Raw genomic sequence first — 230,686 nt, 5'->3', positions numbered from 1 at the left:
GCAAAGGTATTGCCAATCCAATCGCATCTATTCTCAGTGGTGCAATGATGTTAGATCACTTAGGAGAACACGATGCTGCCGAAGCGATTAGAGATGCTGTATTACACACAATTAACGAAGGAGTGCTAACTCCTGACTTAGTCAAAGAATCAACTTATAGTACAACTGATGTAGGCAATAAAATTGCCAACCACGTGCGTTTTAGAACGGGTCATCGATATCAGGATAACATGACTCACAGCAAGTCAACTATCATATAATAGTTCTTATATTGTTAAAATTATTTTTAACCTTCTAGTTTTTGGGACAAGTCTACCTCTAATCAAGGTAGACTTGTTGTTTTTTATACATTACAATAGTAGAAATGTCGGATCAGCTTAAAAAGTCTTTGAAGAAAATGTAAAAGAACAGTTCTCCCCACTATTACAAAGTGCCGCAGTACAAAAACAGTTCTTACCTTCTTTCGCAATACCCACCTTCAACAGTACTCAAATAGAAGAAATAAAAGCCTAACAGTAAAACATTTTCAAAGGAAAAGACAATTGCGCGAATCAATCTCCTTCAGTACAATTCACTTTAAACTGCTTTCACAATACGTCAGTATATGAAGACATTTTACAACGAGAAAAATCAGTCAAACTACGTATGCAATTTCTTCATTAAACTACTAAATAAACAGCTAAAGTGATATCGAGCAATTGAAACTTTACTGTAAAAGAAAACTGATTGACTACATTTTTAAGGTAGTTAGCCAAAAAACATCGCTACTACAAGAGTGATTAGGTACTAAGTTGATCGCACTTCCTTTAGGTATTCTTGCGGTATGCTAGGGGTTTTCTTCGGAAAACACCCCCTTTTGCGAGGAAAACCCCCAAGAAACTGCAAGGAAACCGCAAGAAAGTCCTAAGAAAACACTTCTACTTATTGAAGTAAAGGAGCTCATAATTAGTATCTCAGTGTTACAACCAACAAGAAAGAATTAAGATTAAGTGCATTCATTAATTCAAAAACATCAAAAAGCATTACTAAAGCACATTAGAAGCTTAAAACAAACACGACAAGCCAAATATTCATTTCTTTAGTAATTAAAACATTAATGAGACTACTGGTTCTATTAATGCTAATAACAAATTCATTCGTATTAGGTAAAGAGAAATAAGAATCAAGAGTTTATCCTTTTAAAGTAAAAGTTCATTTTACTTAGTTTTGGTCTTTTGATATGAATTCGAAATAAACTACTTTTTGTAAAGTACAAAATGAAAATAGCCCCTTAACGGAGCTATTTTTCTACCAAAAACTAAAAAATGTAAGATGCTTACACAATTTATTATTTTAAATATCTTAATCTAAGATTCGAACTGGTCTATTATCATCGTTGATAGCAACTAAGGTAAATACACCACTAACTACTTCAACGCGTTCGATATCTTTCATTTTTTCTCTAAATACATTCACGCGAATGCGAATACTTGTATTGCCAATTGACTCGACATTACCTACCATTTCAATCAGTGAACCAGCAGGTATTGGCTTTAAAAAATCAATTTTATCAGCATTGACAATTACAAAGTTCTTGCGGCAAAAACGCGTAGCTGTCATAAAAGCAGTTTCTGTCATCATCAAAATTACCCTACCCCCAAACATCGTATTATGATGATTTATTATTTCAGGAAACACCACTTTAAAAACACGTGTTTCAGCTTGTTGCATTTGTAATTCGATTGATTCAGATACTACCATTAATTCAAACTTATATTGATAAAATATCAGATGAGAAATAAAGGAACCCTATAATTAGTAAACAATAATAAATTGGGAAAGGAAACAAATGAAAAGAGAAGTGAATACAATAAAAACACCATTGTAAAAACAATGATTGCATTAAGGATATTCAACTCTGACATAAGCTCTAAACCGCGAAAGCATGGTCTACTAAAGATAGGCAGGTCTCCTGACTTGTAACATTCTTTTACCGTCCTTCCCATCTACACATAGACAGTGGAACACTATGAGGGTAAAGAATTTTAAGTTACTTACAGTTGCGCGACAGTTCGTGATTTACACACGATTCCCTTTTCGTATACAGCTAAGTATAACCTTTCTTTGTTGATATTTTAATTCCTATTTTGGAATCTTGACAGCGAAGATAAGCAAACTTTGCAAATAAACTATCTTATAGCTTAAAATTACTGACCTACCTACTGACCAATCAGAAGGACTTCTTCGCCATACAGCAAAAAAAAGAGACCCAACTGAGTCTCTTTCCAAGGCTAAAGTTGTTTTTTAAGTTCTTGTGCCTTATTGATATCTTGATAAATCTTAATCGTCTTCATCGTAGTAAATGATTTCATCTTTTCTAACATATACTTAGCATGAGTAGAATTTGCCTCGTCAATCTTTAACTTTCGCTTCTGTGACGAATTTGACCATGTATAGTAATAGGGTTGATTATTCTCTATTGCAACAGCTCCGATTGAATCTGCTATAAAATTGTAATCATTAATAGCAAAGTGATATTTGCTCTCATTGCCAAATAAATTATCCCCTGTATACGTATAAATGGTTTCAGATAGACTCAAATTAAAAAGGGTAGGAAATATATCTTTATGAGAAGATACTCTCTCTTGATCAAAATTACTTGGTTTATACTTCTCTGGAATATAAAACAAAATAGGCACACTTCGCTTGAGGAAACCTTCTTCAGGAGAATATTCGAAAACTTGGCGAATATTGTGATCTCCAGAAGCTGCTATTATGGTATTCTCACCTAATGGAGAGTTCCTAACTTCTTCAATCAACTTAGCAAGCATTGCAGCACCATATTGATGAGAGTAAAAGTTGGCATAAGCTGTTTGCTCATCAACTCTTATCTTTTGTTTTAAACTATCTGGCATGACGATAGGTTGCGTTGTGTAACTTTTAGGAACAACAAAAGGCGTATGATTACTGATTGTCAAACCAAAAATGAATTTTGGTTTTCCATCATCTACTTTCAATTTATCTAAAATGTAATCCATTAAATAACCATCGTGAACCCCCCAAGCAAATTCTTCGGCACCAGGATAGGATTCTAAAATATTATTCTTTCCTTCGATGTAATCAAAAGACTGTTTTTGAAGCATCTTATCTATATTACGCCAAGATATACTCGCTCCTGTCAAGAAATACGTATCGTATCCCTTGCTCTTAAAGGGAAGTGTAATAGCACTGCTAAAAGGAGTGTCAAAATACACAGATTGGGATATAATCGTCTTTGGTGTACCTAATATAAAATTCTCCAAAGTCTGTATCGTACCATTATAAGCTGATAAGCTATTCTTAAAATAGTATAGGTCATCTAATTGACCTGCCAGATCTCCGATAAGATTAAATTCTTTTGAATTCATGTCAAAGTAATGATTACTCATACTCTCCATCTGTAAGAATATAACATTAGGAGGATTTTGCTCTAAGAATTCACTATAGGCAGTCTTTCGCTCTAAATTATTGTCAAACAAATCAAGCTGCTCTCCTTTATAGTGCTGTAAAACACCAAGCAAACTTTCGTAACCATTAGCTTTTAATTCACTTTCAATATCGGGGTTTATCCTATTTTCCTTGCGTTCTGAGTTGGCAAACTTTAAACTATAAAGCGCATTATAACACAGTGAATTAACAAACTCATTAGCTGTAATATTGGTGTGCTCTCTGCGAAGCGTAAACACTCCTACACTTCCACGCATCCCAACAAAAACTAAAGGAAATAACAATAGTAAAACAAGTGATAAAGCTTTACTCTGTTGTATTATAGGACGTGCCAATGATTTCTTTACTCTTTTCGAAACAAATAACAACCCTACAATTGCAATCACATAAGTAATTAATATTTTGAAGATAGGATAATCCGTCCATACTGAATTCAAAACAGCTGTAGTATCATCTTCAAAAATACCGAAGAACAAGAGATTGATATGAGATTGGAAAAACTGATAGAAAAAATAGTCTATAATAATAAGTGATAAAAACACTACTAATACAAAGATTAAGTAGTACTTGATAAAGCTACCGTAAAAGCGACTATATCTTATATTAAAGCGCTTGGGTAAAAATAAAGATATAAGCCATAATAAAACAACTGGTAAAAATCCATAACAGATCGCTGAAACGTCAAAGCGAGCTCCGACAATAAAAGCCTCTATTACTCCTACCTTATATGAAGACAAATCAGTGAAATTCCCGAAGGTGATTAAAAAACTCAATCTACCGAGGAAAAAAACAAATAAAAAGTATAAAAAATACTTTAGTCCGTTTAGACTTAAACGACGGAACAAATCTAAATTCATTACAAAAATTGTTTTACTTTTTTTCAAAAAGCAAAAGTAACAATAAGATAACATTAAATTAATATTGTTTCCACATTCTTTTCTTTCCTATATTTGAAGTGCTTACGAACAAAAAGTAAAATATTTTTAAAAAAGGTTTTGTAAGAGAAAAAAGACTTTATATATTTGCACTCGGTTTTGGGGATACGTATCTTTCAAAGCTGATCATGAAATAGTTAAAATTTAAGATTTAAAGATAAAAGCAATGAGCAAGAGAACGTTTCAACCATCAAATAGAAAAAGAAGAAACAAACATGGTTTCATGGATAGAATGTCTACTCCTAACGGTAGAAAAGTATTAGCTGCAAGAAGAGCTAAAGGAAGACATAAATTAACTGTTTCTTGTGAAACAAGACATAAAAAATAATGTTTTAAGAAAGCATAAATAAAGGTGTTACTATTGTTCGTAACGCCTTTTTTTATACTCTGTCTTAACGCAACGCACAATATCACATCACACACACACTACAACACTAAACTTACTTTATATTTAATTTGTTTAATTTATAAAGTAGAAAAACAACACAAAAATGCCTAAAGACACTTCTATCAAAACGGTACTAATCATTGGTTCAGGACCAATTATTATCGGACAAGCTTGTGAATTTGATTACTCAGGTTCACAGTCAGCGAGATCATTAAAAGAAGAGGGAATTAAAGTTATCTTGGTTAACTCTAACCCTGCTACAATTATGACTGACCCTTCTATGGCAGATCATATTTACTTAAAGCCATTAACAACAAGATCGATTATCGAAATTCTTGTTGCACACCCAGAAATTGATGCTGTATTACCAACTATGGGAGGACAGACAGCATTAAACCTTTGTCTTGAATGTGACGATAAAGGAATTTGGGCTGACTTCGGAGTACGTTTGATTGGAGTGGACATTAATGCAATTAACATCACTGAAGATCGCGAGCAATTCAAACAACTTTTAGAGAAGATAGACGTTCCTGCAGCTCCTGCAAGTACAGCTACTTCTTTCTTAGAAGGAAAAGAGATCGCTCAAAAATTTGGTTTCCCATTAGTTATTCGTCCTTCTTTTACCTTAGGAGGTACTGGAGCTGCTTTCGTTCACAAAGAAGAAGACTTCGACGATTTATTAACCTATGGACTAGAAGCCTCACCTATCCACGAAGTTTTAATTGACAAAGCTTTACTTGGGTGGAAAGAGTACGAATTAGAATTATTACGCGACAAAAATGATAACGTAGTAATCATCTGTACTATTGAGAATATGGACCCTATGGGTATCCACACTGGAGATAGTATCACTGTAGCACCTGCTATGACATTATCAGATAGAACATTCCAAAGAATGCGTGACCTATCAATCAAGATGATGCGTAGTATCGGTAACTTCGCAGGAGGATGTAACGTACAGTTCGCTGTATCACCAGACGAAAAAGAAGATATCGTAGCTATTGAGATTAACCCACGTGTATCTCGTTCTTCTGCATTAGCTTCTAAAGCGACTGGTTACCCTATCGCTAAGATTGCAACTAAGCTTGCCTTAGGATATACGCTTGATGAATTACAAAATCAGATTACTAAATCTACTTCAGCTTTGTTCGAGCCGACTTTAGACTATGTAATCGTTAAAATACCTCGTTGGAACTTTGACAAATTTGAAGGTGCTGATAGAACATTAGGTCTTCAAATGAAATCTGTAGGTGAGGTTATGGGTATCGGACGTTCGTTCCAAGAAGCTTTACACAAAGCAACTCAATCATTAGAGATTAAACGAAATGGTTTAGGAGCAGACGGTAAAGGATACACTAACTATGATCAAATTATCGATAAACTTACTCACGCAAGTTGGGATAGAGTTTTCGTAATCTATGATGCCATCCAACACGGTATTCCATTAAGTAGAATTCACGAAATCACAAAAATAGACATGTGGTTCTTAAAACAATACGAAGAACTATACATGTTAGAAAAAGAGATTTCTAAATATACATTAGAAACATTGCCGAAAGATTTATTACTTGAGGCTAAACAAAAAGGGTTCGCTGATAGACAAATTGCTCACATGCTAAATACACTTGAGAGTAAAGTTCACACATTACGTGATGAAATGAATATTCAACGTGTGTTTAAACTTGTAGATACTTGTGCGGCTGAGTTCCCTGCTAAAACTCCTTACTACTACTCTACTTTCGAGGCTGAAATCGAAAGACCTGACGGCACGCGTTATGTTTCTAACGAAAGTGTTGTTTCAGATAAGAAAAAAGTAGTGGTATTAGGTTCAGGACCTAACCGTATCGGTCAAGGTATTGAATTTGATTACTCATGTGTACACGGAGTATTAGCTGCTGAAGAATGTGGATACGAAACAATTATGATTAACTGTAACCCAGAGACAGTGTCTACTGACTTTGATACAGCGAACAAATTATACTTCGAACCAGTATTCTGGGAACATATCTATGACATCATCCAACACGAAAAACCAGAAGGGGTAATCGTACAGTTAGGTGGTCAAACAGCGCTGAAACTAGCTGAAAAACTCGAAAAGAATGGTATTAAGATCTTAGGGACTAGCTTTGACGCATTAGACTTAGCAGAAGACAGAGGTCGTTTCTCTGAATTATTAGAGCAACTAGATATCCCATTCCCTCAATTCGGGGTGGCCAAAACAGCTGAACAAGCATTAAAACTTGCAGATCAATTAGACTTCCCTCTATTAGTAAGACCTTCTTATGTATTAGGAGGACAAGGAATGAAGATCGTTATCAACAAAAAAGAATTAGAAGAGCACGTAATCGAACTACTGAACTCTATTCCTGGTAACTCATTATTACTTGACCATTATTTAGCAGGAGCTATTGAGGCTGAAGCAGATGCTATCTGTGACGGTGAGAATGTACACATCATCGGTATTATGGAGCATATAGAACCATGTGGAGTTCACTCAGGTGATAGCCATGCTATGTTACCTCCATTCAACTTAGGAGAGTTTGTATTAAACCAAATAAAAGACCACACACGCAAGATAGCAGTTGCTCTTAAAACAGTTGGTTTAATCAATATTCAGTTTGCAATTAAAGATGATATTGTATACATCATCGAAGCAAACCCAAGAGCATCGAGAACAGTACCATTCATCGCAAAAGCGTATGGAGAACCTTATGTAAACTACGCTACAAAAGTAATGTTAGGACACAACAAGGTAACAGATTTCGACTTTAATCCACAGTTGAAAGGATATGCTATCAAAACACCAGTCTTTTCATTTAATAAGTTCAAAAACGTAAATAAAGCTTTAGGCCCTGAAATGAAATCAACAGGAGAGAGTATCTTATTTATTGAGAACTTAAGAGATGATCAGTTCTATGAAATCTATTCTCGTAGAAAAATGTACTTAAGTAGATAATCTTTAAGACTTAAATATTCAAAAAGAGGTATATGTAAAATATACCTCTTTTTTTTGCGATAAAGCTTAGCAATACTTTTTCCTACAACCCAAGATATAATTGTTATTTTTGACCTTTATCAATAAACCATCCTCTTATGTCACATGAAATTCTTGTTGCATTATTAGCCATACTAATCGTTCTTGCTTTTTTTATCGGTAGATCATCGAAAAGAGATCAACAAGGAACCAGTGAAGAAACTATAAAATTAAAGGCCGAAAATGAGTTTCAAAGTAAACTTATTACCCAATTACAACAAGAAAAAAAACAGGTCGAAGAACAAGCAGACCTATTTCGATTGGACAATCAAGAACTAATTGCCCGTATATCTATTCGAGATACAGAATACAACAATCTAAAAGAGCGATTAGAAGTACAACAAAAAGAAACTATTGCACTACAAGAAAAGTTCTCTAATGAATTTGAAAATTTAGCTAATAAAATTTTAGAAGACAAAAGCGAGAAATTCACCAAACAGAATAAAGTGAATTTAGAATCACTGCTCTCCCCTCTACAAGAAAAGATAATGCACTTTGAACAAAAAGTAGAGCAAACCCATAAAGAAAGCATAGACCACCACGCTGCATTGCGCCAACAAATCTTTGGTTTACAACAAATGAATCAAAAGATGAGTGAGGAAACCATTAACCTAACCAAAGCTTTAAAAGGCGATAATAAAATGCAGGGGAATTGGGGTGAAATGATTTTGGAAAGTGTATTAGAAAAATCGGGCTTAGAAAAGGGAAGAGAATACGAAACACAGCAAAGTTATACTTCCGAAAATGGCAATAGACTGCAACCAGACGTAGTTATTCACTTACCAGATCAACGTCATATGGTTATCGATTCAAAAGTATCACTTATTGCCTACGAACAATATATAAATGCAGTAGATGAAGATCAACAAAAAAAATATCTACACGAACACCTCTACTCTATAAAAAGACATATAGATGGCTTATCAGAAAAGAATTACTTTGAGCTTTATAAAGGCACAAGTCCTGATTTTGTATTGCTTTTTATTCCAATAGAAACAGCATTTTCTATCGCCATTAATGCAGATAATACACTATACACAAAAGCTTTTGAGAAGAATATTGTCATTGTTACACCTTCTACGCTATTGGCAACACTACGCACCATTGAATCAATGTGGACCCAGAGAAAGCAACAAGAAAATGCGTATGAAATAGCAAGACAGGCAGGGTTATTATATGACAAGTTTGTTGGTCTTACCAATGACTTAAGTAAAATAGGAAAGAAATTAGATGAAACGAAGAACGAATATGACAGCGCCTTCAACAAACTTAGCCAAGGAAAAGGAAACCTTATCACTTCTGTACAAAAACTCAAAGAGATGGGCGCTAAAGCTAAAAAGAGTCTTGATCCTTCTTTTACAAATCGAATAGACTATTCTGACGACATAGAATAACACAATTCACAACTCAAAGGTATAAGTAATCTTATACCTTTTTTATTTGCCTCTACTATTCCTGTGAGATACTAAGCCAACATTTCTCTTAAAAGTTAAATGACTATATGATCATAAATCAACAATAATGATTTAGATCAATGACATTATAATAAACCTTATATCCTTACACATTACGCAACAAAACTTATAAAATTAAGATTATTACGATAAATAAAAATTGTTTTTCTATTATAAATCCATTAGAAATTTTTTAGTGTACATAGGATAACGTACTTTTGCATCACTAATAAAAAATAAAGATTATTTAATATTTAAAAACTTCAATCTATGACATTTAAAGATTTGCACCCAGCCGACATAGCTGAAGCTATCTCTGAGATGAAGAGAAAAGAGCGAAACCTTGAATTTCTAAAGCTTTCTCCTGATCTGAAGGTCGAAGTATTCTCATTTTTAGATATAAATATACAAGAGGAGATTGTTCGCAGTATGACTCAAGAGGATTATGCGGAAGTTTTAAATAATCTTGAACCAGATGACCGTACTGAATTACTTGAAAATTTTCCTGATGAGTTAATCAAATACTCTATTAACTTACTGAATGCGGAAGAAAAACAGATAGCGCTTAACCTAATTGGATATAATGAAGATAGTATTGCGAGGTTAATGACGCCCTTGTATATACAAACAAAGGCGAATAGAACTGTCAAACAAGTCTTTCAACACATTAAAAAATACGGTAAAAAAGCGGAGACTTTAAACTATATTTATGTAGTCGATGATCACAATCGATTAATTGATGACTTAAAAGTTGGAGAATTACTTCTTGCAGAAGAAGATACACTTATATCTGAATTGATAGATAGTAATTTTATTGCTATAACGACAACTACACACACAGAGGAAGCATTTGATATTTTTGAAAAATACGATCGCTCTGCTTTACCTATTATAACGGAAAAAGGAGTATTAGTCGGTATTGTTACATTCGATGATATCTTAGACGCTATTAAAGATAGGGATACAGAAGATATTCAGAAGTTTGGGGGGATGGAAGAATTAGATCTTTCGTATACTCAAACACCATTATTTGAATTAGTTAGAAAAAGAGCCGGTTGGTTAATTATCCTTTTCCTTGGAGAAATGCTTACAGCATCTGCAATGGGACATTTTGAAGATGAAATAGAAAAGGCAGTAGTATTAGCCTTATTCGTTCCACTTATCATTTCCAGTGGAGGTAACTCCGGATCTCAAGCAGCCTCATTAATTATACGTTCTATGGCCTTAGGAGAGCTAAAAATAAGCGATTGGTGGTATGTAATGCGCAAAGAACTTGCATCAGGAGTAATGTTGGGAGGTATCTTAGGTATTATAGGTTTTGTTAGAATTCTTATTTGGCAAAAATCGCACATTTATGACTATGGTGAACATTGGGTTTATGTAGGACTAAGTGTTGCAGTTTCCCTTCTCTTTATTGTTTTATGGGGAACGTTATCAGGCTCACTGATTCCATTTATCTTGCGAAAACTTGGTATGGACCCAGCAACTGCATCCGCTCCGTTTGTAGCAACCTTAGTAGACGTTTCTGGATTAATCATTTACTTTACAATTGCAGCAATGTTCTTAACAGGAAAAATATTATAAAAATACAGGTTAACAAAAAAGGTGTAAGTACTTGAATACTTACACCTTTTTTTTGTTACCTACTGTTGAGGAAGTGTTCTATATGGACTTAATATCTTTCCTTCTCCTGTCATAATAGGAGAAATTTCTCTGTTGTAAATTTCAGAACTGACATCCTTATCATACACTTCAACACTTTTTTTGTATGCTGTCTTATAGTCATTTGATTTAGCACTTAAACCAACTTTACCACTACAAGACGAAACGATAAACGCTATTACGCTAAGTTTATATAAGATACTCATACTATTGACTATCAAAAAGTTAATACACTCAAAGATAGCAATAAATATAAATTATACTTCCTCTCTAAAATTGACCTTTTTCATATTTGGCAAAAATGCAGCAATGATACCTATTAAAGGTAAATAAGCACAAATATGATAAATAGTCTCAATAGAAGTATGATCAGCCCACCATCCTAAAACAGCAGAACCTAAACCTCCCATACCAAAAGCAAAACCATAAAACAATCCAGATACCATACCTATCTTTTTAGGTAAAAGTTCTTGCGCATAAACTAAAATTGAAGGGAAAGCAGATGACAATATAAATCCGATAATAACAATCAATATTCCAGTCCAAAAGAGATTTGCAAAAGGCAATAAAATAGTAAATGGTGCAACACCAAGCACTGAGAACCATATAATATACTTTCTTCCTACTCTATCTCCAAAAAAGCCACCAATCAAAGTACCAGCTGCTACAGACAGTAAAAAATAGAACAAGTAAACTTGTGCTTGTACTTCGCTAATTCCAAAGCGTTCCATAGTGTAGAATTGGAAATAACTCGAGATACTCGCTACGTAAAAATACTTTGAGAAAATCAATAAAAGCAATACAATAATTGACATATTCACTCTAAGCTTAGACAACTCAGGTATGCGGATTACTTTCTTCGCTTTTGATGCTTGGTGAACCAATACTTTTTTATACCAGTTACCTATAAACATATAAAAGAACTGGGCGATAATAGCTACCACTACAAACCACAATAAGTGTTGTTGTCCATGTGGTAATACAAGCCAAGCTACTAATAAAGGAGCTAAGGCAGTTCCAGTGTTTCCACCGATCTGAAATATAGATTGGGCTAAACTTCGTTTGCCTCCAGATGCAACATAGGATACTCTTGATGATTCTGGATGAAATATAGAAGACCCTATACCTATTAAAATAACTGCACATAACACCATCGCATAAGATGGAGCATAACTCAATAGTATCACACCTAACATACTGCATATCATACCGAATATTTGAGAGTAAGGCTGAGGATGTTTATCTGTATAACTACCAACTAAAGGCTGCAATAAAGAGGATGATAATTGAAAGCAAAAGGTAATCATACCAATTTGAGCAAAACTCAAGTTATAATTATCTTTCAACATAGGGTAAGCTGCAGGAACAATAGCTTGTATTAAATCATTGCATAAATGTCCAAAACTAATTGCAAGCAAAATTGGATAAACAGTGCGCTGTGCTTGAGTTTGTTCGTTTATCTTACTTATCACTCTACTTGGCACACTTAATAAGTTATTCATATTTGATTATTTAAAATTGGGAAAAGCAAAGGTAGTATATACAGCCTAAGAACATAATTTGATATTCTTAAATTATACGAACGGATAATTTTACTACATTTACTTTTTATCAACTACAAAAACTTATTACCGTGCACACATCAAACCCTCATCCAAACAAATCAGCTTTACAAGAAAATGAAGGTATTGAACAACCAAATATTACCAATGCACAGGCAATTAAGCGATTTCAGGAAAGAAGAAGAAAGAAAATCAATACTGAAGAAATAATTAATCGCATCATTCAACAAGACAAAGTAGCACTCAGCCAAGCCATTACTTTAGTAGAAAGCTTAAATTTACAGCATCACAGTCAAGCAGAACAAATTATTCAAGGCTGCTTACCCTATGCTAATAAGTCTATTCGAATCGGAATAACTGGAGTTCCTGGTGTAGGTAAAAGTACTTTTATTGAAGCTTTTGGTAAACTACTCACTTCTTTAGGTAAGAAGGTTGCTGTTTTAGCCATTGATCCCAGTAGCAGTGTCACTGGAGGAAGTATATTAGGTGATAAAACAAGAATGGAGGACCTTGTAAAGGATGAGAACGCCTATATTCGTCCTTCAGCATCGGGAGATAGCTTAGGTGGAGTTGCTCGAAAAACAAGAGAAAGTATAATCCTATGTGAAGCTTGTGGATTTGACACAATCCTTGTTGAAACTGTTGGTGTAGGACAAAGTGAAACAGCAGTACACAGTATGGTTGACTTTTTTCTATTGCTTAACCTCGCTGGCGCAGGTGATGAATTACAAGGAATAAAAAGAGGTATTATGGAAATGGCTGATGCTGTTATTATAAACAAAGCTGATGGCGAAAATATCAATAAAGCCCATCAAGCTAAACTTGAATACAATAGAGCTCTACACCTATTTCCAAAGAAAGCATCTGATTGGACTCCAAAAGTACGTACATGCAGTGCCTTGCAAAACACTGGTATATTGGAGGTTTGGAATCTTATACAAGATTACATCAATCTGACCAAAGAAAATACTTATTTTGAAAATAGAAGAAAAGAACAAAATCAATATTGGATGATGGAAACTATTAATGAAAATATATTGATGCGTTTTTATAATGACCCTATAATCAAACAGCAAATTGTACACAATAAAAAAGCAGTGCAAAATAGTGAGATATCACCTTTCGCAGCTGCTCAAGATATTTTAAAACTTTATTTCAAAGAATAAGCTTTCAGAAAATTAATCTTCTAAATCTTCATCTTCAACATATCGTTCCATTTCGCGTTCGTAAAACTTTCCTGCTTGTACGATTAGCGTTTCCATTTCTGACTCAACTTCACTTTCTTCAGATTCTTCTATAGACTCTAAAAATTCTATCTCATCTGTATTTAAGTTAATAATAAAACGAGGAAACTCTAAGTGAATAATGAAGATATCGTCTGGGTTATCTGTATTATCTGCTAAAACGAATTTAGGTAATTCCATTGTATAATGTATTAATTGTTTCTGATTAATCTATTTGATAATATGTGGAAGCGAAGATATAAAAAAATTGCGGCCATTGTTAATCCTGCTAATAATCCAATCCATATCCCTGGAGCACCAATATCAGTATATAAACTCAAGTAGATTGAAACAGGGAATCCTACAATCCAATAAGAAATGAATGTTATAATCATTGGTATATTGACATCTTGTAGTCCTCTAAGTGCTCCTAATGTCACTACTTGAATACAGTCTGAAATTTGAAAGAATGCACAGATTAACAACAGTTGACCAGCAACTGCAATTACTTCACTATTGACTACCTCATTTACCAAGTCCTTGTTATCCAAGAAAAGCATTGGAATATAATTTCTAAACACTATAAAGAACAAAGCGAAACCTATATAAATAATTACAGCCATCAGCATAATAGATCTTGCTACGGTCTTTAATTTTACATAATCCTTTAGTCCTCTTTGATTACCCACGCGAATCATTGCTGCAACACTTAATCCACTGGCGAACATAAATGTCATAGAAGACATACTCAGTGCAATTTGATTAGCTGCTTGAGATACAGTACCGATCATGCCCGACAACCATACTGCCCCTACAAATAATGCTACTTCGAAGAAGCTCATCATACCAGAGGGTATTCCTATCTTGGTAATTTTACTCAACATATCTCTACTTACCTCTGATAATTTAATATCCAACAGAAAAGGTTTGAACATTTCTTGCTTTCTCAAAGCAAAATGCATGTAAACAATCATGACCAATCGAGAAATCAAAGTTCCATATGCTGCTCCTAACATTCCCAGCTCAGGAAAAATCCAAATACCATAAATCAATAAATAATTAAATAAAACATTAGTTACATTTGATATTACAGTTGCATACATGGCGTTCTTGGTCTGCGATTTTCCGTCTGCAAATTGCTTGTAGGCTTGATACATTACCATGGGAATCAACGACAAAGCTACGATATCCAAAAAGGGCTTTGCTAAAACTGTTACTTCTTCTGGTTGTCCCATATGCATAAGCAACGGTTTAGCAAAGTAAATTATCGCAAACAATAATATACCTAAAGTCGTACATAGAAATAGTCCGTTCACAAAAACTGAACGTCCTTCTTTTGTATTATTCTCCGCATCACTATGCGCTATTAAAGGCGTAAGAGCTGTTGAGAAACCTACTCCTAAAGAAATAGCTATAAACACAAAACTATTGGCAAGTGAAGCTGCTGCTAATTCAGTAGCACCTATTTTCCCTACCATTATATTGTCTATTACTCCAACTATGGTATGTCCTAACATAGCTAAAATAATAGGATACGCTAACTTTATATTATATCTAAACTCACTAAAGTAAATCGATAAGTTCATCCTCTAAAACTTTTTTGCAAATATAATGAGTTGATTTCGATAATATATCTCAATTATACTAATGCTTTAAAAAGATTTCCCCTATTCCTATAGTATTAAAAAATAATCTAAAAATAAAAACCTCACTTCTTTTTACAAACAAGGTCATACAGCAACATTAAAAAGGTTATTCTACATTGACTTATTCACTCATTAACCTCTCCTTGTACAAAGCTAAATCTGCCTTTACATTGTCTGGCAATTCAGGAATCTTAATATCGTCATATTGACTCATTACCTCCTCAAGAATACTTGCGAGTATATAACGACACAAATCTTTATTATCTGCTGGAATGACATACCACGGACATTGCTCTGTAGAAGTTTTACTGATTGCCATTTCATAGTAGCGTTGATAATCCTCCCAATACTGTCTTTCTTTAACATCAGCTGGCTCAAACTTCCAATTGTGTTTGTCCTTATCTAATCTGCGCAGTATTCTACTCTTTTGCTCATCCTTACTCATGTGCAAAAAGAACTTTAGCACAATCACTCCATTATTGCTAATGTGCTTTTCAAAATTTTGTATTTCAGTGTATCTTTTTTCCCAGAAATCATCAGTGATATCCTCTAAACTCTCAATGTTAGGAATGCGCTCATTCAGCACTATTTCTGAATGTACTTTAGAAACCAACACATTTTCATAATGGGTGCGATTAAATACTGTAAACTTTCCTCTTTCTGGAAGAGTAACATAATGCCTCCACATATAATCGTGTTCTAACTCAAAAGAAGTAGGTCGCTTAAAACTCTGTACATCAACTCCCCTGGCATTAAAAGATTTAAATACCTCTCTGATTAAACTATCTTTACCCGCAGCATCCATCCCTTGTAGGCAAATCAGAACACTGTAGCGATTATGTGCATACATTATATCTTGAAACTTCCCCAATCGGCGACTCACTTCATCTAATTTTCGCACTGCCTTTTTTGATTTCATCTCAAAATCAGGTTTAGTTGCAAGTTCATCTAATTTTATATCCCCTAATACTTTGTACTTCTTTTCAAATCCCATAATCATCTTTATTTTAGAACTTAAAAATTAACATTTTTTATTTAGATTTGAAATTATATATCCAACATTTTTAAAATGAAACAATTGACATTAGAATTTCTATTCCACATATTCGGATTAAGTGCTGCATCCGGTATAGTATACAACGATGAACAAATACACCTCATAGCTGATAACAGCACTTACTTATATCACTATGACATGACTAATACTCTCTTTACAAAAACTCCTTTAAGCCAAGAAGATTATGGTCAAGAGAATATCGCTAAGAATATGAAACCCGATTTTGAATCCATCACACAAAATGAATTAAACTACTACATATTTGGTTCAGGTTCTACAGAGAAAAGAATTGACTTAATTGAGGTGCACAAACTAACTAATGAAGTTATCAGTACCCAGCAACTGGATATTCTTTACGAGTCGATGAAAGCTTTTGCAGGTATAGACAATGACAACTTCAATATCGAAGGTGCAATATTAGACGGTGAGACTTGGTATTTTTTTAATAGAGGTAATGGACCTAAAAGTCAAAATGGAATCTTCATTGTTACAGGTGAGAATATTATAGATAACTTTAGATTAACTTACTTTCCTATTAAACTACCAAAGATTAATAAAGTACAGAGCTCTTTTACTGATGCTGTAAAAGTAGATGAAGATATTTACTTTTTAGCTGCTGCAGAAGATGTAGCATCCAATTACAAGGACGGTGAAATTAAAGGAAGTTTAATTGGAAAAATCAACTTAAAGAAACTCAAATTAGAAAAGACCAAAGTCATCAGTGAGAATCACAAGTTCGAAGGAATTACTATATACAAACAAAATGCTAAAGAAATAGAATTTCTCTTATGTGAAGATCCCGACAACGACAAAAATCAAACGGGTATATATAAACTAACAGTAAACAAATAAAAAAGCAGATGTATTCACATACATCTGCTTTTGCTTTATCAGAAATAAAGCTATATTGAATTAGTAGTTTTCTTACAAATAAACCTTCTGTTGGTCCAGAGTGCTAAAATAAAGTAAAATATACAAACTAACCACATTTGAATAAAGATATCTTTAATTTCATATAAAGATGCACCAAATTGCGACAAGGAAACATATCCCTGTGCTCCTAATGTTGTAGGAACAAATACAGAAAGCTTTTGCATCCAAAGAGGAAAAGAACTCATTGGCCAAGATGCTCCAGAAAACAACATCGTTGGCAGTGAAAAAATGGTTACAATCATTAACGCCTCCTCTCTTTTCCTAAAAAAGTTAACGGCTGTCATTCCCAAGAAAGTAACTGCCAGAATAAAAGGAATTAAAAATACGATGATTTCAAATAAATTCCCTCTTAGTGGGAAATTAAATGCTCTTGTCACAACTAACGTAGCAATCATCATTAAGAACATAGAGAATACTAAATAAGCTAAACTCCTTCCAATCGTAGAAAAGAAAATACCATATTTTCTATTCGCATAAGAAAATGTTCTCGCAAACAAATTTCCCTCACGTAGTGTTCCTCCTATCACTCCCATAGCAGAAATCTGCAAAGTCTGTAAAGCAATTAAAAACACCACTGGCAATAAGAATGTTCCGTAACCCGAATTTATGTTATACAAAGGAACTGGTACGGGATTAAATGGTCGTCTACTTGCCATTGCCTGTTTCATAGGTACACCAGAAGACATCGTTTTATTTACTTCTATCTGCGCATTAATCGTCCCCATAGTACGCATTACTGCCCCTATAGTTTGCTTATAATAAAGCATATAAGCAGCGTCACAATAAGCTGAAACTGAAGGAGTCAATCCCTTTTGAATATCATGTCCAAAATCTGGTGGAATAATAATTATACCATGTACTTTTTCTTCTTTATACAATTGTTGCGCTATGTCAACACTTTGCGTTTTATAAGTTACATTTACCTGAGCTGTTGCATCTAACATTCGCCCTACTTGTTGACTTAACTTAGAGTTATCTTGATCTACCACTACAATTGATAAATCTTCTATCACTTCGTTTGAATAAACGTAAGAATAAAAAAAGAAAACAAATAAAACGGAAAATATATAAGATGTAATTACTGCTGAATCAGAAAAAATCAACTTAACCTCTCGTTTAGCACCTTCAAAAATTAAAGCCAAACCTGCTATTAGATTCTTAAACATTGTAGCCTCCTTTCTTTAATCGCAAATAATATATCGGAGCCGAAATAATACCTATAACAACAAATACTGATAACACAATCAGATAAGTACGTTGCATACCATTAAAAGAGATACCGCGAACAGCATAGCTAATAACAAATCTCAAATAAGAGTGAAAAGGAAAAATATAATTAAGCCCTTGCACAAAGTTGCTCATCCCTTCTGGCGGGAAAGTATAACCCGTAAATGAAAAAGCCAATGCAGTATATCCTCCTCCAATCGTCATAGCCGTACGCAAACTTGTAACAACCGAAGTTACAAATAGCGCCATAGATTGACACACAATAATGAATGATAATGTAATCAAGTTTATAAAAGCAAAGCTGCCATTTAATGGGGCTTGTATTTTATAAAACAACAAACTATTCATAAAAAAGCCTACAATAAAGAACACAATTGTATAGGGAAGTAATTTTCCAACTATCGCAACAAAAACTTTATTGTTTGCTTGCTCTAATAATTCATGGCCTCTTTTGTATTTTAAAACATTCCCAAGCGCATAAATCGAAACAATCATTACCACAATTTGAAAAGCCATTGGCAAAAAGCCAAGGTTCAAATAAGCACCATAGTTTAAAAAGGGATTAAACAAAGTGTGACTATCTGTTCCAATAGGAGTAATAACTCCCTTAGTTTGCTCAGGCATCATGCCCTTTTTCTTTAATATTTCAATTTGTGCACCTGCAGCAAAAGAGCCTGCTATCAGTTGAAAATCACGTTGAATCAATCCTGCAGGTAATAGATACTGTCCATTAAAATAACACATCACATTAGGTGCCAATCCGTTTTGTACGTTCTTATGAAAGTCTTTTGGGATAACAATAAGTGCAAAAGACTTACCTGTTCTAACCGTTCTTTGTCCCTCTAACTCATCTGTAACCTCATAAGCTATATCCATAGTAGCATTAGCATCAATCATTCTGACTAATTGACGAGATACACTACTTTTATCCAAATCTAAAAGTGTCACAGGCAAATTCCTTGCTACATTTTCCGACAATAGACTTGAATAGAAAAAGAATAACAGAGCCGGTATTCCGATCATCAAGAGCAATAATCTTGGAGAAGAAAATATCCTAACACACTCTTTCTTAAATATGGATACAAAACCTTTTTTCACGTTAATATGATTTATTTCAAACTTTTCTCTAAAACTAAAGCACTCATTCCAGGACGTAGACCATCAACCTTTTTCACTGGATAAGCTTTAATCAGAAATGTTTTCATATCGAACTCCCCTTTAGTTTTTGTTGCACTCCATGTTGCATAATCTGCTTGAGCTGCAATATACTTTACTTCTAATTCGATCTCTTGATTACCTAATGCAGGAACGCTAGCATGTAACTTAGCTCCCATTTTAAAATAAGGCATTAGATTCTCCTTAATATTAAAATATACCCATACATCATCTAAATCAACTAAGTTTACAATAGGATATCCAGAATTTACAATTTCCCCTTTATTAGGCATAATCGTCAGTACCTCTCCCGATTGAGGAGCTTTTACTTCTCCCTCTCCTTTTAATATTTGCACTTCCTGCACAGCAGCCATTGCTTGATGTACTTTAGCCAAAGCAGCTTGCTTATCCTCTACACGAGCTCCATTTGTTGCCATTCTATATTGAGAATGAGCGGCTTTTTCAACCTCTTGAGCAGCTTTATACTGTGTATAAGCCTCATCTTTTTTCTGTGCTGGTAGTACTTTCTCATTAAACAAGTTCTCTACCCTTGTATATGTTTTAGCGGCAAGTTCAGCACCAATTTTGGCTTGTTGCCACATATTATAGGCTGCTTGTATTTCTTCTTCTCTTGCTCCTTTTGTCGCTTTGGCATCTAATGCTTGAGCTGCTTTTTGCACAGACTCTGCCTGAGCCAACTTAGCGTCTATTTCTGGTGTACTAATTTGCAACAATACTTGCCCACTCTTAACTTTATCCCCTTCTTTTACATAGATAGCATCAATACGTCCAGGTATTTTTGATGCGACATTTATTTGAGTTGCCTCAACTTGTCCTTGAATATAAGAATCTTTATCTCCTGTCATGAACCAAATAGAGATCACTACAATGAGAACAACAGCAACTACTCCTATAAGTGCACTAATAGCTTTATTTTTCATCTTTTACCTTAATATTATTTTGCGTATTCTATAAAATTCTGACTTAAACCTGCGTACTCTAATAATGAAGCTACGTTTATAGCATAATTAAAATGAGCTTGAAGTTTTTGTAATTTAATTCCCGAAAGTTTCATTTCTGCATCCACAACATCTGTAGAAGAAGCAAACCCTTCTGAAAAAGCTTTGTTGCGCACGCGTAAAAGTTCTTCTCCTAACTTTTCTTGTGTTGACAAGTTTTCTATTTGCTCAACTTGTTTTTCAATATCTTGATACAACTTGGTCACAAGCATTTGCACATCGTTCTTAGCTTTTGTTTCAAAAAGTTCAACACTTTCTTTTGTAGCCTTTGCAGCCTTAATCTCATTTCGATTTCTCAATCCCTCAAATAGAGTGTACGACACTCCTACTCCGACTACCCAAACATTATCATTATCGTGCATAACACCAGCACTCATTGGGTTATTGTGCGCTAAAATTGTTTGACCAAAAGCTGCCACAGTAGGATAGTAAGCCGATTTCTTAGCTTTAATTCCTTGTTCTGCTAAATCCTTCTGAAGAACTAATTTTTGAAGTATAGGGTAGTTGATTAAAGCAGCATCTTTGTAAAAATCTAAATCCTCCAATGCGTCTAAAATAAAGAAACCACTTACCAAGTCTTCTGGCACCTCATCTACTTCAAGTGTATTGGCCAAAGCAATGCGTGCCAATTTGATATCTTTAATAGCTGCATCCAACTGACGTCTTGCCTCTGAGACAGCCACATCGGCAGATAGCCTCTCTACAGGAGCGATCATGCCATTCTCCTCTAACTTAGTTGCATCGTGCAAATGGTGTTGCATTCCCTTTAGCACTTCTTCGCGCACTTTTACTGCCTCATCAGCTAACTTTACTGCATAATAGCGCTGGGCTAATTCTGAAATCAATTGATTTTGCTTATTCTCTAAATCTTTTTCTCCTATTTCTTTTTGAATACTTTTTGCCTTGATAGCAGCATTTATCTTTCCTCCTGTAAACAAAGGCCAAGTAGCCATAAACCCACCAAAAGCCATGTCTCTTTTGTTAAAAGAAACACTCCAGTTGCCCAAAAGCTCAGGATTAGGTAAATGAACAAAATCTCCTACTCCATTGCGAAGTCCATTCAAATCAACTCCTAAAGATCGATCCAAATAAACGCCCATCCCAAATGCCTTAACTGTTGGATAACGCAATCCCTTGGCTGCTTTCCATTCGTATTCATGCACTTCTTCTTGTTTTTCTTGTGCTTTCAACGCGCTATTCTCTTTATGCATCATTTCATATGCCTGAGAAAAAGTCAGCGTTTGTGCTTGAGCAGTGTTTGATGTAAATACACAGAGAATACTTCCACATACAACAGTAAAAATCCCCTTTAATTTCAATCTATTCATTGACTACTATTTGATATTATATATACCTTGCTTTGTATTTTCTAAAAATCCCTTCACTTGGTAACTACAAATTTTCGCATAAAATTAAACTATTTTATCTAAAAATGAAGTCATAATCGCGAAAACTCCTTCTTTTACAAAGTTAATTAATACAAAAAAATCACGTTTTTTCCTAAATTATTACCACCTATCACAGAAACTCATATACCCAAGTTCAAAGGAACTAAGGTAGGTAAATCAAAACGCATGCCATTACAACCCATTTCCATAATAATATACACAATACACACCGACTACACAACCTATTGACTACTAAGTTTTATAAGATAAAAATACACCAACTGATTACTACAAGTAACTCGTCTTTTACCTTTGCCTTTATAAGTGGAAAGACATAACCAAAATAAAATAGTAGATAAATAAAAAAAGCCCTCTAACTAAAGAGGGCTCTATCTTTTATGTAGAAAAGTAACTATTTTTCAATTTCGCGTAAACTTTCCATTTTTTTATGTGCTAAGAATCCTTTGATGTCCTCAAAATGCTCTTTTACACGTTTGTTTCCAAACTCAAATACTTTCTCTGCTAAACCGTCCAAGAAGTCACGGTCGTGTGACACTAAAATAACTGTTCCTTCAAAGTCCCTTAACGCATCTTTGATAATGTCCTTTGTCTTCATATCTAAGTGGTTCGTAGGCTCATCGAGAATCAACACATTATATGGCTCTAATAATAACTTAACCATCGCAAGACGCGTTTTCTCACCTCCTGAAAGTACTTTAACCTTTTTTTGAATATCATCTCCTGAGAACATAAAAGCTCCCAAAATATTCTTTATCTGCGTTCTGATATCTCCTTCTGCAATTCTGTCAACTGTTTCGAAGATTGTTAAGTTCTCATCTAACAAAGAAGCTTGATTCTGTGCAAAATATCCAATTTGAGCATTATGCCCTATCTCTACGTCACCTGTAAAGTCAATTTCCTTCATGATCGCTTTAATCATCGTAGATTTACCTTCCCCATTCTTTCCAACAAAAGCAACTTTTTGCCCTCTTTCAATCACCATATTGGCATCTTTAAACACCACGTGCTCACCATAGGACTTCGAAAGATCTTTTACCACAACAGGATACTGTCCAGCGCGCGCAGCAGGTGGAAACTTTAATCTAAGTGCAGAGTTATCCACTTCATCTACTTCAATTATTTCCAACTTTTCAAGCATTTTTACACGAGATTGCACTTGTAAAGTCTTCGAATAAGTTCCTTTAAAACGCTCTATAAATTCAGTTGTTTCCGCAATCATCTTTTGCTGTTCTTCATACGCTTTTAACTGATGAGCACGTCTATCTTGACGCAACACTAAGTAGTCAGAATACTTCGCTTTATAATCATAGATTTTACCCATCGTAACTTCGATTGTACGATTTGTAATATTATCCACAAATGCACGGTCATGGGAAATAACCATCACCGCTTTAGCTTGATTAATTAAAAAATCCTCTAACCACTGAATACTCTCGATATCCATGTGGTTGGTAGGCTCATCTAAAAGAATCAAATCTGGTTTCTGCAATAAGATCTTAGCCAATTCAATTCGCATTCGCCAGCCTCCACTAAATTCAGAAGTTGGGCGTGTAAAATCTTCTCTTTCGAATCCCAAACCTTTCAAAATCTTCTCTACTTCAGCCTCATAATTAACTTCTTCAATTGAATAAAACTTTTCACTTAGCTCAGATACACGTTCAATCAACTTCATATAAGCATCACTCTCATAATCGGTGCGAACAGTCAACTCTTCATTAAGCTCATCAATCTCTTTTTTCATAGAGAATATACTCGCATACGCCTTAGATGCTTCTTCCATCACAGTACAATTATCCTCTGTCAATAAGTGCTGTGGCAAATAAGCAATTACGGCATCTTTTGGTGCAGATATACTTCCAGTAGATGGTTTATTTACCCCTGCAACAATCTTTAATAGAGTAGATTTTCCTGCTCCATTCTTCCCCATAAGAGCAATCTTGTCGTTTTCATTAATCGAAAAATTGACACCACTAAATAATGTAGTACCACCAAACTGAACTGAAATGTCGTTAACTGTAATCATGTAACTTCGTATATCTATTTTATAATTATTTGCAAATATAGTATTTGTTAGATACCATTTAGCAGATTTGAAATAATAAAAAAAGCTCTGTGAATTAACTTCCACAGAGCTTGTATATTCATTGGGTAATATACCCTTATTATTCCATTTCTTCTTTCTTTTTACCAAACATAAAAAGCAAGACATAACCAATAACTCCACCTAAACCTGAAGCCATTAAAATCCCCAGTTTAGCTTGATCAGGGAACTCCGGATGTAGATTGATATCAAATGCTAATTCAGTAACGAATAACGACATTGTAAATCCAATCGCCGCTAAGAATCCTAATCCCAATAGATTCAAATAAGTCATTCCTTTAGGCATCGAAACTACTTTCAATTTAATCAACAAAGCAGTTAGTCCAGACACACCAATAACTTTTCCTATTAACAGTCCAAATGCCACCCCTAAAGTTACAGCACTGAAACCACCGTCACCTAAGCTGATTGGAATAGCAGCATTCGCAAGTGCGAAAACAGGCATTACAAAGAAAGCTACAAAGTTATGCATACTGTGCTCCAAGCGAATAGAAGCTGGTAAAGCATCTCTTGACAAATCTTTTATATCGTGAACACACTCCATCTGAGCACCAGTCAAGTTTGGTATTTTATCATCAGGATCAATTTTACTGAATCGATCTCTTAAGCTATTTAATTTAGTAACGAAGTATGATTCGTTAACTTTTGCCGTACTCGGAATTGCAAAAGCTGCTAAAACCGCTGCAATCGTTGCGTGAACACCAGATAGTAAAAAACACAACCACACTCCACCAATACCAATAATAGCATAGTAAATTGTATTTCTGATTCCTATTAAATTACTCAACACTAACAATCCAAAGAATCCAAGTCCCATTCCCAAATTAGTAATTGACAAATCACTTGTATAGAACATCGCTATAACTAATACAGCACCTAAGTCATCTGCAATAGCTAAAGCAGTCAAAAACACTTTAAGTGAAGTAGGTACTCTATCACCTAATAAATACAGTACTCCAAGGGCAAAAGCAATATCAGTTGCCATCGGAATCCCCCAACCATGTGCTGCATCAGTTCCACCATTGAAGATCAAATAAACAGTAGCAGGTACCACCATTCCACCAATAGCCGCTATGATAGGCAACATTGCTTTCTTAGGTGAAGACAGTTCTCCTGTTGTCAATTCTCGTTTCAATTCTAAACCAACCACAAAGAAAAAGATTGCCATCAATCCATCATTCACCCAATGCTTTAAAGAGTGATTCAACGTCATATCATTAAGCGTAAAGCCAATATGATTATCATCCCAAAAGCTCATATATGCATCAGCCCATTGAGAATTAGCCATAAAAATAGCAAATACAGCAGCTAAAAATAATACTATCCCACCAGACGTAGATTTACTCATAAATCGACTCATTGGCGCCGTAATCCATTTATCTGCTGGAGATAATTTAATATTGTTATCCATCGTTTTTTAAATTTGTTAGCGAATATAGTTTTTCTGATACTTTTAGGCAAATTAGTAACCTTATTTTTGTATTAAATCTTGTGATTATCGAGGTTTTACAGTACTTAAACCTTCTTGTTAATCCTTGAAAAAGACAAATGAATTAAAGTTGAATAGAAGTAAATTGACAATGTAGTGCATTGAATCAATCAAGTCTGTTTGTTCTACCCCATTCTTATCGCTTATAACCATTGAAAAATCAACAATCTGACTAACAGCAATTCACATCCAAATCACACCATATAACCACAAAGACCAAGACCTCCTTTACTTTGATATACAACCAATTAGCTAAATCCCTCTTAAAAGAGTGGTTAAAAATAGATAGAATAAGTATATTTGCTTTTTGAAAATCAAAAATATGGACTCAATTTTAGATTCAAATATACAGCCAAAAGCTAAACCGAAATGGTTACGTGTAAAATTGCCTACTGGTAAAAAATATACAGAATTAAGAGGTTTAGTTGACAAATATAAACTTCACACAATCTGTACATCAGGTAGTTGTCCTAACATGGGAGAATGTTGGGGTGAAGGAACCGCTACATTCATGATTTTAGGTAACATCTGTACGCGTTCTTGTGGATTCTGTGGTGTAAAAACAGGACGACCAGAAACAGTGGACTGGGATGAACCTGAAAAAGTAGCTCGCTCTATCAAATTAATGAAGATTAAACACGCAGTAATCACAAGTGTTGACCGAGATGATTTAAAAGATGGAGGTTCTATCATTTGGGCAGAAACTGTAGATGCTGTACGCCGTATAAGTCCTGGAACAACAATGGAAACATTAATTCCAGACTTCCAAGGAATAGAGACAAACATAGATCGCATCATTGCAGTAGCTCCTGAAATTGTCTCTCACAATATGGAAACAGTACGTCGATTAACACGTGAAGTGCGCATACAAGCTAAATACGAGAGAAGTTTAGAAGTATTAAAATACTTGAAAGACCAAGGAATCAACAGAACTAAATCAGGTATCATGTTAGGCCTTGGTGAAACTGAAGAAGAAGTAATCCAAACCATGCATGATTTAAGAGCAGTGAACTTGGATGTACTGACAATCGGTCAATACTTACAACCAAGTAAAAAGCACCTACCTGTAAAAGAGTTTATCACTCCCGAACAGTTCAAAAAGTATGAGGAGATAGGTTTGGAATTAGGATTCAGACACGTAGAAAGTGGAGCCTTAGTTCGTTCTTCATATAGAGCACAAAAACACCTTTTATAACAATAAAGAAACAGGTCGCTTAGTAAGCGACCTTCTTGTTTAATAGTTTATGAATAAAATACGCATAGCGATTAATGGTTTTGGCCGTATCGGTCGTAACCTTTTCAAACTACTCCTTAGTCATCCCCAAATTGAAGTTGTTGCTATTAATGATTTAGCGGATACGCAAACAATGGCTCACTTACTTAAATACGATAGTATTCACGGGATTCTACCAAATCAAATTACCCATGATCAAGATCACATTTATGTAGATGGACGCAAGATCTTTTTCTTTAGACAAAGTGAAATCCAACAAATCAATTGGAAACACCTTGATATAGACTACGTTGTTGAGTCTACAGGTAAGAGAAAAACATATGATGCTCTACAGCAGCACATCGAACAAGGAGCTAAGCGAGTAATCCTATCTGTTCCTCCAGAAGACAATACCATAAAAACAATTGTACTGGGTGTGAATCAAGATATACTTACAGGAGAAGAATTAATCATCTCCAATGCCAGTTGTACTACAAATAATGCAGCGCCAATGGTGAAGGTTATCAAGGAATTGTGTGGTATAGAACAAGCGTATATCACGACTGTTCACTCTTATACAACAGATCAAAGCTTACACGACCAACCTCACAAAGATTTACGCAGGGCAAGAGGTGCTGCCCAATCAATTGTTCCTACGACCACTGGAGCAGCTAAGGCATTAACTAAAATATTCCCTGAATACGAAGGTAAAATCGGCGGTGGAGGTATTCGCGTTCCCGTTCCTGATGGCTCTTTGACAGATATAACTTGTTATGTCAAAAGAGAAGTTACCATCGAAGAAATAAATCAAGCATTCAAATCAGCAGCAGAAACACATTTAAAAGGAATATTAGACTATACTTCTGATCCCATTGTGTCAGTTGATATCATAGGCAACCCACATTCTTGCCTGTTTGACTCACAGCTCACATCTGTACTCGACAAGATGGTTAAAGTAGTGGGATGGTATGACAATGAAATCGGCTATTCCTCGCGATTGATTGATTTGATTCTATATGTAGATTCCATAAAAAAATAATATTACGAAGCAGTTTGTTTACTGAAGTCCACATGATGACATAAAGCAAACTGCTTTTCTTTTTTACTTTTTTATTTTGACACTTCCACTGAGATAAAGGTCCTCCCTATTTCATTGTCTCCCAAATGTAAATATTTTGTCTAAGTATACTAGTGCGAAGTGCAAGTAAACATCCCCTTAAAGGTTTTGCTTTTCTTAAATAGTAGTTATCTACTTCTCATGTAGACATATATTCACTTATCAAACGGCAATAAAAACATCTACTTCTGCATCACTTGCATTAGAAGCCTTATCACCATATACTTCGTAATCGTGTGTAAACCTTCTCGCTAAGTCTTGATTCCAAATTTCCACCCACTTTTGAATAACAACACCCTTTGTTAAATCACCTTTAGCTGTAAACTTTAAGTAAGTTCCCCCCTCGACAGCTATCCCTGTCATACCTCTTGGAATCTGGGCTAAACTTGAAACCTTACATCCCAACAAAGTCGTATAAGGCAATGTGTGATCACCTTCGTACTCTGTATACATCGAAATAATCTCATTACTTAATTTAGAGGGAATTTGTTCTATTGTATTTTCGTTAATAAATCGCTGCCATAGCATGGGAATATCATTAGCAGCTTGATTATTCATATTAGAGGTTCGCACGGTAATACCAATGATATAAAATGGCTTTACTTCAATTGTTTTCATTCTAATTATCTTTTTTTAATTCTTCCACAAAAATAATACTACAGAATGTCAACAGTATGTCAGGGGTAAAACACAAATGAAAAAAATTCACTCTCTATAATACACATCAGCATACAAAAAATGAAAAAAAAATTAGCACACAGTAATTAAATAGCCTTAAAAAATCAAAGTAACTACCATAGGCGACACTACTGGATACGAAAAAATCTAAGGAACACACTTACCTAAAAGAAAGAAGAAAAACAAGCTATGCGTTCTTGACCTCCTCTACACTATTGCGATACTTTTGACGACAGCTTTCTATATATTCTTGTAAAGTTAAATCATGAGGTTCAAAACACTTCAAAGACACGTGCATCCTTTCAATACGATCTAATCTAAAAGCTCTAAACTCACTGCGAAGGCGACAAAAGGCAATTAAAATCCAATTCTCTTGAGTAGTGTACAAAGCAAATGGTTCAATCTCTCTCTCGGTTCTCTTATTATCCAAAGAGAGATACGCAATTTCAACTACCTGATAATTAACCATAGCTGATTGCAACCTCACAAGCAAATCACTCGAATTTCTTTCTGTGGAATTTGGTCTTACTTGTATGCGATCACACAACAACTCCATTTTCTCCTTTTGGCTAAAACGCATCACAGCTTTTAACTTTTCAACAGCGCTGCAATACTGTTGAACAAGAGAGCTATCGCTATTCTGTCCGATAAGTTGTTCTACTGTAATCAAAGCGTTAGCCTCCTCTTGAGAGAACATAATAGGCGGTAGAGAATAACCTTCCATAATAGAATACCCTTTGCCTTCTTCAGTAACAATAGGAACACCTGAATCCTCAAGAGCTCGTATATCGCGATACACAGTGCGAACACTTACATTGTGTTTGGCAGCAATTTCACTTGCAGTCACTAATCGCTTAGACTGCAATTGCACTAAAATTGCAGACAGCCTATTCAACCGGGGGATAGATTCGGACATTTATAGCATAATTTGTAATACTCACAAAGATACAAAGAAGATCAAAATTTGGTTTGCATACAAAAGTTTGTACCTATGTAGAGACCTCAAGTTATTCTTTTAACAAGATTTTCATTTTTATTTCCCTTTTGTAATAACGTAAATCATATTAGGAGTTTAACCCAGGTTACACAATAGACATCTGAACAAAAAACAATCACACAAAATAGCGCTGAATTACTGAGTAAAGTATACCATAGTATGGTTTTAGAACTAATAAAAGAGATATGAAGTAAAATTGCTTTGTAGTATTTGGCTAATGTAGCATCTACGGTTAAATAGTTGAACAAAAAATAGTACTTTCCTTGGACTTTCTTGCCCTTTTCTTGCGGTATCCTTGCAGTTTTACTGCCAAAAAGGGGTGTTTCTCGAAGAAAACCCCTAGCATCCCCCAAGAAACCCCCAAGAAAGTACCAACCATATTGCAGTCATTTCCCTCATAACAAAAAACTATAGATAATTATCTTATTGTAAAAAGCTAAAGAAATGTGCTTGATTTCAGCATACAGACAATTGAGAACATTCGCTTATTCAAGTTGATATAGAGGTTGCCTTCGAATTCACCTAAAAGGTGCATATTAAAACACTATTCTAAGGAAGTGCGTAACCTATGCTTTAGTATTTCGCTATAATTTATTATCCCCTCTTAATAAGAGACTACACTTTTCCAGAAATTCTTTAACCTTGAATCACCTTTACGCAATCTTAGGACATAGAAGTAAATACAATAAAAAATCCTCTTTGTTTTGACAACAAAGAGGATTGCTATTTTCAAATCTACTCTAATAAATAGATAATCTTATTTTTTCTCGTTTAGCTTAGCTGAGAAATCCATAGAGATAGCTACTTTTTCAATTTGTAACTTACCTGCCATAGTCTCTAAGATAATCGTAGTTTCTTGGATCTCACCAATTCTTCCGTGAATACCAGATTTAGTTACTACTCTATCCCCAACTTTTAATGCTGCTTCAAAAGCTTTTTCTTGTTTTACTTTTTTCTGTTGCGGTCTAATCATTAAGAAATAGATCACTGCAAACATTAAGATAATGGGTAAAAAACTTGTCATTCCTTCCATGTCCTATATTTTTCGAATTTATAATTACTTAATCTCTTGGAGCTACATTAGCCTGAATTGTCAATAATTCAACTACGTTTTCTGTGTTCGTAGTCAATGTAATTGTTTTCTGTTGAAGTCCTTGTTGACTTTGTTGAAAACGCACTTTAATTTTAGAAGTCTCACCAGGTTTAATAGGTGTTTTTTGATATTCAGGTACAGTACAACCACATGAAGCTTCTGCATTGATAATCACTAAATCATCTTCTCCTACGTTTGTAAGTTCAAATTCAGTGTATACAGCATCGTTATTTTTCACATTTCCAAAGTCGTGAGATAATCTATCAAATTTAACTTTAGGAAATTTAGTATTCTTAACTTGAGATTCTACTTTGTTGGCGTTTTCTACGTCAATTCTTTTAGTAGCATCTTCCTTTTTACCGTCACAAGCAACCGCAAACAAGGCTACTGTACAGATTAACAACAAGCTTTTCTTCATTTTTTATTGTATTTTAATTTAAAGTAATCCTTTTCCTACTTTGTTTAGTCTTCCTTCTTCAGCATAAGCTTTAGAAATACCGTCTAATACTCCGTTGATAAAAATACTACTTTTTGGCGTAGAATACTCTTTTGCAATCTCTAAATATTCATTAATTGTCACTTTAACAGGTATACTATTAAATTTTAACATTTCACAAATCGCCATACGCAAGATAATTGTATCTATCTCCGCGATACGATCAGCATCCCAGTTAGGAGTTTTGTCTTCAAACTCTCTAAATAATTCTTGAAAGTTCAAAATTGTCTTTCTGTACAAATTAGTTGCAAAATCAGCATCTTCTTCGTCTTTGAAAATCTTTGGAACAAATACTTGGGTATCTCTTTCCTTTAATTTCTTCAATTGCTTTTGAATCAAAGTATTAATCACAGGTAAATCATCTAACCAAGTTAATTTATAATCTTCAAAGAAAGAATATATTTTTTCGTTGGGAGCAATGATTTCAGTGAAAATATCCACCACAAAATCGCGGTCATCTTCAAATGTCACTGAAGACTTAGCCATATATGATTTGTAGATATCACTTTCCTTGATTTCCTCAAGTAACATAGTGATATAGTTGTCATATACTGACCACTGCGTTAACTTCTTCTCCTCCAACTTAGAGGTAATAGATATAGAGTTCTCTAATAAAAGAAGTACGCTATTTTCGATAAGTCTTTTGTTTGGATTGCGTTCTGCAGATGTAGCTAAATGTTTTTTCTGTGCTATAGAGATATATTCTTCCTCTTTCTTGCGAACCTCTACTAAGGTCGTTAACACTAACAAGTATAAATCTTGTACGTCTTCTATACTATTGTTTAGAAACTTCTCTCCTACTTGGATATTTTCAGAGTTACTTTGTTGCATCATATAAAGTGATTGCATAACCTTTATACGAATGTGTCTTCTGTTTAACATGCTACTTAAGAACTTTTTATAAATTTGTTGTTGTTTTCTTATAACAGCGCAAAGGTAGTAAAATATACTTTTAATCAAACAAGAAAGATGCGATGAGTTATTTTTTAACGATATTTTTAGTAAATTATTAAATCTCTTAAATTCTATCTATTCTATAATACGCTATCTTTGCCTTTTGCATGGTCAAAACAAACAAATTACAAAGTGTTTAATAGTTGAGAATATCAAAAAGAGGAAAAAACGAAACAACAGTGTATTTCCTTGATTTTCAAATCCTAAAACACTTGTCAAAACAAGAATAGCAATAGTTATTTCTTGTTAATTATAACCACAAACAACAAGCCTTATCAAACCAATGAGTGCATTAAGTCATCTAAATAAATATTTTTACAAATATAAATCGCGTTTTATTATAGGTGTTACAATTACTATTGTAGCACAGATATTCACCTTATATACTCCTAAACTTGTTGGGGACTCCATTCGTACACTTGAGCAAATCGATGCCCTACACAAAGAGACGGTCATTAAACTATTGGGACAAAATATCTTCTGGATTTTAGTCACAACCCTCATTGCAGGTTTTTTAACTTTCTTGATGAGACAGACCTTAATCGTCATGTCTCGTCACATCGAATTTGATTTAAAAAACGAAGTATTCAAGCACTACGAAATACTCACCCAATCCTTCTACAAACAGAATAGAACCGGTGATTTAATGAATCGTATCAGTGAAGATGTAGGAAAAGTTAGACAATATGCAGGTCCCGCAGTGATGTATTCTATCAATACACTGATCAGGTTTGCGGTTGTATTAACTCAGATGTATTTAATCTCACCTCAATTGACTTTTTATTCGCTGTTGCCATTGCCTCTTTTAGGTTACTTTATCTTTAAACTAAGTAGACAGATTAACGAAAGAAGTTCTATATTTCAGGCAAACCTATCTCAATTATCCTCTTTCACACAAGAGATTTTCTCTGGAATAAGGGTAATTAAAGCGTATGCTATTGAAGGAGAAAAACAAGAGGACTTTAAAAAACTAACCCAAGAGAGTAAAGAAAAAAATCTAAAACTTGCCAAGACAGGTTCGCTCATTGGCCCGCTTATGATTTTTTTAATCGGATTGAGTAACTTAGTTGTAATCTCCATAGGAGCTATCATGTATTTTAATGGACAGATTCCCGATATCGGAATCATTGCCCAGTTTATACTATACATCAATATGCTTACTTGGCCTGTTGCATCACTGGGATGGGTATCCACGATGATACAAGAAGCAGAAGCCTCGCAAAAACGCATTAATGAATTTTTAGATATTAAACCTGAAATCTACAATACAGCAAAGGAGCATACTCCTATTGATGGAAAAATTGAATTTCAAAATGTATCTTTTACTTACGATGACACAGGTATAAAAGCCTTAGACAATGTATCTTTTACATTAGAAAAGGGCGAAACACTCGCTATATTAGGTAAAACTGGTTCAGGAAAATCAACTATTTTATCCCTAATTGCAAGATTATACGATATTGAAGATGGCAAAATACTCATTGACAACAATCCTATAAAAGATTGTCACTTAAATGATTTGCGACAATCTATTGCTTTTGTGCCCCAAGATGCTTTTCTGTTCTCTGACACAATCAGCAATAATATAAGATTTGGAAAAGAAGATGCAACAGAACAGGAAATTATAGAAGTGGCAAAAAAAGCCGCTGTTCACGAGAATATCATCTCTTTTGACAAAGGTTACAATACCGTGTTAGGAGAAAGGGGATTAACTCTTTCTGGGGGGCAAAAACAACGCGTATCGATAGCGCGCGCACTGATAAAAGAGTCACCTATACTCATCTTAGATGATTCACTCTCAGCCGTAGATACAGAAACGGAAGAAAATATCCTAAAGAGCTTAGAAAAACACAGTAAAAACATAACGACTTTAATCGTTACGCATCGTATTTCATCAGCTAAAAACGCAGATAAAATAATCATCCTCGAAAACGGCAAAGTCATAGAGAATGGTACTCACGAAGAATTAATAGCCAAAGAAGGCTATTACAATGAGTTACACCAAAAACAACTCAGCGAAAAAGAATTATTATAAAAAGTTGGTTTATTAAGTTTTTTTTTAGACTTTTGAATACTATATATGAACAAATCAATTAATTGATAAGAAGGAATTATGAGAGATAACGAAATGTTAGAAAAAGAGGAGATTTTCTCTAAAGTACTAAGAGCTGGTAGAAGAACTTATTTCTTTGATGTTAGAGCAACGAAAGCTGAAGACTTTTACATTACAATTACAGAGAGTAAAAAGTTTACAGAAGATGATGGATCATTCCACTTTAAAAAACATAAAATCTACTTATACAAAGAAGATTTTGGTGCCTTTAGAGAAATTTTAGATGAGATGACAAACTATGTTATCGACAAAAAAGGTGAAGAAGTAATTTCAGAAAGACATCAAAAAGATTTCAAAAAAGAATATCAAAAAGATGAAGTAAATTCTTTCACGGATGTAAGTTTTGATGATATTTAATGATATTAAAACTAAAAATTTAAAGTCTGGTTCAGTTGAATCAGACTTTTTTTATACCTTTGTTTTACAAATATAGGCAATGATGTCTGCCTCGAACCGCTTAAATATGCTGATGACGTCTATTAAAAAAACAGTATAACTACTATTTAATAGGCTATGGCATATCATTTTTTAACTACCTTAAAAGCGGGATTATCTAAAAAAAACATTGTAATTTACTTTGTAAAGTGGACCATACTAAGTGCGGTAATAGGTTCTTTCATAGGAACTACATCAGCTTTATTCCTCTATCTTCTCGAACACATCACTGAATTTAGATCACACCATATCTACTTGCTCTATTTTCTACCCATAGCTGGTTTTTTAATAGGCTTGCTCTATTACTATTATGCAGGTAGAGCTAATAAGGGCAACAATCTCTTGATAGATGAATATTATACACCAAAGGCTATCATTCCCTTCAAAATGGCTCCTTTAGTGCTTTTAGGTACACTAGTCACTCACTTGTTTGGAGGGTCTGCTGGTAGAGAAGGCACAGCTATACAAATGGGAGGAGCTATTGCTGATCAATTTTCAAGGCTATTTTCCTTGTTTAGCATCGATCGAAAAACAATCCTCCTCATTGGGGTAAGTGCAGGTTTTGCTTCAGTTTTCGGTACTCCTATAGCTGGAACCCTATTTGCCTTAGAACTCATGCTTGTAGGTAGAGTAAAATACAAATATGTCTATCCTGTCTTATTATCTGCTGTAATTGCACACATTATATGCCTACAATGGGGCATCACCCATACAGCATATAAACAAAACACTACGCTCCCTTTTGACCTATTATCTATAGCTAAAGTAAGCTTAACGGGAGTTGCCTTCGGTCTTGCAGCAATAATCTTCATAAAACTTACAGATTTCTGTAACAAAACATTAACTAAACATATAGTCTATCCTCCACTTAGACCCTTGATAGGTGGTACAATATTTGTTTTACTTATATTGATTATCGGAGATTTCAAATATTTGGGATTAGGTGTACCGACAATAGAAGAATCTTTTTTTGTGCAACAAAGTGCAGAAGTGTTTTTGCTAAAGATAGTCTTTACAGCCATTACGCTTGGTGCAGGATTTAAAGGAGGTGAAGTAACGCCTTTGTTTTTCATTGGAGCTACATTGGGAAGTTTTCTTTCTATCTATTTAAATATACCAGTGGATATCTTGGCAGCTATTGGTTTTGTAGCTGTTTTTGCAGGGGCAACCAAGACACCATGGGCTTGTACACTTATGGCAATCGAACTGTTTGGAATTGAGAATGCGCTCTACTTTGCATTGGCGTGTTACATTGCTTATCAAGTTTCGGGTAGACAAAGTATCTATAAGTCGCAAAAGTGGCCTTAGAAAAACACCAATATCTAATAACAAATTAGAGTATTCTTCGTAATCAAATATCATATTACCAAATAATTATATAATAAAAAGATAAAAATTATGAATTTGATATTTTTACCTGTTTTCACTAACAAAATAATAATTACAAAAACTCGGTAAATTCAAAATCTTTGCTACCTTTGCGACGATTTACACTTAATTAATTGATTGATTTGACTATAACAAATCAATGATTATTTGAGTGAAAATTTAAACTAATAACCGTAATAACATTTACAAACTAAACAACAATTAGATTGCATTAAATTCTATTTTATGTTTCACAAAAAATTCCTAAACAGATTTACTTTTGGACAATTGACAATTGCATGTGTGGTACTATACTTAGCATATTCTATTCTCTCTTTAGTCCTTAATCCAAATTCAATAGCGGCTATTGTTAACACAGTAATTTCTGGATTCTTAGCAATCCTTACAATTATTGATTTGAAGCAGACAAAACATACGATACGTAAAAACTATCCTATATTCGCTCGTTTTAGATATATGTTCGAATCTATTCGTCCTGAAATGAGACAATATTTCTGGGAAGGTGAGTTAGATGGAAGACCATTTAATAGACGTGAACGTTCTATCGTTTACCAAAGAGCGAAAAACGAGAAACAAACTGTTTCTTTTGGTATGCAAGATGATCCAAATAGAATTGGTTATGAGTGGGCATCTCACTCTGTATATCCAAAAAGAGTAAACGACACTAACTTTAGAGTGACTATCGGAAGCGATTTATGTTCACAACCGTATAGTGCAAGTATATATAATATTAGTGCGATGAGTTATGGTGCTTTAAGTAAAAGAGCGATTACAGCTTTGAACGAGGGTGCTAAAATTGGAGGATTTGCTCATAACACAGGAGAAGGAGGTATTAGTCAATACCACCGTTCAGGAGGAGATCTAATTTGGCAAATCGGTACAGGATACTTTGGTTGTCGTAATGAAAAGGGATTCTTTGATGATGCTTTATTTGAAGAACGTGCAAACTACCCTGAAGTAAAAATGATTGAGATTAAATTATCTCAAGGTGCTAAACCAGGTCATGGTGGATTGTTACCAGCTGAAAAAAATACAGAAGAAATTGCTAAGATCAGAAGTATTGTACCTCACACAACAGTACACTCTCCTTCAGGTCACACTGCATTCTCTAATCCAACTGAATTAATTCAATTCATTGCTAAATTGAGAAAGTTAGCAAATGGTAAACCAGTTGGTTTCAAAATATGTATTGGTAGAAAAGATGAATTTACAGCTATAGTAAAAGCAATGGTTGAAACAGGAATCCACCCAGACTTTATCACTGTTGATGGTGCTGAAGGAGGTACTGGAGCTGCTCCACTTGAATTCATTGACTATATGGGTATGGCGCTAAACGATGCTTTAGTGTTTGCTAATAAAACTTTAATCGAAAGTGGATTAAGAGATAAAATTAGAATCTTAGCATCAGGACGCATCATCTCTGCGTTTGACATTGCAAAAGCAATGGCATTAGGTGCAGATGCTTGTTATAGTGCTCGTGGTATGATGTTCGCTTTAGGATGTATCCAAGCTTTACAATGTGATAGTGGTCACTGTCCTGTAGGTATTGCAACACAAGATGAGCAATTGTACTCTGCTTTGAATGTAACTGACAAGAGAAAACGCGTTGCTAACTTCCATGCTAATACAATGAAAGCTTTAGGTGAGTTTATTAGTGCATGTGGATATGAAAAACCGGTAGAAATTGACCCAAAAACTTTCCACAAACGCGTTGATCACGGAGTTAATAAGAGTTTCCAAGAGATGTATTTTGGTGAACTAGATACAAGAAAAAAGAGTTAACTAACTTAACCATCAAAATATAAAGACCACAACAATTTGTGGTCTTTTTTTTATAATATACACAGCACCAAAAAGTAATAAACATTGAAAATAAAGCCTAAACACTGGATTACCTTAATAGTTCTATCGCTTGTATGGGGATCTTCATTCATACTGATAAAAAGAGGATTAGAGTATTTCACTCCCATACAAGTTGGAGCCCTGCGAATAACTTTTGCAGGTATCTTCCTATTGCCTATCTCGATTAAGCATATAAAGATAATGCCCAAAAAAACGTTTCATTGGTTATTCTTAACAGCAGTCGTAGGAAGCTTTATTCCGATGTTCTTATTTCCTATTGCTGAAGTACACCTTCACAGTTCTATTGCGGGAATACTAAACGCTTTGATGTCTATTTTCGTCATTGTATTAGGTGCCTTATTCTTTAAGTACAAAACGCATTTAGGTGAAGTCACAGGAGTTGTTCTTTCTTTCATAGGAGTTATCTTACTCTTACAAAGTCCAGAAACAGCGACAGTCGTTCCCAATGAATGGTTCTACCACTTATTGCTGATTATAGCCTCACTTATGTATGCCTATAGTGGATTGTTAACGCAAAAATATATGGGAGATATTCCCCCAATTGTATGGACCGCTTTTATTGAGTTTGTTCTTTTAGTTCCAGCTCTTATCGTGCTAATCAGTACTGGCTTCTTCCAAACAATATGGGATCACCCTGAAGCGATACAAGGAATAGGCTTCGTATTTCTACTGGCTTTCTTCGGAAGTGCGTTGGCAAATATATTTTACTATAAGTTGATAAACGAAACAAATGCAAGCTTTGCTTCATCTGTATCTTTGCTCATGCCTTTAATTGCCTTTGGTTGGGGATTACTGGATGAAGAACACTTAGGTATTATGCAAATTATAGGCGGCGTACTCATTGTAGCAGGACTATACTTTGGTAGAAAAGAAATAAAAATAAAGAAAAGCAAAAGGAAGTTAGTTTAAAACTAACTTCCTTTTGCTTTTATCTAATTAATTATCAAATGGTAAGTTATCTAAATCAACATTACCTCCTGACAATATTATACCTACTTTTTTTCCTTCGAAAAGAGGACGCTCTTTAATTAGAACAGCAAGTGCTACAGCACTACTGGGCTCAACAATAATCTTCATTCTTTCCCAAATCACACGCATAGAAGATACAATCTCATTCTCTCTCACGCGAATAATCTGCTTTACTCCTTCTTTAATTATTGGAAATGTAACATCGCCTAATTGAGTTCTCAAACCATCTGCTATAGTATTTGTAGAACTGTTGCATTGAATAACACCTGATTCGACAGAGCGATAAGCATCATCTGCTTCCAAGGGTTCTCCTCCATAAACTTCAATTCCCGGTTTGCCAAAATTTTGAGCGGCTAAGATAGTTCCTGCCAAAAGTCCACCACCACCTACTGATACAATAATTACATCTAAATCTGGTTGGGACTCCAATAATTCCTTAGCAGAAGTACCTTGTCCTAAGATTACATTAATATCATTTGAGGCATGAATAAAAGTAGCTCCTGTTTCCTCTATCATATGATTGCAAACGCGCTCTCTTGATTCCATAGTCGGAGCACATTCTACAATTTCACCTCCATACATCAAGACTGCATTTCGCTTTACATAGGGAGCATCATGTGGCATGACAATATAACATTTTACATTGAGTTTTTTTGCAGCTAAAGCCAATGCTTGAGCAAAGTTACCAGAAGAATGCGTAATTACACCTTTGCTTCTTTGTTCATCACTTAATTGCAAAATGGCATTGGTTGCACCTCTCATCTTAAAGGCTCCAGCACGCTGAAAGTTCTCACACTTAAAATAAAGGTCATTTCCTAAAAAATGTTCTATATGTCCTGATTCCATAATAGGAGTATGATGAATATACTCCTTTATGCGTTCATGACAATCAATTAATTCTTGTTTCATAGCCTTTAGTCTATTCTATAACAGAAAAAAACTCTCAATCTATGCGATTGAGAGTTATATGTTTATTCTTATTATTTAACATCTACTAATTCAACATCGAATACTAAAGTTGCATGTGGTGGAATAACACCTCCTGCACCATTTTCTCCGTATCCTAAGTAAGAAGGAATTACAAATCTTGCCTTATCTCCTACTTGTAATAACGAAATACCTTCATCCCATCCTTCAATAACATATCCTTGTCCTAAAGGAAATTCGATTGGCTTTTTGCGTTTGTATGAATTATCAAATTCTCTACCATCAGATAACGCTCCTTTATAGTGTACAGAAACAGTTTTACCCTTTTCTGCTTTTTTTCCATCTCCTTTCACAATCATTTGGTAACGCAATCCACTTGTAGTTCTCTCAAACCCTTCAGAAATAGCATCAACAGCAGCATCAGCTTTTTGCTTAGCTTCCACTAATCTTCTTTCACGAGCCCCTTCAAAAACTCTAAAAGCTTCAACTGCATTCCAACTTTTTGCAGCATCACCTTCTCTAATGATTTCGATTGAATCGATAGAGTCACCTTGTGCAATAGCATCTACAACATCTTGTCCTTCTACTACTTTACCGAAAACAGTATGTTTACCATCTAACCATGGTGTTGCAACGTGAGTAATGAAAAATTGAGATCCATTTGTTCCAGGACCTGCATTAGCCATAGATAATACTCCTGGTCCATCATGTCTTAAAGTAGCGTGAAACTCATCATCGAATGTGTATCCTGGACCACCTGTACCTGTACCTTGTGGACAACCACCTTGAATCATGAAGTCTGGAATTACTCTGTGGAATTTCATTCCATCATAGTATGGAGTTCCTTGTGCTTTAGCACTATTTTCTAAATTACCTTCTGCAAGAGCTACAAAGTTCCCAACTGTTCCTGGCGTTAAATCCTCAGTTAATTTCACAAGGATTGTTCCTTTTGTAGTATTAAATTTTGCGTAAATACCGTTTTCCATTACTTTGTTTATTTTTAATTTATAATGCCTTAATAGGCAAAATTATGACTAATTATTCTTTTTGGATACTAAAAATATGATAAAAGATAGTACTGCCAAAAGCATACCTCCTAAGCATACACCTGCCCATCCAAAATACTTCCACAAATATAGACCAAAAGCTGAGCCAAAAGCCGTTCCAAGGAAACTAAATGACATATAGACAGTATTCAAGCGATTTCTCGCTTCTGGCAAAAGTGAATATATACGGGTTTGATTTGACACGTGAATAGTCTGCAACCCTAAGTCAATCAAAATTATACCTATAATAATCCCTACAACTGAACTACTAGATAACATAAAAATGATAAAACTACAAAATGTCATAACTATGCCATATAGAATTAATTTCCTTGCTCCACCAGATCCACCAACTTTACCCACTAAGGGTGCTGCAAATGCTCCACATGCTCCTATCAAACCGAAAGCCCCAATAAGCGCACTATCATAACCAAAAGGCTCGTTGTGCAACAATAAAACCATTGTAGTCCAAAAAACACCAAATTGAGCAAATGCCAAACAAGTAATTAAAGTGGATTCTCTTAAAATAGGTTGCTGTTTAATAAGTGTAAACATTGACGTATAGAGATGACTCACACTACCTTGAAAATTGGGTTTATTGATTGGCAATCTAAACTGAATTGAAATAACAATGAGTAAACTAATCACAGTTGCTATCCAAAACATTCCTCTCCAACCAAGCCATACACCAACAAAACCACTAAGAGTACGAGAAAACAAAATACCAATTAACAATCCACTCACTACCGTACCAATCACTTTCCCTCTCTGTTCGTCAGAAGAAAGACTTGCCGCCATTGGCAAGACTAATTGAGGTACTATAGAAGTTGCTCCAAGGACAAAACTAATGACTTGTAACCAAACAAAATCGGTAATAATAGCTGTCAATGCCAAAGCTATTGTAGCAAAAATAGTGGTAATAGTAATCTGTTTCTTGCGTTCTAACTTGTCCCCCAGAGGAATCATTAAAAACATTCCTATTGCATACCCTGCTTGTGTCAGGTAAGTTAAAGACCCCGCAGTTTCTTCTGTCACTTGGAAATCTTCTGCTATTAGAGGAATTAAAGGCTGACAATAATATAGGTTAGCAACAATTAACCCTGTAATTGCTGCCATAAAAAAAACGTTTGACTTTGATAAACTCATAAATGCAAAAATAAAAATATATCACCTAACACAGTATACCACAAAGTTTATAATCTATAATATTTACAATAAATGCATAGAATCTATAATTCTTAATATTTTTATTACCTAAATTTCATCTCTTATATTTGCAAAAAATAACAACTTGAAAAACTTTGTCTTTTTAATTGTCGCTATTATCTTAGAAGTAATAGCTACCTCTACACTAAAAAAGAGTGAAAACTTTACCAAACTACTTCCTACTGTAATTACTTTGGCAGGGTATGCTGGTGCATTCTATTTTCTAAGCCTTACGCTGCGAACAATCCCTATTGGCATTGCTTATGCCTTGTGGTCTGGTATTGGAATTGTCTTGGTGACTATTACAGCATACTTCATCTACAAACAAAAACTAGACTTAGCTGCTATAATAGGAATCGCCTTTATCATTATTGGTGTAATAATCATTCAACTCTTTTCAAAAAGCAGTGCACATTAATAGCGTTTTGTTTACTTAAAATAGCATTGTACATTTGCACAAATTTATCAAAGAATTATGCGTATAGATATTATCTCAGTATTACCAGAAATCATCGAAAGCCCTTTTCAAGCTTCAATATTAAAGCGAGCAATTGCAAAAGGACTTGTAGAAGTCCATTTCCACAACTTACGTGATTATAGTACAAATAAACACAAGAATGTAGATGACTATCAATTTGGTGGTGGTGCTGGAATGGTAATGAGTATAGAACCTATTGATAAATGTATCTCAGCCTTAAAAGCCGAAAGAGAATACGACGAAGTAATCTATATGACTCCTGATGGTGAAACACTCAACCAACAAATGGCCAATGGAATGTCTATGCTAAAAAACATTATTATTCTATGTGGACACTACAAAGGAGTTGATCAACGTGTCAGAGATCATTTCATCACAAAAGAAATATCCATTGGCGATTATGTACTTTCTGGAGGTGAATTAGGAGCAGCTATACTATGTGATGCTATTATCCGTTTAATCCCTGGAGTACTAAGCAATGAAACTTCTGCCTTAACAGATAGTTTTCAAGATGACTTACTGGCACCTCCTATCTATACTCGCCCATCTGAATACAAAGGTTGGAAAGTACCAGACATTTTACTAAGTGGTAATTTTGCTGCAATTGACAAATGGCGTGAAGACATGGCCTATGAACATACCAAAAACAGAAGACCTGATTTATTGAACAAAAAATAAAATATAAAGCTCCACAAGTTACTCCTTGTGGAGTTTTTTTATACCTATTTTATCTCACGGAAATACCTCTTTATATTTCTTCCTCCACTATACTTAATCTTCCTCTCATAGTAAAGTTTTAATTCGAATAAATATATTAAGAAGTACGTCCTTTAGTTTGTGAACTAATCTTTCAGTATCAAACCCAATAGACCTACTGACAAATACATGTTCAACTTAACATGAACTCTACACGAAAGTAATCCTGAGCTTATCAAGAAAGTTCCATACGCTATTACACTATATTTTTGCCTTTAAAAAATTGTTTGGCATACCTCCTACTGCCCTAAAAACATCGTCAATTGAATAACAAAATAGCAGTGCATACAAGCTCTGCTATTTTATCTTATGTATGCTGTATAGTATATCCACTTACTCTGGTCTTATCACACCAGAAAATATAACACAATCCTCCACTGCCATAATACACCTCTCCGCCTTCTACATCGGGAATCTCAGAATCTAACTGCATAATGAAGTTCATCTTCTCTCCACTAATTGGACAAGTTAGCACTTCTCCGCTCTGCACCCAAGAAGGCTCTCCGCCTATTCTAAATAAGTTCTCTCGGCTATTCGCACTTGCCCAAGATTGAAATACCCAACGTGCATCAGTAGGTGCTATCTGTACTTCTGTCGGTACCATCGCTTTCTCCTCTACCCACTCAATCTTCATCAAATCTCCAATTTTATGAGGGATTCCCTGCTCATCGTGCTGATAAAACACCACACCATTTTCATTTAGCTCCCGTAAGTGACAACCTAAAACCAATTGAGGTAAGCTAATTGGCAACCCCACTGGTATAGGATTAAGTGTTATCATATGCATAAAGGGATTATTATCATCCTCAGTAAGATATCCTCCCATTTTATAAGTTGTAGATAATGGTGTTCCATTCCACGTAGGATGATCTGTACGTTTTAAATGTACTGCACTTGGCTTGTTTAAATACTTCGGTTCAAACAAAATATGATACGTTTGATCTGAACAGTACCTTTTTACCTTTCCATGTTCTCTACACAATCCCACCCCTTCTAAATAACCATCGATATAATCTGATGAGCTCACATAAGTGCTCAATTCTAATTCTAACGCATGTGGAATAAGGCTTTCTATAGTAGCGATATCCCTTGTCTCTACCAATCCATTAAACAAGTGTATCTTGGTTTCTAAATCAGTATTTGCGCTTAGAAAACGCTCTAAATAAGGAGCTATTAGTTCTCCTGGCAAATTGCGCCAATAGTAATCTGCGTAATAGCTATCCCCATTGGGATTGAGCAAGATTAAATCGTCTATATGTGAATGCAGTATATGAGGTAACTGAATACTCGCATACTCAACCACACTCTCTGCTACAGCACTTTCTTTTTCTTTTAAAATATCAATTGCTATTTTTACTAATTGGCCAAAGTCTTCCTCATTGACATAACTTAATGCACTGTGAAAAAGCGTTGAATCCTTCTCATTATTCGTCAGAAACTCTAAGCAGAAAGCATATATTTCTGCTTCGTCCTTCATTAATCCTCTTAATTGATTATAAACATCAGGAGTTTTCCACTCTGTCAATTTAAAATCTATGGCTAATTGTTGTCCTTTGCTCATATAATTATACATTTAATAAAGCGTCTATTCTTCGCAAGGCTTCCTCTGTCGAAATTCCATCATAAAAGTCTTTTATAAAGATAGAATCTCCCTTTTGATGAGGCAATATAGTAGGTATTCCCTTGCTATTATCTACCTCAACATTCGTTGGCAAAGCAAATGACGTATTGGGTGGATAATTAGGTAAGTTAGTCACTAACCAACCGAAATAAGTTGTCTTATACTCCTTGTCTTCATAGTGTTCATAGTAGTCTTTCATACTCTCTTCACTTAAACTTACCCATACACCATAATCCAAGTATTGACAAGCATCGTACACATATTGTGTCAACACACCTCTCAAATACCAATGTGTTCCTTCTTTATCATCTATACAACATATTTCTTTAGTCAATTCAGCCTGTTCTTTCTCTTCGGGAGATAAGGCTAAATAAGGGTCAGGTGCTTGAAACACCAAGGCAGGCCAATCCTCGTGTTCTTGTCCACAATCTGCACATATATATTTCATTAGAATGTTCCGTTATCTATTATAAATTGTTGATGTTCTGTTATTTCTCCTTCTAAAGATTCTATCTCTCTATAGATCAGTTCCTCTATACAAAAGGCAATTACTGTTCTACTCCAAGACTCATTTTGTAATTCTACAATTTGTCCATACGTCCCTGTATCACTTGGATCAGTATCTATCAGTAAATAATCTCCATTCTTTCCTTCTGCAAAGGGAATCCACTTCGGATTAGCATATCCTGTACACTTAAGTCGGGTATCATAATCTGCAACTGTATCCTCATCTACCTCATCATCATCAAACAGTTCATTGATACTCTCCCATTCATCTGCTATCTTCTCAAAAGGCAGTAGATCATAATCCCATCCGTTGGCATGCAAACTTAAAGCTGAAGTAACAGCATTCCACTTGACATTCCCTATTTTATAGAAGTTGACTAAAATAGCTGGTAACTCTACTTCGTCTAATTGTTCTACGACAGTGTCTAACTGCTCTTGAGTAATACCGTGAGTTGGGTTATAGTATTTATTATCTGCACCAACCCTATTCTCTATTGCTTTTTTCCATTCATACCATACCGCCTCTAAATACTCGAAATTTTCATCTATAGGAAGTAATGCTACTTCTTCTTCCTGTATCTCTTCATAGGCTTGTAAAGATAGTGAATACAGTTCTCCTTGTCTGATATTATACCACACCGTTACATCATTAAACCTGAATGCACCTGCATCATCTGTATCCCAAAGTTTGATACGCTCAGACTTATGCTCGTTATAATACTTCATTGCATCTGATTCTCCATTCAGGTTTAATTGACCTATAAATACTGATATCACAGCCGATGTATAATCTTTTACTTTATAATTTACTTCTATGGTATTAATACTTATTCTATCTTTTGAAAAAGCCCTTAATCCCAATGTATGCCAAATATAAACATCGTTATACTCGCCTGTGAATACCTCAGGCACTCCAAATAGTGCGTACAAAGCTTCTTTTGCTATAGGAAAACTGTATAGATTACCATTTATCTCAAACCCTCTTGATGTAAAATCAAACTGTAGCATGTTTCTTTTTATTTTGGGCTAAAATACCATTAATTTCAAATAATAAAGTCACTGAATACATGGAGGAATTTATTATTTTTATAAAAATATCAACCATGAAAACACTTACACTAAAAACAGATCGCTTGATTTTAAATCAACCTCACTTAGGCGATGTCTCTAGTCTTATAGAAATTATGAGAAACCCTGTGTATAGTCAAAACACAACTAATATCCCTTTTCCTTATACTGAAGCAAATGCTTCTTTTTGGGTGAACTTAGCTTTAGAAGGGCTAAAAGAAGGAGATAAATACATCTTTGCTATCCGATTTAGAGATAACCCCAGTATTATCGGAGGTATCGGATTAGGAATAGATACAGCCAATAACAAAGCTGAAATGGGCTATTGGTTAGACGAGCAATATTGGAATAAAGGATATATTACAGAAGCTGCAAAAGCGTTACTTTAATTTGGTTTTGAAACACTGCATTTAAAGCGAATATTTGCTTCTCACTTCTCACATAATGAGGCATCAGGAAAGATTATGCAAAAAATAGGAATGCAAAAAGAAGGAGTATTAAAGGCACATACACTAAAGGACAATGAATATCTGGATCATGTGTTTTATGCTATTATAAACGAAAAGAGCGTTACTACCCCGTAGGTTTAGTAACGCTCTTTATCTCTATAAGACTGTTTAAATCTTACTTATCTTTACATTTTGCGTTTTATTATTGGTCATATTTATTGTTAAATCACCATCAGTTGCAATATTGACAGTCATGGACACCTCTCCATTAATTGATTCAAAGTATTTATCCTTCATATCGTACACCACCACTTTGCTCTCTTTTCCTTTCATCTCTGCAAATTTCTCTGAAGTGCTTTCTGAAGTAATTAAAGATTCAATTAATAGGTAAGCCTTGTTATTCTCTATTTTGGTTAACTTTACACTTTCTTTTACTGTTAACAAAACTTCGTTTTCAGCAGAAAGTTTGACTTTCTTTTGAGCTTCCGAATCGAAAGTGTCATTTACTTTAATTGGAGTTTCAGGAAAACCACTACTGTTGAACAAATCATCTAATAGGGTTGTTAGATCTTCCTCTAAACTTGCGTATTTTCCATTGAGTTCTTTTGTTAGTTTCAACCCTTTCTTGACATCTAAAGTACCTGATGTGAATCCCTTAATATCTTTTTCTACATCTGTACTAACTAATGAATTAGCTTTAAATTCACGTGTTACAATATTGTCTAAGTCTAATGTAAAGTCTAACTTATTCTTCTTTGCCTTTATCCATTGCAGATTATAAGTAGTATTGTTCTCTGTTGTCTCATAAGTAGGAAACTCTGCTCCTTCTTTCTTCAACAATTCCACCATGTCTTTATCACCTAAGAGGTTAGTGATTGTGCTGTCTTTATCCTCAGAAGTTATCTTATAATTTGTATTTGCCTTCACATCAAGTTGTAAGACAACAGATTCTTGTGCCTGTAGTTGCATTGTAGCTACCATACAACCTACAAATAATAGTATTTTTTTCATCTCTTTTTTTATTAAATCGACTACAAGATACTTACTTTTTAACAAAAAACAGCTTAATTAATTTTATACTATCTGCTATTTCCAAGAGTTTATAGCAAACAACAAGCTATGCAAATCCTGTTGTAAGGTTCTTACACTGGCTTGCAATTCATTATTCATATCAGACATTAGATGAATGTCATCAGATTTAAAAAATCCACCATGACCAAAGTAACGTTCCTCTTCTTTTTTACTGACTTCTTCATCAAATGCAAATAATAACCATCTATTCTTAAGTGTTTGTATTAAGGATAGTTTTCCTTCATTGCTAAACGACTTGTCATTCAGTACTCTCCAAACAGTGGCTGGAAAAGCATTGTCAACATTATTCTCTTTCCAGACGTTTCCGATTAGACTGCGATAATTCACTAATTCCACTTTTTTGCCTTTGGGGTTCAACAACATGAAACCTAATCCCGTACCTACAACACCACCTGCTATATTCAATCCTTTATTTGTATTGTCATTTGTTATCAAAGCTGTAGATAATGTAACAGCTGCGCCGATCGCGATAGATGCTACTGTAAGTTGAGTATTGGTAGTTCCGTTTTTAGCATCTAATACCCTTGCCAATTGATCATATCGCTCCCCATTACAATTAAGTTCCGCTGCTAAAGCATCTAATTCCGTTTGAAAAAGTTGAGTGATAGCAATCATCTGTTGTGTTGCTTGCATTTTTTCTAAAGTATCCTCACTATGCAAGTATTTAGCCAATACTGGTACCAACCCTAAATGGGATGCTAATGTATAATCGTGTTCAGACAATTTCTGAGCGACTAACTCATCTTTAAAAAGCCTCTCTTCTTCAGTTGTATTATCCAAATAAACAATATTAGGAGCGCAATAATTCTGTTGTAAAGCTGTTATTTTTGAACTTTTTATTACGGATGAACAAGAGGACATCACAAATATAAACAGCATACCAACCAATATATTTGACTTAAGCATAACTTTTTATTTTTAAACAAAAATAGTTAATTAAAGTTAAAAAATATGAATTAAAACAAACAACAACCCAATTAACAAACAGTTATACTAAGCTTTAATAATATCACTATAATCAATAATAAAACAATGCTCTTACTTCAACTATGCACTTGAATTTCTAGATAAACACATTAATCCTCGTATTGGAATTAAATCCATAAAAGACGTTTATACACTCCAAATTCATTCATAAAACAATCAAAAACGACAATGACTATGCTAAGAATCTTATTATTTCATCGATCACTTCTTCTGGCTTTTCTGATAATAAGAAGTGTCCACATTCTTTGAGTTTTACTAATGTTAGATCATTAGTACTAAGAGGTAAAGACATTTTCAATATTTCATAACCGCATCCTTGCAAAACTTAAAACATCATAAATGTGAAATTCTTCATGATTTAAAACACAACTGCACTAATCCGGCAGCTTAACCTTATGGGTATCCCATTCTTAATTCGTAAATTTGGACAATTAGAATTGTATAACATAACCTTATAAAATGAGTTTTTTAGAGATTGCTAAAAGCAGATACACTACCAAAAAATACGATGCGACTAAGTCTGTTACTACAGATCAATTAGAACAACTAAAACAAATTTTACAACTTAGTCCCTCATCGATTAACAGTCAACCTTGGAAATTTACAATTGTACAAAGTCCTGAGCTAAAAGATTTACTTGCCACGAAGTCTGCTTTTAATGAGCAAAAGATAAAAGATGCAAGTCATCTGATTGTTTTCAATGTACTCAGTACAAAAGAAAACTACGAAAAACTACGCTTAGCAAATGCAGCTGAAGGTTCGAAGATGTATTACAACAACTTTTTAAAACCTAAATCAGAAGAAGAAGTTACAGCTTGGTTGAAGAATCAAGTATACATCTCATTAGGTTTCTTTCTTGCAGCTTGTGGATCAATGGGTATTGATGCAACACCAATGGAGGGAATTGACACTGGTGAATTTGACAAAATTATCAACCAAGACGGCATTTACAAAAGTACTTTTGCTGTTGCAATTGGACATAGAGATAGTGAAGATGCTAACCAACCAAGTCAAAATCCTAAGACGCGTTTAGCACAAGAAATAGTAATTGAAGTAAGGTAACAATCATTTCGATCACCCGTGACAATTACATTCTGTATCAACTTGTAAAAACAGACAATTAAAACACCTAACAAATAGATTAGCAGCGAATTACAATTTAAAAATAATTCATCAGTTTTTCTATTTTATTTTATATATTTGCACTCGATTTAGATCAACCTCTGGCGAGGTCCGTGTATGTTGCTCTGAACAATAACTATTATACATTTTTTACAATGGCAGATTTAATGAAATTCGTTCAAGACGAATTAATCGCAAAAAAAGACTTTCCAGAATTCAACGCTGGAGATACTATCACAGTTTACTACGAAATTAAAGAGGGTGACAAAAAAAGAACTCAGTTCTTTAAAGGAGTAGTTATTCAAAGAAGAGGACATGGTGCTACTGAAACTTTTACAATCCGTAAAATGTCAGGTAACGTAGGTGTTGAGCGTATCTTCCCTGTAAACATGCCAGCTTTAGAGAAAATCGAAGTGAACCAAAGAGGTAAAGTTCGTAGAGCTCGTATCTTCTACTTCAGAGAACTTACTGGTAAAAAAGCAAAAATCAAAGAAAGAAGAAGATAATCAACTTTCTAAGAGTTATAAAAAAAGAGATTGTACAATGTGCAATCTCTTTTTTTTATGTCTTAAATGTCGAAAAAAAAAGCTATACAGAATCTGTATAGCTTTTCAAAATCAAATTATAAAACCATTTATTTCAACTTATAACGATTGTCATACGTCTGAGTATCAATCAACTTATAATAAGGATCAATCCCCACTTCACTTGGCTTCTCATCTACTATAATTGTAAAGTCATTCTCTATGGCACTTATCTTAACCTTCTGTAGATAAAGTACTTTCTCTGCATCACCTTTTGACTCCACAACTTTATTGTCAATCGCAAAAACACCTACTTCTACATAGTCTCTTAAACGGATAGATTCCTTAACTTCCCCATTACTATCTTGATAGAAGATTTTAGGTGGACCATCTTCATCGTAAATCTTCTCACCTTCATCGTTAGAGCGATACTTACTGACAATTGCTCTAAACTTAACTTCATACTGACCATTCTCAAGTTGCTTTACCTCAGCCTTTTCTATATAATTGTCATACAAAGTAATTGTCTCAAACATATCTTTCACCATATACTTTAGAGAATCAGGAGTTGCTAAATAAATATCATCAACTAATTCCTTTGCTACAGTATAAGGAGCTTCTTGAAAGGCTACTTTCTTAATATACTGTTTAAGAACATCATTAAACACTTTATCTCCTAAATAATCACTCATCGTATAAAATACTACAGAACCTTTGTTATAGTGAATATACTGTTGATTCTCATTATACATTAAAGGAAATTCCTTTTTAGACTCGTTTTTTCTACTCATCAAATAAGAATCTAAAGCCACCTTCAGGAACTTTCGCATCTGCCCTTTGCCGTATTCTTGCTCTAAAACTTTTAAGGAGCTATACTCTGATAAGCTTTCAGATAACATCGTAGCCCCTTTTACATTGGCCCCAATGACCTGATGAGCCCACCACTGATGAGCTACTTCATGTGAAGTAACTGAAAAAGGATAATCTACTGCATCGTTATTTGATTCATCTACTTTTGCTATAAAGCCAATTGTTTCCGAGAATGGAATTGTATTTGCAAAAGACTGTGCAAATGCTCCCATAGTCAAAGGAAATTCAATGATACGCACTTGTTTATGCTGATATGGACTAAAATTCTCAGTGTAATAATCTAAAGATTTTTTTACTCCCTTAATCATTCTATCTATATTATAGTCATGCCCTTTATGATAGTAAATTTCAATATTTACATCATTCCATTTCTCTCTTTTCACTTCATATTTAGCCGAATTATAAGCATAGAAATTCAACATTTTCTGATCCATCTTATAATGGAAGTAGTTTCTATCCTTGTCAACCCATTGCTTTTCTAAATAACCTGGAGCGATTGCAATCTGATCAGAAGAAGTACTTACAGTTGTCTCAAAAGTTATCCAATCTGAATCACTCGATATATAGGTATTAGCTAAAGCATTAGGATCCGTTTGATCAGCCAAACGTTCTCTCTCTGGTAAATCATACTTTTGGCGCACATTATTGTCCGAAAGTTCACGCTGACGTTGATACCCGATTTGAGGAAAATGACCATTATTTATAAAAGTACCATTTTCTAAAACAGGTGAATTAGAACGAATTAACGTATTGGGTTTATTCTCAACTACAAAGTGCATATTAACAGCATCGCCTGGCTTAAGACTTTCTCGCATTTTATATAACTGATACCCACTGATACTATCAATAGTAACTAAATCAGCACCATCAATACTAATTTGATTCTTATAATCAGTACGACAGTTTATCAATAGCGTATCTATAGCCTGCGTTGTCTTGTTCTTTAGGATGTATTTTCCTTGTGCTTTAAAGTCCCTTGAAGCAGGATAAATATCCATGTCAACCTTAACATCTACTATTCTCGGCTGGGCTAATTGTTCATACTTCTTATATTTCTTTTCAATATCAACTGTCAGAAGCTCTATATCTTTAGCAGACCTATAAACATTCAATACCTTATTCTCGTAGTATAAATAACTACCTAAGGCAAGAAATGCAACAAGAAAAATAGCTGTTGGGATTACGATGATGCTTGTTGCTCTGTCTTTTGCAATCGCAAAGCGTTCTTTGACTCCAGCAAAACCACCTCTTCTCCAAAACAGCAAGGTTAATCCACTAATAAAACACACAAATAACAACCAATAAAGTGCATAAATATAAAACTTACCAACACCTACACCATAACCATCCATATCTGAATATCTTGGGGTAGGTAAATCATTAAAGTAAAAGATAAGCTGTTCAATCCCCAATTTGCTGATATAATTCCAACCTATACTCATCGTCAAAAGAGCAAAGAAACCTACAATATAGTTTCTAAAAGCACTTTGAAATGCAATACTCATCAACGCCCATATAATAAATTCTATCCACTGGAAACCTAATAAGTCTTTAAAATACAGTCCAATCTCAAAATTATAATACCCCTTATAAGCTTGTATTGCAACACCGGCAAACAAAATAACCATCAACAGCGTAAACTGCATGAATATTAAGGCGATAAACTTTGATGCAAAAAACACCCAGTTAGGAGTTGAAGTTGAATCTATTAAAAGATTCATTCGCGATAAGATACCTCTATGAACTAAAATTCCCGCCCCTAAAAAAGTATTGATTAAAATAAAAAACTGAAATGTAGACCCTGGCACTTCAAGCATTTGCCTTGTTACTGGATAAGTCTCCGTTCCGTACATCATAGATAAAACCGATGCAACAGACATCATAAACAATAACCCTACTCCTACTAAAATCAGGAATACATTATTCTTTACCAAATGAACATAATCTAACTTCGCAAACGAAAAGACGTTCTTCAATTGTTGAACAAACGAGAAATTATACGTTACTTTAGGTAAATTGATTAGGTATAAACCTCCGAAATTATTCTTTGTCACTCTTTCTCCTTTCTCCTTTTTGGCAAACGAAAGCGTAAAACCAAACTGAGAAAATTGAAATACAATTCCCAAGAACAATAAAAACAACAATGATATACTAATCCAGATCAAACGATTATAGATAAACCACTGTTCTAATGGTAAACTATTGTTGTTTATATCATATATAGTCCAATATTGCGTATAATAGCTAATTGCTTGCTGACCTGAAGGATCTAACAGAGAAGCTACTACACGATATTCTTCCTCTCCTGCAAGCGCATTGACAAAGCCCTTGAACACCATGATAACTAATATAAACACAAAGCCAATGTATACATTGCGCGAAAGCGTAACTAATACAAAGACAATACTTCCCATCAAGAACATATTTGGAATGATACTATACAAATATACTTGCATATAGTTCCAAAACAGATTAGGCCCGAGCAAGTCTGAATTAGCCATTGGTGATAAAGTCGCTAAAAAGACACCTAAACCAATCAAAAAAGAAATACTTAAGGTAACTGTAAAGGCGCTTAAGAACTTCCCTGCTAAATAGTCAAACTTTGAAAAAGAATAAGAATACAGAATATTGTGTACATTATACTTGTAATCTCGATAAATAGAAGCTCCTATTATAGAAGGAAACAAAAAGTACAACAGTGAATTAAACGACTCTATTATGTTGTTAACCATAAGTGGTGAATTCATCTTTAACAGTGATGCTGTTGTCGCTTTTACTTCATCAAACACACCTATGCTACTTGCCATTACAAAAAAAGACAATACGAAAAACAACACAGCATATACGTAGAAAACCCAACTCTTAAACCATCGTTTAAGCTCAAATGAATAAATAGTTCCAAACATAAGCTTAATCCTTTTTAAGTGCTACAAAATACACATCTTCTAAATTTGGCTTTACTTGCACAAATCCTTCTGTTTGCAAAGACTCAGTTGAATATACACGTATATTTATTCTGTTGTCCTGATTGTACTTACTCGATAAGATATTCAACTGCTCATTATAAACAATAGCTTCCTCTCGACTAACCTCTTTATTCCAGATTAAGCCTTCTAATTTTTGTTCAGCTACACGCGGCGTATTACGCTCAAGTAATCTACCACCATTTAATATAGACATCTCGTGGCAAAGCTCATTGACGTCATCAACAATGTGAGTAGAGAAGATAACCGTATTATTTGTACCAATCTCTCTTAGCACATTTAAAAACCTATGTCTTTCTGCTGGATCAAGACCCGCTGTAGGTTCATCCACGATAATCAACTTAGGGTCATTCAACAACAATTGAGCGATACCAAAGCGCTGTTTCATTCCTCCAGAATATCCACTTACACTTTTATTTCTCACCTCAAACAAATTAGTAACCTCAAGTACTTTATCTACAATTTCTTTGCGTTGTGATGTATTTGACACCCCTTTCAAGCGAGCAAAATAATGAAGTAAATCTAATGCTGACATATTGGGATAAACCCCAAAATCTTGTGGCAAATACCCCAATAATTTCCTAAACTCATTTTGTTGTTCTAACACATTGATATCACCAAAATAAATACTTCCAGTATCTGGCTTTTGCAACGTTGCTATGGTTCGCATTAAAGAAGATTTTCCAGCACCATTAGGACCTAATAAACCAAACATCCCTGCACCAATTTCTAAGTCCAAATTATCTAATGCTCTTACACCATTTTTGTAAGTTTTACTTAAGTTTTTAATTACTAATTTCATAATAACACTTTTGATTGTACTCTATAAGTAGCAATTTATTAAGTTTTGTTACAAAATATTAGCACATTTATCTTTTACACTTTACCACTTAAAAGAATACATAGCCTTCAATCCGAATGAAGCAGTATTGTAATTCACTTTCTTACCCAAGGCTTCTACCAGAGAATTAAGGTGCAAAGGCTCATCTTCATTATCAGTATACTCAATTAGCATTGCTCCCTTTTCCTTAAATTTAGAAGCTTGATTATTCAATCCAACATCAGCATAGAGTCCAAGATACAAGCTTTGTCGAAATGCAAATTCTCTTTTAATTCCTACTTCAATAGTCCATGAAAGGCGATTAGCTAACTTTACATTCTTTGATTTTTGCAATCTGGAAAAATCACCTAACCCCATAAAAGAAGGGTCATTTAATTCTATAAAATACTCTTGCATTTCAAGGGAAGTGCTGACGTTTCTCCATTGAATATCAACTTTACTATTAGCAGCGAAAGAATATGCGAAACCCGTGCGAATAGACACATCTACTTTACCTGGAATGATATATTGAATACTGATTGGAATACTCACATTGGTAAACTCCCATTCCTCAACATAAGACTCCCCTTTGTACTTAAATATGTTCAATTTACTATCATCGATATAGCCATTTTGCGCAATACCTTTAGCATCATAAGCAATATTATTCTTACCTATTTTTGTTCCTATACCCAGTGTCCAATAACGATTTAAGTAATAATCATATCGAAAATCTACTCCAAACTCCGCTTTAACTTTTCGATCAAAATTTTGAGGAACACTGCCAAACAGAAATCCTACACCTCCTCCTATACCTACTGCAGCCTCGTGTTTGTCTATTACCCATTTCTCTTGGGCAAAAAGGTTTGTCTTGCCAGTAAACAAAAATGCAATAACAAAACACACAAAATAAGCAACTGAATTGAATTGTAATCTGAAGTACATACCCATAGTTATTTTAGTTAACACTTGTTTAAAAAATCTTTTCCAATATACAGATAGGATTCTCAACTACAAATAGTTAACAGCATAAAAAATAAAAAAAAGTAAACAAAGACACATTTTTCAATTGATACTCACCGAAACCCCTATAATCTACTACTTTTGCATCCTATAAACTTTCACGATATGCTACCGAACATTCTTGGGTATAAAAAAGCTGACATTAAGATTCAGAACGAATTATTAGCTGGTTTAACAGTAGCGATGACTATGATTCCAGAATCACTGTCATTTGCAATTCTCGCAGGTTTACATCCCTTGACAGGTTTATACGCTGCCTTTCTTATGGGGATAATCACAGCTATTTTTGGTGGTCGACCTGGAATGGTTTCTGGAGGAGCTGGAGCTACTATTATTGTAATGATTTCTCTTGTCGCTCTTTATGGTGTAGAATACTTATTTGCTGCCGTTGTTCTGGCAGGAATAATACAAATAAGTGCAGGTCTTTTCAAGCTTGGACGATTTGTGCGTTTTATCCCTCAGCCTGTTATGTATGGTTTTTTAAATGGTCTTGCAGTCGTAATATTCTTTGCACAGATTGCACAATTTAAAGTAAATGACACTTGGCTTACAGGAAGTCCGCTTTACTTGATGATAGGTTTGACCGTAGTAACCCTAATAATAGTCACGCTAATGCCTAAACTAACCAAAACGATACCTGCAACTCTTGTAGCTATAGTGGTCATTACAGCTATCGTATTTTTCTTTCAAATAGATACGAGAAAAGTAATGGATATCGCTCACATCAGTGGAGCTTTGCCAAGTTTTCACATTCCGAGTATCCCCTTTACCTTAGAGACACTACAGATTATACTGCCTTTTTCGCTTGTTATGGCTGGTGTGGGACTGATCGAATCACTGTTAACTTTAAGTATTGTCGATGAAATAACAAACACAAAGGGAAACACTAATAAAGAAGCTATTGCGCAAGGAATAGCTAATATGACAAATGGTTTTTTTGGAGGAATGGGAGGTTGTGCGATGATTGCACAGACACTCGTCAACTTAGATGCAGGAGCCAAAAGCCGAATTGCAGCTATAATCGGATCTATCACTATTTTGTTAGTCATACTTGTAGGGGCACCTATTATTGAACAAATTCCCTTAGCCGCACTTGTAGGGGTAATGATTATGGTTTCTATCACTACCTTTAAGTGGGTTTCCTTTCAATTAGTTACCCGTATGCCAAAAGCAGATATTCTTGTTCTATTCTTGGTAACTGCCATTATCATCACAACACACAATCTTGCCTTAGCTGTATTAATAGGAGTTATCGTCTCTGCATTAGTATTTGCTTGGGATAATGCTATACGCATTCGCGCGCGAAAATCATTTGATAAGAACGGCAATAAAGTCTATGCCATATATGGTCCTTTATTCTTTGGTAGCACAACCACTTTCATTGAGAAATTTACACCAGATAAAGACACTCAGATCATTACTATCGATTTTAAAGAATCGCGTATCGTGGATATGTCTGCATTAGAAGCCTTAAAAAAAGTCACAGATAAATACGAAGATATTCAAAAGAGAGTCATAGTTCTAAATATCAATCCGGAAGGAAAAAGACTAATAGAAAACTCCAAACTATTCAAGAACAACATATTAGAAAACAATTAGATTAAACTCCGTGTGATTCTTTTATTAGGCAATATTCTTTATATTTGAGTTATAATCTTATACCAATCAAAAAAACCTATAATCATGCTTAAAATATCACTATCTCTATTACTTGCTATCTTAGGAGGTTACCTTATTTTTTTAGGACTTAAAGCCGATATGTTACCTCCTACTATTACTGGAATTGGTTTCTTTATCATTGCTATTATCTTTAATCTTCCTAAAGACAAAAAGTAAACGCTACTTCTTTTTTGAAATAGCTTTTAATTACAACCATACAGTTCTCGACTACCCTATTATTTATTAAATAAATAACTATCATACAACAACATAACACAAAAAAAACTTATTAAGGATGAAGAAATAAAATGCGTTTACTAATACATATACCAATAATAATCTTCAAAAAGATAAACATTATTGTACTGATAAGCGCCATCTTTAAACACCCATAACACTTTATAGTTTGATGAACCATCACTGTTATATCCTATTAGATATAAAGAATTAGCTTCTTCATCATAATAACAAAATGTATAACCCTTCCCATTGGGTTGAAACATACTCTCATAAGCCTTTTTAGGAAATACTATTTCTTTACCATGCCATATTATCTTTATTGAAGTATAATATTTATTAGGTTCACCACCTTCGGTACCCCACATCTTTTGACCATTGTATTTTTCTAAAAGACTATATTCTCCCTCATACCTTGTAAACTTATTTTGATTCTTTTCATAGTCAAAATCAGCTATTTTTACAACAATTTTCACTCCAGATCCAGAAAGCACAAATTCAGAGTCTGTTTCAGACTCTATCAAAGGTATCTCTGTAAAAGCTATCAACTCTTTTAATCTATTGTGATAAACCATACCTACCAGCTCGTGCTTTTGTCCACCATTCGCACCTATCCAATTCTCTGGTTCATTATCCGCACTAAACATTTGAACTATCTCACCCGATTTAAATTTACCTACTATAGTACTATTAATATTACCGTGTTTGCGCACATTGACATATCCATCTATATCCACAATCTTAGCCAATTGAGCATAAGATAAAACACTGCTTAATAAGAATACAAGCATTAAATTATACTTGTTCAAAACATCCATACCTATTAATTAGAATTGTCCTTTAATTATATAATTATTCAATTAGAACTTAAAAATCCATCTCATATTTAAACTTAAATCCCTTAGGAGCCATTATAGTATCTCTTTCATACATATTCATATACAGCTCAATTGTATCTTTCTTGCCCTCTACATAAACTTTATAAACATCCAGCAATCCCCTCCCATACCTTCCATTCTCCGTAGCAAAAGGACAGCAACTTCCTACTCTATTATATACAATTGGATTACCATCTAAATCGACTAGCTCTTTCAAATATATACGTTCACTCTCTGGGCCGATACTATCTTTAGCACCACCGATCAAAATTGGGTTAGTCGAAGTATAACCAAATTCATTTTCACCTATATCTACTTTGATTGATGCTAAATCGTCTACAGTCTTTTCCTTTTTACAGTTTGAGAAAAACAAACAAACCGACCCCATTAACAATAAAATAATTTTTCTCATAATTTTACAATAAAGTATCTAACAAAAATCAAATTTAACGATAAAATAAATCTTAAAAAAAAACAAAAAAGCACCTAATCCGAAGATTGATGCTTTTTCTTTAAAATATAATGTGTGCGTATTTTATTACTTCACATAATTGATTTCATTCTTAGGTTCTCCATCTAAGAAACCTTGTTGTTCCATCCAAGTATCACTGTAAATTTTACTCATATAACGTGATCCGTGATCTGGAAATAGCATCACAACAACACTATCCTTATCAAACTCACCTTGTGCAGCATATTGTCTTGTCGCTTGTAATACAGCTCCTGAAGTATATCCCATAAAGAGTCCTTCAGTTCGAGCCAATTCACGTGCAGCTTGTGCAGCATCCTTATCAGTTACTTTCATAAACTTATCTATAACAGAGAAGTCCGTTGCTGTAGGGATTAGGTTTTTTCCTAATCCTTCTATCTTGTAGGGAGCAATTTCATTTGGATCTAATTCTCCCGTTTCATGATATTTTTTCAACACCGAACCATAAGCATCAACTCCGAGAACTTTGATATTTGGGTTTTTCTCTTTTAAAAACCTTGCTGTCCCAGAGATTGTTCCACCTGTTCCAGAACAACATACGAAGTGGGTAATCTTACCTCCTGTCTGTTCCCAAATCTCAGGTCCTGTTGACATATAGTGTGCTTCAGTATTTAACTCATTGAAATACTGATTAATATAAATTGAATTAGGCAATTCCTTTTGTACACTTTTAGCAACCTCATAGTATGAACGAGGATCATCAGCTGGTACATTTGCAGGACAAACATAAACTGTAGCTCCCATTGCACGAAGCATATCAATTTTGTCCGCAGAAGATTTATCACTTACTGATAATACACATTTATATCCCTTAATAGCACTTACCATAGCAATACTAAATCCAGTATTACCTGAGGTTGTTTCTACGATTGTACTTCCTGGTTTTAAAAGTCCTTTTTTCTCAGCAGCTTCAATAATATACAATGCAATTCTATCTTTTGCAGAATGCCCAGCATTAAATGCTTCTACTTTTCCATAGAAATTTCCTGCTAAGCCTTCCGTTACTTTTGGTAGTTTAACTAAAGGTGTATTTCCGATAAAAGACAATACATTATCAAAAGCTTGAATATCTTCTTTCATAACTATTTAATTATAATGACAACCTGTTTTTAGTGAAAACATTTGTCAATTTTACTATTCTAACAAATTTACTAAAAAGGAAATTAACTAAGCGTTAATTCCTTCTAAATCTAACATAAAAGCGAACTCTTTAGCCACCTCTTTTAAAGACTCAAATCGCCCAGATGCTCCTCCGTGACCGGCATCCATATTCGTATCTAAGTACAGCTGATTATGATTGGTCTTTGTCACGCGCAGTTTTGCCACCCATTTAGCTGGCTCCCAATACTGAACTTGAGAATCGTGTAAGCCTGTAGAGATATACATATTGGGATATTGTTGAGCAACGACATTGTCTATTGGCGAATAGGACAACATATAATCGTAATACTCTTTTTCGTTTGGATTCCCCCATTCATCGTACTCTCCTGTTGTCAATGGAATTGTATCATCCAACATCGTAGTCATCACATCTACAAAAGGAACTTGAGCGATTACTCCGTTGTATAAATCAGGACGCTTATTCACGATTACTCCCATTAACATACCGCCAGCTGAACCTCCTTCAGCATACAAGTGCTTAGGTGAAGTATAACCTTGAGCGATTACGTGCTCAGAACAAGCTATAAAATCATCAAACGTATTCCATTTTGTCAATAACTTTCCGTCTTCATACCATTGACGTCCCATATCCTCACCTCCTCTTACATGAGCAATTGCATAGACAAATCCCCTGTCAATTAAGCTCAATCGAGTTGTCGAAAAGTAAGGTTCCATCGAATATCCATACGATCCGTAAGCGTATAACAAGAAAGGGTTATTTCCGTCTTTCTGTAAGTCTTTTTTGTAAATCAAGGACATTGGCACTTGCACTCCATCTTTAGCAGTAGCCCATATTCTTTCTTCTATGTAATTCTCTTTGTCAAAATCTCCGATTACCTCTTGTTCTTTTCGCACTGTTTTCTCCTGAGTACGCATATTAAAATCAACAATCGAAGAAGGTGTTTTTAGCGATTGATAACCATATCGTAGTATTTCTGTATCAAAGTCAACATTAATACCTGTATAAGCATTATAAGTTTCACTCTCAAATGGCAAATAATACGCATTCTCTGGGGCGTTCCAAGGCATAATACACAAATGAGGTAATCCATTTGAACGTTCCGAAATAACAAGGTAATCCCTAAAAATATCGACCCCCTCTAACAATACGTCTTCGCGATGTGCTATAACTTCTTCCCAGTGTTCGAAAGTAGTTTTATCTGTCGGACATTTCATCAACTTAAAGTTATCTGCATCATCCAAGTTAGTCATGATATAAAAATACTCACCATAATGAGAGATCGTGTACTCTACTTCTCTTTCTCTTGTTTGAAAGATTCTAAACTCTCCATCGGGATTATCTGCCTCAAGGATGCGACATTCACTTGTTAAAGTACTGTCATTGCCTATCACTAAATACTTGCGAGATTTCTCTTTGTAAATATGGGTATCAAATGTCTCATCTTCTTCATAATACACCAATACATCTTCTGTTGCAGCCGTACCTAATTTGTGTTTAAAAATCTTATCCGCGCGAAGTGTCACCTCATCTTTACGAGAGTAAAACAGTGTTTTATTATCTGATGCCCAAGTCGAACTTCCTGTCGTTTTTTCGATAGATAAAGGAAGAATCTCCCCTGTAGTCAAATTTTTAATGTGCAACACGTATTCTCTACGTGAAACTGTATCTACGGCAAAAGCTGCCCATTGATTATCTTCTGTTACATTAATTCCTCTCAAATGGAAATAGGAATGGCCTTCAGCCATTTCATTACAGTCAAACATTATTTCCTCATCAGCCTCTAAACTCCCTAATTTTCTTGAGTATATAGGGTAATCTTTTCCTTTTTCAAAACGAGTGATATAGTAATAACCATTGTAGAAATAAGGCACTGATGAATCATCTTCTTTTATTCTGCTTTTCATTTCTTCAAACAAGTCCTTCTGAAAAGCCTTCGTATGTGCAGTTTCCGCTTCGTAATATGCGTTTTCTGCATTCAAATAATCTATAACTTCCTGATCTTCTCTGTCATTTAGCCAGAAGTAATTATCAATTCGCGTGTGATTATGTGCTGTAATTTCGTGCGGCTTAATAGCTGCTAAAGGAGCTTTTCTTATATCTTTATTCATTATTACTATTGTTAAAACACAAAAGTAAGGTTTTAATAGCAAAAAATAGATTAACGCCTTTTAAATGAATTACCCACAAAAATAAAGCACTATATATCAACCAAATACCGCATAATTCTCCACAAATACTCTATAAAAAGCCATAGCAAATAGCAATGACACAACAAAGAGTGCTAAACTTGAAGACAAAATATCATAGCGAATGAAAGAAACAAATTGGTCGCCCTTTAATACTTTCATCGCCCTTGTCCTCTTGTAAAACACAAAGCCAATCGCAATACTAACTACTCCAACAAGTGTATTTAACAACCAACTACCACTATCGTAGATTAATCCTATAAAAAATAAAAGGCCTAACGACATACTCAATAGCGCATTTAAATAACCTATTACTTTGTTTAATTTCATTTTATTATATTTCTTTATTATGTCTCTCAACACCTTGCTGATACTCCATGACCACAGCAGTACCTATTTCCTCTTGTCACTACATCCAAGCCTTGTTTTGGTACTCCACTTCACAGAGCCACTGATCTCGAAGACGACAAAGCTCTCTGTACTTTGAAGTACTAAACCCAATCTTTCCTCCAGCTGTGTAAATGGTTAAACTACCAACATTATAATCCGCTTGCCACCAAAGCTGAGAAACGACTATCTTCTGAATCTTGTGTACCTGAACTATAGTATGGGTGATATCCCACGCCCCTGAACGGATACAAATAAAATCATCTGACACAATTAAAGCTCCATTTCGATAGTATCTCCAAATCAAAAAAGTGGAAAAAACGAAGTACACAACCATTGAACTTACAACCCATTTTATGTCAAATTCCCTATGCATCAGTAAGTAACCCACACACAAGGGAAGTACAACCAAGAAAAAAAATCTAAATCCAAAATAGCGATAATTGTGCTTTAACGTCGCTCCCTCTGTTGTAAACTCCTTATTGTAGAACATGTAGAACAAGTCTTTCATTTCCTCATTTGAGCAACCGGGAATTTCCAAAGCCGTTTTCTTATTCTTAGCATCACTCCCAGCAACTTGATAGACTTTAAAATTAGTAATCTGCCAAAGCTTTTGAAAATAGTTCCTTGTTGCTTTTACAATCTGTACCCTTGAAGGTTTGATAATTGTACTCTTGGTGTGAAGTAGTCCATAAGACAAAAATAAACTGCCATTCTTCAATACAATCTGATAATTGTAATAACGAATAATGGTTCGTATCAGATTCACGAGTAGCACTGCCAATAAAAAAACAGCAAAATACCCTATAATTTCTATTAGAACAATCTCCTTACCTTCGATATAATTCAGAGGATCTTCTTGATAAATGCCCTTATAGATTCGAGATCCTTCATAGAAAAGGGTATTCATAAATACAATAAACGCTCCAATGGTATACAGATAATTTGATGTCGCACCTACTTTAAACAAAGTAGAAAAACTAATCTGCTTCAACTGCTCTTCCTCTTGTTGAATCTGCTTTTCTATATCAGTTTCACCTTGTATTTCAACAGATTGCTTATATGCTAAAAGCGTTTCTTTAAGCTGCTGTCCAACTTCTAAAGACACTGCTGGTATGACACCTTCCTTAGCGCTACTACCTGCAGAGTCTATTTCAATGGCATAGACTTCCAGTATTTTATTTAAAAACGACTGATTGATATTTACTTGTTGAATTTTACTCAGTTGAATCATCGTTTTACTCTTATTGATGATTCCTTTTGAAATCACGAAAGAGTCGGTTTCTCTATCAATGTAAAAAGTAAAATAGCGATAATTCAAATAAGCAAATACCGATAAGACGACAATTGCCAAAATAACGCCATAAACCAAACTCATAGAAATGCTATAATCCGAACGACTTATGCGAACGAAAAGTATCAATAAAATAGGCAAAAAAGCCCGAGCTAATTTTTGAAAACCATTGAGAAAGTTGACAATGATACCGATAGGATCTTGTCGATGTACTTGGTAAAAGTCTATTATTTTACTCATTCTCCTCCGTATTTAAGCTATCTTCCGTTACCGCCAAAGGCTGTACTTTGGTGATGACATAAGCTTTAATTCGCTCTGCATCTTGTAGTTTAAGCCCAGGAATGCTCAAATCCCCCATTTGTCCTCCAGCTGTAAAAAACTCTAATTCACACAAACCATATATTCTTGCAATAGCACCTTCGTACACCTCTATATGTTGCACCCTATTAAAGGGGATGACGATCTGCTTTTTATTAATAAGTCCTGTTTGATAGATGATATCATACTTTCTTACAGCATATCCTTTCTGTTTAAAAGCGAGTACACTCAAGATTACATTGCATATTCCTATACAAATAATAAACAGGGATAAAACATATTTATTCTTTTCTATTGACAAAGCCGTTTCGACAAGATCACTGAAGAAAAAAACACTCAATCCAATGACAAAACACAACAGCAAACGAATGATAGCCCAGAACAACACAATTTTAAAATATTGCTTATCTAAACCAACAAACACCACTTCTTCTACGGTAGGAATACTACTCACTTCCACCTGATTATTGACAAAATCTTCCATTGTAATAACGCACTAAAACTCACTTAATATTCAGTTCTAAATATAGTATATAATTTCATATAATCGCTTTTTGAATACTGTCTTTTACAAAAAATGGAGAGCCAAAGATTCCCCTTTAGCTCTCCATTTCAAATGGTCAAAATTCGCTATAACTCTGAAGTAAACTTAGTTACTTTGTCGATTAATTCTGTTTTCAGTTCCGCGTTTATCACACCATTAACTACATCAAAATTCTCATAGAATTTGGGTAGGGCAAATGTCTCCCTGATATCTCCTCCAAAAGAAGGAAAAACAGTTTTAGCTATATTGAGCGAGTTCTGACCACCATAGCCTCCTGGAGAGGTTGACATCACAAACATCGGTTTGTCTTGAAACACTTTTAACTCCTTACGCGAACTCCAATCAAACAAACTCTTAAAAGCAGCAGTCCAATTTCGGTTGTGTTCTGACATAGAGCAAATAATTGCATCCGCCCCTTTTATTTTTTCCAAAAAGCGAATAGCTCCTTCAGGAAACTCTCGTTTTTCTTCATCTACAGAAAATGTTGGTACAGCGTAATCATTCAAATCTATTACCTCAACTTCCCCTACTGGAAGTAGAGAACAGGTAAATTCAACTAATTGCTTATTGATCGAGGTACTTGATGTACTTCCTGCAAAGGCTAATATTTTCATAGTTATATTTAATTTTTTAGCAATCTTATAATTTGTATTCTTTATTTACTTGATTCTATGTTCTCTTTTTTACTTCATGTGATGACAAACTCACTGCCTATCAGATTTAGGTAACTTCCTGCATCCCTAACTTCCTTTGATTGAATCTAAGTCAGAACAAATGGGAAATCTAATTGACAGAATTGTTTATTCACTCTATCTATCCTATTAATCAATTGAAATTTATTGTAAGTTACTATTTTTATTTTCCCTTCCCTCACTTTATCACAGCAAAAAAAAGTTTGTTGTCTAACCGCTTTTTCTTTTGCTTTCCATTTGTAAATAGTCACTTCAAATCACGTCACAGGAATGAAAAAAATACCAAAAGACAAAGCTGTACCCCCCCTTTTTTAACAGGATTTATATACAGTGGAAAACAAGTGATCTTTCTTAAAAAGTTTGACCATCAAAAGAACACATCGAGGCAAATAAAAAAAAGCCGATATCTTACTTACAAATTATCATATCCCGAAAACTCCTTGGAAACAACTCGTTTCCAATCGCTGTTTTTCTTTATAAAACTATACACTAAAGGACACAGAGGAATTAACTCATATTGATTCTGCTCAATGTAAAGTAGCGTTTTCTCGACTAATGCCATAGCTACTCCTCTACCTGCTAATTCTTCAGGGCTCTCTGTGTGAATCAGCTTTATCACTTTGCCTTCTTCTTGAAAATCAATAAAAGCAGTATAACCATCAACAGTTAATTCAAAGCGATTACCTTGCATATTCTTATACAAATTCAAATTTAGAAACTCATCTTTCATAATAGGCTGTATTTATCTATTGTTTATACTTCAAAAATATAGCCATTATTTCTCAAAGACACTTAATATAGATTAATAACTACCTGCTAACTGTTATTTCAATGAATTACTCCTACGTGGATAGGCAGTTTGTTCGGGCTTTAGAGGTGGTTTGTTCGGATAAAAGGCCATTTTCCCAGTAAATTCCGTACTTGGTCGCACCAATATCCGAACAAAATGCCTTATACATTTTTAGGACAAACCTTCAAAGTCAGGGTACATAGCCCTTTGCACGCATTTTGCTCAAAAAAAGACAGGTTGATTTGTACATAAAAATGTTCTTTTATGTCTAAAGAGTACCTATTCCCTTTGGCTATTCACTCTTTTTTCACAAGCGTACGATAAACAACTAAAAACGCAACACTCTTAATTCCAACGAGGTTAACGTTTACTTTAAGTATTCTATAACATCTATATACAACTTCAAAAGATTTTAATATTTTTGTCTCACTAACTTTAATGTATAACATATGTTCGGCGACTTAATGGGAATGATGGGTAAGCTACAAGAAACCCAAGCAAAAATTGAAGAAACTAAAAAGAGATTAGACACAGTATTAATCGATGAAAAAAGCAATGATGGATTATTGGAAGTTACTATGACTGCCAATAGACAAATCAGAACACTGTCTATATCTGATGAATTAATGAATGACAAAGAGCAGTTAGAGGACTACTTGATTATGGTATTAAACCGTACCATAGAAAAGGCTACAGCTGTTAATGACGCCGAATTAGCTGCAGCAGCTAAAGATGGTATGCCTAATATTCCAGGAATGGACCTATTCAAATAATTATGAAAAAAATAGTATACTCACTTTTATTAGTTAGCGGCTTATTAATTGCCTCTTGTAATGATGGTACATCTTCTAAAGGGAATACAGTTATTACAGGAAATGTAGAGGGATTGAATCAAGGAAAGCTTTATCTATACCAGATGCAAGATACAACCTTGGTAGCTGTTGACTCATTAATCGTAAATGGAGGAAATGCCAATTTTAAATTTGCCTTAGATATTGAAAGCCCTGAAATGTTGTATTTGACATTAGATAGAGGTCATACTGTTTCTCAAGATAATCAATTGGGATTTTTTGCAGAACCTGGTCAGATTAATATTGAGACCAACCTAAAGAAATTCTATGCACAAGCAAAGGTGACAGGGTCAACCAATCAACCAATCTACGAGGAGTATTTGAAAGTACGCGGATCTGTCATAGACAAACAGAATGGCTTGATTGTAGAGATGTTCAATGCTCGTAAAGAAAACAATCAACATGCCTTAGACAGTTTAGTCAACTTAGACAAGCGCCTTAACAATAGAAAATACTTAAATTCAATTAACTTTGCCATTAACCACAAAAACTCTGACGTTGCACCATTCATAGCTTTAACTGATCTATATGATGCTAACATCAAATACTTAGATACTATCTACAACTCTTTAGACAGCAATATTGCAAACCAAAAATACGGTAAGCAATTAAAAGAGTTCATCGCAGAGCGAAAAGAAATGACAACTGTACAAGAATAACAAAAATATCAACGCCTCTATATAGAGGCGTTTTCTATTAAGAAGAATTTGCTTACACAAGAGATTCTCTGTTTCAATTTAAACCTTATCCTATACCATTGAGGAATTACTCACTTTACTTTCTTAAAAAAGCTTCTATAAGCATAGAGCGATCCCACAGGTATTGAATTTTAATACCAAACACCTGATTTACTTTAGGAAGGTGAAATTTTTACAGAAAGCAATCTACCCCCAAAATAATATTCCTCACGAATCTACCAGTCGCTATAGGCACTCCTCCTTTTGTCACTACGCTTTATTTGGGTGAAGCAGACATCACCTGACACCATCATTCCTCTAATTGACACATTGAATAAAAAACGAAATTAGAAAAGGTTATCAGTAAGTAGATCTATCCTTAAAATAAAGTGTATAAAGCGATTAAATAACTAATCGACATTGATTTTTTTGTATCTTGAAACTCTGTACTACTACTCACTCTTTATACTTAAAAAATAGAAAGTAGAACAATCGACCAATTTTTAAAACTAAAATAACATAGATGACTTTCGATCAACAACTACAACAAAAAATTGACTTAAAGACCAAACCTATTCGAGCACTTGGTACATTAGAAGACCTCGCATTTCAAATTGCCAAAGTGCAGCAGACGCTTACTCCACAGTTACATCATCCTACAATACTTGTCTATGCAGCTGACCACGGGTTAGCAAAAGAAGGCGTTAGTGCTTACCCTCAGGAAGTCACTCCTCAGATGGTGTATAACTTCCTTCAAGGAGGTGCGGCAATTAATGTTTTTTGCAACCAAAACAACATTGCTTTAAAAATAGTAGATGCAGGAGTAAATGCAGATTTTCCCGTACACGAAAACTTGATTTCTTCAAAAGCAGGTTATGGGACAGCTAATATGTTAAACCACAAAGCCATGACTGAAGAACAATTAACATACTGTTTTACAGCGGCAGAAAAGCACATTGAATCCTTGGTAAGTTCTAAGTGTAATATCGTCGGCTTTGGAGAAATGGGGATAGGCAATACTTCAGCAGCCTCGCTGATCATGAGTTCCCTATTGGACATTCCTATTGCTGAATGTACTGGTCGAGGCACAGGAGTAGATGATCTAAACTTTTTGCGCAAACAGCAAATACTACAACAAGTACATGCCAATCACCCTAACCTAAAAACACCAAGAGAAATACTACAAACCTTCGGTGGTTTTGAAATTGCACAAATGTGTGGTGCTATGCTTGCCGCACATAAAAACAATATGTTACTTATGATCGATGGCTTTATTTGCTCGAGTGCATTCTTAGTTGCTTATCACATAAACCCAGCGATATTAAATAACGCCATCTTTTGCCATCAGTCAGACGAGCAAGGACACCGTATCCTTTTAGAGAGAATAGGGGCACGAGCGATTTTAAACCTCAGTCTTAGATTAGGTGAAGGAACAGGTTGTGCCTTGTCTTATCCCATTATACAAAGTGCTGTAAATTTTCTCAATAATATGGCAAGTTTTGAATCTGCAAATGTTTCAAACAAATGATAAAAAGAGAATTAACTTATTTCTGCACGGCTATCATGTTCTTTACCAGGATTCCGATTCCCTTTCACTTGCCCTATAACAATGAGATCATGAATAAGTCACAAAAGTACTTTCCATTGGTAGGACTCGTGGTTGGATTACTTGCAGCCTTAGCCTACTATATCTCTCAATTGGTTTTTCCAAATGACATCAGTATTATTCTATCTGTTTGTCTGACTGTATTACTTACAGGCGCGTTTCACGAAGATGGCTTTACGGATAGCTGTGATGCTTTTGGAGGAGGATACGGCAAAGAGAACATCATGACGATCATGAAGGATAGTCGCATTGGAGCCTATGGGGTCATTGGTATTTTACTACTACTCATTCTAAAAATAGTTACTTTAGTACATCTAAGTCACTTATCCCTATCCCTCGTAATATTTGCGATAATCTGTGGACATACCACAAGTAGATTTCACGCAGGCATGACTATTTACACCCACCAATATGTACAAGATATAGACAAGAGTAAATCAAAACCCTTAGCCAGTAAGAAATTACCGTGGAATAATATCTTGTTATCCCTCATCATTACTTTATTGCCTTATTTGCTTTATCAAAACTGGCTCTTATTACTCGCTTTTCCCATTAGTTACCTTGGAAAGATTTACTTATCTTACTACTTCAAAAAACACATAGGAGGCTATACAGGTGATTGTTTAGGAGCCATTCAACAAATATGTGAAGTAATATTCTATCTAAGTATTTTAGGCTTATGCAAGTATATGTAATTCGACACACAGCAGTAGAGATCCAAGCCGGTACCTGCTATGGACAAACGGATCTGAACTTATTGAATAGCTACAGAGATGACTTGCTACAAGTGCGCAAGCAACTTCCGAAAGCCTTTGATGCTATCTTTAGTAGTCCTCTCAAGCGATGCACTTTTATAGCAGAAGAATTTGACTCCAAGTATCAAACAGATTCGAGGCTAATAGAAATGAATTTTGGACATTGGGAAATGGCAAATTGGAGCGAAATTCCGAAACAAGAAATCGATCTTTGGAATAGTAATCTCACTCACAATCGTCCACCACAAGGAGAAAGTCTATATGAAGTACAGAGTAGAGTGAATCATTTCTTGGATGAGCTCAGAACTCAGAGTTTTAAAAACGTTCTACTCATTACACATGGAGGTCCCATCCGTTGTATGTGGAATTACATTTTAGACATCCCTCTTGAAAATACATTTAGGATTCCCGTTGGTTTTGACGAGGTATTCACCTTTCAGTTAGGAGAAGAACATAGCGAAGATTTCATCATTGCTAAACAATAAAAAAACACGCTATGCATAGCGTGTTTTTACCTTTATTATTTTTCTTCTTCTTCCATTGCTACTGGTAGAGCAACTTCTAAAGGATCATGTGTTTTTATTTCCAAATTCGGATCCAATAGGTTAATGTAGTAATAGTTAACCGTATCCTCTATATCTAAGATACCATCCTTATTGATATCTTCAATAGTCCTGAAATATAATCTGTGCTGCGCATCGATTACAGTCCAATCCAAAAGCTCATTGTTAGGCTGAATAACATTCTTAAACTTGCGACCGTTAGCCTCACTGATATACAACAACTTGGCAGGTGTTTTAGGGTTGATCACAACTTGCTCATCAAATACCTTATAGAGAAGAAAGTGTTTTTTATACTTATCAGCAATTGACTTTAAATAAGTCGCAGAGTGTATTTTTAATTTTTTATCCGTTAACGGTCTAACCTCTAAAGAATCTTTATGCTGAAACATAATGTTGTCCAGGAATCCCGTTAATTCATAAGGTGAAAAATTAGAAACAGTATATGAATAAGAATTGTTGTTCGATTTGCTTCCAAACTTAGAAGACGAACCATATACACGTACTTCACCTACAGGAAACATTAGGTAATTGGCCTCTCCCATAACGATAGGTAGGTCAACTACACGCATATCATTGTGTTTGATTTCTTCTTCTTGACTATCAACTTCTTTAGAAAGAACACCTGAAGTATCGTTCGGAAAATTGGCTTTAGAGTTTTCTTCTTGTTTGCAAGCTGATACAATAACCGCAAGTAGAACAATTAATATATTTATTCTTGTATTCATACTTATTGAATTAAAACGTATCAAAGATAAAGTAAATTTTACACATTTTTATTCTATAAAGCTAAATCTAAAGTATTTATAAGTATTAGTAATTCAATATTTTAAACAATAAATATTGATGAAAATAAAAAAAGGGTGATTGCACTTTACAGCGAACAACCACCCTTGTATGTTATTTTCTAAAGAAATGAGAAACGTATACAGCTTGATTCCCCATTCGATCCGTTACTTTTATCTCTACTGCATTCTTACCTGAAGTTACGATACCATCACTAAACTTGTGAACTATTTTCTTTGTTTTGTGATCGTAATCCAACAATATCCACTTGTCGTTAATCTTTCCTTCAATGGTATCTATTCCCGACAAATCATCGCTAATTAAGAAAGAAATCTCATTGGCATTGCTCAGCCATTGACCTTCAGTAAAACTTGGTTTATAGATCGTCGGCGCTTTGTCGTCAATCATGATTTTATAAGTACCAAAAGACTTTGTATAAATTGTGTAAATATGATCTTTCTTTGTAGTCTTGTAAAAATCTCGTCTGCCCTTTTCGTCAATCTTACCAATAAATGCTTTATCTGGATTGTCAATCGTTAATTTTGAGGTATCAAATGAAATTGCCATATTCTTTCGGAACGCTGTCACAGGCTCCCCTACTACTAACTGCTCTTGATCAGCGCTAATATCAATCGCTAAATCGTGGTAAAAAGTTGCCCCACTAATGTTGATACTTGCAAACCCTCGTTCAAAATAGTAATCTTTATCTGCGTTAATCTTAAACTCTTTGACATTATTCTCTCTCGCCGTCTTTGCCTCCGTTGCATCGTATTCTATTGGAATACTTATAGCTCTTTCATTCCCGTGATAATCGCAAAGCACAATTTTGTAGGTGTAACTTTCTCCAGGTTTAACATCTATAATTCCCTTTGTCTCGTTATAGGATAAAACAGAGAGATTGTAAGGTCTCTCTACAAATAACTTTTGAACTTTAGCTCTTGTTTTTACGTAGCGTTCATAGTCAATCAATGCGTTTACCGTTCCCGATTCTGCAAAAGAAAATGTATCAAATCGATAGCTAAACAAACGCTTTCCATTCACATAAGTTTCCAAAGAGTAAACGCCGTTCTTGTTAGCATTGTAATCAGCTTGATCAAAAATATCTATTCCAAAGCTAATCTTTCCTTTTGCCTTTACAGTAGGCACTACTAAAGTACCATCCGCACTTGTCGTATAATTTAACAGTTGTGGGTTGGCATTTGTATTCGCAACAGCATCATCACTTATAGGATAAACAAATACGCTATTGACACTTGGCGCAATTTTATCTGTTACCATTTTATCCATTCCCTCTTTTAAAGGGTTGATAATTTTCTGCGTTTTTGTATCGCGAAATTCGTAGTGTAAATGAGGTCCACCAGAACCACCCGTATTTCCAGTATATGCAATTAACTGCCCTTTCTTGACAGGCATTTGATTTTTCTTAAAAAACATCTCGACTTCAAAAGCCTTTTCAGCATAGTGTCTTTTGCGTACATAATCTGCAATCTCTCCTGCATATTCATTCAAGTGACCATAGACAGTGGTCTGTCCGTTTGGATGATCGATATAAAGCGCCTTGCCATATCCCCAAGTAGAAACTTTGATTCGCGAAACATATCCATCTGCCGGTGCATAGACAGGTAGTCCAATGCGTTGTTGTGTTTTAATATCCAGTCCAGCGTGAAAATGAGTACCGCGAAGTTCACCAAAATTACCCGAAAGGTTAACAGGAATTTGCAAAGGGTTGCTAAAGTCTAACTTTTCCTGTGCCAAAGAAACAGTGGCCACACTACCTAACAATAGTGTAGATATCAATTTTAATCTCATACTTACTAACATTTTCTGCTAAAATAAACAATAACTAAATTAAAAGAACTATAAACGCTAAAAATGAAACACATAGATAATAAACAATTCTATTTATTAGAGAAATAGCTTTTTTTTATTGTAAATCTTTTTTAAATTTAAATACAAATTGTAACTTTGTGCTAAAGGATATTTGAATAGAAAGTATAATGAGTGAACTGGCTAACATAATCAGCTCTTTGGAGGTTAAGTTTGCGAAACTTGTACAGCGATTAAACAAACTTGAAGCAGAGAATACACAGCTGAAAGAGCGTTTAATCCAAGCAAATGAAGAGGTTGAATACAATGAAAAGCAATTAGATGAGATTTATAAGAAGTATGAATCCCTTCAGTTAGCAAATTCCTTATTGGGCAGTGAAGAGAATAAAAGAGATATGAAACTCAAAATAAATTCATTGATAAGAGAGATAGATCAGTGTATCGCTTATCTGACAAAATAGATCTGAACCATGAACAATGATGAACAATTAAGAATAAAAATATCAATTGCTGATAGAGTATACCCTCTAACAGTTAGTTACTCTCAGGAAGAAGCCCTTAGGAGTGCGTCTAAAAAAATTGATACGATGATTCATCAGTTTGAGGAGAACTATGCTGTTAGAGATAAACAAGATGTTTTAGCTATGTGTGCCTTACAGTTCGCATCGCAAACAGAACAAAAAAGCATCGATACAAGTGAAGGCTATAACAAAGCCTTAGATCGACTAATCAAATTAGATGAGGCTATTGAGCGAATACTCGCTAAATAATAAATTGACGTTCTTACTTTAAAAAAAGGGAGACTTAAAAATACTGCTCACATTAGTACCTGTTTGATAAACTCAACACTAACAAATTAAAATGAGTAAATCTTTGCATCTAAAGCACGCTGCTCACGCAGATCCTTGAACCGCAAGCTAGCTCAAAACTTGTTTACCTTAGAGTTTATACAACTCAATTCTAGTGTGAGCTTTTTTTATATATAATTTTGAAACATTTATGGAAATATTATTTGTCGTAGGAGGAATTGTGATTGGTGCAGCTATCGGCTTTGTAATCGCCAAGTACCTTGAGAAAAATCACGCTTCTTCAATATTGCAAAGTGCAAAAAATGAAGCAAAAACGACATTGCGTGATGCAAAAAACGAAGGAGAAGCGATTAAAAAAGAAAAGATATTACAAGCTAAAGAAAAGTTTATTGAACTGAAATCAGAACATGAACAAGTAATTTTAGCTCGTGATAAAAAGATTGCAGAAGCAGAAAAAAGAACAAGAGATAAGGAATCTCAAATTTCTAATGAACTTTCAAGAGCCAAAAAAGCTGCTGATGAAAGTGAAAAGAAAATTAAAGAATATGACCAAAAGCTTGAACTAATTGAACGCAAACAAGAGGAAGTCGAGAAACTTCACCGCGCTCAAGTAGAACAGTTAGAAGCTATCTCTGGACTTACTGCTGAAGAAGCTAAGAACCAAATCATTGAAAGCTTAAAAACAGAAGCAAAAGCTGACGCAATGGCGCATATTCAAGACACTATTGAAGAAGCTAAGTTAACTGCTCAACAAGAGGCCAAAAAGATTATTATCAACACTATTCAACGTGTAGGTACAGAAGAAGCTGTAGAGAACTGTGTATCTGTATTCAACATTGAATCTGATGACGTAAAAGGTAGAATCATTGGTCGTGAGGGTAGAAACATTAGAGCTATTGAAGCTGCTACAGGAGTTGAAATCATCGTTGACGATACACCTGAAGCTATTATTCTTTCATGCTTTGACCCTGTAAGAAGGGAAGTTGCTCGATTATCTTTACATAGACTTGTAACGGATGGACGTATCCACCCTGCAAGAATTGAAGAAGTAGTTGCCAAAACAACGAAGCAAATTGAGGAGGAAATCATCGAAATAGGTAAGCGTACTGTGATTGACTTAGGTATTCACGGTTTACACCCTGAGTTGATTAAAATAGTAGGTAGAATGAAATACCGTTCTTCTTATGGACAAAACTTACTACAACACTCACGCGAAGTAGCGAAACTATGTGGTTTAATGGCTGCAGAGCTGGGATTGAATGTAAAATTAGCTAAACGAGCTGGTCTATTACACGATATTGGTAAAGTTCCAGAAACTGAAACTGAACTTCCACACGCAATTTTAGGTATGCAGTGGGCTGAGAAATACGGTGAAAAACCAGAAGTATGCAATGCTATTGGAGCTCACCACGACGAGATTGAAATGACAACTCTTATCGCACCAATTATTCAAGTATGTGATGCGATCTCTGGTGCAAGACCAGGAGCAAGACGTCAAGTATTAGATTCGTATATTCAACGTTTAAAAGATCTTGAAAGTATAGCTAATGAGTTTAATGGTGTGAAGAATGCCTATGCTATTCAAGCTGGACGTGAGCTACGTGTTATCGTAGAGAGCGAAAAAGTTACAGACGATATGGCGGCTACTTTATCATTTGACATTTCTCAAAAAATACAAACTGAAATGACTTATCCAGGTCAAGTTAAGATTACAGTAATCAGAGAAACAAGAGCAATAAACATTGCTAAATAAAGAAGACACAAGATTAATTTCTATGATAAAAAAGGGACTATTTTTTTACAATAGTCCCTTTTCTTTTTTGTTTATATGAAGTACTTCTATATCCCTCCTATCTACTTTATAGATTCAAATCACCGCTAATTCTAAAAATAGAGTAAGAATTACTACACTCGCTTTTTCCCACTCCTTGGATGAAAGTCTTCCATAACAGAACGCAATCGCTCTGTACTAATATGAGTATAAATCTCCGTAGTAGTAATAGACTCATGTCCTAACAAGACTTGTATTATGCGTATATCCGCCCCATTCTCTAATAAATGTGTGGCAAACGAATGACGGAAGGTATGTGGACTTATAACCTTGTTGAGCTTAGCTATTTTTGCTAATTGCTTAATAATAGTGAATATCATTGCCCTTGTCAACTGCCCTCCTCTTCTATTCAAAAATAAAATATCCACATCTTCCTTCTTAATAGTTAACTGGCATCGAATTGTTTTAATATAACTACTAATATACTTCATTGTATCTTCGTCAATTGGCACAAAGCGCTGCTTATCACCTTTACCTATTACCCGTATAAAACCTTCTTCAAAAAACAAATCTGAAATGCGCAAACTAACAAGTTCACTAACTCGCAATCCACAACTATATAGCAGTTCGAGAATGACTTTATTGCGATATCCTTCATTTGTAGACTGATCAATGCAAGCAATCAAACGATCGATCTCCTCAACACTCAAGATATCAGGTAGCTTGCGCCCTGATTTAGGAGTTTCAATCAATTCGAAAGGCGAACGCTCAATATATCGCTCTAAAATAAAGTAATTAAAAAAGTTCTTTAGCCCAGATATAATTCGAGCTTGTGAATTAACCGCAACAAGTTCGCTAAGCTGATAGACAAAACCTTGTGCGAGCTCCTCGTCAATTTGTTCAACACTAAAGTCTGTATCATAGCTTTCTAAGTAGTTTAAAAACTTTCGCACATCTAAAATATAACTTTCAATAGAATTATCAGATAAACCGCGTTCTAACCTTAAATAGCTTGAAAACATCTTAATTTTATCTTCCCAATAACCTGTAGCCATAGTATATAAATATAATGATACCAAAGATACAAAAACAAAAAAGCCTCTCAGAAGAGAGGCTTTAGATTCTTTATAGTAACTACTATTCTATCAATTAGAATTTGTAGATTAAACCAAATTTAGCTTGGTCAAAGAAGTTATCAAAGATGTTTAAGTTAGCATTTGTTTCAGAAACAGAACCTATTTTCTTACCATCAGATTTCATATCTTGGTTAGAGTAAGAGAATACATTTCCTAAAGTAAATGCAACTGCTAAGTTCTCAGTTACGAAATAGTTAAAACCAAGGTCTAAACCAGCTTTAATACCAGTAAGTTTTTCTTTAGAAAAATCATTTTTATTTTCTGCAAATCCAACTCCTACTTCAGCATAAGTTTTAAAACGTTTACCTAATTCTAAGAAATAGTAACGTGCAAATGCTCCAGCATAAATGTCTTTAGAATAAGCATCTCCGATTTGATCCATATCAGCAAAATCACCGTGAGATTTACCAAAAGCTACAGATGCCCCAACAGCAACTTTATCAGAGATAAAGTAACCTACTTTAGGATTAACTGTATAATTAGTAAATTTCTCTTTTCCCTCATTTGTTTCAGTTGGTTTAGTCACTTTGTCAGAAATTTGGAAAGATCCTTCTAACATGATATCTCCTTCTTTGAAACCGAAGTTTGGTTTTTCTACTTCTTGAGCGTTAGCTGCCATACCTAAAGCAACAACTGACATAACTGAAAGTACTAATTTTTTCATATTTAGCTATTTTTATTATTAACTGTGTCAAAATTAAGTAAGCCAATCAAACTAATATCAATTTTTAATAAAAATATAACAAAAACACCCTGTTATTATTATTAAAATTAACTTACAACACTAAATACCAACACCTTACGAATAAAATAGATATTCTTAAAAATAAGTTAATATATACATTATATCAATTCATTATATTAAAAAACTACATATATAATAATAAAATAAATAATTTTAACAAAAATAAACCCTGTAAAAAGATTTCCTAAATAAATAACAATTACATAACATAAATTTCTTTGCATAATCGTCAATACGCTTCATTATTACCTAAAACTTAAGTCTATTTTAAAGTAACTTTATCATTATATATAATATATTTGTTTGACACAAAAAATGCGACATGAAAATTATTATAATTAATGGACCAAATCTAAATCTGTTAGGAAAAAGAGAACCAGAAGTATATGGCTCAAAAACCTTTGATGAGTATTTTTTTGAACTAAAGAATAAATACCCAGAGATAGAATTAGAATACTACCAAAGTAATATCGAAGGTGAATTAATAGATAAAATCCACGAAATTGGATTCGTATATGATGCCATTATTTTAAATGCAGGAGCATATACTCACACTTCAATTGCAATAGCTGATGCTATAAAAGCTGTTACAACTCCAGTAATTGAGGTACATATTTCAAATACCTTTGCAAGGGAACAATTTAGACATCACTCATATATTACACCTGTAAGCCAGGGATTAGTAATGGGCTTTGGTTTAAAAAGTTATGATTTAGCTATTACTTCTTTCCTCCATTAAATGACATTCTTAACTCATAAAAAGCTTTACTCTACTATATTGTTCTTTCTACTTATAATAAGTTTATCTTGGTCACAAGAAAGACATATTATAACTGGGAAGATTCTTGATGAAGAAGGAATGCCTGTAGCACAAGCCAAGATATTCATCAAAAACACAGCTTTTCAAACTCAGTCTGAAGTAGATGGTCAGTTTTCAATTGAAACTGATATGAAAAGTAAAAGCACTTTATTTATTCAAAAAGAAGGTTACTTAAACCAAAAGCTGGAACTGAAAGTAGAGGAGAAAACCACTCCTCTTAATTATACTATAGAATTACGAAAACCTGACTATAACAACGTCTTTACCTATCAAGATCCACAAGATGAATATGCAGTATTTTTAGTTAGTTTAGTACAGAAAAACTTTGATGACCCGAAGTATACAGTAAATCATTACTCTAAAGGGAATCTACAACTTATAAGTGATAGAGAAACTTTCCTTGGTCAAAAGAGGAAAGATTTAGATGCTGCATTAGATTTACACACTACGGATAAATACGTCTATCTTGGAGAACTTGCATCGAGAATTACTTACTTGCGCCAAGACAAGATAAAAGAAGAAGTCTTAGCACAAAGAGAAACAGGAAGCAATAAAGACATTTTCTTTCAAACAGGTATCGATAGTGATTTTAACATCTACAATAAACAAGTAAGTACACACCTAAAACTTATCTCTCCAATAGCACCATACGCCAGTTCATATTACAACTACAAACTTGTAAATGAACAAAAAGATCCTGCTGGAAATACGCTATACACTATCTCTTTTGAACCCAAAAGAAATAGAGAACCCATAATGGAAGGTGAGCTGATCATCACCGATAAAGATTGGCAAGTAACCTATTTTTATGGAGCTATGGCTGGTGAAAATGTTGGTTTAGAAAATATCAAACAGCTTGTTGTGATTCAGGACTTCACTTACAACCCTACCTTTAATAGGTATCTAAAGACTACACAAAACATCTATTTAAAAGGAAAGTTCATAGTATTTGACTACATAGGTCAATACACCTCCTTTTACACTGATTACAAAAAAGCAGATTACTTAAAAAAGGGGGATTTTTCTATTGAATTAATTGAATACAAAGATGACTTCTTAAATAAAAGTAATAACTATTGGGATGAATTACGCCCTACTCCCTTAACGGCTAAAGAGAGAGGTAACTTTCTCAACAAGTCCATCTATACAAGAGATAACACGAAAGCTATTTTAGATTCTATTGATAAAAGAACAAACAACTTTACAATATTTAAGCTTGTCAAAGGATATGAGTACTTAAATTCATATCAAAATAGAAGCTACCACTATAGAGGACTACTCTCTACATTTGCTTTTAACGCTGTACAAGGGTTTAATGTAACGACAGGAATTGATTTCACAAAAGAGTACGAAGACTTAAGACAAACGAAAGCAGGGACAATTGTCAACTATGGAGTCTCTGAAAATAAATTCAGATTCTCGGGGTATTTATCACACATATTCAATAGAATGAATCACAATACCTTGACCTTATCAGGAGGTAATACGATTCTGCAATTTAATCAAAGTGACCCAATTAAAACACCTATTAACTCCTTTGCCAGTGCTTGGTTTGGGAAAAACTACGCAAAGTATTTCCAGAAAAACTTTATCAAGATTAGCTACTCTCAATACGCTTTTACAGGTATTAAACTAAACACAGCACTTGAGTATGCCTATCGTTCTACAATAAGAAATTCGGTAAGTACGCCGCCGTTTGCACCAAATTCAGATTTCACATCAAACAATCCGCTCGATCCAAGAGATTTTGACAGCGAACCGTTTATAAACAACAGCATGTTCAAACTCCAAATGGGAATGAATATAGTGTTTGATCAGAAAGTGATAAGTTATCCAAATCAAAAACAATATTTGCCTTTATCACGATATCCAATAGTTGCGATAAACTTAGAAAAAGGACTCAATGCGAGTACTTCTAACTACAATTACACCTATGTATCCTTTTCAACATATTTCAACAACAACATTGGTAATTATGGAAATCTATATGTTGGTTTGAGTGCGGGTAGTTTCTTAGAGAAAAATGACATCTCATTTACCGACTACAAACACTTTAATGGAAACCAAACTTTCATTGGATCAACCCCTACTTACAATAGTCAGTTTAACCTATTGCCATATTATGAGTATAGTACGAATAAATCGTATATAGAATTACATATGGAGCATGACTTTAGAGGATACCTCATGAACAAAATACCTCTATTGAACAAGACCAGATATTCTCTTGTTTTGGGATTTCACATGCTTGAAGTTCCCGAAAAAGACGTTTACCAAGAATTTAGTATTGGACTAAACAACGTTGGTTTTAAAAAGTTTAGACCTTTTAGAATAGATTACTTTACTTCTATCTCACCAGATGCTCCCAAGAAACATGGAGTTGTGTTAGGTATAAAAGTATTGGACTTAATTCAAAAATAGCATTCGCATAAGTTAACTTATAAATATACTCAAACAAAAATGGGCAAATCGTGTGATTTGCCCCTTTTTGTTTGAGTTAAAGTAAATACTAATCCTCTATTCTTTCTATATGTGCACCAATTGCACGTAAACGTTCATCTATGCGCTCATATCCTCTATCTATTTGTTCAATATTCTGAATAACACTTGTGCCTTTAGCTGATAAAGCTGCAATCAAAAGTGATATACCTGCGCGAATATCTGGAGAAGACATATGAGTTGCCTTTAACTGAGATTTAAAATCATGACCGATAACTACCGCTCTATGAGGATCACACAAGATAATCTTAGCCCCCATATCTATTAATTTATCGACAAAGAAAAGGCGACTCTCAAACATCTTTTGATGAATCAAGACCTCTCCTCTGGCCTGAGTAGCAACAACTAAGATCACACTCAACAAATCAGGTGTTAAACCTGGCCACGGCGCATCAGCAATTGTCAAGATAGAACCGTCTATAAAGCTTTGGATTTCATATCCATCCTTGTGAGCAGGAATATAGATATCATCACCTCTTTTTTCTATTGTAATACCAAGGCGTTTAAAAGTATTAGGGATGATTCCTAAGTGCTCCCAACCCACATTCTTGATTGTTATTTCACTTTTGGTCATTGCTGCTAATCCTATCCATGACCCTATCTCAATCATATCAGGCAACATAGCGTGCTCACATCCTTTTAATTCTTTTACTCCTTCAATTTTAAGAAGATTCGAACCTACACCCGTAATCTTAGCACCCATTGCATTCAACATCTTACAAAGTTGTTGCAAATAAGGTTCACAAGCTGCATTATAAATTGTTGTCACTCCCTCTGCTAAGACAGATGCCATCAATATATTAGCTGTACCTGTCACAGATGCTTCTTCTAAAAGCATGTCTGTACCAACTAATTTATCCGCCTCAACACCGTAGAAATACTCCTCTTTATTGTATCTAAACGTAGCACCTAACTTAAGAAATCCTTCAAAGTGAGTGTCTAATCGACGACGTCCAATCTTATCTCCTCCTGGTTTAGGAATATATCCCTTTCCAAAACGAGCTAATAAAGGCCCAACCATCATGATAGAACCTCTCAAGGCTTTGCCTAATTCTTTAAAGTCATCAGAATACAAATATTCTAAATCAACTTCATCTGCTTGGAATGACATCTTATTTGGAGCTAATCTTTCAATCTTAACTCCGAGTTTACCTAATAGTTCAATCAACTTATTGACATCGATAATATTAGGAATATTTGATATAACAACTTTTTCAGGTGTCAACAATACTGCACATAAAATTTGCAATGCTTCGTTCTTTGCACCTTGAGCATGTATCTCTCCCTTTAGTTGATGTCCGCCTTCAATCTTAAAAACACTCATTACTTCTTATTCTTGAATTGATGGTTATTATTCTTATTAAACTTCTTATTGTTATTACTCTTTTGATTATTAGAATAATTGGTTTTATTAGATTGCTTTTTATTCACCTGCATAAGATTAGCAGTAGTGGAAAGTTCCTCTTCTTTCTTAAACAAGTTTATCTTGCCCTTTGACAACTCATACAAGTGTTCAAAAATAACATCATCTTTCACCGTATCTTTATTCCAACTTAAAAAACTCTTCTTCATATGATTTGCAATAACCATAATCAAAGCATCTTTCATTTCACCATCGTCAAATTTTAGAGCTTCATTAATCATATAAGTGATATTGTTTCCATAGAATCTATACTTAGGATGATTCTGTGGATAGGCTAATTTAGCCGGTTTTGTGAAGATTGTTTCTTTAGTAGCAATAGGAAACGGGCAGTCTACATCAAGTCTAAATCCGGACATCATAAAAAGCTGATCCCACAATTTATGCTGAAAATCGGGAACATCTCTTAAATGAGGATTCATGCTTCCCATAACACTAATTGCGTAATTTGCAGCTTTATTTCTTTCATCTCTATCTTCAATTAGACAAATCTGATCGATTAAAACTTGAATATGACGACCATATTCAGGTATAACTAAATGTTCTCGATCTGTATTATAGCCTAAATGTCCAATAGCTTCTTTGGTGTTAAATTTCATATACTTGAGTAGTTCAAATTAAAGATTGTGTTAAACACATAGATAGTATAAAGTTATAAAAACTTAATATAAAGTAACCTATAAAGCCTAAAAGTAAGTAAATATTATTTTATAAAGAAATAATACCTTCAATAGTAGATACAGCAATGTACTTGTCTATAATTGCTTGTGCAGATTTCATAGTAACTCTAACTGACACACTTGTAAATTTTCCAGTACTGGAATTACGTGTTAAGACTTCAGCTTTCATGCCGTCAAATGCTTCTTCGACTTGAGCAATTTTTTCTAAATCACTTGGCACAATAAATTTATACAAATAGGGTCTTGGCCAAGTTTTGTCAGTTTCTAAACTTTCTTTTAACCTTTTATAAAAGTCTTTTGTTTTATCGTCCATACTTGTTTTTAATCGGCAAATATAATCATTTTTAATTGTAGTATTTTCAAAACTTGTAGTTAAAACTCTTTTGTGATTGACATTTTATTGTACTTTTGCACCTTTGATATTTACAGCAAAAATGAATAAAAAAATCATCTTAATTATAGGAGGACCAGGTTCTGGGAAAACCACGTTAATCGATGAGCTTACCAGACAAGGATATATTTGCTATCCAGAAATATCTCGTGAGGTTACGAAACAAGCCCAAGAAAAAGGCATTACAAACTTGTTTTTAACTGAACCACTGTTATTTAGTCAGTTATTGTTAGAAGGAAGGGTTAAGCAACACATTAATGCCATTAAAGAAAATACAGATATAGTTTTTATAGATAGAGGTATTCCCGATGTATTAGCCTATATGCATTACAAAGGAGATAGCTATCCTGAAAGCTTCGATTTAGCATGCAAGAACCATGTGTACCACCAAATCTTCTTGCTTCCACCTTGGGAAACTATTTACGAGAGTGATGAGCAACGATATGAAAACTTCGAAGAAGCTCAAGAGATTCACAAACACCTTGTAGAAACTTACCGAAAATACGGATATGACTTAATTGAAGTTCCCAGAGATACGGTTGACAACAGAGTTAAATTCATTCTTGAAAGAGTATAAAACTACACATAAATAAAAAAGGGTTATAGTTCTGACTATAACCCTTTTAGCATACATATTTTTTAGTAATTTAGTATCTATAACCTTTCAGTACTCACTTCTATGCAGAATGCCTTAGACATTTTACAAAAATATTGGAAACACCAAAGTTTTCGAGAGCCACAACTTGAAATTATCAACTCTGTATTGAAGAATAACGACACTTTCGCCCTATTGCCTACGGGTGGAGGTAAAAGTGTTTGTTTTCAAATTCCCGCTCTTATGATGCCTGGGGTATGTCTTGTTATCTCTCCCCTTATTGCACTTATAGAAGATCAAGTCAAGAACTTAAATAACAAGGGAATAAAAGCAACTGCAATCTTCGGAGGAAGTTCCATGAGTGATATAGATGCTGTGTTCGACAATTGCCTTTTTGGAAACTATAAATTTCTGTACATCTCCCCTGAAAGGTTACAGCAAACTTGGATATTAGAACGAATAGAAAATCTAAGAATAAATCTAATTGCCATTGATGAAGCACACTGTATTTCCCAATGGGGCCACGACTTTAGACCCGCTTATCTGCAATTAAGTAAACTAAAGGATATCTTTACTGATACTCCCACTATTGCATTAACTGCTTCAGCAAACAAAAGAGTCATAAATGATATTTGTACAATACTAAGACTCAAAGATCCCAAGATATTTACCAAGAGTTTCTATAGGTCTAATATCATATATGGAGTATATAAAGTCGAGAGTAAACTAAATACTTTAGAGAAAATACTGAAGAAAAACACTGCTCCTACTATTATCTACGCGCGAAATAGACGTGAAACACAGATGTACTCAGATCACCTCAACAACTTAGGTTATTCTGCTACTTTTTTTCACGGTGGATTACCTATTAACGAAAAAAAGAAAAGATTACAGTCCTGGTTAGAAGAAAAAACTTTGATAATGGTCTCTACAAATGCTTTCGGTATGGGTATAGACAAACACAATGTAAAGAACGTTGTTCATATTCAAATTCCCGAAAACATTGAGAATTACTATCAAGAATCAGGCAGAGCAGGACGTAATAATCAGAAAGCTTTTGCTACCATACTCATTTCAGGTAATGAATTAGCCGAATGTGAACAAACCTTTCTCAAAGGGCTATTTGACAAGGAATACCTCAAGAAAATATATCGAAAACTAAATAACTTCCTCAAGATAGCTTACGGAGAAGGCTTTAACACCACTCACAGTTTTAACTTTAATCACTTTTGTCTACACTATAAATTCAATTACAAGCAAGCCTTTAATGCATTGCAATTTTTAGATAGACAAGGTATTATTAAATTCACACATGATAATAACAACAAAACAAAACTGTTATTCACTGTTAATAGTGGTGAATTACTTGATGCTGTTGATGGAAATGAACGAGAAGAAAGTATACTGTATTTTATACTAAGATACTACCAAGGAATACACGAATTCGAAACTGATTTGGACCTAAACCTCATAAGTGAGCACGTCGATTTGCCAATAGAGTTTATCGTAAAGTCTTTAGAATCATGGAATGAAATGGGGATTTGCGAATATACTCCAGAAGTAAATGACATGACAATTGTATTTAATGAAGCTTGGGAAGAAGACAGACCCCTCTACAGAACGTTTCCTTTTCTTGAACAGCAAAACACATTAAAAACAAATCAATTCAAATCAATGTTATTTTATATTGAAAATACTGATATTTGCAAAAACAAAATTCTCTTAAAATACTTTGATGAAGTATTCTTAGAAGATTGTGGAAGTTGTTCAGCCTGCATTGAAAAGAGTAGAGCACAAAAATTAGACAATCACAGACTCAAGGAACAAATCCTCTTAAACTTAGCGGATAATCCCGCTACCATAGAAGAACTTTCATTAAAAACCCAAATGGATCAAAATGACATTATATTGGGAATACAGCTGTTACTTGAGGAAAATAAGATAATTGTAAACAATAAAAATCAATATACTTTATTAATATGAAAGATTTGCGTATCGTTTTTATGGGAACACCAGACTTTGCAGTTGGAATCCTGGATGCTATGTACCAAAACAACTACAATATTGTTGCTGTGATTACAGCAGCAGACAAACCTGCTGGTCGTGGACAAAAAATAAAGTATTCTGCAGTAAAAGAATATGCATTAGAAAAAAACTTACCGCTCTTACAACCCACAAACTTAAAAGACGACTCCTTTATTGAAGAACTAAAATCATATAATGCGAACTTACAAGTAGTCGTTGCTTTCAGAATGCTTCCTGAAGTAGTTTGGAAAATGCCCGAACTTGGCACATTCAACCTACATGCCTCACTACTTCCAGACTATAGAGGAGCAGCACCGATTAATTGGGCTATCATAAACGGAGAAACAAAAACAGGAGTGACTACGTTCTTTATTGATGAAAAGATTGATACTGGAGCAATTATTCTGAAAGATGAAATCGCTATTGAACCAAATGAAACAGCAGGAGAACTTCACGATCGTCTAATGAATTTAGGAGCAACGACTGTATTGAAGACGCTTAGTTTAATCGCAAAGCAAGAAGTTAAAACGATTATACAGCCTGCAGAAGAAACTAAAACTGCCTATAAATTAAATAAAGAAAACTGTAAAATTGACTTTACAAAACCTGGAAAAGAGATACACAACCACATAAGAGGCTTGAGTCCCTATCCAGCAGCTTGGTGTTTTTTTAAAGATGAAGATCAAGAATCAACTGTTAAGATATACTTGTCAGAGTTTGAACCTTGTGTTCATAATAATGAAGTTGGTTTGATACTTTCGACTAAAAAAGAGTTAAAAATAGCAACAATAGACGGTTTTTTACATATTAAAAGACTTCAAATGCCGGGTAAAAAACAAATGAATACCAATGAGTTACTCAATGGTACACATTTTTCGGCTAACGCAAAAGCCTTGTAACTAACTGTAAAACAGTATTTTAATATTATCAATTATTCTGTCAAAATAATTAATAATTTTTAAAAGCAAATTTTTAACTTTTTTTTTCGCAAAATGCTTGCTTAATAATAGAATAACCCTAAATTTGTATAAGACGTTAATAAAGTTAACCTTTTAAAAAAAATTATTATGAACAAAACAGAATTAATTGATGCTATTGCAAAAGACGCAGAAATAAGCAAAGTTGCAGCTAAAAAAGCTTTAGAGTCTTTCCTAAAAAATGTAGAAACTACTTTAGCTAAAGGTGATAAAATTTCTTTAGTAGGATTTGGTTCTTGGTCAGTTTCTGATAGAGCAGCTAGAGAAGGAAGAAACCCACAAACTGGTAAAACTATTAAAATCGCAGCTAAAAAAGTTGTGAAGTTTAAAGCTGGATCAGAACTAGAAGGTGCTGTAAACAAAAAGAAAAAATAATTAACTTTTTCTTTTTTAAAATATTTAAAGCCTCATTGTTAACAATGAGGCTTTTTTAGTATATTTAGTCAACACTATAAAAGTTATATATTTATGCAGAATAAACTGAAAATTCAAAAAGGGGATTTTATTCTTTCTCTACCCTCAAGTAATCCTTTAGACTTGCAATTTTCAAGAAGTGTTATATTAATTGCAGACCATACAATCGATGGATCTATTGGCTTTATATTAAACAAGCCACTAAATCTAACGCTTAACCAATTAATCCCAACGACCGATTCATCCCTATCCGTTTTTGAAGGTGGACCAGTCGAAAAAGATAAAATCTTCTGTGTACACTCAAGACCTGAGCTAATTTTAGATAGTCAGCACATCACTGATAATCTATACTGGGGAGGTGACTTTGATCAAATTTTTACATTGCTCAATCAAAATGCATTAAGCAAGCACGATATTCGCTTCTTTTTAGGGTACTCTGGTTGGGATTGTCAGCAATTACACAATGAAATGGAGGATGATTATTGGGTAAAGACAAATAGTATAAATACTGATGACTTATTTAGCAGTAAAACTACAACCGAAAAATTTTGGAAAAATTGCCTTGTAGAACAAGGCAAGGAATATGAGATATGGTCAAATGCACCAGAAAATCCGAACCTTAATTAAAGGAATCGGATTTTCGCATTTAATCTATTTATTAAATCTTTAGCCACTTCATTTGTATAAGACTTCTTTCTATACTTTGTTATAGGCTGAATACCAATGATAGCATTAGTTAAAAACATCTCATCTGCCTTCTGTAGTTCAAAAGGAGAAATGGAAGCTTCTTCTAATGTATAGTCAGGATGCTTTTCAATTAATTCCATTACTTGTTTTCGCATTATCCCCTTCACACATCCATCAGTTAATGGAGGAGTCTTTATCACATTGTCTTTAACTACAAAAAGATTAGCATTCAATGCTTCTGCAATATTCTTACTGTCATTTACAAGTAAACAGTTTTCATAACCATTCTCTTGTGCAAAAATACTCCCTGTCACATTGATTAATCTATTAGTCGTTTTTAAATTAGACAATAAATGAGCCGTTACATAGAAGTCTTTAAACAACTCTACTTCGTAATCACTCTCATTGAGTTTGTACACCCCTTCGTTTAACTTATCATAAGTAGCTATATAGCCAATATTTCTTGTGTTAGGTAAATACCTACCCTCTCCATCGCGATATACTGTAAAACGAACTTTAAATGCGTTGTGATTAGACTGGTTATTTGCTTGAACAAGCTTGATGATTTCTTCTTGAAAAAACTCCATCGTGAAATCCATTGGAATCTGCATTCTAAGAATGCGCATTGAAGACATTAAACGAAAATAATGATCTTCTAAAAATAATACTTTATTATCAAGTATACGTAATGTCTCAAAAACAGCGTCACCATATAAAAAACCTCTGTTGTTTTCTAATGATACATTTGCTGTAGAAACAATTTTGCCGTTAACATTAATCATATTCAATTATTCTGATTACTATTAACGGCAAATATAAGTTTTATTTGAGAGAATTTATGCAGATCCTAACACTTGTTTTAGATCCATTATTTGGTTCTCCCATAATTGTTTTGATTCTTCCACTTCATCTGGTTCTGCAAAATCAACAACTATAATAGTTACGTCTTTTGTCAATTCATCGCGATGAATTCGAAGTTCAAAGTAATATTCAGTTTCTTTATTATTGTCATCAAGCCATCTATAACGCACGCGTTCATCTGTCTTACGAGTAACTATCTTTGCTTTTTCTTCAGAGTCACCCCAAATAAACGAGTAAATTTCACCTCTCGAATTTACATTTTCAGCAAACCACTCACTAAGTCCTGACGGATCAGAGATATATTGATATAATAACTGTGGAGACGAGTTAATCGAAAATTCTAATTCGTATTTTTCCTTCATAGCCATATCTTAAAATAATTTTTTCGAATATAAACATATTTTATAAATAAAAAAATCTTTTTTACCTACTTACATGTTTGTTTAGTACTTTTTTTATTATATATTTGCACCCGCATTACAGAAGTAATCATTACCAACACTTGGCGAGGTAGCTCAGTTGGTTAGAGCGCAGGATTCATAACCCTGAGGTCACGGGTTCAACTCCCGTCTTCGCTACAAGATAAAAGGACATAATCACGAGATTATGTCCTTTTTTTATTTATTAAAATGAGATTAATTGAAAATCAATTACCAATATTAATGGCTAAGCATACAGTTTAGTCTATGCTCTTTTCCTGTCGATTCACAGAGCATATAGCTACATGAAGATAGCAACTGCTATACACCTTCTTTTTATTCCCTAATACCTTTGAAACAAAACCTAACCTACTTCGTCTTTCTTATAGAAATGTAGACCAGGTTACAACCCTATATTGAACAAGAAAAAGTAGTACTTCGTTTGCTCTTTCTCGCACTTTTCTAGGGGTATTCTTGCACTTTTATACGCAAAAAGGGGCATTTCCCCAAGGAAACCCCAAGCAATCCCCCAGAATCCCCAAAGAAAGTGCGAGCAATATAACACTGATTATCATCTAAAAGATAAAGCTATGAGAATACTCGCATTGTAGATTACACTAAAAAAGAATTACATTGTAGTACATCAATCCCTACAAATATTCTTTCTACAAAGTAGAAATGGAGTTTTATCTATAGTTCAAATACACAATTGAAATTAAGGCCCCCTATTAAGTTAATGGGACAAGTTGGGTTATGTAATTTAGAGCTATCCAACATAAAAGACAAAAGTCATTTTGTACCTTTCTCCCATACCTTTGACATGACCCGACTACTTTCTATTAAAGTAATTTTCTTTAACTGATATAATAACTAATATTATCATCTGAAACGAAGAACTTCTATAGATGACACATATACGATACCATAAGTAACTCAATAGTTACCTTTTGTTTTTACTTAAAACTAACAGTGTAAAAACAAGTGAAGTTTGGCCTTACCAAGCCTTAAAAAGAAACGATAAAACGTTTCTACTAAAGTGTTTTATATTCTTCTTTCGCCGTTGAATCCCTTGGCAAATCAGGTCTTCTCATTTTAAATTTACTACCACTTAATGCTTCCAAGAAGGCAACCACTGCTTCTTTTTCGAATCTATCTAATCCAAGTGGCTTCATTAAGGAATCCGTTACAGGATAAAGGGGATCTTTCAACTTTTGTTCTTCTGTAGGATCGATCATGTGCATCCCACTATTATAGATATTTACAATACCAAACAGATTATCAAACAACCCATTGTGCATCCATGGTCGCGTATTCAATAAATCTCTCAAAGAAGGTGTTCTAAACTTACCTACATCATCTGGATTTTGAGTTACCACATACCTACCCAAATCTTCATATTTACGCTTATAATAGGTCAATCCGATATTGTGAAAAGAATCATCTGTAAGATCCTTGCCAAAGTGACAATTCATACACCTTGCCTTAGTGCGAAAAATATGCATACCATAAATCTCTTTATCTGTCAAAGCATTGTACTTCCCATCAATGAATAAATCAACTCGGCTCGGCTGACTTTTAATAGATTGTTGAAAAATAGCTAAGGCATCTAAAATGCGTTTAACTGTAATATCCCTATCACCATAAGCATTCATAAATAAGTCTTTATAAGCTTCTATTTGGCTTATCCTATCCACAACCTCATCCAAATTATCAACCGCCATTTCATGAGGTGCTGTTAAGGGTCCGATAGCTTGCTCTTGTAGAGTTCTTGCTCTACCATCCCAAAAGTATACTGTCCTATCTCCTATATTGTATAAACTTGGAGTATTTCTAACTCCTTGCAAATGATCATGTCCTAAACTGACAGTGCGTCTATCTGTCCATCCCATCTCTGGGTCATGACAAGAACTACATGATATCTGTTGCGATCTTGATAATTTTGGATCAAAAAAAAGCATTTTACCTAAGATCACTTCTGGTTTTTCTTGTGTTGTAAAAAAAGCTGTATCTCGCTGGATACTTTCAAATTCCCTCCACTCTACCCCTTCATCTACTGTTGGTATAGGCCATTCTATAATAGGCTTCTTATAGCTTTCTATAATCTGCTTATACTCTACATCGTTAAAATTAATCAATCCCTTAAAACTAAGTAAAGAACTTATAGATACAAACAATAATATTAATGCGCTATTCTTCACTTTTACCCTTTAAAAAGTTATTCCCACCCTTAGTGAATATGAGTTATTCGCTCCTAAATCACTATAATTTAAATAATTGTAATCTACTCCGATAAAACCTCCAAATACTTCATCTATTTGATGGTTATATCGCAGGGACATCTTTGCGTTTTGATAATCATTTGAAACTACTTTAAAATCGTTATCCAACCAATTTCGCAAGCTCTCCTTTGTTGTGTTATCGACATATAACTTTGCTTTTGAATGACTCACTTTTCGCTGAAATACAGAGGCTGTAAACATTAGATTATCGCGATTATTTACTTTGTAGTTATAACTGGCTACAAGACCAAAGTGATGTGCTGTTATTTTTTTAAATAAAGGACTTTCTTCCTTTGACTCACTTACTTTTTCTAACTCGTAAACACCGTTTAAACTCAACGTTGCACGATTCATTTTATAAGTATATAGAATATCAAATCTACTGTTGTCTATCTTATACTTATACTGTTTTTTTCCCAACAGTTTAGTCAGAATTTCTTTATTATTGGTATAGTAAATATCGTATCCATCTTTCTGTTGGTGAGTTTGATTAAACAGAATTCCCAAACGATGATTGTCAAAGTCAAAGAACTTACTAAAAGACAGTTGATAAGCATTCGTTTCCAACCTATTGATATCATAGTCTGTTGACAGAGTAACTGCTTTATGTAACTTATTACTACTTATAGCAAAACCAGCATAGAGATTATTTTTTTCAAACTGCTTAAAGCTACCTCCTACTTTATAGGTATAGCCATAATAGATAGCGTTCATCGAATTATAGCTAAAATAACTATTAAAGTCTGAAAAGCCGGTCATTTGATAAATTGTAGATTTTTCAATTAAACTGGCAAAATCAATACTACTATCTTGATTATACTTTTCAACTTGCGCATATAAACCTACCTTATATGGTATATTCAGTTTATAACTAGCCCCAACATTCAATTTTAAATCAGACGATGTACTCTTAGGTCTTGGGTCTGATTGGCCATATCCCATTTTTGCTTCATAACTAAACTCAGTTCCCACATCAATCTTTGAAAAAGACTTAACGTAACCTCCTTTAAAAAAGTAAACCTCGTATTTTCGATCACCTTTACTTGAATCTGCAATAAAATATGGTTCTATCTTGTCTTTGTCTACATTCAAATTCCACTGTACGTCATAGATATCAAAATTCCTATAAGCTACTTCACCCCAAACATTTTGACCCTTAGACAACTTTTTATAAGACTTTCCTTGTACGGCAAATCCTTTCTCTTTACCTCCCTCTTGTAATAAATAATCGTCTTTTTTATGCTGATTATAATTAATTTGAAAATCGGAAAAAGAGTAAATACTATAATCCGACATAAATGCCGGATTATAGTATATTGGTTTTTGTAAAGTTTTCTCTAAAGAATACTGCTCGTCGAGACGCGAAAAGAAATCGCGATTTTCTTGAGCAAACATATTAACAACTAAAAAAAAAATTGCCAATACGATCTTCTGATTACTTAATTTCATTTACTATTTTATTAATGAACAATACCCTTTTTTAAACTTGCTTCTGAATCTGGAACAAAATCATCAGTTGAGTTATTTGTATCTTGATACATATGTTTACCATTCTCCATTTGTCCGACAATTTTTCTTCTCACTGTCTTGCCATATCTCAACGGATCACTGTCTATAGTTCCTACACTTGTCCAACCTGAATCAATTGACGATCCCAATAGATTTTGTTCCCATTTTGTAGGAATTGAACAATTTACTCCATCCAAGATCCATTCATTTGGTACAGAGTACCCTTTCTTTTCAGTTATATTACCCGCTGCATTTACGTAACTGTATGAATATACGTTCTCAAGCATCCATGCTTCTTTAGTAACACCCTCAGGAAAACGAGCAATAGCATAACTCTCAAATCCTCTATTGTGCATAAAAAACATATTCATTGCCATTGTTGTGTAAATTACTTCAGCATCTGGTACTTGAGGATTGTCAACCTGTCCTAATTTTGGATTTTCGCGATTTGGAAATTCATAATCAGCTTTTGTTAAATCATATCCATTACTTACACTATGATCGATTGCATTATCTGCTATAATAATAAAATCCCCAGGCTTCACATTCTTAGAATCTTTCTCATGAATCATTAAAACTCCTTTTACTGCAAATGCCTTTTCTTTAATATTCGGAGTTACTTTGTGATCTAAAGTTGAATAAAACTCTGACTGAAGAATTAACAATCCACCAGTTTTAAGCTCTTTATCTGTATTATTAGTTAATTTAAAATACTTTCCATTTGTATATTGTTTCCCTTCATTTGTAAGTACTCCTGTAAAGAATATTTCTTCTATGATAAAATCATTTGCAAAGCTCTTTACAAAAATCTCTAAATCAATTGTTTGATTATCAGATACAATATCTACTTCCCCACTTGCTCCAATATGAAACTCTACCTTTTCTTTGTTAGTTGCTTTACCATTTAAAGTAATTTTATAAGATCCTTTTGCTATTTTAAGTTCTGTCTTGTCAGATTTAATAGTGAATACTTCTTTCTTAGCAGTGTTTAATTCAACAAATTCAACTTTTGCATCAATATATTCATTTGCGAAATCAGACTTTAAATTCAACTGTAAACCAGTCTCTTTTACAACTATTTCTTCTACTGTATTGTCGTCACTTGAACAAGAAGTAGCAACAAATGTTAAACTAAAAATCGCCATTGTTATGGCTAAAAAACTTTTTCTCATATTATTAAAAATTGTAAGTTAATTCCATTCCGAAATAAGGGGTTACCCTTTTATTTCTTTCTATTCTTTTATTAAGTCTATAATAGGGCTCTGCATAAGTATATAGTTTGTTCACAAACAATGAAGCAGACATTCCCTTAAATACCTCTTTAGATGCTTTCAAATTTATTTGTAGATCTAATCCATACTTATCTCTCATGTTATCCGTTGCTGAAACAGATCGTATTAACCATTGTTTATTTGGATCGTTATCAGGAAGATTATCCAAAGGATACCTCTGTTGATCAGCGCCAAAATACGCGATAGGAAACTTGTCTTTAAATGCTCTATCTTCCGTTCTTCTCAATGTTCCTTGAAAAGAAGCAGATAAGTTCATCCCCAATGCTGGCAGATACGTATCTACAATTAAGTTGTAATTAAATGTTGAATAAATGTAGCCCTGATTACTTTGATACACCCCTACATAAGGATATCCTGTATGAGTAGTAGATACCTGTGGGATTTCCTGAATGGGAATTGTATTGCGATAAGTAGTTTTTAGCCAAGCACCAGTTAAAGTAAACTTGGTATTTAAAAAGTCAATACGAGGCGAGTAATATCCAAATTCAATACCTCTCTTAAAAGTTTGACTACCATTAAAGGTTCTACTATGTCCACTTAATGTTTTTCTATCCTCGTATGGCAAATCTTCTAAAGCAGGAGGTTCTTTGATATTTACTAAATCTATTCCAGTAGCATCATACCTCTTGTAATCATATGTCAAATAATTTACCTCACTTCTAAAACCGCTATCCATCTTTTCGTTAAAGTAGGCGATGAAGAACTTGTGTCTATCATACTTAAAGTCAAGTCTAACCTCATACTTTACGTTCTTGGCTGCTGTCAAATCTTTATTCGTTCGATCAACGACATACGTCATATAATTCATTCTACGTACATTTTCATCTAAATGACCAAAGTTTAACTGCACAAAGTCAACATACAAATCAGAAGGGTAAAGCATACTCATAGTAGGCTGCTTATACAACTGTCCATATCCTAAAGTCAAATCCGTTTGAAAATCCTTCTGACCTATTTTAAACTTTGGAAGTTTCCACTGCAAATTAGTACGAGGCTCTATGAATATTTTATTGCTTAAAGCATACTGACTATCCATTCCTAACATAGTTGAAAATCTCGTCCCTACATATAAGCTAATACTTTGATCTGAGAAAGAATAAGTCATGACATCCCCTATATATCCAGCCAAGTTTTGATATGCTGGTATATCGCTAAAAGCTCTTGGTCTTACCCCCATTCTTTCAATAGGAGGAGTCAATAAGTCGTAAATATATCCCTTGCCATTATTCTTCGAATACCTATAGTCCAAACCAACATCAACTGCGTGTGTAATACTACTTGTATTAAATTTAAAATCTGCATTGAGTTTTAAATTAATATCCAATGGTCTTCCCTCGGTAGAGAAATCAGAAAAATACTTTATCGGCAAAAAATAACCATCATTAACTCCTTGCTCTAAGGTTATAGGAATAGCTGTTGGTCCATTTAACTGCATTAATTTATGCTGCTTAATATCTTCAAATCCCTGGCCAATATTTCCTATAAACTGCATCTTTCTGAAAGGACTTGATTCATTGGAATTTAGATAAGATAACTTATTTGAAATATTTATCTTGTGTTTTGAACTCTCATATCTATCATCCTTATAAACACCACTTTCTGAATCATAGACAAATTTGTCTATCGTTGTATTGTGATCAAGATTCGTTGACCACTCAATGACTTTATCCTCAAAATAGAAAGATTTCTTCAGTCGTATTGAAGATGTAATTCTTTTGTACGTTTCATTCTCCCTTCTTGGATCGCTTTTGGCATCGAGCAAATCCATACTTACATTTAGATCCCAGTTGTTCTTTAATCCTATTCCTTTAGAAATATAATAAAGCTTACTATAACCATCTGCTTTTAAACGAAGAGAAAGAGGAGATCTACCAGATACTCGATTAATCTTAATCAAGCCAGATGTCAAATCCCCATAAGCTGCTGTAGGTATACCTCTGATAATCTCAACAGAGGCAATATCGTTAGTAGAGATAGTACGCATATCAATACCAGTCGTAGTAGTGCTTCGTCGCTCTCCTATATAGCCACTCGTATTGCCAATAGTCTGCTTAGCGTTTAATGAACTTTGCATATCAGCATTGCTATTCAATAAATAGTCGTCCATATAAAATTGAACACCTATAGCACTGGTATTATATTTATTTTGATCAACAGAAGGTAATTTATATTCGCGTATCAAAGCAATATTCGTACTGGTCAAAGAAGGAGTACTAGCTCTTCCTCCTGGCAGCAATTCCATTACATCGCTAAAACTCGAGGGTTGAAGGTGTCGCATTGCTTGGCGATCAATAATACTTTTAGTCACTAAACCATCATCTTCTTTTGCTGTAATAATAACCTCTTGTAACTCATTACTACTTTGCTTCAGAATTATATTATACTTCTTCCCTGCTTCAAGTAAAAAATTGGGTTGATAATATTGATAGTATTGAAGATGAGAAACCGTAATTTGATACTGTGCTGGATTAATACTAACTGCAACAGTTCCTTTACTATCACTAATAAGAGTATAACTATTTGTATCATTTTTGATATACAAAATAGCATCTTCAATAGGGGTATTCAAACTATCTACAATAAGAAATTCTGTTTCCCTTTTTTGAGCATAACTACTCAAACTAAATACTAAAAAGATAATAATAACCTTCAAGTAAAGGTTGGTAATAAATCGCATGTTTCTAAATGTCTAAAAGTGGCACAAAGATATAGCAATGATTTATTTATTTTTAAACAGTCTAAATAATTATTAGTAATTCATAAAATATCGTTAACAAATATCAAAACAACAAAGAACAGAAGTTAAAAAATAAAAACTTTATCAATTGTTTGTTAATAATTTTATTTAATCTAAATAACATAAAATATATTATTCAAACATTTATGATAGCTATAAAATAAAAGAAGTCAAATATTAGCAACTACATTCTAAGTCAAAATAGACCAAACAGTAAACTATCCTCTCTTTGTAATTGCTAAATCTATACCTACAAGATTCATATCTGAAAAATAGATTAGAAAAAATAAATAGTGTAGTGAAATTTGCCTTGCTTGTAATAGAGCGTAAATCACCGTAAAAAGTGAAATACAACTACTCAAAAAAGGAATCATGTTTTTTTTAAACATAAGATTCTCATAATTAAAAAGATAAGAAATCACAAATGTTAAAATTAAAGAAAAGTGAGGTTTTACAAGCTTCCAGCCTTGCGCTGTAAAGATTTTGTTCTATATTTGCACTCGCATTACACAAGTAAAGCAGACCAATAATGGCGAGGTAGCTCAGTTGGTTAGAGCGCAGGATTCATAACCCTGAGGTCACGGGTTCAACTCCCGTCTTCGCTACAAGATAAAAGGACATAATCACGAGATTATGTCCTTTTTTTATTTATCGAGTCATGTAGGTACATATCGAGTCAGTGCGATAAGCATGTTTACGGATCAATCTCAAAAGTTGTGTTTAGGCATAAAGCTTAGTCAATCTGTATAAAAAGAAATCAATATCTCTTACACCTCTAAACTGAGCTCTGAATGCTTTAATTTTTGCATTAAAAGATTCAGCAGAGGCATTGGTACTTCTATTATCAAAATAGTTAAGAATTGTTTTATAATTGATTTGCATTGTATTGATAACAGTGCCGAATTGTTTTAAATTAATCTTCATAACATCATTGTACCAATGAGCCAGTTTAGTATAAGCTACTTCTTTTACTGTGGTTGTGTTATATATTATTCTTAAGTTTTGCGCTACATTATAAGCTTGTTTAATCAAAGGATATTGATTAAATAATATATCTGCTCTTTGCATTTGATTAGTAGTCCATTTACTTGGATCCATAGTTAGTAGATATCTACTTCTTATAAGTAGTTGCTTAGCTGTATCTCCATTATCAAATTCTATTGGAATAAATTGTTTACCTTCTTTTTTAGCTTGTAGGATTAAGTTGTTTTCAATATCTGAAGCATTCCAACGTTCTTGTATTCTAATATCTTGTAATGCTTCATTTACTAGTTTCTGTACATGAAAACGATCTGTTACTTGTGTCGCATTAACAAAGCACTTCGTAACAATTTTTTTCATAGAATTTGCCATATCAAGTGTTATCTCCTTAACTTTAGATCTTGTCTTAGAGGAGATTGTAAGAAGCTTCTCTATAATAGGCTCTACTTTAGTGCCAGAAAAAATTGCTACTATACTCCCTTGCTTTCCTCTACTATATTTGTTTGTAATAATTGTATAGAGCTCACCTTTTGACAAAGCTGTTTCGTCTATTGATAGTTTAGGACCTATGTTTTCAGGAAAAAGAAGATAGTCTTTAGCGTGTTCTTTATGTTCCCAAGCTTGAAAATCACTTAGTGAATCTTTGTATTGGCGTTGTAGTTTTTTACCATCAATATTAAAGAAACCTCCTATTGTATGGCAATCACTTGCCTTAGTATCTATTAATTTCTTTTAAAAAAGAGGCAAACTCATCAGTTAAACGAGTGCCTTTTGCTACTAGATTCCAATCTCTCTGTACTAATTCGCGAGTAGTTTTATCTAACCAACGACGACGCTTGACATGAAGATAAACACTATTTCCTCGTAAAGGAAAATCTTGTATTGTGGTTTCATTATGAAATCCATGACCTATAAGAATACGGTCTTTTGCTTCATCCGGGACTCTATTAAATTCTTCAAAATATAGGTGCATTGTTTCACCTTGTTTTATCGTTTTTACTAAATCAAAATGTTCTACTAAAAACTCAGGTAAAATCATTTTTACAAACTCAATATAGTTTTCCACGGTTATTATTTATTATTACAAAGATCTGTAGTTTTTAATTCACACACAACTTTTGAGATTGATCCATGTTTACTATCTAAATAACCTTCAATTGTAACTTCTATACCTTTCAGATAAGTAGTAAAACTTTATGTAATAAAAAAGCCTCATGAGAAAACTCATGAGGCATAACTATAAACCCTAATACAATTTGAAAATAATATTTTTAATTATCAACCTTCCAAAAAGCCCATTCCTTACCATTGAATACACAAAGCATTTTTGAAACCTTATCATATACAATTGTACCAGCTGCAGGACTTTTGATATTTAAGTGAGGACTATTCATCTTTGGAAGAACCATTGCTTTATCATTGGCTTCCAAAATAAGCGCTCCCTTAGCTGTAGAAGCTTGACTTCCTATTATGGTAGGATCTCTTTCATCTACCAGCCCTGCTTGAATACTTGTATCAACTAATCCCGTATTCACAGAAAGATCCTCCCATTTCTTAACTGTTCCTCCCATATAATATTTCACTTTCTTGTCGTTAGCATCATATATAAGAGTTCCTCCCTCAGGATCTAAAACATCATCTTGTTTGGTTACCCAAGATAGAATAATCCCACGATTATCATCTTCTTTGAAATCTAATAATACATCTTCTCCCTCAACTTCAAACTTTCCAATTGCACTTTGCCCAAAAGATAAATGCGTACAAATAAGCAAAATAAACAATGAAAGAAATGTTGATTTGTCTATAATATTTTTCATAGTATCTATTTTTACATCAAACCTTATTAATTATTCATCAACACATCCCTGTGCGATACATCCCCACTCACTTCCGTTGTATAATTTCAAACAATTCTCAGTAGAATCATATACAATCATTCCCTCTACAGGGTTCAATGCCGAAATCTGAGCTGTAGTTAGACGCGTTACTACCAACCCTTTATTATATGACTCCAATACAACAAAAGCATTACCACGCTCAGATACCCATTGACTATCAGGTCTATTAAGTGTACTTACAGCCATAAAACCATCCGAATTTAGAATATCACCTTTATCCCCCACAACTGAAGGATAATAACATATACTACAGTATGGCAATTCTATTTCACCATTTGCATTTGCTAAAGCACCATCAATACACACATCTTCAGATTCACTAATTAAATCAAAACTAAATGTAATCGAACGAGGATCACCCGTAGCTGGATCAACATCATAATCAGCTAAATTATTTGAAGCCTTAACTTTAAACTTAACCCAACTTGTTCCTTTTGGCACTTTAAACCCTTCGAACTCGAAACCACCTTCATCACTTTGATTAGTACCAATGTTCAAACCTGTAGAGGTAGCCAAACTACCATTTACAAAACTAAAGGCATCTATATCATAGTCAATTGACAAGAACATATCTGCTAAATCAAAATCATTTGGATTATCAATATTTAATAAAACTTCGATCTCCTTATCCAAAGTAAAGCAACCTTTATTAGTAGTAAAACTTGTCAATATTTGTTTAGGTCTGTCTGAATCTAAAGCTATGGTTTCCGTCATATCTTTTCCTGTTAATCTATCAGTACTCTGAAGGGTGACAGGAGTTCCTAATCGATCATAATCGATAGTTGCTCTATTCTCATATGTACCAGCTAAAGCATCTTCTTCAAAAATAGCATTAGCTCTAAAAGTATAAAGACTACCTCCACCAGGTACCATTAAACCGTTTACAGTTAAAGTTCTTGTACCATAACCAGTAATATTTGCATCATCCAAATCAACACCTCCTGCAGAGAAAGAATTATTCACCCAAACCATACCTTCTGGCAAAGTATCAGTAAAATTAACTTCTTTAGGAGCACAATTCGTATTAACTGACCTAAAAGTATAATCTACTACTTCACATAGTAAAACTTCAGCAGTACCTTGTTTAACAAATATTAAACCATCCTCATTAGGCTCAGGAAGAGGTGCAGGACAATAAAACTCCATTGGTCCAATACCTATATAACTAGTTGGATAAGTCGTTGAACTACTTTGCGATTTATAAACAATGTCAATCTTCTGTACAGGATTCTCAAACTCCACAAATACACGACCTCGTTTATTAGTATATGAGGAGTTTCCACTATAACCTTCTCCTTGTCTTTTCGCATTAGCATTTCCTGAATTATCAGTTTTATAACGACTTCGATCTGGTTTATTATAAGTGTAATTTAACTTTGGATAAACTGGTGATCCATTACAGTAACCTATCACTTGAACAATATCTACAACTCTACCTGTACGATCAATATCAAACAATTCAAAAGAAGCAGAAGCAGCCGCTTCATTTCCATCTGGGTTAGTAAATGTAATTTCAGTTGTAACCTCAGCCCCACCTCTTCTACTCTCTCTTAGTGTTTTTAAAGAAGATGTTCTTGGATAACCTCGATTCAAGTTATTGCTTGAATCAATAATATTCATATTCACTTTAAACCCATCGCCTAAATCAAACACTTTAGGTCCTTTATCGCCTTTAGTTTTCCAATTAGCTTTAGTAAAGTCTAATTTTTTAACACCTTCGAATTCACATCCTTCACATGTACCAACTTGTTTAGCACCAAAAGTAAAATATGTGTATTCATCAGTGAATTTATAATTGGCTACGTGCATTTCATTATTATAGAACATCGGAACTATGCGATCCCACTTATTGTCTATCAACTTTTCTGCACTATCAGCTATAAGTAAGTAAACTTTGTAATTAGCACCGTTGAATGGAAACGTGGGACCGTGAGCTGCAACCATGATAGATTGATCAAAACTCTCGTTATCCACAAGCCATATTCTACCTTCTAATCGACTGTCCATCTCTCCACAAACATCATCATTCCCAGCAAAAGAATGCAATGCAAAAGACCCATCATTGTGTCCCCAACTTATTGAAGTTTTATTCTGCTTGATATTATCTAATTCAGGATCAATACCCAATTTTGTTCCAACTCCCATATGTACAATTGCACCAACGTCAGTTGATCTTGATTGACGGTTATTCAAATTAGCATCGTCATCGCGTAAAACAGCAGCAACGTTATGGTGATATTGATTGTGAACAGCATCATTCCCTTCCCAAATAGATGTTCCATCAGAGAATAAATATTCGTAATTATTACCTACAGAAGCTTTGTCAATCTTTAAAGTAATTCCATATTTTAAACCTAAATAAGAATTAATTCTATCTCTTTCATTTTGTGTTAATATAGTCTCATAGGCAACAACTTCAGGCATAACTCCTTGCAAGTAATATGTTTTAGAAGAACTTCCCATACCAAGCATACCTGGTCCATTCATCAAAATATTATCATAAGTATGTTTTACATTCTCTGCGTGAGCATCAAATTCAAAGGTAACATCACTTCCTACATTCCAAATATACCCTGCAATAGTTGTTGCACCGGGGTTAAATAGTTTTCCTTTAGTATTACTAAGACCTGTAGACCCTATACGTCCTTTTCCTTCAGAGCCATCTCTATACACACCAAAAGCAGGTCTTCTACCATCCGTTCCATAAGTTTGTCTACCAAAACCAATAAAATATGATCTTGTTGAGGCGAAGTCATGGTTGACAACAGTATAAAAAGAGACTTTACTTGGTGCTGCAACAGACATTGGGGCCTTATCAGTGATTAAATAATCATTCTCTTTATCAAATCGCAATGTTGGGTGATAATTTGTTCTTTCTTCTGCTTTTAAGTAAACAGCTGAAGCTTTATTTGCAGTCCTTCTCTTATAAGATGTACCTAAACCTGCATAATCTTCCCAAATTAATACTTCTCCCTTTTCATTGGTAACTATTGTTGATTCTTCCGATGCATTCAACCACATACGAAGGCCATTAGTTACTCCTCCTGGAGCTTGAAGATAATAAGTAAAGCCAATATAATCGCCATCTTTGATTTCTACATCTTTAACAACTCCTCCTTTTATCTTATATATCTTTGTCGTAGACGGATTAAAAGACGGATCTTCACTTACAAGTATCCATTGTCCTTTATTAGGAGTAAAATTAACAGTCAGTGAGCTCTTACCCGTTAATTTGGCACGGTAAACATAGTTTTCAAGAGATGACAAACGCTCTTCTTGTACTACGCCTGTTTCAGGATCAGTATTTATCTTTAATGTATAATTCATAAATGCTGTTCCGGCTTTATAGCTATAGGAGCTGTTTCCTTCTTTTCCATTTCCTCCAAAAACAAGAGCGACGTTATTATCTAAAGTCGAAGTATTCTCGTCATTAGTCTCAGCCAATTCCCCTAGAAACGCACCCATAATTGGATGCTCAGTACTCATGGATTGCTTTTGATACAGTCCACTATTGTCATCTCTAACAAGTCCAAAAATATCAAATCCAAACTCATTATATCCAGGCAAAATGCTATTGTATATTAATGTTCCATCTGATAGTATATAATCCTTTTGTGAATTGCTATTTAAAGTTAAACCATACTTTAAAGATAAGTAAGAATTAATCTTTTTAATTTCATCAGCAGTTAGAGTGACACCATTACTACCTGCAGGCTTGGACATCACAATAACCTCCATTACCTCACCAAAAAAAGGATTACTATCACTATTTCCACCATCTTGCTTACCTAAGACACTCTTACCTGTTCTATTATAAAGCGTTTTTTTAGCACCTGTGCTACTCATTTCTCCATTGAGGTAAAAAGTGTGCTCTAAAGCAGTGCTACCAGTTTTATTGGGAATTAAAGACATCCCTATTCCATATTTACGAGTGTCAGTCCCAGAAAAAGCATATAACGCTCCTCTTACATTAGACAAGAGTTCTTTCTTCCTATTCCATCCAAAAAAATCATTAATACCAGCGGTAAAAGCAAATACTGAAGCATCCTTACTGATATGTTCCTCATCTAATCGCGATATCCAGATTACAAAATAAGATCTATCAGAATCTACAACAAAGTCACTTATACTCTCCAGCTTTCTTTGTTTATTATTCTTTTCATTCCCTCCATCTTCCTCATCCAAAAAATAAAAGTCAACAGCAGGTTGGTAATTCATGGCAGACTTAACGAATCGAGGGTGAAATGCTGTTGGAGAGACAAAGTGTCTATTATTCCCAGAAACGTCATTCCAATTTGTTACATCTTCTTCATCTTCTGGTAAAGTTGGTAACAGCTCACCTGCTTTTAACCAATACTCAACCGTAACTCCGTTAATACCACCGGGAGTTTGTCCCATACTCCAGAGGGAGCACAGTAAAACAATTACAGTAAAAAATCTCTTCATATTACAATTACTATTACAATTAAAACTATTTGATTTCAGGTCTTAAGAAAAACCTATGTCTTTATAAAAAAACAAAATAACTACTACTAAAACGTTAATTCAATTAACATCTATTTCAAATTTAAGCCAATTTATATAATAATCAAACATAAAAAGGGAAACATAATAATAAATTGCAGGTATTCTATCACACCAAGCTTTTTATTAACCATTTTTCAAAATTGAAAAGAAGAATTACGAGACATCCTTATTTTCGTTAAAAAGTTCTACTTTAAAATTTATAAAACAGCTCAAATCACTATACAAATCAAAGATGTAGATGGTCTATATGTAATTGTACATTTCAATTGTTTCAATAAGCAAAAAGAAAAAATTAGAACAGAAAGATTATTTAACCGAGTCATTTACTTACCTTTAAGAAAAACAATTCTTAAAATAAAGAAGTATGACACTGATAACAACACAAACATCTTTATTTACACCGATGCCATTAGAGATAGCAGGCATTGCAACATTAACTGACATTAAGCTTGTCTTGAATATATCTTTTGCAATCGTATTCTGTATAATTACTTACCGATTACTTCGGGATATACTATTTTACAAAGTTCCCTTTCGACAAGCTATTCAAAAGCGAATAGCGCCGATATTTACGGTTACACTATTATACCTAATTGTTCAAATACTGATTTATATAAACTAAAAGAGGCTGTCTAAAAAGCCTAAAAAACAAAACCCCGTCTAAAAAAGGCGGGGTTTTTTCATTGTTTGTCCTCAAAAATAATTATCTTCAAGGTGCAACCAAACAATAAGAAAGACAAATATAATGTTCAAATCTGAAAGTTTAAAATCGCCGAGTCTATTTCCTGAAGATATTTTTTCTAAAATTCCTCTAGACCATCCTGTTCGTCTTATCAATGCTGTTGTTGATGAGTTAGATATTAGTTCTATTTTAAGTCAATACAAAGGAGGAGGGACCACCAGTTATCATCCCCGTATGATGATAAAAGTCTTATTCTACGCCTATTTCAATAATATTTATTCATCGCGTAAGATTGAACGGGCTTTGACGGAGAACATTTATTTTATGTGGTTATCTGGTAATAGCTTGCCTGATCATCGCACGATTAATTATTTTCGCGCTAAGCGATTGAAAGGTCAAATCCATCAGCTTTTTGCAGATGTGGTTCGTCTGTTACAAGAATTACAATATGTTAGTTTACAAGTTCAATATATTGATGGAACAAAAATTGAATCTAGCTCTAACCGATACACCTTTGTATGGCGTGGTTCAGTGGAGAAAAACAAGGCTAAATTAGAAACAAAAATTCAAGATGTTCTCACAGAAATAGAGGGTCAAATCAAACAGGATCAAAGTGAACTCGCAAAAGAACACTGTTCCAAAAATATTGATAGTTTAGAGCTTAAAGAAAAAGTGACTCAGTTAAATAAACATAGGGCAGACCTACCCAAACCTACAGCTAAACAGCTCAAACAGTTAGAAGACGAGCATTTACCTCGCTTGCAAAAATACGAACAACAACTAGAAACTTTAGGTACTCGAAATAGTTATAGTAAAACAGATCCAGATGCTACTTTTATGCGAATGAAAGAAGATCACATGAAAAACGGGCAACTTAAACCTGCCTACAATACTCAAATAAGTACTGAAAATCAATTTATTACACATTATACTATTGCACAAAAATCAACTGACACCACTACCTTAATCAATCATCTAGAGACTTTTGAACAAACCTATGCACAACAAAGTAAAGAAGTTGTAGCAGATGCTGGGTATGGTAGCGAAGAGAATTATCTGTATTTACTTGAAAGAGAAATAACGCCCTATGTGAAATTTAATTATTTTCATATGGAACAGAAAAGAGCTTGGAAGAACAACCCTTTTCTACAACACAATCTTTACTACAATAAATTGTTTGATTACATCTTATGTCCAAATGGAGAAAAGCTACCTAATATTGGAAGTAGTACTAAATACACCACCACTGGTTTTGCGTCAAAAATACATCTGTATCAAGCTTCTAACTGCTTGAAATGCTCGTTAAAAGAGCTATGTAATAAAGCAGCAGAAAACAGAACAGTCTCTATGAATCATAGATTGGTTCAAATAAAACAACATATTAGAGAATTACTCAACTCTGAACGCGGTAAATATCATAGAAGTAAAAGACCTGTAGAAGTAGAAGCTGTTTTTGGACAACTAAAAAGCAACAACAAATTTACTAGGTTTACTCTAAGAGGATTAGAAATGGTCGAAATTGAATTTGGACTGATGGCTCTTGCACATAATTTAAGAAAACTTACTAAGAATAGAGAAAAATCGACTTTAAACAACAATTTTCATCCTAAAAAAGAGACTGATAAACGAAAAATGACAAATTATAAGTCTAAAACTCGTTTTAATTGCAAGAACTTTTAATCTAAGAGAAAAGTAACGTTTTATATAATACAAAAGAGGGTGACCTTTTGGGACACCCTCTTTTACTTTATATTTTATTTAATCTTCATCCTCCTCATGGAAATCTAACCATTCCATATCTTCACTCATTGTTTTGTCCAAGAACATATCCATTACTTCTTCTACATAGTCTTTTGCAAAATACACTCTCTGCGTTTTTCCGATACTTTCTGAAAGTCTATATAATTTAGGTTCTAAGCGATTTCTCAACTGTACATCTAAATCGTCAATGATATACATCTTTAACTGATTTACATCAAAGCCTGCACTACTAAACATTTCATTCAATCTATTGGCCGTCCCGATCAAGATATCATTACCCAATGACAATTGATTCTTATCATCATCCATATCCGTGTGATCATGCGTACCAAAAATGCGCAACCCAGTATATTTGCTATAAAGTTCAAATAACTCTATCAAGCGCTCTACTTCCTTTTTATCTTTTACAACAATGAGTACACGTGTGGCAATTTCACCTTCGACAGGAGCTTCACATCGTTGGATAGCAGCCATAATCATAGCTGTTGTTTTACCTTGTTCTTCTGGTGCAAGAATAACAATATCTTGCCCACTCTTTATCTTACCAAAAGTCGCCTTTTGCATTTCTGTCGGGACTTCTAAACCATTGCTTAAAAGGTTCTCTTGTAAGGTAATATTAATCTTTTTTAATTTCATAATTATTTATTCGCAAATAACTCAACATCCTCTTTAGAAACTTCTTTTCCTCCTAAAATAATGAGTCTTTCTACTACGTTTCTCAATTCTCTAATATTTCCAGTCCAATCGTATTCTTGCAACAATTGTACAGCTTCTTTAGAAAAAGCCTTGGGAACAGTACCTTGTTCAGTCGCAATTTGTTTGACGAAATGCTCTAAAAGCATTGGAATATCATCTCTACGATCATTTAATGCAGGAACCTCTATCAAAATAACAGCCAAACGGTGATACAAATCTTCTCTAAAACGCCCCTCAGCTATCTCTTTCTTTAGATCTTTATTAGTAGCTGCTAAAACACGGACATCAACTTTTACATCCTTATCAGCACCTACGCGTGTGATTATATTCTCTTGCAAGGCTCTCAGTACCTTAGCTTGAGCAGATAAACTCATATCTCCAATTTCATCTAAGAAAATAGTTCCGTGATTTGCAAGTTCGAACTTTCCTGGACGATCTTTCACAGCTGAAGTAAAAGCGCCTTTTACGTGTCCAAATAACTCACTCTCTATTAATTCTGATGGAATAGCTGCACAATTTACTTCAATCAAAGGATTAGCTGCTCGGCTACTTTGCAAATGCAGTTGATGTGCTACTAACTCTTTACCTGTACCATTAGGTCCTGTTATTAAAACTCGTGCTTCTGTAGGAGCCACCTTTTCAATCATACTTTTAATGCGATTAATTGGCTCGCTATCACCGATCATTTCATACTTCTTGTTTACTTTTTTCTTCAAAATAGTATTTTCAACAACAAGCTTACTTGTATCTAATGCATTTCGCACAGTGGTAAGTAATCGGTTCAAATCAGGTGGTTTTGATATATAGTCAAAAGCACCTAAACGCATCGTGTTCACAGCAGTTTCAAGATCTCCATGACCCGAAATCATAACGAAGATAGTTTCTGGTTTAATTTTCTTCGATTCTACCAATAATTCTTCACCATCCATTTTCGGCATCTTAATGTCGCTAATAACAAGATCGTAATCTTCTGCTTTTATCTTTTCTAATCCCTGTTCCCCATCTTCAGCGACTTCAACTTGATAACTTGTTGACTCCTCCTCTAAAATCTTTTGTAATACTCTTCTAATTGCACTTTCATCTTCTACAATTAAAATCTTTGATACTTTTGTCATACTTAAATATTAGGAGTTCCTTTTTAATACCTCAGCCATTTGTAAAGTTCCTTCCAAGACGGACGTTTTCCATACATCAATATACCAATACGGTATATCTTAGCTGCTAGCCAAACTACAAGTATAAATGTAGCAAATAATATAAAAATAGACAACAAAACTTCCCATACAGGCACCCCAAATGGAATGCGCATAAGCATCACAATTGGAGAGGTAAATGGTATCATTGAAAACACCGTTGCAATTGAACCGTGTGGGTCTTTTATAACTGTAAAAAAGCCTATATATACACCCAACATAAGGGGCAATAAGATCGGAAACAAAAACTGTTGAGTATCTGTTTCATTGTCCACAGCTGCACCAATTGCAGCATATAGTGAACTATACAGAAAATAACCTCCTATGAAAAATACTAAGAAATACACAAACATTGAAATTAATGGTAGACTTAGTATTTCGTGTACGTAATTTTGAATATCAGTAAGTAATTCGGGAGAGAACATTCCAGCAGTTTCAACTACTTCAACAGTAGTCATTCCAGGTGTACCATTTATCCCTAAAAAGAAACTACTACCCATTAAAAGAAAAGCACCTACAATACCCCATATTATAAATTGAAGTATCCCCGCCATAGATGTACCAATTATTTTGCCCATCATTAACTGAAAAGGCTTAACAGAAGAAATAATAATCTCAATAATTCGATTTGTTTTTTCTTCTATGACAGAACGCATTACCATATTCCCATAAATGATAATAAACATCATAATGAAATAACCAAATGCTCCACCAATAATGATCTTTATCTCATTTAATCCTCTAACAGTTTCTTCTCCTGTGGCTTTTGTTAGTTTTAAATTTACCTTAGACTGAGCCTCATCTATAATTTCTGTATTAATTCCTTTATTCTGTAGGTTGATATGGGTGATCTTGTCAGCTATCAACAACTCTACTTTACTAATAAAACTAAGGCTTGGGCTATCATTTGAAATGTAAATAATATTCTTTTCATAGTCACTTACATTCACTTGAGCAGGAATATATATTAACCCTTCGTATTTTTCTGCGGCGACGCTATCTTTTAAGATACCTACATCGATTGCAGACAAATCTTGATAAACAAACGCATCATTACTCTTAAACTGCTTGATAAACAAACCACTCTCATCGTGAATAGCGATTTGTTTTGCATCCCCTTTCATAGAGGCTAAATAGGCTACAAATACCATTAGCGCAACAAAGAATAGTGGACTTAAGAATGTCATTACTATAAAAGACTTATTTCTAACTTTCGCCAGAAACTCTCTTTTTATTATTAAGGGTAGTATATTCATTTTATTTACTTACAGTTTGAATAAAAATATCATTAACAGTTGGCAACTTTTCGACAAAATGAGTCACTTGTCCATTTTCAGTTAGGATATGAAGAAGTTCATTTGGCATTGCATTACCTAAATCAATCTCCAATTGTAGCTCATTGTTCAACGACTTAAACTCTGTACTAGTCATTTTAAACTTCTCAGACAGTTTCAACATGAGGCGTTCAACATTATCAGATAAAATTCCTACTTGATACAAATGTGTTCTAAACTCTTTCTTTACATCAATCAACTTACCTTCTATCAACTTATTTGACTTATTGATTAAGGCAATATAGTCGCACATCTCCTCTACACTTTCCATACGGTGAGTAGAAAAAATAACAGTAGTACCTTTCTTTTTTAATTCTAATATTTCATCTTTAATGATATTAGCATTAACAGGATCAAACCCAGAAAAAGGCTCATCTAAAATAAGTAATTTAGGATTGTGAAGAACAGTTACTACAAACTGTATTTTCTGAGCCATCCCCTTTGAGAGTTCTTGTATTTTCTTATTCCACCATTCTTCAATCCCAAGTTTTTCAAACCAATATTGCAACTGTCTTTTTGCTTCTTGTTTCGATAATCCTTTTAATTGTGCAAGGTACATTGCTTGTTCTCCAACTTTCATTGTTTTATAGAGTCCTCTCTCTTCTGGCATATAGCCAATATCTTTAATATGAGTTGGATTCAGAAGCTGACCATCCAAAAGGATTTGTCCACTATCGGGATAAGTGATTTGGTTAATAATACGAATTAGCGAGGTTTTACCAGCTCCATTAGGCCCAAGCAATCCGTAAATTGTTCCTTGAGGCACAGAAAGAGATACATGGTTTAGAGCTACTTTATCAGAATATTTTTTAACAACGTCTTTTACTTCTAATATAGGTTGCATACTTAAGGTCTATTATTTTGTGTAAAAATACTTTTTTATTTTCAATTATATAGAAGCATTCTACATTTTAGTAAGGGTATAAAAAAACCCAACCTTATTTGGAAAAATAAGGTTGGGAAAAATTGCTATGAAAAAGAAAATCCACTGTTTAATAAGTGTACGTCAAAAGTATAATTAATTTTCCAATTAAGAAAACATTTCTCTAACTTTTTCAAAAAAAGATTTGTCATTTTTTGACGGAGTAGGTTTGAAGTTCTCGTCTTCTAACATATTTTCGAAAAATTCTTTCTGTTCTTTTGACATTTTTTTAGGAGTCCACACATTTACATGTACTAATAAATCACCATTGCCATAACTGTTAACAGATGGCAATCCTTTGCCTTTTAGACGCAAGATTTTACCTGATTGAATACCTTCTTCAAGTTTAATTCTCACTCGTCCTGTTACAGTCTCAATTTCTTTTGATCCTCCTAAAGCAGCTTCTGCGAAGCTAATATATAAATCATAGTGAAGATTATCCCCTTCACGCTGTAATGTATCGTGCTCTAATTCTTCGATAACTACTAATAAATCTCCAGCTACACTATTCTTTCCTGGTGCCTCATTACCTTTACCAGAAACCTTTAACTGCATTCCATCAGCCACACCCGCAGGTATTTTGATTGATACTGTTTCCTCTTGTAAAATTAATCCATCTGCATCTGCACCTGCTGGTTTATGATCCATTACTTGCCCACTTCCATGACATGTATCACAAGGAGCTGAAGTTTGCATACGCCCAAGCATAGTATTCATAATCTTAACAACTTGCCCTGCACCATTACAAGTTGGACAAGTTTTATAAGTTACTCCATCTGCTTGTACTTTACGCTTAACTTTGATCTTCTTCTCTACGCCATTTGCGATATCTTCAAGAGTCAATTTCACTTTAATACGCAAACTTGTACCCTTCACGCGTCTTTGACCAGAGTTTCCTCCGAAGCCGCCAAAACCGCCGAAGCCACCTCCACCACCGAAAGCACTTCCAAATATATCACCGAATTGGCTAAAGATATCATCCATATTCATATGGCTACCTCCACCAAAACCGCCTGCACCATCAAATGCTGCATGTCCATATTGATCATATCGAGCTTTTTTATCTGGATCGCTCAATACTTCATAAGCCTCTGCTGCCTCTTTAAACTTTTCTTCAGCTTGCTTATCATCTGGATTCTTATCAGGGTGAAACTCAATAGCCTTTTTACGATATGCCTTTTTAATGGTATTCGCATCTGCACTTTTATCTATCCCTAATATTTCGTAATAATCCTTTTTCATTTTAGTATATTTCTTTTATTTATAATTTAAGTGATTACTATTGCCCAATAACTACTTTTGGGAATCGTATAATTTTATCACCTAACTTATACCCTCTTTCTAAAACATCGACAATCTTCCCTTTCATGTCATCTCCAGCTGGTATTTGTGTTACTGCTTCAGAAATATCAGAATTAAAATCGTCTCCTTTATTCACTTCTACAATTTCTAAACCTTTACTTGCCAAAGTGTCACTCAGTTTCGTAGATATTAATCTCACTCCAGTCAAATGGTCACTTTCTCCGTGTTTTTCCAATTCTGCAATAGCGCGCTCAAAATCATCCAAAACTGGCATCATTGCAAGCATAACTTCCTCGCTGGCTGTCTTATAAAGTTCCACACGTTCTCTTGTTGTTCGCTTTTTATAATTTTCGAACTCGGCAAAAAGTCGCATAAACTTGTCCTTTTCTTCTGCCAGTTTTATATTTAACTGTTCTTCAACACTTAATGTATCTTCCACTATCGTATTTTCAGTATTCTCAACGTTCTCTTGAATTACTTCGTTCTCAGCATTAATGTCTTTATTTTCAGTACTCATATCTAGAATTGTTATTTTAATAATAGTTTTACCTATAGTCCATTATCAAATCCTTTGCCAACTGATTATTGCTGTCACAATGACATATTTTGAATGAAAATAAATTATAATTACTACTAGTTCTTTACACCTTATTAGAGCAAATTACAATGTCTTAAACAGTGCTTACAACTACCGTTTAGCTACTTGCAGTAAATCTACAAGTGCCTCTTGTAATTCGGGAAACTGAAAAACAAATCCCTTAGATACTACTTTTGCACAACTAACATCTTGACCTTCTAAAACTAAACACGCTTTTTGTCCTAATACCAGTTTTAATGCCCAGCTTGGTACACTTGGCAACCAAAGCTTATAGCCTAATACATTAGCTAATGTGTTAGTAAATACTTTATTTGTTTCTGATTTAGGAGCTACTGCGTTAAATATCCCCTCCTCTTTATTCTCCAACAAAAACATATACATGCTAATTAAATCATCAATGTGAATCCATGAGTATATTTGATTTCCTGTACCTAATACTGATCCAACATGGTATTTTATTGGAGCAATCATTTTCGGCAATGCTCCTTCTTCTTTGTCTAACACTAACCCGGTACGCAGCATGGTTACATCAATCCCCAACTTTTCTATTTCTCCGTTTGCAACCTCCCATTGATTAACCACTTTTCCCAAAAAATTAGTTGCTTTCACATAGTTATCTTCCTCTTGTTTATTATCTCCATTCCTATATATACCAATAGCTGAAGCAGCAATAAAATGCTTAACTTGATGATCTATAGATGACAACACACGCATTAACAATTTTGATCCATCAACTCTACTACTCAAGATTTGCTCTTTTCCTTTCTTTGACCAACTGCCTCCAATATTACTCCCTGCTAAGTGAATAATAACATCTACATCTTCAAATGCTTTGCGATCAATTTCCTGCTTCGCTATATCCCAATAATAACCTTCTGCTCCCATAAAAACACCTGAAACCATATTTTTAGAAGAAGTTAAGTACACCACCTGATAATCGCAATCAAGCAATCTTGAAACCAACTTTTTTCCAATAAAACCTGTTGCACCTGTTACAAGAACTTTCATATTATCCGTTTTATATATTATTATAATGATTTAGTAAATATATTCTATAATGGAACAATACCTCTATATAAATGTAAAAAAAGCCTAAAAAACATCTTAATCAACTCCAATAAAGACACTTACATAAATCCCAACTCAAATCTTAAGGTTAAAATAATGTTAATTTACAGTACTATGCTATACAAAGTACCTTCTTTTAGATATATCTTTGCATAAGAAACATGAAGCCAATATAAAACTTATGAATATTGAAAATACCAAAGCCCAAATGCGAAAAGGTATTTTAGAATTTTGCATCCTGTCTATTCTAAAAGAGAGAGATTGCTACACCTCTGAAATACTCGATGAGCTTAAAAGCGTAAAACTCGTAGTGGTAGAAGGAACAGTATATCCATTACTAACGCGGTTAAAAAATGACGATTACTTAGCCTATCGATGGGAAGAATCGAATTCAGGACCACCACGAAAATATTACAACTTAACTGAAAAGGGAACAGGTTTCCTTGAAGAATTATCTAAAACCTGGGAAGAACTTGCAAATGCTGTTTATAAAATAACATCTAAAGCCTCTAACAATGAATAAGACATTAACTATAAATATCGCTGGATTAGTATTTCACATAGATGAAAATGCCTATCAAAAACTTGATTCTTACTTGAAAGCCATCAAAAATTCATTGTTAAAAGAAGAACAAGATGAAATAATTCACGACATAGAAATTAGAATTGCCGAATTATTCTCAGAAAACATCAGTGACAAAAACCAAGTAATCACGATTGCCGATGTAGATACAGTCATTAATATAATGGGGAAACCTGAAGATTATAACTATGGTGAAGAAGAAACAACATCTGAAAATCACTATACATTCACAACTTCAAAAAAACTATATAGAGATAGCAAGAAAGGGATTCTTGGCGGAGTACTTGCAGGTCTATCCCATTACCTAAGAATTGATCTTTTGTGGTTGAGAATTATCTTCTTGATTCTAGTTCTTTTTTATGGAACAGGAATACTTCTTTATTTCATTTTTTGGATTGTAGTACCAAAAGCAAAAACGACATCGCAGATATTAGAAATGGAAAGAGAGCCCATCAATATCAATACGATAGAGAAAAAAGTAAAAGACAATATCAACTACGTAGCAAATAAAATCAGCGAAGTTGATTACGATAAGATCAAGACAGAAACTGAAAAAGTAGGACAAAAAAGCGCGAAATGGTTTAAAAACCTTTTTGGTGTATTCATAATCGCGTTAAGTAGTACCATTCTCTTTGCAATTATTGTAGCTGGAATAACCACTTATGTCAATAAAGAAACAATCATTAGAGAGGGAATAGCTAATCATATTCCCTTTTTTAATGATGCCATGTTTTCATTTACCTTGAGTACTTTGTTAGTTTTCATGATTGCAGCCTTACCTTTTATAGGACTATTACTCATAGGACTTAGATTAATATATACAAACATTAGATATGTCTTCGCAACCCTATTGGGACTATTCATTGTTTGGCTTATTGCTATAGTTGCCTTTGCCTTGCCATTTTTAAAAATGGAGAATTACAATTCCTATTATACAAGCGAAAAAACTGCTCAGATTGCAGAAGTAAGTAACAAAATTAATATCGATTTTCCACAAACAGAAGTCTTAAATATTACATTAGTTAAACCAAGTTTCTTTGAGTCAGACAATGCTGAGATAATACAGCATTTAAGTGAAAAGAATATAGTGCAAGTTCCTATTACTTTTGAAATAATCCCATCTTTTCAGGAATATATTTATATAAAAATAGAAGGAGATTTTTCAAAAACTGTATCTACAAAAAACAAAACGTTAGTGAATACACCAGAAATAGAACAAATTCAAACCAAGAAAATACAAGACAACCTTATTATTTCTGACACTTACCTATCAGATGAGTCAAAGCAGTTAAAACTATACATCTATCTACCCATAGGAAAAAGTGTCTATATAGACAATAAAACAAGAGAACTATTAGGCAATGAAAAAGAGTTATTCAAGCCTAATCACATCTACCAAATGAAAGAAAATAAAGTAATGGAATGCATTGACTGCTAATCCACTGATTCAAAATTCACAGTAATTAGCAGAGCCCTCTGCCAAAAGTGAACAATCTGTGTAGTTAAAAATCGTGAAATAGCTCTATGACTGGCAAAAAAAACAAGATAGATAAAATAGCGTATCAACTGACCTGAATAAAAAAAGCTGTTCTAAAAATAGAACAGCTTTTATATTTTAGCTTATATGACTAAATTAATAAGTTCCTGATTGATTTTGAGCATCTTGAATCATCTTCTCATTTGCGCGAATACCAAACTCCACACGTCTATTCTGAGCTCTGCCAGATTCTGTATCATTTGAAGCTATAGGATCTGCAATTCCAAGACCATCAGTCTTAACACGCGATGCAGCGATACCCTTTTGCACTAAGTATTGCTTAACAGATGCTGCTCTCTTTTTTGACAAACTAAGGTTGTATTCTTCTCTACCTGTATTATCAGTATATCCGTAAATATCAATATAAGTATCAGGCTCATCCTTAAACACAATAATTAACTTGTCCAGGTTAGTCTTAGCTTTATCCGTTAAAGTAGCTTGGTTTAATGCAAAGTTCACAGAGTTTTCACCTAAGATTAATTTGATACCTTCACCTACGCGTTCAACTTGTGCGCCTGGTACAGTTTCTTCAATCTTGCGTGCTTGTCTATCCATATTATTTCCAATAACACCACCAGCAGCCCCTCCAATAACACCTCCAAGTACAGCACCTAAAGCACCGTTACCTCCTTTACCAAGGTTATTTCCAAGGATACCACCGATAATAGCACCACCTGCAGCACCAATAGCAGCACCTCTTTGTGTGTTATTAGAATTTTTTACAGAGTCACAACTTGTAAAGCCGATAGAAGTAGCAAGTAGCAAACTTGCCAAAGAATATGTTGCAATTTTTCTCATACCTATTACTATTAATTTCTAACAAATTTATACGTTACATCATACGTTTGTCCTCCTGCATAAAACTTATCCACTAATTCAAAAGAAGCAGCAGTTTGGTTTTTAACTTGCATAGAATAACCTGTAGTTACGTGTTTTGCTTTTACGCCTTCATCAATAAATTTGAATTCGAACTTACCTGCTGGAGATATAGTCCATTTAAAATCACTTTCAAAACTTGGACAACTTCCCCCTTTTGTCAAAGAGATATGGCCTGTATTATTATTTGATACAAACTTCCATTGACTACCAACAAAACAATCTGCATCAGCAATATTGAATGAATTTACTTTTACAAATTCACCACCAATTCGATTAACCTTTACAAGAGTCCATTCTCCTTTCAATCCAACTTGAGATTTAGAATCCATAGTCGGTTTACAAGAAACTACAGCTAAAGCAATAGCTCCCAAATAAAGTGCTTTTTTCATATCATTTTATTTTTTTCAAATTTTTCAATCACAAATTTACAAATAATCAAATAACAACAGACACATCTCTGCCAAATTGACACATTAATTTCCTTTGGTATCTTTTTTGTCTTTTGTACAAGCAAAATACGAACATTATATAACATATTAAATATAATATTATGACATCTGGAAAAATTAACGTTACCGTGGAAAATATTTTCCCACTTATCAAAAAGTTCTTGTATAGCGATCATGAAATTTTTTTAAGAGAGTTAATTTCTAATGCGACCGACGCGACATTAAAACTAAAACATTTAACTACAATAGGAGAAACTAATGTAGAATATGGTAATCCTATTATCGAAGTTAAAATAGATAAAGAAAATAAAAAACTTCATATTATCGACCAAGGACTGGGAATGACTAAAGATGAAGTAGAAAAATACATTAACCAAGTTGCTTTCTCTGGTGCAGAGGAATTCTTAGAAAAATATAAAGACTCAGCAAAAGATACAGGAATCATTGGCCATTTCGGTTTAGGGTTCTACTCTGCTTTTATGGTTGCTGATAAAGTAGAAATATTTACTAAATCATTTAAAGATGAGCCTGCTGCACATTGGACTTGTGATGGTAGCCCAGAGTACACTTTAGAAGCATGCGACAAAACTGAAAGAGGTACAGAAATTGTATTACACATCGCAGAAGACTCTCTTGATTTCTTAGAGGACTATAAAATCCGTGAATTATTAGTAAAATACAATAAATTCATGCCTGTGCCTATTAAGTTCGGTACGCATGAAGAAGGTGAAGGAGAGGATAAAGTAGAAGTAGATACTATTATCAATAATCCTAATCCAGCTTGGACAAAACAACCTTCTGATTTAAGTGATGAAGATTATAAAAACTTCTACCGAGAGTTGTATCCTACACAATTCGAAGATCCTTTATTCAACATCCACTTAAACGTAGATTATCCATTTAACTTAACAGGTATTTTATACTTCCCTAAGTTAAGTGCTGATCTTCAAATGCAAAAAGACAAGATTCAATTATATCAAAATCAAGTATTCGTAACAGATAACGTAGAAGGCATAGTTCCAGACTTCCTGACTATGTTAAAAGGAGTAATCGACTCTCCAGATATTCCACTGAACGTATCTCGTTCTTACCTTCAGGCAGATGGTAATGTGAAAAAGATTTCTAACTATATCACTCGTAAAGTAGCGGATAAATTAAAATCGTTATTTAACGAAAACAGAGAGGATTTCGAAAGTAAATGGAATGATATCAAAATCGTACTAGAATACGGTATGCTTTCTGAAGAGAAGTTCTACGAAAAAGCGGGAGCATTCATGCTTTATCCAACAGTAGATGACAAATTCTATACATTAGAAGAATTAAAAGAAGCTACTAAAGACAACCAAACGGATAAAGATGGCAATTTAGTAATCCTTTATGCATCCAACAAAGATGCTCAACATAGCTATATTGCTGCAGCGAAAGACAAAGGATATCAAGTATTACTATTAGACTCTCCTATCGTTTCTCACTTAATTCAAAAATTAGAAAGTGACAACGAAAAAATGACTTTCGTGCGTGTAGATTCTGACCACATCAATAACTTGATTAAGAAAGAAGATACTGAGATTTCTAAATTATCTGAAGATGAACAAAAATCATTACAAGAAATTGTAGAGAATATCGTACCTAAGGATAAATATACTGTAAAGCTTGAAGCTTTAGATAGCACAGCAGAACCGTTTATTATTACTCAACCTGAGTTCATGCGTCGTATGAAAGAAATGAGCCAGTCTGGCGGTGGAGGTATGTTCGGAATGGGTAATTTTCCAGAAATGTATAACCTTGTGGTAAACACCAACTCTCCACTTGCAACTAATATCATTGGTAATACGGATGAAACAACCAGAACAGAAAGTATCAAACAAGCGATGGACCTTGCCAAACTATCTCAAGGTTTATTAAAAGGGGAAGAACTTACTGCTTTCGTAAAAAGAAATTTCAACAATCTGAAATAAACAATAATACTTCCATAGAAGCCCATAACATTACTGTTATGGGCTTTTTTTGTTTTATAATGATACAACAAATGAATTAACAACTGTCCGATTTTTAGGGAAGTCTACACAGCCTTTTAGTGATAAACATAAACTTAGTTTGTTAGACCTATCTCAATCCATGCATCTAAGAAACTCCAAAAATCAATATCATACTTTGGTTCCTTATTAGTCCACCAAATAAGATACTTTGCTTCATCAACACTCTTTTCTATATCAACACATAGGTATCCTGCTCCTGCATTGTGAAATAAGTAATATGTTTTACTCAAATCAATATCTAATGTTTTAATTTCTTCTAAGATTCCCCACTCAGATTCATCTAGAAACTCTATCTTATCTAGAGGGAGAAAACCTAAACCACCACTTAAACTTTCATACCAACCATTATGTACATTCATATAATAAGCCCTAATATCTTCAGGTAGATTTTTCAAAAAGTCACTCTCCGTTATTGGCTCATTACCTTCATAAATCAGTACTTCATTGTTAATTTCAAAAACGTATACTATTTTAAACTTATTCAAATGTTGCACAATAAAAACATCTTTTAAACTGTTTTCAAGTAATGTATATGTTCTAGTAAGCTTTTCTTTATATATTAACCAATACTTTAATACTATTTCTTTTCGGTTAACAAACTCATTAGTTTTTAAAAGTTCATTCCATAAAGAATGTTCGAATACTCCTTTATAATTTTCCCCTAGAATAGTAGCATTCTTTAATCCATTTTCTATTAAAATCTTATTTAAATCCATTATTTCTTATTTAAAAAACAATCACTCTTCTATTCCTCCTTCTAAAGCACATTCTAAAATTATTTGAAAGAATAACTCATCGTCTGTTGTTTCTAATAACACTTCATCAAAGTTATCTCTTGGTCGAAAGCTAAATACTTTTGTCTCTATTTCTTGTACGAATAAGTAAAGGTCACTATCCGCATAAAAGATAAACTTTGCAAAATCTTCATCAGTGTGCCAATTTAAGTTGGAATCTATGATTCCGCTTAAAAAAACATCATCATATCCAATTATTAGAGCTGTTTCTGAGCCATACAAGAATACCCCGTTTTCATTAAACCCATTGGTTATTTGTAAAATATTCTTATAGATTTCGGATAAGTTAACACTAAATTGTTCAGTAAATAGTTTGTCTAATTCACCTAACTGTTTATTAGATACAAATGGTTGAATAACTTCATTATACTCACTCTTAACCTTTACAAGATCATTGATTAATTCATTAATTTGTTTCATGTTACTTTATTTTAAGGATAAACATTCCTTTTCATTATGTATCAACTAACTGTTTTACTTTCCCCTGCAGACATTCCTTTTTTATCCTATTTTCACAGACCTTACACCATAAGTATGGATATAAAATTATGTTTTTTTTGAAGGTTATTAATTCTGTTTAAAATAAAAGCCCAAAATTATAATCTTCAGAATCTATGTATCAAATGGGTTAATCATCCTATTAAATTCCTCTTCAAATGATAAAATAACATTAATATTACATACAAGTTTAAATTCATAAAGATTATTTTAATTATTCATTGTCATCAAATTATATATAGCTTCACTTTTATAACCTCCTTTTTCAGGAAGTTTATCCTCAAAATCACAACAAGCTATAGCACAAATATTGTTTGACCAATACTTTTCTAATAACAGTGTGCTATTATATATATCATCTAAAGAATAGTCAGTTTCCTTATAGTAGGCTAAAACAATAGTAAAGTATAAGAATCCATCTGGGAAAATTTGTTTTTTCACACTATCCCTATCTGAATTTAATTCTATCAATAGATCAAAATCTACATTTCTTCTTAAATTTACTTCTGAAACTAAATATTCTACTTTATTTATATCACTACAGTTGATATAAATTTCTATTATCAATTTATCCATGTTTAAACTATTGGGGTAAAAAATAGAATGTAATATGTTTCTGCTCCATTTTTTGTTTGATGAAAACAAAATTAGAAGCTAAATCATTTTTTAAAAACATTATTCAATTAGAATAGTATTTATTTGTCTTCTAATCTCATCATATTTACTATATTAAGTAAGTTATTAATATGTATAAAGATGTTTGTCCTAAAATATTAAATATTATAAGGAGGTTTTAAATAAGGATTATCTCTTTTAAACTCATATTCTACCAATTCCTTATCAGACAGTTCTAACAACATTCTTATATACTTCGGTAGTCTTTCATAAGACATATTAGTTAATATTTTGTCTCCTTCAGGTATTTTGTCCCCTTTAGTTACATCGTAGTAATTTTTTTGAATATCGATTATTTCTTTATTTCTATTTACATCTAAGCTTTTTATATAACTATTATTATAGACTATACTTACTGAAGTAAGGTATCCCTTCTGGAATTCCTTAGTTATTCCAAACATAACATTCCCTCTACATTCATTAATCTGTATCGGTTCTCCATCTTCATTATAGATATGTTCTAAACCATTTTTTAAACCATCTATAAATTCTGCTTCACTTTCTATCTTACCTTGCCATTTATTATATATTACTCCCGTATAAGGCTTCGTTAATTCTGGGTCTAAATAGTATGTTACTATCCCATTTACATCATTCTCTACATAAAATGAATCATCTATATCTTCTAATCTCATCATATTTACTATATTATTTAAGTTATTAATATATATAAAGATGTTTACCTCTAAAAATATTAAATATTATAAGGAGGTCTTAAATAAGGGTTACCTTTTTTAAACTCATATTCTACCAATTCCTTATCAGATAGTTCTAACAGTATTCTTATATACTTCGGTAGTCTTTCATAAGACATCTTAGTTATTATCTTATCACCTTCGGGTATTTTGTCCCCTTTAGTTACATCGTAGTAAAATTTTTGAACATTAATTATCTCATAATTATGACCTATTTCTAAATATTTTACTAATCTACCATTATAGTTTATACTTACTGATGTAAGGTATCCCTTCTCAAATTCTTTTGAGATTCCAAACTCAATATTTCCTCTACACTCACTAATCAGTATCAATTCTTCTTCTTCATTATACACATGCTCCAATCCATTTTTTAAACCATCTATAAATTCTGCTTCACTTTCTATCTTACCTCGCCATTTATTATATATTACTCCCGTATAAGGCTTCGTCAATTCAGGGTCTAGGTAATAAATATGTTCTCCATTTACATCATCTTGCACATAAAGCGAGTGGTCTATATCTTCTAATCTCATCATATTTTTTTGTTTTTTTATATTATTTGTGTCCGTGTAGTTGAATTCCATCTGTTAAATATTCACAGTTTTGACATCTTTTTTTCAAAGGAGGAATTCCATTGTTTTCTAATATATCCTTAGGTTTTATCGCTCTATTACTTAAACTCATTTCTTTAATAGAATTTCTATCTACATGTATTCCTGCTTCTCTTCTTGCCTTAAGAGCTTGATCAAGAGCTCTTAATTTTGAATGTGCTGCTAATCTTCTATCAGCACGTTGAGGTAGAATGATTTCACCATTAGCTATTTTAACTTCATACTTATTTGTTAATTACTTAATAATGATACCTACTTTACTGTACTACAAATCAATAACCATTCTTTGTAATCAACAACTAACTGTTTAGAATCCGAACATATTTGTACCGTTTAATGCAAAAAGAGACTCAGTTATAAACTAAATTCTCCTTCTTTATTATTCACAATATTTCTCTTCTATTCCTCCTTCTAAAGCACATTCTAAAATTATTTGAAAGAATAGCTCATCGTCAGTTGTTTCTAATAACACTTCATCAAAGTTATCTCTTGGTCGAAAGCTAAATACTTTTGTCTCTATTTCTTGTACGAATAAGTAAAGGTCAGTATCTGCATAAAAGATAAACTTTGCAAAATCTTCATCAGTGTGCCAATTTAAATTTACCTCAATTAGATTTAAATTAACTTTTTCTGACAAACCATATAAGAAGACTCCATCATAGTTTAAACCATTCGATATTTGTAATATTTCCTTTAAGGAGTTAGGTACTGATATTGAAAATTTTTCAATCATATATTTTTCTAAGCGCCCTAATGATTCAATGGTTATTGGTTGATTTATCTTATAGCCAATCTCATAATTTAGCTTTATTATACTTTTTGATTTTTCTATTATACTTCTCATAGTCCAAGTTTTATGGGTAGATGTTTCCTTCCATTGTATACCATGTAACAGATTTACTGTCAACTGCTTTCATTTCTTTTGTCACTTTGTTTTGATAATTTGTTAATGCCTGATGATAAGGGTCATTTTTGATTAATACTAAATTACTAAAATCGTTAGTCCCTCCATCATCTAAAGGGAGTTTATGATGTACCTGATAGTTTTCAGGATTTCAACCTTTTTTCATGCTTTCAATATCTGTTTGGGAAACCCCTTTTGATTTTAGATATTTTTCATTTTTAGCTAAATCTTTCAAAAATTCTTTTCTGACTTTACTGTCGTAAACTTTTCTTAAAGCAATACGATCTGCATCACTTCTCTTAGTGTATTTAATCGTTTTTTCAACAATATTCTTTAGTTCAGTTAGCTCTCCTCTTAATTGATCGGCATAGACCAACTAATAAACAAATACGAACAATGGATAACTTATATTGCTCTAACAGATACTTAACCCTTTCTATTTTATCTGCTGAGCTTAGAACTTTTTTGATAGAATATCTTTGAGCATTTTATTGTCTAAACTAACATCGGCATACATCTGTTTGAGCTTGCGATTTTCTTCTTCAAGTTCTTTTAAACGTTTCAACTCCAGTTTTCCATTCCACCATACTTCTTTCTCCAATAGTAAAACGTGCTTTTATCAATACCTAATTCTCGAGAGATTTCACTTACTGATCTTCCCTGTTCATTTTCTTTGAGAGCTTTAATGATTTGGTTCTCACTAAAATTACTTACTTTCATAATTGACAGTTTTATTTAAAGTTAATATTTTCAAATTAACAACTGTCCGATTTTTAGGGAAACCTACACCATTCCCCGTCCCTGTTCCCCGTCCCTGTTCCCCGTCCCTGTTCCCCGTTCCCCATTCCCCGTTCCCTAAACTGCCACAATTTTCAATTACTATTTGATAGGTACTATATAGACATTTGTCCTATATCGCTCAAAAAATATTAACTACCTTTGTTAAGCAAAATAGAAAAAGATGAAAGAACAAAATAATGTAGTAAAAGGAGTCTTCTTAGTCGCTTTAGGAGCTTCAAGTTTCGGTATGCTTGCTTCATTTGTAAAACTTGCATATAAGAGTGGATTTACCACTGCTGAAGTAACATATTCTCAGGTACTACTTGGTCTGCTATGTGTATCCTTGATTCACTTGTTTCGCAAAAAGAAAGCAGATGAACCAAAAGCTACCTCTAAAAACGTACGCAGTTTAATATTAGCAGGAACTTCCATGGGATTCACTTCTGTTTTATATTATATGGCTGTAAGTTATATCGACGCGTCAATTGCCGTTGTTCTCTTAATGCAATCTGTATGGATTGGAGTAGTGTTAGATAGTATAGCTACCAAAACATTTCCAAATTTGACAAAATTGGTTGCTATAGCATTAATTCTATTTGGTACTGTCTTAGCTACGAATATCATGGCAAGTAAGATTGAGTTAGATATTAGAGGAGTAATATTTGGCTTCTTAGCATCGTGTTCGTTTGCTACAACAATGTTTGCCTCTGGTCGTATTGCAAATCACTTACCTGCCACAAAACGCAGTATGTGTATGCTTACTGGAGCTGCTATAATCGTAACTATCTTTGTATTTGTCACTCAAATTGGGCCAAATAACTTTGAGTTTATGAAGGACTTTTACCTTCAATTTTCTCAAAACACAGATGGTATCAGGGATTTCGACTGGAGTATCTTCTACGGTTGGGGAATTGTATTAGCTTTATTTGGTACCGTATTACCGCCAATGTTCTTGAATATGGGATTCCCGTTGACAGGTGTAGGATTAGGAAGTATTATCTCATCCTTAGAACTACCTGCGTCAGTTACTGTAGCTTTCTTAGTTTTAGGTGAAAAAGTAATTCTAATACAATGGGTTGGTATTTTGCTAATCTTATCAGCTATTGTACTGATGAACAGCAGTCTAATCTTCAAGAAAAAAGAGTTAGAACTTCAATAGTAATTTCATTCAAAATATAAACTTCCATAGTTTAGCTTAAAGAGCCTTCACCTTTCTGAAGGCTTTTTTTTATTTTCTATTTTCTCTACACGCACTGCCCTTCAACTAATTACACTCCTATACCAATATCAATAACGTGAGTTTGACTCAAGTTATGAATCAATTTGTATCGAATATCATGTCAATAATTTACTTTTAACGAACGCAAGGAGAAACAGTCAACATTCGATAAAAAATGGAAGGATAAAACCTTAAAACATCATTTCAAAAATAAGTAGAGCACACTGTATGTCTTCAAACTAATGTAGACTTTTAGGACGTAAGCATAAGATAGTGTTTTAGTTATAAATTTATTAATTTTTGTTGATTATACAACTGTCTTCTTTTAGTTAAAGTTTCTTGTTTTAAAACAGCTCTTTTTTCTAATATTTTATCTGATTTTCCATAATATACGTCCTTAGGAGTTAAGTTTCCAATTGCCTCGTGATATCTGTTATTATTGTAGTTTTCTACAAAAACCTCAATAGCATCTATTAGCTCTTCAGGATGATAGTAATTATTAAGTTTTACAACATTTTTCATTGTTCTATGATATCTCTCAATTTTTCCTTGTGTTTGAGGATGTAGAGGTCTCCCATGTACTTGCTTCATTTTCATATCCTTCTCTAAAAAGATCTTTAAATCTTTTGCGATGTAGCAAGGTCCGTTATCAGATAACAACTTAGGTTTTGCTTTTGATTTGAGTTTTGCCTTGTTTATAGCTGTTTCTACGGTTCTTTTTACATCATTAGCTTCCATAGAGTCACATAGTTCCCAATGAATAATATAACGGCTGTAATCGTCTAAAATCGTACTTAAATAATACCAACCCCATCCAATAATTTTAAAGTACGTGAAGTCTGTTTGCCACATTTGATGTACAAACTGTGTTTTATCTTTAAATTCATTAGATGCTTCTATTAGAATATGATTTGGAGCGGGTATTAAACCTCTCTTCTTTAATATTCTATAAACACTGGACTCTGAGATATAGATACCTTGTTCATCTGTAATTTTATAAGCTAATTCTCGTGAAGATAATTCAGGATATTCTAAAGCTATCTCAACAACTAAGTTCTGTTGACTCTCAGGAATACTATTCCATTGCCTATTACTTATTCGCTTACTTTTTTCTAATCCATCATATCCTTTTTCTAAGTAACGTTTATACCATTTATAAAAGCTGCTTTTAGGAATACCAAACTCTTCAAGAGTCTTTTTAACTCCCAATTCACTTGTGGTTACACTTTGGATTAGCTCATATTTCTCTGCTGCTGTTAGTCTCATATACTTGCGATATAATTCATTTATTCCAGCATGTCTAAGGTTTTTTTTACAATATCGTAACGCAATACCAAATCTGCAACTACCTCTTTTAGTTTTGCATTTTCTTTGCGTAACTCTGCTACTTCATCACTGGTAGCCTCTCTTGTAATATCTCCTGATAATCGTTTTTTACCTGCCTCTAAAAACTCTTTATTCCATTTATAGAACTGAGTTTGACTAATGGAGTATTTTCTACATAGTTCTGATACAGATAGCTCTGCTCGTAATCCTTCTATTACAATCAATACTTTCTGTTCTGAGGTAAATAGTCTACGCGTATTTTTACGGATATCTTTTACCATACTTTCTGGTGTTTTCTTACTGACTCTTCCCATAATTATAAAGTTATCATTTTTTGAAAACACTATCTTATTTATAGTATCTTAACTGTCCACTTTTTGCTGACGATTTACACTATCTGTTCTATATTTATTATCCCCAAAAGCATAAAGCACAATAATAATACACAAAATAAGCAACTCATTGACGAATCGCTGAAAGTAGTGATTTTAGTTCTGATCTTATAAATTATTGCCAATATGAGAAAATATTACTCAATACTTCTTTACTTTTACCCTATCAAAACAAATAAAATCACTTAAAGTATAAGTCTATGATTAAAAAGATTCTCCCTTTAGCTATCCTTTTCGCTACTCCAGTATTTAGCCAGGTAGCCAAAGACACAATTTGGGTAGATAGCTATGATTATATCGTACAAAAGAAAGATGCTAAATTTTTTAAAATTGCTAAACCTATCAAAGGTAATACAGACCTTAAAACTATCGAGGTTTACAATGCTAAAACAAATAAGATAGAAAGCAAAGGAAATGGTACTTTCATGGAAGGAAACGCTACAGCCTTATACCAAGGTGATGTACAATACTTCGATACAAACGGTAAAGTAAATTCAACTTTTACCTATGATGAAAACAATTCAATCACAAAATTAACAAGTATTGATCCTCGCAATGGTAAAGTATACAATTGTGAATACTATGATAACAATGTATATTCTGGAGAAGCTTTATTCAATTGGAATGGTGTATATGTTTACATTGAAGTAGAAGATGGTGTTTATTATAAATACGAGGTTATTAACCCTAAAAATGACAAAAATAAATTAACCTATCAATTTGACGAAAACAACTATCCTTCTGCAGAAGAATACTTCGATGAAAATGGCGTGTCAACGTATGCTGCTACATATCAAGAGGGACAATTGGTAGAAGGAGAGTCAGTGACTATTAACTATAGTAATTTTAGTGTACAATCTGTCTCTAAATATACTGATTCTAAGATATTACAAACTACTAATTTCTATACAACAGGACAAATTAAAAGTAAATCAGTCGTTTCTAATAACATAACTACAGAAGAATATTTCGACAAAAATGGAAAGCTCTTAGGTACATACAGAAGCGAATTGGATAGCGATGGATACTCAACTAAAAGTGAAGGTGTTCAATACTACTTTAATGTCTATGACAATAATCCTGATGATATCTATTCAGTATATCATTATAAGAACAATGTAATGATCAAATCAGAAGATTACTATGTTACTCCAAAAAACAATACAGTCAAAAGCATTATCTATAGCAATGAAAACTATCAGACTCTTAAGAAGGAATTCTATAATGAAGATGGAACTCTAAAAAGTCAATTACTTTATGATACTGATGGATATACCCCTAAGGATGGAACAGATTATAGTGATAACTTAACAATTACTTACAAAAACGCCAAAATAGTAGAGCGCATAGAATTATATTCTAATGGCAAACCATTTGAAATTACGAAAAACAACCTTTCGATCTATTACGATACAAAGGGAAAAGAGTTAGGTAGATTAACGTATAAGGAAGAACCTATGTATGGCGGCGTTGTCAATATATCTGGTACGCAGTATACGATGAGTAATGATCTGATTTCGAGTATTTCCAAGTATGAAAAAGAACAATTAGTCTACGAAGCTACTTATGAAACTACTAATGGTCAATCTACGATTAGTTCAGAAACGTTTTATCAAAATCAAAATATTTCTAAAGTAGTAGAATACTATAACAATGGAAATAAGGCAAGCATTTCACAATATTCGCCTGCAACCTACACCTATTCTCCTATCAAACAAACTTTCTATGATAAGACAGGAAAGGAATTAGGTATATACGATCATTTGACACAGACAGGTACTTTAGTTGATTTTACTTACGATAAGCAAATATCTGCTATCACTAAATTCAAAGATGGGAAGACCTTAGCTAAAAAAATATATGCTTTAAAACAAAACACAAATTCGACATATTATTTACAAGCTGATATCGATTATAATAAGCAAGGAAAATTCTATAGTGAAAAAGGAGAGATAATCTCCACAGCTACTTACAAAGATGGAGCTGCTTTTGAAGGAACTGTATGGGAAAATGACTTATATTACCTAACAGAAACAACTTATAAAAAAGGACTAAAAGTAGGTAAAGAAATAGTAAAATATGTTCATAGTGATGAAATCGTTACGATCAATTACTACGACAATCAAGGTAATTTAACAAAATCAGAGATATATAGTAATAATGTGTTGCAGTCTATCGCTGAATATCAAGAAGGAGTATTACACGGAGCAACAACATATTATGACAATGAAGGAGAAGTACTATCAACTTTAGTTTATCATAATGGCTATCCATACGAAGGAACGCTTACTTCGATAGACTATATGTACTACAACACTACTGAATATGTAAATGGAATAATTCAAGCTAAAAAAATGTATCTATTAGATATAGATGGAAAGACCCCAACTACCTTAGTGTTACATGAAGAATATGAAAATAGTGCCACTTTTAGTAGAACTATTAATGACAGTACAACTGGAACTCCTATTTATAAATACAATGTCAAAGACAACTACTTAGATGGTCAGTATCAATACTTCGAAAGTGGCAAAATAAAATATCAAGCTACTTTTAAAGATGGAGTTCTAACAGATGGTACTGTGGCTATTAATGACCTAAACCAAAATGCATATAACTATTACAGTGAATCACCAAGTAACTATACACTGTTAACCAGTAAAAAAGGAAATCTTACTGTAAAGATTTTGAATGAAGATCACAAAGAACTATTCGTTATGGAAGCTAAAGTGAAAAAAGGCGATAGCAGTCTAAATCCTTTAACTATCAACAAGATAACTGTAAGTAATTTATTCCCTTACAATGAGTTTAATAGTGAGAGTTATTATCATGATAACTACGGTTATGATTATGGTGTACCTGCAGCAGAAGCAGCAGTTGAAGCAGCAGAAGCAGCGGAGGTACCTGTACCTGTATCTGCATACTAAGAGACCTATAATTTCTTACATACTAAAATCCCAAGTATTATACTTGGGATTTTTTTGTTCATAGAAATCTAAAAGCTCTTTATTTTAATTAACTATTTTGATATAAATATTAATTTTATTAAATTAGATTTGAACAAAATTAAACAAACTATTCATATTATGTCAATTAAACCCAAACTTCCTATACATTGTCCGAGTTGTGAAAGTGAACTAAAGGTCACTCAGCTATCTTGTGAGCACTGTCAGACTATCGTCAATGGTAACTTCACTTTGCCCCTACTCTTACAGCTGAGTAAAGAGGAACAGGAGTTTATCTTAGCCTTCTTTTTAAACAGTGGGAGTCTAAAACAAATGGCATTACAGATGAATATCAGTTACCCTACTGTCCGAAATAAACTTGATGATATGATAGAACATATTCAAGAATTACAGAAAAAAGAATAACTCACTATAAACAACCAACCTTATGACACTCAAAAACTACATTCTTAAACCATTTGAAAACGTACAAGAGAAAACACTCTTAGCAATCGGTGTACTAACTGGAGTAGTTATTAGTTGTCTTCAACTATTAACTCATATGCGTAGTATAGCAATTCTAAAACAAATAGCTCTCAAGTCAGCACCTACACTTGCCCAAACCTTGAGTGACTTTGTTATCACAACAATAGTAATGACACTTGCTTTATTCGTATTTGGAAAAATCATCAACAAAAAGACTCGACTAATAGATATACTCAACACTGTATTGATTGCACGTATATGTCTAGATATAAGTGTACTATTTGATATCAATGGCTACCTAAGTGATTTCTCTCTTCAACTTATTGACAATATTGCTAATCCTGAAATATTGTTCAAAAGTAATCCACAAGGTTTTGTGTATCTTATCATTACGTCATTTGCTAGTATTCTATGTCTAGTTGGTTTTGGATACTATATCTACCAAGGTTTCAAACTAGCTACAAATCTCAAAAAGAAATATATGATTATTGTCTTCGTACTAATCATCTTACTTGTAGATACTCTGACAAGACTAATCACTACATTATATTAATCAACACAACAACACTATGAAAAAACTATTAACTACACTTATCGTATGCTTTGCTACTTCATTTAGCTTTGCACAAACAGCTATTCAGGTAGACAGTGAAATTGATGGAGACTTATACTTAGCGAATAAAGACAGTAAACAACTTGCCATTATAATAGCGGGCTCTGGCCCTACTAACAAGAATGGAAACAATCCTGCAGGGGTAAATGCGAACTCCTATAAATACCTTGCTCAAGGACTAAAAGAGAATGGTATTAACACCTTCACGTATAACAAGAGGATGTTTGCTCAAATGAAGAACCAGACAATGAATGAAGCTGATGTAACTTTTGATGATAACGTAAAAGACCTCAACCTTGTTATTGATTACTTCAAAAGGGACTATCCAAATATTGTATTGATAGGACATAGCGAAGGAGCTTTAGTCGCTACATTGGCTAGTCAAGACAATAGTACTGTATCTAAGCTTATCTCACTACAAGGGCCAGGAGAGACAATAGATAAAACACTGTATAAACAGATAACAGCGCAAGCACCTTTCTTTGCGAAATCAATAGAAGACATTCATGCTAAACTTAGAAAAGGCGAAATAGTAGATAGCATCCCTCCTATGCTACAAAGCTTATATCGCACTTCTGTTCAGCCTTACCTTATCTCTTGGATGAATTACGATCCTACTGTAGAACTTAAAAAAGTAAAACAACCGATCTTAATCTTACAAGGGGATAAGGACTTACAGGTCAAGACAGATCAGGGAGACAACTTAAAACAAGCTGTACCTACTGCTACTCTTATCACGTTAAAAGGAATGAATCACGTACTAAAAACAGTTGTAAAAGAGGAGGAGAACTTAGCATTATACAAGAAGCCTGATGTGCCTCTTCACGCTGAACTAGTACCTACTATTGTTAACTTTATAAAGAAATAATATGACCGTATATTTTGTTATCGCTATAATGTATATAGGAATTAGTTTTATTCTAACACCTACTAATGCTGACAGTATGTTAGCAGGTTACAATACATTATCAGAAGAGCGCAAAAAGCTTTATGACATCACCTCTACTGTTAATATAATTAACCGCACAGTCCGCTGTACGGGTATAGTATTAGCTCTTTTAGGAATAGTCTTCTATTTTATTGATGTATCAGAGTTTATACATTTTATCATACTTATTTTCAGTGTACTCCCATTATTGATTTCAAATATTTATGCGAGATTAAAGTATTCTACAGATCCTATGCGCTGGTATGAATGGGTACTATACTTCATTACTTTATTTGTCTGTGTTGTTTTACCATTTATTAGTTAAAAAAAATAAAGGCTTGTTTAATAATACATTCTAAACAACTATAACTAAAAAAGCCTCGCAAATGCGAGGCTTTCTATATCTAAAGCACTAGTAGTGCCATATCTTTTAATGCTTGTGCTGGTTTAGAATACCAGAATAGTTCAAAGTCTTCATTCGTAAACTCCTCAAAGCTCTTTTTCATTTCTTGATAAGTCATCGTCTGAGAAGCTTTCTCCTTCAAAGTCTCCACAAAATGTACAAACCAATCTCCTACCATTCTATCTACATCTACACCTATCGTCTCTTTTTTAGTATAGAATACCAATTGAGCCATTTCAAACACTCTGTTTTTCTTCTTTTTCTCAAAGTACTCGATATAAGGGAATGTCCCTAACCATACGACTTTCTGATTCGGTTTACATACTGTTAAAGGCTCATCATTTAGACAAGTAAAGATATAATCAGGTGATATACTCGTACGAGGTACTTTAAAATCAAACCATTCATGTAATGGCATATCAAAGCACATCCCATGCATAAAGTTAAACAGTGACTTCTTTAGTCCAAAAGAGAACTTATCGTGTATCGCTCCATTCATTTCTACGTGCGGTACATCGTTATTAGCGAATGTCCCCATCTCAGCGTTTACGCGCTCTACCTTGTATTCCTCTGGATTCATACCTACTGGTGAATGAGCAGTCATCGCAAACTGATGCCAAAAGCCCGATTGCATTACTCCTGCTTCAAACAACTGACGCACCATCTCAAGGCTGTCTATTGTCTCTTGTGCCGTCTGTGTTGGGAAACCATACATCAGATAGGCATGCACTAAGATACCAGCCTCCGTAAAGTTTCTATTCACACGGGCTACTTGCTCTACCGTAACTCCCTTATCTATTAATTTTAATAATCGATCTGAGGCTACCTCTAATCCTCCTGATACTGCCACACATCCTGAAGCTTTTAATAATAAGCACAAGTCTTTCGTAAAGCTCTTCTCAAAGCGGATGTTCGTCCACCAAGATACTGTTAGCTTACGTCTGATGATTTCTAACGCTACCTCGCGCATTAGGGCTGGCGGTGCTGCCTCATCGACAAAGTGAAAGCCTGTCTCTCCCGTCTGCTCAATTAATGTCTGCATACGGTCTACAATCTGCTTAGCCGCTATTGGTTCATATACCTTGATATAGTCTAAACTAATATCACAGAAAGTACATTTACCCCAATAACATCCATGTGCCATTGTTAGCTTATTCCAGCGACCATCACTCCACATACGATGCATTGGATTCACAACTTCAATCACAGAAATATACTCTGTCAGCAATAAGTCTGAATAATCAGGAGTACCTACCTCAGCCTGTTTATAGTCACGCTTCAGCGGATTATTGATATACACTACCTCATTGTCCTTAGCAATAAGCGTACGCTTTAACTCCTCTTGTGCTATCTTTCCTTCTACATATAGAATCAAGTTCTCCAGTGGAGCCTCTCCATCATCTAAAGTGATAAAGTCAAAGAACTCAAATACACGTACATCTTTTAACGAACGCAACTCAGTATTAGGAAACCCTCCTCCCATCGTGATTTTGATATGAGGATAGTTCTTCTTAATGTATTGAGCACATCTAAAACTACTGTATAAATTACCTGGGAAGGGTACAGAGAATCCCATTATCTTAGGATTAGTCTTATCTATTAGCTGTTGTAATAAATCAAGAGTAATCTCATCGATATAAGTCAAAGGTTGGTGTAGTGCCTCATACATCTCATCAAACGTATGAGCAGAACGACCTAATCGCTCCGCATATCTACTAAACCCAAAGTTGGTATCTACCGTCTCGACAATGAGATCAGACAAGTCCTCTAAGTACAGTGTAGATAGGTGTTTCGCCTTATCTTGTATTCCCATACTTCCGAATGCCCATTCTAACTCTTCTAATTGTTCAAAGCGAGATGCCCTAGGAAGATAATCTTCTTGTACGATAGCATGTGCTAATGTAGAGTTCTTTCCTTGTAAGAAAGCTATCACAGCATCGATAGTAGAGATATAGTCCTCTTCTAAAGCAAGAATACGATGTATATTAGGAGATACTTCTTCTATGTGTTCATGTACATAGTCGAACAAGTCTATCAATCCTTGTTTACTAAACAATTTCAATATAACCTCTATTCCCAAATCAGCCTGATAACTGTCAATATTCAAAGTATTCAAGAATCCCTTGATGTAAGCAGTTGCTGGATAAGGTGTGTTTAACTGGGTAAACGGTGGAGTTATAAAAGCAATTGTTGTATTCACTATATCTAATTTTGGAGTGCAAAGATACTACTATTCAACCGAGTAAAAAACTGTATCTAACATACATTACTTCTTATTTAATCAACATTTAACAAACTATAAAACAACACATTACACAGTACTAAAAGTTCTTACCTCTTTTTCAGAGAACACTACATCAACACCTTACGCAGATATATCTTAGAATACCCTAAAGGATAATCCTTCTCTTCTGCAAAAATCTCATACCCCAAAGATTGGTAAAAGTCAGAAGCTTGAAACGAAAAAGTATTAAGTGATATATACTTACAGTTGCGCTCTACAGCTACCTGCTCTGCTACTAACATGAGTTTCTTCCCAAGACCTTGTGGATATCCAAACGAAATCTGGACAATTAGTTAAGCAGCTTTATTACTATTTATTATTTGATTAAATTCGTTGATTGTCTGGTAGTTTAAGTAGGAGTGTCTGCGTCTTTTATTATACCACATTTCGATATATTCAAAGACTTTAGACTCCATTTTCTTTGTACTTAGTTGTAAATTTCCATAAACCATCTCCACTTTTAAGGATTTAAAGAAGCTTTCCGCTACGGCATTATCCCAACAATTTGCTTTTCTACTCATACTTCTAACAACCTTAAATGACTTCAGGTAGTTGGCAAATTTGTAGTTTGCATATTGTACTCCTTGGTCAGAATGGAAAATTAGTCCTTCTTCAAAAGCTCTGTTCTTTTTAGCCATTTTAAAGGCTGCTAAGGTGGTGTTTTCTGTTGACATATCTTTACTCAAACTCCATCCAATAACCTTTCTATCATATAAATCTATTATTGTAGTTAGGTAAATAAACCCTTCTTTAACAGCGATATAAGTAATGTCAGACACCCAGGCTTTCCCTGGTTCAGTTTGTTTAAATTGTCTATCTAAAATATTATCAACCACTAAATAATTGTGTTCAGAGTCTGTGGTTATTCTATATCGTCGAGCTACTTTACTACGTAATCCTAACTCTTTCATATACTTAGCAACGGTAGGTTTTGATATCTTATATCCTCGTGCATTGAGTTCTATTGTAAGACGAGGACTGCCATAACGCTGTTTAAATTCTAGATAAACTTCTGTAATAACACGTTTTAGATTTGCTTTGGCTTGTTGTCTTTTATTAACAGGAGACCGTTTCCAATGATAATAACCACTTCTACTTACCTCTAAAACCTTACACATAATCCCAATCGGAAATTCATGTTCATGATCAAATATGAACATGTAAATCATTTGCCGGTCTTTGAGAAAATGCCGATTGCTTTTTTTAATATTTCATGCTCTAATTCGACAGCTGCTAACTTCTTCTCTAACTCTTTAATTCTTGCTTGTTCTGGAGTAAGTTTTTGTTTCCCATTGCCTGGAAAACTAGCATCGCCTAACTCTTGAGCTTCTTTACACCATTTATACAATAATGTAGGTCTGATTCCAAGCTCACGAGCCAATTCTGATTTGTTTGTTCTTTCCTTAGCCAGTTCAACGGCTTGCTGCTTAAATGCAGCATCGTAGGCCTTTCTAATTCTTTTCATAATTCAAAGATAAGTTTTTATGCTTAACTTAATGTCCAGGCTAAGTTACCAAGTCCATTGTCCTCTATGACTCTCTTTCACAGCGAGGTTCTGTATCTCTAACGTCCCCCATAGTGAACGGCCTAATATCCCGCCTATCACCTCTCCTTCTTCCACTAAAGTAATCTCTAATGCCTCATTAATACAAGCTGATAAATGTGTCGTATGACTTACATTATAAGAAGATAATATCTCCTTAATCGCCATTGCATTATGATCATCTATCTCTGTAGTTATCTTTATTTCCATCCTAATTCGTGTTTCAGTTTATACTAATCTAAAGTACTAAATCTAAATCACATCATAACTTATTTCTATGCATACACTGACCATAAGATTTAACATATTCCTATCTTTGTACAAAATATTAGCAATATGGAGAACAATAGTATTCCAATATACAACATCTGTAACTTACTCGACAACAACAACATCACTCAAGACTGTGTGGTATATAGATTGGAAGAATACATTTCTAATAGACCTAATATGGTATCTTCACCGCACAGACATGCATTTTATCAAATCTTGTTTGTATCTGAAGGCAAGGGAGTACACTCTATTGACTTTGAAAAATTCTCAATCGAAGAAAAATGTTTATTCTACTTGAACCCATCTCAAGTACACAAATGGGAATTTGAACCAGGTACTACAGGTTTTTTAATCAATTTTAATGATAACTTTTTGCGTACTTTCTTGGTGAATCCGAACTACCTAAATGAATTTACTTTCTTCAGTGGCAACGCACATTATTCAAAATTCTCATGTGAGAAGTGCTATGAAACACTTCACAGCAAATTTGAGAAAATATATTACGCTTACTTAGAAAATCAACCGCTCCAAAAAGATTATATGAAAGCTTTAATGCTTGAATTATTTTTAGAAACTCAACTGTTTCTTGTAAAGAAAGTCTTTGATATAGAAGAGCACAACGAAACAAAAGGTACTCAGTTTATCGTAAAAAACTTAGAAAGACTTATTGAAAAGCACTTTGTTGAAAAAAGATTGCCAAGTGAGTATGCAGAAATGCTCCACATCACACCTAATCACTTAAACACGCAATGTAAGAAAGTTCTGGGGATTACTGTTGGAGAAGTAATCCGCAATAGAGTCATCCTGGAATGCAAACGGCTATTAGTCAATGCGGATCTCACAATCACAGAAATTGCCTATGAACTCGACTTCAAAAACAATGCCTATTTTTCGCGTTTTTTCAAAAAGAACACAGGATTATCACCAGAAGAATTTAGAAAACAAAGTAAATAATTGATTTAATAAATCACTTTCCGCATTCTCAGACTAGTCAAAATTGATTAGTGTAAATATCACCACGTTTAGTGTAATATTTTTCAGTAGCTAAGGTTCTAATTTTGCTGAAAAATAAGACATTATGGATTTTCCTCTATTTCATTTAGACTGGTTGAATGACCGCTTTCTCATTGCGATGATTGCGATTATTCACGTATTTATAAACCACGGGTTAGCCGTTGGATTCATTCCCTATATAACACTGTTAGAACAGCAAGGAGTACTAAAAAGTGGTTCAGATGAAATCACTGATTTAGCTTGGGACAAAATGGTTCAACGTATGATGATGGTAGGTTTTGTTATTACGACCACAATGGGAGCGATGACTGGAGTAGGTATCTGGTTCTCCGCGGCGTTAATCAGCCCAAACTCTATCGGTAGTTTAATCCGCGTATTCTACTGGGGATGGTTTACAGAATGGATCGTGTTTGTATTAGAAGTTATCTTTATCATGATATACTTCCTCACCTGGAAAAACTCAAACAAATCCCTTCGTGCCAAACAACGCCACATTCGATTTGGATGGTTCTTATCTGCGTTCTCATGGCTAACCATGGCTATCATTGTAGCGATATTAGGATTTATGATGGATCCTGGAAACTGGATAGAAGAACATTCCTTCATCAATGGTTTGACTAATCCTATTTACTTACCTCAGCTATTATTTAGAACACCAACTGCTATGGTCGTGGCAGGAGCCTTTGGTTTCTTACTGATTATGTTATTCACTAAGAAATCGAGTGCGATCAGACCTACGGCTCTTAAAACTACTGCTATTTGGACATTATTGTGGTTACCACTGTCAATACTTGCAGCAATACATTACTATAATGTGATACCAGAAGCCATGACAGCGAATATGAGTACTGCTGTCGGAACAATGGACTTTGAACTATACTATGACTTACTAAAGAAAATAATACTTATTGCAACCAGTTCTCTTGCACTATTAGCCGTTTGGGTACTGTGGAAGCCAAAGAAAATCAACCTTGTGATGGTCATTATTCCATTTGTTCTTTCTTTAGGCTTCTTGGGTATATTCGAACGCGTACGTGAATTTATTCGCAAACCCTATGTCATCGGAGATTATATGTACTCTAACTTAATTCGCGAAGAAGATTATCCCTTATTACAACGAGATGGTATCTTAAAACACACTACTTATACAGCCATTACTGAAATCACGGAAGAAAACAAGTTGGAAGCTGGTAAAGATGTATTCATGGTTGCTTGCTCTCGATGTCATACCAGTCAGGGGATTAACTCTATCATCTTCGTATTCGAAAAAATGTATGGCATAGGCAAACCTTTGGATATAAATGGTATGAAAGCGTATATCCCGAATATGCATAACGGTAGAACCTATATGCCTCCCTATCCAGGCAATGAAGAAGAACTCGACGCATTAGCACATTATATATTTTACCTACAACAGAGTGGAGCGACCTTAGAAGGTGCACAGAGTGCTGGTGCACAGCTGAACCCTACTCATTCGGTTGAACATTTCATAGAACAAAAATCTAAACAACAATAATTATGAACAATACTCCATTACCAAAAGATATACCCTTAGATTTACCATTACCAGAGTGGCTATTAGTCATTCTATTAGTTGTGTCATTCTTGGCTCATATTGTATTTGTAAACCTAATGGTAGGCGGCTCTATAGCGACATTATGGGCTGAAATCAAAGGACTTAAAAACAAAGAATACGATGTACTTGCTCAAGAAATAGCAGCGACAATAACTGTAAACAAATCATTAGCCGTAGTACTGGGGGTAGCGCCATTGCTAAGTATCAATGCACTGTATACGATCTATTTCTATACTGCAAACTCCTTGACAGGGATTATGTGGATATTGATCATCCCATTAGTTGCGATAGTATTTCTGTTGACCTACTTACACAAATATACTTGGGAAGCGATGTCAAACATGAAACTGTTACACATCTCTATCAATGCCTTGGCTGTAGCAATGTTTCTATTCATTCCCCTAATCTTCTTAGTGAATATAAACTTAATGTTATTCCCTGAAAAATGGATGAGTGTAAGAGGATTCTTATCCGCTTTAGCACTGCCAAATGTGTTCCCGAGATACTTCCATTTTATCTGTGCTTCCTTGGCTCTGACAGGTCTATTTATCACTTGGTATATGGGACGTAAGAATTATCCTTTTGAAGAATACTTTAAAGTTTTCACCAGAGCCAAAGTAAAACGCATTGGATACCAATTAGCCTTAGGAGCATCCGTAGCCCAGTTCTTATTTGGCCCAATCGTGATGGCTACTTTACCTGCCAAAGGATTTAGTTGGGCTATGATGGGAGTAATTTTATCTGGTGTAGCAGTAGCAGTATATGCAGTGTACTATATGATCCAAACACTAAGAGGTACAGATGAGCAGTTGGATAGATACTTCAAAAGAATAGTGATTTCTATGGGAATTGTAGTTGTATTCATGGGAAGTGGGCGTCATGTATACAGAGCCAATGCCATCAATCCACACCGAGAACTTATGGCTCAAAAGACAGCCGCCTTTGAACAAGCATCCAAAGAAGCAAGAGAACAAGCTGCTAATGCACAAGAAGAAGAAAAACAAGCTATAGCAAATGCCGAGGCTTCTGGTGATAACACTGCTAAAGGTAAAGCTGTTTTTAATAGCTATTGTGCAGCTTGTCACAAAGAAAAAACACAATTAGTTGGACCACCAGTCACAGAGATGCAAGAAATATATGCAAACAATAAAACGGACCTAATCAAGTGGATTAAATCTCCTGGTAAGAAACGTCCTGATGCACCACAGATGCCTCCTTTTCCACAAATTAACGAGGGAGATATGGAAGACTTAACTCAATATATCTTAAACATTAAATAGCCTAAACCATGATTTTAACCTTATGTTTTATCGTCATATTTGCCATATTTATAATCTGTGGAATACTAATTTCGAAGGTTGTGCAAGTATACTTATTCACAACAAAAGACAAAAAGTTGTGGGAGAAAAAAATTAAAGAAGAAACTCAATACCAATTTATAAAAGGTCTTTATTAGTTTAAACCTTCGTCTGATTAAATACAATTTACATCCCTCATTAAGAAGTCAATATTGCAATCCTGTCTACAATTCTGCTATTGTCATATCAAGAGTTAACTCACAAGTTACTCTTTTTTACAGATTGTTTACTATATGCCATTCTATACTTGACTTAGCTCAATGAGGGATATTTTTTATACTTTATGCTGTAATTGCTCAAGAACTTCTTGGGCATCATACTTAGACTGTGCATACCACGCATAAATATTCATAATCATATACAACTCTTTCTTACTATTGACATTTTGCATAGTTACGAATGTGTAGTGCACCCGACCAAGATTATATTTTTTGATCTTCACGATTTGTTTCGAATCGCAACATTGCTCTACTCTAAATAACTTCTTTAGTATAATCCTATCTTCTCTAACATAAGCCTTACACAGGTACAATAACTGACATATCGCTAAGATTACAAAGAATAATGCTACACCTATTTGGAACACAACAACAAAGTCATTCTCTGATACAGCTGCTGTTAATCGAATCGATGAAACACTACTAAAGACAATAGCTAACATTATATTTACTGCTAAATGTCCAAATGAATACTGATAGGACAATCTCTTTTCTTGCTCAACCACCTCACTAAAAATTTTAGTTTTTTCAAAGAAAAGATTTTAGTTGCTATATATCAAACGACTTACTCACAATCTATTGTAAATCACCTAAAATTGGCCATAATTAGCTATAATCAGGGATAACACAGCTCTCTTTTCAATAGACTTGCGTCCATTTACTCCTAAAAACTGCCTAAATCAATTTTACATATCCTTCTTAAAAATACCATAACAGCGATATTCACTGTCATTCTTATATAAAACAAACTCGACATGGTCACATTATTATCGGGTGATGATACCATAGTGGTCGCATGAAAATTAGGTTAAATCATGTGATCACTATGCGATCACTATGCGACCACTATGCGACCACCTCGAAAAAAAGCTGTCTCGTCCTAATATAGCTGTACAGTTATTGTTTATAATCCTATTATAACTATACAGGTACTTGTTGTTCTTTTTTGTTGGTATAGTAATTCTTCCATCTCTTAGTTAATATCCCACTCTTAAGATGTGCTTGTTCAGGAGTTAGTCTATCACAACTATCGTGAGGTCTGATTTCATTATACAACTTTATACTTCTTCTTATTTTTTCTTTGGTTTTCTTATAACCTAAGCTTGAATAGTTTAAATCAAACTCACCTTTAATTATTCCATTTACTCGTTCTGCTACTGCATTATCCTTAGGATTTCCATTCTGAGTTGTGCTTATTGCTATATTATTATCTTTTAACAATTTAGTGTAAATCTCGCTACAGTATTGACTTCCTCTATCTGAGTGATGGATAAGTTTTTCATTGTAGGCTCTATTACTTAATGCCATTCTTAGTACCTCTAAACATATGTCTCGTCCTAATATAGCTATACAGTTATTGTTTATGATTCAGTTGTTAATTATACCTTTTCTTTCGAGTTTATAAATGCAACATATAGGGAATACAACCTTGCCTAAAAAACCTGAAAGTCATTCTATACTCAACGAAATAGTAAAGCAAAAAGGTTATAAAAAAACTAAGCGAGGTGAAAGACATAAAGTTATTTGTTATCTTATACATAAAATAATTAAAAAAGAATACCCTATCTGATTCCTTTGTTTGCTACCTTGTCAAAGCTTTAATTATATTAATCCCAATGAACTTAAAATCACTTCTCATACAATCCAAAAGCAACATTACTTTCGATATACTTACCCAACTCGATTTTACGCTTTCAACAAAAGATGTAATAGATGAGTTAAAAGAAGATTTGCTTCAAGCAGCGTTTGACAACCAGATCATACTTGATATTGGCTGGTATCCAGAGTTTGATATCAATGGACATTTTAGCGTACAAGTTATTGCTAACTACAACTGGGAAGCACCACTGTATAAAGAGAACTGTAAGTCCTTTACCTGTTTAGAAACAGCTGTTATCTCTGCATTAAGGTACTGTCAGTAAACATACATTATGCCACAAACAGTTTATGCTATTAGCAGAGACTATTCGTTTCTTAATTTTAATAGATTTTCATGTGAATGCATCTCTCTAAACCACTGTTAGTACAGAGTAAATCAAGTTTATAATATACGATACGTAATACAAAAAAAGCGAAAGGTCGGAGAGTTCTCCAACCTTTCGCTTTTTCATATAATTGTAACATCTATACAATTATTCATCGAATGAATTCCATGGTATTAATACTCCAGTATTTTCTATTAAATCATATTCTAATTTATACATAGGAGTATACAGCTTTCGGTAACCTGCCTTGCTAATAATAGGATCACTACCTTGTCTAACTCTTACATCTTTAGGATCTGATTCAAAACTTAAGACTGGCATTTGCTCTTTTCCATCAAGCATGTTTACAAATCGTTTATCATTCTTTGGATCTATCACCATTTGCCCTCCTTTATACACTTTAATTGTGATTTTAGTTGGAGCAGTTAGTGGGGTAGAATTACCATAGTCAGTCCACCTTGCAGACATACCGAACTCAAACTGAGTAGAACTTTCAGGATACCCTTGTAAGACTGTATTCAAATTAGGAATATCGGCATAAGGATTTTCACCTCCACTTACTCTATCATCTCCTGGATATACTAATAAAGTCTTATTGTCTACTATCAGCTCATTCAAATAAAAGTAACCAACAACCTTCCCATCAATTTTAGCTACATTTGTTTTCATTAATTCAGTAGCAGAATCAATATCTGTTTTACCTCCGTCACTTGGTGGTGTTACATATCCATACTCCATAACCAAATAGTCAAATGGAGGTAGTAATCTATAATTAACGTGAGTTCGACTTAAGCTATTAGTCTATTTTGATCAATAATGTCGTTAATATTATTAATAGAAGGCTTTTTCGGGAAGTATGAATATGTAATCAAAGCAGCTAACATATTTGCTATAAAATTATTAAAGGATCTGTGTCTTGTATGTTCTACTTGACACATATTCTTTAATTCATCATTTACAGTTTCAATAAGTGCTCTTTTCTTTAAATGTATTTTATCGGCAAGTAGCATCATTGAGTTCTTCATGTTTTTTTTGATTTTAGTAACTAAATGTACTCCATCAACGAACATTTGTTCAAAAAGATCTTTACTGATATATCCTTTATCTCCAAAGAGTTTACCAAAAATACGTTTATGAAAATTCAATTCTTTTAAAGGTTTTCTATCATCAACATTGGCTGGAGTTAATAAGAAATCAAGTATTTCACCTTTATCATTTATAATTAAATGAAGTTTAAACCCCATAAACCAACCAATAGAACACTGACCTTTTGTTGCTATATTCTTAAATGTTTTATGCTGCTTTTCTCTTTTAATGTGTGACACTCTTAAAGGAGTAGAATCTATAAATGAAACTCCTGTACATTTGCCTAATCTATTAGATTTTAAGAAGATTCCTAAAGGTACAATAACCGTTTTTTGTAGTTCTACAAAGCGATTATAAGAAACAGTTTTAGGAAATTCCTTTTGCATATGAACTTTTACATAATCAATATAATAATGTTTTAAACATCTAAAACCACTATCATGAAATAAAATCAAAATAGTCATTACTTCACTTGCATTAAGTGTTGACTTTCGATTACGTTTTTTCTTTGTACTATCTGATTCAATACTATGAGATTGCAAAACATTTGAATATGCTTTAAAAAATTCATCGACTTCATAATAAATTTCAGTAATTTTGTCTGTAGATAACATAGAGATAGTTTTAGTTAAATATTTGTGATTCAGAACCTTAAATATACTAATCCTATCTCTTTTTTTATAGCTTTTTTTTGCTTTTTCTTATATCGAACTCACGTTAATTAGCATTTTGCTCTACTACTATAGTTCTCACAATTTCAGGTTGATCAAGATGACGAACTTGTATATTACCACGTACAACCCCTGTTGCTTTAGCAACTCCTAACTCGAACTGAAGATGGCCATTTACATTTTTAGGTTCTTTCGTCCAATTGAAAGCGTTTCGATCATAATCGAATACTTCCCAGTTAGCACTTCCTCCTCCATAAGCCGTAACAATACTCGATGAATTTATTGCGCCATCTACACTACCAGACCCAACTCTTATGATTGGTTTACTAAGTACTAAATTCAAATTACTCACTTTTAATTGTGTGAAAACCTCAGGCTTATCAACCAATTTAAAAGTATAAATCTCATCACCAAAAACGGTCTCGCTTCTTGTAAATGACAATGTACTTACTTTGCCGTTTGTAACACTTTCAAATGTAGAAACAATGTCTCCTTCAACACTTTTCTCCCATGCTAAACCATCTTTTTTAGCCGTCAATGTCACTTCCCCTGTTGGGCTATTTTCCCACAGAAATAGTTGATCTGTACTAAGTGCCAATTCTAATATTTTACCTGGTCCACCAATAAAAACCCACGATTCTCCATCCCATGCATAAATTCCCTTTCCTTTACCATCTTGCAAATCTTCATTCACATTATAAACAACCAAGCCTGCGTGAGCCTCATCCTGAACACTTTTATCATAACCAGGTTCAAACATAGGATACAGCATCTCCACATCTGTTAAATCCACTCTCGGTAGACCAAGTCCTTTATTGGCATTTGCTTCTTCCCCTGTTTTATTCTCTAAGTTCTTTAACTCTAAAAGAGACCCTTCTACAGCAGGTTCACCAGTACCAATCGTAACCTGAGCTAATGCGCTATTAGTTATGACAAACAACATAAGCAAAACGAAAATGCATTGTCTTAATCCATGACATAGTAATATTTTTCTCATTTGTTTTTGTTTTTTTGTATTGTTTTGACCCCTATAAACCTAGAGTATTTTTAAATTTTTAAAGTATAATGTTTTAGGCTACTTTTTCTCTGCTACAAATCAAGTGTTTGTCCTTTTCCCATTTCTCCATTGGAGTGATTTTTCCAAGCAAGCCATGTAGTCTTTTGTTATTATAAAATACTACGTACTTCTTTAATATTTGTTCTATTTGTCCAAAAGTAAAGTATTCAAATTTAGTAAAAACCTCTCTTTTTAAAGTACCGTGATAGGCTTCTATGTGAGCATTTTCCTCTGGTGTTGCTACGTGTGTAAATTCTTGTGATACACCTACTAAGGAAAGATATTCTCTTACATTCTTGGCAATAAATTGACTACCATTATCCGATCTAATAACCACATTTTTAGGGTAATCTAACTCTTCAAAAAGCCCTGACAATAATTCTATTACCTGCTTCTGCTTAATATTAAAGCTGAAGTAGTCTTTTAATATTCTACGACTGTGTACATCAATTACAGAAAGTAAATAAGCATTTTTACCTTTTTGTGGTATCCATACCATCTTAATATCCATTTCAATACACTCTAAGGGTCTCGTAGTCTTTACTTTACGATGCTTAACGTACTTCTTATCCGAATGATCTCTAGTTATACGAGTTTGTAAAAGCTTGGCGTTTTTCATGATACGATATACTTTTTTATGGTTAATGGTGTACCCTTCGCGTTTAAGATACTCGCTCATCATACGGTAGCCACAATCCATAAAATCACCCCTTAAAAGCTCTTTAATTGACTCTACAACAGTTTGTTCATTAACCCAACCTTGGGTTTTATGATAGGTTAATAAAGTAGCTTTATTACCTTTTGACTTGCCAGAACCCTTGAAGTAGTACGTGCTTTCACTTAAGCCAACCCAATGTATTAGTTTAGCTTTACTTTTTTGATATTTACTATAAAAGTATTCTACCAGATCTTTTTTGGATCGGATGTCCCAAACTTTTTTTTTAGAAGTTCACGTTGAACTTCTAATTCTATTTCTTTATCACTTAGTAGTTTACGGAGAATCTTATTCTCTTCTTCTGCTTTTTTAAGTTCTTTTGATTTGTCAGAAACAGCAGGTCTTAATCCTGATTCTCCTTGAGAATCGAATTTCTTCTTCCATGAGTAGAAAGTACCTGTACTTAAACTGTGTTTACGACAAGTTTCTATTACCCCATTTTCTTCTGCTTCTTCTAAAATTGATAGCTTCTCAGATAAGCTCCATTTCTTGTATTTCATAAGTCCAAAGTTATGTAATTAATTTACTAGTTTCACTCCAGCTTATTTAGGGGCTAAGATAAATTATTAACAATAATTAAATTTAAATAGAAGCTAAAACAATGAAATTCAGTTACAAAATTGTCAGATTCTTATTTATTAAATAATAATCAATATTGGAAAATACTAAGTATTTTAATCTTTTATAACTAATCTGTCCATTCAGAGAAAGAGCAAACCTAACATTACAGGTAAAAATGTTTATAGAATTAACTTTGGTTTATATATAACTCATTAATTTATAATTTAAATTAGCAAAAAATAAACACTATGCCTTTAGACAAAATTACGTTTCAGAACGCGGGCTATTTTTCAAAACTAATGGTAGATTACCTCAATCAAGAGGCTAATCTAAAACACTTATATAATCACTTCCCTACTATACAGAACTTCAAACAACAGATAGATGAAAAACGTACTAACTATCCGATAGAACACAGAAGTGTACTCTGTCAGGCGTTGTTAAGTCAATATAAGGACACGAAGACTTCTGAAAAGACTTTAGAGCATATAAATGCATTAGCAAAAGAAAATACATTTACAGTTACGACTGGACACCAGTTAAACTTGTTTACTGGTCCACTGTACTTCTTGTACAAGATTATATCGGTTATTAATTTAGCCAAAGAACTGAAAGCTAAGTATCCCAACGAAAACTTTGTCCCTGTATACTGGATGGCTACAGAAGATCACGACTTCGAAGAAATTAATCACTTCGTATTTGAAGAAAAAGTGATTTGTTGGAACAGAGAGAGCAAAGGACCTGTAGGCCGATTAAGTACTGAAGGATTAGATAAAGTATATGAAGTATTCCAATCACATATTGGTTTAGGTAAAAATGCTATGTACATCAAAGAACTATTTGAAAATGCTTATCTCAAACACGACAATCTAACAGAAGCTACGCGTTACTTAGCAAATGAATTGTTTGGAGAGTATGGCTTAGTAATCATAGATGGGGATGACGCTGGATTAAAAAAACTGTTTGCTCCTCATATCAAAGAAGAATTACTTCATCAGAGTGCTATCAAAGAAGTTGAAAAAAGCTATGATACACTATCAGAATACTTCATACAAGTGAATCCTCGTGATATCAACTTATTCTATATACAGGATAACTTGAGAGAAAGAATTATCTATGAAGATGAGATATATAAAGTAAACAATACCTCGATCACCTTCACTAAAGAAGCAATACTAACAGAATTAGAGAATCATCCTGAATGCTTCAGTCCTAATGTGATACTGAGACCGTTATATCAAGAAGTAATATTGCCTAACCTATGCTATACGGGAGGTGGTGGAGAATTGGCATATTGGTTAGAATTGAAACAAGTTTTCGATTTACACCAAGTGACTTTCCCAATGCTATTACTGAGAAATTCAGTATTATTGGCCACTGCAAAACAAGTGGACAAGATGGATAAATTAGGGCTCTCTTGGCAAGATATGTTTAGCAAACAAGAGCAATTAATCAATGCTAAGACAAAAGAATTTTCAACAATACAGTTTGACTTTGATCAACAACGTCAAGTTTTAGAAGATCAATTCAAAATACTGGAAGATATTGCGCTGCAAACAGACAAATCATTCATTGGAGCAGTAAAAGCACAAAAAGTAAAACAGCTCAAAGGATTAGACAATTTAGAAAAAAGACTTCGCATAGCTGAAAAGAGAAATCACGCAGATAAATTAGAGCGAATTGCCTTACTTCAAAATGAATTATTTCCGAACAACAGTTTACAAGAGCGCATTGTGAATTTTTCAGTATATTACAAAGAATATGGAGAGGATTTGCTTACTGCATTATTCACAAAATTAAAACCGTTAAATCAAGAATTTGACATCATTATATTACAATAAAAAAGGCAGTTTTAAGTAGGTCAGGTACAATTTTAACATTTAACCAATTGACTTATAATATTTTTCATAAACTGTTAATAAATAAGATTTTATAAACTGATAAATAATCGTATTTTTACGACTTAATTAATTTCATTAACAGAATGGGAAAAATCATTGCTGTCGCAAATCAAAAGGGAGGAGTAGGAAAAACAACTACTTCAGTTAACTTAGCTGCTTCATTAGGAGCACTGGAGAAAAAGGTTCTTTTAATAGACGCTGACCCACAAGCGAATGCTACATCAGGCTTAGGCGTGGATGTAGATGCAGTAGAGATCGGAACTTATGAAATTTTAGAGCACAGTTGTACACCGGCAGATGCTATTGTTGATTGTACGGCTCCTAATGTTTATTTAATCCCAGCTCATATTGACTTAGTGGCAATTGAGATTGAATTAGTAGACAAAAAGAATAGGGAGTATATGCTAAAAGAGGCTCTAAAGTCGATTAAAGATAGTTATGATTACATCATTATCGATTGTGCCCCATCATTAGGATTACTAACTCTGAATGCACTAACTGCAGCAGATTCAGTTATCATACCAATCCAGTGTGAATATTTTGCACTTGAGGGATTAGGAAAATTATTGAATACGATAAAAAGCGTTCAAAAAATTCACAATCCTGAATTAGATATTGAAGGTTTATTATTGACGATGTATGATTCTCGTCTAAGACTTTCAAACCAAGTTGTAGAAGAAGTACAAAAACACTTTAACGACATGGTATTTGACACGATTATTCAAAGAAATGTAAAATTAAGTGAAGCTCCGAGTTTTGGAGAAAGTATCATAAACTATGATGCGACAAGTAAAGGAGCGACAAACTACATTAATTTAGCAGAAGAAATTATACTTAAGAATAACTAACAATTAGTTTAGTCGAGAATATAAGAAATTATGGCAAAGGCATTTAAAAAACAAGCTTTAGGAAGAGGATTATCGGCTCTATTAAAAGATCCCGACAACGATATTAAATCAATTGAAGATAACAATGCAGATAAAGTTGTTGGAAACATCATTGAATTAGATATTGATTCTATTGAAATAAATCCATTTCAACCGAGAACAAACTTCAATGAAGAATCATTAAATGAATTAGCGACAAGTATTAGGGAGTTAGGAGTTATCCAACCCATTACTGTACGCAAAATTGACTTTAATAAATTCCAATTAATCTCAGGTGAACGTCGTCTTAGAGCTTCAAAAATAGTAGGACTTGATACAATTCCTGCTTTTATACGCATTGCCAACGATAACGATTCACTGACAATGGCATTAGTTGAAAATATTCAACGCCATGACTTAGACCCCATTGAAATTGCCTTGTCTTATCAGCGTTTAATGGATGAAATAGACTTAACGCAAGAACAAGTAAGTGACCGTGTCGGAAAAAAGAGATCTACAATAGCAAATTATATTCGTTTGCTTCGCCTTGACCCAATTATTCAAACTGGAATTAGAGATGGATTCATTTCTATGGGCCACGGAAGAGCAATCATCAATGTAGAGGACTTAGATGTACAAACAACAATATACCATAAAATCATTATGGAAAACTTGTCTGTACGTGAAACTGAAGCATTGGTAAAACAATATCAAGAAGATCTAAAAGGTAATAAATCCCCAGAATTACCAAAGAAGACAAAATCATTTGAAGTACCAGCTGAGTACTCTAATTCTTTTGGAAATTTCTTTGGTGCAAAAGTAGATATAAAGGTTTCAGCAAATGGAAAAGGAAAAATTTCAATACCTTTCCACTCTGAAGAAGATTTAAATCGCTTAATCAAACTTTTAGAAAATTAGTGAAAAGCAAATTATTTATTTTAATATTACTTTTCTCTATTGTCGGGCAACAAGCATTTGCGCAGAAAAAAGACAAAGAGAAAAAAATCAAATCTGTAACTGAAGCTGAAGCAGATTATAAACCAATTGATCCCCTTGCTCCTGCTCGGGCTTCATTTTTTACGTCAATCGTTCCTGGCCTTGGACAAATCCAAAACAAAAGTTATTGGAAAGTACCTCTTGTATATGCGGGTATGGGTATTCCTGCTTACTTTTGGGCGGATAATCAACGTCAATATACCAGATACCGATCAGAGTATAAAAAGCGTTTACAAGGTATTCACGACAAAGAAGATCCTACTTTCGGTGGTCTAGACAATGAGCGCCTATTAGAAGCTCAGAAATTCTATAGACGCAATCGAGATTTATCAGTAGTCATTACAGTAGGTTTCTATGTATTGAGTATCATTGATGCAAACGTTGACGCTCACCTAACGCAATTTAACGTAAATGAGAAGTTGACTATCAGACCTGTATTTGATGTCAACAACAATTACTTACAACAAAATCAAATGCAACTTCAGTATGCAGTAAATATTCAATACAAATTCTAATCTTATACTTTTATTATGAAAATAGCGTTATTAGGCTACGGTAAAATGGGTAAAATAATTGAGCGTATCGCCTTAGAAAGAGGACATGAAATTGTACTTAGAAAAGGAAGCGAAAATTCATTTGAAGGATTAGAAAAAGCTGATGTAGCAATTGATTTTAGCATTCCTACCTCTGCTGTTGTTAATATAAAATCTGCAATAGACTACCATGTTCCCATTATAAGTGGAACCACAGGTTGGCTGGAGCAATATGATGACATTGTAGCGTATAATCAATTAAAAGGTGGTGCATTCTTATATGGTTCTAATTTTAGCTTAGGAGTGAACGTTTTCTTCAAATTGAATGAATACCTTGCTAAAATGATGAGTCAACTCAAGGAATACAATGTTTCTATGGAGGAAATTCACCATACACAAAAACTTGATGCACCAAGTGGAACAGCTATTTCCTTAGCTAATGGCATTATCGAAAATTCTGCTTACAACAAGTGGACATTGGATCAACCAAAGGAAAACGAGATTCATATCGATGCTATACGCCAAGATAGCGTGCCTGGTACACATAGCGTTTTTTATGATTCATCCATTGATCAAATTGAAATAAAACACACAGCACATTCAAGAGAAGGTTTTGCCCTTGGAGCAGTAGTTGCGGCGGAATGGATTCTTGGTAAAAAAGGTGTTTTTACAATGAGAGATGTATTAAACTTAAATGACAACTAAATAAACCTACTAAACATAGAGATTATGACAATGATGCAATGGTTCTTATTTTTTCTACTTGTTCAAGTAATTCACTTTGCAGGAACATGGAAACTATATATTAAAGCAGGATACAAACCTTGGCAGGCAATAATACCTATTTACAATGCTGTATTGCTAATGCGTATTATCAATCGCCCAGGTTGGTGGGTTATACTGCTATTTATTCCTATAGTTAACTTAATTATGTTTCCCGTAATTTGGGTGGAAACCATTAGAAGTTTTGGAAAAAACTCTACTATTGACACGATTTTAGTAGTGCTTACTTTAGGCTTCTACATCTACTATATCAATTATGCCACAGATGTTCAACACATTAAAGATAGAAGCATTAAGGCAGCATCTGAAGCAGGTGAAACTATGAGTTCTGTTTTGTTTGCAGTAGTTGTAGCAACAATAATACACACCTATGCAATACAGCCCTACACTATTCCATCTTCTTCATTAGAAAAAACTTTATTAGTTGGTGATTTTTTATTTGTTAGTAAATTTCATTACGGAGCACGTACTCCTATGACAACTGTTGCATTGCCAATGGCTCATGATACATTGCCTTTTGTCAAAAAGAAATCATACTTAACTAAACCTCATTTACCATACTTTAGACTACCAGGTTTTCAAAAAGTACAACACAATGATATTGTTGTATTTAACTGGCCTACAGATACTGTATATACTTTTAGAGATCCGTTGAGAAGACCTGCTATAGATAAACCAATAGACAAAAAAACAAACTATGTCAAAAGAGCTGTCGGTTTGCCAGGAGAAAACTTAGAAATAAAGAATGGATATGTATTTATCAACGGGGAACAATTAAAACTAAACGACAGAGCTAAAATTCAATTTGCTTATGTTGTAGAAACAGATGGTCGTCCATTTGATGTTATGTCAGTTGTGAAAAAGTTTGATATAACAGAAATGCCTTCTCAAGCCAATAATGCACCAAAGACATTGTTTATTTTCCCAGCTTTGACTGATGAGGCAGTTGAGTATATCAAAACATTTAGTGCAGTAAAAGCAGTTCACCGCTTTCCTGATCAAGCTATACCTGGATATATCTTCCCACATAATCAACCAAAGTGGACAACAAATAACCTTGGCCCTATACACATCCCTGCAAAAGGAGAAACAATCACCTTAACGGAAGATAACATTCCTCTTTACAAACGCGTTATCACTAAATACGAAAACAACACATTAGAATATAGTAATAATCATTTCTTAATCAATGGAGTTCAAACAAACTCTTATACATTCAAGCAAGATTATTATTATATGATGGGAGATAATAGAGATAACTCAGAGGACAGTAGATTTTGGGGATTTGTACCAGAAGATCATATTGTTGGTAAGCCCGTATTTATTTGGATGAGTTTAGACCCAAACGTTCCTTGGTCTAAAGCACTTGATAAAATACGCTGGGACAGAATGTTTACAACTGTTAATGGAAATGGAGAAAAAATCTCATACTTCCCATATTTTGTAGTGCTTTTAATTGGATACATTGGATATAGCACTTACAGAAGTAGAAAAAAGAAAAAGAATTTATAATTAAATAATAGTAATGAATAATATAGTTATTCACCCTACTTATTTTCCATCAATTAGTCACTTTGTTGCTATGTTGCAATCTGAAAAGATACTATTTGAAGTAGAAGATAATTTTCAAAAACAAACGAATAGAAATAGAATGTACATCTATAGTGCCAATGGAATACAGATGTTGAATATACCAATTAAGCACAGTAATGAACTTCACCAGAAGTTTAAAGATGTAGTAATAGAAGATGCTTTTGGATGGCAGAAACAGCATTTTAAGAGCTTAGAAGCTGCTTACAGAACTTCTCCTTACTTTGAGTTCTTTGAAGATGATTTAAGGCCTCTATTCGAAGAAAAACAAAAATACATGCTTGATTTAAACTTCAAGATACACGAAGTAATAACATCTTGCTTGGGAATAGAACTCCCTTTTGAAAAAACGATTGAATTTCACAAGGACTATTCACATACAGATATACTGGATTTAAGAGCACTAGCGAATGGAAAAAAAGATGTGAATGAATTCGAGCCTTATACGCAAGTATTTGAAGAAAAAGAAGGATTTATAAATAACCTTAGTATACTAGACCTCCTTTTTAACGAGGGTAGACATGCTATAGATTATTTAAAAACTCAATCTCTAAAATAGTAATGAAAAAAGGTAAGCTATTAGCTTACCTTTTTTTGTCATAGTGTTTTGAATAAGAATAATTCCCCTTATTGTAAATAGATGTAATAGTACACAAGCTATTTAGAATCTTACTCAACATTAAGACAACTAAGTAGTTAAAAAGTCACAATAAAATTTATATTTTTAAAAAATATAGGTATAGATAGAAAAGATTTAATTACAGTATATAGCAGAGCAATACAAGTAAATTAAAAGTCAGTAGACAATTCGATAAGCATAAGTATTAACTCGGGCACAGATAACGTCATTAATAAAGTGCTACTAAATACTCTAAGATTTTACTCAATCCCCAACTTTTGTCACTGATCCAAAAAAACTTTATCAGCAAGTACGAATATTCAGAAAATAAAAAAAGTAGGTCAAAGACCTACTTTTTTTACTTTTTCTTTTCATAGCTACTACTAAGTGATTTATCACTAAGTAATTGAACAAAATTATCAAACTCTTTTTCATAGCATATTAGTTCATTCTCTGTTCTGTTCTTTAGACAACCTATTTAAAAAAAGTCACAAATAATTTCAGATTAGGACAAATAAAAAAAGTAGATCAAATAGATCTACTTTTTTTATCTTTTTCTTTTCATAGCATTAGAACAAATTCAATAAATCCTTTTCATAGCATATTCTTATTTTCTTTGTTCTATACTTTAGACAATGCTTTATAATAAAGTCACATATTTTAACACAACTCTAACATGTAGCGTCAGCTTTTACAAACAAATTCAATGTATCTGGAGAAAGAAAAGGAATGTCTAATCCTAATCCTCTAACGATAAATAGCATCCCAAAAATAACAATAACGATAGGGTAATACTTCATAATTGCACTTCGAACTTTGACCGAAAACATTTCCCTAACATAAATCATCATACTCATCAAAGGAATAGTTCCTACGCCAAACAAAGCCATATACAAAGTTCCATAAAGTAGGCTTTGGGTTGCTAAAGCTCCAAAAAGAGCTACATAAACCATTCCACAAGGTAAAAACCCATTAAAGAAACCAATTGTATAAAGAGAGGCAGTAGTTTGCTTCTTGAACTGATTACCTAAAGAGCGCTGAATCTTACTAACAAATTTGTAAAAAGGCATCATAAAATTCAGTTTACCTAATTTACTCTGAGGTATTAAAACAAAAGCAATCATAAGAATCCCAACAACAATAGACATTTGTTGTTGTAAACCTGCTAAGAATAAACCTTTGCCAAAAACACCAAAGACAAGTCCTAAAATAGAGTATGCAGATATACGACCTAAGTGATAGGTCAATATCTGCATAACTTTTTTCGCTTGATTATCTTTAGAAACAGGTAACATTAATGCAATTGGACCGCACATACCAATACAGTGTAAACTACTTACTAATCCAAATATCAATCCTGTTAAAATCACAAGCTAATCAATTATAACTACTACTTTACTACTTTATCGTTCAAATTCAAACTTCCTAAATTTCTATAAGAAGTTCCTTTATATTCCCATTCAATAGAAATATCCCAACGACCGCCCGATCCCAGCTTTGTGTTAGGTATGAGCAAATTGGAAGAAGACAATGATATTGGAATGTCAAAGTCTAATGTCTGGTCAGACGGTCGATATAGAGATATTTTACCTTTTATATTTGAGTAATCAAATTCTTTTGGAAATACAACTAAAATCTCCTTATCATCTGTAATTGACAATTTCAAAGGTGTTTTTAGTTTCTTAGCATTAAGTTCTCTTTCAGCTTTACCATCAACCTCTATCTCTTGTTGATAATAATTCTCAGTCACTAACTGATTATCGTATTTGCTATCTAACTGAACTCTAATGACGTACTGCAAAATGAATATCATGAATATACCCATCGCAATAACGATTCCTGTTCCAAAATTGAATTTCATACCTATAAATTTTATTAATATTATTCCATAATTCTTGGGCCTAAGAAGTTGGTAGAAGTAGTATGAATCAATTTATCTCCATCATACACTTCAATTTTAATCTTAGTACGATGACTCTCTAATACAAGTTCTGGAATCCTAACAAATAAAGATCCTTCTGCATAGCCTTCCTTCTTAACACTAATAATATCTTTACTAATAAGTTGAACAGAACCACTTTCAGGATCTACAACTTTGAAAGTAATATTGTCGAAGTCTTTCATCGTTTTATTAACTACCTTATAAGTATACAAATTAGTAACTTGATCACCCTGGTGTTGATATGTCTGTCCAGCTACACGTAGAATGGTAGCTTCTATATCAGTACGCAAGAACAATAATCCTACTAAGACACTAATTAAAATAAATAATACAGCAGTATACCCTTTTTGACGAGCTGTAAACTTCGTCTTTTTATTCTCAGAGATTTCACTCTCTGAAGCATATCTAATTAATCCTTTTGGCAAGCCAACTGATTCCATCATGTGATCACATTCGTCAATACATGCAGTACAGTTCACACACTCTAATTGAGTACCATTACGAATATCTATACCAGTAGGACAAACATTCACACATTGTTTACAATCAATACAGTCACCAAATCCTTGAGCCTCTCTATCAATATCTTTCTTAAACTTAGCTCTACCATTAGTTCCCTCACCTCTCACATAATCATAAGCCACAATAATTGACTTATTATCTAAAAGCACACCTTGTAAACGCCCATAAGGACAAGCAATCACACAAACCTGCTCTCTAAACCAAGCAAAGATGAAGTAAAATGCACCAGTAAAGATTAGTAGTCCTACAAACTTACCTAAGTGTAAAGCTGGGCCATCTTTCATCATTTGAATTACAACGTCACTTCCAATAATGTAGGATAAAAAGATGTTTGCAATAATAAATGATATGATAAAGAAAATAAACCATTTTAAAAGTCTCTTTCTAATTTTCTCACCATTCCAGTTTTGTTTTCGAAGTCTAGCTTGAGCACCTCTATCACCGTCAATCCAGTATTCAATACGTCTAAAAACCATCTCCATGAAGATCGTTTGTGGACATATCCAACCACAGAAAATACGACCGAATGATACTGTAAATAAAGTTACGAAAACAACCCCAATAACTAAGGAAATAACCACTAAATAAAAATCTTGTGGCCAGAAAGGAAAACCAAAAATATTAAACTTTCTATCAATTACGTTGAATAGTAAAAACTGATTACCATTAACTTTTATAAAAGGAGCCGCAAACAAGAAAGCAATAAGCAAATAACTTACAATTTTTCTCTTGTCATAAAATGGTCCTGAAGGCTTTTTAGGAAATATCCAAGCTCTCTTACCATCTTTATCGATTGTTCCAATGGAGTCACGGAAACTTTCGTCTTTCATTGTAGCCATAGTGTAGTGTTTTAAAAAAAGCAGAGCAAATGAGTACCACCTACTCTGCTTTTATGTTTTTATTGTTAGTTTATAGCTTTTATAAAAAAAGCTACAAAAATGTATAATCTAATAACTATACCATCTTCATTACTAAATAGTTGTCGCTAGTAAGCATGAAGAATTTTTATTAATTATTACTCCTCGCTATCCGCTTCAGGAGCAACAACTTCTGATTCACTTGTCTCACCTGATTCAGGAGCCACATCTGATACAGGTGCACTTTCTTCAGCAGGAGTAGCCTCACCACCTTCTAAATCAGCTTTAGACCAAATAATATCACCTTCAGGACCTTTTGCATCAGCAGGATTAGTTCCGTTTAATGAAATTACATAAGAAGCTAACTTCTCGATTTCAGAAGGTTTGAAGTTATTCTTCCAAGGCACCATTCCTTTACCAGGACGACCTCCTTCAGAAATAGTATGGAAAATATTTTTCACACCACCACCTAAAATCCAATGATCATCTGTCAAGTTAGGCCCAATAGAACCACCACCATCAAGCTTGTGACAAGCCATACAGTTGGCATCAAACAGCTTTTTACCAGCAGCTAAATCAGCTTCATCAGTCAAGTATTTTGCATCATCAGCTGTTAACATATCAGGAGCAGTTTTCTTATACTCCTCAATTTGCAATTGAGCTTCAGCTACTGACTTTTCATATTCAACAATTTGATTATCTCCGTCAAACACGTGGAATCTCAACAAATAGATTACAGAGAATATGATCGTAACGTAGAATAACCCAACCCACCATGGTGGTAACTCGTTATCTAACTCTTTAATACCATCATAATCGTGATCCATCATTACATCAGATTCTTCTTGGATTCCCTTAGTTTTAGTTAATTTGCTCATTAAGCTTTTAACCCAAGGAAGATCAGAAAAACGCTTGTTTTTTTCTGCCACTCGCTCTTCTGGAGTCATTAATCTATCTAAAATCTTATTTGTAGACGCTACTACAATCTCAACTGCAATTAAAGCGAACAAGAACAAACCTAATAAGATTAGTACCTGTGGGTACTCCATAAAGGCTGGTTTTTCACCTTCTCCGCCTACTAACCATTCTACTAAAAGGAAAAACAACCCAAATAGTAGTGGTACTCGTACATATACTGGAAAATATTTTTTCATAATTTTTCTGAATTAGGATCAACATTATGCTCTTCATCATCCATGAATGGCATATTGCTCAATTCTTGAATGGTTTCCTTTTTGTAGGTAATTACCCATACAAAAAGCCCAACAAAGAAGGTAAAGAAAATAATTAAGGAAATAATTGGAAATACTTCTACTCCTCCTATTGTTTCCATAGTATGTTTAATGAACTTTAGCATATTGATTCACTTAATAAATTATTCTTCTACTTTTTTAATATCAGTTCCTAATCTCTGTAAGTATGCAATTAAAGCAACGATTTCTCTATCACTCATTGGCACAAACGTTTCGCCTTTAGCTTCAGCACGTTCTATACTTTGTTTATAAGACTTAATATAATCTGGATCACTCTCTAAGTTTAGAGCTATCAATTCAGCTTGATCAGCAATACTCTCCTTAGCATTTGCAATATCTTCATCAGTATAAGGAACACCTAATGTTCTCATTACACTCATTTTCTTCTCAATCTTAGAATAATCCGCTGCTTCATTTCTAAATAACCATTTATAACCTGGCATGATAGAGTTTGGAGATGTAGATTGAGGGTCAAACATGTGGTTGTAATGCCAGCTGTCTGAATATTTACCACCTACTCTAAATAAATCTGGACCAGTTCTTTTTGAACCCCATAAGAATGGGTGATCGTAAACATATTCTCCTGATTTTGAATACTGACCATAACGTTCAACTTCTGAACGGAACGGACGTACCATTTGAGAGTGACATCCAACACATCCTTCTCTAATATACAAATCACGACCTTCTAACTCTAATGGTGTATAAGGTTTTACACTTGTAATAGTTGGAATATTAGATTTTACAAATATTGTTGGTAAAATTTGAACCATACCACCAATAAGAATAACTACCGTAGTAAGAATAGTAAATTGAACAGGTCTTCTCTCTAAATGAGCGTGCCATCCTTCTCCTTTTAATCTACCAGAAGAAATTCTTTGTAACGCAGGTGCTTCAGCTAATTCATCTTCAACTTTTTGACCAGCAGAAACAGTTCTAGCGATATTGTAAATTAACACGAATACCCCTGCTAAATATAATGTACCACCAATTGCACGCATAATATACATCGGCATAATAGCAGTAACAGTTTCTAAGAAGTTACCATACATTAAAGTTCCATCAGGGTTGAAGTCTTTCCACATCAAGTGTTGAGAGAAACCTGCAACATATAACGGAATTGTGTATAAAATAATACCTAAAGTACCAATCCAGAAGTGGAAGTTTGCTAACGATTTAGAGAACAATTCAGTTTTAACCATACGTGGGATTAACCAGTACACCATACCAAATGTCATAAATCCATTCCAAGCTAATGCACCAACGTGAACGTGAGCTACGATCCAGTCAGTATAGTGAGCGATAGCATTTACGTTTTTCAACGATAACATTGGTCCTTCAAATGTAGCCATACCATAACCAGTAATACCTACAACGAAGAATTTCAATACTGGCTCAACTCTAACTTTATCCCAAACACCACGAAGTGTTAATAAACCGTTGATCATACCTCCCCAAGATGGCGCAATCAACATTACAGAGAACACAACTCCTAAGTTTTGTGCCCATTCTGGTAAAGCAGAATACAACAAGTGGTGAGGTCCAGCCCAAATGTATAAGAAGATTAATGACCAGAAGTGAATAATAGAAAGTCTATATGAATAAACTGGTCTATTAGCCGCTTTAGGTAAATAGTAGTACATCAACCCTAAGAAAGGTGTTGTTAAGAAGAATGCTACCGCATTATGCCCGTACCACCATTGTACTAATGCATCTTGTACCCCTGCGTAAACTGAATAAGATTTCAATCCACTTACTGGTAACTCTAATGAGTTAAAAATGTGTAATACAGCTACTGTCACAAACGTTGCTAAGTAGAACCATATTGCTACATAAATATGACGCTCTCTTCTTTTGATGATTGTCATAATCATGTTTACACCGAAAGTTACCCAGATTAATGCAATTGCAATATCAATTGGCCACTCTAATTCGGCATACTCTTTTGAAGTTGTGAAACCTAATGGTAACGTAATCACAGCTCCAATTAAAATTAATTGCCATCCGTAAAAGTGAAGATTACTTAAAAAATCACTGTACATTCTGGCTTTACATAATCTTTGTAAAGAATAATAGATTCCTCCAAAAATAGCGTTACCAACAAACGCAAAAATTACAGCGTTGGTGTGTAATGGTCTTAATCTCCCGAAACTTAACCACGAAATACCGTCAGTTATGTTAGGAAATATAAACATTACCGCTAATAGTAAACCTACAAGCATACCTACCGCACCAAAGAATATTGATGCATAAAGGAATTTCTTTACAATTTTGTTGTCATAGTAAAATTGTTGCACTTCCATAGTTGTTTATATTTGATTTTCTCTTTGATTTTTATTTAAACTCTCTTTATTTGATTTTTGGGACGAAGGCTCTTTATCGCTAACCTTTATCTCATCGTCAAACAGCATGCGTACCGAAGGTGTATAAGCATCGTCGAACTGCCCATTCTTCACTGACTTGATGAACAAGTACAGAAAAATGCCAGCTACAACTACACTGATACTAATTAAGAAATATATAACACTCATACCTAAAAATTATATGTCAAAATTAACATTATCGAAATTGGTAAAATATGATAATCGTCAGTTTATCGATTTATATGATCCTCATTAAGATTTTTTCTCGCAAAATAATTAGTCATAATCGTCACGAAACTGATGATTGATATCGTACTTGCAGGCATTATAATTGCTGCAACTAACGGCGACATTTTGTTAAACAAACAAACCGTTATACCAATAACATTATACGTTAATGCTAATATATAACTTAATTTAATAATTTTAACAGAATTAATCGAGTATTTAAGAAAATTATCTAAATATGAGAACATATGAGCATCTAAAATCGCATCACTTGCAGGTGTAAAAACATTAACATTCTCAGAAATGGACACCCCTACATTACTTTGAGCCAAAGCTCCAGCATCATTCAAACCATCTCCTACCATCATAACATTTCCACCTTCTTCTTGTAAAGACTTCACATATTCTAACTTTTCTTCTGGCTTCTGATTAAATGCTAAAACAGTACTCTCAGGTAACAATTCTCTTAACACAACAGCTTCCCCATCGTTATCTCCCGATAGAATAACTAATTTATAACCTGACTTGTCTAAACTTTCAAACAAATCAATTACACCTTCTCTATAGTGGTTAGCAAATATAAATTTCCCCTTATACTTACCGTCAACCTGGATGTGTACTGCAGTTTCGTTGATTACTTTGTCATCATGTATACCGACGAGTTTAGGTGAACCTATTAAGTAATTTTTACTGTTAATTGTACCATTTAATCCCAAACCTGGTATTTCTTCAAACCGCTCAGGTTTAGCAATAACCTTCGTCTTTAAAAAGCTATATAATTTTCTACTTAAAGGGTGATTTGACCCCCTAATAATATTGCGAATATCACTCTGTTCTTCTCGTGTAAGATCACTACCTACGTACTGAATAGTCGAAGTTGCATTTGTAGTAATAGTTCCCGTTTTATCAAAGACAACAGTATTTACTTTTGCCATTTGCTCGACAACAGTCACATTCTTTAAGTAAAACTTTTTTCTACCCAATATTCGAATTGCATTTCCCAAAGTAAATGGAGCAGTCAAGGCTAAAGCACAAGGACAAGCGACAATTAAAATAGCAGTAAATACATTGAAAGCACTATTAAGATCAACAATCGACCAACCGACAAACCCCAAGATAGAAATAGTCAATAGTACAGGCGTAAAATAGTGACTAATAGTATCTGTAATCGTCTTGTATTTCATATCTACTTTCTTTTGAAATACATCGTTACTCCACAGTTGAGTTAAGTAACTTTGAGAAACAGAATTAACAACCTCTACCTCTATTACATCTCCCACTTGTTTTCCACCTGCAAACAATTTATCTCCAGATTTCTTTTCAACTGGAACAGCCTCTCCCGTCACAAAACTATAGTCGATGAAAGCTGATTCAGAAATTAATATAGAGTCAACAGGTAACAATTCTTGATTTCTAATGAGAAGACGATCGCCTTTTTCTACATCGTAAATTTGGATAGGCTCTTCTACATTATCACTTCCCAATTTGGTAATAGCAATGGGAAAATACGATTTATAATCGCGTTCAAAAGAAAGGAAATTATAGGTTCTTTGTTGGAATAGTTTCCCTAATAACATAAAGAACACCAACATGGTCATACTGTCAAAAAATCCTGGCCCTAAATCGAATACGATATCTACAGTACTGCGAATAAACATAACGATAATACCGAGAGCCATGGGAATGTCAATCGTGTAATTCTTAGATTTAATTCCCTTCCAAGCTGCTATATGATAAGGAGAAGCGGAATAAAAGAAAACAGGAAGAGAAATGATCAATATCAACCAACGAAAGAAATCTTTATACTGACGCATCCAAACGTCATCTATGTTAAAATATTCCGGAAATGACAACATCATAACGTTGCCAAAAGCAAAAAATGCAATTCCGATTTTATATATTAAACTACGGTCAACATTTTGTGGTTTATCATCATAGTTCTTTAAACTAATATAAGGTTCATAACCTATTTTATTAAGCAATAATACAATCTCTTTTAAAGTCGTCTTTTGCTTATTAAACGTGATAGTTGCCTTCTTTTCAGGGAAATTAACTAAAACGCGATAGACCCCTTGATTTAGTTTATTCAAGTTCTCCAAAATCCAAATACAAGAACTACAATGAATATGTGGAATATAAAGAGAAACAATTGAAGTTTCTCCTTCGTCAAACTCGAGTAACTTACTAATAATCTCTGTTTTATCAAGAAAATCATACTTGCCATTTGCTTCTTCTGGGGTTGCTCCTGGCGATTGTTGCATGTCGTAATAGCAGTTCAAGTCATTTTCACTGAAAATTTCATATACTGTTTTACATCCATTACAACAAAACTCTTTTCCATCAAAATCGATTCGATTAAAAGTAGTTACCTCATTACCACAGTGATAACATCCTTTTTTACCCATAATATTTGCTCATTTTACCTTATACAAATTTCAAAGTTTATATTAGTAGAATATATGATATTTATCATAAAAAAAACCTATCTTTGTATAATATTTTAACAGATATAAAAAAATTTATGAGCAGATGTGAGCAATGTATTATAAGGGAATTTAGTTCTTTAAAAGCTTTAACTCGAGATGAGCTTGAAACTATTTCTGAAACAAAAACCCATTTCATTGTAAGAAAGGGTGAAATTCTCTTTTTGGAAGGTGATAACCTAAATGGAGTATATTGTGTTAAATCAGGTTTCTGTAAGTTAACCAAATTGAATTCTAACGGAAAAGACACAATTATTAAGTTAGCGAAAAGCGGTGAATTACTTGGTCAGAGATCAATTATCAATGAAGAAACTTCAAATCTTACTGCTACTGCATTAGAAGATATGCAGGTTTGTTTTATCCCTAAGAAAGAAATGTTAGACTACTTCTCTGACAACAACAAGTTCTCTCTATTAGTAACAAGGGATATCTGTAATCACTTAAAAGATGCCGACAAAGGCCTTGCAGATCACACCCATAAAACTGTAAAAGAGCGATTAGCTATTATGCTACTGAAACTTGAAGAACTTGGTGGTGTTGATCCTGAGACTAAATCTTTAAATATTCAACTGTCGCGTGAAGACCTTGCGAATATGGTGGGTACTGCAACAGAAAGTTGTATCAGACTTTTATCTGACTTAAAGAAAGAAGGAATTATTCAATTATCTGGTAAAAAGATAATTTTAGTTGACAAAGCTGAACTTAAAAATTTAGCACAATAATTACACTCTTTACTTTATTTAACGGTCGTTTATTATGATTTTAATATAAATATGCCTTATTTTAGCATCCAAATTTGTATCACATATCATGATAAATGAAAATAAATTAGAAGCATTAAAATCTATTATTGCCTCTGGAAATAACTTTGTAATAATTCCTCACCGCAATCCTGATGGAGATGCTATTGGTTCAACTCTTGGACTATACCATGTACTTACTAAATTAAATAAAAAAGCAACTGTTATAACGCCTAATGATTTTCCAAACTTCCTTTCTTGGATGCCTGGTACAAATAGCATTGTAAACTTTGAATACCACAAAGATAAAGCCTCAAAGCTTATGCAAGCTGCTGACTATATCTTTACCTTAGATTTTAATGTTCTACTGAGAACTGGAGATGAAATGGAGAAATACTTGTCAAACATCGACAAGCCATTTATCATGATCGACCACCACCAAATGCCTGGCGATTATGCAGAACTAACTTTCTCTCATCCTGAATTTGGCTCTACTTGTGAATTACTATACACTATACTTAGCAAATTAGACTTTGCCAAATACATAAGCAAAGATGCTGCTACGTGTATCTACACAGGTATAGTGACCGATTCTGGCTCTTTTCGCTTTCCAAAAACAAATGCGGCTACGCATAGAGCTATTGCAGATTTAATTGAAAAGGGAATTGACAACCCTCAAATTCACAATAATCTTTTTGACAACAGTAGTTATAATAAACTACAGTTAATGGGAAGAGCGCTTCAAAACCTGATAGTATTACCAGAGTACAACACTTCCTTTATCTTTCTAAAAGATAGTGACCTAAAAGAATTCCAGCACGAAAAGGGCGATACGGAAGGTTTAGTCAATTATGGTTTAAGTATTAAAGGCATTGATTTCACAGCCTTCTTTATCGAAAGAACGGAAGAAAACATAATTAAAATTTCCTTTAGATCACAGGGCAACTTTGATGTCAATAAGCTTGCAAGAGCCTATTTTGAAGGAGGTGGTCACGTTAATGCTGCTGGTGGAAAATCAACCAAATCCTTAGCAGACACAATTGATTATTTTAAAGATATTGTTTCAAAACATAAAAATGAGTTTTATGATTAAGACTTTAAAATTTGCTTTTTGCTTACTTTCTCTATTCACGCTAACCGCTTGCTTTCAACAAGAACAAGCGAGAAAGCCTATTAGCGAAAAAAGAAGTACTGTTATAGATAACTCAATAGACAGAAATAAAAATCTATTGGAAAGTGAAGAAGCAGTTCTTTCGCATTACATTTCATCAAATAAAGATCAACAGTTTTTAAATTCTAAAAACGGCTTTTGGTACGCTTATCAGAACAGACAGATCAAAGACTCTATCCTCCCTCAAAAAGGCGATAAATTGATCTTTACCTATGAAGTCAAAAGTATGAATGACAGCCTGATTTACGACAAAAGTGAAATTGGCAACATTGAATACACAGTAGATCAAGATGAATTACTACCGATTTTACGACAAAGCTTAAAGCTGATGAAGCAAAAGGAAATTTTAAAGGTTTTAACCCCTTCTTCTTTAGCCTATAGCTACTTAGGAGATAAAGACAAAATCCAAAAGAATCAACCGTTAATATTTGTAATCGAATTAAAATCAATAGAAAAATAAAATTAAATATGAAAAATATGACTAGTCTATTTTTAAGTCTTGTAGCTGTCTTTGCTTCATGTACTTCTCAGAAAAGCGACTTACCAGATGGTCTTTATGCTGATATAAAAACCAACAAAGGACACATCGTGATTGAGCTTGAGTACGAAAAGGCACCTATTACAGTAGCTAATTTTGTGAGCTTAGCTGAAGGAACAAATCCATTAGTGGATAAAAAGTTCAAAGGGAAACCATTCTATGACGGATTGACTTTCCACCGCGTAGTAGCGGATTTTGTTATCCAAGGAGGAGATCCTGATGGAAATGGTGCTGGCGGTCCAGGGTATGTATTTAAAGATGAGTTTGACCCAACTTTAAGCCACGATAAACCTGGAACTGTATCTATGGCTAATAGCGGTCCTTTTACAAACGGAAGCCAATTCTTCATTACTCATAAAGAAACACAGTTTTTAGATAATCGCCATAGCGTTTTTGGTTATACTGTAAAAGGAATGGATATCGTAAACCAAATCCAAGAAAAAGATAAAATTGAATCTGTAAAAATCTTAAGAGTTGGTAAAGCAGCTAAGAAGTTTAATGCAGAAAAAGTTTTTAAAGAATACTCAGAGAACGAATCTAAAGCGAAAAAAGAAAAAGAAGAAAAGTTAGCAGCAGTTCAAAAGGAATACGCAGACAAATTTGCTACTCTAAAAGCACAAGCTAAAAAAACTGATTCTGGGTTACTATATGTGATCACTGAAACTAAAGAGGGAGCAAAAAAACCAAATATTGGCAATCAAATAGCTGTGCATTACGCAGGTTTCTTTGAAAATGGAACCCTATTCGATACAAGTGTTGAAGAATTAGCTGAAAAATTTGACATACACGATGCACAAAGAGCTGCTTATAATCAATATATCCCTATTCCATTCAAATATGGTACTAAAACAGGACTATTACCTGGTTTCATAGAAGGTTTTGAACAAATGAAAATAGGCGACAAAGCAGTAATCTTTATCCCTTCCCATTTAGGTTATGGAGAAAGAGGTGCTGGTGGAGTTATTCCTCCAAATACTGACTTAGTTTTTGAGTTAGAATTGGTAAAATAACATCGCGATATAAAATAGAAAAAGGTTAGCTTAAAATAAGCTAACCTTTTTTATTTCCCAAGTAACTAAAACTTACTTAGAGAAACTATTTATGCTTTTTTACTCAATTTCACTTTCAAAAATTCGTAAACAATTGGCAAGACTGACACCACTATTATCAACAAGACAATCTTTGAGAAATGCTCCTGTACAAACGGAATATTACCTAAGAAATAACCTGCCAAAGTTAAACTTAATACCCAAATCAAGCCCCCTATCACATTATAAGTCATAAAGACAGAATACTTCATCTTTCCAACACCTGCTACAAAAGGCGCTAAAGTACGTACAATAGGGATAAAACGAGAGATAACAATAGTTCGTTCACCATACTTCTCATAAAAAGAATGTGTTTTATCAAGGTGTTCTTCTTTAATAATTTGCTTACCAAAAAGTTTTACTCTTGTCAAGCGCATACCGACTTTATTACCTATCAGATAATTCAATGAATCCCCTCCAATAGCTGCCACTAACAAGATAATAATAGCCAGCGTAATACTCAATTCATCTGATTGAGCAATGAGCATTCCTGTTGCAAATAACAGAGAATCCCCCGGTAGAAAAGGCATTACAACCAAGCCAGTTTCAACAAAGACAATAAGAAATAAGATAACGTAAATCCAAGTACCATACTGTTCTATAAACAAGTGCAGATACTTGTCTATATGCAAAAGATAATCTAATAATTCCATAAGATTACATAAAAGTGTTTTCTGTTTCTTTCAAAGATAAATATCTCTATTTCTCTCTTAACAAATTTCACAAAACAATAACAAAAAAACTCTTGAAAAGCCTTATAGTATAATATATAAAATAAAAAAGAGGTAAATTACTTTACCTCTCTTACTTTCTATAATAGAAAAACAATTAAAATTCAAATTTAAGCATTTACTTGACCACCTTCTTCTGGTACTTGTTGAACAGGTAAATCTGCTCTTGTCAAGAAAGTAGTAACTTCAGAGTCAATTTCTCCAATTGTCTTTCTAAACAATTCGAATGCCTCAAATTTATAGATCAACAATGGGTCTTTTTGCTCGTGTACTGCTAACTGCACAGATTGTTTAAGCTCATCCATTTTTCTCAAATGTTTCTTCCATGCTTCATCTAAGATTGTCAAAGTAATATTCTTTTCAAAATCCTCAATTAACGAAGCTCCTTCAGTTTGATAAGCCTTTTCTAAATTAGTTACAACGTTGATAGTCTTAATACCATCTGTAAATGGCACAACGATGCGTTCAAAGCTTCCACTGTTATTCTCATAAACGTTCTTAATCACTTTGAAAGCTTCAGCAGCACTACGTGCAGACTTATCACGATAAGCTGTAAACACAATATCGTATTGTTTGTTCGCGATAGCTACAAAATCTAATTTATTAAAATCATCTTCTGAAACTACGGTATTAATTCCAAAGTTGCGAATAATATCTAACTCAAAGTTTTTATAGTCATTAGCCATTTTGTTAGACTCAACGATACGCTCACATAAGTCATACATCATATTGGCAATATCTACTTTTAAGCGCTCACCGAATAAAGCGTGCTTTCTTCTTTTATAGATAACCTCACGCTGTGCATTCATCACGTCATCATACTCTAACAAACGCTTACGAATACCGAAGTTATTCTCCTCTACTTTCTTCTGTGCGCGTTCGATTGACTTGGTCATCATAGAGTGTTGGATAACTTCTCCATCCTCTAATCCCATTCTATCCATAATCTTAGCCACTCTTTCTGAACCGAAAAGACGCATTAAATTATCTTCTAATGACACATAGAACTGAGAACTACCTGGATCACCTTGACGTCCTGCACGACCTCTTAACTGACGGTCTACACGACGTGAATCATGTCGCTCTGTACCAATAATTGCCAAACCTCCACGGTCTTTAACTTCTTGTGATAATTTAATATCCGTACCACGACCTGCCATATTCGTTGCAATTGTAACAATTCCAGGTTTTCCTGCTTCTTCTACAATTTGCGCCTCTTGCTTGTGTAACTTTGCATTCAATACATTGTGTTGAATTCCACGCATCTTAAGAGATCTACTTAAAAGCTCTGAAATCTCAACTGAAGTTGTACCAATAAGTACTGGTCTTCCCTCTTGTGATAACTTAACAACATCGTCAATGACTGCTTTGAATTTCTCACGTACTGAACGGTAAATCTTATCTTCTTTATCATCACGAGCGATTCCTCTATTGGTAGGAATTTCCACTACATCTAACTTATAGATCTGTAGAAACTCTCCTGCCTCCGTTGTAGCCGTACCAGTCATACCTGCTAATTTATTGTACATACGGAAGTAGTTTTGAAGTGTGATTGTAGCAAACGTTTGTGTAGCCGCTTCAATTTTCACATTTTCTTTTGCTTCAATAGCTTGGTGTAACCCGTCCGAGTAACGACGACCATCCATGATACGTCCCGTTTGCTCGTCAACAATCATAATCTTATTATCCATTACCACATACTCTGTGTCTTTTTCAAACAAAGTATACGCTTTTAGTAACTGACTTAACGTATGGATACGCTCTGATTTTACACCAAAGTCTTGAAATAATTTATCCTTAGCTTCTGCCTCTTCTTCTTTAGATAGTTTTAAAGCTTCAATTTTTGCAATCTCAGTTCCAATATCTGGAAGAACAAAGAAAGTTTCGTCACCTCCTTGAGATAAGTATTTAATTCCATTATCAGTCAACTGAACAGAATTATTCTTTTCTTCGATAACAAAGTATAGAGCCTCGTCTACAACGTGCATTTCTCTATTGTTATCTTGCATATAATGGTTTTCTGTTTTCTGAAGAATTTGCTTAACTCCTTCTTCACTCAAAAACTTGATTAAAGCCTTATTCTTAGGTAAACTGCGGTAAGATCTCAACAATAAAAATCCACCCTCTTTTGTATTTCCTTCGCGAATTAATTTACGAGCTTCAGCTAAATAACCATTTGCTAATTTTCTTTGAATCTCAACCAAACCAGCTACTGCAGGTTTAAGTTCATTGAACTCATGGCGATCTCCTTGAGGAACAGGTCCAGAAATAATCAAAGGCGTTCTTGCATCGTCAATTAAAACCGAGTCAACCTCATCGACAATAGCAAAGTTATGAGCTCTTTGTACCAATTCGTCTGGCGTATGTGCCATATTATCTCTAAGGTAATCGAAACCAAACTCATTATTAGTTCCATAAGTAATATCCGCAGCATAAGCAGCGCGTCTTCCTGGAGAGTTAGGTTGGTGATTATCGATACAATCCACTGTCATACCGTGGAACTCAAACAAAGGAGCTTTCCACTGGCTATCCCTTTTAGCAAGGTAGTCATTCACAGTTACAAGGTGTACACCTTTTCCTGTAAGCGCATTCAAATACAATGGAGAAGTTGCTACTAATGTCTTACCTTCCCCTGTCTGCATCTCAGCAATTTTACCCTCGTGAAGTACAATACCACCAATTAACTGAACGTCGTAGTGGATCATATCCCAAGTAACTTGCTTTCCAGCTGCACTCCATGAATTTGCCCAATATGCCTTATCCCCTTCGATAGTAACATATTCTTTACTCAATGCAAATTCTCTGTCTTGCTCTGTTGCAGTTACTTCAATCACTTCGTTTTCTTTGAAACGACGTGCTGTTTCTTTCACTACTGCAAAAGCCTCTGGCAAAATATCAAGCAATACTTTTTCTGTATTGTTGTATGCTTCTTTCTCTAATGAGTCAATATTTGCATAAATAGACTCTCTTGCATCGATATCTTGTGTCTTCTCAATCTCTTCGCGATAAGATGCAATCTTAGCATCTTGATCAGCACGAGATTGCTGAATAATATCTTTAAAATAAATGGTTTTAGCTCTTAGCTCATCATTCGACAAGCTCGCTAAACTACCTTCGTAGGTTTTTATTTTTTCTATTATAGGCTTTATAGCTTTGATATCTCTCTCCGATTTATCACCTACAAAAACCTTTAATATAGTATTTATAAGACTCATAAATTATATAGTTTATAATATTATAACTTTCAGTTTCTAAGTTTAAACAAAAAAAAAGCCTTGACTGAGGCTTTTTTCATTTTTATTATTTTTTCCTAGTACTCATCCTCGTTCCAAAGGTAATCTTCGTCAGTTGGATAGTCTGGCCAAATTTCTTCCATCGACTCATAGATTTCACCTTCATCCTCGATGGATTGTAGATTTTCAACTACCTCTAGAGGAGCACCTGTTCTAATTGCATAGTCAATAAGCTCATCCTTTGTTGCCGGCCAAGGTGCATCACTTAAATAAGATGCTAATTCTAATGTCCAATACATCTCTAATCCGTTTTTAATTTTAATGCAAAAATAAATTTTATTATGAAATTAACAAGCGTTTTTTATTTTATTTCATCCAATAATAAGAACGTAACTGCTTTTTCAAGCTATTTTATGAATATTTAAAAAACTTTTAACCTTGTTTTCTCGGTATCCACTTCACTTCTTCCGCGTGTAAATCAAAAGTCAACTTTCGTGCCAACACAAAAAGGTAGTCAGAAAGTCGGTTTAAGTATTTCAAAACTGACTCATCTACGGCTTCTATTTCATTCAAATGTACTGACAAACGCTCAGCTCTACGACACACACATCTTGCTATATGACAATATGACACCGTAGTATGCCCACCTGGCAAAACAAAATGTGTCATTGGAGGCAAAGATTCTTCCATTCTGTCAATCTCATTCTCTAACAAGGCTATATCTTCCTCTGATATCTTTGGAATATTCAATCTTTCCTTGCCGTTCTTCAATATGGCTTTATCTGGATCAGTAGCTAATATAGCCCCTACTGTGAATAAGCGATCTTGGATCTCTATCAACACTTCTTTGTACAACTGATTCATCTCTTGATCGCGAATTAAACCAATATGTGAATTTAATTCGTCTACAGTTCCGTAACTCTCTATTCTAATATGGTGTTTCGGTACTCTTGTGCCACCAAAAAGTGCAGTTGTACCTTTATCTCCTGTTTTAGTATATACTTTCATAAATATATTTGTGGGTTGTCTAATCTTTTAATAACTGTACAAGTTAACAATAAAAAACTATTTAATGCGGTCATCACTTTCAATTAAACCATCTCTTAGGCGAATGATACGATGTGCATGAGCAGCAATATCCTCCTCATGGGTTACTAAAATTACGGTATTGCCCTTTGAATGAATCTCGTCAAAAAGATTCATAATCTCAATTGACGTTTTCGTATCTAAATTACCCGTAGGTTCATCTGCTAAAATAATAGCGGGGTGATTAACCAAAGCCCTCGCAACTGCTACACGCTGTCTTTGCCCTCCTGAAAGTTGATTCGAATGGTGATCCATACGATCGCCCAATCCTACTTGTCCCAGTACTTCTTTTGCGCGTTCATATCGCTCTTCTTTTGACTTTCCAGCATAGACCATTGGCAAAGCCACATTGTCCAATGAAGTGGTACGAGGCAGTAAATTAAAGGTTTGAAAGACAAAGCCAATATCTTTATTCCTAATATCAGCTAATTGATCATCGTCCAACGAGCTTACATCTTTGCCATTGAGTGTATATTCTCCTGAAGTTGGAGTATCAAGACAACCTAAGATATTCATCAAAGTAGACTTGCCTGATCCCGAAGGCCCCATCAAAGCGACATAATCTCCTCGTTTAATCTGAAGATTAACTCCCTTTAGCACTTTTACGGTTTCAGATCCAAGTTTGAAATTGCGCTTTATTTCTTTAATATCGATAATGTATTCTGTCATAAACTAAAATAGCTAAAGCCTTGTTACTTGTCACAAGTATTCATACAAGTAATAAAAATAAGAAACCTTAACTACACTATCGCTATATATCGCGTAAAAAATCACATGCGAAGTACAAAGTGCTGTTTTAACTGCTCTTTTCTTATAAATGCTAAACCGAAATAGTAAAAGTCTATTGTAACAGTGAAGTTGTCATCCTCTACTATACTTTTCCACAACTTCTCAGTGCTTTCACAATCTACTCTCCTATCAATAATCAAAATAGAATCATTGTGCATTGCATCAATGATACAACTATCAGAAATCGAAGTTCCTCCCTTACCTTGTCCGATAAAAATTAAATCAACCTTCCCTTGAACAGAGGCAAAGTCAACATATTCATAACCTCTTTCGAGAATATCCGAAGTAGGATTAATATAAGTCAAAGTCGAGGGTTTAAAATAACGGTAAATACGATCAAAGAAAACATGACGCTTCTTGAACTTACGCCATCTATTATCTTTAGGATACAATCCCTTTGTCAACAGACAAAACACAAAAGGGGAATGGACACCGTGTTCATTGGTGGATTTTTTCCAAAAACTAAAATAACTTTCTTTACTTGTCATACCTCCTGATTAATTTTAAACAAAAGTATAGAAATAAAAAAAGCTCCTAAGAAAGGAGCTTTTCGTGACCACGGCAGGATTCAAACCTGCAACCTTCTGAGCCGTAATCAGATGCGCTATTCAGTTGCGCCACGTGGCCGAAATATTTTATATTATTCACTAAATTTTGTGACCATGGCAGGATTCAAACCTGCAACCTTCTGAGCCGTAATCAGATGCGCTATTCAGTTGCGCCACATGGCCTATTGCTTAATTGCGAGTGCAAATATATAACGTTATTCTATAAATACAAACTATAAATCTAAAAAAATATAAAGTATTTCCTTCTCATTCCTTTAAAACTCTCACTTTAAATATTTTATAAATTTAAAAAAAAATAGTTTTTATTGTTTTTAACACAATCAAAAATCCCAAACAACTTAAAACTTATTGCTCGGTGGCATATAGTACAAATACAAAATAGCAGTGATCACAAATAAAATTAAGATGAAGTAAATGGTATTTCCCGTAAATAAACCAAAAAACAAAAATAAAATGGTTGCAATAGCACCGACAAATAGAAAATTAAAACTCTTCTTATCGATTAATTCATCGTCCCATTCTTCATCATCTTCCAAAAAATCCTCCTCCTCCTTCTCCTTCTTATATTCTAAATACTCCTCTGTACTATTAAATCGCTTAATAGTAACAAACCTCTTGACAACAAAAAAAGCAATCAAAACAACCCCAATAAACACAATGATATCATTCATTTCTTCGCTTCTTATTCTCTCATTATAGCATCGAAATTACTCAAATTATATAAAGACACAAAAGTTTTTTAACATTCCATCTAAAAAATTAAATATCTATTATACAAAAAGAGAGAATAAACACACTTGTATTTATTCTCTCTTTATTCATATGATGTATAATGAATTATCCGTTCAATGTTTTTAGGAATTCTTCATTATTATCTGTTTTCTTCACATTGTCAATAATAGATGTCATCGCTTCGACCGAGTTCATATCATCAATATACTTTCTAACAGCCCATAAGCGTTGTAGTGCACCTGGTTCTAATAACAAGTCATCTCTACGCGTAGAAGAAGAAGTAATGTCAATCGCAGGGAAAATGCGCTTATTTGCAAGCTTGCGATCCAACTGCAACTCCATATTACCCGTTCCTTTAAATTCTTCAAAGATAACCTCATCCATTTTAGATCCCGTATCAACTAAAGCAGTTGCTATAATACTCAATGAACCACCGTTCTCAATATTACGAGCAGCTCCAAAGAAGCGTTTTGGCTTTTGTAGAGCGTTGGCATCTACCCCTCCACTCAACACTTTACCAGAAGCTGGCTGAACAGTATTATAAGCCCTTGCCAAACGTGTAATAGAGTCTAAAAGTATCACTACATCATGACCACATTCTACTAATCGCTTAGCTTTTTCTAAAACGATATTAGCTACTTTCACATGGCGTTCTGCTGGCTCATCAAATGTAGAGGCAATTACCTCTGCATTTACACTGCGTTGCATATCTGTTACCTCCTCTGGACGTTCGTCAATTAAAAGAACGATTAGATACGCTTCAGGGTGATTGGCCGCAATGGCATTTGCCACGTCTTTTAACAACATAGTCTTACCTGTTTTTGGTTGAGCTACGATCATACCACGTTGCCCTTTACCAATAGGTGAAAACATATCCATAAGACGAGTAGATACCGTACTGCGCTTTGCATCCAGATTGAATTTTTCATCTGGAAATAGCGGAGTTAAGTGCTCAAACGATACTCTATCTCGAACAGCTTGAGGATCATGTCCGTTAATTTTTACAACTTTTACCAGTGGGAAAAACTTCTCTCCTTCTTTCGGAGGGCGAACTACACCTTTAACAGTATCTCCTGTTTTTAGACCAAATAATCTAATTTGGGATTGTGATAAGTAGATATCATCAGGTGACGATAAATAGTTATAATCAGCTGAACGCAAAAATCCATAACCATCAGGCATCATTTCTAACACCCCTTCACTCTCAATAATTCCATCAAACTCATAATCCGGTTCTCTGTAATTATTCTTTTTGTTATTGTTGTGGTTTTGCTGATTGTTCTTATTTTGATTGGTATTTTGTTTCTTTTGTTCTTGTTCAACTCCAGCATCTACATGACTTTGAGCTTGAACATTCTCGTTTGATACAAAAGTTTCTTTTGAAGTAGTTTCTATTTGAGTTGACTCACTCTCTTTTGAAGTAGCTTGATTAGACTGGTTTTGTGGACGATTATCGCGTCTTTGATTATCTCTACGATTATCGCGATTGTCCCCTTTTTTCTTTCCAAAGTCCCTTCTGTTTTCCTTAGGCTGATTTCTATTCTCTCCTGTTTTCTCTTTCAGAGAATCAGAATTTCCTTCTCTTGTCTCAGCTACTTTCTTGCGCTGCTGCCCATCTCCTCTGTTATCAGCTTGAGTTGTAGCCTCTGCAACTTGTCCAGCATTAGCTTCAACTTTCGGTGTAGATTCTATACGAGGTCTTTTGCCTTTTTCTTTTACTTGTTCCTTCTCTTTTGCAACTACTACCTTCATTGCAGCTTTCACAGATTCTTTAACCTTATCTGCTACTCCTTCATTATTCTCTTTCTTAATTGCTTTTTTCTCTGTGACTTTTGAAGCCTCACTTTTTGATGCGGTTGCTTTTTCTTTTGGAGCATTTGTAGTTTGATGCTCAAGAATCTTCCCGATTAGTAAATCTTTTTTTAAACCAGAAGTACCTGCAATATTGAATTTTTTAACAATGTCTTGAAGTTCTGAAACCTTCAACTTTTGTAATTCGGAAATGTCAAACATATAAATGTTTATAGATTATAAAAATAAATTGAGTTGTGTTCTTTAAATAAGAATGGAAATTTTATTCATAGAATTGCCGTATTATGAAGAACTTACGGCAGAACTAATGCAATATTACGAATTAATTTTAAAAAACAATAGGTTTTAATAAAAAAGAAACGTTATTTTTGTAATTCCTAAGCGGACAAAGTTATGATACAAAGAATTCAAAGCATTTATTTATTACTTGTTTTTGTTATAATGGGAATCTTATCATTATTCATTCCATTATGGACAAACGGCCTAAATGAAACGATAATGGTTGGACACAGCCCTATCACGGCAATCCTTTTTGGGATTAGTGCTGCTTTGAGTATCATCAGCTTACTTGGTTATAAAAATAGAAAACGTCAATTCATGATGAATCGACTTAATATGATATTAAACGTTTTACTATTAGGATTATTTGTATTCCGCTCTCTAACTGTATCTGGAGAAGTAGCAGAAGCTATTTCAGAGAAAGGTATTGGGATGTTCCTCCCTATTGTTTCTATCCTGTTGCTTGTATTAGCCAACAGAGCCATCAAGAAGGATGAAGATCTTGTAAAATCTGTAGATCGCTTACGATAAACCTAACATCTTAGTTTATTAGTGCGTTAAAAAAGCCGAACTTAAAGAAGTTCGGCTTTTTTGTTTTTAGGCCATTCTACAATTTCTAAATTGCTAATTTTCCCTTTGTCAATTTCAAAACGCAACATCGTCCTTACTTGATGAAAACCACTTATTCCCGCCGCACCTGGATTCATATGCAACACTTGGTACATCTGATCATATTGCACTTTTAAGATATGTGAATGTCCACAAATATAGATATCTGGCTTCTCACGCATAATAGTCGCCTTTACATTTGATCGATACTTCCCAGGATACCCTCCAATGTGAATCATATACACCTTCATGCCCTCACAATCAAAGATGTTTTCTTCTGGAAATTCAAGCCTTGCTTCTTTGTCATCTATATTGCCATAGACTCCTTTTAATGGCTTTAGCGCTTTGATTGCATCAGTGACTGACAGGTCACCTATATCACCTGCATGCCAAACCTCATCAGCTTCTCTCACATACTTCAAAATATGCTCATCCACACAACTATGTGTATCTGATAATAATAATATTTTTTTCACCTTTATTATTTTTACAAAAAAACAACCTCCCTTAAAGAGAGGTTATACCTTTATTACTCTGTATAAAACAAAATTAATTCTTCTATTGCATGCTGACAAACAGGGCAGAACTCAGGATACTGATTTGTCTTCATTCTACAATCAAGTGTCCCTTTGTAAATCTTGCGCCCTTCTAACCCTTCGTACACCCCTAAAGGGAATTTTTTATTGTCCTTTTCTAAAGTTGGAATTGGCGTTCCTTTCTTCAACATCTTTTTCCACTTGCTATCGAAATCAACTAATGTAGTAATATTCTGTTCCCAAGGTTCTGTCTGATTGGAAATCAAATCACTCAATACGTCATTTGGATAAAAATACTCATCGGCTAAACCCGCAAAACTATGACCAAACTCGTGTACTACTACAGGTTTAAAATCTTTGTGTCCCGTCGTTGTCAAAGTATATGAGTTGTAAATTCCACCTCCACCATATACATCTGTGTTAGCCAAAATAATAATGTGCTCATAGGGAATCCCCGCTAATACATCGTGTAACTTCTTAATTCTATTCGTCGTCAAATAACGCTCCGAATAAAAAGTATCAAAGTTAGACTCTATAGCCGTTTTCTTCCAGTCTCCTTCTCGTGGAACACTTACCCCTGAATCCTTTGAAACACTCTGAACTGCAATGAAATTGAAGTTATCTGCAAACTTATCAAATGGTTTGTGGGCAACTAATTGCTCAATAGAAACCTTCACAGCATCCATAAACTTGCCCATTTCTTCTTCTTTAAACCCTTCTGCTACAAAGGCAACATTAATCGCTTTTGAATTATCCTTGGCTCTGTGTACATATTCATGTTTAGTCACATCCTTAGCTCCCTTTGCATGGATTAATATATCTGTAGGATCCACCTGGTGCACTAACTTGTCTTTTTCCTTGCCATCTGCATCGAACAACACCAACTCAATGCGCACATTACTTTTTGGATACGGAACTAAAAACACATTCTCGAAGCTCTTAGTAGTCTTCTGTGCCTCCTCTGTAGATAACCACTCTTGGAATAGTGTACTAAAACTGTTCGTATAGATCAACGTATTGGTCTTTTCATCATATACGCGTACTTGTCCATTTCCCTTTAAGGCATTCTCTCCTAAATTATGTGTACGCCCAGCCCATGAAGGCAAAGAAATTAACTCATCTAATAAAATAAATTGCCTTTCGCTATTTCCTCCAAATACATAATCTAAACGCAGTGTCTTATCTTCAAAATACTGATTAAAATCTTGTGCATATCCAAGTGAGCCAACAAACAAGCCCAATAACACGAATAATTTCTTCATTCTTATATAATTATAGTTAGGTTAATTAGTTAATCACTGTGATTGTATGTTATCACAGTTTGGGTAAAAATAAACATTATTGTTTTAAAAAATCACATACATGACCCGTCCTGAAAAAACTGTACAGTTTTAAATACCAATAAGAGATAGAAGAATTACTATACCAACAAAAAAGAACAACAAGTACCTGTATAGTTATAATAGGATTATAAAACCAAATGTACAGTTAAAAGTAGGATTATAAACAATAGCTGTACAGCTATATTAGGACGAGACAAACTATATTAGAACAATATAGGAAGTGGTCGCATGGTGGTCGCATAGTGATGCCATAGTGGTCGCATACTTTTGTGCTAAAAAGATGCGACCACTATCCTATCAACTTTCTATCACTATGCTATCGACACCTAACTACTTATAACGAAAACAAAGAAATAGTACAGTTCTAATCCACCTACTATCAAACAATTAATGGTAAATCATTTTCCTTTTTTTCACTACCTTTAAGTCAAAAAATATGAAAACAGGACATTTTATCTGGCTTACACTTCTCTTTATTTTCTCTTACATACCTTCTAATGCCCAAATAAACACCTTCTATGATGAGCATTACCAGACGAGAATAGCAGAATACACCTTTAAAAATGAAAAAGATATTGATCGTTATTTTGATGAGCTTGTAGGAGATAGCTATATGGCAGGTTACACTAAAACGTATACTCGAATCACTAAATCTAAAAAGGACCTACTCTATATATTAGCTTATGGAGAACAAGATTGTTTTTTCTTATTTTACTACGACAAGTATGAAGAAAACTATACCCTTGTGACAACGAGTTACTTTAACAATTTTTATCTATCTCCTCGTTTCCATACGATTACTTATACAGAAACAAGCTGTTGTGGTGAAAGCCCATTAATGGGAAATGTAGTTCTTGAGTTAAATGAAGAAGGCGCAACGGTCAAAGAAAATTACGCAATAGCAAACCTTGACATTCCTGAATCAGACATCCAATATAGCGAGTTAATACAGAACAAGTCATGGGGAATAGTTCAGAACGAAGCATACAACCTTCGCATTTATCCTTCTGTAGAAAATAAATATCCAGATAGCGATGATTTCTACAATTACTTCTCAGACAACCTTTTCGGAAAGTTAAAGAAAAATTCAAACATTAAGATCTTAGGTGAACGCTATAGTGAAGAACGCAAATGGTATTATGTAGAAGTCGAATCTCAACAACTATCAACAAACTATACTCTACATGCTATTCACAATGAGTCACAAAATATCAGAGGCTGGGTATCGTCTAATTTTATTACAGTGCTATAAAAGTTTTGCACCCCTACCTTATTTCTAATTTTATAATAACATAAACAACCTACTCGTGATTTTGAAGTATATTTGCTCTTTGTAAAAAACAATAGATTTATTTTGAGATATTTTTTAGAATTTTCTTACAACGGAACACATTATCACGGCTGGCAATTACAACCTAACGCGAAAACAGTACAAGAAACACTCACAAGAGCTATTTCTACACTTTTGCGTACACCTATAGAATTAATAGGTGCAGGTCGCACAGATGCTGGAGTTCACGCTAAGCAAATGTTTGCTCATTTTGACTATGAAGCAGACTTTGACAAAAATTCTTTGATTCAAAAAATGAATTCATTTTTACCAGAGGACATAGTCGTTTATAATATTCACCCTGTCGATGATCAGGCACATGCGCGTTTTGACGCTACTGCTCGCACATACGAATATCATATACATTTATATAAAGATGCCTTTTGCAACAGTCAAAGTTTTTACCACTTCAAGCCATTGAATGTTGATCTAATGAACGAAGCGGCTAAAGTTTTGTTTGAGTATGAAGACTTTGAGTGTTTTTCAAAAACACATACAGATGTATTCACTTTTAATTGTACTATCTACCAAGCTGAATGGAAACTCATCGATCACAATAGATTAGTTTTTACCATCTCGGCAAATCGCTTTTTGCGCAATATGGTTAGAGCTATTGTCGGTACTATGGTCAATGTAGGTCTAGAGAAAATAACTGTGAATGACGTACGCAAAATCATTGAAAGTAAAGATAGAGGTCAAGCGGGATTCTCTGTCCCTGGTAAAGGATTATTTTTAACAAAAGTAAGTTATCCTTATCTATGAAACGACTGAAATCACTATCACTAAAAAAAATATTAAGCTACGCAAAACCTTATCAAAGACGTTTTAACTGGGTAATCGTGTTTGCGATTACGCTATCAATCTTTGCTGCTGTTCGTCCATATATGGTAAAGCAAACAGTAGATAGCTATGTGCAAACAAGAGATCAAGAAGGACTCTTAATGTACGTTTTGCTTATGGCAGTTGTCCTTATAGGCGAAGTATTGTCTCAATTTTACTTCTCTTATTGGGCAAGTTGGTTAGGACAAGATATTGTCAAAGATATTCGCGAAAAACTCTTTGACAAGATTGTTAGTTTTCGCATGCGCTATTTTGACAATGAACCAGTAGGAAAACTCGTTACCAGATCTGTATCTGATATTGAATCGATCGCGAGTATTTTTAGTCAAGGACTTTTTATGATTGTCAGTGACGTTCTAAAAATGTTTGTCGTTTTGGCTTTTATGTTTTACATGAACTGGAAACTGAGTCTAATTGTTTTGGTTGCCATGCCTATCCTTGTCTATGCAACGCGAATATTTCAATTAAAGATGAAGTCTGCCTTTCAGGAAGTCCGAACGCAGATTTCAAACCTGAATACATTCGTACAAGAGCGATTAACAGGTATGAAAATCGTTCAATTGTTTACTCGTGAGCATATCGAATATGAAAAGTTCAAGAAAATAAATGAAAAGCACAACCAGGCTTGGCTAAAAAATATACTTTACAACTCTATCTTTTTCCCTATCGCTGATATTGTTTCTTCACTGACCTTAGGTTTTGTGATTTGGTATGGAGGAATGTCAATTGTACAGGGAGACAACCTAACAACATTTGGAGATTTATTTGCCTACACAATGCTAATCACAATGTTGTTTAATCCATTGAGGCAAATTGCTGATAAATTTAACGTCATGCAAATGGGAATCATTGCGGCAGAAAGAGTATTCGATGTATTAGAAACGGATGAACAGATGAATGATTGTGGAACTAAAATAGCTCCTCAATTCAATGGAGAGATTGAGTTAAACAATATCCGCTTTAGCTATATACAAGAAGTCGAAGTATTAAAGGGAATCACCTTACACATCCCTCCAGGTAATACGGTAGCAATTGTAGGGTCATCTGGAGCAGGTAAATCGACAATTATCAATTTACTAAATCGATTTTATGATATTGACAGTGGAGAGATACGGATAGACAATACGGATATCAATGAATTTACGTTAGCTTCTCTACGCAGACAAATCGCTGTCGTGTTACAAGATGTATTTTTATTCAGTGATACTATCTTCAATAATATTACTTTGCACAATCCAGCTATTAGCAGAGAGCAAGTAGAAAATGCGGCTAAGCAAATAGGGATACACGATTTTATCATGAGTCTGCCAGGAGGATATGACTACAATGTAAAAGAAAGAGGAGTAATGCTCTCGTCTGGGCAACGACAATTAATTGCCTTTCTAAGAGCTTATGTAAGTAATCCAAGTATCTTGATATTAGATGAAGCTACTTCTTCGATTGACACTCATTCTGAAGAACTACTTCAAAAGGCAACCGAATATCTAACGCAAGATAGAACGTCTATAATCATTGCTCACCGCTTGGCAACAATTGTCAATGCAGATCAAATCATTGTGATGGACAAAGGACTCATCGTAGAGAAAGGTACACATCACGAACTCTTGCAAATTGAAAATGGATACTATAGAAATCTATATGAATCACAATTCAAAATGGCAGTAGAAGAATAGTATTTTAAAAAGAGTTTCTCTATCCAAAAGCTAAATAGTAGAACCTTAAGTTCTAAAGTTTTAAATAAAAGTCACAAAAATAACTTAGCTAAAAAAGCTAACTTAAAAACCCTTGTTTTTTTCACATTTTGTCAAAAAAAACAAGGGTTTTATTTATATATTACAACAATCCAATAGATAGTAGCTGCTACACTTACAATTCATTAATTGTCCACTATTCAACTTTTCAATGGGAAAGTTTTAAGTACAAAAATAAATCTGTATTTTCGTAGCATTAAATATAGAAATATATACATATGAAATTCGATATTATTGTTTTAGGAAGTGGCCCTGGAGGTTACGTGACTGCAATCAGAGCTTCTCAGTTAGGCTTTAAAGTTGCGGTAGTAGAGAAAGAAAACTTAGGTGGAATCTGCTTAAACTGGGGGTGTATTCCTACAAAAGCACTATTAAAATCTGCTCAAGTATTTGAATACCTTAAACACGCATCTGATTATGGATTGACAATCAATGGTGAGGTAGACAAGGATTTCAATGCAGTAATAGCACGTTCACGTAGCGTTGCAGATGGAATGAGCAAAGGTGTTCAATTCCTAATGAAAAAGAATAAAATCGAAATCATCGATGGTTTTGGAAAAGTAAAACCAGGAAAGAAAGTAGAAGTTACAGATAAAGATGGTAAGGTAAGTGAGATCTCTGCAGATCACATCATCATCGCAACTGGAGCACGTTCAAGAGAATTGCCAAACTTGCCACAAGATGGTAAAAAAGTAATCGGATACCGTCAAGCATTAACTTTACCTCAACAACCTAAGAAAATGATTGTTGTTGGTTCGGGAGCTATCGGAGTAGAGTTTGCTTATTTCTACAACTCAATGGGAACTGATGTTACTATTGTTGAGTTTATGCCAAATATCGTTCCTGTAGAAGATGAGGATATCTCAAAACAATTCGAGCGCTCATTGAAAAAAGCAGGAATCAAAATCATGACAAATGCTTCTGTTGAAAAAGTAGATACAACTGGTGAAGGAGTAAAAGCTACCGTTAAGACATCTAAAGGAGAAGAAATTTTGGAAGCTGATATCGTATTGTCTGCAGTAGGTATCAAAACAAACATTGAAAATATTGGATTAGAAGATGTAGGAATCGCTACAGATAGAGATAAAATCTTAGTAAACGAATACTACCAAACAAATATCCCTGGATACTATGCTATTGGAGATGTTGTACCTGGACAAGCTTTAGCACACGTTGCTTCTGCTGAAGGTATCTTATGTGTAGAAAAAATTGCTGGACACCATGTTGAGCCATTAGATTATGGTAATATTCCTGGATGTACTTACGCTACTCCAGAAATTGCTTCTGTTGGTATGACAGAGAAAAAAGCAAAAGAAGCTGGATATGAAATCAAAGTAGGAAAATTCCCATTCTCAGCATCTGGTAAAGCAAAAGCTGCAGGTACTCCTGATGGATTTGTAAAAGTTATCTTTGATGCTAAATATGGAGAGTGGTTAGGATGTCACATGATTGGAGCTGGAGTAACTGATATGATCGCTGAAGCAGTAGTTGCACGTAAATTAGAAACTACTGGATACGAAATCTTAAAAGCAGTACACCCACACCCTACAATGAGTGAGGCTGTAATGGAAGCTGTTGCTGATGCTTACGGAGAAGTAATCCACTTATAAGAATCAAAATCAATTAAAATACAAACGGGCTACCTTAAAGTAGCCCGTTTTTTTATCTTCCTTAATTTCCCCTATACTCATTGTTCTGAATTTCTTCGCCCTAAACCTATCCTAAGGAACATAAGAAATCTAACTATCAAATATTTGTACACTTCGCTCAGATTTTGAAAATAAGTATTACCTTGATAAAAAAAATGAAAAACGGATTACACACAATCGAATATTACCCAAATGGGAATATCAAGATAGAAGGATACTTTGTCAATGATATATTACATGGAGAGCACAAAGAATATCATGAAAATGGTATGTTATTCCAATTGTACAACTACGAAGAAGGGCGCAAAGAAGGAGTTTACACAAATTATTACGATACAGGGGAATTAGAAATGAAAGGGGTTTATAGCAATAATCAATTAGTAGGCCCTCATACTATGTATTACCCAAATGGTCAAATAGAATGTCAAGGCTTCTATAAAAATGACCAACCACACGGCAAATGTACAGAGTACTTTCAAAATGGAAATATACAGATTGTCATCAATCAAATCGAAGGACGCTTACATGGTCAACAACTCGCCTATTACAAAAACGGTGTATTAGCAAGAGAACAGTATTTCGAAAATGGAGTACTGCATGGACCAATAAAGATATTTAATCCAAAAGGGATATTAATAATGGAAATGACTGTACAAAATGGAAAAAACAGAGGTCCTTTTAAAAAGTATTATGACAATGGTAGCCTAATGTTTTCATGTACTCAAGTCAATGATTTCTATAGAAAAGACATCAAAGTATTTAAAAAAAATAAACAAATAGACAATGCTATCTCGACAAAACTATCCTATATGTTTGGTTCAGAACCTATCAGCTTAATCCCTTATATGGACTATGATTAGCAAAGCCCAGTCAGGGCTTAAATAAGATAGCTACAACTATCTTATCAATCTGCTTGCCTTGCTTGTAGTGGGAGACACTAATCACCTTTTCATCTTCCCCATACAGCCTTACCATGCCATCCAACTGACCATCAACAAAGGTAAACTCACTTAGTAGTTTACCATCCTTATATATTTTTGTAACGCCATTCTTTAGGTTATTTCTATACATAATACTCGTAAATAGCTCTCCTTTATCATTGTAATACTTTAACTCTCCTTCCAGTTGACCCTGAACATAGTTTCCTTCACAAACAAGTATTCCTTTATCTGAATAAGCCTCAACCTTACCATGATTTACACCGTCGTGTTGTTCTTGAATTTCTTGTAGCTCGCCATGCTCATAAAAGGTTTTCTTTACATTCAAATTACTTCCTTCTATGCCAACAATAACCTCTTTTACCTCTCCCGTAGAATAATATGACAGAATCTCTTTACTGTCGATGTTAGCACCATACTTTTCCTTTAAAGTTTGACCTTGAACGTTTCCTATCAGGTAAAAGAAAAAGATCATTAGATAGATTATTCTCATTACTACAATTGACTAAATTTTACTACTATATCTAAAAATGCGAAGTCACAAAGGTACAAATCACTGTCCTTTAATCCAATATTGAACGGGATAGATTATCATCTTTATTAATTACAAGACAGTACATATCAATTTGTTAGAAAACAAACCAAATTTAGATAGCGTCAGACTTCAAACAGTAAAAATATCAGCACTATACCTTCTAGTGCCTTTGAACATACTATTTTATTTAGTACATTTAGTGAATGTTAACCAAAAAAATATTGAGAATATGGGTCGGACAAACCTAAATTTATTAAAGACCATGGCGTTTTTTGTGCTGGTCGTCGGCGTGATATTGTTTGTAAAGAATGTTGATTCAGTCATCTTTAAAGACGAATTAAATATTCTAAGTTCAACGATATCACTTTTGTTAATCACATTAGGCTTTATAGGTAACAAAAAAGCCAAATCGTATAAAAAGGTAAGTATATAAATAAAAAAGAAAGCGAACCTATTTTATACTTCAATAGGTTCGCTTTACATATTCAATCTTGCACACTGCTAAACTCTTTCCTTATCGTTATTCTACTCCAAGGTAATTAGCAGGTGAAATTTGTTTTAATTCTTCTTTAATCATTTCTGACACAGCAAGTGTATCTATAAATGAGTGAATAGACTCTTTGTTAATCACTGTATTGGTACGAGTCAAATCTTTCAAAGCTTCATAAGGATTAGGATAACCTTCTCTTCTCAATATCGTTTGAATTGCCTCTGCCACTACTGCCCAATTGTTTTCTAAATCTTGCGCAAACTTTGTTTCGTTAAGCAATAATTTGTTCAATCCTTTTAATGTAGATTCAAATGCAATAAGCGTATGCCCAAGAGGTACTCCAATGTTGCGCAAAACAGTACTGTCAGTTAAATCACGTTGTAGACGTGATATCGGTAACTTAGCCGCTAAGTGTTCAAAGATTGCATTGGCAATCCCCAAGTTTCCTTCAGAGTTTTCAAAATCAATAGGGTTCACTTTATGAGGCATTGCAGAAGAACCAATCTCCCCTGCTTTAATCTTTTGTTTAAAGTAATCCATAGAGACATAAGTCCATATATCCCTATCTAAGTCAATTAGAATATTATTGATGCGCTTTAATCCGTCAAAGAAAGCAGCAAAATGGTCATAATGCTCGATTTGTGTTGTTGGAAAAGAATGTTTTAGCCCTAATGTTAGCTCCACAAAATCAGTTCCGAACTGTTTCCAATTATGCGTAGGATATGCAACGTGATGCGCGTTAAAATTTCCTGTGGCACCACCAAACTTAGCAGCAAATGGGACATTTTGGATTAGTCTAAGTTGCTCTTCCAAACGCTCAACAAAAACAAATATTTCCTTTCCTAAACGCGTTGGAGAAGCAGGTTGTCCATGCGTACGAGCCAACATTGGAACATCTTTCCACTCTTTTGCTAACTCTTTTAACTTGTTTACCACCTTAATAAATAAAGGCATATATACATCGTGGAAAGCCTCTTTGGTCAATAAGGGAATAGACGTATTATTAATGTCTTGTGAAGTCAATCCAAAATGAATAAACTCTTTATATTGCTCTAAACCTAAACGATCAAATGCGTCCTTAATAAAATACTCAACAGCCTTGACATCGTGATTAGTTATACTCTCTTTATCTTTAATCCACTGTGCGTTTTCAGTAGTAAAGTTTTGATAGAGTTTGCGCAATTCAGGAAATAAATCTGCTGATACATTTTTCAACTGCGGAATACCGTGTTCGCATAAAGCAATAAAATACTCTACTTCGATTAATACGCGGTACTTAATTAAAGCCTCTTCTGAAAAGTAAGCAGCAAGGCTTTCTGTTTTGCTACGATAACGCCCGTCAATAGGCGATATAGCATTTAATGGTGTAAGCATAATTTTAGAAAGTGTTGTTAAGCAACAAAGATAGGACAATACCAAAAAAAGTAAAACAAAAAAACACAGTTCTAATCATCTTTTAATGTAAGAAGCCAAATGTTTCCCAGCTCTATCTTTGTAGCAAAATAGTTTATAATGAATATTTTAAAACAAAATAAGACAGCCTAAGCTGTCTTATATCTATTTTGACCATTCTTTAATCGCATCTTTATTAATCTTGATATAATCAAGGTTATTCGCTTTTTCCGCTAACTCTAATGCCCATTTGGCAGTTTCTACAGCAGCTAACTTATCACCTAACTTAGCTTGAATTTGCGATTTTAGGCGAACAAAGTAATAAGGTATTTGCTCTCCTGACTTTTCAATTGCCTTATTGATCCAATCTAAAGCCTTGTTGTAATCTTTATTGGTTAAATAATAATACTCCGAAGCAGCGTAATAATCAACAATCTTAGGCCCTGCAAATGTCTCGTCTATCGTTTCCATCGCTAACTGATCCGTTGGTACTTTGAAGCGAACAGGAACTACTGTTTTCTCCCACATAATCTCAAGATCTGCATAGTCTATATTTACGTTGTTAATTGCCAAGGTAAATGTCTCGTAATTTCTATTGGAATTAATCACTTTCACCTTTGTTGTCAAAGCAACTTTTGAATCATCCCACTTCTCAGGTAATCCCCAGTTATTTGTATCACTGTAAAATATTACTTCCCATTCTTCAACTTTCGGAACAGTGAAAATGGCATAAGAACCTTTTTTAAGTGTTTTCCCATCAATCACGACATCATTGCCAAAAGTAATGACAGAATTCATGTTTGCTCCTGTTCTCCAACGACGACCATAAGGAACTAAATCACCGTAAATTAAACGACCTCGCATATTAGGCCTTGAATAATCTATTTTCACATCGGTTAATCCAACCACTTGATGAATCTCTGATTTAGTACTGGTAGGTGGAGTGTGTACTTGTGCATATGAAGTACCTAAAGTAAACATAGCAAAAGCTGTAATAATTAAACTCTTCTTCATTAAAATAGCGTTTTAAAGTATTTTTATTAATTGAATTTCTATCATTAGTAATGTGAGTACTATAGAAACCAAAAAGTAGCCTATTAATTGTAGTATTATACCATATAACACTAATTATGAGCCTTTCAAAGATATTAACTTATATCTTAAAATTTTCTCAAAACACAAGCAAATGAAAAGAAAAAACAAAAAATAAAGCCCTTGAAAATCAAATCTCAAGGGCTTTCTCATATCGTTAAATAATCCAAAGATTACTTGTGTTTACTAATTCCTGTTTTTAACCATGTCTTATATTCTTCTACATCTGGCATATATCCAACAGCATCACTTAAACGCGATTCATCTGTATCAAGTATGATATAATACGGTTGTGCATTAGCGTGATAATGTTTCATTTGGAAATCACTCCATTTATTTCCAATCGTCTTTACTTTCTTACCACTTGTATCTGATATATATTGCTCGCTCTCTGGCAATTTTTTAGGGTCATCAACATACAATGAAATTAAGACAACTTCATTCTTTAGGATAGATAATACAGCTGGATCTGACCATACGTAATCTTCCATCTTACGACAGTTAACACATGCAAATCCAGTAAAATCTAATAAAACAGGTTTGTTTATAGATTTAGCATACGCCAATCCTTTTTCATAATCTGTAAAAGCAACAATGTCATGAGCTCCTAATTTAGCCCCATCAGGTAGTTCTCCCAAAGTAGCTCCTGAATTAGAACCACCTTTTCCTCCGCCAACACCATAAGGACTTTCAGCGTAAGTTAATGGAGGTGGGAATCCTGATATAATTTTCAATGGAGCTCCCCATAATCCTGGAACCATATAAATAGTAAATATAGAAACCAATAAAGCCATAAATAATCTACCTACTGATATATTGTCTGAAGGTGAATCATGTGGCAATTTAATTTTACCAAATAGATATAATGCCCAAGCACCAAATATGGCTATCCATATTGCTAAAAACACTTCTCTTTCTAAATAATGTGCTTGCAATACAAGATCTGCATTTGACAAGAACTTAAATGCTAAAGCCAACTCTAAGAATCCCAATGAAACCTTCACTGTGTTTAACCATCCACCCGATTTAGGCATTGAGTTTAACCAACCTGGGAACATAGCAAAAAGCATAAATGGCAATGCTAGTGCTAAAGAGAACCCAAGCATACCTATAACAGGTGCTAAACCTCCTTTAGAAGCCGCTTCTACTAATAGTGTTCCTACAATAGGCCCTGTACATGAAAACGAAACAATAGCCAAAGCTAATGCCATAAATACTATACCTATTAATCCTCCTCTATCTGCTTGCGAATCAACTTTATTTGCCCATGAATTAGGTAACATAATTTCAAATGCCCCTAAGAAAGAAGTAGCAAAAACAACTAATAGCAAGAAGAAGATGATATTAAAATAAACATTTGTCGAAAGCGCATTCAGAGAATCAGCTCCAAACAAAGCAGTAACAATAGTTCCTAAGATTACATAAATTAGGATAATTGATACTCCGTAAATGATAGCATTCTTGATTCCTTTGGCACGAGTTTTACTTTGTTTTGTAAAGAAACTAACCGTCATAGGAATCATAGGGAACACACAAGGTGTCAATAATGCTGCAAAACCAGAGAAAAACGATAAAATAAATATGGTAAATAATCCTCTATTCTCTTGTTTTTTATTGCTTTCTATAGCATCCTTAGAAGAAGAATCACCTGCTTTAATCTCAGAAGAAGCCTCTGCTTTATTACCAAGTTCAAACTCCTCGAAGTTAGCAACCTCTTTTGAAGCTAAGGTTTTTAGGTCATAGACGAACAAATTACTTTGTGAAATACACACTTCCTCACACACTTGATATTCCATTTCAACCTGAATATTCGAAGTTTCAGGATTCGTCAATGTAATCTTTTGAACTAAGGTAATTGGACCTACAAAATAGGTTTCATCTACTTCAAATATATCGTTGTATTCCTTTACAGTTTCACTTTCTGTAGTTGGTCCATTTAGAACATAGTTCCCCTCCAAGTTATTATAGGTAAAAGCCAAAGGTAGAGCTCCACCTTCTGATGTAAACTGAGAGTATAAATGCCAGCCCTCATCCACAACACCATTCCATGTGATTGTGTACTCTGTGTCTGACTCCTTCTCTATCTTTGTCGTCCATACGGCAGGATTCTTCATCATCTGCGCCTGTACAGTAATTGTCGACACTAATAGAAGTAGCAAATAAGCTAATTTTCTCATACTGTTATCTGTATTTTAATAATGTTTGTAGTTGTACTTTTTATCTTAAATCGTTCATCCATTCGACTACCAATAATCCATACAATTTCATTTTCTGAACACAAAAGCCAAGTATTTTCTTTCTCAAACTGATTAAACTTCTCGTCTTTAAAATACTTACTTACCTTCTTAGTTCCTTTCATTCCAAAAGGGATAAACCTATCACCCTCAACAAATTTTCTAATTACCAATGGAAATTTTAGCATAGCCTCATCTACTAAAATCGTATTTGAATCGACGACTAAATCACCTCCATTATATGGCAAAGTTTTAATTTGTATTGGATACTTCAATTCTTCTCCTTTTTCTAAATAATATATTTGTTCTTTATTCTTCTCTAATTCTGTTCTTTTTTGCAACACAAAAACACTTCTATCCTTCAACAGGATATACTCTTTTGCATAAATCACTTTACCACTTTTAGCTTCTAAAAGATGGATAATATCCTTCCAAGCAGTAAAACCAAAAGGCTTAAGCATCTCGTATAAATAAGCTTTTGGCGAAGATAATTTCTTTATTTCATCTATTAAAAAAATAATACTACCATCTTCTTGGTATCGAGCAACTCTACTAAAAGCAAAATCTATTGCGTCTTTTGCTAATTGATTTGTATCACTCAAATTGCTAATTGTATCCAAAAAGCTATTTGAAAATTGTGGATTAATCTCCTTGAGAATTGGCACGACTAATTTTCGAAACTTATTTCTCAAATACTTCGTTTGCGCATTCGTATAATCTTCTCTCCATTGAATATTGTGCTCTAAGGCAAACTGATTGATCTCATCCCTTGTAAAAATCAATAGAGGTCGTACGATGTAGGCATTAACTTCAGGAATACCCAGCAAACCTTCAACGCCTGTCCCCCTCGAGAAATTAATTAAAAAAGTCTCTATGGAATCATCTAAATGATGCGCTGTCAACAAATAATCATACTTCCCTTCCACTACTAAAGACTCAAACCAATTATACCTCAATTCTCTTGCAGCAATTTGGATTGACACTTTATTGTTATTTGCATAGGTTTCTGTATCAAATTCCTTTACTAAAACATCTACACCTAAGCGCTTTGCTAAATGCTCAACAAACACCTGATCTTCAATGCTATCCTCTGCTCTTAGATGAAAATTACAGTGTGCCATCGTAAAGGGTATCTCGCACATCTTACATAAGTAACATAAAACGACACTGTCAATACCTCCACTTACAGCTATTAATAACTGTTTATTATTCAAGTAATCAAACCTCTCTTTAAAATGTTGTTTAAAATCCTCTAACATTTTTACTTTATTAATTTTTATATCCAAAATAAACAGGGTTTTCAATAAAAAATAATTACTAATATAAATACATTCTATTAAAAACCTAATATCTATTTTTTGCTTATAAGCGTAAATTTATAAAACACAAATAGAATACAAACAATTACTATCATATCTTTAACAAATAACAGAAAAAAACATAAAAAAAAGCTGTATCTTTTCTGATACAGCTTTTGTTTTTTTACTATTCTAAGTCGTGAATTGAATTATGAGCGTAATTTCTCCACTTTTCAATACACTGTTGCATATCTTGAGGTACCTCCGAATCAAATCTCATAAATTCTTTTGTCACTGGGTGTTCAAATCCCAATGTCTTAGCATGAAGAGCTTGACGAGGTAAAATTTGAAAGCAATTCTCTACAAACTGCTTATATTTAGTAAAGGTAGTCCCCTTTAATATTAAATGTCCTCCATAGCGTTCATCATTAAATAAAGTATGACCAATGTGCTTCATGTGTACTCTAATCTGATGAGTACGACCTGTTTCCAATTTACAAGCTACTAAAGTAACATACCCTAATCTCTCAAGTACTTTGTAATGAGTTACTGCCCATTTACCTTTTTCTTCATCATCGAAAGCAGCCATTTGCATGCGGTCTTTTACATGACGGCCGATATAACTTTCAATAGTACCTTCCTCCTGCTCCACATTTCCCCAAACAATAGCTACATATTCTCTTTCTGTTGTCTTTTCAGCAAATTGCCTTTGTAAATCAGCCATTGCCCATTCTGTTTTAGCAATTACCAATAATCCACTTGTATCCTTATCAATACGGTGTACTAAACCAGGTCTTTCACTACTATTTAATGGAAGATTTTCAAAGTGATAAGCCAAAGCATTAACTAAAGTTCCCGTGTAATTCCCATGACCAGGGTGTACTACTAAACCAGGTTCTTTGTTGATTACTAAAACTGTATCATCTTCGTATACAATATTTAAAGGGATGTTCTCAGGAATAATAATATTTTCAAAAGGCGGTTGCTTCATCAAAACTCGCACTACATCATTAGCCTTAACCTTATAATTAGATTTTACAGGTTCATCATTGACAAAGATATTTCCATTAGCTGCAGCTTGCTGAATTTTATTTCGAGTCGCATTCTCAACTAAGTTCATTAAAAACTTATCAACACGCAAAGGAGCTTGTCCTTTTCCTGCTTCAAATCTATAATGTTCAAATAACTCTTCATCAAAGTCTTCAAACATATCTGCGTTATTTTCTTGCATTTAATATTATCTATAATTCTCTTAATTATTCAATCTCAGGTGCAACATCTAATTCTTCTTCTGATAAAGTAGCACGTCCGTCACCTAAAACAAAGTCTATCACTGAATTCTTTTTAATTCTATCACCTTGTTTCAACTCTTTGCCATTTTGCAAAACTTGTAACACAACATCTTTACCGATATAAGTACGGTAAGACTTTTTCCCCTCTTTTAATCCCAAAGAAACAATTGTAGTCAATGCTTGACGATAAGTCAACTCACTAAGATTTGGCACAATTACATCTTTATAAGTAGCAGCATTAATTTTTACATAAATCTTTCTATTTTCCTTTACAAAGCTATTCGCCTTCGGATCTTGTTCTACTATAGACAAAGGAGGAACATTCTTATCAAAGTCAAGAGTATCAAGCACTACCATTTGTAGTTTACTTTCTTCTAATACCTTAATCGCTTGCTCACTCGTCAATTTACCAATATTCGGTACTGCTATTTTCTGATCGTGATTAGTTGTCTTTCCAAGCCATTGTAGAGCCAAATAAGCTCCAATTACTACAAGTAAAACGGCTACAATAACTGATACCCAAAATGCCTTACTAGTAAAAAACTTTAATAATTTCATAACTATTGATTTTAGGCAAAGATATAAAATCGAAAACATTTTTTGTTTCTATGTTTTATTATAAATTTGTTTGAATCCATAGGTAAGAAAAATAAATTAACACCTAACATTAAAATCATTAAGTATGAAGCATGTAGCTATTGTTATGGGAGGTTACTCAAGTGAATGGGAAATCTCTTTGGCAAGTGGTCAAGTAGTATATGAAAGCTTAGATCGAACTAAATATATCCCTTATAAAATACATATTCTAAAAGACAAATGGGTGTATGTAGATGAAAACAAACAAGAATACCCTATCGATAAAAATGATTTCTCTACAAACTGCCAAGGTAAAAAGATAACATTTGATGTTGTATTCAATGCAATCCACGGAACGCCTGGAGAGGATGGTTTACTTCAAGCATACTTTAACTTAATTCACTTACCTCATACTTCTTGTGATTTCTACCAAGCAGCCTTAACAATGAACAAAAGAGATATGTTATCTGTTCTAAAACCTTTTGGCATAAAAACAGCTATTTCTTACTATTTGAATTTAGGTGATAAAATTGATACTGAAACAATAATCCAAAGAGTTGGTTTACCTTGCTTTGTTAAACCTAATCGATCAGGATCAAGTTTCGGTATATCTAAAGTTAGAACATCTGAAGAACTTTTAAAGGCAATTGATATCGCCTATAAAGAAGATAACGAGATTATCATTGAGAGTTTCTTAAATGGTACTGAAGTTTCTGTTGGTGTGATCAAATACAAAGGAGAAGTAACTGTCCTTCCAATAACCGAGATTGTTTCAGAAAATGACTTTTTTGATTATGAAGCAAAATACCTTGGTAAATCGCAAGAGATTACTCCTGCAAGAATTGACGAAGTTACACAGCGAAAAGTTGAAGATATTGCTTCTCGTATTTACAAGATACTAAATATGGATGGCTTCTCTCGTAGTGAGTTTATTATTGTAGATGGTGTTCCTTTTCTACTTGAGATGAATACAGTACCAGGCTTAACAAGAGAAAGTATTTTACCTAAACAAGCGAAAGAAGCTAATATATCATTAACTGACTTGTTTGATAATGCAATTGTTATAGCTTTACAAAACCACTTAAAATAATAAGAAATGAGAAGAGCTGTACTACCTGGATCATTTGATCCTATAACCAATGGTCATTGTGATATTATTAAAAGAGCTTTACCCTTATTTGATGAAATAATTGTTGCTATTGGTGTTAACTCTGATAAGAAATACATGTTTTCATTAGAAGAGAGAAAACATTTTATTGAAGAAACATTCAAAGATGAACCAAAAATAAAAGTTGCTACTTATGAAGGTCTTACTACTGACTTCTGCTTTAAAGTAGATGCGCAATTCATTCTTAGAGGATTGAGAAACCCTGCTGACTTTGAGTTTGAAAAAGCCATTGCACATACCAATCGATTCTTAACTAAGTTAGAAACCGTGTTTTTACTAACGGCAGCAAGCACCTCTTTCATTAGCTCAAGTATTGTGCGAGATGTAATACGAAACAAAGGAGACTATTCTAAATTAGTACCCTCTACTGTCAAGTTATAATTCATTAATAAAGAAATAAGAAAGCCCTTTGAATTCATTTTTATCAAAGGGCTTTTTATTTTTTGTTGTTGTAACACTAAGAGATTACTCCGTATTATCAAAGACCAAACATATATTGCGAAATAAAACTTAATCTTCTAAAACTCCTAACTCGTGAATTAACAACTTAATATTCTCATACGAATTATCCATAGCCTCGCGAATCTGTTCTTTATTTAACCAAGCAACTTGCTCTATCCCCTCCTCTATTTGACCAACTAATTCGCCTTCAAAAGAACTCTTCATTTCGTACCAGGTTGTAATTTTCAACTTATACTTGCCATTTCGCTTAAAAATGTGATAAGTTTTAGGAAGCTTTCTAATAATTTTCAATTGAGATACGCCAGTTTCTTCTTCCACCTCACGCATAGCAGTTTCTTCCATTTCTTCATTCTTTTCAACTCCTCCCTTAGGTAAATCCCATTTTCCTCCACGCAGAATAAACAGTATTTCACCTTTATCATTAAAAACGACTCCGCCTCCAGCTTTTTGTACTGGAATCTTCTCTTTAATCTTTTTCAAGATCTGTTTTTCATCCGGATGATATAAAAAAGCCTTATCGATTTTATTTTGAAAATATTTAATGATAATTTTGTCAATATCGACACTATCTAATAAGAACAGTTGAAAATCGGTTTCTTTCTCGATTTTATCTGTTAAGAACAATGGTTTGTCGTTTACAAAAACTTTATACATTTGTATTATGATTTTTAATAAAGAAACAGCACACAAAACTGCCGAGTCGCTTCTGCAAATTAACGCAATTAAATTAAATCCTAAAAATCCTTTTACTTGGGCTTCAGGATGGAAATCTCCAATTTATTGTGACAACCGTATTACATTGTCTTATCCTGAGATCAGAAAATTCTTGCAAAAAGAGTTTGCTGAGAATATCGTAGCTAAATATGGCAAACCAGATGTTATCGCTGGTGTTGCAACTGGTGCTATAGGTATTGGTCTTTTAGTAGCAGAAGCCTTAGAATTACCATTTGTATATGTTCGTCCTGAACCAAAAAAACACGGAAGACAAAATCAAATCGAAGGTCAATTAGAAGCCGGAAAAACAGTTGTAGTAATTGAAGACTTAATCAGCACAGGAAAAAGTAGTTTACAAGCTGTAGAAGCACTAAAGGAAAATGGTGCAAATATCTTGGGGATGGCTGCTATCTTTACGTATGAATTTCAAGTAGCAGAAGATAACTTTAAAAATGCAGGAATAGAACTAACAACATTAAGCAACTATTCTTCTTTATTAGAAAACGCAGTAAATCAAAAATATATTTCTGACGGTGATTTAGACACATTACAAGAGTGGAGAAAGAATCCTGCAGAATGGAATCAATAATAATATTCTAAAACTAGACTATATGAACTTAGAAAGCCCAAAAGTAAGCGTAGCTAAATCAGCTGAATATATCTTTAACGCATTAACGGACGTTAAAAATTTTGAAAAATTAATGCCTGAGTCTATAGCTAAATTTGAAGTTACGGGTGATGATTCTTTTATTTTCGCACTAAAAGGAATGCCTGAAATCAAATTAAAAAAGAAAGAACAAACGCCAAACTCTAAAGTAATCTTAGGAGCAGCAAGCGATAAACTTCCTTTTACATTAACGGGAAATATCACAGAAATAGATGCCAATAATTCTGAAATCCAACTTCAATTCGAAGGAAGTTTCAATCCAATGATGGCAATGATGGTAAAGGGTCCTATCGGAAAATTTATCGAAGCTTTAGCTGGAAACATGAATAAGCTATAATCTATTTTAGTATACCTATAAAAAAACCGAACAATATTGTTCGGTTTTTTTATAGGTATACTTTACTTCAATTCTACTGTATAGCCGAGTACACTCGGGTCCTTTATGATATCCCCCATCTTAATCTCTTTAGTAAAACTTTTACCGTCCTTGCTAATTTTAGCATCATCATAGGATACTGATTTAATCTTTTTGTCAAAGCTAACTACCATTACATAAGTGAACATTTGTTCCATCCCTTCCATCGTCGGTTTCTCCCCTTCCTTATTACTTGGCTTTACCTTTCTCTCAAATACATTATTTTTAAACTCGTAATAAGTTTTATCGCTTATAACAGAGTTTACACTTAAACTCTCTTTAGCTGCTTTATCATTTTTTCCTGTCAATTTACCTATCTGTTCTAATCCTTTCAAAGCATTATTCAACTCTGTTACGTCTTTTGAATCTATCTTAAAAGAAATATCTCCTATACTGTCGTTTACAGTAAACTGCATACGTAGATTCTCTAAATTCGCAAATATATCTGGATGAGCAGCCTTTAAACTATCTTTCTTAAATGCTGCGTTATCTTCCTTAGCTAAAATAATATCCAAATACTGATCTATTGTAAGCTCCTGTCCATTAAAAAAATCAATTGCATTATCAATATCTTTTCCCATGCTTTTACTCGCACCTGGAGAGACCTTCAAAAGCTCAGAAAAGTTTATATTAAAAGCATAGTCTACTTTTCCTTTTTTACTCACATGTATCTCCTCTTTCATTACACATGATTGAAACGTTGTTAGCAAAATGCCTAACAATAATAAAGAAATCTTTCTCATTTTTTTATTTTTTAGATACACAAATATAAGGCTTAGTTGCCCTTAAAATCAATTTTATCATTTATTTCCATTTTTAAATACACTTTGATCTTATCTCGACGCATTAAAATAAACTACACACAAATTGTTCTTTTTTAAATACTGTTTATTTTCCTTGCACAATTCAAATATTTTACTGAATATTTGCAACGAAATAAAGTTTAACCATTAAAAACGAAGAACAATGTTTGTACTAAATTATACTTCTACATCATTCGCATCAGCAGGGATTGCTGGGGTGTGTCTTCGTGCTACTTTTATCTAAAATATCTAAATTTTACATATAATAGAAAAGCCCGAAGATTGATTCGGGCTTTTTTTTGTTTATTCCGGACCCTTAACGAGATTAACCCCGAATTGACTGATAGATGCTAAAGATCTTCAGTAAAAATCAAATCAGTCCTATATACATGGACTGAGCATTTAGTCAATTTAAATTTTACATCATGGGAAGGAAACTTTCTGGGAGAGACTTTATTAAAATAGGGTTTCCTCAAAATAATACCATAAACATCGCCTTAGGGCAAGTAAATAGATATAAGAAAAAAGAGAATAAAAACAGCATACTTGAAGAAGCTAAACTTGTACTACAGAATCCTGAATCTTTTATAGGAGATGGTATCTGGGGAAAAGTAGCAGAGAGTATGATCAAACAAGTAGAAGTCAAAAAACATCAACTCAATACCAATAGAGTTCCGTTCTCTATTTATGGGGAAGATGCTATTGACGAACAGACGAAGTATCAACTGTTCACTGCTTTAAAACTACCTGTAGCAGTACAGGGGGCACTAATGCCTGACGCACACTATGGATATGGTTTACCTATAGGCGGGGTATTAGCTACTGATAACGCAGTTATCCCTTATGGAGTTGGAGTAGATATAGGCTGTCGCATGAGTATGTCAGTCTTTAATTTACCTGCTAATTTCCTAAAAGGTAAAGACCATCAGTTACTAAACATTTTGTCAGAACACACTAAATTCGGTATGTACGAGACACATAAAATAAAAGCTGATCACGAGGTATTCAGTAGAGATGAATTTAAGAATATCCCCTTTGTCAAAGGTTTATTAGACAAAGCTTATAAACAATTGGGAACATCAGGTGGTGGTAATCACTTTGTAGAGTTTGGCATCGTCAGATTGACAGAGACTAAACCTGAGTGGAAACTCGAGCCTGGAGAATATATTGCAGTTCTTTCACATAGCGGATCAAGAGGATTAGGGGCAAACATCGCTAAACATTATACATACTTAGCGACTAAACAATGTCCCCTACCAAGCAATGCTCAGCATTTAGCTTGGTTAGACCTCAACACACATGATGGACAAGAGTATTGGTTAGCCATGAATCTTGCAGGAGATTACGCAAAAGCTTGCCACGATGATATACACCGTCGCATTGCTAAAGCATTAGGTAAGCAGATAGCTTTCACCATAGAAAACCATCATAACTTCGCTTGGAAAGAAGTCATTAACAACAAAGAATTAATTGTTCACCGCAAAGGGGCTACTCCTGCTGCAGAAGGACAATTGGGAATAATACCGGGATCTATGACTACTAATGGCTATATAGTCGAAGGTCTGGGAAATGCAGAGAGCTTAAATTCTGCCTCTCATGGAGCAGGACGCCTACACTCACGCGCGGCATGTAAACAGAAGTTTACCAAGAGTGAGATTAAAAAAGAACTTAGTTCTACTGGCGTACAGCTTATAGGAGGTAGTGTAGATGAAGCCCCAATGGCTTATAAAAACATCAATGCAGTAATGCAAGCTCAAAGCGAATTAGTAAAAGTATTGGGAAGCTTTACCCCAAAATTTGTAAGAATGGATAAGTAATTATGGCAAAAGTTATTCAGATTACATCAGGTAGAGGTCCTCAAGAGTGTGATTTTGCCGTTAAGAAAATCGCACAGCTTTTTATAGACGCCGCTGTTGAGTCCAATATTAAAACAAGGCGAATTGAAAGTGAAATAGATAGTTATGACTCATCTAATTTCATTGAATTAGAAGGATCCACTACTGTAGTGGATTCATTCTTAGCAAATTGGTTGGGTACTATACAGTGGATTTGTACAAGTCCCTTTAGACCTAATCACAAAAGAAAGAATTGGTATATAGGTATTTTTGAAAACAATCAAATAAGCGATATTCCTATCGCAGATAGTGATATTCAATACCAAGCTGTACGCAGCTCTGGAGCCGGTGGACAACATGTCAACAAAGTTAGCTCAGCTGTCCGAGCTACGCATATTCCTACTGGTATTACAATACTGGTTATGGATAGTAGATCACAGCACCAAAATAAAAAATTAGCTACAGAAAGACTTTTAGAAAAACTTCAGAATATGGCATTAAAAGAAGTCAAGTTACATGAAAAAAATACGTGGCTAAACCAAACAAAAGTTGAAAGAGGTAATCCGATTAAAACATTTGTAGGTATAAAATTCGATCTTAAATAAACAAAGAGGCTGTCTAAAAAGCCTAAAAAACAAAACCCCGTCTAAAAAAGGCGGGGTTTTTTCATTGTTTGTCCTCAAAAATAATTATCTTCAAGGTGCAACCAAACAATAAGAAAGACAAATATAATGTTCAAATCTGAAAGTTTAAAATCGCCGAGTCTATTTCCTGAAGATATTTTTTCTAAAATTCCTCTAGACCATCCTGTTCGTCTTATCAATGCTGTTGTTGATGAGTTAGATATTAGTTCTATTTTAAGTCAATACAAAGGAGGAGGGACCACCAGTTATCATCCCCGTATGATGATAAAAGTCTTATTCTACGCCTATTTCAATAATATTTATTCATCGCGTAAGATTGAACGGGCTTTGACGGAGAACATTTATTTTATGTGGTTATCTGGTAATAGCTTGCCTGATCATCGCACGATTAATTATTTTCGCGCTAAGCGATTGAAAGGTCAAATCCATCAGCTTTTTGCAGATGTGGTTCGTCTGTTACAAGAATTACAATATGTTAGTTTACAAGTTCAATATATTGATGGAACAAAAATTGAATCTAGCTCTAACCGATACACCTTTGTATGGCGTGGTTCAGTGGAGAAAAACAAGGCTAAATTAGAAACAAAAATTCAAGATGTTCTCACAGAAATAGAGGGTCAAATCAAACAGGATCAAAGTGAACTCGCAAAAGAACACTGTTCCAAAAATATTGATAGTTTAGAGCTTAAAGAAAAAGTGACTCAGTTAAATAAACATAGGGCAGACCTACCCAAACCTACAGCTAAACAGCTCAAACAGTTAGAAGACGAGCATTTACCTCGCTTGCAAAAATACGAACAACAACTAGAAACTTTAGGTACTCGAAATAGTTATAGTAAAACAGATCCAGATGCTACTTTTATGCGAATGAAAGAAGATCACATGAAAAACGGGCAACTTAAACCTGCCTACAATACTCAAATAAGTACTGAAAATCAATTTATTACACATTATACTATTGCACAAAAATCAACTGACACCACTACCTTAATCAATCATCTAGAGACTTTTGAACAAACCTATGCACAACAAAGTAAAGAAGTTGTAGCAGATGCTGGGTATGGTAGCGAAGAGAATTATCTGTATTTACTTGAAAGAGAAATAACGCCCTATGTGAAATTTAATTATTTTCATATGGAACAGAAAAGAGCTTGGAAGAACAACCCTTTTCTACAACACAATCTTTACTACAATAAATTGTTTGATTACATCTTATGTCCAAATGGAGAAAAGCTACCTAATATTGGAAGTAGTACTAAATACACCACCACTGGTTTTGCGTCAAAAATACATCTGTATCAAGCTTCTAACTGCTTGAAATGCTCGTTAAAAGAGCTATGTAATAAAGCAGCAGAAAACAGAACAGTCTCTATGAATCATAGATTGGTTCAAATAAAACAACATATTAGAGAATTACTCAACTCTGAACGCGGTAAATATCATAGAAGTAAAAGACCTGTAGAAGTAGAAGCTGTTTTTGGACAACTAAAAAGCAACAACAAATTTACTAGGTTTACTCTAAGAGGATTAGAAATGGTCGAAATTGAATTTGGACTGATGGCTCTTGCACATAATTTAAGAAAACTTACTAAGAATAGAGAAAAATCGACTTTAAACAACAATTTTCATCCTAAAAAAGAGACTGATAAACGAAAAATGACAAATTATAAGTCTAAAACTCGTTTTAATTGCAAGAACTTTTAATCTAAGAGAAAAGTAACGTTTTATATAATACAAAAGAGGGTGACCTTTTGGGACACCCTCTTTTTATAATTCCTGTGAATCAACCTACACAATTTCAGCACTTAAACCTGCATCTAACAATTGTAAACATTGATTCTTTAATTTGTCAAACTCTCCCGTTTTTACGGTACATTTTCCTTTGTAGTGTACCAACATTGCACATTGTTCTGCTTGTATATCAGAATGGTTACAAACTCGAATTAATGTCTCAATTACGTGATCAAATGTATTAACATCATCATTGTGAAGAACAAGTTCACTTGTTCCATTAATCAATTCTGCTACGTCTACACTTTCTTGAATCTTTTCTTTTGTACTCATAGTCAATGAATCTAATAATAACTATTTTTATTCTTTTACGAACTTCAAAGATACCCAATTATTTCTTTCTAATTGATTTTCAAATCTTAATCCGTTCATTTCTGCTGATTTTTTTATTGCATTGATATCTTCTGTATAAAAGCCACTGAAATAAATTTCCCCATTTTGTACCAAACACGCCACATATTTCTCCATATCATTCAACAAAATATTTCGATTAATATTAGCTAAGATAACATCGTAAATAGGCTCTTTTGATAAAATACTTGCATCACCTTCATATACTGTAACATTCTTACAATTGTTTCTCGCTGCATTTTCAATTGAGTTTTCATAACACCAGTTATCAATATCTACAGCATCTACAGTAGCAGCACCTCGCATTGAAGCTAAAATAGCCAAAATAGATGTACCACATCCCATATCTAAAACTCGTTTGTTCTCAATGTCATTATTCAGAATTTGGCGAATCATCATAAACGTTGTTTCATGATGTCCTGTACCGAAACTCATCTTTGGCTCTATTACTATATCAAATCTCGAACCATTTTTCTCATGAAATGGAGCTCTTACATAACAAATCCCATCAACATCGATTGGTTCAAAGTTTTTTTCCCATTCCTCATTCCAATTTACTTGAGCAATTTCTTCTTTTGTATAGGTAATAGTAAACTGATCTGACTCCAATATATATACACCTTCTAAGATATCTTCAGTCCATAAACTTTTTTGTACATAGGCACTAACACCCAATTCTGTTTCTTCAAAACTCTCAAAAGCTCTTTCTCCTAACTCTGCAATCAATATCTCAGTCCCTAACTCTTTAGGTTCTACTTTGAAATGATAACCAATATATACCATATTCTTCTATTTTTTTTTAAAACTTAACCATTTCATAACATTAACTTTACACTGAGGAAACATTAGGAAATAATTTTTTGCAAAACTAATGCTAATTTTGCAATTCACAACACATTTTAATTCTATGAAAAAAATTTACACCATTATCGTTTTGTTATTTTCCATGACACTTTTCGCTCAAGAAGAAAAGAAAATCGAAACTAATAATGACATGAAATTAGCTCAGTTACCCTATTACAACTTTGGTAAAGGACTGGGTATGACTTCAGCGGATAGTTTATTTCAATTAAACATTCGCTTTAGAATGCAAAATCGTTTGACTGCAATAAGCAATCAAGATGAAAGTACTAAATATGAAGGTGAAATAAGAAGACTGCGTTTGCGCTTTGACGGATACGTTGGTAATCCAAAATTCCTTTATGTTATCCAATTGTCTTTTACACCAAAAGATATGGGAACACAAAAAGATGGACAATCACCTAATATTATTCGAGATGCAGCTTTAACTTATCGCCCTAACTCAAATTGGAACTTTATTTTTGGTCAAACAAAATTACCAGGAAACAGACAGAGAACCAATTCTTCTGGAGCTTTACAATTAACAGATCGATCAATTAACAATGCTAAATTCAATATCGATCGTGATTTTGGTATCCAAGCTTACTATTTACAAGAAAAAGGGGACAACTTCGGATATAACGTAAAAACTGCGGTAAGTACAGGTAGAGGGAGAAACTGGAGTGGCTCAGAGAGCGATAGCTATGCCTTAACTGGACGTGTAGAACTATTCCCATTTGGTAGTTTCAAAAATAATGGAGCTTTCTTTGAAGGAGATTTAGCAAGAGAAACTTCTCCTAAATTAATGGTTGCTGGTACTTTCTCTTACAATAATAATGCAGAAAGAACACAAGGGCAAACGGGAGATAACCTATATGAAGCTCGTTCTTTCAGAGCAATTATGGGAGATGCAATCCTGAAGTACAATGGTTGGGCTGCGATGTTATCTTATATGAGTAGAAATCTAAGTGACCCTATCACTTATTTACAGCAAGATGCGGGAGAACCTCTTACGAGATCTGTATATGCAGGACACGGTTTAGATTATCAATTGAGTTACGTTTTCCCAAGCAACTACGAGCTAATTGGTAGAGTTTCTACACAAACAATGCACGATGATCTATACAAACAGTTAAATATGCCAAATACAACCGAATTCACTTTGGGTGCGACTAAATATTTATGGGAACACGCATTTAAAATCCAAGCTGAGTTAACGTATGATAAATTGACATTTAACCAAGGAAGTTCTAAAAACAATTGGTATTTTAGATTACAATTTGAAATAGGTATTTAATAATACCTATTTTTCACCATAATTAACTAAATAGAAATAAATAAATTAACCATTCTTTATAAAACATTTCACTTATTTATATAAATCACTCATCTAACGAATGACTATCTTTGTTTATATGATTAAGGTTATTGAGAATGAAAAACTTATTAATGACTATCCCCTTACTATTTAGTTTACTAATTGGAGGATGTGCAAAGAGAAACAATAGTAGTATTCTAAGTAAAGATGGAGTAATACTGAATACAACCGAAACTGCTGAAGACAGGGAGTATCGCATTATTTCTGATGACCAAATCGACAGACTTAATACTATTATAAAAAAGAAAAGACTATCTTCTGAAGAGCAAATTATGCAAGAATATGCTCCTGAAGATAAACATGCAGAAGGTAACTATTTGTACGTATTAAAGCGAACAACTGATAATCCAGAGAAAATTACAGTGACCTTGTTGGAAGACTGTATTATGGATGATTCCATGAAAGCCCGAAAAGTAGTAATGGATATGAGAGTTCAAAATGATCAGTACTATGTAATCAAAATCAAAGAAAGTTACCAATGCTGGAAAGATAGAGGTCACGAAGAATGGAATGCGGGTCTATGCCTCTAACATACACATCAGTTCATAATTTTTTATCATTATAAAGCAAAAACGCCTATTGAGTATTTCAATAGGCGTTTTATTTTATTATTCAGACTTTGCAACTTCGTCTTCTTTTCTTGCTATATTCATATTCGGGAACTTAGCCTGAATTGATTTTAAAGCAAACTCGTTAATTTCTGTCATTGCCTCTGGAGAAGGTAATTTTAAAGTATCTGCATTGTGCTTTAAAACTTCTTCTAATAATATTTGCGTTCTCAATAATTGAAAGTTTAAATCAATTATCTCTCCTGCCACATCAATGTCTCCTAATGTCATATCTTATCTATTTTCTAATTATACATTCCTTATAGGTCTGAACTCAAAAATAGCAAACTATTTTTATTAACAAACACTTTTATACAATTATTCTTTATAAAAATAATTCAGTGGCTGCCTAAGGTTATATCTTGACGACATTACTTCTCCATAAGCCCCAGCTGAACGTATAGCAATCAAGTCACCTCTCTTTAATTTTGGCAAATTAACCTCCTTGCCAAAACAATCGCTACTTTCACAAATAGGTCCTACTACATCATATCTTTCAACCTCAACTTTATCACTCTCCAAGTCAGTTTCTTCACTCCAATACTCTATTTTATGAAAGGCTTGGTACAAAGCGGGTCTCAGTAACTCTGTCATTCCTGCATCCAATATGGCAAAGTTCTTCTTTAATCCATTCTTTATATACAATACACGACTTACCAGACTTCCACAATTAGCCACAATCGACCTTCCAAGCTCAAAGTGAACTTCTTGTCCCTGCTTAAGCTCTAATAATTGGTGAAACAAGTAGAAGAAATTTGAAAAATTCACAATTGATTCTTCATCTGGCTCCATATAGTTAATTCCTAAACCACCTCCCAAATTTAGAATAGGTAGCGTATACCCTTTATCGTAAAAATATTGATTCCACTCATTTACTTTTACACACAAACGCTTAAACACATTCAAGTCTGTTATCTGTGAACCGACGTGAAAATGCAATCCTATTAACTTTAAATGCGCATTATTTTGTATCAGGGTTAAACAGGTTTCTAACTCATGAGTCATAATCCCAAATTTATTCTCATCTAATCCAGTTGTAATATAATGATGTGTCTTTGCATCTACATTGGGATTAATTCTCAAGGCGATATTCGCAACTGTATCTAAAGATTGCGCTATTTCTCCTATTACTTCAATTTCCTGAACTGATTCCACATTGAAAGCTAAAATATTATTCTTTAAGGCAATCTCAATCTCTCTATCTGTTTTACCTACTCCTGCAAAAACAATTTCACTTGATTGAAATCCCTGTGCTATAGCAACTTCAATTTCTGTACCGCTGACACAGTCTGCACCTAAACCAAGGCTGCTAATTTCACTTAAAATACGCGGGTTGTTATTTGCTTTAATAGCATAATGTACTTTATAACCATAGCGATCTGCTGCACTCTTTACAACGTCTACTGTTTCTCTTAATAGAGGTAAATCGTAATAATATAAAGGCGTCGGTATATTCTTTAATTCTTCTTTTACTTGCTGCATAATGCTTACTTCTTATGTATTAAAACAATCTATTGTGTAGCGATCTTAGCGCCTCTATCTTTTGATTTGATGGAACGAGAATAGAAATATTATGTTCACTTCCTCCATACGAAATCATGCGAATTGGAATATGCTTTACTGCTTCTGAAACAATTGTTGCATAGCCGTGCTTATTCCTCTTAAAATCACCAACAATACAAACAATGGTTTGATCGTGATCTACTTCTACTTGCCCAAAATGAGTTAAATCTTCTATAATTGCATTTAAGTGGGTAGTATCATCTATTGTTAAAGATACCGCTACTTCTGAAGTTGTAATCATATCAATAGGTGTTTTATACCTCTCAAATACTTCAAACACCCTTCTAAGGAAACCATAAGCTAATAACATTCGAGAAGAATTAATGCGTATTGCTGTAATTCCATCTTTAGCTGCAATGGCAACAATTTGATCGCCATTTTGAATTTGTTCAGAAATCAGCGTACCCGAAGCAGTCAAGTCCATTGTATCTAATAAACGTACAGGTACATTAAAACGCTTAGCTGGGAAAACACTCTGTGGGTGCAGAATCTTTGCTCCAAAGTAAGCTAATTCGGCAGCTTCATCAAAACTCAAATGAGCAATGGGCTTAGTATTTTGAACATAGCGGGGATCGTTATTGTGAAATCCATCAATATCCGTCCATATTTGAACTTCTTCCACTTGTAATACAGCTCCAATCAATGATGCCGTATAGTCTGATCCGCCTCGACGGAGATTGTCAATTTCGCCAAAGGCATTGCGACAGATATAACCTTGCGTGATAAACAAACTATCCTCTGGGTGTTTCTCTAAAACTCTACTTAAATTCTCTTTGATATACGCTAAGTTAGGCTCGTGTTCTTCATCGATTCGCATAAAATCTAACGCTCTTAGTAAGACTGAACTAACCCCTTGTTCTTTTAAGTAAAAGTGAAATAGAGTGGTTGAAATCAATTCTCCCTGAGCTAAAACAATTCGCTCTTCAATTGTCGTAAACAAATCATTCCCTAACTCTGCTAACAATTTAAAATGGTGATCGATGACTTCGTTAGCCACCCGCAGACCATCTGCCGTTTTAAAAAGGTCTTTTATGAAAGTTTTGTATGTATTGTAAAGAGTATTTATTAAATCTTGTGCTTTATCCTTATCGCCCTTTAGGTATTCACATGCTATTTCTACTAAACTATTTGTAGTGCCTGATACAGCAGACAAAACCACCAAGTGTTTATCACTTGCTTGTGACTGAATAATGGGAAGCAACTGCTCCATTCTTTCTGGACTTCCAACTGAAGTCCCTCCAAATTTCAAAACTTTCATAAAATTAATAGTTAAAGAATTATTATATCAAAAAAAGGGGCTTGTCGTGATGACAAGCCCCTTACTTTTATTTTGTAAATCATATCCATAGGGTTACTGCTCACGACATCGGACGTAAGTACTGTTTCTTTCCCTTTTTCATTATAGATATAATCATTTCTATCATTGATTTGACACAAATATAAATACTTTATTTAATTATCATCCTTTTTTACAGCGTTTTTTAAATTAAAATCTTTTAATCTCTCTCCATTGCAAATGCAAAAAGCAAGCTCAGATTAACGAAGCTTGCTTTTAATTATGATCGGTTTGTTTGTTTGTGAACTAAAAATAAGCATAAACTTATTCACTGCTCATTTTATCATTGAAGGGCTTTACTCTTATTGATCGCTATCCTTTTCTGCTCGACGATCAGCCTCTGAAGCTGATTCTGCTTTTCCAAACTTCCAATACGAATAAGCATAAAGATCTTCTCTACTCCAATTCTTCTCTTTTCGGAAAAAGTTTCTCAATTCTTTGACCGTTGAAAACTCAGAAGCTAAGTATACAAACTTAGACTCTGGCAAAGCATTGCTATTTACAAAATCGATTACTTTAGAAGCAACTTGCGAATTTTGTCCTGGTGTAGGATTTATCACCCATTCTATATCGAAAGTAGCTTCTGAAGATAGGTTTTGCACATCTTCTTCTGTTTCGACTTCTATAATCACTTTTGCCTTAGCTGTGTTAGGTAGAGATTCTAAAATAGCACTTAATACAGGAATAGCAGTAGCATCACCAATTAGATAATACCACTCTACTTCTGGTACTAATTCTGAGGCCTCACACCCCATCGCTACCCCAATCTGAGATCCTATCTCAGCATTAATTGCAAAATCTGATGCTGGTCCCTCATCACCATGAGCGACAAAATCAATATATAATTCGTTCTTTTCGATATTTATTCCCCTATGGGTATATGTACGTACATAAGGTTTAGTCGATTCTTCTTGAGGTTTCCAAGCCCCTTTTTCGAAATCAAACTCTGGTAAATACACTTCTGAACATCCCTTCGGAGCAATAAATACTTTATTGTTGACACCAATTGTTGTTTCTTTAAAATCACTTACATCATTACCTCCAAGAGTTAATCGAATAAATCTTGGCGTGATATATTCTCTATTAAGCAGTTTGAATACCTTACGTTGAATATTTTTTTTCTTTGTCATCTTGTTGTTCTGTTGATTAAATCTTCTTTATAAGATGGACAAAGATAGCCTATTTATTTAGATTCAGTATAAACAATAGTATAATTCACAAAATAGTCCAATCTACTCCCTTCTTTGTCCAATCTGTTCACCTACTATTCCCAGCAATATTCATCAAAACGAATGACGAAGCCAATCGTCTTTACAAAGCATACTAAAATGTTTCAATAGAGGTCTTAGCTTGCACTTCCTTGGGGGTTTCTCGCACTTTTCTTGGGGTTTACTTGCCCAGAGAGCGGTTTTCTCGAAGAAAGGTGCAAGAAAGGTGCAAGAAAACCTTTTGCAAAAGCGAAAAATCTATCAATAAATCAACTACAAATACAGATAAGAAATCAATTGTCAATATACTGTCTGATAAAAAAGGATATGGTGCTATTCTAATACCTTGTCTATTCATGTGTTTTTGCTGAACTGATTAAGTTCTCTCAAAAAAATGATTCGCCTTGCCATTGATCTTTATGCCAGTTGTTAGATAAGAGTATATACTCAATTGCTGGTGCCTATATAAACAGGAAGATTTCCATATATATACAAGTGTATAAACTAAGCGAAAAGAAAAAAGTTTATACTGAGATCACAAAGAAGTGCACTTTCGTTTTTGTAGCAAATAATATATACAAGACACATTACCTTCTGTCTAAATTCCCACAGACTATTTCAATAAAAATAAACCAGAAGTTCAACGCAGACACCCGTAAATCAAAGTAAAGAAACAATACCTAAAAAATTCTATCGATACCATCGTCATACGCAAAACAGCAAATCTCCAATACTGCAAATAATCGGTATCTTTTTGAACTGAAATTTGAAAGAGAAAATCAATAAGATGCCTAAAGTATTCATACTATTCATTGAACTACACAAGCTACGATACTTAAAAAACCGCAATAGCACTTACTATTGCCATTTGTAAAAAGTTCGCAAACAATAATTTAAATCAACTAAAAAATAGCTATCTTTTGGATTTTAAAGTCTAAAAAGCAAGCATTCTACAAAAAATGTTTCTGCACAAGATGAATAATTTCTATTTTTGCTAAAAATACATTAAGACATGCTAATCATTGGAATCGCTGGAGGAACCGGAAGTGGAAAAACCACTGTTGTTCACCAGATTATGAATGAATTACCCGAAACAGAAGTAGGTATTATTTCCCAAGATGCTTACTACAAAGCAACAGATAACTTATCTTTAGAAGAAAGGTTACTTATTAACTTTGATCACCCAAGATCAATTGATTTTGAACTTTTGGTTCAACACTTAAAAGAATTAAAGGAAGGAAGTAGTATTAATCAACCTGTTTACTCTTTTGTAAAGCATAATAGAACAGATGATTACGTCTTGACTCATCCGCGAAAAGTAATGATTGTAGAAGGAATCTTAATTCTGTGTCACCCCCAACTTAGAGACATGTGCGATATTAAGATTTTTGTACATGCTGATTCAGACGAAAGACTTATCAGACGTCTAAAAAGAGATATTGCAGAAAGAGGACGTGATATGATGGAAGTCCTTAACAGATATCAAAACACGCTAAAGCCAATGCATGATCAGTTCATAGAGCCTTCAAAAGCTTATGCTGATATCATCATACCTAACGATACTTACAATACAGTTGCCATCGACATTGTACGTACCGTGATAAATGAAAAAATCGGATAATAAATCCATCTAATATGAATGTATCTCAAATATTTAGTAACTTTAAGTATTCCAAGATTCTAAAAAACGTCTTTTTTTGGATTACTATCTCCTTTGCTGTTTGGATAATTTTTTTTGATAGCTTTTCTTACTTTGAACATCGAACAATCGATAAAGAAATAGAAAAGTTGGAAGATAATAGACGCTATTTCCAAAAAGAAATAGACAAAGATAAAAAGGCAATAAAAGGGTTGAAGAATGGGGATGCGACTGAAAAATACGCGAGAGAAAAATATTATATGAAACGTGCTAATGAGGATATATTCATTATAGAATTTGATACATTAGCACAATAATAAAACTACCAAAAACTATGAATGATCAACTATTTGAAGAATTTAACCAAGTATCTTCAAAAGAGTGGAAAAACAAAATTCAATATGAACTAAAAGGAGCTGATTATAATGAAACGCTGATTTGGGAAAGTCTTGAAGGTATAAAAGTTCGTCCCTTTTATCACAGTGATAGTGACGACAAACCTTTGTCGATAAATACCAATACCTCTGCTTTTCAGATTATGCAATGTATTTATGTATACGATCTTGAACGTTCTATTGAAAAGGCAAAAGACACTTTAAATAGAGGGGCGGATACGATTCACTTTACGATTGATAATCCACAAGTGAATTGCACAACCTTATTATCTAACTTACCAAAAGAAGCTACTTACTACTTTAGATTTGGTTTTTTAGATGCAGCATACTTTAGTGAATTAACAAATTGGGGAAAGATCAACCAATTTGACATTCACATTCTGATTGATCCAATCTACAAATTGGGGAATGAAGGCAACTGGTTTAAAAGCTTAGAAGCAGACTTCAACCAATTAAACAAATGCCTGAATCACTCTACAAACTTACTCATCGATACGACAACCTACCAAAATGCTGGTGCTAATATGGTACAGCAAATTGGATATGCACTCGCTCACGTAAATGAATACTTGAACCGCATAGAGAAAATTGAAGGAATAATCTATGTAAAACTGGCTGTAGGAACAAACTACTTTTTCGAAATAGCCAAGTTAAGAGCGTTGCGAATGCTATTGGATATCTTGCGTAAAGAGTATACACATCAAATTGACTTCAAGATTATTGCTATTCCTACAAAGCGCAACAAAACACTGTATGATTACAATGTAAATATGTTGCGTACTACGACGGAGTGTATGAGCGCCATACTTGGAGGAGCTGATTTAATTGCCAATTTAGCCTATGATAGCATCTATCACAAGGAAAATGAATTTGGTGATCGCATAGCTCGAAATCAATTGCTAATACTAAAAAAAGAAAGTTACTTCGACGCAGTTAACAACCCTGCAGAAGGTGCTTACTATATAGAAAACATCACTCTTCAATTAGCTCAAAAAGCACTCGATATTTTCAAACAAATTGAAAAAGGAGATGGTTTAATTACTTCGTTAATCGAAGGAACCATTCAACGTAAAATCAATGAAAGTGCTGCCAAAGAGCAAGAGCTATTTGACAAAGGAGAAGAAGTACTTTTAGGTACAAACAAATATCCAAATCAACAGGACCACATGAGTGCCAATTTGGAATTATATCCTTTTATCAAACAAAATCCTCGAAAAACACTTGTTGTTCCAATTATCGAACGCCGCTTAGCTGAGAAGTATGAACAGCAGAGGTTAGCAGGGGAAGAATCAATTAAAATTGAATAAGATGAAAAGAAAGGATATACAACATCTCAGCATTGATATAACAGATCGTAGAAAAACATCTGAAACATCAGAATTCACAACTGCTGAAGGAATTGCAATAAACAAGACTTATAGTCAAAAAGATATTGAACATATTGAACACATCGGATTTGCAGCAGGATTTGCTCCAAATTTACGTGGTCCTTATGCTACAATGTATGTACAACGCCCTTGGACAATCAGACAATATGCAGGATTTTCAACTGCAGAGGAGAGCAATGCTTTCTATAGACGCAATCTTGCAGCTGGGCAGAAAGGGCTTTCTGTGGCCTTTGACTTAGCCACGCACAGAGGATATGACTCCGATCACGAACGCGTTGTAGGAGATGTAGGTAAAGCTGGTGTTGCGATTGATAGCGTAGAAGATATGAAAATACTTTTCGACCAAATACCCTTGGGCGAAATGTCTGTATCAATGACAATGAATGGAGCTGTATTGCCTATTATGGCTTTTTATATCGTAGCTGCTATTGAGCAAGGCGTTGATCCAAAATTGTTATCTGGTACAATACAAAATGACATCTTAAAGGAATTCATGGTGCGTAATACCTATATTTACCCACCTACTCCATCGATGAAGATTATTGCTGATATATTTGAATATACCAGTGAGAAAATGCCTAAGTTCAATTCTATATCTATTTCAGGTTACCATATGCAAGAGGCAGGTGCAACAGCAGATATTGAATTAGCTTATACTTTAGCAGATGGACTTGAATATATACGTACAGGTCTGAATGCAGGAATGAAAATCGATGACTTTGCTCCTCGCCTTTCTTTCTTTTGGGCTATAGGCATGAATCACTTTATGGAAATTGCCAAGATGAGAGCTGGTAGAATGTTATGGGCAAAACTCCTAAAACAGTTTAATCCTAAATCAGAGAAGTCACTTGCATTGCGTACGCACTGTCAAACTTCTGGGTGGAGCTTAACAGAACAAGATCCATTTAACAATGTTGCAAGAACAGCAATAGAAGCTGCTGCTGCTGCTTTTGGAGGAACACAGTCCTTGCATACCAATGCTTTAGATGAAGCAATTGCACTACCTACTGATTTTTCGGCTCGTATCGCACGTAACACGCAAATCTTTTTACAACAAGAAACGAAAATTTGCAAAACAGTTGATCCATGGGCAGGAAGTTACTATGTCGAAAGCTTAACAAGTGAAATAGCTAATAAAGCTTGGGAACTAATTCAAGAAGTAGAAGAATTAGGAGGCATGACAAAAGCAATAGAGGCAGGAATACCAAAACTGAGAATTGAAGAAGCTGCTGCACGCAAACAAGCGCGTATAGATAGTGGACAAGATATCATTGTAGGGGTGAATAAATATCGCCTTGACAAAGAAGATCCTTTACATATCCTTGAAGTAGATAATCAAACAGTTAGAAAACAACAGATTGATCGATTAAATCACATTAAGGCTACAAGAGATAACGACAAAGTAAAAGAAGCATTAGATGCCCTAACACAATGCGCTAAGTCCAATCAAGGTAACTTACTTGCTTTGGCAATTGAAGCTGCTAAACACAGAGCTACCTTAGGGGAGATTAGCGATGCATTAGAATGTATATTTGGAAGATTTAAAGCACAAATTCAATCAGTAAGTGGCGTGTATAGTAAAGAAATTAAAAACGATGAGAGTTTCCTGAAAGCAAAACAGTTAGCTGATAAATTTGCAGAAGTGGAAGGACGTCGCCCGCGTATAATGATTGCCAAAATGGGGCAAGATGGACATGATCGAGGCGCTAAGGTAGTTGCTACAGGATATGCAGATGTAGGATTTGACGTAGACATTGGACCATTATTTCAAACACCTGCCGAAGCAGCCAAACAAGCCGTTGAAAACGACGTACATGCTTTAGGTGTATCGTCTTTAGCTGCTGGTCACAAAACGTTGGTACCTCAAGTAATTGAAGAACTGAAAAAATATGGTAGAGAGGATATTATGGTGATTGTTGGAGGAGTAATTCCCGCTCAAGATTACGAATTTTTGTTCGAATCAGGAGCTGTTGCAGTATTTGGTCCCGGAACCAAGATTAGCGATGCAGCCATCACTATGTTAGAGATATTACTTGATCAAGAATAAAAACAAACAGCGAGTGCGTATAGCTTTGCACTCGCTGTTCTCATTAACAGTAATTTCCTTTTTTGCGTATTTATAGATTTCTTATAATTCAATTTTCATTTGTAAAATACTGCTCTACTGACACAAAAATCACACCATTATTCTATTTGAAATATACTTTTTTACATTTTATAGTAAAAATTACTCCTATTTTATTCCTTTCAACTTATAAGTGAAAGCTATTTCCATTACTAAAATAAGTTTTGTAACGTATAGATAAAGCTATATTTGCTTAAAACATAAACAAGTACAACAACCATAACAACGCTTAGTATCCTAAGGATATTTAAAAAGAGCATATGATGTTCGCGACTTAAACTATTCTTAAACACAAACACTGTCGGTTTATCTGGATAGTAAATTACTTTGTACTTTTTACCCGTAGGATCAAAATCTACTTGCTCCTCTTCAAGAGGTTCATTTATTTTATCAACTTCCAATTCTGCTTGGCTTGGTTCTTTTAAATCATAAGCCCTTGGACTTCCTGTAATCACCTCCCCTTTTTCAGTAACAAACTCCATCACTAAAAGATCTTTTCTTGCATAAGACCTTCTACTACTTGCTACATCAGCATCATACTTAGAAACTTTGCGATACTTTATGACTTCTGCTTTTACAGAAATACCTTCATGTAACAAACGATCTACCCAAATGTGATTTCGCCACATTCCAAGAAAGATGAATACAATAGGAAAGAAAAATAGGTAAGAGATTTCGTTAAAGACTGCTAATAGAACTACTAAAACGATTAATACACTAATAGGGTAATATAGCTTATCAAATACTTTATACATTTTATAAAGATTAATTATTATCACAATTTAATCAACTTTTTTATAAAATAAAAAAACTTTATAGCCTAATCGAAATTTAATCATTACTGTTCCCCTTGAATACCAATACTTTTTTCATTTGTCTATAATTTAACTATTTATGCTCAAAAAAAATAAAGTACCTTTGTCTAAATTATATACTGTTATAGATGACATTTGAAGATTTACATTTAAATAAAAATATTCTAAGAGCTATTGAAGAATTAGGTTATCAAGCACCTACTCCCATTCAAGAAAAAGTAATTCCACTGGTACTTGCTGAAAAAGACTTAATTGGTTGTGCGCAGACTGGTACAGGAAAAACAGCTGCATTTGCCATGCCTATTATACATTATCTACACAAAATAGGTAATACGAAAAAAGCTAAGAAAGCAAAAGTTTTAATCATTACTCCTACAAGAGAGTTAGCTGGTCAAATAGCGGATAATTTTACTGCTTATGCTAAATATACTAATGTAACTCATATCACTATTTACGGTGGAATGTCTATTAAACCACAGATAGAACAATTAAAGAAAGGAGCTGATGTGATTATTGGTACTCCCGGACGACTGTTAGATTTATATAAACAAAAACAGTTAGACCTGGATTCACTTCACTATCTTGTAATTGATGAGGCGGATTTAATGTTAGATATGGGATTCATTGACGATGTCAAAAAACTAATTCAATTAACCCCAAGCAATAGACAAACACTGTTATTCTCGGCAACAATGCCTTTGCCTGTTCGCGAGTTGGCTCATGAGTTCTTACAGAAACCAGAGTATGTAGCCGTAGACGCCATATCTTCAAGTGCAAAAACAGTTAAACAACATGTTTACTTCGTCGAAAAGTCTGACAAAAAGAAATTGTTGTATCACATCATTAGAAACCAAAAACTAACTGATGTACTTGTATTTACTCGAACCAAAACCGGTGCCGATTCTGTGGTTGAATCTCTAAAGAAAAATGGCATTAACGCTGAATCCTTCCATGGAGACAAATCCCAAACTGCAAGACAAGAAGCATTAGACAGTTTCAAAAACAAAGAAACAAAAGTATTAGTAGCTACAGATATAGCAGCGAGAGGAATAGATATCGATAACCTACCTTGCGTAATCAATTTTGACTTACCCAATATACCAGAAACTTTTGTACATCGTATTGGCCGTACTGGAAGGGCAGGGAACGAAGGTATTGCAATATCTTTCTGTGATAAGTCAGAAAAAACATATTGGGATACAATAGTGAAATTTACTCGAACACAGCCTAAAGTGGTTAGCGAGCATCCATATCCTTGGAAAGAGGATGTGAAAACGGGACAAAAAAAGACGGGAGAAACTTCTGATCAACCAAAGAAAGATTATAGAAATAAAAATAAATCACGTAAATCTGAAGCTTCTAAAAAGAAGAAGAAAAGATGGTATTAATACTCATATAGCTTGTAGCTATTAACAAATACTGAATATGAAAAAATTGATCAAACTGTTTTTACTCCTATCTGTAGGACTATTTGTCTTTGTGTTCCTTTGCAATAGCTATGTCAAAAAATCGACACAAGAGTCACTTTATGACTCAGTTGACGATATTCCCCATAATACAACTGCATTAGTATTAGGCACAAGCAAATATTTGCAAGGAGGATCTCTGAACTACTATTTTACATTTAGAATAGAAGCTGCAGCAAAACTCTTTAAAGCTGGTAAAGTGGATTATATTTTAGTTAGTGGGGATAATAGTCATCAAAATTACAACGAACCAAAGGACATGAAACAGGCTTTGATTGAAAAAGGGATACCGGCAGATAAAATTTACCTAGATTATGCAGGACTTCGTACCTTAGATTCAGTTTATAGAGCTTTTGCTATTTTTGGCCAAAAGAGCTTTACCATTGTGTCACAGCCCTTTCACAATGAACGAGCAATTTTTATCGCCAACAATTTAGATTTACAAACTATAGGATACAATGCCCAAGATGTCACCAGAAAATTTGGGTTCAAAACATTGATACGAGAAAAATTCGCAAGAGTGAAGGTTATATTAGACAACTTGTTTGGAAAAAAACCGAAGTATTTAGGGGAACAAATCATCATAGGGAAAGATCCAATCGTCGATCCAGAATGAGAAACAAGCAATTATTCATATAGATAAGATACAAAAAAGGAGAACTAATAATTAGTTCTCCTTTTTTCATATCAAATATAAAATACAAACTGCGGTTCTACTATAACGCTTAAAACTTCAACTCAGGTATACAAGTGACCTCATAGCATACACTGCAAATCAAGCGAAGATTTAAGCAAATAAGTACCAAATCTGTGTCACTACAAAACATACAATAATACCAAAAGCTACTGGCAATAATGAGGCTACAGTAGTCCATTTGGCGCTATTAGTCTCTTTGTATATCGTATAAATAGTAGTACTACACGGATTGTGCAACAAACTGAACAACATAAGATTAACACCTGTAAGCGTGGTCCAACCTGCCATTTTTAAGATAGTAGCAATCTCTCCATCTGATACTTCAAACATCACCCCTGCTCCTTCTCCAATACTTGCATCACCAAGTACCATAGCCGTCAACATTAATATCGTTGGAATTACGATTTCGTTGGCTGGTATAGCTACGATATAAGCTACTAAAATAACCCCATTCAATCCAATTATCATCGCTATAGGATCAAGTGCCTCAATCGTCCAAACTGCAATGCTCTTATCTCCTATAAGAATATTGCTAATTAACCAGATAACAGCACCTGCTGGAGCTGCAAAAACAATAGCACGCCACAAGACGATTAACGTCCTGTCTATTAATGATGTATAGATTGTCTGCAATACTCTTGGTGGACGATATGGTGGCAATTCTAAGGTAAAAAATGAAGAATGACCTTTCAACATCGTCTTAGATAAAAACCAAGAAGTAAAGAAAGTAAATCCAATTCCTAATAACACAATTCCTACTACAGCTAAAGTAGATACGGTACCGGCCATATAACTGGGTACTAATGCTCCTATAAAAATAGTTGCCATCAGTATTTGTGTAGGCCAACGACCATTACACAAAGAAAAGTTATTAGTAATGATGGCAATTAATTTTTCACGAGGACTATTAATGATTCTTGTCGCTACAACTCCAGCTGCATTACAACCAAACCCCATGCTCATTGTTAAAGCTTGCTTACCATGCGCACCTGCTCCCTTAAACATTCTGTCTAAATTAAATGCTACTCGAGGCAAATACCCAAAATCTTCTAATAGCGTAAACAAAGGAAAAAATATCGCCATTGGCGGCAACATTACAGCAATAACCCACGCCGTCGCTAAATAAACGCCATCAATTAAAAATCCGGATAACCACCAAGGAAAATTTAAACTTGCAGCTCCACTTTTTAACAAGGGATATAATTTCTCTAATAGTAAGGTAGATAATGCTTCGGATGGGTAATTAGACCCAATAATTGTAAGCCACAATACTCCTCCTAACAGTAAGATCATCAAGGGAAAACCAAATGTCTTACTTGTGACAATATTATCTATTGCCCTATCTATGCGAAATGCTCTTTGATTTTCATCTACTTGTACTGTGCTCTTTACCGTTTTAGATACCTGTGAAAAAATAGCACCTGCAACATTATCAGCATAATCAAATCCAAGAGTCTTTTGATAACGACCAGCTTTTTCTAAAACAGGCTGAATATTATCAATATTAATTTTTGCAGATAAAGTGTTATTCAACAAAGCTGCTTGAATGCTCTTATCTTCCTGAATTAAGCGCATAGCAAGCCAAGAAACACTCGGCAAGTCAGCGTCTAACTCTAATAAGTCGCTCGCAACATCACTAACAGCTCTACGAGATTCTCCCGAAATACCACTGATACTTTTGTGCTCAGGAACATATTTCCCTGTAGCTACCTGATCGATAGCTAATAACAAATCTGCTATTCCTTCTTTCTTACGAGCAGATGTTGGTATAACAGGAACTCCTAAATCACGCGATAAGCCGCGCACATCGATTTCTACACCGTGTCTTTGAGCCTCATCCATTAAGTTTAGACAAACAACTACCTTATTGGTAATCTCCTGTATTTGTACAACTAAACTTAGATGTCTTTCAAGCCTTCCTGCATCCACTACCACAACGGTTACATCAGGTTTACCAAATAAGATAAAATCCCTTGCTACTTCTTCATCTTCTGAAGTTGACATCAAAGAATACGTACCTGGTAAATCAATTATTTTGTATTTGCTGTCTTTGTATAAAAAACTTCCTTCTGCTCTTGTAACTGTCTTTCCTGGCCAGTTACCTGTATGTTGTTTTAACCCTGTTAAAGCGTTAAAAATCGTACTCTTTCCAGTATTTGGATTTCCTGCTAATGCTATTGAATAATCAAACTTTCCTGATATATCTCCCAGTTTTTTTAATTCAGCTGCAGTATTTAAATCGCAAATATCACAGGCAGTATGTGCCATAATCTTTTTTCTCCTTCCTAAATTGATAAATTACTCTATAGAAACTAACACCATATTAGCATCTTCCCTCCTCAATGAAATTAGTGTATTGTGTATCGTATAAGCCACAGGATCCTTAAGCGGACTTATATTGTGCACTGCAATTTCTGCACCAGGAACAAATCCCAAATCTAAAAATCGTTGATGCACTTCTCGTGCACAGCCTTTTTCGATTCCCACAATCTTTGCAATTGTCCCTTTATGTAGTTCTGATAATTTCACTTTTAATTCTTTAGAGAAACAAAATTACATAATTAGACTTGTCTAACAATTAATTTAGTGTTAAAAATTTAATACAACTATAATCTAAAACAATCAGAATAAACTAAATAAGTAGATTTCTGTTTCTGCGACATTTCAATATTCAAATTTTAACCAAAAAAACAACAATTAGAAAGGAGTATAACTGCATACAAATTTTTGACACTTCGCTGTGATAAGTTACCCTTTAAACACTTCAGCAAACCTTCTGATTCAGCAGCAAAGTTTAGAGATAATTAAAATACAACCCCCTACCCATATCGTTAACTATAAGAATCTTAATTGGTTAACAAGAATATATAGTACAAGAAAGAATGGTGTTTTATTGAACGTTTGCCCACAAACAAGTGTATTTATTGAATAGACTTCTTGCACTCTAAAGGGCAATTAGGAAAGTACTTGCAGTATTATACAGATTAAAATTTGAAGTGTAAAGAAGTTAGTTGATTAGAAACGTAACAGTAAATCACTCTTGTTTCTCCAAGATTACATACAAATTATCCTAAATCGTTTTAAAGGCATTTTCAAAAGGAACTCTATGTACTAAACTGCGGCCTAAAGTAACTTCATCAGCGTATTCTAATTCATCTCCTACGGCAATTCCACGGGCGATTGTAGACGTTATTATATTGTAATCCTTAATCTGTTTATAAATGTAGAAATTAGTTGTATCCCCCTCCATAGTAGAACTTAAAGCAAAAATAATTTCTGATACTTCTCCATTCTTCACTTTATCAACAAGCGATTGAATTTTAAGTTGACTTGGTCCTATCCCGTCAATGGGAGAAATTTTCCCTCCTAACACGTGATAAATACCTTTGAAAAGTTGGGTGTTCTCCAAAGCCATGACATCGCGTACATCTTCTACAACACAAATAGTTCTGTGATCACGTAGAGGATTTTCACAAATATCACATACTTCTTTATCAGAAATATTATGACAGCTCGTACAGAAAATTATATCTGTACGCATTTTAGTCAAAGCCGTGGCCAAGTGCATTGTTTGCTCTTCAGACTGTTTCAATAAATGCAACATTAATCTCAATGCAGTACGCTTGCCAATTCCTGGTAATTGCGACACTTCTTCTACTGCTTTCTCTAATAATTTTGAAGGAAATTCCATAACTGCAAATATACAAAAAAAGGGAGTTTTTAGTAGCTAACTAATAGTCTCATGCAATAGCTTGTCATCTTCGAGAACTACCTACATAGAATAAACTAAAATGAAAATCGATACCATACGTTAAAAATATTTACATTTGAGCTTTGACATCTTCCAATAAAGAAATTAAAGTATTATGACACCAATTACTATTATAAGCATTATTGTTATTTATTTTGGCGTGCTCATCGCTATATCTCAATACATAAGTAAGAAAGACAGTAGTAATGATGCTTTTTTTAGTGCAAACAAAAATGCCAAATGGTATCTTGTCGCTTTTGGAATGATTGGGACTGCGCTATCTGGCGTAACATTTATTTCGGTACCTGGCGAAGTGGGTGCACCATCGGGTGAACAGTTTAAATACTTTCAATTTGTACTTGGAAATGCTGTTGGTTTTATTCTAACTGCAGCCGTCTTACTTCCTCTATACTATAAGTATAATCTTGTATCCATATATACCTACATTGAAAAAAGATTAGGTCATTATAGCTACAAGTCTTCTGCATTGATATTTTTGATAAGCCGTACAATCGGTTCAGCTTTCCGCCTATACTTAGTCGTAATAGTACTACAGCGCTATGTTTTTGATTACTATGGCATTCCATTCTTTTCTACAGTCTTAATCGCTTTGTTGCTAATTTACGCTTACACCTACAAAGGAGGTTTAAAAACAATTATAGTAACAGATACGCTACAAACATTCTTTCTTGTATCCTCTGTTATCTTTACGATTATTTTTATTTGCAATAGCTTAGATTTAAGTCCTATACAAGCATTTGAAACAATCAAAGAGAGTAACTATTCAAAGATCTTTTTCTTCGAAGACCTTATCTCCAATCGATTCCACTTCTTGAAACAATTTATTGGAGGAGTATTTGTCACTTTAGCAATGGTTGGTTTAGATCAAGATTTAATGCAGAAGAACCTCAGTTGTAAAAATATTAAAGAAGCACAAAAAAACATGTATTCCTTTACAGCGATTTTCGTTATCATAAATCTGTTCTTCTTAGGAGTTGGTGCCCTACTCTATATTTATGCTGAACAACAGGGAATCGCTGTACCTATAGATCAGATTACAGGTAAACCACGCACCGATTTACTATTTCCCGAAATAGCATTTAATCACTTAAGCTTGATCCCTGCCATAGTTTTCTTACTTGGGCTTACAGCAGCTACCTTTGCTACAACAGATTCAGCATTAACAGCTTTAACTACTTCTTTTTGTATCGACTTTTTAAATATGGATAAACAAAAAGACAAACCCTCTAACATTTGGAAACGCAAAGTAGTTCATCTTAGTTTTTCTCTATTAATGTTTTTAGTAATCATACTGTTTAATGCCATTAACGATGCATCTGTCGTGAGCATGATATTTAAAATAGCGTCTTATACCTATGGTCCTTTACTTGGTCTATTTGCTTTTGCAATATTATTCAAATCAAGAAGAGTCAAAGATAAAATTGTCCCGTTGATATGTCTTGCATCTCCAATCCTAACGCTTATATTAAGCAATAATTCACAACAGTGGTTTGCTGGTTATGTATTCGATAATGAACTTATACTTGTAAATGGAACCCTAACTGTATTATTGTTGCTGTTGATTAGCAATAAATCAAAATTGGTCAGTACGCAACAACACTAAGGTACAAGATTCTTCATACGTAATTTGCTCTGCTGATAATAGAGCATAAAATTCGGGGTTCTCTGTTCCTGGATTAAATATTACGCGTTTTGGTTTTAAACTTAGTATGTAGTCATAAAACTCAACTTGACGTTTTGCGTTAACATACATAGTGATAGTATCTATATCACTATACGCTTTCTTAGTAGTATCAATGACTACATCGGCTACTACTCCTTCTCTTAAACCATATGCTACCACAGAATGATCATATTCTCGTAACATATTTATTGCCTTGAATGAATAGCGCTCCGGATTAGTGGAAGCACCTATAACTAATACCTTCATACGATTTATTATTTTTTTAAATTAAACACTATAATAATTAATTTGTTAATGATATACAATCACTTAAGATTATTATATATAACAATAACACACAAAATGCATCAATTATTTACCTTAAATTTATTAAAAAAACTACTATTTACTCCAAAGATGACATAAATCATATTTCATAATTGTTTTTTGTGCTAATTTTACTCTAAGAAATTTAATAAAAAAATTATGAAAAAATTACTACTTTCTTTTTTAGGAGCTGCTCTATTTTTTAGTGGATCAGCATTTGCTCAAGAACAAGAAGTTTCTACTACAGCAAAAGAAGATTATAAATGGCAAGTTCGTCTACGTGGTGTAGGAGTTATTCCTCACAACAGAGCAGAAATTGGAGGAATTGGAGGTCAAATTGACGTTAACAATAACTTTATTCCTGAATTAGACTTTACTTACTTCTTCACTAAAAACATTGCTGCTGAGTTAATTTTAGGTACTTCAAGACACACAGTTGGTACTTTAGGTTCTAGTTTACCAGAAGCAGTTGGAGGACCAGCTACTGCAAACCTTGATTTAGGTAGTGTATGGTTATTACCTCCTACTTTAATGGTACAATACCACCACCAAGTAACGGATAACTTTAAACCGTATGTAGGTATTGGTGCAAACTATACAATTTTCTACAATGAAAAATCAGGAGTTGCTAAAGATATTTCTTATGATAATAAGTTTGGATGGGGATACCAATTTGGATTCGATATTGATGTAACTGATAAGTTCTTCATCAACGTTGACTTTAAAAAATTATTCTTAAAAACAGACGTATCAGTTAATGCATCTAATTTATTAACTCCAGAAGCACAAGCTGCTGGAACTACTGAATTAAGCATCCCTGCTAAAGTAAAAATCGATCCTATGTTAATCGGATTCGGTGTAGGAATGCGTTTTTAATTATTTAATGAGACATTTTTTTTTACCAACCCATACAACTACAGTTGTGTGGGTTGGTTTTTTATTGCCTTTATTTTAACGAACTTTGTACGCATAAAAGAGAGTAGCGTTTATCATGAAGAGTACCATTTCGTTTAAGGATATAAATAAATTAGCCATACCAGCCATTTTTGCTGGAATATCAGAATCTATTATTTCTTTGACTGACATAGCCATAGTTGGAAACGTAAAAGAAAATAGCGTGGAAGCTTTAGCGGCTGTTGGTTTAGTCGGCTCATTTCTTTCTGCCATAATATGGATAGTTGCCCAAACGAAAACCTCAATATCTGCAGCTGTCTCTCAACATTTAGGTGCCAATAGGATATTTGCAGTCAAAACATTGGTACCACAAGCTATTTTATTCAATTTTATATTAAGTATACTACTCTTTTTATTTACAACATTCTTTGTAAATGAAATATTCACAGCTTACAACGCTGAAGGATTACTCCTAACCTACGCCAAAGAATATTACCTCATAAGAGCATGGGGCTTTCCTCTTACCCTAATTACTTTTGCACTCTATGGTGTTTTCAGAGGGTTGCAAAATACAATTTGGGCTATGAAATGCAGCTTAACAGGTGCCATAATCAACGTAATCCTAACTTATTTCTTCGTCTTTGGTATAGACGGCTTACTTCCTGCTATGCACATCAAAGGGGCTGCCTATGCAAGTGTAATTGCACAAAGCATTATGCTCATTATGGCGTTTTACTATTTCTTTAAATACACTCCTTTTAACTTAGCGCTTAGAAAAACAATAAATCCCTCTTTAAAGCCATTAATTATTATGAGCTTTAACTTTATAATTCGCACTGCTACATTAAATGTTGCTATTTACTTAGCGAACGCCTATGCTACAGGTTACGGTAAAAATTATATTGCAGCGCAAAGCATATTAATGAATATATGGCTGTTCTTTTCCTTCTTCATTGATGGTTACGCAAGTGCTGGAAATGCTTTATCAGGAAGGTTATTAGGAGAAAAAAACTATAACGCCTTATGGAAAATGAGTAAAGACATAAGCAAATACGCTATAATAATTGCAATTATACTTATTGCTATTTGCCTTGCCTTTTATAAACAAATAGGATTATTGTTTAACCAAGAAACCGAAGTAATTAAAGTATTTGTATCTGTATTCTGGCTCGTTCTAATAATGCAACCTATTAACGCCTTAGCTTATATCTATGACGGAATATTCAAAGGTATGGGAGATGCTAAATTCTTACGCAATAATTTATTGTTTGCTACTTTCTGTGGGTTTATTCCCACATTGCTTTTATTTGATTACTTAGACTTTAAATTATACAGTGTTTGGCTTGCATTTGCAGTATGGATGTGTTGCAGAAGTTTCCCTTTAATGTACATCTTCAAAAAGAATTTTGTAGATAAATAGGGCAATGCAACAGTGTTGCAAACATAGTTGGAGATTATTTATACTGAGTAGATGTTAGTACATTTGTTATAAATAAAAACAATAGAACTATGTGTCAAGAACATACAAATCATAATCACTCTCATAATCACCAAGATCACGATCATAACCACGATCATGATCACGACCACAGTCATGGTGACGAAAACACTAAATACTTCGTTGGATTCAGTTTACTACTCTTGTTTATAGGATTACTATTAACTTACATTCTTAAAGCCGATTGGTTTATTAACAACACTACTTTGAGAATAGTTTGGTATAGTGTCGCTTACCTTCCTGTAGGACTCCCTGTTTTAAAAGAAGCTGTAAAATTAGGAGCACGAAAAGATTTCTTTAATGAGTTTTCGCTAATGGGAATAGCTACTTTAGGAGCTTTCTTTATTGGTGAGTATCCAGAAGGAGTTGCTGTAATGATTTTCTATACTATAGGAGAACTATTTCAAGAGTCTGCAGTTAACAAGGCAAAAGGTAATATAAAAGCGCTTTTAGATATTAGACCTAATGAAGCAAGTGTATATCGAAACAATCAATATACTGTTGTTAGCCCTGAAGAAGTTCAAATAGGAGAAATTATACAAGTAAAAGTTGGAGAAAAAATACCTTTAGATGGCGAACTACTTACAGACAAAGGAAGTTTTAATACTTCAGCACTTACAGGAGAGAGTAAACCCTCTACTTATAAAAAAGGGGAAGTTGTCCTTACGGGGATGATCAACTTACAAAATGTAATAGAAGTTAAAACAACAAAGTTGTATCAAGATAGTTCTCTTGCTAAAATCCTTCAAATGGTTCAAGAAGCAAGTGCACGCAAAGCTACAACAGAATTGTACATTAGAAAATTTGCTAAAATATATACTCCTATTGTATTCTTCTTAGCCGTTGCCTTAACCATTTTACCTTTCTTTTTTTTAGGTGAAAATTATGTTTTCCAAACTTGGTTGGGACGAGCATTAGTGTTCTTAGTTATTTCTTGCCCATGTGCATTGGTAATTTCAGTTCCATTAGGCTACTTTGGTGGAATAGGCGCAGCATCTAAAAATGGTATTCTATTCAAGGGATCGAATTACTTAGAACTTATGGCTAAGCTCGATATCGTTGTTATGGATAAAACTGGAACTTTAACAGAAGGAGTATTTAAAGTACAAAAAGTAGAAACAACAATGGAACAAAGTAGTTTTGTACACATCGTTGCTGCAATAGAGAAACAATCCACTCATCCCATAGCAAAAGCTATTGTTGAAGCCTATCCTACAGATAAAATAGCGGAAGATGTACATGAAATATCAGGAAAGGGATTACAAGGAAAAGTGGATAATCAAGAAATACTCGTGGGCAATACAGCGCTTTTAAAGCACTTTAAGATTGAATACCCAAGTAATATAGATGATATAGTAGAAAGTATTGTAATCGTCGCTATTAACGGTCTATATACAGGGTATATAACAATCGCCGACAAAATTAAAGAAGATTCGAAAGAAGCTATTCAATTAATGAAAAAGCTCGGTGTCTCTAAAACTGTGATGCTTAGTGGAGACAAAGATACTATAACCCAAAAGGTTGCTAAAGAAATCAATTTAGATTATGCCGTAGGTGGTTTGTTACCAGAAGGTAAAGTAGCACAAGTTGAAACCCTCAAAAAAGAAAATCCAAACAAATCACTTGCTTTTGTTGGAGATGGAATAAATGATGCACCTGTACTTGCTTTAAGTGATGTAGGTATTGCAATGGGAGGACTTGGTAGTGACGCAGCCATCGAAACAGCAGATGTGGTAATACAAACTGACCAACCATCCAAAATAGCAACTGCTATTCACATAGGAAGGGAAACAAGAAAGATTGTAATTCAGAATATCGTACTCGCACTAACAGTTAAGGTTATTGTACTTATCCTTGGAGCAGGTGGAGTTGCAACGATGTGGGAAGCAGTTTTTGCAGACGTTGGAGTTGCATTACTAGCAATCTTAAACGCGGTAAGAATCCAAAAAATGAAATTTATATAACTTGATACAAACATAAAATCCCGATAGTAATCGGGATTTTTTTATTCTTGTTCCTTAAACTGATGTAAGGTATGCTCAATTTGTAGAAGATATTGTCCATATAGTTTTTTAATCCAATACTTGGCAATAAAGTAAATTAGAACAACCATAATAATAGACACTATTCCCAAATACTTTAAAGCGTGTAAATCACCTCCCAAAATAAGGTCTAATTGAGAAGAAGGAGATGCCACTAAAAGTAATAGAATACCAAAAGGAATAAGTGAATAACAAAAGTTCTCATACATTTGAATATACAACTTTACGT

General features: G+C 33.9%; 209 protein-coding genes, 4 tRNA genes, 4 pseudogenes and 2 riboswitches (2 of these 219 cut by a window edge). Of the genes and pseudogenes, 89 read left to right on the top strand and 128 right to left on the bottom strand.

Annotated elements, in window-relative coordinates:
• Positions 1-260 carry the 3' end of a 3-isopropylmalate dehydrogenase gene (leuB, locus tag NWE55_RS11675; protein WP_155091723.1) on the top strand. The gene continues 859 nt to the left of window position 1, outside the view, so the window shows 260 of its 1,119 coding nt (coding positions 860-1,119); its start codon lies beyond the left edge, outside the window; it ends in the stop codon at positions 258-260.
• Positions 261-1,341: 1,081 nt separating this feature from the next.
• On the opposite strand, the gene NWE55_RS11670 is transcribed toward leuB, so the two are convergent.
• Together NWE55_RS11670 and NWE55_RS11665 are read right to left on the bottom strand one after the other, a co-directional pair.
• Entirely contained in the window at positions 1,342-1,740 is a 399-nt protein-coding gene (locus tag NWE55_RS11670; protein WP_155091724.1) for an acyl-CoA thioesterase, read from the bottom strand.
• A 184-nt stretch (positions 1,741-1,924) separates the two neighbouring features.
• Positions 1,925-2,116: riboswitch (cobalamin riboswitch) on the bottom strand.
• A 154-nt stretch (positions 2,117-2,270) separates the two neighbouring features.
• Complete coding sequence (locus NWE55_RS11665) at positions 2,271-4,322, bottom strand: LTA synthase family protein (RefSeq protein WP_155091725.1); 2,052 nt, start codon at positions 4,320-4,322, stop codon at positions 2,271-2,273.
• 244 nt (positions 4,323-4,566) lie between these two features.
• Here NWE55_RS11665 and rpmH point away from each other — a divergent pair, with 244 nt between their 5' ends.
• The 4 genes from rpmH (at position 4,567) to mgtE (ending at position 10,860) form a co-directional block, all read left to right on the top strand.
• Positions 4,567-4,728 carry a 50S ribosomal protein L34 gene (gene rpmH / locus NWE55_RS11660; RefSeq protein WP_006256972.1) on the top strand — a complete coding sequence of 54 codons (162 nt, stop codon included), beginning with the start codon at positions 4,567-4,569 and terminating at the stop codon, positions 4,726-4,728.
• A gap of 163 nt (positions 4,729-4,891) precedes the next feature.
• Positions 4,892-7,744 carry a carbamoyl-phosphate synthase large subunit gene (carB, locus tag NWE55_RS11655; protein WP_155091726.1) on the top strand — a complete coding sequence of 951 codons (2,853 nt, stop codon included), beginning with the start codon at positions 4,892-4,894 and terminating at the stop codon, positions 7,742-7,744.
• A 137-nt stretch (positions 7,745-7,881) separates the two neighbouring features.
• Entirely contained in the window at positions 7,882-9,216 is a 1,335-nt protein-coding gene (locus tag NWE55_RS11650) for a DNA recombination protein RmuC (protein WP_155091727.1), read from the top strand.
• A 330-nt stretch (positions 9,217-9,546) separates the two neighbouring features.
• On the top strand, positions 9,547-10,860 hold the full coding sequence (gene mgtE / locus NWE55_RS11645) for a magnesium transporter (RefSeq protein ID WP_155091728.1): 1,314 nt from the start codon (positions 9,547-9,549) through the stop codon (positions 10,858-10,860).
• Between the two features lie 59 nt (positions 10,861-10,919).
• Here the strand turns inward: mgtE and NWE55_RS11640 are convergent, their stop codons facing one another.
• Together NWE55_RS11640 and NWE55_RS11635 are read right to left on the bottom strand one after the other, a co-directional pair.
• Positions 10,920-11,144, bottom strand: coding sequence for a hypothetical protein (locus NWE55_RS11640; protein ID WP_155091729.1), 225 nt, complete (start codon positions 11,142-11,144; stop codon positions 10,920-10,922).
• Between the two features lie 51 nt (positions 11,145-11,195).
• Positions 11,196-12,440: an MFS transporter gene (locus NWE55_RS11635; RefSeq protein ID WP_155091730.1), complete on the bottom strand. Its 1,245-nt coding sequence runs from the start codon at positions 12,438-12,440 to the stop codon at positions 11,196-11,198.
• A 131-nt stretch (positions 12,441-12,571) separates the two neighbouring features.
• On the opposite strand from NWE55_RS11635, the gene meaB reads away from it, so the two are divergent.
• Positions 12,572-13,666 carry a methylmalonyl Co-A mutase-associated GTPase MeaB gene (gene meaB / locus NWE55_RS11630; protein WP_258204077.1) on the top strand — a complete coding sequence of 365 codons (1,095 nt, stop codon included), beginning with the start codon at positions 12,572-12,574 and terminating at the stop codon, positions 13,664-13,666.
• 12 nt (positions 13,667-13,678) lie between these two features.
• On the opposite strand, the gene NWE55_RS11625 is transcribed toward meaB, so the two are convergent.
• From NWE55_RS11625 to NWE55_RS11615, 3 genes are all read right to left on the bottom strand, one after another.
• Positions 13,679-13,924 (bottom strand): DUF8828 family protein, encoded by a 246-nt coding sequence (locus tag NWE55_RS11625; RefSeq protein ID WP_155091731.1) that lies wholly within the window; start codon positions 13,922-13,924, stop codon positions 13,679-13,681.
• 11 nt (positions 13,925-13,935) lie between these two features.
• On the bottom strand, positions 13,936-15,309 hold the full coding sequence (locus tag NWE55_RS11620) for an MATE family efflux transporter (RefSeq protein ID WP_155091732.1): 1,374 nt from the start codon (positions 15,307-15,309) through the stop codon (positions 13,936-13,938).
• Between the two features lie 181 nt (positions 15,310-15,490).
• Complete coding sequence (locus tag NWE55_RS11615; protein ID WP_258204076.1) at positions 15,491-16,363, bottom strand: PPK2 family polyphosphate kinase; 873 nt, start codon at positions 16,361-16,363, stop codon at positions 15,491-15,493.
• Positions 16,364-16,438: 75 nt separating this feature from the next.
• Here NWE55_RS11615 and NWE55_RS11610 point away from each other — a divergent pair, with 75 nt between their 5' ends.
• On the top strand, positions 16,439-17,278 hold the full coding sequence (locus NWE55_RS11610; protein ID WP_155091734.1) for a DUF6929 family protein: 840 nt from the start codon (positions 16,439-16,441) through the stop codon (positions 17,276-17,278).
• A 50-nt stretch (positions 17,279-17,328) separates the two neighbouring features.
• On the opposite strand, the gene NWE55_RS11605 is transcribed toward NWE55_RS11610, so the two are convergent.
• From NWE55_RS11605 to nhaA, 6 genes are all read right to left on the bottom strand, one after another.
• The gene (locus NWE55_RS11605) at positions 17,329-18,525 is read right to left on the bottom strand and encodes an ABC transporter permease (protein WP_155091735.1); all 1,197 of its coding nucleotides are present in this window, start codon (positions 18,523-18,525) and stop codon (positions 17,329-17,331) included.
• Entirely contained in the window at positions 18,518-19,684 is a 1,167-nt protein-coding gene (locus tag NWE55_RS11600; RefSeq protein WP_258204075.1) for an ABC transporter permease, read from the bottom strand. The genes NWE55_RS11605 and NWE55_RS11600 overlap by 8 nt, the downstream gene beginning before the upstream one ends.
• A gap of 11 nt (positions 19,685-19,695) precedes the next feature.
• The gene (locus NWE55_RS11595; protein ID WP_155091736.1) at positions 19,696-20,682 is read right to left on the bottom strand and encodes an HlyD family secretion protein; all 987 of its coding nucleotides are present in this window, start codon (positions 20,680-20,682) and stop codon (positions 19,696-19,698) included.
• Positions 20,683-20,696: 14 nt separating this feature from the next.
• Positions 20,697-22,088, bottom strand: a complete 1,392-nt coding sequence (locus NWE55_RS11590) for a TolC family protein (RefSeq protein WP_155091737.1) — start codon at positions 22,086-22,088, stop codon at positions 20,697-20,699.
• Between the two features lie 472 nt (positions 22,089-22,560).
• A complete protein-coding gene (locus NWE55_RS11585) occupies positions 22,561-24,192 on the bottom strand; it encodes an ABC-F family ATP-binding cassette domain-containing protein (protein ID WP_155091738.1) in 1,632 nt (543 codons plus the stop codon).
• 139 nt (positions 24,193-24,331) lie between these two features.
• Complete coding sequence (nhaA, locus tag NWE55_RS11580; protein WP_155091739.1) at positions 24,332-25,681, bottom strand: Na+/H+ antiporter NhaA; 1,350 nt, start codon at positions 25,679-25,681, stop codon at positions 24,332-24,334.
• Between the two features lie 400 nt (positions 25,682-26,081).
• Here nhaA and lipA point away from each other — a divergent pair, with 400 nt between their 5' ends.
• Both lipA and gap read left to right on the top strand, forming a co-directional pair.
• A complete protein-coding gene (gene lipA, locus NWE55_RS11575; protein ID WP_155091740.1) occupies positions 26,082-26,954 on the top strand; it encodes a lipoyl synthase in 873 nt (290 codons plus the stop codon).
• Between the two features lie 49 nt (positions 26,955-27,003).
• A complete protein-coding gene (gene gap / locus NWE55_RS11570) occupies positions 27,004-28,011 on the top strand; it encodes a type I glyceraldehyde-3-phosphate dehydrogenase (protein WP_155091741.1) in 1,008 nt (335 codons plus the stop codon).
• A 240-nt stretch (positions 28,012-28,251) separates the two neighbouring features.
• Here gap and NWE55_RS11565 read toward each other — a convergent pair whose 3' ends face one another.
• From NWE55_RS11565 to nusB, 5 genes are all read right to left on the bottom strand, one after another.
• The gene (locus NWE55_RS11565) at positions 28,252-28,707 is read right to left on the bottom strand and encodes a GyrI-like domain-containing protein (RefSeq protein ID WP_258204074.1); all 456 of its coding nucleotides are present in this window, start codon (positions 28,705-28,707) and stop codon (positions 28,252-28,254) included.
• Positions 28,708-28,954: 247 nt separating this feature from the next.
• Positions 28,955-29,683 carry a helix-turn-helix transcriptional regulator gene (locus NWE55_RS11560; protein ID WP_258204073.1) on the bottom strand — a complete coding sequence of 243 codons (729 nt, stop codon included), beginning with the start codon at positions 29,681-29,683 and terminating at the stop codon, positions 28,955-28,957.
• 838 nt (positions 29,684-30,521) lie between these two features.
• Entirely contained in the window at positions 30,522-30,797 is a 276-nt protein-coding gene (gene yajC / locus NWE55_RS11555) for a preprotein translocase subunit YajC (RefSeq protein WP_155091744.1), read from the bottom strand.
• A 28-nt stretch (positions 30,798-30,825) separates the two neighbouring features.
• A complete protein-coding gene (locus tag NWE55_RS11550) occupies positions 30,826-31,275 on the bottom strand; it encodes a DUF1573 domain-containing protein (protein ID WP_155091745.1) in 450 nt (149 codons plus the stop codon).
• Between the two features lie 18 nt (positions 31,276-31,293).
• Positions 31,294-32,235, bottom strand: a complete 942-nt coding sequence (nusB, locus tag NWE55_RS11545) for a transcription antitermination factor NusB (RefSeq protein WP_155091746.1) — start codon at positions 32,233-32,235, stop codon at positions 31,294-31,296.
• Positions 32,236-32,590: 355 nt separating this feature from the next.
• Between nusB and NWE55_RS11540 the strand changes: the two genes are divergently transcribed.
• The 5 genes from NWE55_RS11540 (at position 32,591) to NWE55_RS11520 (ending at position 39,016) form a co-directional block, all read left to right on the top strand.
• Positions 32,591-34,342 carry an ABC transporter ATP-binding protein gene (locus tag NWE55_RS11540; RefSeq protein ID WP_155091747.1) on the top strand — a complete coding sequence of 584 codons (1,752 nt, stop codon included), beginning with the start codon at positions 32,591-32,593 and terminating at the stop codon, positions 34,340-34,342.
• Positions 34,343-34,420: 78 nt separating this feature from the next.
• Entirely contained in the window at positions 34,421-34,777 is a 357-nt protein-coding gene (locus NWE55_RS11535) for a PUR family DNA/RNA-binding protein (RefSeq protein WP_155091748.1), read from the top strand.
• A gap of 66 nt (positions 34,778-34,843) precedes the next feature.
• Positions 34,844-34,906, top strand: a riboswitch (Fluoride riboswitch).
• A 27-nt stretch (positions 34,907-34,933) separates the two neighbouring features.
• A complete protein-coding gene (locus NWE55_RS11530; protein WP_155091749.1) occupies positions 34,934-36,163 on the top strand; it encodes a voltage-gated chloride channel family protein in 1,230 nt (409 codons plus the stop codon).
• 306 nt (positions 36,164-36,469) lie between these two features.
• On the top strand, positions 36,470-38,026 hold the full coding sequence (locus NWE55_RS11525; RefSeq protein ID WP_155091750.1) for an FMN-binding glutamate synthase family protein: 1,557 nt from the start codon (positions 36,470-36,472) through the stop codon (positions 38,024-38,026).
• Between the two features lie 84 nt (positions 38,027-38,110).
• Entirely contained in the window at positions 38,111-39,016 is a 906-nt protein-coding gene (locus NWE55_RS11520; protein WP_155091751.1) for a DMT family transporter, read from the top strand.
• 27 nt (positions 39,017-39,043) lie between these two features.
• Here NWE55_RS11520 and NWE55_RS11515 read toward each other — a convergent pair whose 3' ends face one another.
• From NWE55_RS11515 to NWE55_RS11505, 3 genes are all read right to left on the bottom strand, one after another.
• Positions 39,044-39,985 (bottom strand): pyridoxal-phosphate dependent enzyme, encoded by a 942-nt coding sequence (locus NWE55_RS11515; protein ID WP_155091752.1) that lies wholly within the window; start codon positions 39,983-39,985, stop codon positions 39,044-39,046.
• 71 nt (positions 39,986-40,056) lie between these two features.
• Positions 40,057-40,989 (bottom strand): peptidylprolyl isomerase, encoded by a 933-nt coding sequence (locus NWE55_RS11510; RefSeq protein WP_155091753.1) that lies wholly within the window; start codon positions 40,987-40,989, stop codon positions 40,057-40,059.
• Positions 40,990-41,037: 48 nt separating this feature from the next.
• Entirely contained in the window at positions 41,038-42,195 is a 1,158-nt protein-coding gene (locus NWE55_RS11505) for an MFS transporter (protein WP_258204072.1), read from the bottom strand.
• A gap of 145 nt (positions 42,196-42,340) precedes the next feature.
• On the opposite strand from NWE55_RS11505, the gene NWE55_RS11500 reads away from it, so the two are divergent.
• A complete protein-coding gene (locus tag NWE55_RS11500) occupies positions 42,341-42,673 on the top strand; it encodes a DMT family transporter (RefSeq protein ID WP_155091755.1) in 333 nt (110 codons plus the stop codon).
• A gap of 57 nt (positions 42,674-42,730) precedes the next feature.
• Positions 42,731-43,411, top strand: a complete 681-nt coding sequence (trmD, locus tag NWE55_RS11495; RefSeq protein ID WP_155091756.1) for a tRNA (guanosine(37)-N1)-methyltransferase TrmD — start codon at positions 42,731-42,733, stop codon at positions 43,409-43,411.
• A 385-nt stretch (positions 43,412-43,796) separates the two neighbouring features.
• Here trmD and NWE55_RS11490 read toward each other — a convergent pair whose 3' ends face one another.
• From NWE55_RS11490 to NWE55_RS11480, 3 genes are read right to left on the bottom strand one after another with little or no spacing between them, the layout of a single operon-like run.
• A complete protein-coding gene (locus NWE55_RS11490) occupies positions 43,797-45,050 on the bottom strand; it encodes a hypothetical protein (RefSeq protein ID WP_155091757.1) in 1,254 nt (417 codons plus the stop codon).
• A 4-nt stretch (positions 45,051-45,054) separates the two neighbouring features.
• Positions 45,055-45,558, bottom strand: a complete 504-nt coding sequence (locus NWE55_RS11485; protein ID WP_155091758.1) for a DUF2199 domain-containing protein — start codon at positions 45,556-45,558, stop codon at positions 45,055-45,057.
• On the bottom strand, positions 45,558-46,625 hold the full coding sequence (locus NWE55_RS11480; RefSeq protein ID WP_155091759.1) for an SMI1/KNR4 family protein: 1,068 nt from the start codon (positions 46,623-46,625) through the stop codon (positions 45,558-45,560). The genes NWE55_RS11485 and NWE55_RS11480 overlap by 1 nt, the downstream gene beginning before the upstream one ends.
• A 59-nt stretch (positions 46,626-46,684) precedes the next feature.
• On the opposite strand from NWE55_RS11480, the pseudogene NWE55_RS17055 reads away from it, so the two are divergent.
• Positions 46,685-47,269, top strand: a pseudogene (locus NWE55_RS17055) (GNAT family N-acetyltransferase).
• Positions 47,270-47,302: 33 nt separating this feature from the next.
• On the opposite strand, the gene NWE55_RS11470 reads toward NWE55_RS17055, so the two are convergent.
• The 3 genes from NWE55_RS11470 to NWE55_RS11460 form a co-directional block, all read right to left on the bottom strand.
• Entirely contained in the window at positions 47,303-48,145 is an 843-nt protein-coding gene (locus tag NWE55_RS11470; RefSeq protein ID WP_155091760.1) for a hypothetical protein, read from the bottom strand.
• Positions 48,146-48,220: 75 nt separating this feature from the next.
• Positions 48,221-49,132: a hypothetical protein gene (locus NWE55_RS11465; protein ID WP_258204071.1), complete on the bottom strand. Its 912-nt coding sequence runs from the start codon at positions 49,130-49,132 to the stop codon at positions 48,221-48,223.
• A 253-nt stretch (positions 49,133-49,385) separates the two neighbouring features.
• A complete protein-coding gene (locus tag NWE55_RS11460; protein ID WP_258204070.1) occupies positions 49,386-49,505 on the bottom strand; it encodes an alpha/beta fold hydrolase in 120 nt (39 codons plus the stop codon).
• Positions 49,506-49,672: 167 nt separating this feature from the next.
• On the opposite strand from NWE55_RS11460, the gene NWE55_RS11455 reads away from it, so the two are divergent.
• Both NWE55_RS11455 and rplS read left to right on the top strand, forming a co-directional pair.
• Positions 49,673-50,275, top strand: a complete 603-nt coding sequence (locus NWE55_RS11455; protein WP_155091762.1) for a nitroreductase family protein — start codon at positions 49,673-49,675, stop codon at positions 50,273-50,275.
• 215 nt (positions 50,276-50,490) lie between these two features.
• Positions 50,491-50,841 (top strand): 50S ribosomal protein L19, encoded by a 351-nt coding sequence (gene rplS, locus NWE55_RS11450; protein WP_155091763.1) that lies wholly within the window; start codon positions 50,491-50,493, stop codon positions 50,839-50,841.
• Positions 50,842-50,969: 128 nt separating this feature from the next.
• On the opposite strand, the gene NWE55_RS11445 is transcribed toward rplS, so the two are convergent.
• The 3 genes from NWE55_RS11445 to NWE55_RS11435 form a co-directional block, all read right to left on the bottom strand.
• Positions 50,970-54,635, bottom strand: a complete 3,666-nt coding sequence (locus NWE55_RS11445; protein ID WP_258204069.1) for an ABC transporter permease/M1 family aminopeptidase — start codon at positions 54,633-54,635, stop codon at positions 50,970-50,972.
• A 4-nt stretch (positions 54,636-54,639) separates the two neighbouring features.
• Positions 54,640-55,515 (bottom strand): ABC transporter ATP-binding protein, encoded by an 876-nt coding sequence (locus NWE55_RS11440; RefSeq protein ID WP_160339103.1) that lies wholly within the window; start codon positions 55,513-55,515, stop codon positions 54,640-54,642.
• Between the two features lie 81 nt (positions 55,516-55,596).
• Positions 55,597-56,478 (bottom strand): outer membrane beta-barrel protein, encoded by an 882-nt coding sequence (locus NWE55_RS11435; protein WP_196216217.1) that lies wholly within the window; start codon positions 56,476-56,478, stop codon positions 55,597-55,599.
• Positions 56,479-56,661: 183 nt separating this feature from the next.
• Between NWE55_RS11435 and NWE55_RS11430 the strand changes: the two genes are divergently transcribed.
• Together NWE55_RS11430 and NWE55_RS11425 are read left to right on the top strand one after the other, a co-directional pair.
• Positions 56,662-58,155, top strand: a complete 1,494-nt coding sequence (locus tag NWE55_RS11430; RefSeq protein ID WP_155091767.1) for a SulP family inorganic anion transporter — start codon at positions 56,662-56,664, stop codon at positions 58,153-58,155.
• A gap of 84 nt (positions 58,156-58,239) precedes the next feature.
• Positions 58,240-58,392, top strand: a complete 153-nt coding sequence (locus NWE55_RS11425) for a hypothetical protein (RefSeq protein ID WP_196216218.1) — start codon at positions 58,240-58,242, stop codon at positions 58,390-58,392.
• Positions 58,393-58,532: 140 nt separating this feature from the next.
• On the opposite strand, the gene NWE55_RS11420 is transcribed toward NWE55_RS11425, so the two are convergent.
• The 9 genes from NWE55_RS11420 to NWE55_RS11380 form a co-directional block, all read right to left on the bottom strand.
• On the bottom strand, positions 58,533-59,270 hold the full coding sequence (locus NWE55_RS11420) for a hypothetical protein (RefSeq protein WP_155091768.1): 738 nt from the start codon (positions 59,268-59,270) through the stop codon (positions 58,533-58,535).
• A gap of 49 nt (positions 59,271-59,319) precedes the next feature.
• Positions 59,320-59,742: a hypothetical protein gene (locus NWE55_RS11415; protein ID WP_155091769.1), complete on the bottom strand. Its 423-nt coding sequence runs from the start codon at positions 59,740-59,742 to the stop codon at positions 59,320-59,322.
• Between the two features lie 126 nt (positions 59,743-59,868).
• A complete protein-coding gene (gene capA, locus NWE55_RS11410; protein WP_155091770.1) occupies positions 59,869-60,900 on the bottom strand; it encodes a cysteate synthase in 1,032 nt (343 codons plus the stop codon).
• 87 nt (positions 60,901-60,987) lie between these two features.
• Complete coding sequence (locus NWE55_RS11405; RefSeq protein WP_155091771.1) at positions 60,988-63,051, bottom strand: S9 family peptidase; 2,064 nt, start codon at positions 63,049-63,051, stop codon at positions 60,988-60,990.
• Between the two features lie 96 nt (positions 63,052-63,147).
• Positions 63,148-63,459: a hypothetical protein gene (locus NWE55_RS11400; protein ID WP_155091772.1), complete on the bottom strand. Its 312-nt coding sequence runs from the start codon at positions 63,457-63,459 to the stop codon at positions 63,148-63,150.
• Positions 63,460-63,538: 79 nt separating this feature from the next.
• The gene (locus tag NWE55_RS11395) at positions 63,539-65,050 is read right to left on the bottom strand and encodes a PH domain-containing protein (protein WP_155091773.1); all 1,512 of its coding nucleotides are present in this window, start codon (positions 65,048-65,050) and stop codon (positions 63,539-63,541) included.
• Positions 65,043-65,612 (bottom strand): PH domain-containing protein, encoded by a 570-nt coding sequence (locus NWE55_RS11390; RefSeq protein ID WP_155091774.1) that lies wholly within the window; start codon positions 65,610-65,612, stop codon positions 65,043-65,045. The genes NWE55_RS11395 and NWE55_RS11390 overlap by 8 nt, the downstream gene beginning before the upstream one ends.
• A 146-nt stretch (positions 65,613-65,758) precedes the next feature.
• The gene (locus NWE55_RS11385) at positions 65,759-66,286 is read right to left on the bottom strand and encodes an NADPH-dependent FMN reductase (protein ID WP_155091775.1); all 528 of its coding nucleotides are present in this window, start codon (positions 66,284-66,286) and stop codon (positions 65,759-65,761) included.
• Between the two features lie 490 nt (positions 66,287-66,776).
• On the bottom strand, positions 66,777-67,094 hold the full coding sequence (locus NWE55_RS11380; protein ID WP_155091776.1) for a GNAT family N-acetyltransferase: 318 nt from the start codon (positions 67,092-67,094) through the stop codon (positions 66,777-66,779).
• 509 nt (positions 67,095-67,603) lie between these two features.
• Here NWE55_RS11380 and NWE55_RS11375 point away from each other — a divergent pair.
• The 5 genes from NWE55_RS11375 (at position 67,604) to NWE55_RS11355 (ending at position 71,528) form a co-directional block, all read left to right on the top strand.
• Positions 67,604-67,927: a YbaB/EbfC family nucleoid-associated protein gene (locus NWE55_RS11375; RefSeq protein WP_155091777.1), complete on the top strand. Its 324-nt coding sequence runs from the start codon at positions 67,604-67,606 to the stop codon at positions 67,925-67,927.
• A 2-nt stretch (positions 67,928-67,929) separates the two neighbouring features.
• A complete protein-coding gene (locus NWE55_RS11370; protein WP_155091778.1) occupies positions 67,930-68,664 on the top strand; it encodes a DUF4369 domain-containing protein in 735 nt (244 codons plus the stop codon).
• A gap of 541 nt (positions 68,665-69,205) precedes the next feature.
• The gene (cobT, locus tag NWE55_RS11365; RefSeq protein WP_155091779.1) at positions 69,206-70,210 is read left to right on the top strand and encodes a nicotinate-nucleotide--dimethylbenzimidazole phosphoribosyltransferase; all 1,005 of its coding nucleotides are present in this window, start codon (positions 69,206-69,208) and stop codon (positions 70,208-70,210) included.
• Positions 70,207-70,983, top strand: coding sequence for an adenosylcobinamide-GDP ribazoletransferase (locus NWE55_RS11360; protein WP_155091780.1), 777 nt, complete (start codon positions 70,207-70,209; stop codon positions 70,981-70,983). The genes cobT and NWE55_RS11360 overlap by 4 nt, the downstream gene beginning before the upstream one ends.
• Entirely contained in the window at positions 70,968-71,528 is a 561-nt protein-coding gene (locus tag NWE55_RS11355; RefSeq protein WP_155091781.1) for a histidine phosphatase family protein, read from the top strand. The genes NWE55_RS11360 and NWE55_RS11355 overlap by 16 nt, the downstream gene beginning before the upstream one ends.
• Before the next feature lie 35 nt (positions 71,529-71,563).
• Here the strand turns inward: NWE55_RS11355 and NWE55_RS11350 are convergent, their stop codons facing one another.
• Both NWE55_RS11350 and NWE55_RS11345 read right to left on the bottom strand, forming a co-directional pair.
• Positions 71,564-72,331, bottom strand: coding sequence for a hypothetical protein (locus NWE55_RS11350; protein ID WP_155091782.1), 768 nt, complete (start codon positions 72,329-72,331; stop codon positions 71,564-71,566).
• Between the two features lie 172 nt (positions 72,332-72,503).
• Positions 72,504-74,198: a M23 family metallopeptidase gene (locus NWE55_RS11345; protein ID WP_155091783.1), complete on the bottom strand. Its 1,695-nt coding sequence runs from the start codon at positions 74,196-74,198 to the stop codon at positions 72,504-72,506.
• A gap of 188 nt (positions 74,199-74,386) precedes the next feature.
• Between NWE55_RS11345 and NWE55_RS11340 the strand changes: the two genes are divergently transcribed.
• From NWE55_RS11340 to rny, 3 genes are all read left to right on the top strand, one after another.
• Entirely contained in the window at positions 74,387-74,677 is a 291-nt protein-coding gene (locus NWE55_RS11340) for a coiled-coil domain-containing protein (protein ID WP_155091784.1), read from the top strand.
• Between the two features lie 9 nt (positions 74,678-74,686).
• Positions 74,687-74,986, top strand: coding sequence for a cell division protein ZapA (locus NWE55_RS11335; protein ID WP_155091785.1), 300 nt, complete (start codon positions 74,687-74,689; stop codon positions 74,984-74,986).
• A gap of 229 nt (positions 74,987-75,215) precedes the next feature.
• A complete protein-coding gene (rny, locus tag NWE55_RS11325) occupies positions 75,216-76,778 on the top strand; it encodes a ribonuclease Y (protein ID WP_155091786.1) in 1,563 nt (520 codons plus the stop codon).
• 152 nt (positions 76,779-76,930) lie between these two features.
• Here rny and xerD read toward each other — a convergent pair whose 3' ends face one another.
• Both xerD and NWE55_RS11315 read right to left on the bottom strand, forming a co-directional pair.
• Positions 76,931-77,851, bottom strand: a complete 921-nt coding sequence (gene xerD / locus NWE55_RS11320; protein WP_155091787.1) for a site-specific tyrosine recombinase XerD — start codon at positions 77,849-77,851, stop codon at positions 76,931-76,933.
• Between the two features lie 94 nt (positions 77,852-77,945).
• Complete coding sequence (locus NWE55_RS11315) at positions 77,946-78,596, bottom strand: outer membrane beta-barrel protein (RefSeq protein WP_155091788.1); 651 nt, start codon at positions 78,594-78,596, stop codon at positions 77,946-77,948.
• Positions 78,597-78,999: 403 nt separating this feature from the next.
• Here NWE55_RS11315 and aroQ point away from each other — a divergent pair, with 403 nt between their 5' ends.
• Positions 79,000-79,416 carry a type II 3-dehydroquinate dehydratase gene (gene aroQ / locus NWE55_RS11310; protein WP_155091789.1) on the top strand — a complete coding sequence of 139 codons (417 nt, stop codon included), beginning with the start codon at positions 79,000-79,002 and terminating at the stop codon, positions 79,414-79,416.
• The gene (locus NWE55_RS11305) at positions 79,417-81,918 is read left to right on the top strand and encodes a DUF5686 family protein (protein ID WP_258204068.1); all 2,502 of its coding nucleotides are present in this window, start codon (positions 79,417-79,419) and stop codon (positions 81,916-81,918) included.
• 88 nt (positions 81,919-82,006) lie between these two features.
• Here NWE55_RS11305 and murA read toward each other — a convergent pair whose 3' ends face one another.
• The 3 genes from murA to NWE55_RS11290 all read right to left on the bottom strand — a co-directional run bounded on the left by murA (position 82,007) and on the right by NWE55_RS11290 (position 84,409).
• Positions 82,007-83,320 carry a UDP-N-acetylglucosamine 1-carboxyvinyltransferase gene (gene murA / locus NWE55_RS11300; RefSeq protein ID WP_155091791.1) on the bottom strand — a complete coding sequence of 438 codons (1,314 nt, stop codon included), beginning with the start codon at positions 83,318-83,320 and terminating at the stop codon, positions 82,007-82,009.
• A complete protein-coding gene (locus NWE55_RS11295; RefSeq protein WP_155091792.1) occupies positions 83,320-84,015 on the bottom strand; it encodes a DUF4290 domain-containing protein in 696 nt (231 codons plus the stop codon). Before NWE55_RS11295 ends, murA begins: the two co-directional genes overlap by 1 nt.
• Before the next feature lie 109 nt (positions 84,016-84,124).
• On the bottom strand, positions 84,125-84,409 hold the full coding sequence (locus NWE55_RS11290) for a DUF493 family protein (protein WP_155091793.1): 285 nt from the start codon (positions 84,407-84,409) through the stop codon (positions 84,125-84,127).
• A 121-nt stretch (positions 84,410-84,530) separates the two neighbouring features.
• On the opposite strand from NWE55_RS11290, the gene NWE55_RS11285 reads away from it, so the two are divergent.
• The 5 genes from NWE55_RS11285 (at position 84,531) to NWE55_RS11265 (ending at position 89,125) form a co-directional block, all read left to right on the top strand.
• A complete protein-coding gene (locus NWE55_RS11285; RefSeq protein ID WP_155091794.1) occupies positions 84,531-85,064 on the top strand; it encodes an AAA family ATPase in 534 nt (177 codons plus the stop codon).
• A 102-nt stretch (positions 85,065-85,166) separates the two neighbouring features.
• Entirely contained in the window at positions 85,167-87,065 is a 1,899-nt protein-coding gene (locus NWE55_RS11280) for a RecQ family ATP-dependent DNA helicase (protein WP_155091795.1), read from the top strand.
• Positions 87,062-88,006: a methionyl-tRNA formyltransferase gene (fmt, locus tag NWE55_RS11275; protein ID WP_155091796.1), complete on the top strand. Its 945-nt coding sequence runs from the start codon at positions 87,062-87,064 to the stop codon at positions 88,004-88,006. Before NWE55_RS11280 ends, fmt begins: the two co-directional genes overlap by 4 nt.
• A 168-nt stretch (positions 88,007-88,174) precedes the next feature.
• Positions 88,175-88,459, top strand: a complete 285-nt coding sequence (locus tag NWE55_RS11270; RefSeq protein ID WP_155091797.1) for an HU family DNA-binding protein — start codon at positions 88,175-88,177, stop codon at positions 88,457-88,459.
• Positions 88,460-88,552: 93 nt separating this feature from the next.
• Positions 88,553-89,125 carry a YqgE/AlgH family protein gene (locus NWE55_RS11265; protein WP_155091798.1) on the top strand — a complete coding sequence of 191 codons (573 nt, stop codon included), beginning with the start codon at positions 88,553-88,555 and terminating at the stop codon, positions 89,123-89,125.
• Here NWE55_RS11265 and NWE55_RS11260 read toward each other — a convergent pair.
• Positions 89,122-89,967: an aminotransferase class IV gene (locus NWE55_RS11260; RefSeq protein WP_155091799.1), complete on the bottom strand. Its 846-nt coding sequence runs from the start codon at positions 89,965-89,967 to the stop codon at positions 89,122-89,124. The genes NWE55_RS11265 and NWE55_RS11260 overlap by 4 nt on opposite strands.
• Positions 89,968-90,021: 54 nt before the next feature.
• Positions 90,022-90,408, bottom strand: a complete 387-nt coding sequence (locus NWE55_RS11255; protein WP_155091802.1) for an START-like domain-containing protein — start codon at positions 90,406-90,408, stop codon at positions 90,022-90,024.
• Between the two features lie 142 nt (positions 90,409-90,550).
• Here NWE55_RS11255 and NWE55_RS11250 point away from each other — a divergent pair.
• Positions 90,551-90,624 (top strand) — tRNA-Met (locus tag NWE55_RS11250).
• Positions 90,625-91,496: 872 nt separating this feature from the next.
• On the opposite strand, the gene NWE55_RS11245 is transcribed toward NWE55_RS11250, so the two are convergent.
• From NWE55_RS11245 to NWE55_RS11230, 4 genes are read right to left on the bottom strand one after another with little or no spacing between them, the layout of a single operon-like run.
• Complete coding sequence (locus tag NWE55_RS11245; protein ID WP_373425568.1) at positions 91,497-92,663, bottom strand: cytochrome-c peroxidase; 1,167 nt, start codon at positions 92,661-92,663, stop codon at positions 91,497-91,499.
• 9 nt (positions 92,664-92,672) lie between these two features.
• A complete protein-coding gene (locus NWE55_RS11240; RefSeq protein WP_258204067.1) occupies positions 92,673-94,193 on the bottom strand; it encodes a DUF6850 family outer membrane beta-barrel protein in 1,521 nt (506 codons plus the stop codon).
• Positions 94,194-94,204: 11 nt separating this feature from the next.
• Entirely contained in the window at positions 94,205-95,425 is a 1,221-nt protein-coding gene (locus tag NWE55_RS11235; RefSeq protein ID WP_155093352.1) for a DUF4876 domain-containing protein, read from the bottom strand.
• 4 nt (positions 95,426-95,429) lie between these two features.
• Positions 95,430-98,222, bottom strand: coding sequence for a TonB-dependent receptor (locus tag NWE55_RS11230; protein ID WP_155093353.1), 2,793 nt, complete (start codon positions 98,220-98,222; stop codon positions 95,430-95,432).
• A 591-nt stretch (positions 98,223-98,813) separates the two neighbouring features.
• Here NWE55_RS11230 and NWE55_RS11225 point away from each other — a divergent pair.
• Positions 98,814-98,887 (top strand) — tRNA-Met (locus NWE55_RS11225).
• Between the two features lie 115 nt (positions 98,888-99,002).
• Here NWE55_RS11225 and NWE55_RS11220 read toward each other — a convergent pair.
• The 4 genes from NWE55_RS11220 to NWE55_RS11205 form a co-directional block, all read right to left on the bottom strand.
• Complete coding sequence (locus NWE55_RS11220) at positions 99,003-99,938, bottom strand: ISAon1 family transposase (protein ID WP_258204716.1); 936 nt, start codon at positions 99,936-99,938, stop codon at positions 99,003-99,005.
• 37 nt (positions 99,939-99,975) lie between these two features.
• Entirely contained in the window at positions 99,976-100,329 is a 354-nt protein-coding gene (locus NWE55_RS11215) for an ISAon1 family transposase N-terminal region protein (protein ID WP_160339156.1), read from the bottom strand.
• 205 nt (positions 100,330-100,534) lie between these two features.
• Positions 100,535-101,080 (bottom strand): phage tail-like protein, encoded by a 546-nt coding sequence (locus NWE55_RS11210; protein WP_155093404.1) that lies wholly within the window; start codon positions 101,078-101,080, stop codon positions 100,535-100,537.
• 30 nt (positions 101,081-101,110) lie between these two features.
• Positions 101,111-105,607: a DUF8202 domain-containing protein gene (locus NWE55_RS11205; protein WP_258204066.1), complete on the bottom strand. Its 4,497-nt coding sequence runs from the start codon at positions 105,605-105,607 to the stop codon at positions 101,111-101,113.
• A 445-nt stretch (positions 105,608-106,052) separates the two neighbouring features.
• Between NWE55_RS11205 and NWE55_RS11200 the strand changes: the two genes are divergently transcribed.
• Both NWE55_RS11200 and NWE55_RS11195 read left to right on the top strand, forming a co-directional pair.
• Positions 106,053-106,310, top strand: coding sequence for a hypothetical protein (locus NWE55_RS11200; protein WP_155093406.1), 258 nt, complete (start codon positions 106,053-106,055; stop codon positions 106,308-106,310).
• Positions 106,311-106,433: 123 nt separating this feature from the next.
• Complete coding sequence (locus tag NWE55_RS11195; RefSeq protein ID WP_258204053.1) at positions 106,434-108,050, top strand: IS1182 family transposase; 1,617 nt, start codon at positions 106,434-106,436, stop codon at positions 108,048-108,050.
• A 78-nt stretch (positions 108,051-108,128) separates the two neighbouring features.
• Here NWE55_RS11195 and NWE55_RS11190 read toward each other — a convergent pair whose 3' ends face one another.
• The 7 genes from NWE55_RS11190 to NWE55_RS11160 all read right to left on the bottom strand — a co-directional run bounded on the left by NWE55_RS11190 (position 108,129) and on the right by NWE55_RS11160 (position 115,184).
• Positions 108,129-108,767, bottom strand: coding sequence for a DEAD/DEAH box helicase (locus NWE55_RS11190; RefSeq protein ID WP_155093225.1), 639 nt, complete (start codon positions 108,765-108,767; stop codon positions 108,129-108,131).
• A gap of 2 nt (positions 108,768-108,769) precedes the next feature.
• Complete coding sequence (locus tag NWE55_RS11185; RefSeq protein WP_155093224.1) at positions 108,770-109,942, bottom strand: sigma-54-dependent transcriptional regulator; 1,173 nt, start codon at positions 109,940-109,942, stop codon at positions 108,770-108,772.
• Between the two features lie 23 nt (positions 109,943-109,965).
• A complete protein-coding gene (locus tag NWE55_RS11180) occupies positions 109,966-111,276 on the bottom strand; it encodes an ABC transporter permease (RefSeq protein WP_155093223.1) in 1,311 nt (436 codons plus the stop codon).
• A 1-nt stretch (position 111,277) separates the two neighbouring features.
• A complete protein-coding gene (locus NWE55_RS11175) occupies positions 111,278-112,198 on the bottom strand; it encodes an ABC transporter ATP-binding protein (protein WP_155093222.1) in 921 nt (306 codons plus the stop codon).
• Positions 112,199-112,384: 186 nt separating this feature from the next.
• On the bottom strand, positions 112,385-113,518 hold the full coding sequence (gene dnaJ / locus NWE55_RS11170) for a molecular chaperone DnaJ (protein WP_155093221.1): 1,134 nt from the start codon (positions 113,516-113,518) through the stop codon (positions 112,385-112,387).
• 37 nt (positions 113,519-113,555) lie between these two features.
• On the bottom strand, positions 113,556-114,095 hold the full coding sequence (locus tag NWE55_RS11165) for a nucleotide exchange factor GrpE (protein WP_155093220.1): 540 nt from the start codon (positions 114,093-114,095) through the stop codon (positions 113,556-113,558).
• A 171-nt stretch (positions 114,096-114,266) separates the two neighbouring features.
• Entirely contained in the window at positions 114,267-115,184 is a 918-nt protein-coding gene (locus tag NWE55_RS11160; RefSeq protein WP_155093219.1) for a TIGR01777 family oxidoreductase, read from the bottom strand.
• A 241-nt stretch (positions 115,185-115,425) separates the two neighbouring features.
• Here NWE55_RS11160 and NWE55_RS11155 point away from each other — a divergent pair, with 241 nt between their 5' ends.
• Both NWE55_RS11155 and NWE55_RS11150 read left to right on the top strand, forming a co-directional pair.
• A complete protein-coding gene (locus tag NWE55_RS11155; protein WP_155093218.1) occupies positions 115,426-115,767 on the top strand; it encodes a PadR family transcriptional regulator in 342 nt (113 codons plus the stop codon).
• On the top strand, positions 115,760-117,265 hold the full coding sequence (locus NWE55_RS11150) for a PspC domain-containing protein (protein WP_155093217.1): 1,506 nt from the start codon (positions 115,760-115,762) through the stop codon (positions 117,263-117,265). Before NWE55_RS11155 ends, NWE55_RS11150 begins: the two co-directional genes overlap by 8 nt.
• Positions 117,266-117,460: 195 nt before the next feature.
• Here the strand turns inward: NWE55_RS11150 and NWE55_RS11145 are convergent, their stop codons facing one another.
• Both NWE55_RS11145 and NWE55_RS11140 read right to left on the bottom strand, forming a co-directional pair.
• Positions 117,461-118,162 (bottom strand): YiaD family glycine zipper/OmpA-like lipoprotein, encoded by a 702-nt coding sequence (locus tag NWE55_RS11145; protein WP_155093216.1) that lies wholly within the window; start codon positions 118,160-118,162, stop codon positions 117,461-117,463.
• A gap of 11 nt (positions 118,163-118,173) precedes the next feature.
• Positions 118,174-118,632, bottom strand: coding sequence for a lipocalin family protein (locus NWE55_RS11140; RefSeq protein WP_155093215.1), 459 nt, complete (start codon positions 118,630-118,632; stop codon positions 118,174-118,176).
• A 161-nt stretch (positions 118,633-118,793) separates the two neighbouring features.
• On the opposite strand from NWE55_RS11140, the gene htpG reads away from it, so the two are divergent.
• Positions 118,794-120,650 carry a molecular chaperone HtpG gene (gene htpG / locus NWE55_RS11135; protein ID WP_155093214.1) on the top strand — a complete coding sequence of 619 codons (1,857 nt, stop codon included), beginning with the start codon at positions 118,794-118,796 and terminating at the stop codon, positions 120,648-120,650.
• Between the two features lie 134 nt (positions 120,651-120,784).
• Here the strand turns inward: htpG and NWE55_RS11130 are convergent, their stop codons facing one another.
• The 9 genes and pseudogenes from NWE55_RS11130 to NWE55_RS11095 form a co-directional block, all read right to left on the bottom strand.
• Positions 120,785-121,447 (bottom strand): SMI1/KNR4 family protein, encoded by a 663-nt coding sequence (locus tag NWE55_RS11130; RefSeq protein WP_208103219.1) that lies wholly within the window; start codon positions 121,445-121,447, stop codon positions 120,785-120,787.
• A 21-nt stretch (positions 121,448-121,468) separates the two neighbouring features.
• Positions 121,469-121,945, bottom strand: coding sequence for a YrhA family protein (locus NWE55_RS11125; RefSeq protein ID WP_160339609.1), 477 nt, complete (start codon positions 121,943-121,945; stop codon positions 121,469-121,471).
• Between the two features lie 288 nt (positions 121,946-122,233).
• Positions 122,234-122,599, bottom strand: coding sequence for a hypothetical protein (locus NWE55_RS11120; RefSeq protein WP_155093212.1), 366 nt, complete (start codon positions 122,597-122,599; stop codon positions 122,234-122,236).
• A 197-nt stretch (positions 122,600-122,796) separates the two neighbouring features.
• On the bottom strand, positions 122,797-123,336 hold the full coding sequence (locus tag NWE55_RS11115) for a hypothetical protein (RefSeq protein WP_155093211.1): 540 nt from the start codon (positions 123,334-123,336) through the stop codon (positions 122,797-122,799).
• A gap of 56 nt (positions 123,337-123,392) precedes the next feature.
• On the bottom strand, positions 123,393-123,932 hold the full coding sequence (locus NWE55_RS11110; protein WP_258204065.1) for a hypothetical protein: 540 nt from the start codon (positions 123,930-123,932) through the stop codon (positions 123,393-123,395).
• 19 nt (positions 123,933-123,951) lie between these two features.
• Positions 123,952-124,080 (bottom strand): hypothetical protein, encoded by a 129-nt coding sequence (locus NWE55_RS11105; RefSeq protein ID WP_258204064.1) that lies wholly within the window; start codon positions 124,078-124,080, stop codon positions 123,952-123,954.
• A 306-nt stretch (positions 124,081-124,386) separates the two neighbouring features.
• Complete coding sequence (locus NWE55_RS11100) at positions 124,387-124,851, bottom strand: YrhA family protein (protein WP_155093442.1); 465 nt, start codon at positions 124,849-124,851, stop codon at positions 124,387-124,389.
• A 10-nt stretch (positions 124,852-124,861) separates the two neighbouring features.
• Positions 124,862-125,044, bottom strand: a pseudogene (locus NWE55_RS17050) (HNH endonuclease); the annotation flags it as partial.
• 428 nt (positions 125,045-125,472) lie between these two features.
• The gene (locus NWE55_RS11095) at positions 125,473-125,631 is read right to left on the bottom strand and encodes a transposase (protein WP_155093441.1); all 159 of its coding nucleotides are present in this window, start codon (positions 125,629-125,631) and stop codon (positions 125,473-125,475) included.
• Between the two features lie 241 nt (positions 125,632-125,872).
• On the opposite strand from NWE55_RS11095, the gene NWE55_RS11090 reads away from it, so the two are divergent.
• Positions 125,873-126,850: an EamA family transporter gene (locus tag NWE55_RS11090; RefSeq protein WP_155093440.1), complete on the top strand. Its 978-nt coding sequence runs from the start codon at positions 125,873-125,875 to the stop codon at positions 126,848-126,850.
• A 342-nt stretch (positions 126,851-127,192) separates the two neighbouring features.
• On the opposite strand, the pseudogene NWE55_RS11085 reads toward NWE55_RS11090, so the two are convergent.
• A pseudogene (locus NWE55_RS11085) lies at positions 127,193-128,550 on the bottom strand (IS3 family transposase).
• 278 nt (positions 128,551-128,828) lie between these two features.
• Between NWE55_RS11085 and NWE55_RS11080 the strand changes: the two are divergent.
• The 5 genes from NWE55_RS11080 (at position 128,829) to NWE55_RS11060 (ending at position 133,925) form a co-directional block, all read left to right on the top strand.
• Positions 128,829-131,555 (top strand): toxin-antitoxin system YwqK family antitoxin, encoded by a 2,727-nt coding sequence (locus NWE55_RS11080; RefSeq protein WP_155092199.1) that lies wholly within the window; start codon positions 128,829-128,831, stop codon positions 131,553-131,555.
• Positions 131,556-131,714: 159 nt separating this feature from the next.
• Positions 131,715-131,999, top strand: a complete 285-nt coding sequence (locus tag NWE55_RS11075) for a DUF2089 family protein (protein ID WP_155092198.1) — start codon at positions 131,715-131,717, stop codon at positions 131,997-131,999.
• Positions 132,000-132,021: 22 nt separating this feature from the next.
• Complete coding sequence (locus NWE55_RS11070) at positions 132,022-132,612, top strand: hypothetical protein (protein WP_155092197.1); 591 nt, start codon at positions 132,022-132,024, stop codon at positions 132,610-132,612.
• A gap of 16 nt (positions 132,613-132,628) precedes the next feature.
• The gene (locus NWE55_RS11065) at positions 132,629-133,540 is read left to right on the top strand and encodes an alpha/beta hydrolase (RefSeq protein WP_155092196.1); all 912 of its coding nucleotides are present in this window, start codon (positions 132,629-132,631) and stop codon (positions 133,538-133,540) included.
• Between the two features lies 1 nt (position 133,541).
• On the top strand, positions 133,542-133,925 hold the full coding sequence (locus NWE55_RS11060) for a DUF3784 domain-containing protein (protein ID WP_155092195.1): 384 nt from the start codon (positions 133,542-133,544) through the stop codon (positions 133,923-133,925).
• A 79-nt stretch (positions 133,926-134,004) separates the two neighbouring features.
• On the opposite strand, the gene NWE55_RS11055 is transcribed toward NWE55_RS11060, so the two are convergent.
• The 5 genes from NWE55_RS11055 to NWE55_RS11035 form a co-directional block, all read right to left on the bottom strand.
• On the bottom strand, positions 134,005-136,203 hold the full coding sequence (locus NWE55_RS11055) for a B12-binding domain-containing radical SAM protein (protein ID WP_160339273.1): 2,199 nt from the start codon (positions 136,201-136,203) through the stop codon (positions 134,005-134,007).
• 152 nt (positions 136,204-136,355) lie between these two features.
• Positions 136,356-136,568 (bottom strand): GNAT family N-acetyltransferase, encoded by a 213-nt coding sequence (locus NWE55_RS11050; RefSeq protein WP_373425582.1) that lies wholly within the window; start codon positions 136,566-136,568, stop codon positions 136,356-136,358.
• 12 nt (positions 136,569-136,580) lie between these two features.
• Entirely contained in the window at positions 136,581-137,447 is an 867-nt protein-coding gene (locus NWE55_RS11045; protein ID WP_258204062.1) for an IS3 family transposase, read from the bottom strand.
• A gap of 5 nt (positions 137,448-137,452) precedes the next feature.
• Positions 137,453-137,752 (bottom strand): transposase, encoded by a 300-nt coding sequence (locus tag NWE55_RS11040; protein WP_240142878.1) that lies wholly within the window; start codon positions 137,750-137,752, stop codon positions 137,453-137,455.
• Between the two features lie 45 nt (positions 137,753-137,797).
• Positions 137,798-138,040: a GNAT family N-acetyltransferase gene (locus NWE55_RS11035; RefSeq protein WP_258204061.1), complete on the bottom strand. Its 243-nt coding sequence runs from the start codon at positions 138,038-138,040 to the stop codon at positions 137,798-137,800.
• A 126-nt stretch (positions 138,041-138,166) separates the two neighbouring features.
• Here NWE55_RS11035 and NWE55_RS11030 point away from each other — a divergent pair, with 126 nt between their 5' ends.
• The 3 genes from NWE55_RS11030 (at position 138,167) to NWE55_RS11020 (ending at position 141,973) form a co-directional block, all read left to right on the top strand.
• Positions 138,167-139,057, top strand: coding sequence for an AraC family transcriptional regulator (locus NWE55_RS11030; RefSeq protein ID WP_155092193.1), 891 nt, complete (start codon positions 138,167-138,169; stop codon positions 139,055-139,057).
• 124 nt (positions 139,058-139,181) lie between these two features.
• A complete protein-coding gene (locus tag NWE55_RS11025; protein WP_155092192.1) occupies positions 139,182-140,633 on the top strand; it encodes a c-type cytochrome in 1,452 nt (483 codons plus the stop codon).
• Positions 140,634-140,635: 2 nt separating this feature from the next.
• The gene (locus tag NWE55_RS11020) at positions 140,636-141,973 is read left to right on the top strand and encodes a c-type cytochrome (protein WP_155092191.1); all 1,338 of its coding nucleotides are present in this window, start codon (positions 140,636-140,638) and stop codon (positions 141,971-141,973) included.
• A gap of 352 nt (positions 141,974-142,325) precedes the next feature.
• On the opposite strand, the gene NWE55_RS11015 is transcribed toward NWE55_RS11020, so the two are convergent.
• Together NWE55_RS11015 and NWE55_RS11010 are read right to left on the bottom strand one after the other, a co-directional pair.
• Positions 142,326-142,775, bottom strand: coding sequence for a hypothetical protein (locus tag NWE55_RS11015; protein ID WP_160339274.1), 450 nt, complete (start codon positions 142,773-142,775; stop codon positions 142,326-142,328).
• Positions 142,776-143,190: 415 nt separating this feature from the next.
• The gene (locus NWE55_RS11010) at positions 143,191-143,598 is read right to left on the bottom strand and encodes an integrase core domain-containing protein (protein WP_373425581.1); all 408 of its coding nucleotides are present in this window, start codon (positions 143,596-143,598) and stop codon (positions 143,191-143,193) included.
• A 287-nt stretch (positions 143,599-143,885) separates the two neighbouring features.
• Between NWE55_RS11010 and NWE55_RS11005 the strand changes: the two genes are divergently transcribed.
• Positions 143,886-144,191 carry a hypothetical protein gene (locus NWE55_RS11005; RefSeq protein ID WP_155092189.1) on the top strand — a complete coding sequence of 102 codons (306 nt, stop codon included), beginning with the start codon at positions 143,886-143,888 and terminating at the stop codon, positions 144,189-144,191.
• A gap of 210 nt (positions 144,192-144,401) precedes the next feature.
• Here NWE55_RS11005 and NWE55_RS11000 read toward each other — a convergent pair whose 3' ends face one another.
• The 5 genes from NWE55_RS11000 to NWE55_RS10980 form a co-directional block, all read right to left on the bottom strand.
• Positions 144,402-144,992, bottom strand: coding sequence for a hypothetical protein (locus NWE55_RS11000; RefSeq protein WP_160339891.1), 591 nt, complete (start codon positions 144,990-144,992; stop codon positions 144,402-144,404).
• A gap of 50 nt (positions 144,993-145,042) precedes the next feature.
• On the bottom strand, positions 145,043-145,954 hold the full coding sequence (locus NWE55_RS10995) for an IS982 family transposase (RefSeq protein ID WP_155093499.1): 912 nt from the start codon (positions 145,952-145,954) through the stop codon (positions 145,043-145,045).
• A 103-nt stretch (positions 145,955-146,057) separates the two neighbouring features.
• The gene (locus tag NWE55_RS10990) at positions 146,058-147,008 is read right to left on the bottom strand and encodes a phage tail-like protein (RefSeq protein ID WP_160339154.1); all 951 of its coding nucleotides are present in this window, start codon (positions 147,006-147,008) and stop codon (positions 146,058-146,060) included.
• Between the two features lie 73 nt (positions 147,009-147,081).
• Complete coding sequence (locus NWE55_RS10985; RefSeq protein WP_155093492.1) at positions 147,082-147,975, bottom strand: IS3 family transposase; 894 nt, start codon at positions 147,973-147,975, stop codon at positions 147,082-147,084.
• On the bottom strand, positions 147,969-148,283 hold the full coding sequence (locus NWE55_RS10980) for a transposase (protein WP_155093491.1): 315 nt from the start codon (positions 148,281-148,283) through the stop codon (positions 147,969-147,971). Before NWE55_RS10980 ends, NWE55_RS10985 begins: the two co-directional genes overlap by 7 nt.
• A 309-nt stretch (positions 148,284-148,592) precedes the next feature.
• On the opposite strand from NWE55_RS10980, the gene bshC reads away from it, so the two are divergent.
• From bshC to NWE55_RS10945, 7 genes are all read left to right on the top strand, one after another.
• The gene (bshC, locus tag NWE55_RS10975) at positions 148,593-150,185 is read left to right on the top strand and encodes a bacillithiol biosynthesis cysteine-adding enzyme BshC (RefSeq protein ID WP_258204060.1); all 1,593 of its coding nucleotides are present in this window, start codon (positions 148,593-148,595) and stop codon (positions 150,183-150,185) included.
• A 143-nt stretch (positions 150,186-150,328) separates the two neighbouring features.
• Positions 150,329-151,093, top strand: a complete 765-nt coding sequence (locus NWE55_RS10970) for a ParA family protein (protein ID WP_155092186.1) — start codon at positions 150,329-150,331, stop codon at positions 151,091-151,093.
• Positions 151,094-151,123: 30 nt separating this feature from the next.
• Positions 151,124-152,029: a ParB/RepB/Spo0J family partition protein gene (locus tag NWE55_RS10965; RefSeq protein ID WP_155092185.1), complete on the top strand. Its 906-nt coding sequence runs from the start codon at positions 151,124-151,126 to the stop codon at positions 152,027-152,029.
• Positions 152,029-152,622, top strand: coding sequence for a DUF5683 domain-containing protein (locus NWE55_RS10960; protein ID WP_258204059.1), 594 nt, complete (start codon positions 152,029-152,031; stop codon positions 152,620-152,622). Before NWE55_RS10965 ends, NWE55_RS10960 begins: the two co-directional genes overlap by 1 nt.
• A gap of 15 nt (positions 152,623-152,637) precedes the next feature.
• Complete coding sequence (gene dapB / locus NWE55_RS10955; protein WP_155092184.1) at positions 152,638-153,345, top strand: 4-hydroxy-tetrahydrodipicolinate reductase; 708 nt, start codon at positions 152,638-152,640, stop codon at positions 153,343-153,345.
• Positions 153,346-153,369: 24 nt separating this feature from the next.
• A complete protein-coding gene (lepB, locus tag NWE55_RS10950; protein WP_155092183.1) occupies positions 153,370-154,935 on the top strand; it encodes a signal peptidase I in 1,566 nt (521 codons plus the stop codon).
• A 13-nt stretch (positions 154,936-154,948) separates the two neighbouring features.
• On the top strand, positions 154,949-155,572 hold the full coding sequence (locus NWE55_RS10945) for a WbqC family protein (protein WP_155092182.1): 624 nt from the start codon (positions 154,949-154,951) through the stop codon (positions 155,570-155,572).
• Positions 155,573-156,303: 731 nt separating this feature from the next.
• Here the strand turns inward: NWE55_RS10945 and NWE55_RS10940 are convergent.
• From NWE55_RS10940 to NWE55_RS10905, 8 genes are all read right to left on the bottom strand, one after another.
• A complete protein-coding gene (locus NWE55_RS10940) occupies positions 156,304-156,999 on the bottom strand; it encodes a sulfite exporter TauE/SafE family protein (protein ID WP_160339303.1) in 696 nt (231 codons plus the stop codon).
• Positions 157,000-157,022: 23 nt separating this feature from the next.
• A complete protein-coding gene (locus tag NWE55_RS10935) occupies positions 157,023-157,493 on the bottom strand; it encodes a FixH family protein (RefSeq protein WP_155092181.1) in 471 nt (156 codons plus the stop codon).
• 20 nt (positions 157,494-157,513) lie between these two features.
• Positions 157,514-158,935, bottom strand: coding sequence for a cytochrome c oxidase accessory protein CcoG (gene ccoG, locus NWE55_RS10930; RefSeq protein ID WP_155092180.1), 1,422 nt, complete (start codon positions 158,933-158,935; stop codon positions 157,514-157,516).
• Positions 158,936-159,111: 176 nt separating this feature from the next.
• Positions 159,112-160,107, bottom strand: coding sequence for a cbb3-type cytochrome c oxidase N-terminal domain-containing protein (locus NWE55_RS10925; RefSeq protein ID WP_155092179.1), 996 nt, complete (start codon positions 160,105-160,107; stop codon positions 159,112-159,114).
• Positions 160,104-160,310 (bottom strand): CcoQ/FixQ family Cbb3-type cytochrome c oxidase assembly chaperone, encoded by a 207-nt coding sequence (locus tag NWE55_RS10920; protein ID WP_155092178.1) that lies wholly within the window; start codon positions 160,308-160,310, stop codon positions 160,104-160,106. The genes NWE55_RS10925 and NWE55_RS10920 overlap by 4 nt, the downstream gene beginning before the upstream one ends.
• An 18-nt stretch (positions 160,311-160,328) precedes the next feature.
• Complete coding sequence (gene ccoN / locus NWE55_RS10915) at positions 160,329-162,509, bottom strand: cytochrome-c oxidase, cbb3-type subunit I (RefSeq protein ID WP_155092177.1); 2,181 nt, start codon at positions 162,507-162,509, stop codon at positions 160,329-160,331.
• 6 nt (positions 162,510-162,515) lie between these two features.
• A complete protein-coding gene (gene ccoS / locus NWE55_RS10910; RefSeq protein ID WP_155092176.1) occupies positions 162,516-162,737 on the bottom strand; it encodes a cbb3-type cytochrome oxidase assembly protein CcoS in 222 nt (73 codons plus the stop codon).
• A gap of 62 nt (positions 162,738-162,799) precedes the next feature.
• Positions 162,800-165,202: a heavy metal translocating P-type ATPase gene (locus NWE55_RS10905; protein WP_258204058.1), complete on the bottom strand. Its 2,403-nt coding sequence runs from the start codon at positions 165,200-165,202 to the stop codon at positions 162,800-162,802.
• Between the two features lie 116 nt (positions 165,203-165,318).
• Between NWE55_RS10905 and NWE55_RS10900 the strand changes: the two genes are divergently transcribed.
• The 4 genes from NWE55_RS10900 to NWE55_RS10885 all read left to right on the top strand — a co-directional run bounded on the left by NWE55_RS10900 (position 165,319) and on the right by NWE55_RS10885 (position 168,739).
• Positions 165,319-166,002, top strand: coding sequence for a Crp/Fnr family transcriptional regulator (locus NWE55_RS10900; protein ID WP_155092174.1), 684 nt, complete (start codon positions 165,319-165,321; stop codon positions 166,000-166,002).
• 88 nt (positions 166,003-166,090) lie between these two features.
• Positions 166,091-167,113 carry a DHH family phosphoesterase gene (locus NWE55_RS10895; protein WP_155092173.1) on the top strand — a complete coding sequence of 341 codons (1,023 nt, stop codon included), beginning with the start codon at positions 166,091-166,093 and terminating at the stop codon, positions 167,111-167,113.
• Positions 167,106-167,651, top strand: a complete 546-nt coding sequence (gldI, locus tag NWE55_RS10890) for a gliding motility-associated peptidyl-prolyl isomerase GldI (protein ID WP_155092172.1) — start codon at positions 167,106-167,108, stop codon at positions 167,649-167,651. The genes NWE55_RS10895 and gldI overlap by 8 nt, the downstream gene beginning before the upstream one ends.
• Positions 167,652-167,659: 8 nt before the next feature.
• Positions 167,660-168,739 carry a peptidylprolyl isomerase gene (locus NWE55_RS10885; protein WP_155092171.1) on the top strand — a complete coding sequence of 360 codons (1,080 nt, stop codon included), beginning with the start codon at positions 167,660-167,662 and terminating at the stop codon, positions 168,737-168,739.
• Between the two features lie 89 nt (positions 168,740-168,828).
• On the opposite strand, the gene NWE55_RS10880 is transcribed toward NWE55_RS10885, so the two are convergent.
• The 10 genes and pseudogenes from NWE55_RS10880 to rho form a co-directional block, all read right to left on the bottom strand.
• Positions 168,829-169,470 carry a DedA family protein gene (locus tag NWE55_RS10880; RefSeq protein WP_155092170.1) on the bottom strand — a complete coding sequence of 214 codons (642 nt, stop codon included), beginning with the start codon at positions 169,468-169,470 and terminating at the stop codon, positions 168,829-168,831.
• A gap of 224 nt (positions 169,471-169,694) precedes the next feature.
• Positions 169,695-172,763 (bottom strand): annotated as a pseudogene (gene secA, locus NWE55_RS10875) (preprotein translocase subunit SecA); the annotation flags it as partial.
• A 95-nt stretch (positions 172,764-172,858) separates the two neighbouring features.
• Complete coding sequence (locus tag NWE55_RS10870; protein WP_002986941.1) at positions 172,859-173,080, bottom strand: DUF2795 domain-containing protein; 222 nt, start codon at positions 173,078-173,080, stop codon at positions 172,859-172,861.
• A gap of 133 nt (positions 173,081-173,213) precedes the next feature.
• Positions 173,214-173,789, bottom strand: coding sequence for a cob(I)yrinic acid a,c-diamide adenosyltransferase (locus tag NWE55_RS10865; RefSeq protein WP_155092168.1), 576 nt, complete (start codon positions 173,787-173,789; stop codon positions 173,214-173,216).
• A 57-nt stretch (positions 173,790-173,846) separates the two neighbouring features.
• Positions 173,847-174,536 carry an ABC transporter ATP-binding protein gene (locus tag NWE55_RS10860; RefSeq protein ID WP_155092167.1) on the bottom strand — a complete coding sequence of 230 codons (690 nt, stop codon included), beginning with the start codon at positions 174,534-174,536 and terminating at the stop codon, positions 173,847-173,849.
• Between the two features lie 101 nt (positions 174,537-174,637).
• Positions 174,638-175,144 carry a hypothetical protein gene (locus NWE55_RS10855; protein ID WP_160339045.1) on the bottom strand — a complete coding sequence of 169 codons (507 nt, stop codon included), beginning with the start codon at positions 175,142-175,144 and terminating at the stop codon, positions 174,638-174,640.
• 65 nt (positions 175,145-175,209) lie between these two features.
• A tRNA-Arg gene (locus tag NWE55_RS10850) sits at positions 175,210-175,283 on the bottom strand.
• A 30-nt stretch (positions 175,284-175,313) separates the two neighbouring features.
• Positions 175,314-175,387 (bottom strand) — tRNA-Arg (locus NWE55_RS10845).
• 176 nt (positions 175,388-175,563) lie between these two features.
• A complete protein-coding gene (locus NWE55_RS10840; RefSeq protein ID WP_155092165.1) occupies positions 175,564-175,896 on the bottom strand; it encodes a hypothetical protein in 333 nt (110 codons plus the stop codon).
• Positions 175,897-176,062: 166 nt separating this feature from the next.
• Positions 176,063-177,970, bottom strand: coding sequence for a transcription termination factor Rho (rho, locus tag NWE55_RS10835; RefSeq protein WP_160339044.1), 1,908 nt, complete (start codon positions 177,968-177,970; stop codon positions 176,063-176,065).
• A 192-nt stretch (positions 177,971-178,162) separates the two neighbouring features.
• Here rho and NWE55_RS10830 point away from each other — a divergent pair, with 192 nt between their 5' ends.
• Positions 178,163-178,579 (top strand): DUF4293 domain-containing protein, encoded by a 417-nt coding sequence (locus NWE55_RS10830; protein WP_155092163.1) that lies wholly within the window; start codon positions 178,163-178,165, stop codon positions 178,577-178,579.
• Between the two features lie 41 nt (positions 178,580-178,620).
• On the opposite strand, the gene NWE55_RS10825 is transcribed toward NWE55_RS10830, so the two are convergent.
• Both NWE55_RS10825 and NWE55_RS10820 read right to left on the bottom strand, forming a co-directional pair.
• Positions 178,621-179,133, bottom strand: a complete 513-nt coding sequence (locus tag NWE55_RS10825) for a metallophosphoesterase family protein (protein ID WP_160339043.1) — start codon at positions 179,131-179,133, stop codon at positions 178,621-178,623.
• A gap of 53 nt (positions 179,134-179,186) precedes the next feature.
• Positions 179,187-180,455 carry a M64 family metallopeptidase gene (locus tag NWE55_RS10820; RefSeq protein ID WP_155092162.1) on the bottom strand — a complete coding sequence of 423 codons (1,269 nt, stop codon included), beginning with the start codon at positions 180,453-180,455 and terminating at the stop codon, positions 179,187-179,189.
• Positions 180,456-180,972: 517 nt separating this feature from the next.
• Between NWE55_RS10820 and NWE55_RS10815 the strand changes: the two genes are divergently transcribed.
• The 5 genes from NWE55_RS10815 to NWE55_RS10795 all read left to right on the top strand — a co-directional run bounded on the left by NWE55_RS10815 (position 180,973) and on the right by NWE55_RS10795 (position 186,966).
• Positions 180,973-181,788: a hypothetical protein gene (locus NWE55_RS10815; protein ID WP_258204057.1), complete on the top strand. Its 816-nt coding sequence runs from the start codon at positions 180,973-180,975 to the stop codon at positions 181,786-181,788.
• A 102-nt stretch (positions 181,789-181,890) separates the two neighbouring features.
• A complete protein-coding gene (gene truA / locus NWE55_RS10810) occupies positions 181,891-182,628 on the top strand; it encodes a tRNA pseudouridine(38-40) synthase TruA (protein WP_160339041.1) in 738 nt (245 codons plus the stop codon).
• Positions 182,625-184,379 (top strand): ABC transporter ATP-binding protein, encoded by a 1,755-nt coding sequence (locus tag NWE55_RS10805; RefSeq protein WP_258204056.1) that lies wholly within the window; start codon positions 182,625-182,627, stop codon positions 184,377-184,379. The genes truA and NWE55_RS10805 overlap by 4 nt, the downstream gene beginning before the upstream one ends.
• Positions 184,380-184,675: 296 nt before the next feature.
• Entirely contained in the window at positions 184,676-186,067 is a 1,392-nt protein-coding gene (gene lpdA / locus NWE55_RS10800; protein WP_155092158.1) for a dihydrolipoyl dehydrogenase, read from the top strand.
• Positions 186,068-186,261: 194 nt separating this feature from the next.
• Positions 186,262-186,966 carry a toxin-antitoxin system YwqK family antitoxin gene (locus tag NWE55_RS10795; protein WP_160339039.1) on the top strand — a complete coding sequence of 235 codons (705 nt, stop codon included), beginning with the start codon at positions 186,262-186,264 and terminating at the stop codon, positions 186,964-186,966.
• Between the two features lie 10 nt (positions 186,967-186,976).
• On the opposite strand, the gene NWE55_RS10790 is transcribed toward NWE55_RS10795, so the two are convergent.
• The 7 genes from NWE55_RS10790 to NWE55_RS10760 all read right to left on the bottom strand — a co-directional run bounded on the left by NWE55_RS10790 (position 186,977) and on the right by NWE55_RS10760 (position 195,935).
• Positions 186,977-187,537, bottom strand: coding sequence for a toxin-antitoxin system YwqK family antitoxin (locus tag NWE55_RS10790; protein ID WP_258204055.1), 561 nt, complete (start codon positions 187,535-187,537; stop codon positions 186,977-186,979).
• A gap of 562 nt (positions 187,538-188,099) precedes the next feature.
• Positions 188,100-189,443, bottom strand: coding sequence for an adenylosuccinate lyase (purB, locus tag NWE55_RS10785; RefSeq protein WP_155092155.1), 1,344 nt, complete (start codon positions 189,441-189,443; stop codon positions 188,100-188,102).
• A 183-nt stretch (positions 189,444-189,626) separates the two neighbouring features.
• Positions 189,627-190,475, bottom strand: a complete 849-nt coding sequence (locus NWE55_RS10780; RefSeq protein ID WP_155092154.1) for a DUF2911 domain-containing protein — start codon at positions 190,473-190,475, stop codon at positions 189,627-189,629.
• Between the two features lie 251 nt (positions 190,476-190,726).
• Positions 190,727-192,730: a protein-disulfide reductase DsbD family protein gene (locus NWE55_RS10775; RefSeq protein WP_155092153.1), complete on the bottom strand. Its 2,004-nt coding sequence runs from the start codon at positions 192,728-192,730 to the stop codon at positions 190,727-190,729.
• The gene (gene tilS, locus NWE55_RS10770; RefSeq protein ID WP_230381515.1) at positions 192,727-194,073 is read right to left on the bottom strand and encodes a tRNA lysidine(34) synthetase TilS; all 1,347 of its coding nucleotides are present in this window, start codon (positions 194,071-194,073) and stop codon (positions 192,727-192,729) included. The genes NWE55_RS10775 and tilS overlap by 4 nt, the downstream gene beginning before the upstream one ends.
• Before the next feature lie 199 nt (positions 194,074-194,272).
• On the bottom strand, positions 194,273-195,316 hold the full coding sequence (locus NWE55_RS10765) for an RluA family pseudouridine synthase (protein WP_155092152.1): 1,044 nt from the start codon (positions 195,314-195,316) through the stop codon (positions 194,273-194,275).
• A gap of 25 nt (positions 195,317-195,341) precedes the next feature.
• Complete coding sequence (locus NWE55_RS10760; protein ID WP_155092151.1) at positions 195,342-195,935, bottom strand: PASTA domain-containing protein; 594 nt, start codon at positions 195,933-195,935, stop codon at positions 195,342-195,344.
• A 124-nt stretch (positions 195,936-196,059) separates the two neighbouring features.
• Here NWE55_RS10760 and NWE55_RS10755 point away from each other — a divergent pair, with 124 nt between their 5' ends.
• Positions 196,060-197,043: a D-alanine--D-alanine ligase gene (locus tag NWE55_RS10755; RefSeq protein WP_155092150.1), complete on the top strand. Its 984-nt coding sequence runs from the start codon at positions 196,060-196,062 to the stop codon at positions 197,041-197,043.
• A 6-nt stretch (positions 197,044-197,049) separates the two neighbouring features.
• Positions 197,050-197,502 (top strand): pantetheine-phosphate adenylyltransferase, encoded by a 453-nt coding sequence (gene coaD / locus NWE55_RS10750; protein ID WP_155092149.1) that lies wholly within the window; start codon positions 197,050-197,052, stop codon positions 197,500-197,502.
• A gap of 129 nt (positions 197,503-197,631) precedes the next feature.
• On the opposite strand, the gene NWE55_RS10745 is transcribed toward coaD, so the two are convergent.
• A complete protein-coding gene (locus NWE55_RS10745; RefSeq protein WP_155092148.1) occupies positions 197,632-198,237 on the bottom strand; it encodes an NUDIX hydrolase in 606 nt (201 codons plus the stop codon).
• Positions 198,238-198,244: 7 nt separating this feature from the next.
• On the opposite strand from NWE55_RS10745, the gene pyrE reads away from it, so the two are divergent.
• Positions 198,245-198,886 (top strand): orotate phosphoribosyltransferase, encoded by a 642-nt coding sequence (gene pyrE, locus NWE55_RS10740; RefSeq protein WP_155092147.1) that lies wholly within the window; start codon positions 198,245-198,247, stop codon positions 198,884-198,886.
• Positions 198,887-198,908: 22 nt separating this feature from the next.
• The gene (locus NWE55_RS10735; protein WP_155092146.1) at positions 198,909-199,301 is read left to right on the top strand and encodes an SRPBCC family protein; all 393 of its coding nucleotides are present in this window, start codon (positions 198,909-198,911) and stop codon (positions 199,299-199,301) included.
• Positions 199,302-199,363: 62 nt separating this feature from the next.
• Here NWE55_RS10735 and NWE55_RS10730 read toward each other — a convergent pair whose 3' ends face one another.
• On the bottom strand, positions 199,364-200,122 hold the full coding sequence (locus tag NWE55_RS10730; protein WP_155092145.1) for a hypothetical protein: 759 nt from the start codon (positions 200,120-200,122) through the stop codon (positions 199,364-199,366).
• A gap of 485 nt (positions 200,123-200,607) precedes the next feature.
• On the opposite strand from NWE55_RS10730, the gene NWE55_RS10725 reads away from it, so the two are divergent.
• The 3 genes from NWE55_RS10725 (at position 200,608) to NWE55_RS10715 (ending at position 204,365) form a co-directional block, all read left to right on the top strand.
• Positions 200,608-201,999, top strand: a complete 1,392-nt coding sequence (locus NWE55_RS10725) for an RtcB family protein (RefSeq protein WP_258204054.1) — start codon at positions 200,608-200,610, stop codon at positions 201,997-201,999.
• 2 nt (positions 202,000-202,001) lie between these two features.
• Positions 202,002-202,622 (top strand): peptide chain release factor H, encoded by a 621-nt coding sequence (gene prfH / locus NWE55_RS10720; RefSeq protein ID WP_155092143.1) that lies wholly within the window; start codon positions 202,002-202,004, stop codon positions 202,620-202,622.
• Between the two features lie 126 nt (positions 202,623-202,748).
• Positions 202,749-204,365 (top strand): IS1182 family transposase, encoded by a 1,617-nt coding sequence (locus tag NWE55_RS10715; protein ID WP_258204053.1) that lies wholly within the window; start codon positions 202,749-202,751, stop codon positions 204,363-204,365.
• Positions 204,366-204,449: 84 nt separating this feature from the next.
• Here NWE55_RS10715 and NWE55_RS10710 read toward each other — a convergent pair whose 3' ends face one another.
• Both NWE55_RS10710 and prmA read right to left on the bottom strand, forming a co-directional pair.
• Positions 204,450-204,725, bottom strand: coding sequence for an ATP-dependent Clp protease adaptor ClpS (locus NWE55_RS10710; protein WP_155092949.1), 276 nt, complete (start codon positions 204,723-204,725; stop codon positions 204,450-204,452).
• Between the two features lie 27 nt (positions 204,726-204,752).
• Positions 204,753-205,586 carry a 50S ribosomal protein L11 methyltransferase gene (gene prmA / locus NWE55_RS10705; protein ID WP_155092950.1) on the bottom strand — a complete coding sequence of 278 codons (834 nt, stop codon included), beginning with the start codon at positions 205,584-205,586 and terminating at the stop codon, positions 204,753-204,755.
• Between the two features lie 124 nt (positions 205,587-205,710).
• Between prmA and NWE55_RS10700 the strand changes: the two genes are divergently transcribed.
• Entirely contained in the window at positions 205,711-206,940 is a 1,230-nt protein-coding gene (locus tag NWE55_RS10700; protein ID WP_155092951.1) for a porin, read from the top strand.
• Between the two features lie 137 nt (positions 206,941-207,077).
• Positions 207,078-207,551 (top strand): hypothetical protein, encoded by a 474-nt coding sequence (locus NWE55_RS10695; protein ID WP_155092952.1) that lies wholly within the window; start codon positions 207,078-207,080, stop codon positions 207,549-207,551.
• 78 nt (positions 207,552-207,629) lie between these two features.
• On the opposite strand, the gene NWE55_RS10690 is transcribed toward NWE55_RS10695, so the two are convergent.
• The 4 genes from NWE55_RS10690 to NWE55_RS10675 all read right to left on the bottom strand — a co-directional run bounded on the left by NWE55_RS10690 (position 207,630) and on the right by NWE55_RS10675 (position 211,658).
• On the bottom strand, positions 207,630-207,860 hold the full coding sequence (locus tag NWE55_RS10690) for a hypothetical protein (RefSeq protein WP_155092953.1): 231 nt from the start codon (positions 207,858-207,860) through the stop codon (positions 207,630-207,632).
• An 87-nt stretch (positions 207,861-207,947) separates the two neighbouring features.
• Positions 207,948-209,111: a diaminopimelate decarboxylase gene (gene lysA, locus NWE55_RS10685; protein ID WP_155092954.1), complete on the bottom strand. Its 1,164-nt coding sequence runs from the start codon at positions 209,109-209,111 to the stop codon at positions 207,948-207,950.
• A gap of 19 nt (positions 209,112-209,130) precedes the next feature.
• On the bottom strand, positions 209,131-210,450 hold the full coding sequence (locus tag NWE55_RS10680) for an aspartate kinase (RefSeq protein WP_155092955.1): 1,320 nt from the start codon (positions 210,448-210,450) through the stop codon (positions 209,131-209,133).
• Between the two features lie 380 nt (positions 210,451-210,830).
• Complete coding sequence (locus NWE55_RS10675) at positions 210,831-211,658, bottom strand: siderophore-interacting protein (RefSeq protein WP_155092956.1); 828 nt, start codon at positions 211,656-211,658, stop codon at positions 210,831-210,833.
• A gap of 1,090 nt (positions 211,659-212,748) precedes the next feature.
• On the opposite strand from NWE55_RS10675, the gene udk reads away from it, so the two are divergent.
• The 4 genes from udk to scpA are packed head-to-tail and all read left to right on the top strand — an operon-like array spanning position 212,749 to position 217,205.
• Positions 212,749-213,357 carry a uridine kinase gene (gene udk / locus NWE55_RS10670; protein WP_155092957.1) on the top strand — a complete coding sequence of 203 codons (609 nt, stop codon included), beginning with the start codon at positions 212,749-212,751 and terminating at the stop codon, positions 213,355-213,357.
• Between the two features lie 14 nt (positions 213,358-213,371).
• Complete coding sequence (locus NWE55_RS10665; protein WP_155092958.1) at positions 213,372-213,692, top strand: FtsB family cell division protein; 321 nt, start codon at positions 213,372-213,374, stop codon at positions 213,690-213,692.
• Positions 213,693-213,709: 17 nt separating this feature from the next.
• Entirely contained in the window at positions 213,710-215,077 is a 1,368-nt protein-coding gene (locus tag NWE55_RS10660; protein ID WP_155092959.1) for a methylmalonyl-CoA mutase subunit beta, read from the top strand.
• A gap of 1 nt (position 215,078) precedes the next feature.
• Positions 215,079-217,205 carry a methylmalonyl-CoA mutase gene (scpA, locus tag NWE55_RS10655; protein ID WP_155092960.1) on the top strand — a complete coding sequence of 709 codons (2,127 nt, stop codon included), beginning with the start codon at positions 215,079-215,081 and terminating at the stop codon, positions 217,203-217,205.
• Between the two features lie 230 nt (positions 217,206-217,435).
• On the opposite strand, the gene NWE55_RS10650 is transcribed toward scpA, so the two are convergent.
• Positions 217,436-218,038, bottom strand: coding sequence for a hypothetical protein (locus tag NWE55_RS10650; RefSeq protein WP_155092961.1), 603 nt, complete (start codon positions 218,036-218,038; stop codon positions 217,436-217,438).
• Between the two features lie 188 nt (positions 218,039-218,226).
• Between NWE55_RS10650 and NWE55_RS10645 the strand changes: the two genes are divergently transcribed.
• Together NWE55_RS10645 and NWE55_RS10640 are read left to right on the top strand one after the other, a co-directional pair.
• Positions 218,227-219,486, top strand: coding sequence for a DEAD/DEAH box helicase (locus NWE55_RS10645; protein ID WP_155092962.1), 1,260 nt, complete (start codon positions 218,227-218,229; stop codon positions 219,484-219,486).
• 37 nt (positions 219,487-219,523) lie between these two features.
• Entirely contained in the window at positions 219,524-220,180 is a 657-nt protein-coding gene (locus NWE55_RS10640; RefSeq protein ID WP_155092963.1) for a SanA/YdcF family protein, read from the top strand.
• Positions 220,181-220,351: 171 nt separating this feature from the next.
• On the opposite strand, the gene feoB is transcribed toward NWE55_RS10640, so the two are convergent.
• The 3 genes from feoB to recR form a co-directional block, all read right to left on the bottom strand.
• Positions 220,352-222,529 (bottom strand): ferrous iron transport protein B, encoded by a 2,178-nt coding sequence (feoB, locus tag NWE55_RS10635; protein ID WP_155092964.1) that lies wholly within the window; start codon positions 222,527-222,529, stop codon positions 220,352-220,354.
• A gap of 30 nt (positions 222,530-222,559) precedes the next feature.
• Positions 222,560-222,790 (bottom strand): FeoA family protein, encoded by a 231-nt coding sequence (locus NWE55_RS10630; protein ID WP_160338887.1) that lies wholly within the window; start codon positions 222,788-222,790, stop codon positions 222,560-222,562.
• A 541-nt stretch (positions 222,791-223,331) separates the two neighbouring features.
• Entirely contained in the window at positions 223,332-223,952 is a 621-nt protein-coding gene (gene recR / locus NWE55_RS10625) for a recombination mediator RecR (RefSeq protein WP_155092965.1), read from the bottom strand.
• A 175-nt stretch (positions 223,953-224,127) separates the two neighbouring features.
• Between recR and NWE55_RS10620 the strand changes: the two genes are divergently transcribed.
• Positions 224,128-225,636 carry a sodium:solute symporter gene (locus tag NWE55_RS10620; protein WP_155092966.1) on the top strand — a complete coding sequence of 503 codons (1,509 nt, stop codon included), beginning with the start codon at positions 224,128-224,130 and terminating at the stop codon, positions 225,634-225,636.
• Here the strand turns inward: NWE55_RS10620 and NWE55_RS10615 are convergent.
• On the bottom strand, positions 225,607-225,963 hold the full coding sequence (locus tag NWE55_RS10615) for a CoA-binding protein (RefSeq protein ID WP_155092967.1): 357 nt from the start codon (positions 225,961-225,963) through the stop codon (positions 225,607-225,609). The two genes, NWE55_RS10620 and NWE55_RS10615, sit on opposite strands and share 30 nt — an antisense overlap.
• A 219-nt stretch (positions 225,964-226,182) precedes the next feature.
• Between NWE55_RS10615 and NWE55_RS10610 the strand changes: the two genes are divergently transcribed.
• The 3 genes from NWE55_RS10610 (at position 226,183) to NWE55_RS10600 (ending at position 230,379) form a co-directional block, all read left to right on the top strand.
• Positions 226,183-226,899, top strand: a complete 717-nt coding sequence (locus NWE55_RS10610) for an OmpW/AlkL family protein (RefSeq protein ID WP_155092968.1) — start codon at positions 226,183-226,185, stop codon at positions 226,897-226,899.
• 115 nt (positions 226,900-227,014) lie between these two features.
• Positions 227,015-228,337, top strand: a complete 1,323-nt coding sequence (locus tag NWE55_RS10605; protein WP_155092969.1) for an MATE family efflux transporter — start codon at positions 227,015-227,017, stop codon at positions 228,335-228,337.
• 89 nt (positions 228,338-228,426) lie between these two features.
• Positions 228,427-230,379 (top strand): heavy metal translocating P-type ATPase, encoded by a 1,953-nt coding sequence (locus tag NWE55_RS10600; RefSeq protein WP_155092970.1) that lies wholly within the window; start codon positions 228,427-228,429, stop codon positions 230,377-230,379.
• A gap of 41 nt (positions 230,380-230,420) precedes the next feature.
• On the opposite strand, the gene NWE55_RS10595 is transcribed toward NWE55_RS10600, so the two are convergent.
• Positions 230,421-230,686 carry the 3' end of a hypothetical protein gene (locus tag NWE55_RS10595; RefSeq protein WP_155092971.1) on the bottom strand. Its footprint extends 340 nt past the window's final position, so only the last 266 of its 606 coding nucleotides appear in the window; the start codon falls outside the window, past its right edge — the gene reads right to left on this strand; its stop codon occupies positions 230,421-230,423.

Origin of the sequence: Myroides albus (assembly GCF_024722315.1) — a bacterium.
Lineage (GTDB): Bacteria > Bacteroidota > Bacteroidia > Flavobacteriales > Flavobacteriaceae > Flavobacterium > Flavobacterium album_A.
This window is presented reverse-complemented; position numbering and strand designations above follow the sequence as displayed.

Coding starts and splice junctions, on each gene's coding strand:
- mgtE (WP_155091728.1), top strand. CDS start 9,547: ATGACATTTAAAGATTTGCACCCAGCCGACATAGCTGAAGCTATCTCT.
- NWE55_RS11440 (WP_160339103.1), bottom strand. CDS start 55,515: ATGAAATTAGTAATTAAAAACTTAAGTAAAACTTACAAAAATGGTGTA.
- NWE55_RS11590 (WP_155091737.1), bottom strand. CDS start 22,088: ATGAATAGATTGAAATTAAAGGGGATTTTTACTGTTGTATGTGGAAGT.
- recR (WP_155092965.1), bottom strand. CDS start 223,952: ATGGAATTTCCTTCAAAATTATTAGAGAAAGCAGTAGAAGAAGTGTCG.
- NWE55_RS11465 (WP_258204071.1), bottom strand. CDS start 49,132: ATGCTTAAGTCAAATATATTGGTTGGTATGCTGTTTATATTTGTGATG.
- NWE55_RS11100 (WP_155093442.1), bottom strand. CDS start 124,851: ATGAGAAGTATAATAGAAAAATCAAAAAGTATAATAAAGCTAAATTAT.
- NWE55_RS11175 (WP_155093222.1), bottom strand. CDS start 112,198: ATGCAACCTATATTAGAAGTAAAAGACGTTGTTAAAAAATATTCTGAT.
- NWE55_RS11155 (WP_155093218.1), top strand. CDS start 115,426: ATGAATATTGAAAATACCAAAGCCCAAATGCGAAAAGGTATTTTAGAA.
- NWE55_RS11605 (WP_155091735.1), bottom strand. CDS start 18,525: ATGTTTAAGAATCTAATAGCAGGTTTGGCTTTAATTTTTGAAGGTGCT.
- NWE55_RS10920 (WP_155092178.1), bottom strand. CDS start 160,310: ATGCTAAAGTTCATTAAACATACTATGGAAACAATAGGAGGAGTAGAA.
- NWE55_RS10645 (WP_155092962.1), top strand. CDS start 218,227: ATGACATTTGAAGATTTACATTTAAATAAAAATATTCTAAGAGCTATT.
- NWE55_RS11445 (WP_258204069.1), bottom strand. CDS start 54,635: ATGTTTGGAACTATTTATTCATTTGAGCTTAAACGATGGTTTAAGAGT.
- NWE55_RS11610 (WP_155091734.1), top strand. CDS start 16,439: ATGAAACAATTGACATTAGAATTTCTATTCCACATATTCGGATTAAGT.
- NWE55_RS11535 (WP_155091748.1), top strand. CDS start 34,421: ATGAGAGATAACGAAATGTTAGAAAAAGAGGAGATTTTCTCTAAAGTA.
- carB (WP_155091726.1), top strand. CDS start 4,892: ATGCCTAAAGACACTTCTATCAAAACGGTACTAATCATTGGTTCAGGA.
- prfH (WP_155092143.1), top strand. CDS start 202,002: ATGGCAAAAGTTATTCAGATTACATCAGGTAGAGGTCCTCAAGAGTGT.
- NWE55_RS11380 (WP_155091776.1), bottom strand. CDS start 67,094: ATGAAAGATGAGTTTCTAAATTTGAATTTGTATAAGAATATGCAAGGT.
- ccoG (WP_155092180.1), bottom strand. CDS start 158,935: ATGGCTACAATGAAAGACGAAAGTTTCCGTGACTCCATTGGAACAATC.
- NWE55_RS10900 (WP_155092174.1), top strand. CDS start 165,319: ATGAGCAGATGTGAGCAATGTATTATAAGGGAATTTAGTTCTTTAAAA.
- NWE55_RS10855 (WP_160339045.1), bottom strand. CDS start 175,144: ATGACAAGTAAAGAAAGTTATTTTAGTTTTTGGAAAAAATCCACCAAT.
- NWE55_RS11000 (WP_160339891.1), bottom strand. CDS start 144,992: ATGGAGTATGGATATGTAACACCACCAAGTGACGGAGGTAAAACAGAT.
- NWE55_RS11030 (WP_155092193.1), top strand. CDS start 138,167: ATGGAGAACAATAGTATTCCAATATACAACATCTGTAACTTACTCGAC.
- NWE55_RS10880 (WP_155092170.1), bottom strand. CDS start 169,470: ATGGAATTATTAGATTATCTTTTGCATATAGACAAGTATCTGCACTTG.
- NWE55_RS11550 (WP_155091745.1), bottom strand. CDS start 31,275: ATGAAGAAAAGCTTGTTGTTAATCTGTACAGTAGCCTTGTTTGCGGTT.
- NWE55_RS11530 (WP_155091749.1), top strand. CDS start 34,934: ATGGCATATCATTTTTTAACTACCTTAAAAGCGGGATTATCTAAAAAA.
- NWE55_RS11060 (WP_155092195.1), top strand. CDS start 133,542: ATGACCGTATATTTTGTTATCGCTATAATGTATATAGGAATTAGTTTT.
- NWE55_RS10615 (WP_155092967.1), bottom strand. CDS start 225,963: ATGAAGGTATTAGTTATAGGTGCTTCCACTAATCCGGAGCGCTATTCA.
- NWE55_RS11290 (WP_155091793.1), bottom strand. CDS start 84,409: ATGGACGATAAAACAAAAGACTTTTATAAAAGGTTAAAAGAAAGTTTA.
- NWE55_RS11620 (WP_155091732.1), bottom strand. CDS start 15,309: ATGAACTTATCGATTTACTTTAGTGAGTTTAGATATAATATAAAGTTA.
- NWE55_RS11190 (WP_155093225.1), bottom strand. CDS start 108,767: ATGAAATTAAAAAAGATTAATATTACCTTACAAGAGAACCTTTTAAGC.
- NWE55_RS10710 (WP_155092949.1), bottom strand. CDS start 204,725: ATGAGTACAAAAGAAAAGATTCAAGAAAGTGTAGACGTAGCAGAATTG.
- NWE55_RS11425 (WP_196216218.1), top strand. CDS start 58,240: ATGCTTAAAATATCACTATCTCTATTACTTGCTATCTTAGGAGGTTAC.
- lepB (WP_155092183.1), top strand. CDS start 153,370: ATGACAATGATGCAATGGTTCTTATTTTTTCTACTTGTTCAAGTAATT.
- NWE55_RS11145 (WP_155093216.1), bottom strand. CDS start 118,162: ATGAGAAAAATTGCAACATATTCTTTGGCAAGTTTGCTACTTGCTACT.
- NWE55_RS10925 (WP_155092179.1), bottom strand. CDS start 160,107: ATGAAAAAATATTTTCCAGTATATGTACGAGTACCACTACTATTTGGG.
- NWE55_RS10725 (WP_258204054.1), top strand. CDS start 200,608: ATGGGAAGGAAACTTTCTGGGAGAGACTTTATTAAAATAGGGTTTCCT.
- NWE55_RS11305 (WP_258204068.1), top strand. CDS start 79,417: ATGACATTCTTAACTCATAAAAAGCTTTACTCTACTATATTGTTCTTT.
- ccoS (WP_155092176.1), bottom strand. CDS start 162,737: ATGAGTGTTATATATTTCTTAATTAGTATCAGTGTAGTTGTAGCTGGC.
- NWE55_RS10820 (WP_155092162.1), bottom strand. CDS start 180,455: ATGAAGAAATTATTCGTGTTATTGGGCTTGTTTGTTGGCTCACTTGGA.
- NWE55_RS11650 (WP_155091727.1), top strand. CDS start 7,882: ATGTCACATGAAATTCTTGTTGCATTATTAGCCATACTAATCGTTCTT.
- NWE55_RS10675 (WP_155092956.1), bottom strand. CDS start 211,658: ATGACAAAGAAAAAAAATATTCAACGTAAGGTATTCAAACTGCTTAAT.
- NWE55_RS11130 (WP_208103219.1), bottom strand. CDS start 121,447: ATGGATTTAAATAAGATTTTAATAGAAAATGGATTAAAGAATGCTACT.
- NWE55_RS11625 (WP_155091731.1), bottom strand. CDS start 13,924: ATGGAATTACCTAAATTCGTTTTAGCAGATAATACAGATAACCCAGAC.
- NWE55_RS11180 (WP_155093223.1), bottom strand. CDS start 111,276: ATGAATATACTACCCTTAATAATAAAAAGAGAGTTTCTGGCGAAAGTT.
- purB (WP_155092155.1), bottom strand. CDS start 189,443: ATGCTTACACCATTAAATGCTATATCGCCTATTGACGGGCGTTATCGT.
- bshC (WP_258204060.1), top strand. CDS start 148,593: ATGCCTTTAGACAAAATTACGTTTCAGAACGCGGGCTATTTTTCAAAA.
- NWE55_RS11670 (WP_155091724.1), bottom strand. CDS start 1,740: ATGGTAGTATCTGAATCAATCGAATTACAAATGCAACAAGCTGAAACA.
- NWE55_RS10715 (WP_258204053.1), top strand. CDS start 202,749: ATGTTCAAATCTGAAAGTTTAAAATCGCCGAGTCTATTTCCTGAAGAT.
- NWE55_RS11240 (WP_258204067.1), bottom strand. CDS start 94,193: ATGAAATTAAGTAATCAGAAGATCGTATTGGCAATTTTTTTTTTAGTT.
- NWE55_RS11090 (WP_155093440.1), top strand. CDS start 125,873: ATGAAAGAACAAAATAATGTAGTAAAAGGAGTCTTCTTAGTCGCTTTA.
- NWE55_RS11355 (WP_155091781.1), top strand. CDS start 70,968: ATGCAAGTATATGTAATTCGACACACAGCAGTAGAGATCCAAGCCGGT.
- ccoN (WP_155092177.1), bottom strand. CDS start 162,509: ATGGAAGTGCAACAATTTTACTATGACAACAAAATTGTAAAGAAATTC.
- rpmH (WP_006256972.1), top strand. CDS start 4,567: ATGAGCAAGAGAACGTTTCAACCATCAAATAGAAAAAGAAGAAACAAA.
- NWE55_RS11280 (WP_155091795.1), top strand. CDS start 85,167: ATGCAGAATGCCTTAGACATTTTACAAAAATATTGGAAACACCAAAGT.
- NWE55_RS11210 (WP_155093404.1), bottom strand. CDS start 101,080: ATGAAAAATATTATAGACAAATCAACATTTCTTTCATTGTTTATTTTG.
- NWE55_RS10765 (WP_155092152.1), bottom strand. CDS start 195,316: ATGCAAGAAAATAACGCAGATATGTTTGAAGACTTTGATGAAGAGTTA.
- NWE55_RS10840 (WP_155092165.1), bottom strand. CDS start 175,896: ATGAATGATATCATTGTGTTTATTGGGGTTGTTTTGATTGCTTTTTTT.
- NWE55_RS11335 (WP_155091785.1), top strand. CDS start 74,687: ATGAACAATGATGAACAATTAAGAATAAAAATATCAATTGCTGATAGA.
- NWE55_RS10745 (WP_155092148.1), bottom strand. CDS start 198,237: ATGTATAAAGTTTTTGTAAACGACAAACCATTGTTCTTAACAGATAAA.
- NWE55_RS11360 (WP_155091780.1), top strand. CDS start 70,207: ATGATAAAAAGAGAATTAACTTATTTCTGCACGGCTATCATGTTCTTT.
- NWE55_RS11120 (WP_155093212.1), bottom strand. CDS start 122,599: ATGGATAAATTGATAATAGAAATTTATATCAACTGTAGTGATATAAAT.
- NWE55_RS11095 (WP_155093441.1), bottom strand. CDS start 125,631: ATGAAAGTAAGTAATTTTAGTGAGAACCAAATCATTAAAGCTCTCAAA.
- lipA (WP_155091740.1), top strand. CDS start 26,082: ATGGACTCAATTTTAGATTCAAATATACAGCCAAAAGCTAAACCGAAA.
- NWE55_RS11070 (WP_155092197.1), top strand. CDS start 132,022: ATGACACTCAAAAACTACATTCTTAAACCATTTGAAAACGTACAAGAG.
- trmD (WP_155091756.1), top strand. CDS start 42,731: ATGCGTATAGATATTATCTCAGTATTACCAGAAATCATCGAAAGCCCT.
- NWE55_RS11375 (WP_155091777.1), top strand. CDS start 67,604: ATGTTCGGCGACTTAATGGGAATGATGGGTAAGCTACAAGAAACCCAA.
- NWE55_RS11230 (WP_155093353.1), bottom strand. CDS start 98,222: ATGCGATTTATTACCAACCTTTACTTGAAGGTTATTATTATCTTTTTA.
- NWE55_RS10695 (WP_155092952.1), top strand. CDS start 207,078: ATGAAAAACTTATTAATGACTATCCCCTTACTATTTAGTTTACTAATT.
- NWE55_RS10760 (WP_155092151.1), bottom strand. CDS start 195,935: ATGAAATTATTAAAGTTTTTTACTAGTAAGGCATTTTGGGTATCAGTT.
- coaD (WP_155092149.1), top strand. CDS start 197,050: ATGAGAAGAGCTGTACTACCTGGATCATTTGATCCTATAACCAATGGT.
- NWE55_RS11635 (WP_155091730.1), bottom strand. CDS start 12,440: ATGAATAACTTATTAAGTGTGCCAAGTAGAGTGATAAGTAAGATAAAC.
- NWE55_RS10690 (WP_155092953.1), bottom strand. CDS start 207,860: ATGACATTAGGAGACATTGATGTGGCAGGAGAGATAATTGATTTAAAC.
- NWE55_RS11025 (WP_155092192.1), top strand. CDS start 139,182: ATGGATTTTCCTCTATTTCATTTAGACTGGTTGAATGACCGCTTTCTC.
- NWE55_RS10605 (WP_155092969.1), top strand. CDS start 227,015: ATGAAGAGTACCATTTCGTTTAAGGATATAAATAAATTAGCCATACCA.
- NWE55_RS11065 (WP_155092196.1), top strand. CDS start 132,629: ATGAAAAAACTATTAACTACACTTATCGTATGCTTTGCTACTTCATTT.
- NWE55_RS11020 (WP_155092191.1), top strand. CDS start 140,636: ATGAACAATACTCCATTACCAAAAGATATACCCTTAGATTTACCATTA.
- NWE55_RS11160 (WP_155093219.1), bottom strand. CDS start 115,184: ATGAAAGTTCTTGTAACAGGTGCAACAGGTTTTATTGGAAAAAAGTTG.
- NWE55_RS11395 (WP_155091773.1), bottom strand. CDS start 65,050: ATGAGTAAAATAATAGACTTTTACCAAGTACATCGACAAGATCCTATC.
- dnaJ (WP_155093221.1), bottom strand. CDS start 113,518: ATGAAAAAGGATTATTACGAAATATTAGGGATAGATAAAAGTGCAGAT.
- NWE55_RS11510 (WP_155091753.1), bottom strand. CDS start 40,989: ATGGAAAACGGTATTTACGCAAAATTTAATACTACAAAAGGAACAATC.
- NWE55_RS10815 (WP_258204057.1), top strand. CDS start 180,973: ATGAAAACAGGACATTTTATCTGGCTTACACTTCTCTTTATTTTCTCT.
- NWE55_RS10805 (WP_258204056.1), top strand. CDS start 182,625: ATGAAACGACTGAAATCACTATCACTAAAAAAAATATTAAGCTACGCA.
- feoB (WP_155092964.1), bottom strand. CDS start 222,529: ATGGCACATACTGCCTGTGATATTTGCGATTTAAATACTGCAGCTGAA.
- NWE55_RS10610 (WP_155092968.1), top strand. CDS start 226,183: ATGAAAAAATTACTACTTTCTTTTTTAGGAGCTGCTCTATTTTTTAGT.
- NWE55_RS10895 (WP_155092173.1), top strand. CDS start 166,091: ATGATAAATGAAAATAAATTAGAAGCATTAAAATCTATTATTGCCTCT.
- NWE55_RS10905 (WP_258204058.1), bottom strand. CDS start 165,202: ATGGGTAAAAAAGGATGTTATCACTGTGGTAATGAGGTAACTACTTTT.
- NWE55_RS10995 (WP_155093499.1), bottom strand. CDS start 145,954: ATGTTATCTACAGACAAAATTACTGAAATTTATTATGAAGTCGATGAA.
- NWE55_RS11235 (WP_155093352.1), bottom strand. CDS start 95,425: ATGAGAAAAAGTTTTTTAGCCATAACAATGGCGATTTTTAGTTTAACA.
- dapB (WP_155092184.1), top strand. CDS start 152,638: ATGAAAATAGCGTTATTAGGCTACGGTAAAATGGGTAAAATAATTGAG.
- aroQ (WP_155091789.1), top strand. CDS start 79,000: ATGAAAATTATTATAATTAATGGACCAAATCTAAATCTGTTAGGAAAA.
- NWE55_RS11205 (WP_258204066.1), bottom strand. CDS start 105,607: ATGAAGAGATTTTTTACTGTAATTGTTTTACTGTGCTCCCTCTGGAGT.
- NWE55_RS10885 (WP_155092171.1), top strand. CDS start 167,660: ATGAAAAATATGACTAGTCTATTTTTAAGTCTTGTAGCTGTCTTTGCT.
- NWE55_RS11045 (WP_258204062.1), bottom strand. CDS start 137,447: ATGTTCATATTTGATCATGAACATGAATTTCCGATTGGGATTATGTGT.
- fmt (WP_155091796.1), top strand. CDS start 87,062: ATGAAAGATTTGCGTATCGTTTTTATGGGAACACCAGACTTTGCAGTT.
- NWE55_RS11405 (WP_155091771.1), bottom strand. CDS start 63,051: ATGAATAAAGATATAAGAAAAGCTCCTTTAGCAGCTATTAAGCCGCAC.
- rny (WP_155091786.1), top strand. CDS start 75,216: ATGGAAATATTATTTGTCGTAGGAGGAATTGTGATTGGTGCAGCTATC.
- lysA (WP_155092954.1), bottom strand. CDS start 209,111: ATGCAGCAAGTAAAAGAAGAATTAAAGAATATACCGACGCCTTTATAT.
- NWE55_RS11505 (WP_258204072.1), bottom strand. CDS start 42,195: ATGAGTTTATCAAAGTCAAACGTTTTTTTTATGGCAGCAATTACAGGG.
- lpdA (WP_155092158.1), top strand. CDS start 184,676: ATGAAATTCGATATTATTGTTTTAGGAAGTGGCCCTGGAGGTTACGTG.
- NWE55_RS11390 (WP_155091774.1), bottom strand. CDS start 65,612: ATGGAAGATTTTGTCAATAATCAGGTGGAAGTGAGTAGTATTCCTACC.
- NWE55_RS11420 (WP_155091768.1), bottom strand. CDS start 59,270: ATGGATGTTTTGAACAAGTATAATTTAATGCTTGTATTCTTATTAAGC.
- prmA (WP_155092950.1), bottom strand. CDS start 205,586: ATGGTATATATTGGTTATCATTTCAAAGTAGAACCTAAAGAGTTAGGG.
- xerD (WP_155091787.1), bottom strand. CDS start 77,851: ATGGCTACAGGTTATTGGGAAGATAAAATTAAGATGTTTTCAAGCTAT.
- NWE55_RS11115 (WP_155093211.1), bottom strand. CDS start 123,336: ATGATGAGATTAGAAGATATAGATGATTCATTTTATGTAGAGAATGAT.
- NWE55_RS11455 (WP_155091762.1), top strand. CDS start 49,673: ATGAGTTTTTTAGAGATTGCTAAAAGCAGATACACTACCAAAAAATAC.
- NWE55_RS11270 (WP_155091797.1), top strand. CDS start 88,175: ATGAACAAAACAGAATTAATTGATGCTATTGCAAAAGACGCAGAAATA.
- NWE55_RS10935 (WP_155092181.1), bottom strand. CDS start 157,493: ATGAAATTCAATTTTGGAACAGGAATCGTTATTGCGATGGGTATATTC.
- NWE55_RS11105 (WP_258204064.1), bottom strand. CDS start 124,080: ATGAGTTTAAGTAATAGAGCGATAAAACCTAAGGATATATTAGAAAAC.
- NWE55_RS11125 (WP_160339609.1), bottom strand. CDS start 121,945: ATGAAACAAATTAATGAATTAATCAATGATCTTGTAAAGGTTAAGAGT.
- NWE55_RS11640 (WP_155091729.1), bottom strand. CDS start 11,144: ATGAGTATCTTATATAAACTTAGCGTAATAGCGTTTATCGTTTCGTCT.
- NWE55_RS11415 (WP_155091769.1), bottom strand. CDS start 59,742: ATGAGAAAAATTATTTTATTGTTAATGGGGTCGGTTTGTTTGTTTTTC.
- NWE55_RS10870 (WP_002986941.1), bottom strand. CDS start 173,080: ATGTATTGGACATTAGAATTAGCATCTTATTTAAGTGATGCACCTTGG.
- cobT (WP_155091779.1), top strand. CDS start 69,206: ATGACTTTCGATCAACAACTACAACAAAAAATTGACTTAAAGACCAAA.
- NWE55_RS10735 (WP_155092146.1), top strand. CDS start 198,909: ATGAACTTAGAAAGCCCAAAAGTAAGCGTAGCTAAATCAGCTGAATAT.
- NWE55_RS11340 (WP_155091784.1), top strand. CDS start 74,387: ATGAGTGAACTGGCTAACATAATCAGCTCTTTGGAGGTTAAGTTTGCG.
- gldI (WP_155092172.1), top strand. CDS start 167,106: ATGATTAAGACTTTAAAATTTGCTTTTTGCTTACTTTCTCTATTCACG.
- NWE55_RS10665 (WP_155092958.1), top strand. CDS start 213,372: ATGAATGTATCTCAAATATTTAGTAACTTTAAGTATTCCAAGATTCTA.
- rho (WP_160339044.1), bottom strand. CDS start 177,970: ATGTTTGACATTTCCGAATTACAAAAGTTGAAGGTTTCAGAACTTCAA.
- NWE55_RS11480 (WP_155091759.1), bottom strand. CDS start 46,625: ATGCTACAGTTTGATTTTACATCAAGAGGGTTTGAGATAAATGGTAAT.
- NWE55_RS10780 (WP_155092154.1), bottom strand. CDS start 190,475: ATGAAGAAGAGTTTAATTATTACAGCTTTTGCTATGTTTACTTTAGGT.
- NWE55_RS11110 (WP_258204065.1), bottom strand. CDS start 123,932: ATGATGAGATTAGAAGATATAGACCACTCGCTTTATGTGCAAGATGAT.
- NWE55_RS10865 (WP_155092168.1), bottom strand. CDS start 173,789: ATGAAAGTATATACTAAAACAGGAGATAAAGGTACAACTGCACTTTTT.
- NWE55_RS11665 (WP_155091725.1), bottom strand. CDS start 4,322: ATGAATTTAGATTTGTTCCGTCGTTTAAGTCTAAACGGACTAAAGTAT.
- NWE55_RS10790 (WP_258204055.1), bottom strand. CDS start 187,537: ATGAGAATAATCTATCTAATGATCTTTTTCTTTTACCTGATAGGAAAC.
- NWE55_RS11265 (WP_155091798.1), top strand. CDS start 88,553: ATGCAGAATAAACTGAAAATTCAAAAAGGGGATTTTATTCTTTCTCTA.
- NWE55_RS10700 (WP_155092951.1), top strand. CDS start 205,711: ATGAAAAAAATTTACACCATTATCGTTTTGTTATTTTCCATGACACTT.
- NWE55_RS10650 (WP_155092961.1), bottom strand. CDS start 218,038: ATGTATAAAGTATTTGATAAGCTATATTACCCTATTAGTGTATTAATC.
- NWE55_RS11260 (WP_155091799.1), bottom strand. CDS start 89,967: ATGATTAATGTTAACGGCAAAATTGTTTCTACAGCAAATGTATCATTA.
- NWE55_RS10730 (WP_155092145.1), bottom strand. CDS start 200,122: ATGAGAAAGATTTCTTTATTATTGTTAGGCATTTTGCTAACAACGTTT.
- udk (WP_155092957.1), top strand. CDS start 212,749: ATGCTAATCATTGGAATCGCTGGAGGAACCGGAAGTGGAAAAACCACT.
- NWE55_RS11185 (WP_155093224.1), bottom strand. CDS start 109,942: ATGACAAAAGTATCAAAGATTTTAATTGTAGAAGATGAAAGTGCAATT.
- NWE55_RS11200 (WP_155093406.1), top strand. CDS start 106,053: ATGACACTGATAACAACACAAACATCTTTATTTACACCGATGCCATTA.
- capA (WP_155091770.1), bottom strand. CDS start 60,900: ATGAAAGAAGATATTCAAGCTTTTGATAATGTATTGTCTTTTATCGGA.
- NWE55_RS11515 (WP_155091752.1), bottom strand. CDS start 39,985: ATGAAACAAGAATTAATTGATTGTCATGAACGCATAAAGGAGTATATT.
- NWE55_RS10660 (WP_155092959.1), top strand. CDS start 213,710: ATGAATGATCAACTATTTGAAGAATTTAACCAAGTATCTTCAAAAGAG.
- NWE55_RS10980 (WP_155093491.1), bottom strand. CDS start 148,283: ATGAAATACAAGAAATGGAGCTTATCTGAGAAGCTATCAATTTTAGAA.
- NWE55_RS10775 (WP_155092153.1), bottom strand. CDS start 192,730: ATGAGAAAATTAGCTTATTTGCTACTTCTATTAGTGTCGACAATTACT.
- NWE55_RS10830 (WP_155092163.1), top strand. CDS start 178,163: ATGATACAAAGAATTCAAAGCATTTATTTATTACTTGTTTTTGTTATA.
- NWE55_RS10755 (WP_155092150.1), top strand. CDS start 196,060: ATGAAGCATGTAGCTATTGTTATGGGAGGTTACTCAAGTGAATGGGAA.
- NWE55_RS10945 (WP_155092182.1), top strand. CDS start 154,949: ATGAATAATATAGTTATTCACCCTACTTATTTTCCATCAATTAGTCAC.
- NWE55_RS10600 (WP_155092970.1), top strand. CDS start 228,427: ATGTGTCAAGAACATACAAATCATAATCACTCTCATAATCACCAAGAT.
- NWE55_RS11075 (WP_155092198.1), top strand. CDS start 131,715: ATGTCAATTAAACCCAAACTTCCTATACATTGTCCGAGTTGTGAAAGT.
- yajC (WP_155091744.1), bottom strand. CDS start 30,797: ATGGAAGGAATGACAAGTTTTTTACCCATTATCTTAATGTTTGCAGTG.
- NWE55_RS11385 (WP_155091775.1), bottom strand. CDS start 66,286: ATGAAAATATTAGCCTTTGCAGGAAGTACATCAAGTACCTCGATCAAT.
- NWE55_RS11315 (WP_155091788.1), bottom strand. CDS start 78,596: ATGAAAAAATTAGTACTTTCAGTTATGTCAGTTGTTGCTTTAGGTATG.
- NWE55_RS11560 (WP_258204073.1), bottom strand. CDS start 29,683: ATGTCCGAATCTATCCCCCGGTTGAATAGGCTGTCTGCAATTTTAGTG.
- pyrE (WP_155092147.1), top strand. CDS start 198,245: ATGATTTTTAATAAAGAAACAGCACACAAAACTGCCGAGTCGCTTCTG.
- nhaA (WP_155091739.1), bottom strand. CDS start 25,681: ATGGATAACAATATTAAATTATCTCCAGCAGATAAATGGATTACGGCG.
- NWE55_RS11345 (WP_155091783.1), bottom strand. CDS start 74,198: ATGAGATTAAAATTGATATCTACACTATTGTTAGGTAGTGTGGCCACT.
- NWE55_RS11150 (WP_155093217.1), top strand. CDS start 115,760: ATGAATAAGACATTAACTATAAATATCGCTGGATTAGTATTTCACATA.
- NWE55_RS11435 (WP_196216217.1), bottom strand. CDS start 56,478: ATGTACTTCAGATTACAATTCAATTCAGTTGCTTATTTTGTGTGTTTT.
- NWE55_RS11350 (WP_155091782.1), bottom strand. CDS start 72,331: ATGAATACAAGAATAAATATATTAATTGTTCTACTTGCGGTTATTGTA.
- NWE55_RS11485 (WP_155091758.1), bottom strand. CDS start 45,558: ATGAAATATATATGTGCAGATTGTGGACAAGAACACGAGGATTGGCCT.
- NWE55_RS10970 (WP_155092186.1), top strand. CDS start 150,329: ATGGGAAAAATCATTGCTGTCGCAAATCAAAAGGGAGGAGTAGGAAAA.
- scpA (WP_155092960.1), top strand. CDS start 215,079: ATGAAAAGAAAGGATATACAACATCTCAGCATTGATATAACAGATCGT.
- nusB (WP_155091746.1), bottom strand. CDS start 32,235: ATGTTAAACAGAAGACACATTCGTATAAAGGTTATGCAATCACTTTAT.
- NWE55_RS11595 (WP_155091736.1), bottom strand. CDS start 20,682: ATGAAAAATAAAGCTATTAGTGCACTTATAGGAGTAGTTGCTGTTGTT.
- NWE55_RS11005 (WP_155092189.1), top strand. CDS start 143,886: ATGAACTTAAAATCACTTCTCATACAATCCAAAAGCAACATTACTTTC.
- htpG (WP_155093214.1), top strand. CDS start 118,794: ATGACATCTGGAAAAATTAACGTTACCGTGGAAAATATTTTCCCACTT.
- NWE55_RS11195 (WP_258204053.1), top strand. CDS start 106,434: ATGTTCAAATCTGAAAGTTTAAAATCGCCGAGTCTATTTCCTGAAGAT.
- NWE55_RS11140 (WP_155093215.1), bottom strand. CDS start 118,632: ATGAAAAAAGCACTTTATTTGGGAGCTATTGCTTTAGCTGTAGTTTCT.
- murA (WP_155091791.1), bottom strand. CDS start 83,320: ATGAGTGTTTTTAAGATTGAAGGCGGACATCAACTAAAGGGAGAGATA.
- NWE55_RS10990 (WP_160339154.1), bottom strand. CDS start 147,008: ATGAGAAAAATATTACTATGTCATGGATTAAGACAATGCATTTTCGTT.
- NWE55_RS10860 (WP_155092167.1), bottom strand. CDS start 174,536: ATGACAGAATACATTATCGATATTAAAGAAATAAAGCGCAATTTCAAA.
- NWE55_RS11165 (WP_155093220.1), bottom strand. CDS start 114,095: ATGAGTACTGAAAATAAAGACATTAATGCTGAGAACGAAGTAATTCAA.
- NWE55_RS11470 (WP_155091760.1), bottom strand. CDS start 48,145: ATGAAAAAAATACTATTATTTGTAGGTTGTATGGTAGCTACAATGCAA.
- NWE55_RS11255 (WP_155091802.1), bottom strand. CDS start 90,408: ATGAAGGAAAAATACGAATTAGAATTTTCGATTAACTCGTCTCCACAG.
- NWE55_RS10680 (WP_155092955.1), bottom strand. CDS start 210,450: ATGAAAGTTTTGAAATTTGGAGGGACTTCAGTTGGAAGTCCAGAAAGA.
- gap (WP_155091741.1), top strand. CDS start 27,004: ATGAATAAAATACGCATAGCGATTAATGGTTTTGGCCGTATCGGTCGT.
- NWE55_RS10965 (WP_155092185.1), top strand. CDS start 151,124: ATGGCAAAGGCATTTAAAAAACAAGCTTTAGGAAGAGGATTATCGGCT.
- NWE55_RS11035 (WP_258204061.1), bottom strand. CDS start 138,040: ATGGAAATAAAGATAACTACAGAGATAGATGATCATAATGCAATGGCG.
- NWE55_RS11565 (WP_258204074.1), bottom strand. CDS start 28,707: ATGAAAACAATTGAAGTAAAGCCATTTTATATCATTGGTATTACCGTG.
- NWE55_RS10620 (WP_155092966.1), top strand. CDS start 224,128: ATGACACCAATTACTATTATAAGCATTATTGTTATTTATTTTGGCGTG.
- NWE55_RS10795 (WP_160339039.1), top strand. CDS start 186,262: ATGAAAAACGGATTACACACAATCGAATATTACCCAAATGGGAATATC.
- NWE55_RS11080 (WP_155092199.1), top strand. CDS start 128,829: ATGATTAAAAAGATTCTCCCTTTAGCTATCCTTTTCGCTACTCCAGTA.
- NWE55_RS11540 (WP_155091747.1), top strand. CDS start 32,591: ATGAGTGCATTAAGTCATCTAAATAAATATTTTTACAAATATAAATCG.
- NWE55_RS11370 (WP_155091778.1), top strand. CDS start 67,930: ATGAAAAAAATAGTATACTCACTTTTATTAGTTAGCGGCTTATTAATT.
- NWE55_RS11295 (WP_155091792.1), bottom strand. CDS start 84,015: ATGAAATTTAACACCAAAGAAGCTATTGGACATTTAGGCTATAATACA.
- NWE55_RS11490 (WP_155091757.1), bottom strand. CDS start 45,050: ATGAGCAAAGGACAACAATTAGCCATAGATTTTAAATTGACAGAGTGG.
- NWE55_RS11585 (WP_155091738.1), bottom strand. CDS start 24,192: ATGATTACAGTTAACGACATTTCAGTTCAGTTTGGTGGTACTACATTA.
- NWE55_RS11040 (WP_240142878.1), bottom strand. CDS start 137,752: ATGAAAAGAATTAGAAAGGCCTACGATGCTGCATTTAAGCAGCAAGCC.
- NWE55_RS11285 (WP_155091794.1), top strand. CDS start 84,531: ATGAATAAAAAAATCATCTTAATTATAGGAGGACCAGGTTCTGGGAAA.
- NWE55_RS11460 (WP_258204070.1), bottom strand. CDS start 49,505: ATGTCTTTACCTCTTAGTACTAATGATCTAACATTAGTAAAACTCAAA.
- NWE55_RS11615 (WP_258204076.1), bottom strand. CDS start 16,363: ATGGGATTTGAAAAGAAGTACAAAGTATTAGGGGATATAAAATTAGAT.
- NWE55_RS11525 (WP_155091750.1), top strand. CDS start 36,470: ATGTTTCACAAAAAATTCCTAAACAGATTTACTTTTGGACAATTGACA.
- rplS (WP_155091763.1), top strand. CDS start 50,491: ATGGCAGATTTAATGAAATTCGTTCAAGACGAATTAATCGCAAAAAAA.
- NWE55_RS10640 (WP_155092963.1), top strand. CDS start 219,524: ATGAAAAAATTGATCAAACTGTTTTTACTCCTATCTGTAGGACTATTT.
- NWE55_RS11430 (WP_155091767.1), top strand. CDS start 56,662: ATGCTACCGAACATTCTTGGGTATAAAAAAGCTGACATTAAGATTCAG.
- NWE55_RS11400 (WP_155091772.1), bottom strand. CDS start 63,459: ATGAAATTAAACAAAGTAATAGGTTATTTAAATGCGCTATTGAGTATG.